This is a genomic window from Lysinibacillus sphaericus OT4b.31 (assembly GCF_000392615.1).
GTDB classification, from domain to species: Bacteria; Bacillota; Bacilli; order Bacillales_A; family Planococcaceae; genus Lysinibacillus; species Lysinibacillus sphaericus_B.
Genome location: NZ_KB933398.1, coordinates 1,190,643 through 1,395,728 on the forward strand (window position 1 = coordinate 1,190,643; position 205,086 = coordinate 1,395,728).

General features: G+C 36.9%; 170 protein-coding genes, 10 pseudogenes, 1 riboswitch and 1 other annotated feature. Of the genes and pseudogenes, 140 read left to right on the forward strand and 40 right to left on the reverse strand.

What is annotated here, in order from left to right:
* From H131_RS25940 to prfB, 13 genes and pseudogenes are all read left to right on the forward strand, one after another.
* A partial coding sequence (locus H131_RS25940) for a hypothetical protein (protein ID WP_329600432.1) occupies positions 1–348 on the forward strand: 348 nt, incomplete at its 5' end.
* A 17-nt stretch (positions 349–365) separates the two neighbouring features.
* A pseudogene (gene tnpB, locus H131_RS26055) lies at positions 366–697 on the forward strand (IS66 family insertion sequence element accessory protein TnpB).
* Positions 698–1,141: 444 nt separating this feature from the next.
* Positions 1,142–2,316: pseudogene (tnpC, locus tag H131_RS05365) on the forward strand (IS66 family transposase).
* A gap of 539 nt (positions 2,317–2,855) precedes the next feature.
* The gene (locus H131_RS26060) at positions 2,856–2,987 is read left to right on the forward strand and encodes a class I SAM-dependent methyltransferase (protein WP_419185159.1); all 132 of its coding nucleotides are present in this window, start codon (positions 2,856–2,858) and stop codon (positions 2,985–2,987) included.
* A 531-nt stretch (positions 2,988–3,518) separates the two neighbouring features.
* Positions 3,519–3,905, forward strand: a complete 387-nt coding sequence (locus H131_RS05370; protein ID WP_010858061.1) for a flagellar protein FlaG — start codon at positions 3,519–3,521, stop codon at positions 3,903–3,905.
* A gap of 21 nt (positions 3,906–3,926) precedes the next feature.
* Entirely contained in the window at positions 3,927–6,242 is a 2,316-nt protein-coding gene (gene fliD, locus H131_RS23015) for a flagellar filament capping protein FliD (RefSeq protein WP_010858062.1), read from the forward strand.
* Between the two features lie 24 nt (positions 6,243–6,266).
* Positions 6,267–6,626, forward strand: coding sequence for a flagellar protein FliT (gene fliT / locus H131_RS05385; protein ID WP_010858063.1), 360 nt, complete (start codon positions 6,267–6,269; stop codon positions 6,624–6,626).
* 76 nt (positions 6,627–6,702) lie between these two features.
* Complete coding sequence (gene fliS / locus H131_RS05390) at positions 6,703–7,113, forward strand: flagellar export chaperone FliS (protein WP_010858064.1); 411 nt, start codon at positions 6,703–6,705, stop codon at positions 7,111–7,113.
* Positions 7,114–7,418: 305 nt separating this feature from the next.
* Complete coding sequence (locus tag H131_RS05395; protein WP_230491824.1) at positions 7,419–7,748, forward strand: PilZ domain-containing protein; 330 nt, start codon at positions 7,419–7,421, stop codon at positions 7,746–7,748.
* Between the two features lie 90 nt (positions 7,749–7,838).
* Positions 7,839–8,390 (forward strand): ribosome hibernation-promoting factor, HPF/YfiA family, encoded by a 552-nt coding sequence (hpf, locus tag H131_RS05400; RefSeq protein WP_010858066.1) that lies wholly within the window; start codon positions 7,839–7,841, stop codon positions 8,388–8,390.
* A gap of 133 nt (positions 8,391–8,523) precedes the next feature.
* Entirely contained in the window at positions 8,524–11,034 is a 2,511-nt protein-coding gene (gene secA, locus H131_RS05405) for a preprotein translocase subunit SecA (RefSeq protein WP_010858067.1), read from the forward strand.
* A gap of 436 nt (positions 11,035–11,470) precedes the next feature.
* Positions 11,471–12,028 (forward strand): competence protein ComK, encoded by a 558-nt coding sequence (locus tag H131_RS05410; RefSeq protein WP_010858068.1) that lies wholly within the window; start codon positions 11,471–11,473, stop codon positions 12,026–12,028.
* Between the two features lie 175 nt (positions 12,029–12,203).
* A protein-coding gene (gene prfB / locus H131_RS05415; protein WP_155242483.1) for a peptide chain release factor 2 occupies positions 12,204–13,305 on the forward strand; the annotation gives its coding sequence in 2 pieces (ribosomal slippage) (positions 12,204–12,275 and positions 12,277–13,305; 1,101 coding nt in all).
* A 104-nt stretch (positions 13,306–13,409) separates the two neighbouring features.
* Here the strand turns inward: prfB and H131_RS05420 are convergent.
* Complete coding sequence (locus H131_RS05420) at positions 13,410–13,919, reverse strand: competence protein ComK (protein WP_010858070.1); 510 nt, start codon at positions 13,917–13,919, stop codon at positions 13,410–13,412.
* A gap of 227 nt (positions 13,920–14,146) precedes the next feature.
* Here H131_RS05420 and H131_RS05425 point away from each other — a divergent pair, with 227 nt between their 5' ends.
* The 4 genes from H131_RS05425 to H131_RS05440 all read left to right on the forward strand — a co-directional run bounded on the left by H131_RS05425 (position 14,147) and on the right by H131_RS05440 (position 21,138).
* The gene (locus H131_RS05425) at positions 14,147–14,389 is read left to right on the forward strand and encodes an IDEAL domain-containing protein (RefSeq protein ID WP_010858071.1); all 243 of its coding nucleotides are present in this window, start codon (positions 14,147–14,149) and stop codon (positions 14,387–14,389) included.
* Between the two features lie 448 nt (positions 14,390–14,837).
* Entirely contained in the window at positions 14,838–16,817 is a 1,980-nt protein-coding gene (gene uvrB, locus H131_RS05430) for an excinuclease ABC subunit UvrB (RefSeq protein WP_010858072.1), read from the forward strand.
* 8 nt (positions 16,818–16,825) lie between these two features.
* A complete protein-coding gene (gene uvrA, locus H131_RS05435) occupies positions 16,826–19,690 on the forward strand; it encodes an excinuclease ABC subunit UvrA (protein WP_036131109.1) in 2,865 nt (954 codons plus the stop codon).
* A 260-nt stretch (positions 19,691–19,950) separates the two neighbouring features.
* Positions 19,951–21,138, forward strand: a complete 1,188-nt coding sequence (locus H131_RS05440; RefSeq protein WP_010858074.1) for a DUF4097 family beta strand repeat-containing protein — start codon at positions 19,951–19,953, stop codon at positions 21,136–21,138.
* A gap of 175 nt (positions 21,139–21,313) precedes the next feature.
* Here H131_RS05440 and H131_RS26065 read toward each other — a convergent pair.
* Positions 21,314–21,479: pseudogene (locus H131_RS26065) on the reverse strand (IS5/IS1182 family transposase); the annotation flags it as partial.
* 485 nt (positions 21,480–21,964) lie between these two features.
* Between H131_RS26065 and ftsE the strand changes: the two are divergent.
* The 8 genes from ftsE to H131_RS05480 all read left to right on the forward strand — a co-directional run bounded on the left by ftsE (position 21,965) and on the right by H131_RS05480 (position 30,170).
* Positions 21,965–22,651, forward strand: a complete 687-nt coding sequence (gene ftsE / locus H131_RS05445; protein ID WP_010858075.1) for a cell division ATP-binding protein FtsE — start codon at positions 21,965–21,967, stop codon at positions 22,649–22,651.
* Positions 22,641–23,525 carry a permease-like cell division protein FtsX gene (gene ftsX / locus H131_RS05450; protein ID WP_010858076.1) on the forward strand — a complete coding sequence of 295 codons (885 nt, stop codon included), beginning with the start codon at positions 22,641–22,643 and terminating at the stop codon, positions 23,523–23,525. Before ftsE ends, ftsX begins: the two co-directional genes overlap by 11 nt.
* Positions 23,526–23,634: 109 nt before the next feature.
* Complete coding sequence (locus tag H131_RS05455; protein WP_010858077.1) at positions 23,635–24,942, forward strand: murein hydrolase activator EnvC family protein; 1,308 nt, start codon at positions 23,635–23,637, stop codon at positions 24,940–24,942.
* Positions 24,943–25,769: 827 nt separating this feature from the next.
* Entirely contained in the window at positions 25,770–26,390 is a 621-nt protein-coding gene (locus H131_RS05460) for a hypothetical protein (protein WP_010858078.1), read from the forward strand.
* Complete coding sequence (locus tag H131_RS05465) at positions 26,387–26,974, forward strand: redoxin domain-containing protein (RefSeq protein ID WP_010858079.1); 588 nt, start codon at positions 26,387–26,389, stop codon at positions 26,972–26,974. The genes H131_RS05460 and H131_RS05465 overlap by 4 nt, the downstream gene beginning before the upstream one ends.
* A gap of 224 nt (positions 26,975–27,198) precedes the next feature.
* Positions 27,199–28,641 (forward strand): S41 family peptidase, encoded by a 1,443-nt coding sequence (locus H131_RS05470; protein WP_010858080.1) that lies wholly within the window; start codon positions 27,199–27,201, stop codon positions 28,639–28,641.
* Positions 28,642–28,764: 123 nt separating this feature from the next.
* A complete protein-coding gene (locus H131_RS05475; RefSeq protein WP_010858081.1) occupies positions 28,765–29,946 on the forward strand; it encodes a PDZ domain-containing protein in 1,182 nt (393 codons plus the stop codon).
* Complete coding sequence (locus H131_RS05480) at positions 29,946–30,170, forward strand: DUF2198 family protein (protein ID WP_036131113.1); 225 nt, start codon at positions 29,946–29,948, stop codon at positions 30,168–30,170. The genes H131_RS05475 and H131_RS05480 overlap by 1 nt, the downstream gene beginning before the upstream one ends.
* Positions 30,171–30,541: 371 nt before the next feature.
* On the opposite strand, the gene H131_RS05485 is transcribed toward H131_RS05480, so the two are convergent.
* Both H131_RS05485 and H131_RS05490 read right to left on the reverse strand, forming a co-directional pair.
* Positions 30,542–30,868, reverse strand: coding sequence for an AzlD domain-containing protein (locus H131_RS05485; protein WP_010858083.1), 327 nt, complete (start codon positions 30,866–30,868; stop codon positions 30,542–30,544).
* Positions 30,865–31,596, reverse strand: coding sequence for an AzlC family ABC transporter permease (locus H131_RS05490; protein WP_010858084.1), 732 nt, complete (start codon positions 31,594–31,596; stop codon positions 30,865–30,867). The genes H131_RS05485 and H131_RS05490 overlap by 4 nt, the downstream gene beginning before the upstream one ends.
* Before the next feature lie 133 nt (positions 31,597–31,729).
* On the opposite strand from H131_RS05490, the gene H131_RS05495 reads away from it, so the two are divergent.
* From H131_RS05495 to H131_RS05530, 8 genes are all read left to right on the forward strand, one after another.
* On the forward strand, positions 31,730–32,281 hold the full coding sequence (locus H131_RS05495) for a helix-turn-helix domain-containing protein (RefSeq protein ID WP_010858085.1): 552 nt from the start codon (positions 31,730–31,732) through the stop codon (positions 32,279–32,281).
* Positions 32,282–32,292: 11 nt separating this feature from the next.
* Positions 32,293–32,928: a TVP38/TMEM64 family protein gene (locus H131_RS05500; RefSeq protein ID WP_010858086.1), complete on the forward strand. Its 636-nt coding sequence runs from the start codon at positions 32,293–32,295 to the stop codon at positions 32,926–32,928.
* Positions 32,929–33,085: 157 nt separating this feature from the next.
* Positions 33,086–36,595: a helicase-exonuclease AddAB subunit AddB gene (addB, locus tag H131_RS05505; protein WP_010858087.1), complete on the forward strand. Its 3,510-nt coding sequence runs from the start codon at positions 33,086–33,088 to the stop codon at positions 36,593–36,595.
* 1 nt (position 36,596) lies between these two features.
* Positions 36,597–40,310, forward strand: a complete 3,714-nt coding sequence (addA, locus tag H131_RS05510; protein WP_010858088.1) for a helicase-exonuclease AddAB subunit AddA — start codon at positions 36,597–36,599, stop codon at positions 40,308–40,310.
* A 106-nt stretch (positions 40,311–40,416) separates the two neighbouring features.
* Positions 40,417–41,586 carry a DUF418 domain-containing protein gene (locus H131_RS05515; RefSeq protein WP_010858089.1) on the forward strand — a complete coding sequence of 390 codons (1,170 nt, stop codon included), beginning with the start codon at positions 40,417–40,419 and terminating at the stop codon, positions 41,584–41,586.
* A 97-nt stretch (positions 41,587–41,683) separates the two neighbouring features.
* The gene (locus H131_RS05520) at positions 41,684–42,586 is read left to right on the forward strand and encodes a fumarylacetoacetate hydrolase family protein (protein ID WP_010858090.1); all 903 of its coding nucleotides are present in this window, start codon (positions 41,684–41,686) and stop codon (positions 42,584–42,586) included.
* Between the two features lie 134 nt (positions 42,587–42,720).
* Positions 42,721–43,089 (forward strand): YisL family protein, encoded by a 369-nt coding sequence (locus tag H131_RS05525; RefSeq protein ID WP_010858091.1) that lies wholly within the window; start codon positions 42,721–42,723, stop codon positions 43,087–43,089.
* 417 nt (positions 43,090–43,506) lie between these two features.
* The gene (locus tag H131_RS05530; RefSeq protein ID WP_010858092.1) at positions 43,507–44,976 is read left to right on the forward strand and encodes an alpha-amylase family glycosyl hydrolase; all 1,470 of its coding nucleotides are present in this window, start codon (positions 43,507–43,509) and stop codon (positions 44,974–44,976) included.
* A 55-nt stretch (positions 44,977–45,031) separates the two neighbouring features.
* On the opposite strand, the gene H131_RS05535 is transcribed toward H131_RS05530, so the two are convergent.
* Positions 45,032–45,889 carry a DegV family protein gene (locus H131_RS05535; RefSeq protein WP_010858093.1) on the reverse strand — a complete coding sequence of 286 codons (858 nt, stop codon included), beginning with the start codon at positions 45,887–45,889 and terminating at the stop codon, positions 45,032–45,034.
* An 80-nt stretch (positions 45,890–45,969) separates the two neighbouring features.
* A complete protein-coding gene (locus H131_RS05540) occupies positions 45,970–46,779 on the reverse strand; it encodes a Cof-type HAD-IIB family hydrolase (RefSeq protein WP_010858094.1) in 810 nt (269 codons plus the stop codon).
* A 124-nt stretch (positions 46,780–46,903) separates the two neighbouring features.
* Here H131_RS05540 and H131_RS05545 point away from each other — a divergent pair, with 124 nt between their 5' ends.
* On the forward strand, positions 46,904–47,668 hold the full coding sequence (locus H131_RS05545; protein WP_010858095.1) for a prolyl oligopeptidase family serine peptidase: 765 nt from the start codon (positions 46,904–46,906) through the stop codon (positions 47,666–47,668).
* A 53-nt stretch (positions 47,669–47,721) separates the two neighbouring features.
* Positions 47,722–48,030: a metal-sulfur cluster assembly factor gene (locus H131_RS05550; protein WP_010858096.1), complete on the forward strand. Its 309-nt coding sequence runs from the start codon at positions 47,722–47,724 to the stop codon at positions 48,028–48,030.
* Positions 48,031–48,135: 105 nt separating this feature from the next.
* Here the strand turns inward: H131_RS05550 and H131_RS05555 are convergent, their stop codons facing one another.
* On the reverse strand, positions 48,136–48,822 hold the full coding sequence (locus H131_RS05555) for a Crp/Fnr family transcriptional regulator (protein ID WP_036131116.1): 687 nt from the start codon (positions 48,820–48,822) through the stop codon (positions 48,136–48,138).
* A 276-nt stretch (positions 48,823–49,098) separates the two neighbouring features.
* On the opposite strand from H131_RS05555, the gene H131_RS05560 reads away from it, so the two are divergent.
* The gene (locus H131_RS05560; protein ID WP_010858098.1) at positions 49,099–51,225 is read left to right on the forward strand and encodes an ATP-dependent Clp protease ATP-binding subunit; all 2,127 of its coding nucleotides are present in this window, start codon (positions 49,099–49,101) and stop codon (positions 51,223–51,225) included.
* Positions 51,226–51,276: 51 nt separating this feature from the next.
* Here the strand turns inward: H131_RS05560 and H131_RS05565 are convergent, their stop codons facing one another.
* On the reverse strand, positions 51,277–51,471 hold the full coding sequence (locus H131_RS05565; protein ID WP_010858099.1) for a YjzD family protein: 195 nt from the start codon (positions 51,469–51,471) through the stop codon (positions 51,277–51,279).
* Positions 51,472–52,410: 939 nt separating this feature from the next.
* On the opposite strand from H131_RS05565, the gene H131_RS05570 reads away from it, so the two are divergent.
* On the forward strand, positions 52,411–53,349 hold the full coding sequence (locus H131_RS05570) for a beta-ketoacyl-ACP synthase III (protein WP_010858100.1): 939 nt from the start codon (positions 52,411–52,413) through the stop codon (positions 53,347–53,349).
* A 30-nt stretch (positions 53,350–53,379) separates the two neighbouring features.
* Positions 53,380–54,621, forward strand: a complete 1,242-nt coding sequence (gene fabF / locus H131_RS05575; protein ID WP_010858101.1) for a beta-ketoacyl-ACP synthase II — start codon at positions 53,380–53,382, stop codon at positions 54,619–54,621.
* 528 nt (positions 54,622–55,149) lie between these two features.
* Here the strand turns inward: fabF and H131_RS23020 are convergent.
* Together H131_RS23020 and trpS are read right to left on the reverse strand one after the other, a co-directional pair.
* The gene (locus tag H131_RS23020) at positions 55,150–55,470 is read right to left on the reverse strand and encodes a hypothetical protein (protein ID WP_010858103.1); all 321 of its coding nucleotides are present in this window, start codon (positions 55,468–55,470) and stop codon (positions 55,150–55,152) included.
* Positions 55,471–55,481: 11 nt separating this feature from the next.
* Positions 55,482–56,471 (reverse strand): tryptophan--tRNA ligase, encoded by a 990-nt coding sequence (gene trpS, locus H131_RS05590; RefSeq protein ID WP_010858104.1) that lies wholly within the window; start codon positions 56,469–56,471, stop codon positions 55,482–55,484.
* Between the two features lie 158 nt (positions 56,472–56,629).
* Positions 56,630–56,862: a binding site (T-box leader), on the reverse strand.
* A gap of 484 nt (positions 56,863–57,346) precedes the next feature.
* Between trpS and spxA the strand changes: the two genes are divergently transcribed.
* From spxA to pepF, 4 genes are all read left to right on the forward strand, one after another.
* Positions 57,347–57,742: a transcriptional regulator SpxA gene (gene spxA, locus H131_RS05595; protein WP_024362527.1), complete on the forward strand. Its 396-nt coding sequence runs from the start codon at positions 57,347–57,349 to the stop codon at positions 57,740–57,742.
* A gap of 434 nt (positions 57,743–58,176) precedes the next feature.
* Positions 58,177–58,845 (forward strand): adaptor protein MecA, encoded by a 669-nt coding sequence (mecA, locus tag H131_RS05600; RefSeq protein ID WP_010858106.1) that lies wholly within the window; start codon positions 58,177–58,179, stop codon positions 58,843–58,845.
* A 186-nt stretch (positions 58,846–59,031) separates the two neighbouring features.
* Positions 59,032–60,153, forward strand: coding sequence for a competence protein CoiA (locus tag H131_RS05605; RefSeq protein WP_010858107.1), 1,122 nt, complete (start codon positions 59,032–59,034; stop codon positions 60,151–60,153).
* Between the two features lie 332 nt (positions 60,154–60,485).
* A complete protein-coding gene (gene pepF, locus H131_RS05610; protein WP_010858108.1) occupies positions 60,486–62,303 on the forward strand; it encodes an oligoendopeptidase F in 1,818 nt (605 codons plus the stop codon).
* A 523-nt stretch (positions 62,304–62,826) separates the two neighbouring features.
* Here pepF and H131_RS05615 read toward each other — a convergent pair.
* The 4 genes from H131_RS05615 to H131_RS05630 form a co-directional block, all read right to left on the reverse strand.
* Positions 62,827–63,636 carry a DsbA family protein gene (locus H131_RS05615; protein ID WP_010858109.1) on the reverse strand — a complete coding sequence of 270 codons (810 nt, stop codon included), beginning with the start codon at positions 63,634–63,636 and terminating at the stop codon, positions 62,827–62,829.
* Positions 63,629–64,036 carry a globin domain-containing protein gene (locus tag H131_RS05620; protein ID WP_010858110.1) on the reverse strand — a complete coding sequence of 136 codons (408 nt, stop codon included), beginning with the start codon at positions 64,034–64,036 and terminating at the stop codon, positions 63,629–63,631. The genes H131_RS05615 and H131_RS05620 overlap by 8 nt, the downstream gene beginning before the upstream one ends.
* A 262-nt stretch (positions 64,037–64,298) precedes the next feature.
* Positions 64,299–65,093: a lytic transglycosylase domain-containing protein gene (locus H131_RS05625; RefSeq protein WP_010858111.1), complete on the reverse strand. Its 795-nt coding sequence runs from the start codon at positions 65,091–65,093 to the stop codon at positions 64,299–64,301.
* Positions 65,094–65,128: 35 nt separating this feature from the next.
* On the reverse strand, positions 65,129–65,722 hold the full coding sequence (locus tag H131_RS05630) for a CYTH domain-containing protein (protein WP_010858112.1): 594 nt from the start codon (positions 65,720–65,722) through the stop codon (positions 65,129–65,131).
* Between the two features lie 204 nt (positions 65,723–65,926).
* On the opposite strand from H131_RS05630, the gene H131_RS05635 reads away from it, so the two are divergent.
* From H131_RS05635 to H131_RS05660, 6 genes are all read left to right on the forward strand, one after another.
* Positions 65,927–66,310 carry a UPF0738 family protein gene (locus H131_RS05635; protein WP_010858113.1) on the forward strand — a complete coding sequence of 128 codons (384 nt, stop codon included), beginning with the start codon at positions 65,927–65,929 and terminating at the stop codon, positions 66,308–66,310.
* A 59-nt stretch (positions 66,311–66,369) separates the two neighbouring features.
* Positions 66,370–67,041, forward strand: coding sequence for a GTP diphosphokinase (gene yjbM / locus H131_RS05640; protein WP_010858114.1), 672 nt, complete (start codon positions 66,370–66,372; stop codon positions 67,039–67,041).
* Positions 67,038–67,832 (forward strand): NAD kinase, encoded by a 795-nt coding sequence (locus tag H131_RS05645; protein ID WP_010858115.1) that lies wholly within the window; start codon positions 67,038–67,040, stop codon positions 67,830–67,832. Before yjbM ends, H131_RS05645 begins: the two co-directional genes overlap by 4 nt.
* A 1-nt stretch (position 67,833) precedes the next feature.
* Positions 67,834–68,736, forward strand: a complete 903-nt coding sequence (locus H131_RS05650) for an RluA family pseudouridine synthase (RefSeq protein WP_036131130.1) — start codon at positions 67,834–67,836, stop codon at positions 68,734–68,736.
* Between the two features lie 279 nt (positions 68,737–69,015).
* A complete protein-coding gene (gene mgtE / locus H131_RS05655; RefSeq protein WP_010858117.1) occupies positions 69,016–70,392 on the forward strand; it encodes a magnesium transporter in 1,377 nt (458 codons plus the stop codon).
* A 50-nt stretch (positions 70,393–70,442) separates the two neighbouring features.
* Complete coding sequence (locus H131_RS05660; protein WP_010858118.1) at positions 70,443–70,856, forward strand: hypothetical protein; 414 nt, start codon at positions 70,443–70,445, stop codon at positions 70,854–70,856.
* Positions 70,857–70,921: 65 nt separating this feature from the next.
* Here the strand turns inward: H131_RS05660 and H131_RS05665 are convergent, their stop codons facing one another.
* Complete coding sequence (locus H131_RS05665) at positions 70,922–71,446, reverse strand: CotY/CotZ family spore coat protein (protein WP_010858119.1); 525 nt, start codon at positions 71,444–71,446, stop codon at positions 70,922–70,924.
* Between the two features lie 135 nt (positions 71,447–71,581).
* Between H131_RS05665 and H131_RS05670 the strand changes: the two genes are divergently transcribed.
* The 6 genes from H131_RS05670 (at position 71,582) to H131_RS05690 (ending at position 74,480) form a co-directional block, all read left to right on the forward strand.
* Positions 71,582–71,986, forward strand: coding sequence for a hypothetical protein (locus H131_RS05670; RefSeq protein WP_010858120.1), 405 nt, complete (start codon positions 71,582–71,584; stop codon positions 71,984–71,986).
* Entirely contained in the window at positions 71,986–72,441 is a 456-nt protein-coding gene (gene spoVAC, locus H131_RS05675) for a stage V sporulation protein AC (protein WP_010858121.1), read from the forward strand. Before H131_RS05670 ends, spoVAC begins: the two co-directional genes overlap by 1 nt.
* On the forward strand, positions 72,435–73,430 hold the full coding sequence (locus H131_RS05680; protein WP_010858122.1) for a stage V sporulation protein AD: 996 nt from the start codon (positions 72,435–72,437) through the stop codon (positions 73,428–73,430). Before spoVAC ends, H131_RS05680 begins: the two co-directional genes overlap by 7 nt.
* Positions 73,431–73,446: 16 nt before the next feature.
* Entirely contained in the window at positions 73,447–73,806 is a 360-nt protein-coding gene (gene spoVAE / locus H131_RS05685) for a stage V sporulation protein AE (protein ID WP_010858123.1), read from the forward strand.
* Positions 73,807–73,870: 64 nt separating this feature from the next.
* Positions 73,871–74,047, forward strand: a complete 177-nt coding sequence (locus H131_RS25945; RefSeq protein ID WP_010858124.1) for a YjcZ family sporulation protein — start codon at positions 73,871–73,873, stop codon at positions 74,045–74,047.
* 184 nt (positions 74,048–74,231) lie between these two features.
* Positions 74,232–74,480, forward strand: a complete 249-nt coding sequence (locus tag H131_RS05690) for a stage VI sporulation protein F (protein ID WP_010858125.1) — start codon at positions 74,232–74,234, stop codon at positions 74,478–74,480.
* A 317-nt stretch (positions 74,481–74,797) separates the two neighbouring features.
* On the opposite strand, the gene H131_RS05695 is transcribed toward H131_RS05690, so the two are convergent.
* The 3 genes from H131_RS05695 to H131_RS05705 all read right to left on the reverse strand — a co-directional run bounded on the left by H131_RS05695 (position 74,798) and on the right by H131_RS05705 (position 76,548).
* Complete coding sequence (locus H131_RS05695) at positions 74,798–75,226, reverse strand: GNAT family N-acetyltransferase (protein WP_010858126.1); 429 nt, start codon at positions 75,224–75,226, stop codon at positions 74,798–74,800.
* Positions 75,227–75,229: 3 nt separating this feature from the next.
* Complete coding sequence (locus H131_RS05700; RefSeq protein ID WP_010858127.1) at positions 75,230–75,745, reverse strand: YjcG family protein; 516 nt, start codon at positions 75,743–75,745, stop codon at positions 75,230–75,232.
* An 83-nt stretch (positions 75,746–75,828) separates the two neighbouring features.
* Positions 75,829–76,548, reverse strand: coding sequence for an alpha/beta hydrolase (locus tag H131_RS05705; protein WP_010858128.1), 720 nt, complete (start codon positions 76,546–76,548; stop codon positions 75,829–75,831).
* Between the two features lie 115 nt (positions 76,549–76,663).
* On the opposite strand from H131_RS05705, the gene H131_RS05710 reads away from it, so the two are divergent.
* Positions 76,664–77,245, forward strand: coding sequence for a phosphatidylglycerophosphatase A family protein (locus tag H131_RS05710; RefSeq protein ID WP_010858129.1), 582 nt, complete (start codon positions 76,664–76,666; stop codon positions 77,243–77,245).
* Between the two features lie 113 nt (positions 77,246–77,358).
* On the opposite strand, the gene H131_RS05715 is transcribed toward H131_RS05710, so the two are convergent.
* From H131_RS05715 to H131_RS05725, 3 genes are read right to left on the reverse strand one after another with little or no spacing between them, the layout of a single operon-like run.
* Positions 77,359–79,158, reverse strand: coding sequence for an ABC transporter substrate-binding protein (locus tag H131_RS05715; protein ID WP_010858130.1), 1,800 nt, complete (start codon positions 79,156–79,158; stop codon positions 77,359–77,361).
* 20 nt (positions 79,159–79,178) lie between these two features.
* On the reverse strand, positions 79,179–80,675 hold the full coding sequence (locus tag H131_RS05720) for an ABC transporter permease (RefSeq protein ID WP_010858131.1): 1,497 nt from the start codon (positions 80,673–80,675) through the stop codon (positions 79,179–79,181).
* Between the two features lie 13 nt (positions 80,676–80,688).
* Positions 80,689–82,119, reverse strand: a complete 1,431-nt coding sequence (locus H131_RS05725) for an ABC transporter permease (RefSeq protein ID WP_010858132.1) — start codon at positions 82,117–82,119, stop codon at positions 80,689–80,691.
* 122 nt (positions 82,120–82,241) lie between these two features.
* Here H131_RS05725 and H131_RS05730 point away from each other — a divergent pair, with 122 nt between their 5' ends.
* The 10 genes from H131_RS05730 to H131_RS05780 all read left to right on the forward strand — a co-directional run bounded on the left by H131_RS05730 (position 82,242) and on the right by H131_RS05780 (position 94,112).
* Positions 82,242–83,981: an ABC transporter ATP-binding protein gene (locus H131_RS05730; protein ID WP_010858133.1), complete on the forward strand. Its 1,740-nt coding sequence runs from the start codon at positions 82,242–82,244 to the stop codon at positions 83,979–83,981.
* A gap of 966 nt (positions 83,982–84,947) precedes the next feature.
* The gene (locus H131_RS05740; protein WP_010858135.1) at positions 84,948–85,760 is read left to right on the forward strand and encodes a thermonuclease family protein; all 813 of its coding nucleotides are present in this window, start codon (positions 84,948–84,950) and stop codon (positions 85,758–85,760) included.
* Positions 85,761–86,397: 637 nt separating this feature from the next.
* The gene (locus H131_RS05745; protein WP_010858136.1) at positions 86,398–86,619 is read left to right on the forward strand and encodes a hypothetical protein; all 222 of its coding nucleotides are present in this window, start codon (positions 86,398–86,400) and stop codon (positions 86,617–86,619) included.
* Positions 86,620–87,269: 650 nt separating this feature from the next.
* Positions 87,270–88,838 carry a glycoside hydrolase family 10-like protein gene (locus H131_RS05750; RefSeq protein ID WP_010858137.1) on the forward strand — a complete coding sequence of 523 codons (1,569 nt, stop codon included), beginning with the start codon at positions 87,270–87,272 and terminating at the stop codon, positions 88,836–88,838.
* Between the two features lie 97 nt (positions 88,839–88,935).
* The gene (locus H131_RS23025) at positions 88,936–89,115 is read left to right on the forward strand and encodes an S-layer homology domain-containing protein (RefSeq protein WP_010858138.1); all 180 of its coding nucleotides are present in this window, start codon (positions 88,936–88,938) and stop codon (positions 89,113–89,115) included.
* A gap of 85 nt (positions 89,116–89,200) precedes the next feature.
* Positions 89,201–89,407 (forward strand): S-layer homology domain-containing protein, encoded by a 207-nt coding sequence (locus H131_RS23030; RefSeq protein ID WP_010858139.1) that lies wholly within the window; start codon positions 89,201–89,203, stop codon positions 89,405–89,407.
* A gap of 193 nt (positions 89,408–89,600) precedes the next feature.
* Positions 89,601–90,446, forward strand: coding sequence for a DUF2785 domain-containing protein (locus tag H131_RS05760; protein ID WP_010858140.1), 846 nt, complete (start codon positions 89,601–89,603; stop codon positions 90,444–90,446).
* A 630-nt stretch (positions 90,447–91,076) separates the two neighbouring features.
* Positions 91,077–91,640: a hypothetical protein gene (locus H131_RS23035; RefSeq protein WP_010858141.1), complete on the forward strand. Its 564-nt coding sequence runs from the start codon at positions 91,077–91,079 to the stop codon at positions 91,638–91,640.
* 745 nt (positions 91,641–92,385) lie between these two features.
* Complete coding sequence (locus tag H131_RS05775) at positions 92,386–92,709, forward strand: signal transduction histidine kinase (RefSeq protein ID WP_010858143.1); 324 nt, start codon at positions 92,386–92,388, stop codon at positions 92,707–92,709.
* Positions 92,710–93,227: 518 nt separating this feature from the next.
* Positions 93,228–94,112: a helix-turn-helix domain-containing protein gene (locus H131_RS05780; RefSeq protein WP_010858144.1), complete on the forward strand. Its 885-nt coding sequence runs from the start codon at positions 93,228–93,230 to the stop codon at positions 94,110–94,112.
* Between the two features lie 502 nt (positions 94,113–94,614).
* Here the strand turns inward: H131_RS05780 and H131_RS05785 are convergent.
* The 4 genes and pseudogenes from H131_RS05785 to H131_RS26070 all read right to left on the reverse strand — a co-directional run.
* Positions 94,615–96,042, reverse strand: a complete 1,428-nt coding sequence (locus H131_RS05785) for a serine hydrolase domain-containing protein (protein WP_010858145.1) — start codon at positions 96,040–96,042, stop codon at positions 94,615–94,617.
* Positions 96,043–96,346: 304 nt separating this feature from the next.
* Positions 96,347–97,366, reverse strand: a complete 1,020-nt coding sequence (locus tag H131_RS05790; RefSeq protein WP_010858146.1) for a DUF4179 domain-containing protein — start codon at positions 97,364–97,366, stop codon at positions 96,347–96,349.
* Positions 97,359–97,892, reverse strand: a complete 534-nt coding sequence (locus H131_RS05795) for a sigma-70 family RNA polymerase sigma factor (RefSeq protein WP_010858147.1) — start codon at positions 97,890–97,892, stop codon at positions 97,359–97,361. Before H131_RS05795 ends, H131_RS05790 begins: the two co-directional genes overlap by 8 nt.
* 80 nt (positions 97,893–97,972) lie before the next feature.
* A pseudogene (locus tag H131_RS26070) lies at positions 97,973–98,332 on the reverse strand (recombinase family protein); the annotation flags it as partial.
* 1,561 nt (positions 98,333–99,893) lie between these two features.
* Here H131_RS26070 and H131_RS05810 point away from each other — a divergent pair.
* The 17 genes from H131_RS05810 (at position 99,894) to H131_RS05890 (ending at position 117,602) form a co-directional block, all read left to right on the forward strand.
* Positions 99,894–101,018: an ABC transporter gene (locus H131_RS05810; RefSeq protein ID WP_196228867.1), complete on the forward strand. Its 1,125-nt coding sequence runs from the start codon at positions 99,894–99,896 to the stop codon at positions 101,016–101,018.
* Between the two features lie 16 nt (positions 101,019–101,034).
* On the forward strand, positions 101,035–102,246 hold the full coding sequence (locus tag H131_RS05815; RefSeq protein WP_010858152.1) for an ABC transporter permease: 1,212 nt from the start codon (positions 101,035–101,037) through the stop codon (positions 102,244–102,246).
* A gap of 11 nt (positions 102,247–102,257) precedes the next feature.
* Positions 102,258–103,184 (forward strand): ABC transporter ATP-binding protein, encoded by a 927-nt coding sequence (locus tag H131_RS05820; protein ID WP_010858153.1) that lies wholly within the window; start codon positions 102,258–102,260, stop codon positions 103,182–103,184.
* A 119-nt stretch (positions 103,185–103,303) separates the two neighbouring features.
* Positions 103,304–103,477, forward strand: a complete 174-nt coding sequence (locus tag H131_RS05825) for a hypothetical protein (protein ID WP_196228868.1) — start codon at positions 103,304–103,306, stop codon at positions 103,475–103,477.
* A 316-nt stretch (positions 103,478–103,793) separates the two neighbouring features.
* The gene (locus H131_RS26245; RefSeq protein WP_473222650.1) at positions 103,794–103,943 is read left to right on the forward strand and encodes an FtsX-like permease family protein; all 150 of its coding nucleotides are present in this window, start codon (positions 103,794–103,796) and stop codon (positions 103,941–103,943) included.
* Between the two features lie 868 nt (positions 103,944–104,811).
* Entirely contained in the window at positions 104,812–106,302 is a 1,491-nt protein-coding gene (locus H131_RS05835; protein WP_010858156.1) for a helix-turn-helix domain-containing protein, read from the forward strand.
* Positions 106,303–106,591: 289 nt separating this feature from the next.
* Positions 106,592–107,236: an HD-GYP domain-containing protein gene (locus tag H131_RS05840; protein WP_010858157.1), complete on the forward strand. Its 645-nt coding sequence runs from the start codon at positions 106,592–106,594 to the stop codon at positions 107,234–107,236.
* Positions 107,237–107,540: 304 nt separating this feature from the next.
* Entirely contained in the window at positions 107,541–108,113 is a 573-nt protein-coding gene (locus H131_RS05845; RefSeq protein WP_010858158.1) for a manganese efflux pump, read from the forward strand.
* 426 nt (positions 108,114–108,539) lie between these two features.
* On the forward strand, positions 108,540–109,139 hold the full coding sequence (gene isdC, locus H131_RS05850) for a heme uptake protein IsdC (protein WP_010858159.1): 600 nt from the start codon (positions 108,540–108,542) through the stop codon (positions 109,137–109,139).
* A complete protein-coding gene (locus H131_RS05855; protein WP_010858160.1) occupies positions 109,139–110,686 on the forward strand; it encodes an NEAT domain-containing protein in 1,548 nt (515 codons plus the stop codon). The genes isdC and H131_RS05855 overlap by 1 nt, the downstream gene beginning before the upstream one ends.
* An 83-nt stretch (positions 110,687–110,769) precedes the next feature.
* Positions 110,770–112,056 (forward strand): NEAT domain-containing protein, encoded by a 1,287-nt coding sequence (locus H131_RS05860; RefSeq protein ID WP_010858161.1) that lies wholly within the window; start codon positions 110,770–110,772, stop codon positions 112,054–112,056.
* 15 nt (positions 112,057–112,071) lie between these two features.
* Positions 112,072–112,977, forward strand: a complete 906-nt coding sequence (isdE, locus tag H131_RS05865) for a heme ABC transporter substrate-binding protein IsdE (protein WP_010858162.1) — start codon at positions 112,072–112,074, stop codon at positions 112,975–112,977.
* Between the two features lie 105 nt (positions 112,978–113,082).
* A complete protein-coding gene (locus tag H131_RS05870) occupies positions 113,083–114,048 on the forward strand; it encodes a FecCD family ABC transporter permease (protein WP_010858163.1) in 966 nt (321 codons plus the stop codon).
* Between the two features lie 6 nt (positions 114,049–114,054).
* Positions 114,055–114,825, forward strand: a complete 771-nt coding sequence (locus H131_RS05875) for an ABC transporter ATP-binding protein (RefSeq protein ID WP_010858164.1) — start codon at positions 114,055–114,057, stop codon at positions 114,823–114,825.
* A 12-nt stretch (positions 114,826–114,837) separates the two neighbouring features.
* The gene (srtB, locus tag H131_RS05880; RefSeq protein WP_010858165.1) at positions 114,838–115,611 is read left to right on the forward strand and encodes a class B sortase; all 774 of its coding nucleotides are present in this window, start codon (positions 114,838–114,840) and stop codon (positions 115,609–115,611) included.
* A 375-nt stretch (positions 115,612–115,986) separates the two neighbouring features.
* Positions 115,987–116,514 (forward strand): YceI family protein, encoded by a 528-nt coding sequence (locus H131_RS05885; protein ID WP_010858166.1) that lies wholly within the window; start codon positions 115,987–115,989, stop codon positions 116,512–116,514.
* Positions 116,515–116,675: 161 nt separating this feature from the next.
* Positions 116,676–117,602 (forward strand): NAD-dependent epimerase/dehydratase family protein, encoded by a 927-nt coding sequence (locus H131_RS05890; RefSeq protein ID WP_010858167.1) that lies wholly within the window; start codon positions 116,676–116,678, stop codon positions 117,600–117,602.
* A 536-nt stretch (positions 117,603–118,138) separates the two neighbouring features.
* Here the strand turns inward: H131_RS05890 and H131_RS05895 are convergent.
* Positions 118,139–118,597, reverse strand: coding sequence for an SRPBCC family protein (locus H131_RS05895; RefSeq protein WP_010858168.1), 459 nt, complete (start codon positions 118,595–118,597; stop codon positions 118,139–118,141).
* A gap of 320 nt (positions 118,598–118,917) precedes the next feature.
* Between H131_RS05895 and H131_RS05900 the strand changes: the two genes are divergently transcribed.
* The 12 genes and pseudogenes from H131_RS05900 to ssuE all read left to right on the forward strand — a co-directional run bounded on the left by H131_RS05900 (position 118,918) and on the right by ssuE (position 134,456).
* The gene (locus tag H131_RS05900; RefSeq protein ID WP_010858169.1) at positions 118,918–120,195 is read left to right on the forward strand and encodes an AAA family ATPase; all 1,278 of its coding nucleotides are present in this window, start codon (positions 118,918–118,920) and stop codon (positions 120,193–120,195) included.
* Positions 120,192–120,767, forward strand: coding sequence for an RloB family protein (locus H131_RS05905; RefSeq protein WP_010858170.1), 576 nt, complete (start codon positions 120,192–120,194; stop codon positions 120,765–120,767). The genes H131_RS05900 and H131_RS05905 overlap by 4 nt, the downstream gene beginning before the upstream one ends.
* Before the next feature lie 610 nt (positions 120,768–121,377).
* On the forward strand, positions 121,378–123,021 hold the full coding sequence (locus H131_RS05910; protein WP_010858171.1) for a glycerol-3-phosphate dehydrogenase/oxidase: 1,644 nt from the start codon (positions 121,378–121,380) through the stop codon (positions 123,019–123,021).
* Between the two features lie 194 nt (positions 123,022–123,215).
* Positions 123,216–123,773 carry a glycerol-3-phosphate responsive antiterminator gene (locus tag H131_RS05915; protein ID WP_010858172.1) on the forward strand — a complete coding sequence of 186 codons (558 nt, stop codon included), beginning with the start codon at positions 123,216–123,218 and terminating at the stop codon, positions 123,771–123,773.
* Positions 123,774–123,933: 160 nt separating this feature from the next.
* A complete protein-coding gene (locus tag H131_RS05920; RefSeq protein ID WP_010858173.1) occupies positions 123,934–124,737 on the forward strand; it encodes an MIP/aquaporin family protein in 804 nt (267 codons plus the stop codon).
* A 26-nt stretch (positions 124,738–124,763) separates the two neighbouring features.
* Entirely contained in the window at positions 124,764–126,260 is a 1,497-nt protein-coding gene (glpK, locus tag H131_RS05925; RefSeq protein WP_010858174.1) for a glycerol kinase GlpK, read from the forward strand.
* A gap of 327 nt (positions 126,261–126,587) precedes the next feature.
* Positions 126,588–128,654 carry a catalase gene (locus H131_RS05930; RefSeq protein WP_010858175.1) on the forward strand — a complete coding sequence of 689 codons (2,067 nt, stop codon included), beginning with the start codon at positions 126,588–126,590 and terminating at the stop codon, positions 128,652–128,654.
* Positions 128,655–128,912: 258 nt separating this feature from the next.
* Positions 128,913–130,109 (forward strand): polysaccharide deacetylase family protein, encoded by a 1,197-nt coding sequence (locus H131_RS05935; protein WP_010858176.1) that lies wholly within the window; start codon positions 128,913–128,915, stop codon positions 130,107–130,109.
* A gap of 209 nt (positions 130,110–130,318) precedes the next feature.
* Positions 130,319–131,656 (forward strand): dihydrolipoyl dehydrogenase, encoded by a 1,338-nt coding sequence (gene lpdA, locus H131_RS05940; RefSeq protein WP_036131146.1) that lies wholly within the window; start codon positions 130,319–130,321, stop codon positions 131,654–131,656.
* Between the two features lie 701 nt (positions 131,657–132,357).
* Positions 132,358–132,833: pseudogene (locus H131_RS23490) on the forward strand (hypothetical protein); the annotation flags it as partial.
* Positions 132,834–132,860: 27 nt separating this feature from the next.
* Entirely contained in the window at positions 132,861–133,820 is a 960-nt protein-coding gene (locus H131_RS05950) for an ATP-grasp domain-containing protein (protein ID WP_036131149.1), read from the forward strand.
* A 102-nt stretch (positions 133,821–133,922) separates the two neighbouring features.
* Positions 133,923–134,456 (forward strand): NADPH-dependent FMN reductase, encoded by a 534-nt coding sequence (gene ssuE / locus H131_RS05955; RefSeq protein WP_010858180.1) that lies wholly within the window; start codon positions 133,923–133,925, stop codon positions 134,454–134,456.
* A 210-nt stretch (positions 134,457–134,666) separates the two neighbouring features.
* On the opposite strand, the gene H131_RS24925 is transcribed toward ssuE, so the two are convergent.
* The gene (locus tag H131_RS24925) at positions 134,667–134,831 is read right to left on the reverse strand and encodes a hypothetical protein (RefSeq protein ID WP_010858181.1); all 165 of its coding nucleotides are present in this window, start codon (positions 134,829–134,831) and stop codon (positions 134,667–134,669) included.
* Positions 134,832–135,053: 222 nt separating this feature from the next.
* On the opposite strand from H131_RS24925, the gene H131_RS05960 reads away from it, so the two are divergent.
* The 7 genes from H131_RS05960 (at position 135,054) to H131_RS05990 (ending at position 147,616) form a co-directional block, all read left to right on the forward strand.
* Positions 135,054–136,442, forward strand: a complete 1,389-nt coding sequence (locus tag H131_RS05960) for an aldehyde dehydrogenase (RefSeq protein ID WP_010858182.1) — start codon at positions 135,054–135,056, stop codon at positions 136,440–136,442.
* Positions 136,443–136,966: 524 nt separating this feature from the next.
* Positions 136,967–138,433, forward strand: coding sequence for a UDP-N-acetylmuramoyl-L-alanyl-D-glutamate--2,6-diaminopimelate ligase (locus H131_RS05965; RefSeq protein WP_010858183.1), 1,467 nt, complete (start codon positions 136,967–136,969; stop codon positions 138,431–138,433).
* 186 nt (positions 138,434–138,619) lie between these two features.
* Positions 138,620–140,197 (forward strand): peptide chain release factor 3, encoded by a 1,578-nt coding sequence (locus H131_RS05970; protein WP_010858184.1) that lies wholly within the window; start codon positions 138,620–138,622, stop codon positions 140,195–140,197.
* Between the two features lie 340 nt (positions 140,198–140,537).
* Positions 140,538–143,591: an efflux RND transporter permease subunit gene (locus H131_RS05975; RefSeq protein WP_010858185.1), complete on the forward strand. Its 3,054-nt coding sequence runs from the start codon at positions 140,538–140,540 to the stop codon at positions 143,589–143,591.
* Between the two features lie 20 nt (positions 143,592–143,611).
* Entirely contained in the window at positions 143,612–144,697 is a 1,086-nt protein-coding gene (locus H131_RS05980) for an SDR family oxidoreductase (RefSeq protein WP_010858186.1), read from the forward strand.
* A 498-nt stretch (positions 144,698–145,195) separates the two neighbouring features.
* Complete coding sequence (locus H131_RS05985; RefSeq protein ID WP_010858187.1) at positions 145,196–145,960, forward strand: TerC family protein; 765 nt, start codon at positions 145,196–145,198, stop codon at positions 145,958–145,960.
* 300 nt (positions 145,961–146,260) lie between these two features.
* Complete coding sequence (locus H131_RS05990; protein WP_010858188.1) at positions 146,261–147,616, forward strand: TrkH family potassium uptake protein; 1,356 nt, start codon at positions 146,261–146,263, stop codon at positions 147,614–147,616.
* 258 nt (positions 147,617–147,874) lie between these two features.
* Here H131_RS05990 and H131_RS05995 read toward each other — a convergent pair whose 3' ends face one another.
* Complete coding sequence (locus tag H131_RS05995; protein ID WP_010858189.1) at positions 147,875–148,180, reverse strand: tyrosine-type recombinase/integrase; 306 nt, start codon at positions 148,178–148,180, stop codon at positions 147,875–147,877.
* Between the two features lie 95 nt (positions 148,181–148,275).
* On the opposite strand from H131_RS05995, the pseudogene H131_RS06000 reads away from it, so the two are divergent.
* The 3 genes and pseudogenes from H131_RS06000 to H131_RS06010 form a co-directional block, all read left to right on the forward strand.
* Positions 148,276–148,590 (forward strand): annotated as a pseudogene (locus H131_RS06000) (RusA family crossover junction endodeoxyribonuclease); the annotation flags it as partial.
* Between the two features lie 989 nt (positions 148,591–149,579).
* A pseudogene (locus H131_RS06005) lies at positions 149,580–150,560 on the forward strand (phosphatidylinositol-specific phospholipase C domain-containing protein); the annotation flags it as partial.
* Between the two features lie 482 nt (positions 150,561–151,042).
* Entirely contained in the window at positions 151,043–151,330 is a 288-nt protein-coding gene (locus H131_RS06010) for a hypothetical protein (protein ID WP_196228869.1), read from the forward strand.
* Positions 151,331–152,105: 775 nt separating this feature from the next.
* Here H131_RS06010 and H131_RS06015 read toward each other — a convergent pair.
* Complete coding sequence (locus H131_RS06015; protein WP_010858193.1) at positions 152,106–153,845, reverse strand: B12-binding domain-containing radical SAM protein; 1,740 nt, start codon at positions 153,843–153,845, stop codon at positions 152,106–152,108.
* 235 nt (positions 153,846–154,080) lie between these two features.
* Here H131_RS06015 and H131_RS06020 point away from each other — a divergent pair, with 235 nt between their 5' ends.
* Positions 154,081–155,523: a PAS domain-containing sensor histidine kinase gene (locus tag H131_RS06020; RefSeq protein ID WP_230491826.1), complete on the forward strand. Its 1,443-nt coding sequence runs from the start codon at positions 154,081–154,083 to the stop codon at positions 155,521–155,523.
* A gap of 116 nt (positions 155,524–155,639) precedes the next feature.
* The gene (locus tag H131_RS06025) at positions 155,640–156,086 is read left to right on the forward strand and encodes a MarR family winged helix-turn-helix transcriptional regulator (protein WP_010858195.1); all 447 of its coding nucleotides are present in this window, start codon (positions 155,640–155,642) and stop codon (positions 156,084–156,086) included.
* 220 nt (positions 156,087–156,306) lie between these two features.
* Here H131_RS06025 and H131_RS06030 read toward each other — a convergent pair whose 3' ends face one another.
* The 3 genes from H131_RS06030 to H131_RS06040 all read right to left on the reverse strand — a co-directional run bounded on the left by H131_RS06030 (position 156,307) and on the right by H131_RS06040 (position 157,933).
* Positions 156,307–156,984, reverse strand: coding sequence for a hypothetical protein (locus H131_RS06030; RefSeq protein ID WP_010858196.1), 678 nt, complete (start codon positions 156,982–156,984; stop codon positions 156,307–156,309).
* 62 nt (positions 156,985–157,046) lie between these two features.
* Positions 157,047–157,664, reverse strand: coding sequence for a CPBP family intramembrane glutamic endopeptidase (locus H131_RS06035; protein WP_010858197.1), 618 nt, complete (start codon positions 157,662–157,664; stop codon positions 157,047–157,049).
* Positions 157,665–157,744: 80 nt separating this feature from the next.
* Positions 157,745–157,933: a YkvS family protein gene (locus H131_RS06040; protein WP_010858198.1), complete on the reverse strand. Its 189-nt coding sequence runs from the start codon at positions 157,931–157,933 to the stop codon at positions 157,745–157,747.
* 125 nt (positions 157,934–158,058) lie between these two features.
* Here H131_RS06040 and H131_RS06045 point away from each other — a divergent pair, with 125 nt between their 5' ends.
* From H131_RS06045 to H131_RS06055, 3 genes are all read left to right on the forward strand, one after another.
* Complete coding sequence (locus H131_RS06045) at positions 158,059–158,247, forward strand: hypothetical protein (protein WP_010858199.1); 189 nt, start codon at positions 158,059–158,061, stop codon at positions 158,245–158,247.
* 93 nt (positions 158,248–158,340) lie between these two features.
* Positions 158,341–158,535, forward strand: coding sequence for an aspartyl-phosphate phosphatase Spo0E family protein (locus tag H131_RS06050; RefSeq protein WP_010858200.1), 195 nt, complete (start codon positions 158,341–158,343; stop codon positions 158,533–158,535).
* A gap of 315 nt (positions 158,536–158,850) precedes the next feature.
* Positions 158,851–159,717 carry an NAD(P)-dependent oxidoreductase gene (locus H131_RS06055; protein WP_010858201.1) on the forward strand — a complete coding sequence of 289 codons (867 nt, stop codon included), beginning with the start codon at positions 158,851–158,853 and terminating at the stop codon, positions 159,715–159,717.
* A gap of 193 nt (positions 159,718–159,910) precedes the next feature.
* Here the strand turns inward: H131_RS06055 and H131_RS06060 are convergent, their stop codons facing one another.
* Positions 159,911–160,303 carry a DoxX family protein gene (locus H131_RS06060; RefSeq protein ID WP_010858202.1) on the reverse strand — a complete coding sequence of 131 codons (393 nt, stop codon included), beginning with the start codon at positions 160,301–160,303 and terminating at the stop codon, positions 159,911–159,913.
* A 156-nt stretch (positions 160,304–160,459) separates the two neighbouring features.
* Between H131_RS06060 and H131_RS06065 the strand changes: the two genes are divergently transcribed.
* The 6 genes from H131_RS06065 (at position 160,460) to H131_RS06090 (ending at position 169,372) form a co-directional block, all read left to right on the forward strand.
* Entirely contained in the window at positions 160,460–160,777 is a 318-nt protein-coding gene (locus tag H131_RS06065) for a winged helix-turn-helix transcriptional regulator (RefSeq protein WP_010858203.1), read from the forward strand.
* Between the two features lie 371 nt (positions 160,778–161,148).
* Entirely contained in the window at positions 161,149–162,471 is a 1,323-nt protein-coding gene (locus H131_RS06070; protein ID WP_010858204.1) for an MFS transporter, read from the forward strand.
* Between the two features lie 68 nt (positions 162,472–162,539).
* The gene (locus H131_RS06075; protein WP_010858205.1) at positions 162,540–163,442 is read left to right on the forward strand and encodes a chemotaxis protein; all 903 of its coding nucleotides are present in this window, start codon (positions 162,540–162,542) and stop codon (positions 163,440–163,442) included.
* A gap of 172 nt (positions 163,443–163,614) precedes the next feature.
* Entirely contained in the window at positions 163,615–165,168 is a 1,554-nt protein-coding gene (locus tag H131_RS06080) for a Ppx/GppA family phosphatase (protein ID WP_010858206.1), read from the forward strand.
* Positions 165,158–167,314: an RNA degradosome polyphosphate kinase gene (locus H131_RS06085; RefSeq protein ID WP_010858207.1), complete on the forward strand. Its 2,157-nt coding sequence runs from the start codon at positions 165,158–165,160 to the stop codon at positions 167,312–167,314. Before H131_RS06080 ends, H131_RS06085 begins: the two co-directional genes overlap by 11 nt.
* A gap of 54 nt (positions 167,315–167,368) precedes the next feature.
* Positions 167,369–169,372 carry a putative bifunctional diguanylate cyclase/phosphodiesterase gene (locus H131_RS06090; RefSeq protein ID WP_010858208.1) on the forward strand — a complete coding sequence of 668 codons (2,004 nt, stop codon included), beginning with the start codon at positions 167,369–167,371 and terminating at the stop codon, positions 169,370–169,372.
* A gap of 65 nt (positions 169,373–169,437) precedes the next feature.
* On the opposite strand, the gene H131_RS06095 is transcribed toward H131_RS06090, so the two are convergent.
* On the reverse strand, positions 169,438–170,073 hold the full coding sequence (locus H131_RS06095) for a TetR/AcrR family transcriptional regulator (protein ID WP_010858209.1): 636 nt from the start codon (positions 170,071–170,073) through the stop codon (positions 169,438–169,440).
* Positions 170,074–170,504: 431 nt separating this feature from the next.
* Here H131_RS06095 and H131_RS06100 point away from each other — a divergent pair, with 431 nt between their 5' ends.
* From H131_RS06100 to H131_RS06105, 3 genes and pseudogenes are all read left to right on the forward strand, one after another.
* On the forward strand, positions 170,505–172,025 hold the full coding sequence (locus tag H131_RS06100; RefSeq protein ID WP_010858210.1) for a CoA-acylating methylmalonate-semialdehyde dehydrogenase: 1,521 nt from the start codon (positions 170,505–170,507) through the stop codon (positions 172,023–172,025).
* A gap of 157 nt (positions 172,026–172,182) precedes the next feature.
* Positions 172,183–172,353 (forward strand): annotated as a pseudogene (locus H131_RS23495) (SDR family oxidoreductase); the annotation flags it as partial.
* A gap of 16 nt (positions 172,354–172,369) precedes the next feature.
* Positions 172,370–173,554 carry an iron-containing alcohol dehydrogenase gene (locus H131_RS06105; RefSeq protein WP_010858211.1) on the forward strand — a complete coding sequence of 395 codons (1,185 nt, stop codon included), beginning with the start codon at positions 172,370–172,372 and terminating at the stop codon, positions 173,552–173,554.
* A 440-nt stretch (positions 173,555–173,994) separates the two neighbouring features.
* Here the strand turns inward: H131_RS06105 and H131_RS24255 are convergent.
* Positions 173,995–174,198: pseudogene (locus H131_RS24255) on the reverse strand (IS5/IS1182 family transposase); the annotation flags it as partial.
* A gap of 189 nt (positions 174,199–174,387) precedes the next feature.
* On the opposite strand from H131_RS24255, the gene fadH reads away from it, so the two are divergent.
* From fadH to H131_RS06165, 12 genes are all read left to right on the forward strand, one after another.
* Positions 174,388–175,155 carry a 2,4-dienoyl-CoA reductase gene (gene fadH / locus H131_RS06110; RefSeq protein ID WP_036129890.1) on the forward strand — a complete coding sequence of 256 codons (768 nt, stop codon included), beginning with the start codon at positions 174,388–174,390 and terminating at the stop codon, positions 175,153–175,155.
* Positions 175,156–175,225: 70 nt separating this feature from the next.
* A complete protein-coding gene (locus H131_RS06115) occupies positions 175,226–175,465 on the forward strand; it encodes a hypothetical protein (protein ID WP_010858213.1) in 240 nt (79 codons plus the stop codon).
* 194 nt (positions 175,466–175,659) lie between these two features.
* Entirely contained in the window at positions 175,660–176,103 is a 444-nt protein-coding gene (cbpB, locus tag H131_RS06120; RefSeq protein WP_010858214.1) for a cyclic-di-AMP-binding protein CbpB, read from the forward strand.
* A 66-nt stretch (positions 176,104–176,169) separates the two neighbouring features.
* The gene (locus H131_RS06125; protein ID WP_010858215.1) at positions 176,170–177,057 is read left to right on the forward strand and encodes a LysR family transcriptional regulator; all 888 of its coding nucleotides are present in this window, start codon (positions 176,170–176,172) and stop codon (positions 177,055–177,057) included.
* Between the two features lie 201 nt (positions 177,058–177,258).
* Positions 177,259–179,652: a hypothetical protein gene (locus H131_RS06130; protein WP_010858216.1), complete on the forward strand. Its 2,394-nt coding sequence runs from the start codon at positions 177,259–177,261 to the stop codon at positions 179,650–179,652.
* Positions 179,649–180,584: an ABC transporter ATP-binding protein gene (locus tag H131_RS06135; RefSeq protein WP_010858217.1), complete on the forward strand. Its 936-nt coding sequence runs from the start codon at positions 179,649–179,651 to the stop codon at positions 180,582–180,584. Before H131_RS06130 ends, H131_RS06135 begins: the two co-directional genes overlap by 4 nt.
* Positions 180,581–181,426 carry an ABC transporter permease gene (locus H131_RS06140; protein ID WP_080647634.1) on the forward strand — a complete coding sequence of 282 codons (846 nt, stop codon included), beginning with the start codon at positions 180,581–180,583 and terminating at the stop codon, positions 181,424–181,426. Before H131_RS06135 ends, H131_RS06140 begins: the two co-directional genes overlap by 4 nt.
* Positions 181,427–181,438: 12 nt before the next feature.
* Positions 181,439–182,884 carry a hypothetical protein gene (locus H131_RS06145; RefSeq protein WP_010858219.1) on the forward strand — a complete coding sequence of 482 codons (1,446 nt, stop codon included), beginning with the start codon at positions 181,439–181,441 and terminating at the stop codon, positions 182,882–182,884.
* A gap of 11 nt (positions 182,885–182,895) precedes the next feature.
* Entirely contained in the window at positions 182,896–183,891 is a 996-nt protein-coding gene (locus tag H131_RS06150; RefSeq protein WP_010858220.1) for an AAA family ATPase, read from the forward strand.
* Complete coding sequence (locus H131_RS06155) at positions 183,888–184,763, forward strand: DUF58 domain-containing protein (protein ID WP_010858221.1); 876 nt, start codon at positions 183,888–183,890, stop codon at positions 184,761–184,763. The genes H131_RS06150 and H131_RS06155 overlap by 4 nt, the downstream gene beginning before the upstream one ends.
* An 11-nt stretch (positions 184,764–184,774) precedes the next feature.
* Positions 184,775–186,520 carry a vWA domain-containing protein gene (locus H131_RS06160; protein ID WP_010858222.1) on the forward strand — a complete coding sequence of 582 codons (1,746 nt, stop codon included), beginning with the start codon at positions 184,775–184,777 and terminating at the stop codon, positions 186,518–186,520.
* Positions 186,504–189,101, forward strand: coding sequence for a VWA domain-containing protein (locus tag H131_RS06165; RefSeq protein WP_010858223.1), 2,598 nt, complete (start codon positions 186,504–186,506; stop codon positions 189,099–189,101). Before H131_RS06160 ends, H131_RS06165 begins: the two co-directional genes overlap by 17 nt.
* A gap of 89 nt (positions 189,102–189,190) precedes the next feature.
* Here the strand turns inward: H131_RS06165 and thiW are convergent, their stop codons facing one another.
* The gene (gene thiW / locus H131_RS06170; RefSeq protein WP_010858224.1) at positions 189,191–189,691 is read right to left on the reverse strand and encodes an energy coupling factor transporter S component ThiW; all 501 of its coding nucleotides are present in this window, start codon (positions 189,689–189,691) and stop codon (positions 189,191–189,193) included.
* Between the two features lie 245 nt (positions 189,692–189,936).
* Positions 189,937–190,042, reverse strand: a riboswitch (TPP riboswitch).
* A gap of 138 nt (positions 190,043–190,180) precedes the next feature.
* Positions 190,181–191,377, reverse strand: coding sequence for an MFS transporter (locus H131_RS06175; protein ID WP_010858225.1), 1,197 nt, complete (start codon positions 191,375–191,377; stop codon positions 190,181–190,183).
* A gap of 368 nt (positions 191,378–191,745) precedes the next feature.
* Here H131_RS06175 and H131_RS06180 point away from each other — a divergent pair, with 368 nt between their 5' ends.
* The 8 genes from H131_RS06180 to H131_RS06215 all read left to right on the forward strand — a co-directional run bounded on the left by H131_RS06180 (position 191,746) and on the right by H131_RS06215 (position 200,187).
* Positions 191,746–192,924, forward strand: coding sequence for a LuxE/PaaK family acyltransferase (locus H131_RS06180; protein WP_010858226.1), 1,179 nt, complete (start codon positions 191,746–191,748; stop codon positions 192,922–192,924).
* Between the two features lie 14 nt (positions 192,925–192,938).
* Complete coding sequence (locus tag H131_RS06185) at positions 192,939–193,292, forward strand: iron-sulfur cluster assembly scaffold protein (protein WP_010858227.1); 354 nt, start codon at positions 192,939–192,941, stop codon at positions 193,290–193,292.
* A gap of 10 nt (positions 193,293–193,302) precedes the next feature.
* Positions 193,303–194,472 (forward strand): cysteine desulfurase family protein, encoded by a 1,170-nt coding sequence (locus H131_RS06190; RefSeq protein ID WP_010858228.1) that lies wholly within the window; start codon positions 193,303–193,305, stop codon positions 194,470–194,472.
* 14 nt (positions 194,473–194,486) lie between these two features.
* The gene (locus H131_RS06195) at positions 194,487–195,443 is read left to right on the forward strand and encodes a peptidase U32 family protein (protein ID WP_010858229.1); all 957 of its coding nucleotides are present in this window, start codon (positions 194,487–194,489) and stop codon (positions 195,441–195,443) included.
* An 11-nt stretch (positions 195,444–195,454) separates the two neighbouring features.
* Positions 195,455–196,330 (forward strand): hypothetical protein, encoded by an 876-nt coding sequence (locus tag H131_RS06200; protein ID WP_010858230.1) that lies wholly within the window; start codon positions 195,455–195,457, stop codon positions 196,328–196,330.
* Positions 196,327–197,487, forward strand: coding sequence for an acyl-CoA dehydrogenase family protein (locus H131_RS06205; RefSeq protein ID WP_010858231.1), 1,161 nt, complete (start codon positions 196,327–196,329; stop codon positions 197,485–197,487). Before H131_RS06200 ends, H131_RS06205 begins: the two co-directional genes overlap by 4 nt.
* A 41-nt stretch (positions 197,488–197,528) precedes the next feature.
* Positions 197,529–199,250 (forward strand): MFS transporter, encoded by a 1,722-nt coding sequence (locus tag H131_RS06210; protein ID WP_010858232.1) that lies wholly within the window; start codon positions 197,529–197,531, stop codon positions 199,248–199,250.
* Between the two features lie 241 nt (positions 199,251–199,491).
* Complete coding sequence (locus H131_RS06215) at positions 199,492–200,187, forward strand: transglutaminase-like domain-containing protein (RefSeq protein ID WP_010858233.1); 696 nt, start codon at positions 199,492–199,494, stop codon at positions 200,185–200,187.
* Between the two features lie 85 nt (positions 200,188–200,272).
* Here H131_RS06215 and H131_RS06220 read toward each other — a convergent pair whose 3' ends face one another.
* From H131_RS06220 to H131_RS06230, 3 genes are read right to left on the reverse strand one after another with little or no spacing between them, the layout of a single operon-like run.
* Positions 200,273–201,214 carry a polyprenyl synthetase family protein gene (locus H131_RS06220; RefSeq protein WP_010858234.1) on the reverse strand — a complete coding sequence of 314 codons (942 nt, stop codon included), beginning with the start codon at positions 201,212–201,214 and terminating at the stop codon, positions 200,273–200,275.
* Between the two features lie 47 nt (positions 201,215–201,261).
* On the reverse strand, positions 201,262–201,894 hold the full coding sequence (locus H131_RS06225) for a response regulator transcription factor (protein ID WP_010858235.1): 633 nt from the start codon (positions 201,892–201,894) through the stop codon (positions 201,262–201,264).
* 5 nt (positions 201,895–201,899) lie between these two features.
* The gene (locus H131_RS06230; protein ID WP_010858236.1) at positions 201,900–204,203 is read right to left on the reverse strand and encodes an ATP-binding protein; all 2,304 of its coding nucleotides are present in this window, start codon (positions 204,201–204,203) and stop codon (positions 201,900–201,902) included.
* Positions 204,204–204,319: 116 nt separating this feature from the next.
* Here H131_RS06230 and H131_RS24260 point away from each other — a divergent pair, with 116 nt between their 5' ends.
* Positions 204,320–204,496, forward strand: a complete 177-nt coding sequence (locus H131_RS24260; RefSeq protein ID WP_155242378.1) for a hypothetical protein — start codon at positions 204,320–204,322, stop codon at positions 204,494–204,496.
* A 274-nt stretch (positions 204,497–204,770) separates the two neighbouring features.
* Positions 204,771–205,086, forward strand: a pseudogene (locus tag H131_RS24930) (hypothetical protein); the annotation flags it as partial.

A 205,086-nucleotide genomic window follows, 5' to 3' on the forward strand; every position in this document is an offset into this window, starting at 1 on the left:
AATTTTAAAATCTCTAATTTTTCTTCTTTTGAAAAACTACACGTTCTCATAAAAAAATCTCCCCATTTGATAAACAGATTTTATTTTTTAATCTGTCTACTTAATGGGGAGCATACCACTATAAAGGTATCAATTAAAGGAGGTGCCTTTCATATGCCACAGCAAAAATTAACGATTATCCCGGTCACATTACATCCCGAACTTAAAAATTCCTCAGTAGTCAACTCAACAGAAGATCCCCGGATTAATACATGTACGATTAAAACAGCAACGGTGGAAATTTCCTTCTGTAATGGCGTAGATGAGCACATCATCCAAAGTGTGATGAGGGAGTTGAAACTTTTTTGAAACACGATTTTACTAACGTGAAAAATATCTACATCGTTTGTGGAAAGACGGATATGCGAAAAGGCATTGATGGCTTAGCTACACTGATTCAAGATTCTTTCGAACTTGATCCCTATAGCGATTCGATTTTCCTGTTTTGCGGCCTGAGTAAAGATCGATACAAATGTTTGTATTTTGATGGGGATGGGTTCGCCTACTCTATAAACGCTTAGATGGTGGAAAACTCCAATGGCCGAAAGATGAAAATGAAGTACGGAACCTTTCGCAACAAGAACTTCGCTGGCTTCTAGAAGGTTTATCGCTACAGCAGCCAAAGGCAATTCAAAAAACACCAAAAGGTTTATTCTAAATTCACTTTCTTAAATGGTATAATATGAGAATCTTATACGAACGGAAAGTGGTGAATGTTTTGGTGAACGCTTCTTTTAACACCGAGAAATTAATTAAACTCCTTGAAGAGCAGCTTGATTATATGAAGCAACAAAACAAAGACTTATCTAAACAGATTGAAGCGCTAACTGAACAAGTACCCTATTTAACAAAACTTTTATACGGATCGAAAACCGAGAAATCAAAATACACTGCACCAGACGGACAAGGATCATTATTTGATGATAATCAGTCTTTTAGTGATTCTGAGCACACAGAAGAACAAAGCACTCACATAATTTCCTATACGGTTGTACGTAAAATACATAAGAAAAAACGCCATGATTCACTTCGTGATGGCCTAGAAATAGAAACGATTCACCATCATCCAGAAAGTACGAAGTGCGACTGTTGCCACAGACAAATGATTGAAATTGGCTCAACTATCGCACGTGAAGAAGCGAAATTCATTCCCGCAATGATGATGAAAGTTCAACACGTTGAACATGCTTACGAATGTAAAAGCTGCAAAAGCGATTCATCCCAAAAAGCGCAGATTAAACGTGGGAAAGCACTACAACCTGCCATTCAACGTAGTATTGCAGGCCCAAGTGTTCTGGCAAAACTTATCTATGATAAATTTGTCCAATACTTACCTCTTTATCGTCAGGTAAAGGAATGGGAACGTCATGGCTTACATACGAATGAAAAAAACCTTTCAAACTGGGTCATTCGCGCAGCGGGGGATTGGTTATTACCTGTTTACGAACAAATGAAATCAATCATGATGGCGAAATCAGTTTTACATGTCGATGAAACATATGCACAAATTATTAAGCGTTCGTATGGAAAGTCCGGTCAATCGAATGCCTACAATTGGGTTTACCGAAGTGTGCCGAGCCAAGGTCCCGTGATTATTCTATTTCAGAGTTCGTTATCACGAGCTCGGTCTGTCCTTGAAGATTTTACGAAAGGTTATACTGGCACAATTGTTTGTGATGGTTATTCTGCTTACGGCAAACTAGAAGGTGTAACCTCGCCAATTGTTGGGCACATGTTCGTCGTTATTGGTTGAAGGCGGATAGTAAAAACGGGCAAATCGGCGTAAAATATTGCGATGATTTATATCGACTTGAACGTAAGTTTAAGCACATGTCTCTAGGGAAACGTCGAAAACAACGTAAAAAGCATTCGAAACCAATCGTTGAAAAGTTTCTGGATTGGGTTGAAAAATCGCCGTTCTACGGAAAAAATGCGCTTGCAAAGGCTGCGGAATATACACTTAATCGAGTGAATGGTCTGAAAGCATTCTTGAATGATGGACGTATTGAAATCGATAATAATCTAGCTGAAAATGCCATTCATCCCAACGTCATAGGGAGAAAAAATTGGCTTTTCTCTGTCAGTGAAGCAGGTGCAAAAGCAAGCGCCATCTGCTTGAGCATCGCAGAAATAGCCAAAGCAAATGGTGTGGACTTCTATCAATACCTGATGAAGTTAATGACGGATCTACCGAATCTGGATATCCAACGAAACCTAGAAATTTTAAATCAGTACATGCCTTGGTCAAAAAACATCCAAGCTGCATGTGGAAAATAAAATAGCCGTATATCTGATAAAAAATCAATGATATACGGCTAATCGTGATGCGTACCGAGAAGGTGCGCCTATTTTTTTTATAATTCGGGCTTACATTATGGTCAAACGTCCTTAGATAAAGAAGGAACACTTCACAATGATAGCAGAATTAAAGTGCCATTTATGATGAAATGGAAATATATACCTGATATTCATTCTGATGAAATAATAGAAACAGTTGATATATTACCAACTAGTTTGAAGTATTCAAATCATGAAATTCTAAAGGATATAGATGGGAAGTTTACCTAAGACATTGGGAGACACAATATCTAGAGATTTTGCTTTTACGCGAATTATTCATCCAGATCAACCATATAGGGGAATAATTACGGAAAATGACTTTACATTTATTCTTGAAACTAAGAAGAATGTAGAGAAAGACTTAACTGTTTCATTTATTGATTAGTGAAAAAAATAATATTGATTACTAGAATGAATTTTACAGAAAGGTATCAATAGATGAAGAATCTACATTTTGTTCTTTTGTAAAAAATATAATTAAGAAAGACAGTGTAATTCTTGATATTGGATGTGGATCTGGAAGAGATACTCGTTCTTTTGCAAAGAATGGAATTCAGGTATATGGAATTGATAGATTGGTAGAGGCGATTAATACAATGAAAATGTAAAAACATTAGTAATATTGAATTTATAAACATAGATATTGCTGATGAACTTAGATTGCAGAAGTTTATTGATGATGTTTCAGTTGATGCAAAAAAATGCAAAGAATCTTATTATATAGTAGATTTTTCTTTCATTCTATAAATAAGGAACAGAAGCAATCTTGCTTAATGTGCTGTCAAAAAGTTTGCAATCTGATGATTTAATCATGTTAGAGTATAGAACAATTGAAGATAAAATAATTGATAAAATTAATTAGAAAACCATGTTTTGGATTGAAGTATATAAGTGAGAGAAAGATTATATAGTAAATAAAGTTGATGAATTAAACGAATAAATAGAGGCCTTGAACTCGGATATATCGACTGAATTCGAGTTTTTTTTGCTATATAAATAATAGAGGTCTGATGAAAAAAGTTTAAAAAAATTAGCATGTAACCAACCAACACATTTTAGTTTAATTAAAAACGTGAAACAATACAAAATACTTCCGATAATAAGTATAAGTAAAAGAAATGATAAGGAGGTTGAGTAGAATGCGTATCGAAGCGCAAGGCCAATCAATGGATGCAATCACCGCTAAAAAAAATAAGAATGTAGTAAGTGGCCAGGATAGTATAAAAATCAAGGCTACATCTGAACCTGTTTCGCAACCAGTAGTAGAAAAGGAAACTATTGTTGGTGAAGAGAAGGAAATTTCAAAAGAAAAGCTACAACAAGCTGTTCAAGCAGTGAATGATTTCCTTGAAATAAATCATAGTTCTTCGAAATTTAAGTATCATGAAGGATTGGAGCGTTATTATGTAACAATCGTGAATCGTGATACAGAAGAAGTTGTAAAAGAAATTCCACCGAAAAAATTGTTAGATGCATTTTATGAAATGCAAAAATTGCTCGGCATGATAGTAGATGAAAAAATTTAAGGATAATTGGAGGAAAAAGAGATGGTAAATAGAATTGGCGGTTTAGCCTCAGGTATGGATATCGATAGTATTGTAGCAAAATTGATGTCTGCGGAGCGCGCACCATTATACAAAATGCAACAAAAGAAGACTATATATGAATGGCAACGTGATGCATATCGTGGCGTGAATACAAAAATTAAAGCATTTGATCAGTACTTATTCGATAACTTTAGGCTTTCAAGTAACTTCGTCAAAAAGTCCTCAACTATAACTGGCTCAAATACCGATAAAGTATCGATTACGGCGGGTACTAATGCATCTGGTTCATTAAATATACAAGGTGTGAACTCTTTGGCCTCAGCTGCTAAATCGGGTGCGAAGACAGCGGAACAAACTACTTACCGTAATGCAACAGACACAGATGTACTAGCGAATATAGGTATGTCACAAGGGAATTTTAACATTACGGTTGATGGAACCAGCCATAATATTGAGATTAATGGATCTACTAAAGTGTCAGATCTTGTAGATCAATTAGTAAATGCAGGTTTCGATAAGGCAAGTTATGATGAGAAAACAGGAAAGTTCTCTCTAGGTTCTATTGGAGAAAAAAAGGTAGAAGTAGATGATGCAAACAGTGCAGCCTTTTTAAGAGATCAGTTAGGTTTTGGGACATCATATACATCTTCAGTATTAAAAGCAACAGACCCTAATGACAACACTCTAGAAGTACCAGCAAGAAATTCAACTAAACTAAGTGATTTAGGTTTTTCTGGAACGGGTACTATTAAATTTACAGTGAATGGGGAAGAGAAAACTGTAGATTATGATGCAAATGATCCAAGTCAGACTATTGGAAAGTTAGTAACGGATTTAAATGCTCAAGGTATAGCGGCTTCGTTTAATGAAAAAACAGGAAAGTTTAGTATGAATTCGAAAGATGGTAAGCCGATACAATTTGATGATGGAAATCGTGGAGATTTGGCTAAGCTTGGTATCCATCAAACAATGGGGGGGGGCTCTAAAGGGTTTAATCAAGTAGAAATTGCTACACACGGTGGTCCTTCTGTAACACCTACAGGTAGCATTTCTCTGCAACACTTAGGTCTTTTAACTGATGGTAAATTCAAATTAAGTGCAGTTCAAGCAGATGGAAAGATGAAAGATACGATTGTTGAGTATAAAGCAACGGATACAATAGATTCCCTTATGAAGAAAATTAATAGTTCCGGTGCTGGTGTGACAGCAATGTTCTCAAATGGCAAAATGTCTATTTCTGCGAATAATACCGGGACAAATAAAGATGGGGCTACTGCTGATATTCAATTAAGTACGGTTAAAACAGTCGATGAGAATAACATCGAAACTCATGATGAATCAGGCCTTGAATTATTCAAACAGCTTGGTTTTAATACAACGGGTACAGTAGGGCCAACAGGTGAAACTAAAGTTGACTTATCAGGGTTAGGATCAAACGCTAAGTATAAAGTGAATGATTTAATAATGGAAAGTCAATCAAATACTGTGAATATTGAAGGTTACACAATAAATTTAACTGGTACCTTCAATGCGGATTTAGATGCTGCAACAGATGGTGTAACTGTTACCTCTACTAACGATACTGATGCGATGATGACGAAAATCAAAGAGTTTGTAACAACTTATAACGCTCTTATAACAGACTTGAATGGTTCTTTAAAAGAGACAAAATATAAGAGCTATTTACCGCTGACAACTGAGCAAAAAGAAGGTATGTCAGAAAGTGAGATTAAGATGTGGGAAGAGAAGGCTAAGAGCGGTCTTTTAAGAAATGACTCACTTGTACGAGAAGGCATATCTACAATGCGTGCGAATTTTGTGGGTTCAGTAGGCGGTTTAAGCGATAGCATGATAGATTCATTAGCTGAAATTGGTATTACAACATCTAAGGACTATACTGACGGTGGTAAGTTAGTTATTGATGAAAGTAAACTTAGTGCTGCTTTAAAAAAGGATTCAGACCAAGTATCGAATATCTTTATACAAAAAGGTAATGCGAACGATACTGTTACAGATCCTAATACAGGACAATCTAAAACGGTTGACACAAGAGGGATTGTAGATCGATTAAGAGATTCGATTAAGAGTTTTGAATTAAAAATTCAGAAAAAAGCCGGACGTGCAACAATGACGAACGACGGCCAATACAATATTGGGAAAAGTATGGTTGATTTAGATACGCGTATAGAGAGATTACAAACTCGTTTAGTACGTGTAGAAGAACGTTATTGGAAGCAATTCACAGCTATGGAACAAGCGATTAATAAAGCAAATTCCCAATCAGGCTATTTATCTCAATTTGGCGGACAAGGCTAGTAATTAGCAAAGTAGGAGAATGTTATGCAACTAATAGATCAATTATTGCAGGTATCAGCTAATTTATTCAAATTTTTAGGTGACATCCCAATAGGTGAAGATCGTGATGAGTATATCGATAATATCAACAATATGTTGGACAAGCGTGGCAAAATTATTGAAAAATTGGTTCAGGAAGGCTTTCATTTCGATGAGCAGAACCGCATTCATCGAACGTTGCTCGAATTAGATAATGGTATTAAACAACGATTGGCTGTTGTCATGGACGCTGTAAAGCAGGATATGGCAAACCTACAAAAAACGAAAAAAAGTGAAGAACAATACTTTAATCCATATGGCAATGTACGTACAATGGACGGAATGTATTATGACAAAAAGAATTAACAAATACCTATTAGCTTTTCTTCGATAAATGGTTTAAAATAGTAAATAAGTAACCTTTAAAAGGAGTTGTCCTTTATTGGCAGCAAATTTAACAGCCCAAAACGCGTACAAGCAAAACAGTGTCACTACTGCGTCACCTGGTGAGCTTACGTTAATGCTTTATAATGGATGTTTAAAGTTTTTGCACAAAGCAAAACATGCAATACAAGAAAAAGATGTCCAAGAAAAAAATACAAATCTACTAAAGGCCCAAGCCATCATTAGCGAGCTTATGGCAACACTCAATATGGATATAGAGGTGTCAAAGAATATGTTTGCCCTCTATGAATATATGAATCGCCGTTTAGTAGAGGCCAATATTCAAAATGATGTAGCTACTATTGAAGAAGTTGAAGGTTTGGTGACGGAATTCCGCGATACTTGGAAAGAAGTTATCCGCATTAATCGACAACAACAATTCGGAAATGGCAATAGCGGACAAATTTAAGAAAAATAGAGACCATCATTAATTGATGGTCTCTTTTGTTATATGAAGAAAGGTCTGAACTTAGAACATATTCATAAAAAAGCGCTATAATTTCTAAAGCCTTTCAATGATAGACAGAGGCATAAGCCCAAATAGTCATAATTTAGTTCATAAAACGGTAAAATATGTTACTTATTCCCTCTGGATGTAAATCGGGCATTCGTGTCATAATCAAGCTAAATAAATGTTTGGAAAAGTATTGGAGTGGGAAAATGGTATTTAAGCGGCAAGAAGGCTTTCGGTTTAAATTCGAGGAGCCTGTTAAAATGACTTTTGCGATATATGAAGACGGCAGAGTCAATAATTCACAAACTGCGATGGCGGACTTGCTCGATGTGAGTCCAAGAGGTTTAAAGATGTACACTGAAGTGGATTTAGGGGTGAACCCGCCACCTCTTGATTTACGTTTTATTCTTGATACAAGAGAAATACGAGCTTATGGTGAGATCATTTGGAGTCGTCCGTTTGCCAGCGGTAAGTACTATGGTGTGTATTTCAATAATCAAGGAACGCTTGAAGACTTTATTGTCGAAGAGTTGAAGTCTCGCCGTAAAAAAGAAGCAGCTGAGGCAAAAATGAAGAAAATCGATTCTTAAAATTTATTGTGAAAAAAGGAATTTTTTTAGAGGAATTTCACACACTTGTGTAGAAATATAAAGTATAGCAGTTATAAAGGAGGAGTTTGCATGTTAAACTTTAACATTCGCGGTGAAAATATTGAGGTAACTCCAGCTATTCGAGAGTATGTTGAGAACAAAGTTGAGAAAGTTGAGCGTTATTTTAACGAAGACGTTAATGCCAACGCCAACGTAAATTTAAAGGTATATAATGACAAGCAAACAAAAGTGGAAGTGACAATTCCAATGAAAAATTTAACGCTACGTGCAGAAGAGCGTCATAATGACATGTACGCAGCGATTGACTTAATTGTTGATAAATTAGAACGTCAAATTCGTAAACATAAAACGAAGGTAAACCGTAAATTCCGTGAGCGTGAAGGAGCAGGTATTTATTTTGCTACATCTCAGGCTACAATAGATACAACAACAGATGAAGACGAATACTCAATTGTTCGTACAAAACAATTCGATTTAAAACCGATGGATCAAGAAGAAGCGGTTTTACAGATGAATATGCTAGGGCATGATTTCTATATCTTTACGGATGCCGAATCAAACGGCACAAATATCGTCTACAAACGTAGAGATGGTAAATATGGCTTGATTGAAACAACATAATATATGTAAGGCTCTCGCAAGTGCGAGAGTCTTTTTTTTTGTGCTTTTGGCACGCAATAGAGAGACTGTTTGCATGAAGATGTTAGACAATGGTAAAATGAAAGTTGAGACTATATAGGAAGTGAAAAAATTCATGGCAAACCTATTAAATAAATTATTTGATTTCAATAAACGTGAGTTAAAAAAATTAGAAAAAATCGCTGACCAAGTAGAGGGGTTCGCTTCTCAAATGGAACAGCTTTCAGATGATCAACTACAAGCGAAAACAGAAGAGTTTAAACAACGTTACACGGATGGCGAAAATTTAGAGTCGATTCGAGCCGAAGCGTTTGCTGTTAGTCGTGAAGCATCGAAACGTGTTCTAGGCATGTATCCATTCCGCGTGCAAATTATGGGTGCGGCTTCACTGGATGAGGGTAATATTTCGGAGATGAAAACCGGTGAAGGTAAAACATTGACAGCTACGATGGCCGTTTACCTCAATGCGCTTACTGGTAAGGGTGTGCATGTTGTAACAGTCAATGAATATTTAGCAAGTCGTGATGCTGCGGAAATGGGCGAACTGTATAACTTCTTAGGGCTTTCAGTTGGTTTAAACTTGAACAGCTTATCGAAAGAAGAGAAGCGTGCGGCTTATGAGGCAGATATTACGTATAGCACGAACAATGAGCTAGGCTTCGACTATTTACGTGATAATATGGTGCTTTACAAAGAAGAACGTGTACAGCGTCCACTGCATTATGCTGTCATCGATGAGGTGGACTCCATTTTAATCGATGAAGCACGAACGCCATTAATTATTTCGGGTCAGGCTGGTAAATCAGCACAATTGTACAAGCAGTCTAATGCATTCGTACGTATGTTAAGTGCAGATACAGATTACACATATGAAGAGTCCACAAAGGGTGTTACGTTAACGGATGCAGGTGTGGAAAAAGCTGAAAAGGCATTCGGCATCGACAATCTGTTCGATTTAACTCATGTGCGTTTAAATCATGCCATTAACCAATCGTTAAAGGCACATGTCAGCATGCATAATGATGTTGACTATGTGGTTCAAGAGGGCGAAATCGTCATCGTTGACGGCTTTACAGGTCGTTTAATGAAAGGTCGACGTTATTCTGACGGTCTGCACCAGGCAATTGAGGCCAAAGAGGGCGTTGAGATTCAAAACGAATCGATGACAATGGCGACAATTACGTTCCAAAACTACTTCCGTATGTATCAAAAGCTTGCAGGTATGACTGGTACAGCAAAAACAGAGGAAGAGGAATTCCGTAATATTTACAATATGAGTGTTATCGCGATTCCAACGAATAAACCAATTGCACGTGATGACCGTGCGGATTTAATTTTCGCTTCAATGGAAGGGAAATATAAAGCCGTAGCTGCGGATATTGCAGAGCGCCATAAAGCTGGACAACCAGTTCTTGTTGGTACTGTTGCGATTGAAACATCAGAAATTATTTCCAACTTATTAAATAAACATAAAATTCCACATAACGTATTAAATGCGAAAAACCATGAGCGCGAGGCAGAAATTATTGCAAATGCCGGTGAACAAGGTGCGGTAACCATTGCGACGAATATGGCTGGTCGTGGTACAGATATTAAACCAGGTGAAGGCGTAATGGAAATCGGTGGATTAGCGGTAATCGGTACAGAGCGTCATGAATCTCGCCGTATCGATAATCAGTTACGTGGACGTTCTGGTCGTCAAGGGAATCCAGGGGTTACCCAATTCTACTTGTCACTTGAAGATGATTTAATGCGTCGTTTTGGCTCTGATAACATGAAGTCAATGATGATGAAGTTAGGTATGGACGATTCTCAGCCACTGCAATCAAAAGTTGTTTCAAAGGCTGTTGAATCTGCACAAAAACGTGTTGAAGGAAATAACTTCGATGCACGTAAACGTTTATTACAATATGATGATGTTTTACGTCAGCAACGTGAGATTATTTATAAAGAGCGTTATGATGTCTTAGAAACAGAAAATATGCGTGTGCTTGTAGAGTCGATGATTCAAGAAACAATCGACAATATCGTGGGACTGTATACGCAAGGTGAGCAAAAGGACTGGAACTTAAAAGCAATTGAGGATTTCGTAGCTGCAAACCTATTAGAAGAAGGTAATTTAAAAGCTGCGGATTTACAAGGTAAATCTACCGAAGAAATTATTGCATTTATCTCGGACGCTGTGCATATTCGCTATGATGAAAAAGAAGCGGAGCTTACACCAGAACGTATGCGCGAGTTTGAAAAGGTTATTTTATTGCGTTCAATTGATACGAAGTGGATTGATCATATTGACGCGATGGATCAGCTACGTCAAGGTATTCATTTACGTGCATACGGCCAAAATGATCCACTACGCGAATATCAACAAGAAGGCTTTGCTATGTTTGAGGATATGGTCGCTTCAATTCGTGAAGATGTAGCAAAATATGCGATGAAAGCAGAAATTCGTAGTAACCTAGAACGTGAAGAGGTTGCAAAAGGTCAGGCTGTTAATCCGAAAGAAGATGGCTCGCCGGCACCGAAAAAGCAACCTGTGCGCAAGGCTGAAGATATCGGTCGTAACGATTTATGTCCATGTGGTAGTGGTAAGAAGTTTAAAAATTGCCATGGTGCAGGTCAATAAGTAATATCTCCAGAAAAGATCATTTCAACATGACGTTGAAATGGTCTTTTTTCGTTTCCTAATTTGATTAAACAAATTACCCGCTTTTAGGTAAAAAAAGGAGAAAAAAGTCAGAATTGATAGACAATTCGGTGTCATCCGTATACAATAACTGTAACAATAGGTATTTAGTTCAATTAATTTGTATTGATTATTACATTCGAACTAACTTTTTATCAGTGGAATTGACTAGTCAAATTGATATATCAAAAGTATTTAACATATATGAAAGTACTTTTTTGTAGAAAAGGGGTGATTCATGTGTAGAAAATTAGAAAACCTCGAGTAATGATGTCCTGCCAGACTTACTCGAGGAGATACATTGGAGTATACCAATATATTCAGTATATTCCTTTTTTATTGAAAATATAAAGTGAAGATTTAAGGAGGTTTAGCATTGCATTATAATAGTGAAGATATCATGAGTCGTGAAACAATGCTGTATATGCCTGAGTATGATTCCTTTGGAAATTTGTGTACGCGTGTAATTGAACGGGATTATCAATATGTATCAAAATTAACGCCAACGCAATTAATGGACTTTAATCTACGATATTATGGATCAAGTTTACGAGGGGCTTTTGATGGATCAAAAATGATTCTAGGTAAGCTCAATAAGAATCCAATTGTTGTGCATGAACGTTTTAATATATTATGGTTTCCAAGTAAGTCGCCCTTACATCCAGATTGTATTTGGTTTGCCGTACATCAAATAGATGATTTTACAGCAGTTGATAAAAAGCAGACAAAAGTGATTTTTATGAATGGTAAGGAAATGATTGTTGATGTAAGTGCAAAGTCATTTGAATATCGAATTCAAAGAGCTTTTTTATTGAAATATAAATTAGAGAAACGAACGAAGCATTTACTTGTCAAACATGACCGTGTTAAAGTATTTCAACGAATGAGGAATCGCCCCTTGCTAGAAGAAGAAGCAAAGAAAGATGAAAATTAGAAGGATTTTTTGACACATACTATCACAGAACTTGTGAAATAGTATGTGTTTCTTCTGTTGTTTAAAATGGTGTTGTGCTGAAAAAAGTATGTTTTCCGAAATAAAAACGCTATAATAGAAAGATACGGATTTGCGTGTAGAAATCCATAAAAAATGTTCGGAGGATTTAACGATGATAGAATTAGCAGATGTACGTAACGCATTAGACAATACAGCCAAAAAATTGGCGGACTTTAGGGGGTCTCTTTGACTTAGAAAACAAAGAGGCACGTATTCAGGAATTAGATGAAATGATGCTAGAGCCAGGCTTTTGGGATGATCAGCAAGGGGCACAAGTGGTCATTAATGAAGGAAACGGCTTAAAAGCGATCGTAAATGAATATAAAGAATTAGTAGACACACATGAAAACTTAGATATGACATTAGAATTATTGCGCGAAGAACCGGATGAGGAATTACAAGAGGAGCTAGGCAAAGAGCTTGTGGAATTCCAACAAAAGATGGCAGATTTCGAGTTGCAACTATTACTGAGCGGTCCATATGATCAAAATAATGCGATTTTAGAGCTTCATCCGGGTGCTGGTGGAACGGAATCACAGGATTGGGGTTCTATGCTGCTGCGTATGTATAATCGTTGGGCTGAAAAACGTGGCTTTAAGGTCGAAACAGTCGATTATTTGCCAGGTGATGAAGCAGGGATTAAATCCGTGACATTATCGATTAAGGGGCACAATGCGTATGGTTACTTACAGTCTGAAAAGGGTGTGCACCGTTTAGTACGTATTTCACCGTTCGATTCTTCAGGTCGTCGTCATACATCATTCGTATCATGTGATGTAATGCCAGAATTTGATGATAATATTGAAGTTGATATTCGTACAGAGGATTTAAAAATTGATACGTACCGTGCAACAGGTGCTGGTGGTCAGCATATTAATACGACGGATTCAGCCGTTCGTATTACGCATATTCCTACTGGTACAGTCGTGCAATGTCAGGCAGAGCGTTCACAGATTAAAAACCGTGAAAAGGCAATGACGATGTTAAAAGGAAAGCTATATCAATTAGAAATTGATAAGCAGCAAGCACAACTGGATGAAATTCGTGGTGAGCAAAAGGAAATTGGCTGGGGCTCGCAAATTCGTTCATATGTATTCCATCCCTATTCTATGGTGAAGGATCATCGTACAAGTGAAGAAACAGGTAATGTAGGCGCGGTGATGGATGGTGATTTAGATCCATTCATTAATGCATACTTACGTTCAAGAATTGGATAATGAAAATACCTCAGAAGCACTGTGCTCCTGAGGTATTTTTTATGGATTGGTTATGGATGACATTAACGTCTGTTACACTTCAAGTGGCTGACGCCCTATCATTGTTAAAATGGTGGATGGTACGGGGCATCATGGCTAAGCTGCTTACGTTCATCCATATAATGTTTATAGAGCATAGAGGCATTGACAAATTGTTTGCTAATGGAAGCATATTTAATGGGAAATTCAATGCTTATGTCATTTTTCAGTATGACGATACAACCGATTTTACTAGGTATAATATTTGAAATAGCATGGAGTCCTATCCATGTATTGTGTATAGAATTTGGCGAATAGGTTGGTAGAAAAATACAAGGAAAGCCATAATCATAGGCGACGACAATCGGTAGTTTATGTTGATTGCCAAAAAAACGTTTGGCAGAATACTTTGCTGCCTCATAGGTTGTACCTAGTGATAGGCAAGATTTTCGCAATACATGCATCGGCTTGCGTGTGACAATAAGTTCGTTATGCTTATCAATCACTCTTGTGAAAATTTTGGACTCATGTTGAATCGGCTGTAACAAATACGTATTGAATGACATTAAATAACCATTAACATAGTTTCTTGACATATATGTAGTGCCCCCTTTTCCTATTTATTAGCTGTAGTTTATAACACAAAATAACATTCAGGAAATATAGATAACGAGCAAAAATCATAGATAAAACAGGCAATTTCTTAGAAGAAATACGTTAATAATCACTAGGGATTTACCAAATTAAACTGATTTTCATTTCTTAAGCATTGCATTTTAGTTTCAATTTTCTTATAATTTAGAAAAGGATCGAGGTGAGATCGTTGGATAAATATTATTCGTATACAGATTTTCTAAAAGCCGTTGGTCACTCAAAAAAAGTTGATGAGGCAGAGAAATTATTGAACGAGATTTATTTAGATTTATTTTTAAATCGTATCCAGCGTATGCATCGTGAGGAGAAGCTCATGGTTCTGATAGATAGAGCACTCGACGAAAAAGATGAAGTAGCATTTCATCTATACGCAACTGAACTAGAAGCACTGCACCAAGTAGTAAGTGAATAATATGATACGAACCCGCTCTCCAATAATTGGAGGGCGGATTTTTTATTATTAACTTGAAGTCATTTTGCTATCGGGAGCTAATTTGCTTAAATTACGGGTAATAAAATAATGTTCGCGGTTTTTGCAGTGCTTATTGCGAGTATGCTAATTGGATATGAAATCAAACCGCGGGTATTTGAGAATCCGGGTATATTCCCTCCATTACGCGGGTAAACAAGCAGCATTCGCGGGTATTCCATCAATCACCGCGGGTATTCCAACCCACACCACGGCTACCATGATGAATTCAGGGAGTAATTTCCATCGAAAACGTCAATGATAGAAAGATAATACGAAAGAGAAGAATTCTAAAATAAAAAAACAAACATTCGTTCGTTAAATGTTCGATATTTTCATACTGCTATGCTAAAATAAATGTACAAATTGGAAGGAAAGGACGGGGACATGTGTGCAAGAATTTGATTTACAAGCGCCATATCAGCCTAGTGGGGATCAGCCACAGGCAATCGTAGAATTAGTGGAGGGCGTACACGCAGGTAAACGTCATCAAACATTGCTTGGTGCAACAGGGACAGGTAAAACGTTTACGATTTCTAATGTGATTCAGCAGGTGAAGAAACCGACGCTTATTATGGCCCATAATAAAACGCTTGCTGGTCAATTATATAGTGAATTTAAAGAGTTTTTCCCAAATAATGCAGTTGAATATTTTGTCAGTTATTATGATTACTTTCAGCCAGAGGCCTATGTACCGCAAACAGATACGTACATCGAGAAAGATTCCAGCATAAATGATGAAATCGATAAATTACGTCACTCTGCGACATCTGCACTTTTTGAGCGTGATGATGTCATTATTATTGCATCCGTGTCCTGCATTTACGGATTAGGTTCTCCTCAAGAATATCGAGAAATGGTCGTGTCAATTCGTACCGGCATGGAAATTGAGCGCAATCAGTTGCTACGAAAACTTGTTGATGTGCAGTATGAGCGTAATGATGTGAGCTTTACACGTGGGACTTTCCGTGTCCGTGGTGATGTTGTAGAAATTTTCCCAGCATCGCGCGATGAACATTGTATACGAGTTGAATTTTTCGGTGATGAGATTGACCGTATTCGTGAGGTCAATGCGTTGACTGGTGAAATTTTAGCGGACCGTGATCATGTAGCTATTTTCCCTGCGTCCCACTTCGTTACACGTGAAGAGAAAATGATTAAAGCCATTGAAAATATTGAAAAAGAACTAGAAGAACGACTTACTCTATTACGAGCAGAGGATAAGCTACTAGAGGCACAACGCTTAGAGCAGCGAACACGCTATGATTTAGAAATGATGAAGGAAATGGGCTTTTGCTCAGGTATCGAAAACTATTCCCGTCATTTAACATTACGTGAAGCTGGGGCAACACCTTACACTTTAATGGACTACTTTCCAGAGGATTTTTTACTTGTAGTAGATGAAAGCCATGTAACACTACCACAAGTACGAGGTATGTATAATGGCGACCAAGCGCGCAAGGGTGTACTTGTAGAGCATGGCTTCCGTTTGCCGTCTGCACTGGATAACAGACCACTTCGTTTTGAAGAATTTGATGCAAAAGTAAAGCAAGCGATTTTTGTTTCAGCAACGCCTGGTCCATATGAAATTGAACATACACCAGTGATGGCTGAGCAAATTATTCGTCCGACGGGTCTGTTAGATCCATTGATTGAGGTACGTCCGATAGAAGGACAAATTGATAATTTAATCGATGAAATTCAAGAGCGCATTACCCGTAATGAGCGTGTACTTGTGACAACATTAACGAAAAAAATGTCGGAAGATTTATCAGCTTATCTGAAGGAAATGGGCTTAAAAGTGGAATACTTACATTCAGAGATTAAGACGCTTGAACGTATAGAAATTATCCGTGAGCTACGGAAGGGCACATATGATGTACTTATCGGCATTAATCTGTTACGTGAAGGTCTGGATATTCCTGAAGTATCACTTGTGGCAATTTTAGATGCAGATAAGGAAGGATTTTTACGTTCAGAACGCTCATTGATTCAAACAATTGGGCGTGCGGCTCGTAATGCCAATGGACATGTTATTATGTACGCCGATAACATGACAGATTCTATGAAAAAGGCCATTGGTGAAACGAAGCGTCGTCGAACACTACAAATGGCGTACAACGAGGAACATGGTATTACACCGAAGACGATTGTCAAGAAAATTCCTGACATAATCCGTGCGACACAGGTAGCAGAAGAAGAAGAATCATATGTGACAAAGGCAACAAAAGGTAAGAAGTTGACGAAGGTAGAGAAAGAGAAATTACTTGCTACACTTGAAATAGAAATGAAGGAAGCAGCCAAAGCACTTGATTTCGAACGTGCAGCTGAACTGCGAGATACTATTTTTGAATTGAAGACAGAAGGGTGATCGGACTTGTGAAAAATACAGAAATCGTCGTGCAGGGCGCACGTGCACATAATTTGAAAAATATTAACGTCACGATTCCACGTGATCAATTAGTTGTGTTAACGGGTTTATCGGGCTCAGGAAAATCTTCGTTAGCCTTTGACACGATTTATGCAGAGGGACAGCGTCGTTATGTCGAATCATTGTCTGCTTATGCTCGCCAGTTCCTTGGGCAGATGGACAAACCAGATGTGGATGCGATTGAAGGACTTTCACCTGCCATATCAATTGATCAAAAAACGACGAGTCGAAATCCTCGTTCAACTGTTGGCACAGTAACGGAAATATATGATTATTTGCGCTTACTTTATGCGCGTGTAGGCAAACCAATTTGTCCGAATCACGGCATTGAAATTACATCCCAAACAATTGAGCAAATGGTCGATCGACTACTAGTGTATCCAGAACGTACGAAAATGCAGTTACTTGCGCCAATGGTTTCAGGGCGCAAGGGAACGCATGTAAAGCTGCTAGAAGATTTGAAGAAGCAAGGCTTTGTACGAGTACGTATTGATGGTGAATTACGTGATTTAGATGATGCAATCGATCTTGATAAAAACAAAAAGCATTCAATTGAAGTTGTCGTGGACCGTGTCGTTGTAAAAGAAGGTATTGCCGCACGACTTAGTGATTCGCTCGAGACGGCACTTCGGTTAGCAGAAGGACGTGTGCTAGTTGATGTGATGGAGCATGAAGAATTACTATTTAGTGAGCATCACGCCTGCCCATTATGTGGTTTCTCGATTGGTGAGCTTGAACCGCGTATGTTTTCATTTAACAGTCCATTTGGGGCATGTACGAGTTGTGATGGTTTAGGTACAACCCAAGAGGTAGACCTTGAACTAATTGTGCCAGATTGGGATCGTTCATTATTAGAACATGCGATTGCACCTTGGGAACCGACAAGCTCACAATACTATCCACAGTTATTAAAGGCAGTATGTGACCATTATGATATTGCGATGGATGTGCCAGTGAAAGATCTGCCGAAAGAGAAGATGGATAAGATTTTATTTGGCTCGGGTAAGGATAAAGTTCATTTCCACTATGAAAATGAGTTTGGCAATGTACGTGACCAAATGATTGAGTTTGAAGGTGTTGTGCATAATGTAGAGCGTCGATTTAAAGAGACAACTTCCGATTATGTACGTGAGCAAATGGAAAAATATATGGCACAACAAAACTGTCCATCTTGTAAAGGCTATCGCTTAAAACCGGAGACTTTAGCTGTGAAAATTGCTGACAAGCATATTGGGGAAGTAACAACGTATTCAATTCAGGATGCAGATACTTTTTTCAAAGAGCTGGATTTATCTGAAAAAGATATGCAAATTGCTCGACTTGTCTTGCGTGAAATAGAAGAACGTCTTGGTTTCTTAGTCAATGTCGGTTTAGATTATTTAACGCTTAGTCGTGCGGCTGGAACACTTTCTGGTGGGGAAGCACAACGAATTCGCTTAGCGACGCAAATTGGTTCTCGGTTAACGGGTGTACTTTATATTTTGGATGAGCCGTCGATCGGTTTACATCAACGAGACAATGACCGTCTTATTAGTACGCTACAAAATATGCGAGATATTGGCAATACATTAATTGTTGTTGAGCATGATGAAGATACAATGTTGGCTGCGGATTATCTGATTGATGTAGGACCTGGTGCTGGTGTCCATGGTGGTGAAATTGTTGCAGCAGGAACACCACAGGAAGTAATGGACAATCCTAAGTCGTTAACGGGACAATATTTAAGTGGGAAAAAGTTTATTCCACTACCAATTGAGCGTCGTAAACCAGATGGTCGTAAGCTTTCTATTAAGGGAGCAAAAGAAAATAATCTACAAAATGTTAAAGTAGATATACCATTAGGTCTATTTGTCGCAGTGACAGGTGTTTCAGGCTCTGGTAAATCAACACTTATTAATGAAATTTTATATAAATCGTTGGCTCAAAAGCTTAACCGTTCAAAGATAAAGCCAGGTGAACATAAAGAAGTAGCGGGTATGGAGGAACTAGAAAAAGTTATCGATATTGACCAGTCCCCAATTGGTCGGACACCACGTTCAAACCCTGCCACTTATACAGGCGTATTCGATGATATTCGAGATGTTTTTGCGACAACGAATGAGGCCAAAGTACGCGGCTATAAAAAAGGTCGTTTTAGCTTTAACGTGAAAGGTGGTCGCTGTGAGGCTTGTCGTGGAGACGGTATTATTAAAATCGAAATGCATTTCTTGCCAGATGTATATGTACCGTGTGAGATCTGTCATGGTAAGCGCTATAACCGAGAAACGCTTGAAGTGAAATATAAAGATAAAAGTATTGCGGATATTTTAGATATGACAATTGAAAATGCGGTCGTGTTCTTTGAAAATATTCCAAAAATCCAGCGCAAATTACAGACGATTGTGGATGTTGGGTTAGGTTATATGAAACTAGGCCAACCTGCGACGACATTATCTGGTGGTGAGGCACAACGTGTGAAGCTAGCTTCAGAGCTACATCGTCGTTCCACTGGTAAATCATTCTATATTTTAGATGAGCCGACAACAGGTTTACATGCCGACGATATTGCACGTTTACTAATTGTCTTGCAACGACTTGTAGAAAATGGTGACTCGGTGCTGGTCATTGAACACAATTTGGATGTTATTAAAACAGCCGATTTCATTATCGATTTAGGGCCAGAAGGTGGCGACAAAGGTGGGACAATCGTCGCTACAGGTACACCAGAAGAAGTAGTAGAAGTAAAGGGCTCCTATACAGGGAAATATTTAAAGCCAATTTTAGTGCGTGATCGTATGCGGATGGACACAGTTTTAGCACAAGCATCCAAATAAAATGTTCGATACGGTGCTAGCTGGCGCTTATATGCGCTGATGAAATAGAATATTTACAAAAAAATTCACGACATTTACACGGCATAGAGAACCATAAGCCTGCACAGATATTTAGTATCTTTGAGGCTTGTGGAACCCCGTGGAAGATAGGTGAATTTTTTTTACATTTTAAAGCCATACTTTTTTCATTATTGAGATGAAACCTTTCATAAAATGAGACGTATAAATAGTATAACGAACTGAGGGAGGCTTTAAGATTTATGCACAATGAACGTCAACGAATTTTAGAACTTGTGGAAAAAGGGATTATTTCAGCGCAAGAGGCGATTACATTATTAGAAGCATTAGAGCAACCTAGCAAGTCCACTCAAAATGTTATGAATGATGTGTTGAACAAAGAACAACAATCTTCTACAGAAAAAGAGTCTATATTTAATGAAGCGCCAAAAGAGGAGCAAAAGAAGGATACAGATTTCACGAAATATTTCCAAGATGAAATGCAAGATTTTCGTAAAGATTTATCCCAAATCGGTTCACTCTTTATGGACATGATGAATACGGCGGTAAAAAAGGTGAAGGAATTTGATGTGTCCTCTCCATTTGGTGATAAGTTTGAATTTACACATACCGAAGAGTTTGAAGCTGCCAATGTACAAAATGTCATCGTCGAATTACCAAATGGCAATTTTTCATTAGAGCCTGGTGAAGGAGATAAATTCCAAGTTATTTGTAAAGTGAAGGCACCTCTTATTAATGAGAGCGAAGAAGAAACACGCGCTCATTTCCTAGAGCAATTTGTCGTGAAAGAAGATGTAGATTCACTACGAATTTTAAGTCAATTAAAACTTGTACAGGTAAATGTGAAAGTACTTATGCCTAAGGAAAAGTTAGAAAAATTGTCTGTGCGTTTGATGAACGGTAGTGTAACTTTGCAAGATACGGAACTAGAGCAATTGAAAGTAAAGACTTTAAATGGTGTCATTAAAGGTTCTAAGCTAAGTTTTACAAAAGCAGAGGTTGATTCCTCAAACGGTTCAATCGAATTAACAGATGTGCGCGGTAAAGATTTAGAAGCTGAAACTTTAAATGGTCGCGTCTATTTAGATGGTGCATTGGATGAAGTAGAAGCAAAGTCCGTAAATGGACATGTTGTAGTGACGACTTGCTCAAGTAATTCATCAAAAATCAAAGCACAAACTGTTGCTGGAGCTGTTGAATTATATGTGCCTCGCACGATGTCATTAAGCGGTAAAATTGTGACGAATTTTGGTAAAGTAGATGTTGGTATTCAAGATGTTTCAAAAATGGAATCCCAGGATCAGTTTTTATCAAAAGTAGTACGCTTCGACAAAGAAGTAGACAATGCAAACCGTTTATTTATCGAAGGCGAATCTAAAACGGGTGCAGTTTTGGTACGTTATACAACTACAGACGAGCAAGAATTATAAAAAGATAAAGCATTCAGGCTACGAAATAACATAGCTTGAGATTGACGACAAAAGGTATTCGGAATAATCACATTCTGAATACCTTTTGAAATTTCATCAGAAATAGTAGTGACAAATAGCCCTATAAACGACAGTAGTACGCTATGAGCAACTGTTTTCCGCCATTTTTGGACTTATGACATAAATGATCGGCTTCTTCCCGATGATGCGCCCAAATAGGACGTCAATGATTTTCCGATGATGTTACTCGTTGTACATGGAGCCAATAACGGACAACTTGCGCATTGAGGTGGATTGGATTTATACTGTCTTCTTCTACCTTCTTTCGTTGACGTTAAATAGGATACACTAGTTGATTGGAGCGCAGGCGGCGACTTCTGCGGGAATAGCATGAGGTGAAGGCCCCGCAGGAGCGTAGCGACGAGGAGACTGAAGCCGTGCCCGAAAAGCGTCAGCCGTAGCGGGAATCAACGGGTTCATATAGATACTTCTATTTGAAAAGAAAAAATACTGTGACAAAATCAATTTTTTGAGTTTGTCTACAGTATGAGACAATGAAATAACATAGCTTGAATGCTTTTTGACGTTGGTATTGCCTACGTTGCATATACATAAAACAGGGATCGACTTACATACTTTTGAAGCGATCCCTGTTTATTTTTGCTGTCATTTTATAATACACTAGTATAATCTTTGACAATATAATATTTAAATAGAAGCAACTTCCAAGGAATGAAATGAAACTGTAATAAAAAAACATAGATTGAGTGCTATAATAGAAAAAGAAATACATCTTACATGTGTAAGAGGTTTAGGTGGTTTAAATATGATAGAAATGAAAAATGTGACAAAGAAGTACCCGAATGGTGTCGTTGCGACAAATGGCCTTTCGGTTAACATAAAGCAAGGTGAATTTGTCTATGTTGTGGGGCCCAGTGGTGCAGGTAAATCGACATTTATCAAATTGATGTATCGTGAGGAAAAAGCAACTTCAGGCGAAATTACTGTAAACGGCATCGACTTAGGAACATTGAAAAATAAAAAAGTACCTTTCCTGCGCCGACAACTTGGTGTTGTTTTCCAGGATTTCAAATTACTTCCTCGTCTAAATGTCTATGAAAATGTGGCATTTGCTTTAGAGGTAATTGAAGAGGAACCAGCAGAGATTCGTCGTCGTGTTATGGAAGTACTTGAGCTGGTAGGACTGAAACATAAGGCGAGAATGTTCCCGAATGAACTTTCAGGTGGGGAACAGCAACGTGTTTCCATTGCGCGTTCCATTGTTAATGTACCGAAAGTGGTAATTGCAGATGAACCAACTGGGAACCTAGATCCAGAGACATCTTGGGAGATTATGAATTTATTTGAAGAAATTAATGCACGGGGTACAACGATCGTGATGGCGACCCATAACCGCGAGATTGTGAATACGATTCGCCGCCGGGTAATTGCGATTGAAGGCGGAATGATTGTCCGTGATGAACACGGAGGTGATTACGGCTATGAAATTTAATACGATAAAACGTCACTTTCGAGAAAGTATAAAATCACTTGGTCGTAATAGTTGGATGACAATTGCTTCAGTCAGTGCAGTAACCGTTACTTTGATACTTGTAGGCGTATTTGCACTGATTATGATGAACTTAAACAAAGTAGCCTCAGATTTAGAAAATGATGTTGAAATCAAAGTTTTAATCGATGAAACAGCAGATGAAGCTGCTGAAAAAGAGCTACAGACAAAAATTGAAAAACTGCCCGATGTCGAGGAGATGACGTATTCGACAAAGGAAAATGAGTTAACGAAATTAGTAAAAGATTTTGGCGATGACTTCAAGTTATTTGAGCAAAGTAACCCATTACGCAATGTAATTTATGTCAAGGCAACAGATCCACAGCAAACAGCAACCGTTGCAAAGGCAATTGACAAATATGACTATACATATGACGTAATGTATGGTGAAGGTAAAGTAGAAAAACTTTTCAACTTCCTAAATATTAGTCGTAATGTAGGACTGGTGTTAATTTTAGGGTTATTATTTACAGCCATTTTCCTAATTTCCAATACCATTCGAATAACAATTATTGCACGTCGTGATGAAATTGAAATTATGAAACTTGTTGGGGCAACGAATTCATTTGTACGAATTCCATTTTTATTAGAAGGTATGTGGCTTGGAATTTTAGGGTCTATTATTCCAATTGCGGTTGTCGCAACCCTTTACCACAATGTATATAAAATTATTGCACCACGTTTAAAAGGGGAGCTCGTTCAATTACTCGATTTCTCACCACTAGTGTACCAGGTAAGCGGTCTACTGTTACTTATTGGTGTGCTGATCGGTATTTGGGGAAGTTTCATGTCAGTTCGTAAGTTTTTAAAAATTTAACTTGACTCAAAATGTAAGTCGTATTTTTTAGTTCATTGAATCGTCAACCACAACTACATTACGCCTTAAGTGAAATATAGATATTAATAGTCGAAGGGGAGTTCGATCGGTGAAAAGTATGGCAAAAAACTCTATAAAAACATTTGCAGCAGTGACTGCACTATTCCTTTTTATCCAAACTCCATCAGCGTATGCAACTAGTTTATCGGATTTAAAAGATGAGAAAAAACAAGTCGAAACAAAGAAAAATGAATTAAATTCTTCAATCAGTAATAAGACAAGTGCTATTAGTGTGAATGAAGAAAAACAACAAAAATTATTAGATCAAATTCAATCGTTAAACGCTGAAATCGACAAAACAAATAGTAATATAAAAAATGTATTAGCGGATATTCAAACGACAAACGCAGAGATTAAAGCATTAGAAGAATCTATCAACGAGCTAATGCGTAAAATTGAAGAGCGCGATGTATTATTACAGGATCGTGCGCGCGCGATTCAAGCGGGTGGTTCGGTCAGCTATATAGATGTTTTACTTGGTTCCAATAGCTTTGTCGATTTCATCGACCGCTTCTCAGCTGTCAATGCATTGCTTGAAGCAGATCGTCAAATCATACGTGACCAAAAAGCAGATAAAGAAACATTAGAAGAACAAAAGCAAGCTTTGGAAAACAAGCGACAAAAGCTTGAAGACAACAAAGCAGAGCTTGAGCGTCTAAAATCATCATTAGATGGACAAAAAGCACAGAAAAATACTTTAGTCGATCAATTAGAAAAAGAACAAGAAAAGCTAAAATCTGAAAAAGTATTACTTGAAAAAGAATATTCTGAGGCGCTTGATATCAGTGCAGAATTACAACAGCAAATCATTGCAGAACAAAATCGTTTAGCAGAAGTGGCACGCCAACAAGAAGCAAAACGTAAAGCGGCAGCAGCCGCAGCAGCAGCAGCAGCAGCAAATTCAGGTGGCTCTTCTGGCTCTTCCACAGTCAATGCACCACAATCTAATGGTACATGGATTAAACCAACAAATGGCCGTTTAACATCCCCATACGGTTGGCGCAATATTGGTGCTGGTCCAGAATTCCACTATGGAGTGGACCTTGCTAACAAAACAGGCACACCGATTTGGGCAGCTGCTGACGGTGTCGTATCATATGCAGCACCGCTTAGCTCGTATGGTAATGTCGTAATTCTTACGCATTCTATCAACGGTCAAATTTATACAACCGTATATGCACATTTAAATTCGTTCAACGTGAGTGTTGGAACAGAAGTGACACAAGGGCAGCAAATTGCAGCGATGGGAAGTACTGGTCGTTCAACCGGTCCTCACTTACACTTTGAGGTGCATATTGGTTCTTGGCAGGGACAAGCAGTTGGTAGTGTAAATCCACTGAAATATATTCCTTTATAACAATAACGAAAGCTACACATTAGAATGTTAGCTTTAGACTGACGACAAAAGGTATTCGGAAATGAACACATTCCGAATACCTTTTGAAATTTTATCAGAAATATTCGTTACAAATAGCCCCTATTAACGAGAGTAGTAGTACGCTACAATACTTAGCTAGCTTCTTCAAATTTATGGCAGGCAATACACGTTCAATCGTTCTTCTCGACGTGCATAGAATTTGTTTCATGTCACTTTGATGACGAAATGATCTGCTTCTTCCACATGATGCGCCCAAATAGGACGTTCAATGATTTTCCAATGTCAGCATGTCTAATTAATTCTCGTTTATTATTTATATTTTCCGTTGTCATATCTATCACCTCCATCATTTATTAACGTACACTAGTTGATTGGAGCGCAGGCGGCGACTTCTGCGGGAATCGCATGAGTTGAAGGCACCGCAGGAGCTTAGCGACGAGGAGACTGAAGTCATGCCCGCGAAAAGCGTCCGCCGTAGTGGAAATCAACGACTTCATTTAGATACTTCAAACTCAATTTCTGAGTTATCGGAATGGTTGCTCGATAAATTATAAAAAGTTCTCGATAAATGGTGAAATTTATTCGATAAAAAGCAATATTTAAGCGATAACATACATAAGGCAATAGACGCTATGATATGATACAGGGGTATATACGTGGTAGGGTATTTATCAAATGCTTTGCTCAAAAAATAAGCTGGATTTGATTGTTTTAGAAGGTTTTTTGAACACACTGTGAAATTATAGTGTTGAAAAAAGATTGTATGCTATGCTAAAACTATCTATTTGTCATGGAGGGTTTGTAGGGTGGTCAATACAGAGTGGTTTTCGATTCGTACACTAACATTACCAGCAACGGCTATCGCTTTATTGGCCGCATTTTTCGTTGTATGGCTTGTTTTACGTATGCAATTCTCAAAGCGATGGTCGGGGGTATATGCAGACGCAATCTTTACTTTTATTCTCGTCTGGAAATTCAGCCTAATTGTGACGGATTTTAAAGCAGTACTTGCACAACCATTAACACTTCTTTATTTTAATGGAGGAACATTTGGCATTTATTTAGGTGTTATTACTGTATTGGTTCAGCTTTTGTGGAAGCGACAAAAGTTACAATTTGATGCAGAAGGAGTAATGGCGAGCATTTGGGCAGTTATCTTAACGCAATCTATTTATCAATGGTTCGTGGTAATATTAAATGATAATTCATTTAATAGTGAAGTTATTACGTTAATAGTGCTAAGTATACTAACGCTTTTCATACTATGGAAAATAACAGCCCTTCAAAGTGCCTTAATCATTTACACAGCTGGGTATCTACTTGTTGCTACGATTCAGCCACAAGGATTATGGCAACCAGCTGTTGGCGTGAGCGTCCTATTACTGATGTTAGGCCTAGGAATTCAACGAATAGGGGGAAAAAAATGAAAAAAAACATTGGGTTGCTTATTGTCGTGTTGTTAGTGGTCGCGATGATTGGTACATACGTCAAACAGCAAATTGATAAAGACCGTGAAATTGATGCGGCTTCACTAGGAAAAGAAACAGAGCAACGAGAAATTGGATTAAAAAAAGGGGACACACCACCTGATTTCACATTAACCAATTTAGATGGGGAAGAGGTCACTTTAAGCGACCTGCGTGGAAAAAAAGTGGTGCTTAATTTCTGGGCTACATGGTGTCCGCCTTGTAAGGCAGAAATGCCACATATGCAAAATTATTATGACCAATATGCCAAAAAGGAAAATGTAGAAATTTTGGCTGTTAATTTAACATCGGCGGAACGAGATGTTACCGAAGATGCTAAAATTGATACAATCACTACGTTCAGGGATAGTTATGAATTAACATTTCCAATCTTACTTGATAAGGACAATGATGCTGGCATTGATTATCAAGTTATAACAATTCCTACAACCTATTTTATTGACTCAAATGGATATATACAGCGTACCATTCAAGGACCAATGGATATGGATATGCTAACGAACTATGTAGAAGCACTAGACTAATAAACTATAGAGGATGTCTCAAAAGGATAATATCTTTTGGGACATCTTTTAGTTTAAAAAGACCGCCGGAACAATAACGTTTGATGTCATTATTATCTAGTCTTTCGAAGCCGTTTTACTATCGCTCAAGAAAATAAAAGTTGCCACAAATGATTTTGAGGCAGCTTTATTTTGTATGTTTGAAAAAAAACATTCATACAGTAAAGAGACGGAGGAGGGAAGGTTTGCGCAAAATTACGGCAGGTGTCGGCGTACTTATCAGTAGTTTATTGGTAGGTAGTGGATTTTACTTTGACTGGTTTAATGGTGCGGAGAAAAAGGAGCAAGTTACAGAGGTCGAATCGATTAATGAAGCAATGCATTTAATTGAGGAACAATCCGTGTATAGTACAAAAAAGGATGCATTAGTAGAGGGGGCTCTGCGTGGCATGGCAGATGCGATAAAAGACCCTTATAGCACCTATTATTCGAAGGATGAGGCCGAGCAACATCGACAAATGCTAGCTGAGGAAAGGGTCGGCATTGGAATTGAACTATCGGAAAACAAAGGGAAATTTATAGTGGTGTCCCCTGTTCGTTCGTCCCCTGCAGAAAAAGCAGGAATGCGTTCTCTCGATGAAATTGTACAAGTTGATGGCGTACGAGTAGATGGTAAGACGATGAGTGAATTAATGCAATTAATTCAAGGTGAAAAAGGTACAAAGCTTACCATAGTGGTCTATCGTCCAAGTGAAGATAAGCATATTAAAATGACCATGGAGCGAGCGGCAATTTCCAATAAAACTGTAGCAAGTGAAGTAGTGATGGTAGAAGATACTGCGATTGGCTATGTAGAAATCTCGCTATTTGGTGAGAAAACGGCCAATGAATGGGTTGCAGAAACGAGTAAATTACTACGCAAAGATATAGAGGGGCTTGTTGTTGATGTACGTGATAATCCGGGGGGTTATTTACATAGCGTGGCAGCGCTACTAAGTACGGTGTTAGAAAATGGTAAGGTGTTTGCGTATATGCAAAATGCTGAAGGTGCTATGGAACCATTAAAGACAGAATCGAAAAGCTTTGACGAAAAATATTTGCAGACGATGAATACAATACCGATTGTTATTTTACAAAATCAGGGAAGTGCATCAGCAAGTGAGGTACTAAGCGGAGCCTTAAAAAGCTGGGATCGTGCTTCAATTGTCGGGGTGAAAAGTTTTGGTAAAGGTACAGTACAGGAATCTTGGGCTCTTTCAAATGGGGGCGAACTTAAATTATCAACGAATAAATGGCTGACACCCAAACGTGAATGGATTCATGGGCAAGGCATTGAAGCTGGTTTAGTCATAGAACAAAATGAATTATTTGCACTGCAATTGCATCCATTAACAGGGCAATTTAAAGTAGGGGATATGAGTGAAGAAATTGCTTATACACAAAAAGCCTTACAAAAGCTAGGTTATCAGATTGTTCGTCTAGACGGTTATTTAGATGAAGCAACAGACGAAGCGGTAAAGCTTTACCGTAAGCAGAAGAAGTTACCGAAATCAGACGACGATGTTTATATGGATACAGCCTTTTTCAATAGCCTGAATGAAACGTTAAAAAACTATAAAGAGGATCGCACAAATGATTTACAATTCCAGATGGCAACAAGCTTTTTATTGCATAACATTGAACAATAGCCACTATACATCTAGTAAATATGACGGGAATACAAAGCTTTCTACTAGTTTGTACTACGCAAGAGAGTGGTCCTTTGATACAATGAATTCATAGTAATCGAGATAGAAATGGCGGGTGTCTGTATGGCGAGTAGTATTTTAATAGAATTTGTAACAGCGATTGGCCGCTTTTTACTGAACCCAGTACTATATATAGCAATTTTATTCGCTATTTTATTAGGATATAGTCGCGTGAAGCAGGAGCGTAAATTTTTTAATAGACGTATTATTTGGGGCTGGACAGAGTTAATAGGGCAATGGAAACGTGGATGGCCTTATGCACTAATCATTTCAATTATAAGTGTTGGGGTGGGTTTGACCGTACCAAAAACATTTTTACTTGTGTTGGTTGCATTCTCTACACTGGCGCTCTTGCTGTTTTTCATTAATTCACTGTCACCAATTTATACAATGGGGTTCGCAACACTAGCAACATGGGCTATGTATCATTATAATTGGTCGTTTTCATGGTGGAAAGTTTCGTTAGTAGGTACAGATTTATTTGAAGGCGCGATTGTAACAATCACTATTATAACTGGATTGTGTGTGATTGCTGAAGGTATGCTGATTCGTCGAACTTCAACAATGGTGACTACACCACGTGTTGAAAAAACGAAGCGCGGTATGCAGGCTATTGTGTATCGCACGAGAAACATTTGGGTACTACCAATATTCTTTATAATGCCTGGAGATATGATTTCGTCAGTCTTTCCATACTGGCCACAATTCACATTGGGAGAAAGGTCTTTTGCATTTATCCTATTTCCTGTAGTAATCGGATTTGCTAAGCTTTCAAGAAAAGAATTGCCCGTTTTACAATTACCGAAAATTGGCCGTTCCGTATTATTATTAGGGCAACTGATATTAATAGGAGGACTTGCATCATTCATCGAGCCACTCATAGGCTTTATAACGCTTGCAGTAGGCGTAATCATTCGTCTTATTATTGCAATATACTATGCGATGCAGGACAAGACGGAAATTTATGCGGTTGCACCGAGTTCTAAAGGGGCAGTTATTGCGGCAGTTTTACCGCATTCACCAGCAGAGAAAATGGGTTTACTTGCAGGGGAATGTATTCGGAAAGTAAATGGCCACCCAATCTACACAGAAAGCGAATTATATGAGGCTTTACAATTAAATGCTGCTCATTGTCGATTAGAGGTACTTGATCGTAACAATGAAATCCGACTAACACAGCATGTAATTTACAGCAATGATCATTATCGTATTGGATTATTGTTAGCGGAGCAGAGGGATGTATGATCGATGTTTTTGGAAAAATGATGTTGGCATTATTTGTACCTGCATTATTAGTGTTATTGTTTACACGAATTACGTATAATCGCTACGTGGCCCTTTTATTAGCAATTGCTCTCATTGCCGCATCGGTTTATGCAGGTTATACTTCGCCACCAATTATTTTCGTAGTAGATGCTTTTTCGTTAACAGTAGGTTTTTGGCTCGCAAGTCGCATGCAAAAAAAATAGGCTCATCACCAAAAGTTGGGGATGACATTTGTTAAAACGTATGTCATTTATACCGCATTAACTAGGTGGTGGATAAACTGACCGTAAAACCCCGACTGATTGAAGTTTCACTTTATATTAGTTGATTGGAGTGGAGGCTGGGCGACTCCTTGGGGATCAGTCACAGATGAGACCCTGGAGCGAGCCACGTAGAGGAACGAAGGCTAAAAGCATCACGTCCTGTGATAACGCCTTCGTGACCAACATCCTATTGCCCTAAGCGGCTCATCGGACGCCCACAGGAAAGCGCCCAGCCGGACGGAATCAACCCCACGGTATGGTGATGAGCCAAAATAAGGTACTTAGCAGACAAAAATCTGCCAAGTACCTTTTTACATGAAGAATCTTACCGCTGCCATAATAACAACCCCTACAACAACCGTAATGGACAAACTTTTTGTGACAAGTGCAATAATAAGTGTTGGCACAAATGTAATAAATACAGGCCAATCGAGTGTAACGAAACTTTTGCTTTCAGTGTCTAGCAAATTTTCGAAGACAAGGGCACTTAAAATACAAACAGGAATGAAGCTAAGCCATTTTAATACAACCTCAGGCAACTTCACACTGCGTACGAACATAAATGGAATAATACGTGGCAGCCAGGTTACTAGCGCACAACCGATAATAAGCCACACCATTGAAGCTGTTGTTGTCATTTATCTGTCACCACCCCAATTGTTGCTACAATGATTGTTGCTAGAAGCACAGCAACGTGAGAAGGTACTATATAGGATAAGCCATACATACAAACAGCCATATATCCAATTAACATCAAGTAGTGCATAATCTTCGTTTTGTTGACACTACTAAGCTGTAGAACAAGTAAAGCGACAAACATGCCAATCAATGCAAAGTCTAGGCCCCATTTTTCAGGATTTGCTACCCATTGCCCTAAAAAGGCACCCGTTACACAGGACAAAATCCAAAATAAATAGGCGGTTATATTTAAGCCATCCATCCATTTTCCATATAACTTGCCGTTTTGCATTTGTTTTGTGACAGCCACACCAAATGTTTCATCAGTTAATAAAGTACCAAATCCAACATTTCGTAACATAGAATAACGTGTAAAATGGGGCGCTAAAGTTAAACTCATTAATAAATGGCGTAAATTTACGACAAATATGGTTACAATGATGGCAGAGGCAGGACTACTTGTTAACAGCAAGGCACAAAAAATAAATTGTGCAGAACCAGCATAAACGAGTATTGTTAATAGTGCGATTTCAAGTACAGACAAGCCTGAAGCGGAACCTACAACACCGAAAGCAAGTCCTATACTAATATAGCCGAGTAAGGTAGGAACACAGTCCTTGACACCTTGGAAAAAGCTGTTGTCTGTTGAGATTGTGGGTTTATCGTGAAGTTCTGTCGTACTTGTCATAAATAGATCATCCTTTCGAAAAAAATTCCATGTATACTAATAATGGAATGGTGAAATAATTTGATAGTTCTGATATGTCTATTAAAGTATACATATGTCTTATAAAATAAACAATAGGAAATGGTGAGTTAAGTTGGAACAAATGAGTCGAAATTTAGCTTTTCAACTAAAAAAAATACGGCAACAAAGAAGTTTGAGCCTAGACGATGTTGCCAAAGCAACGGGGGTTAGTAAGGCGCAACTTGCCCAAATTGAAAAAGGTGAATCCAACCCAACTGTATCAACTATTTGGAAAATAGCTGCGGGCTTACGAATTTCATTTTCTTCACTATTGCAACCTCCGACTGCCCATTTTATGAAATTTAGTAGTAAAGATGCGCCACATGTCGATGAGGATGAAGGACGCTATCGCGTGTACTCCATTATTCCTTACGACCCAGAGCGAGGCTGGGAGTTCTACAAGATTGAAATGGAACCAGGAGCTTGCAGTAGGAGTGAAGCGCACACAGAAGGGGTAGAGGAAACAGTAACAGTTATCCAAGGACAAGCTATTATTTCTGCTGGAGAAATGCATGAACAATTAGTAGAAGGGGATACACTGGTATTCTCGGGGCATCAACTACACGAATATAAAAATACGTCGGAAGAACTGACAATTTTACATTTAATTTTGCAATACAAATAGAGGTGTCTATATTGAATGAATGGTTTACTGTAGAAAATATTGAGCATGTTGCAGCCGAATATCGAACATTTGGTCCGCTGATTGGTTTGTTATTGCCCTTTATAGAGGCATTCTTACCATTTTTACCATTGGTCGTGTTTGTTGTAGCAAATGCAAGTGCGTTTGGCTTATGGTTAGGTTTTTTAATGTCGTGGCTTGGCTCAGTGGCCGGCTCGTATGTAGTTTTTTTGCTCGTCCGTCATTTTGGTAAGCATCCAAAGCTCCGTTTTGTAACGGGCAGTAAAAAGGTAGAAAAACTGATTCAATGGGTAGATATGAATGGGATTAGCCCGTTGTTTGTATTGCTGTGTTTTCCTTTTACACCTTCTGTTATTGTCAATATAGTAGCCGGATTATCTCACATTCATAAAAAGTTTTACTTAGTAGTGCTGTTAGCAGGTAAATTCGTCATGATTTTAGGAATGAGTGTGCTTGGCTATGATTTGAAATCGTTATTGACAAGTCCTGTACGATTAATAATTGCTGGAGTTGCGATTATTGTGCTATGGTGGATTGGAAAGCTGATTGAGAAGCGATTGAATGCTCGTGTGGAAAGAGATTTGAAGCAAATGCGAAAATTGCCGAAAAATGATAACCATGCCAGTTGAATATACACATCTAGGCCCTTGTATCATGTAAAATGGTAGAAGGGACTTTTTTAATTTTAATAATATAGCCTTAAATCGGTGTCATGAACATTGAAGCGACAGCTATATAAAAACCAAGACATCGTTAATTTTTATCATAAAGCAGGGGGAAAAGTGAATGACATTGCGTATTGTTTCAGGGCGTGCTGGTACAGGAAAATCAGCGTTTATTCATAAGGAGATTGTTGAGCAGTTAACTACAGATCCGTTAGGGTATCCGATTTTTATTATTGTACCTGACCAAATGTCTTATACAACGGAGTATGAGCTCACGAATAAGCATGGCTTACAGGGGTTAATTCGGGCGCAAGTTATGACCTTTAAACGTTTGGCATGGCTCGTACTACAGGAAACAGGTGGTATTGCTCGTAAAGAGGTAAACGGCTACGGCTATCGGATGCTCATTCGCAAACTACTAGAGGAGCAAAAAAATGAATTCTCGTTATTTCGACAAGCTGCAGGGAAGCGGGGCTTTACGGAGGAAATTGAAACATTACTACGTGAATTTAGCCGCTATAGTGTGAATAGTACAGTGTTGTCTGAAGTGGCTACGTCTTTAAAGGCCATTGACGCACCGAATACATTACAGGCAAAAACCAATGACCTGCAAATTGTATTACAGGCTTTAGAGGATCGACTTGGCACGACTTATGTCGATAGTGAAGGGTATTATCCAATTTTAACGGAACAACTGAAACATTCAGAGACAATGAATCAAGCAACGATTTATATAGATGGCTTTACAGCATTTACGGTAAGAGAGTTAGAGCTTGTGAAGGAACTGCTCAAGGTGACAAAGCACGTAACAGTTGTGCTACCCTTTGACCATATTGAGGAAGCGAAAGATGAGCAGGCACTATTTAATGAAGCAGCGACAACAAATCAACGCCTACTTGACATTGCACAAGAGGAAGGGATTGAGGTCGAAGCACCATTGCATTTTATTAAAACGCATCGTTTCCACTCCGAAGATTTGCGTCACGTGGAAGCAGGATTTACAGATATGGTACCACATACGAAAAAAACACATGGAGATGTAATGGTCTTAGAGGCTTCAAATCGTCGTACTGAAGTCCATGCCATTGCCCGGGAAATAACAAAATTGACAAGGCAGGAAGGCTACCGTTACAAGGACATTGTTCTGCTTTATCGACAGGCCGATGTATATGATCCATTGATTTCAGCAATTTTCCAGCAATATGATATTCCGATATTTACGAATACCAAAAAGACAATGCTGCATCATCCTTTGATTGAATTTAGTCGTTCAGCTTTAGAGGTTGTCACATCTAATTGGAAATACGAACCTATTTTTCGAAGTGTGAAAACAGATTTATTTTTCCCGTTATATGCTGAGCGAAGTGTGTGGCGTGAACGTGCGGATCGTTTAGAGAATTACTGTTTGGCACAGGGGATTTACGGCGAACGCTGGTTTGAAGAATCTCGCTGGTTTTATAAAAAATATCGAGGTCTTGAATTCCATTCGCGCATACAAACCGACGAAGAGCGTGCGATGCAGGCAGAAATCGAGGCAATTCGTGATGATATACGACAACCATTAAAAATTTTTCAAGACAAGCTAATACTAGCGAAAACAGGAAGAGAGGTTGCAACGGCATTATTTGAGCTGATTGAAGATGTCCAAGTATATGACAAGCTCCAGTCTATGAAGGACAAAGAACTAGACAGAGGAGATGCACTTGCTGCAAGTGAGCATAATCAAGCTTGGAATGAATGGGTTGTAGTGTTGGATCAGTTTGTTTACATGTTCGGCGAGCAGGAAATGTCTGTCGAAGAAGCAGCAAAGATTTTAGATGAAGGCTTTGATACTTTAGAATTTTCGCGTATACCCCCTACACTTGATGAGGTGATGGTGGCAACAGTCGATTTAGCACGATTATCAGACGTTAAGATTGCTTTTGTTGTCGGCATGAATGATGGCATTTACCCAACAAGATTGGATTATGAAGGCTTACTGTCCGATACTGAACGAGAATGGTTCACTCAGATTGGCTATGAACTTGCACCAACTTCAAAAAACCGTTTATTGCAGGAGAATTTCCTATTATATCGCGCGTTGACAACACCTTCGGACAAGCTATATATGACTTATCCAACGGCAGATGAAGAAGGCAAGGCATTATTATCATCGTTGTATATCAAAAAAATTATCGGCAATGACAAAACAGCAGGTCTATTAAGTGATGTAAGGGTCCAACGTGTCGTCATAGATCCAATAGAATTATTAGATGACAATGTGCTGCCTTATTTACGTCATCCTCGAACGGCATTAGCCCATTTAATGGTCCAACTACGTCAAGCTGAACATAGTCGTGAACTTGAACCAGAATGGCTAGCTTTACAGAAATTTTATGAGCAGGATCCGTACTGGTCATTAATATTAGAGCGAGTTATGCAACCAATCTCACATAAGAATGAAGCAGAGCCATTAGAAACGTATATCACCCAAGAGCTATACGGCAAACGATTAACATCGAGTGTGTCGCGAGTGGAGAAATATTTTCGCTGTCCATTTTCACATTTCACAACGTACGGCTTGCGTTTAGAGGAACGTGCTGAGTATCGATTAGAAACATTTGCAATGGGCGATTTATTCCACGAGGCATTAAAATGGATAACAGAGGAGACACATCGTCAACAGCTGTCATGGATTCGTTTAACAAGACAGCAAATTCAGCAGTTAGCTAGACAGGCTGTTGAACAAATTGTACCAGTATTTTCACATCAAATCTTATTGTCCAGTGCGCGTTACCGTTACATTCAGCGCAAGCTTATTCGTATTGTGGAACGCACAATGACCGCACTTACCCAGCATGCCAATGTCTCCCATTTTAAACCGATTGCCATTGAAGCATCATTTGGGCCAGGGCAACATGAACAGTTACCCGCGCTTGAAATTGATTTAGCAGGTGGAAAGAAAATGTTTATGCGGGGACGTATTGATAGGGTAGATAGTGCATCATTTGATGATCGCTCCTATTTACGGATTGTCGATTATAAGTCGTCCAGTCGGGATTTAGATTTAAACGAGGTGTATCATGGGTTGTCATTGCAAGTATTGACATATCTAGATGTAGCGATGGAAAATGCCTCATACTGGCTACCAGGAGATGCTGAACCAGCGGGCGTATTATATGTCCACGTCCACAATCCGATGTTAAAGCTCGATAAGGATTTGAGCCATAGTGAAATTGAGGAAGATCGTTTAAAGCAATACAAAATGAAGGGCCTTTTAACAGAAAATCCACAAGCGATTTTATCAATGGACGAACAGCTTGAAGAAGCTAGTGGACATTCACAAATTATCCCAGTCTATATGAAAAAAGACGGTACCCCGTCAGAATCTCAATCGCGTATTGTGCCTGTGAATGACATGAAAAATATCCAGCATTTTGTGCGTCGTAAGCATCAAGAGGCAGGAAATGGCATTTTAGCTGGTGACACGGCGATTAGTCCGTATAAATTAAAATCAAAAACGGCATGTGATTATTGTCAATTTGCATCTGTCTGTCAATTTGACACGTCTGATGGTAAGCAAAGTTATCGTCAGTTACCTCAGGCAAAGCCGATAGAGGTCGTAGAGAAAATTCGTAAGGAGTTGAATTAAGATGGTGCATCAAATACCAGTGAAGCCAGAGAATGTCACTTGGACAGACGCTCAATGGAATGCGATTTATGCAAGTGGACAGGATACACTTGTGTCAGCGGCAGCTGGTTCTGGCAAAACAGCGGTACTGATTAATCGCATGATTGAAAAAGTGGTAGCGAACGACAATCCTATCAATGTTGATGAACTGCTCGTCGTGACGTTTACAAATGCTTCCGCTGCTGAAATGCGTCATCGTATGGGTGAGGCATTAGAAAAGGCGATAACAGAAAATCCGACGTCACAACATTTGCGACGACAGTTAAGCTTGGTCAATAAGGCACAAATTTCGACGCTCCATTCTTTTTGTTTAGCCATTGTGAAACAATATGCGTACATGTTAGATATTGATCCGGGCTTCCGTATTGCGAATGAGGCAGAGATAGCATTACTTCGAGATGATATCTTGGCAGATGTGTTAGAAGCTGCATACGATGTTGAAGACGAAGCACAAGTCCAAGCAATCTATCGCCTTGTTGATAGTTTTACATCAGATCGTGATGATCAGGCTATTGAAACACTGATGAGCAAGCTTTATGATACATCTCGTGTTCATGCCGAGCCACAAAAATGGCTAAGCAGTCTACCACAGGCATATGAGCTAGCAGGTGATGTCACGATTGACGATTTAGAGTTATCCATTTATGTAAAACTAACTGTGAAACATAGCCTAGAGGAAGCTTTTGTCTTACTTTCTGAAATGCGTGCGATTACGTTGCAGCCAGAAGGACCTGCACCGTATGCTGAAACCGCAGAAATTGATTTTGCGATGATTCAAGAGGGAATTCGCATAAGTCGTGAAGGAACGTGGCAGGAATTATTTGATTACTTTTCGACCGTCAAGTGGTCGACATTAAAGCGAGTGGCGAAGGATGCTTTAGTCGATGTGGATTTACAAGAACTTGCCAAGAAAAAGCGTGATGCAGCCAAAAAAATTATAAATAAACTTAAAGAAACATACTTTGTGCGTACACCTGCACGGTTGCTTGAAGAAATTTGTCTCATGGCACCTACCATTGCCACATTGGTTGAGTTGACAAAAGTGTTTAGTGAGCAATTCCGTATGGCAAAGTTAGAACGGGGAATTATTGATTTTTCTGACTTAGAGCATTTTGCATTACAAATACTAGCAGAAAATGTAGATGGAACACTACAGCCATCTCCTGTTGCATTAGATTTAAAAAAACGTTTTAAAGAAGTGCTAGTCGATGAATATCAAGATACCAATATGTTACAAGAAACAATTTTACAACTAGTGAAAACCGGCGATGAGTTAGACGGCAATCTTTTTATGGTGGGTGACGTTAAGCAAAGTATTTACCGCTTCCGCCTAGCAGAGCCAAAACTCTTTATGAGGAAATATGGTGAGTTTATTGAGCAACCTGATGGGACAGGTATGCGCATTGATTTAAATGCTAATTTTCGTAGTCGCAAGGAAGTGCTGAACGCAACAAACTTTGTTTTTGCACAAATTATGGGAATACGTGTTGGAGAAATACATTATGATGAAAATGCCTCGTTAAAGCCTGCAGCACCATATGATGAAAAGGAAGTCCCGGTTGAGTTGGTTGTGTTACATCCACCGCTAGAAGAGGAAATCGACGACGAAGTAGAGGACCTAGTCAGCGAAGCATCTGAACTAGAAGAACTAAAGAAATCGCAGTATGAGGCGCGCTTTATAATTGAACGCATAAAGCAAATGATGGAAGACGGCACAACTGTATACGACACAAAAACGAAGTCAGAACGTCCGTTAAAATATAGTGATATTGTTATATTAATGCGCTCAATGACCTGGTCGACGGATTTAGTGGAGGAATTTAAACTTGCAGGCATTCCCCTCTATGCAGAATCATCAAAGGGCTACTTCGATGCGCTTGAGGTTATGATTATACTCAATACATTGAAGATAGTAGATAACCCCTATCAAGATATTCCTTTAGCCTCCGTATTACGTGCACCATTCGTTGGCTTAACGGAAAATGAGCTAGCGAAAATTCGTTTGGCAGAGTCCAAAGCGCCTTTTTATGACGCTTTGAGACAGTTCATTCGCAGTGAAGGTCATGGCGTGCAATCAACCACGTTTGAAAAGCTGCAACGTTTTATGCTGGCATTTGAAAATTGGCGTGATTTAGCACGTCGTGGTTCGCTGTCAGATTTAATTTGGAAGATTTACTTGGATACGCATTATTATGAAATGGTTGGGGCCATGCCTAATGGCAAGCAGCGTCAAGCGAATTTACGTGTCTTACATGACCGTGCATTAATGTATGAGAAAACGGCATTTCGAGGACTATTCCGCTTCTTGCGTTTTATTGACCGCATGCGCACACGCGGCGATGATTTAGGGACAGCTAAATCTATTGGTGAAAAGGATGACGTCGTGCGCCTTGTGACAATTCACTCATCCAAAGGACTTGAGTTCCCGGTCGTTTTTGCCGCTGGTATGGGCCGTCCATTTAATAAAATGGATTTCCACAATCCATATTTATTTGACCAAGATTTTGGACTTGCTGTTAAAGCGATTGATCCAGAAGATCGTATTACTTATACCTCGCTACCGTTTTTAGCGATGAAGGAGAAAAAAGAGCTTGAAATGCGCGCTGAGGAAATGCGTGTGCTGTATGTAGCCATGACACGTGCGAAGGAACGACTGATTTTAGTTGGCTCCGTAAAAAATTGGGAGAAAACGCTCGACAAGTGGCAGGACGCACAAACTTTGCCAGTAGATGAACCTTTGCAGGAATATTTACGTGCTCGTGCAAATAGTTATTTTGACTGGTTAGGACCTGCAGTGGCAAGACATGCAGATTTTGGCCCACTTTCTACAACGATGTATAAAGAGCGAGAGGATGCATCACATTGGTGGGTACGAGCTATCGAAACAAGTTGTTATATGTATGAGACATTCGCTCTCGAAGATGGAGCACAACACATGATAACAACATCAGAGGATACAGCATTGCTCACAGAAATTGCCACTCGCTTCCAGGCACAGTACCCTTTCCAAAGTTCTACAAAAAAACACTCGAAAACATCCGTTAGTGACATTAAACGCTTAGAAAATTTACAGCGTCAAGCAGAGCCTGAGTACTTTTTTACAGTACCAAATAAGCAACAATCTGCGCTTGCACCGAGACCAACCTTTTTACAGGAAAAACAGATGACTGGCGCAGAAATTGGCACAGCTGTCCACGCAGTCATGCAACATGTACCACAGTACGGTTTTACGAATTTGCAGGAGGTCGAAAGCTTTGTTGCTGATTTAGTGGCAAGACAGCTCTTAACAGAGGCTGAGGGTAAGGTCGTCCCATCTGTGAAAATTTTGAAGTTCTTTACAACAGACATTGGACAACGTTTTAAAAATGCGAAGCAACTTCGTAGGGAATTGCCGTTCACAATTAGTCGCGTGGATGAGGACGGTGATGCGCAAATCGTCCAAGGGATTATCGATTGCTTGTTCGAGGATGCAAACGGTGAATGGGTTTTGCTTGATTATAAGACCGACCGTATTCAATCCCATTTTGCGGAGGAACCAGCATTATCGAAGGAACTAGTAGGGCGCTATGGTGTACAATTACGCGTTTATAGTGAAGCGATTGAATCTATTTTGCATATAAAAGTGGGCGACAAAGTGTTGTACTTATTCGACATTGAAAAAGCATTACACGTATAAGGCAACCTTCCCAAGATAAAAACAGTCCATTATAAAAAAGTAATGGGCTGTTTTTTCACTATAGCGTAATATTAAGGGAAGTGTGTTTGAAAGAGGAGGCAATTTTGTGGATTTAAAACCAACAATGTTGCAAGAACGTATCGCAACATTAGATATTTTACGTGGGTTTAGCTTACTAGGTATTTTGCTCGTAAATATGTATGCCTTTTATTTGCCAATGCCACACATTGATTTGGGGTCGTGGTTTACGACACCTTCTGATATGGTTTGGCAACAAAATCTAGATATTTACGTTCAGAGTAGCATTTACCCATTGTTTGCTATGCTGTTTGGCTATGGTCTAGCCATGCAATGGCAGAAAGCACAAAGCCGTGAGCAAAACTTTTATGGTACGAGCTTACGACGATTAGTTGTATTATTTATGTTCGGTCTTGTGCATGCTGTACTGATTTGGTGGGGCGATATATTAATGACATATGCATTTTGTGGCGTCTTTTTATTGTTATTACTTCGTCTGCATCCCATGTGGTTATTGTCTATCGGAATAATTATTAACGGTTTCATGCATGTTTTTATGTTGTTTATAGTAGGCTATATAAACTTTAATACGAAAATCGATACGTATTTAAATATTACTGCGGTTGAAAAAGCGATAACTGCTTATGGTGCAGGTAATTGGTTAGATGCTTTTATGCAACGACTATCAGACCTATCCGTACAGGCTGGGGTTGGCATGTGGATTGCCTCATTATTTACCATTTTACCGTATATGCTTATTGGAGCGGCTGCTTCTAAATGGCATTTAGTAGAGCGTGCAAAGGAGCTAAAATGGCTCTGGCTGGCATTAGCGATAGCAGGACTGGCCATTGGTATTTTTGTGAAGAGCATGCCTATTCTCCACACTCGTACGTATTTACTGGACTATATAAAAGTGTATATGGGTGGGCCGATTTTGTCGGTTGGTTATATTGGATTGATTGTATTACTTTGCATGATTCCGCTTGTACCAAAGTTGCTTAGTCCATTTGCCAAAATTGGTCGCATGTCGTTAACTATGTACATATTACAATCCATTATTGGGACATGTTTATTTTATCAATTTGGATTTGGTTGGTATGGCAAGGTCAGTGTCGCAACAGGTGTGTTAATCGCAATCGGCATAATTGTTGTTCAAATGGTTTTAGCTGAAATCTGGCTATCAAAATGGAAGCAGGGTCCGTTAGAAGCAATTTGGCGTAAAATAACGTATAAAGTGAAGCCGGGGGACACCAATTAGTTACGATTTTTATGCAGTGAAAAAATGTTATCGCAAAATTAAGGTAATTTAGATCATATTGTTGTATCATGTAGAAAAAAGAAGGAGCTCTTAAATCATGAAAATTTTATCATTCAAATTAGGTGGACATGTAAGTTTTGGACCGAAAGTAAAAAAAGAAGAAGCAGTATGGGATGTACTCGCTATTCAAAATGAACTTCAAGTTCTCCCTTCTTTTTCAAATTCAATCGTCGATGGTATTGCTTTAGGCTTTGATTTTGTTGAACAGATTCGTAAATTAGTAGAAGCAGCTGAAAAATCAGAGCGCGCGGATAGCTTTAAACGTGAATTTACGGTGATTGAATGGTTATCGCCAATTCCTCGTACACCCAAAAATATTATGTGTATTGGTAAAAACTATAATGAGCATGCAAAAGAAATGGGCGCAGAAGCAGCTCCAACAGAGTTAATGGTATTTACAAAATCACCAACTGCTATCGCTGCTGACGGCCAAACGATAGCGATTCATGCAGACCTTTCATCTAAAATGGACTACGAAGGGGAGCTTGCAGTCGTGATTGGTAAACGAGGTAAAAATATTCCTAAAAACTTAGCATACGATTACGTGTTTGGCTACACAATCGCCAACGACATTACAGCACGTGATCTGCAAGATAAACATAAGCAATATTTCTTAGGCAAAAGCTTGGATGGAACTTGCCCACTTGGACCATATCTTGTCACAAAAGATGAAATTCCAAACCCACAAGACTTAACTGTCGTAACAAAAGTGAATGATGAAGTACGTCAAAACGGTACGACTAAAGATATGATGTTCTCAGTAGAAACATTAGTATCCATCCTATCTCAACACGTAACATTAGAGCCAGGAGATGTTATTTTAACAGGTACGCCAGCGGGTGTTGGTAAAGGCATGAACCCGCCACAATTTTTAAAAACGGGCGATACTGTCAAGGTATCTATCCAAGGAATTGGAACATTAGTGAACCATTTCGAATAATTATTCAAATCCGCGTGAGTCGATGCTCCGCGGATTTTTTAGTATATTTGGTGAACGCAATTGTAATATTTGAAACCATTTCCACCTCATGATAGGATAGAGTTTGATAGAAAAAGAATGAGGTGGGGACACAAATGGATTTTTTAACAAATACAACACATCTACACATTACGACATGGGTAGTGGGTCTCGTAATCTTTTTCATTGCAGCACTTAGCGGCAAGCAATCAAAAGGCTTACATATGGCATTACGATTATTTTACATTCTAATTATTATTTCTGGCGGGGCATTATTCATCCATACAATGGGCTATGGTCAAGGTATGCTATACGGCTTCAAATTTATCGCTGGTATTTTAGTCATCGGTATGATGGAAATGGTATTAGTTCGCCAAAAGAAAAACCAACCAACAGGCATGTTCTGGATCTTATTCGCAGTGTTTTTATTCATCACGCTGTTCTTAGGATTCAAACTACCAATGAACATTAATTTCCTTGCGTAATTGCTCGTAAAGGTCGTGAAGTTTTCGCTTCACGGCTTTTTAATTGTTTAAAAGGCAGGTACGTATCGCCCAATTTAGGTGGCAGATTGCCTGAGGGCGAGTGAAGAAAGCTCAGGTTAACCGAAGAAACGCTCAGGTAAAAAGAGACAATCGCTCGGTTCAACCGCGGTAACGCTCAGCTACAACTAACAACCGCTCCGGCGGGCCAATGTGGAGCTGAAATGAGCATCAAATAGAGCGTAGTTAGTGTTAGTTGTCGCTTATGACTGCTCACGTTAGACCGCGAAGAATACTAAAGTTGACACCTTTTTGCCGTAATTCATTTTGCAATTCGGGAAAATATTTTGAAATGATAGCGACGGTACTGTTTTATTTGGTAAAATGACGATGGATTGGTTTGAAAGAGAGGGAATAAAAGTGAAATTTAAGAAGTGGATAAGTGCGACAGCTGCTTCGCTTTTACTGGCGACTTCATTGTTTGGAGCATTACCAGTAGCACATGCAGATGAAGTACAAACAAGAACGATTGCACAAGAAAGCATCTATGATTTACTCGTTGACCGTTTCTTTAATGGCTCGGGCACTAACGATTTTGATACAAATACGCAAGACCCTTCGAAATTTGCTGGTGGTGACTTTACTGGGCTCCAAGATAAACTAAAATTTATCGGAGAGATGGGGTATACAATCGTCTCCATTGGGACAATTTTCTCTACAGACGTGTATGATGGCTCGATGCCAACAAGCTATACGACAATAGAAGAGCATTTTGGGACAGCAGAAGAATTCCAAAGTGCTATTGAGGCCTATAAAGCGAATAATATGTCGATCATGGTTGATTTTCCTCTAAACAATGTAAGCCCAAACCATGAGTGGGCAAAGGACGCAGTAAAACAGGACTGGATCGCCTCTACAAATAATGGTCAAGTACAATGGGATTTAACAAACAAAGATGTACAAAACGCCCTGATTGAGGCGGCAACAGAATTCGCCTCTACATATAATATTGGTGGTATTCGTTTAACAAATATTGCTGATGCTGATACAGCATTTATCAATGCGCTAATTGATGCGTTAAAAGGCACGAAAGATTCATTATATGTGATTGCAAATGAAGAAAGTGATGCGAATTTTGATGCGAACTTCTCACCTGTAACAGCAGATATTTACCGTAATATTTTTAAAAATGTTGATATGGATTCTTCCAAGCTAATGGAACCTTTTTCAAGCGACAAACCGACGCAAATTATGATTGATTCACTTCAAACACATCGTTTTACATTTGACTCTGCGTCTGAAAATATGTTCCCACCAACTCGACTAAAAATGGCGTTGGGTGCTCTATTTATGTTGCCAGGAATACCAGTTGTACAGTATGGCTCAGAAATTGCAATGAACGGGGAAGCGAAACCCGATACTCATCAATTTTATAATTTTAAAACGGATGAAGAATTAATTGATTACGTAAAAAATGTACAATCCTTAAGAAATAAATCTGCGGCATTACGTAATGGCGATTTTGAGGTCATTACAAATGAAAATGGTCTACTTGTATTTACAAGAACATCTGATGAAGAACAATGGGTCATCATGATAAACAATACTGGTAAAACACAACGCGTTGATTTTACACCGGCTCAGCTTGGTGAGGGTAAAATGCTCAATGGTATATTGCATCAAGAAAAAGTTCGTATTAATGACAAAGACGTGTATCCAGTTATTTTAGACCGAGAAATGGTAGAGATCTATCAAGTTAAAGAAGATAAAGGCTTAAATATTCCCTATATGGTGGCACTTGGATTAGTGTGGCTAATATTTATAGGATTTGTAGTTGTTATTATTAAACGAGGTAAAAAACGTCGCCAGGAACAAGACGTTACAAATTAACCAATGAAAATCCCTCCAGTACGGCCAATTTGGCGAGCGTGGAGGGATTTTTACATTAAGCTTGGTAGCTTTTATTTGAAAAGAAAATAGCAATTGTGCCTGGCCCTACATGGGAGCCAATGGCTGAACCAATCATTGTAATTTGAACTGCTTTTGGTGCGAACTTGTCCTGGATGGCTGCTTTTACTTCGTTGGCAAAGACTAGGTCATCACTATGGCTAATGCCGACAATTTTGTCGGAAAAATTACCACCACGTTGTTGCATCAAATCTAACATACGTGTAATGGCCTTTTTACGTCCACGTGATTTTTCAATTGGTACAAGTTTACCGTCCTCAACATTTAATATTGGCTTAATACTAAGGAGTCCACCAAGAAATGCACTGGCCTTAGATACACGGCCACCCTTTGCAAGGTAGTCTAAATCCTCTACTGTAAAAAGATGCTCCATCTGTGAAGCAAGTGAAGTTAATTTTGTTTCCAGTTCCTCCAATGTGGCACCAGTTTTACGAAGTTGAACCGCTTCTTCAACCACTAATCCGTGACCTAAGGAAGCACATTTAGAATCAATGATTGTTAGCTTTAGCGATGGATATTGTTCAAGTACTTGATTGCGAATCATCAAGGCAGTACTGTATGTACCTGATAATTCCGATGAAAAAGCGATATAAACGCCTTCCTCGTCGCTTTGTGCTAATTTTTCAAAGTGTTTAAGGAAGAGTTCTGGTGACACTTGTGACGTTTTTGGGTGGGCACCTTGTCGAATAGCATCGTAAATTTCCTTACAATCAATGGCAATGACATCATCATATTCGCTGTTGTTTAAATGCACGCGTAATGGCAGTAGCACGACATCATTCTCTTCATAGTAAGACTTCGGTAAATCACATCCACTATCAGTAAAAATTTTCATTATCTTGTCCCCCTAAATAAACTGTCTTCATCCAAATTTAAACCGTAAAAAATGGAAAGTCAATCGAGCTTACTACGTAACTATGATAATTTCAAGCGTTCAATGAGTATTTTAGCGATACCATCTTCGTTATTGGTCGTAGTAATTTCATTGGCAATGTTTTTTAAGGACGGAATGCCGTTGCCCATTGCGACACCAATGCCTGCAAAATCAATCATTTCCAAATCGTTATCTTCATCGCCAAAGGCTATAATTCGCTCACGTGGGATACCTAAATCTTTCGCAACATGTGAGAGTCCTACTGCTTTATTTAAGCCACGTCGGACAATCTCAATAATGTGTAGTGGTGCGCCCCAACGACGATGCTCAATAACCTCTGCATGAACTGCTTGTAAATGATCACGGATAATCATTGAATTGACTTCATTTGCTTGGATAAGTAGACTTGTTGGATTATCCTGCAAATGCGTCGATAAATCACCGAGTGTAATCTTAGGATTGCCCATGTTAAAAATATTTAAAATTCGGTCATCCGGTGTATGGACATAAATGTCATCGATCACCTCAGCAATAATATTTTCATATTCATAACTATTCACTGAATCAACGACATCACGCACAACGCTTAAATCAATCGGTGTATGCATTGCTTGCCAAGCCATATTTTTTGGATGGTGAACGTAAGCACCATTAAAATTAACAATGGGAGTTGTCAGACCGAGCTCATGGTAATAAATATCGCTTGCACGATAAGGACGACCTGTGGCAATCATCACCTGATGTCCTTGTTCTTTTGCCTGCAATAATGTTTTTTTAGTTTTCGCTGAAATTTGTTGTTGGTCCGTTAATAACGTCCCATCTAAATCTAAAACAATCAAATGCGGTTTCATAGCATGTTGCCCCTTTCCTATATGTTTGAATAGTATCGCTTTGTCACCTTCTCGTCAAAATTTTGTCATGTAGAAAAAAGTTTGCTAACATAAAAAGAAGAGACAAAAGTTGGGAGTGACAAAAATGTATACAGAGAGAGAAGTGTGGGGAAATATTCCTTTATTACATATACATACAGACGATATGAATGAAGAAACCCCAGTCGTGATTTTCTTGCACGGCTTTATGAGTGCAAAAGAACATAATTTACATTATGCATATCAGCTAGTCAATAAAGGGGTGCGTGTCCTATTACCAGACGCAAAATTACATGGTGATCGAAGTGAAGGCTTAACAGAGATGCAAATGAATTCACACTTTTGGGATATTGTCTTAAATTCTATTCATGAAGTAGAGCAATTATATAATGAGTTAAAGAATAAACAACTATTAGTGAATGATAAGATTGGTGTGGCTGGTACTTCGATGGGGGGAATTGTCACAGCGGGATGCTTAAAGCTTTATGATTGGATACAAACAGCGGCGATATGCATGGGCGCACCTTGCTATATAGAATTAGGCGCATATCAATTACAACAGTTTGCTGAAAGTGGCTTAAATTGGCCGATGTCAGAAGAAGAAGTACGAAAAACGAATGAGCAATTAGCGAAGTATGATATAAGCTTAACACCAGAAAAATTTGCACAACGCCCGGTATTTTTCTGGCATGGTAAAAAAGATAAAACTGTGCCATTTAAAGATACCTATACTTTCTATTTAAAATTACGTGCGTATTATGAAACGAAACCAGAAGAGTTGAATTTCTTCGTTGACAATCAAGCCGGTCATGCTGTAACTCGTGATGGTATGCTAGCAGCGACTGAATGGCTTGCGCAGCATTTGGCATAATAAGTAGCATCTGCTATGATGAAGTTAACACTGTGATGGAAGGAGAAATACAGATGGATCAAGATATGAAAGACAGTATGTTAAGTGCATTAGAAAATGTAATTGACCCTGAGCTGGGTATTGATATTGTCAACTTAGGATTAGTATATGATGTTGAATTAGATGAAGAGGGCTTAGCAACAGTCACAATGACGCTGACATCAATGGGATGTCCACTTGGCCCTGTTATTGTTGACCAAGTAAATACAGCATTAAACGAACTACCAGAAGTAAAAAGTACTAATGTTAACATTGTGTGGAATCCACCTTGGTCGAAAGACAAGATGTCCCGATACGCAAAATTGGCATTAGGCGTACGTTAATAAGACTTTAGCTCAATGTATTTGTAGCTAGTTTTGGTACTAAATAGAGTACGCAAAAACAAATTCCCACTGCACCCTGCATGTGGGAATTTGTTGTATAACGGATTAATCGATTCGGCAAATTTGTAATGGACAATTTTCACAGGCGATTTCATCTTTGAGAAATTGTAAATCATGAATCGTAATATATCCTTTTTCAAAGGATAAAATATTATGCTTTTTTAAATCATTTAGCATACGATTTATCATTTCTCTACTTGTTGCACACAGATTAGCAATTTCTGAATTTGTTAATGGAAAGTCGATCAAAATCGTACCGTTTTCTAATATGTTTCCATAGGTATTAGATAAACGAATTAACGTTGAAAATAAAGCACCCTTCTTACCGTTTAATACTAAATCACGCAAACGACTTTGATGCTTTAAATTTTCAGTTTGTAGCCATTTTAAATATTCAACCATTAAATTAGGTTGTTCCATTAATAATTGCTCCAACGATTTACGGCTAAGGACGTATAACGTAGATGGCTCTAATACTTTTGCAGTCATGGAGTGATACGTAAGGTTACAAAATAATGACCCCTCCCCAATAATACTATTAGGACCACAAATTCGTATTGTTAATTCTTTTCCACTTTCAGTTTCCTGACTAATCGAAATGGCACCAGTGTTAATATAATATATTTCTTTTGCGCGTTCGCCTTCTAAAAAAATTTTACTTTCTTTATTCACTTTTATAAAAACTCCGTGTTTTTTAAAAAGAGCATGAATTTTCTCTTGATAATCATCCATTAATACCATAACTCACACACATCTCTTTCTTTTTGTAATAAGTGACTGTATTACAAAAGAATGGTAGATTAATCATTCCGATATACTAAAACAACGAAACATATCATTATTATAACGTAATCTTCTCTATGTAAGGGGAAAATTTTTAGTGCTAATTTTTTGCTTGAGCTTGTCGTTTGTTGTAAAATTAAGTTAGTCAAAAAAGGTCAAACATTTTCGGTAAAATAGAATGGTGAATATGATTACGCCAAACATAATTGAAAAGGAGTGCTAATGATGCAATTTCAACAAATGGATAATAAAAAACCATTAGAACAATTTGGACGTAATTTAATTGAAGAAGTAAAAAACGGCAAGATGGATCCAGTTATTGGCCGTGACGAAGAAATTCGTAATGTTATTCGTATTTTAACGCGAAAAACAAAAAATAATCCGGTATTAATTGGTGAACCAGGTGTTGGTAAAACAGCGATTGTAGAAGGGCTTGCTCAACGTATTGTGAAAGGTGATGTACCAGAGGGGTTAAAAGAATGCGTCTTGTATGAGCTTGATATGAGTGCGTTAATAGCAGGAGCTAGTTATCGTGGACAATTTGAAGAACGATTAAAAGGTGTATTGAAAGAAGTCAAAGAATCACAAGGGCGTATCATTTTATTTATCGATGAAATTCATACGATTGTTGGTGCAGGGAAAACAGATGGTGCAATGGATGCAGGAAATATGTTGAAGCCGATGCTGGCTCGTGGTGAGTTACATTGTATCGGTGCTACAACATTAGACGAATACCGTATGTATATTGAAAAAGACCCAGCTTTAGAACGTCGTTTCCAACAGGTGCTAGTGCGTGAACCATCTATAGAAGACACGGTATCCATTTTACGCGGTTTAAAAGAACGCTTTGAGTTACATCATGCTGTACGTATTCATGACCGTGCCATTGTGGCGGCAGCAGAGCTTTCCAATCGCTATATTACAGAGCGCTTTCTACCTGATAAAGCGATTGATTTAATAGATGAGGCCTGTGCAATGATTCGTACGGAAATTGATTCGATGCCACAGGAATTAGATGCAGTGACACGTCGTATTATGCAACTTGAAATTGAAGAGCAAGCACTACGTAAAGAAAAAGATGAGGCAAGTAAAAAACGTCTTGAGCAATTACGAGACGAATTATCCAAACTAAAAGAATCCTCTGAGGGGATGCGTAAGCAGTGGGAAGCTGAAAAAGATGCACTTCATGGTATTCAGAAAAAACGTGAAATACTCGACAAATACCGTCGTGATTTAGATGAAGCTGAAAGTAAATATGATTTGAATAAAGCAGCAGAATTACGTCACGGAAAAATCCCTACACTTGAAAAAGAAATTCAAGATATGGAAAAACAGTTAGAAGATGGATTAGAGGTCCGTATTTTACGCGAGGAAGTAACTGCAGATGAAATAGCTTCGATCGTGTCTCGGTGGACAGGTATTCCCGTTACAAAATTAGTTGAAGGGGAACGAGAAAAATTACTGCGTTTAAAAGATACGCTACATGAACGGGTAGTGGGGCAGGACACAGCTGTTCAGCTTGTAACAGAAGCGGTATGGCGTGCTCGTGCAGGTATTAAAGATCCACATCGTCCGATTGGTAGCTTCTTATTTTTAGGACCAACTGGTGTTGGTAAAACGGAGCTAGCAAAGGCACTAGCTGCACAGTTATTTGATTCTGAAGATCATTTTATCCGTATTGATATGAGTGAATATATGGAGAAGCATAGCGTGTCACGTCTTGTTGGTGCACCTCCAGGCTATATTGGCTATGAAGAAGGGGGACAATTAACAGAAGCTGTTCGCCGTAATCCGTATTCAGTTGTATTACTGGATGAAATTGAGAAGGCTCATCCCGATGTAGCCAATATTTTACTGCAAATTTTAGATGATGGTCGCATTACGGATAGTCAAGGTCGAATGGTCAACTTTACAAATACAGTTGTGATTATGACATCTAATATTGGTTCTAGTTACTTAATGGAAGCAAAAAAAGATGATGTAGCGGTTGAAGATTTAGTGATGTCTGCACTACGTCAGCATTTTAAACCAGAGCTATTGAATCGTATGGATGATATTATCCTTTTCCATGCTTTATCAGATGAGCATTTCACAGCCATTGCTTGGAAATACGTTGAACAGCTTGTCAAACGTGTAGCAGAACAGGACATAACTTTGGAAGTAGAAAAAGACGTTATTGATTGGGTTGTGGAGCAAGGTGCAGATGCACAATTTGGTGCGCGTCCATTAAAACGTTTCGTGCAACGATACATTGAAACAGCTGTTGCGAAGGAATTATTACGTGGTGAAGTTTTACCAGGCGAAGCATTGCGTGTAAAAATGCTTGATGGCCACTGTATCGTGGAAAAATAATAGAAAAAAACCTGTTTCGCTTGAGGCGAGACAGGTTTTTTTAGGATTTGATTAGTGATGGTCTGCAGCTTCTGGCGTTGGCTCGTTTGGAATGATTGCACCAATTACGAAAATTAGTACTGAGAACACAACTGAAATGATAGCACCTGTTTGGAAATCAAATGGTACACCAAGTACAGAACTTACTACATAGTTCAACATTGAAACTAGTAGGAATGACCATACGAATGTAACGATATATTGCATTAAATTTCACCTCAACCGAACTTTTTAAAAGCATAAGTTTTACTACATATACATTATCATATCATACCATAAGACGAAAAAAAAAGAACCTTTTATGATAAAGTGAACTTTAATCGTTGGTGTACTTTCTCCACCGATGATAGGTTGACCCAAGTGGGTTTTTAGCCGTGCTTGATCTCCCATTGAAACGCTTGATTTCTCTATGTTTTGAAGCGGAGGACTTAATATTAGAGAGTTTAAAGAATCATGGCGATTTTGTCACAACAATGTGACACTTATCACCATGTAGTATTACGAGGACACTGAAAAAGTGCATAAAATAAATTTTAGCCATGGCGGAAACGATTAATCGTTTCTGCCATGGCTTTTTCTTCGATGCCGTTGATTTCCGTTACAGCGGACGCTTTCCTGGGGTCAGATCACTAATCCACCAAGGAGTCGCCGCCTGTACTCCAATCAACTAATTTTATCGTTTCACCATATGTCCAGCTAGACAGATAAACATACCGGCATCTTTATTAAAATCAAAAGTTGTTTTACGTTGACCATTTGAAGAGCAAGCAGCTTTTCAAGAAACGGAAAGATTCAAAGACTTAGCGAAAAAGCGCTATAAGATTGAATCGTAGAATAGTGAGTTAAAAAATCCGCATCGCTTTCCGCGGGCAAAGCCGCCGTTTTCCATAGCCTTGTTTATACTCAGCTATCTTTTTACATTAATAGCTGTTATCGGATTTTTGATTTATAATTTCAGCCATAAGCTCCCAAAATATGCTTCTTTTTAGCATTGCCTTGTTAAAGAAAAAAGCATAACGACTAGGCACTTGATAACACTAGTTTTAAGGCATTAATTTTAATTCATCTTGCACCCTTCCTTCATTATGAGTTATAATTATGACCAGTTACTAATAATTGATAGTAAGAAAGCAGAGGGGTAGCTATATGAACGCAGGTATTATAGGGATAGGCAGATACGTTCCAGAAAAAGTCGTTACGAATTTTGACTTAGAAAAAATTATGGACACGTCAGATGAATGGATTCGAACTCGTACAGGAATTGAAGAACGCCATTTTGCTGCTGAGAATCAGGAAACTTCGGATTTGGCAGTAGCTGCTGCTAAAGATGCTATTGCGAAAGCAGGTATTATGCCTGAGGAAATAGGACTAATACTTGTAGCAACTGTAACACAAGATCAAAATTTTCCAAGTGTAGCATGTATGGTTCAGGAGCAAATTGGTGCAGTAAATGCAGCGGCGATGGATCAGGCAGCGGCTTGTGCAGGATTTATATATAGTTTAGTGACAGCCAAGCAATTTGTAGAATCAAATGCTTATAAATATGTCTTAGTAGTAGGTGTTGAAAAGCTGTCAAAAGTACTTGATTGGGAAGATCGTAATACGGCTGTGTTATTTGGAGACGGTGCAAGTGCTGCCATTATTGGCCCAGTTTCAGAAGGTAGAGGTATCTTATCTTTTGAGCTTGGAGCTGACGGCACAGGTGGTAAAAATCTTTATTTAACACAGCAACAGACGATTGCCATGAATGGTCGTGAAGTCTTTAAATTTGCAGTACGCCAAATGGGCGAATCTGCTTTGAATGTGTTAGATAAAGCAGGTTTAACAAAAGAAGATGTGGACTTTTTAGTACCACATCAAGCGAATATTCGAATTATGGAGTCTGCACGTGAACGTCTCGATTTACCAATTGAAAAAATGTCGAAAACGATTCACAAATATGGTAATACATCGGCGGCATCTATTGGCATATCATTGGTAGAAGAGCTTGAAGCAGGTAAAATAAAAGATGGTGACTTACTAGTACTTATTGGTTTTGGCGGTGGCTTAACTTGGGGTGCCGTTGCAATGAGATGGGGAAAATAATAACGATAAATGCTTGAGGGGAGTAAGACAATGAGTAAACGACGAGTAGTAATTACAGGAATTGGCGCAGTTACACCACTAGGGAATAGCATCGAAGAAACATGGGCAAACATTAAAGCTGGGAAATCTGGTGTGGGCGAGTTAACACGTTTAAATAAAGATCTATTCGCTGCTAAAATTGCCGCTGAAGTAAAAGATTTTGATATTGAAAAGTATATTGAACGTAAAGAAGCCCGTAAAATGGATCGCTTTACACATTATGCATTAGCAGCCTCTATCATGGCGATGGAAGACGCACAGCTTACAATTGACGAAGAATTAGCACCGCGCGCAGGCGTGTGGATTGGCTCTGGTATTGGCGGTATGGAAACGTATGAACAACAATTTTTAACGTTCCAAGATCGTGGAGCAAGACGTGTAAGTCCATTCTTTATTCCGATGATGATTCCAGATATGGCATCAGGTCAAGTATCGATTCATTTCGGCGCAAAGGGCATTAATTCTTGTTCTGTAACGGCTTGTGCTTCTGGAACAAATTCAATTGGTGATGCATTTAAAGTAATTGAACGAGGCGATGCAGATGTAATGATTTCGGGTGGTGCAGAGTCTCCAATCGTAACAATGGCAGTTGCAGGCTTCTGTGCAAATACAGCCTTGTCTTTAAATACAGACCCAACAACAGCTTCACGTCCATTTGATAAAAATCGCGATGGCTTTATTATTGGTGAAGGTGCGGGGATTGTTATTTTAGAAGAGTATGAGCATGCAAAAGCTCGAGGTGCAAAAATTTATGCCGAAGTACTTGGATACGGATCAACTGGTGATGCCCACCATATTACAGCCCCAGCCCCAGAAGGCGAGGGTGCAGCACGTGCGATGAAGCAAGCATTAGCTGATGGGGGTGTAGAACCTTCACAAGTGAGCTATATTAATGCGCACGGAACAAGTACACCATACAATGATTTATTTGAAACGCAGGCTGTAAAATCAGCCTTTGGCGATCATGCTTACAAACTAGCGATGAGTTCTACAAAATCAATGACAGGTCACTTATTAGGCGCAGCTGGTGGTGTTGAAGCGATTTTCACAGCACTTGCGTTACAAGAGGGAATCCTACCACCAACAATCAATTTAACAGATCCAGATCCTGAATGTGATTTAGATTATGTGCCAAATGAAGCGCGAGCGGCAAATATAGAGTATGCAATGAGTAACTCTCTTGGATTTGGCGGTCACAATGCTAGCCTATTATTAAAAAAATATGATGAATAAATAAAACGTCAGCTTGTAAACAAACTCGGGTAAAAGAGTTTGGTTGCAGGCTTTTTTACAATATAAAGGAAGCATCATCAAGTCCGCAAAAAGCCACTTGCTTTCCATGGACGAACCATCTTGCCTATTGAGGGAAGAGATTCACCACTTCCTTGTGGAAGACATGTGCTTATGAAAAACAACACGCTCACTCATCCTATTATTAAAAAAAACCTGTAGCAAACTAGAAATTCTTCAGGTTTGTCTACAGGCTCATGTATTTTTTATTATTTTTTTGAATAGATGATAAATAAGAAGAAATAGAAAGGATGCCATCTACTTGTTCCGTCTCTTTTTATTTTTAATGAGCTATGGCTTAATGATACTTTCAATAGGAAATTTGATTTTGTACTTGAATTATCGTACTCTCGGTTATTCTTGGTCTGTTGTTTTTAAATTCATGGTCCATACCACAGAGTTTTACTTGGCGATTGGGGCCTGCATTGTTTTATGCGGTGTTGTACTTGACTTTGGTTTTGAGCGAACATCCTAGTCTGAAAGATAAGGAGAGAATGTCACGCTAATTCCGAGTGCAGATGCTACCTGTTGGGCCAAGATTGTACCTTGGTCATCATGGACTTTGGCTAAATGTTCCTTACCTTCGACGAATGAATCTATTTCAAGATCGATCCATTCACCAAAGTTGCACATCCATGAGGTCAACTCAGCTAGCAAAGCATCATTTAAAGGAAGGTTTTCTAATTCCAAATTTGCCAGACACTGACCACACCATAGAGGATCAGCACCAAAGTCTCCTTCTAAAATAAGCGTGTGTATTGGCTTTTTACAATATTCGCAGAACATAGACATAGACAAACCTCTTAGCGACGCGTGCGGCCTAAGCCCATTGCTTCTTCCATACGTTTTAATGTAGCACTGGCAATGTTATTTGCTTTCTCTGCACCTTCATCTAAAATGATGTCCAATTCAGCTGATTCTACGAGATTGTAGAACTTCTCTTGTATTGGTGTCAGATGGTCGATAACTGCTGTGGCCACACCTTGTTTGAAGCCACCGTAGCCAATACCTTCGTATTTTTTTACTAAATCGTCGATAGATACACCTGAAATTGCTGATTCGATCGTCAGTAAATTTGAAACACCAGGTTTATTTGCAACATCAAATGCCACAATACCATCAGAGTCAGTTACGGCAGATTTAATTTTTTTCTCAATATCTTTTGCAGAATCTAATAGCTTGATGGTTGCTTTTGTATTTGGATCAGATTTACTCATTTTTTTCGTAGGTTCTTGTAATGATTTAATACGAGCACCTGCTTTTGGTAATTGAATTTCAGGAATAGTAAGTACTTCACCGTAACGTTTATTAAAACGTTCTGCAAGATCTCGTGTAAGTTCAATATGTTGCTTTTGATCATCGCCTACAGGGACGATATTAGTATTGTATAATAAAATATCTGCGGCCATTAACGGTGGATATGTTAAAAGAGCTGCTGAAACAGTTTCTTTTCCATGTGATTTATCTTTGAACTGAGTCATACGCTCTAATTCCCCAATAGATGCAACACATTGTAAAATCCAGCCTGCTTGTGCATGAGCAGACACTTCTGATTGGATGAATAAAGTGGATTTCTGTGGGTCGATACCAGTTGCTATATACATAGCAGCTAAGTTACGAATGTTTTTACGCAACTCTTTAGGGTCTTGTGCGACCGTGATGGCATGCTGGTCAACGATACAATAAATTGCATTTCCTTCATCTTGTAATGCAGGGAATTGCTTGAATGCTCCAAGATAGTTCCCTAATGTAACAATTCCTGTTGGCTGTACGCCTGAAAAAATAGTTGTCAAAATAAATTTCCTCCTTCGAGTTAGCAAATAAATTTAGCCCGGGTACAATCAAGATTTTTTGATCATGGACGGATAGCCATCGTACTACCTAGTAGAGTGCCCGAACGAATACTAAAGAACATAAAAAAACATCATGCGTCCTCATTAGTTCTTTCTAATGAAGGGACGAATGATGTTAGTATCCGCGGTACCACCCAGCTTGCCAAAAAGGCCACTCGACTTCGTAACGTGAAGGGACGAGCTTTGCTAGTAGTCAATTGTACACGTACTTGAACGTTCGCAAAACTAACTCGGAAGTCCATTCCAAACGCGTACACGATCTGTTTGCAGCAACCACAGACTCTCTAAACGTGCACAATGCATTTGTACTACTCTTCGTCAGCGTTTTTAATTATTGCAAAAATTATATTATAAAGAGTTAACTAATTGCAAGCATATAAAAATCAGACTTTTAGCGGTGTTTTTTTTTTGAAAAAAACTTTATGCTGGTTATGCTGTGTTTTTTTGTTAAAGAAGCAACCTTTATTACTAAGTATACGTCCCAATTGTACACGTGAAATTGACATTATTCTCGTTTATGTTTTTTAACTGAGAACAACCGAGAACAAGTAGTTGTAATAAATGAATGTTTAAAAACGCTGATAAGTGGGAATATTATTAGTAGTTCACGGTATACATTTCATATAAATAGCCTATTTAAAGCCATATAAATAGACAGAATATTTTGTAATATGGTTGTTCTTTTTTTCATTGGAACTATATTCAAATACAGCAGAGTGCTGTATAATGGAGATGTAGATTTACATTACATTAATTCTAATTTAACAAACTGTTTTATAGATAACGATTACAATCAGAAAGGATGTGTCAGTATGATAGTAACTTTATTTACATCACCTAGTTGTACGTCTTGCCGAAAAGCGAAAGCATGGTTGGAGGAACACGAAATCCCGTATACAGAGCGAAATATTTTTTCTGAGCCGTTAAGCATTAGTGAAATAAAAGAAATTTTACGCATGACAGAGGATGGGACAGATGAAATTATTTCAACTCGTTCTAAAATTTTCCAAAAACTAAATGTTGATGTAGAAAGCTTACCATTACAGCGCTTATATGAGTTAATTCAAGAATATCCTGGATTATTACGACGTCCAATAATCTTAGATGAAAAACGTTTACAAGTGGGATACAACGAAGATGAAATTCGTCGATTCTTACCACGTAAAGTTCGTGCTTATCAATTACAAGAAGCACAGCGTATGGTGAACTAATATCTCCCTATTGTGCATATAATGTATTAGGTGTTGCAAATGCAAAAAGCATGTTGTGACATCTATTTTTTTGTGCTTTACTTATGTAAAAACCTCCTGTACAGGATATAATATTTAATAGGAAAAAGTCATATATTTCCGTAAAAGTATGTTAAACTTGATTTTAGCCAAATAGTTTACTACAATTTCAATAATTCAAATATCTTTTGTGAAACGGTGTATATCCTTTTCATTTTATGAAAGAACAGCATACAATAGAATTAGAGACAACTGTGAACTGTAAATACAAAGATCTCAGTTGCTCGACGCTTTAATTGTGGTGTGGTCAAAGGTTGAAAAACAAGGGAGTATGAAGGTTAAAAACAATGAATCAAAGCATACTAATGAAATAATACTGTTTTTCGACAAATGACAGTGAAGGGAGATGAAGTCTAGTGGACATCGAACGTGTAAATGAAAATACACTCAAGCTCTTTATAACGTACAATGATATAGAGGATCGCGGCTATAGTCGTGAAGAAATCTGGTACAACCGAGCAAAGGGTGAACAACTTTTTTGGGATATGATTGATGAAGTAAATACAGAGGATTATTTTGATGTAGAAGGTCCGATTTGGATTCACATCAATGCGTCTGAAGTTGGCTTGGAAATCATTGTCACACGTGCACACATATTAAAAGACGGTGAAACATTAGATGGTCATTCGCATTTTGATGAACACAAAGAAATGTTTGCCCCATTTGATGAAGTTGGAGACGATCTTCTCAGTCAACTAACTCAATTCGGTGACATTGACGAGTCAGAATTATTTATGGATACAGATATTTATGTTTATAAATTTAAAGATATTGATGAGTTAATCCCTGTTGCAAAACGCATGACAGATGAACTAGTGGATTCCTCATTATTCAAATATGAAGATTGGTATTATCTAGTTGTAGACTTCACGAATGCAGATGACGATTTAAATCGCCATGACAAAAATGCGGTCATTAAAGAATTTCTAAGCCCATCAAATTTCACAATTCATCGCCTCGAAGAATACGGCGATATGATTATGGAGTACGATTGCTTTGAAACTATTCGCAAGTATTTTAGCTAAATGATTCAAGCCTCTGAGAATATCCAGAGGCTTTTTTGTATGGCTTGTTTTCAGGGTGCGTATCTGGCTTGCATGTAGAGCGCATGACGATTAGCAATGCAAAAATCGAATTTGGCAAAAAAGCCGATTTTTTTTTTGTAGCGAGCGAGATGACATTTTATAATGGGATAAAAAGGAGACGATTTTATGCTAATTGCCCACACAGAGCATGGTAAGCCTTTTATCTCATATCAACATACAAGAGAAGCATTACAATTATTTCGCCGAAACTCAAATTTTTTTTGCCCACAATGTCAGCAACCTGTCCAGTTGAAAATTGGTACTGTCAATATCCCACATTTCGCACACATAGCGAATCAGGTTTGTGAACAGCTATTTGCAGAAGGTGAATCTATGCTTCATTTACAAGGTAAGGTTCAATTGTTCGAATGGCTGAAGAAACTTGGTCATACAGTAGAGTTGGAGCCATTTATAAAGAGGCTATCTCAACGACCAGATATACTTGTAACGAAAGAGCATCATCAAATAGCAATTGAGTTCCAATGTAGCGCACTTTCTCTTGAAAAATGGCAGTTGCGCACAGCAGGTTATGAAAGTATCCATATCAAAGCACTGTGGCTTTTTCAAACACCAAAGAAAAACCTTACCTCACAGGACACACTCAAAATTACTATTCCTCCTATCATACAACAAGCTATCACCTATCCTTATAAGGGTTTGCCCTATTTATTGACATATGATGCGCATACAACGAGGTTTAACTATTGGACGAATCTTCTTTATGTTCAAGGGCATACTTTTATAGCGAAACTACAGTACCTACCTATTGAAAAACAGCAATTTCCGTTTTATGTTCCGAAGCCAGTAACAAAAGAAGCATTTTATCGTTACTGGCAGCTCTATAAAAAGATTTGTGCGCAGTATGTATATCAAAGATTACTACGTAGTAAAAAAGGCGTGCAGGATACTTTTCTCCGAAGTTGTTATGAGCTACGCTATTCACTCGAGGCAATGCCTGTTTATGTTGGTATACCTGTTAAAAATGCAGAAGCAATTCCAATTTTTTCACTCGAATGGCAGACGATTTTACATCATTTTTGTAGGCAATGCCAACTGCATCCTCAAGCATTATGCAATGCAGATATTCAACTTTTTCTTCATCAGCTTGATTTGGAGGTGACAAGTGACGCCGTTCAAGCTGTAAAAAATTATTGTAAGGTGTTCGAAAGGTGGATGCAAAACAAAGATAGTTTTCCAAATATCACAGAGCAAGTTTATGTACATTTTTTCAATTTTAATGAGGAGTAAGGTTGTCATTGTACCCCACATAAACGGTCAGTAGTCATCCATCAAGATGCAAGGTGAAAATAGGAGGGCGAACAACTGACCGTAAAAGCCCGATTGGTTCAACTAATAATCAGTGGGGAAGAAGAAAATCCCCACTGATTGAAGTTGTCACAGTATAACGAAATGGGAGCACAATGTTTAGGTTTAGAAGCCAATATTATGTAAGTAATTAGTTGGTTCAATTTAACATAAATTACTCTACCAATAATAGGGTCACTTTATTTGCAATTGCCACAATATACTGAGAAAATATGAGAGTACAGGAAAAACTAACATATAGAGGGGGCTGGCATATGGCTAGTAACAGCAATCAGCTTTTAATGAGAAATGAAATACCAGTAGAGTTAACTTGGCGCTTGGAGGACATTTTTGCAACAGATGCACAGTGGGAAGAGGAATTAAAAGAAGTCGCAGCATTTGCAAAACAGGCACCAAGTTATGCAGGTACTTTAAAAAATGGTGCAGACGCCTTATTAGCAGTCCTAACGTATTACGATCAAATTTACCAGCGCACTATGAAGCTCTACACATATGCTCATATGCGTTACGACCAAGATACAACAAATAGCTTTTATCAAGATATGAATAGCCGTATCCAAACGTTAGCAACAAATATTTCAGCTGCCCTATCGTTTTTAACGCCGGAAATTTTGTCATTAAGTGAAGAAACAATTGAAAGTTACTTAGCGGAAAAAAAGGAATTACAATTATATAAGCAATCTTTAAAAGAGATTACCATGGCACGTCCGCATGTGTTACCTGCTGAGCAGGAAGCACTTCTTGCCCAAATGTCAGAGGTAACAGGTACAGCATCGAATACATTTAGTATGTTGAACAATGCGGATATGGTCTTCCCAAAAGTGAAAAATGAAGATGGGGAAGAGGTTCAGCTTACACATGGTAACTATATTAAGTTCTTAGAAAGTAAAGACCGCACTGTACGGGAAGCGGCATTTAAAGCAATGTACGAGACATATGGTCATTTTAAAAATACATTTGCGTCTACATTAACAGGCAATGTGAAAAAACATAATGTAAGTGCACGTATTCGTAATTATGATTCTGCCCGTCATGCGGCAATGTCAAATAACTTTATTCCCGAAAATGTATACGATCAATTAGTAGAGACAATTCACAAGCATTTACCAGTTATGCAGCGTTACATTGCCTTACGCAAAAAGTTGTTAGGCGTAGAAGAATTGCATATGTGGGACTTATTCACACCACTTGTGAAAGAAGTCGACATGAAAATGCCATATGACGAAGCGAAGGACATTTTAGTGAAGGCTTTAGCACCACTTGGTGAGGAATATCAGGGCATTGTCCAAAGTGGTTTGGATAATCGCTGGGTAGATGTGAAAGAAAACAAAGGGAAACGTAGTGGTGCCTATTCTTCAGGTGCATATGGTACTAACCCTTATATTTTAATGAACTGGCAGGATAATGTAGATAATTTATTTACATTAGCGCATGAGTTTGGCCATAGTGTTCACAGCTATTACTCGCGAAATAATCAGCCGTTTGTCTATGGAGACTATTCTATTTTCGTGGCGGAAGTGGCGTCCACATGTAACGAAGAGCTATTAAATGATTATCTACTGAAAACAATTGAAGATCCTCAACAAAGGATTTATTTATTAAACCATTGGCTTGATGGCTTCCGCAGTACAGTTTTCCGACAAACAATGTTTGCAGAGTTTGAGCATTTAATCCATCAAATGGATCAAAATGGAGAGTCCTTAACATCAGAACGTTTAACGGAAGTTTATTATAATTTAAATAAACAATACTTTGGCGAGGATATGGTGGTAGACAAAGAAATTGGCTTAGAATGGGCACGTATTCCACACTTCTACTACAACTATTATGTATACCAATATGCAACTGGAAAATCAGCTGCAACTGCATTAAGTAAGCAAATTTTAGAAGAAGGTACACCAGCTGTAGAACGTTATATTAATAACTTCCTAAAAGCAGGCTGCTCAGACTTCCCAATCGAAGTATTAAAAGCAGCAGGTGTTGACATGAATGTAGCAAAACCAATTGATGATGCTTGTAAAGTATTTGAAGAGCGTTTAAATGAATTAGAAAAATTATTGTTAAATAATTAATTTGTGTGGCTGTAGTAAGTTTACTACAGCCATTTTCTATGCGGTGTTGAAAATATGGCCATGAATATTTTTAAAGATTAATGTTTTTCTTAGATTTCTAAATGGATAAAAGTATCCATCTTGAAAAAATACTGTACTGTAATCGCTTTCTATTTGACAAATTTGTGAATCTAGAGCACGTTTCATTGCTAATTTTATTATTCCATGATAAAGTGATTCTTGTGAAATAAATCACAAAACAAACATACACCCCTTTGTTTGAACGTGAACATTTCTCCCATCCCCTTTGTGAAAAAGAGGCGTCTCTATCTGTCGAGGATAGTGGCGTCTCTTTTATTTTTTCATGATGATGTTAGGGTGATTATAAAGGATTGTTTTGTGAGAATTCAGTAAGCACTTTTAGAAATTTACAGCGCTTCCTCTAATTTTTTTATGACTAATTTAGCTTAAGTTAAATATAAAAAGGATAGGGACTCATCACTAGTGTTTGAGTCCCTATCCTTTGAAAAATAGTATAATTGCATTATTTAGTACGCCATAAAGTAGCGTGGTCTGTTTGAATACGTTCAATTTTTTGTTGCAGCATGCGTTTTTTTAATTCACGTTCTGCAGATTGTTCTGTTAATGAATAGATGAAGGCTATCTCATTGGTTGATAATGTATGGTACTTCAGAAATAATTCTTCAAATGTTGGTAATGGTTGACGGATAAGTTGTTCATCCATCATTTCTTGTAATATATGCTCGTAAACTTCATAAGAGTAGCTACCACTAACTTTTAGTCCCTCATCTTCAATACACTCATTGAAAAAAACGATACTTGGTACTTCATCTACTTCCATTTCGCGTTTAATATATAAATCGCATTGGAAGGCACGAGCAGCTTCCTTTGAACCGAAATCTACAGTAAATTCATTCATATCTAATTGTACATCCTCTGCAATTTTTAAGAGAGTTGCATAGGAATTTACATCTTCATGTTTCAGTAATACATATTCTTGTAATTTGGACAAATATCGTGCGCCTGCACGTTTACCCTGTAACTCTGCTGCTTTGATGGCAATAGAAGGTAAAACAGGATGGTTGATGTCGAGTTCAATCCCAGATCCACAGCCTTTCGTACGCTTGCTCAGACAATTCAGAGAAGAAAGCTCTGTGCTTAGTACAAAACGCCATGTGAAATAATGATTATACTCAAGCTGTAATTTGCGAATAATCGCTTGCATACTGAAAGCTTCAGGACAAAGTGGATCTACGAAAATATACAATTCAATTGGCTTAATGGCAGTAGAAATCGCGTGAGTAGGCTCTTGTAGCATTTGAATATTATTCACGTAATAATTCCCCCTCATCGTCATTAGGTGTATTAATCATGTGATGAGCTGTTAACACTAAACGCTGATAATAAGTTTCACGGAACTTTCCTTCCAAACCAACTTCATCCATTGCTTCGGCCATACATTCGAGCCAAGCTTGTGCACGATCAGGTGTAATGGCAAAATTCATATGACGTGCACGCATCATTGGATGTCCATGTTCTTCTGTAAAAAGATTTGGTCCACCTAAATACTGTGTTTGAAATTGAATTTGCTTGCGGGCTGTCTCAGTTAAATCTTCTGGAAAGATTGGAATAAGATCAGGATGCTGAGCGACTCTTTTATAGAACGCATGGATGAGTTCTGAAAGTTTTTCAGCTCCCAGCTCCTCATAAGGAACAGTGTATTTTCGACTCATGGGTAAATGCTCCTTTAATTCTTTATATGAAGTATATCGTAAAGTACGAATCAATTTGTTGGCAGGACAAATTGTCTTTTTTATAGATTTTGAATTTGTTCACCAGAAAAATGTGAATTTCTTGTGACTACCTTCATTCTATCAACGTCTTTTCGTTTACACAAACAAAGAGCTCTCGATTAGTTTTTCGCTAGAAAAGCACAAATTTCACCATCAAGGGTGAAATTTGCTGAGAAAGACTGAAAATATAGGGATACTGCGATTAAGCTGTGAAGTAATTCATCACTTTTTTGACATAGTTCTGCGTTTCTTTAAAAGGAGGAATGCCACCATATTTTGTCACACGGGAAGCCCCCGCATTGTATGCTGCTAAAGCTAGAGATGGATCATTATCGAATTTATCGAGCATTTGACGTAAATATTTGGCTCCTGCCATGATATTTTGTTCAGGGTCAAAGGCATTTGTGACACCTAAATACTGAGCTGTTTTTGGCATTAATTGCATTAAGCCCTGTGCTCCTGCATGGCTTACGACACTAGCATTAAAATTAGATTCTTGTTTGATTACAGCAGCGATTAGTTTATCAGGTACATTATACGTAGCTGCGGCCTTTTCAATGATTGAAGCGTATCTACTTGCTCCTGCCAGTGAGTTTGCATAAGCTGTCGAGCCAATAACATCATCAGAAACGTAGCTATCTAACTTTGTGCTAGATTGTGTGTTTGCTAATGCTGTATAAACAGATGCAGGTACATAGACTGAATTTGAGCCTTTATATAGTAACGATTGGATAGCCATATTTGACGTATTGCCAGGTGCGTTAGCTAAATTACCAAGCTGACTCATAATATCTGATGTGTTTGAAGATGAACTCATACCGAGTAAACTAGACATTTTTGCACTACTAGCTGTTGTGGCATCGCCGAGCAATTCGCCAATCATATCAGAAAAGATAGAATTATTGTCTGTTAGAGCGTTCGATGATGAACTTTCAGTAGAACCTAGTGATTGTAGTGCTTGAATTTCGAGTAAAGTCTTTAGTGATTGGATATCCAAGTAGTTGGTCACTCCTTCTTTCGGCAGTTAAGCAATCATGATTGTTTTTTATGTGCTTGCAATGCTTTCATAAAGCGTGCAATTTTTTTATCTGTAACTTGTTTTTTTATACCATATTGTTGTAGAAATACGTCGAAGATTGCATTTCCTTTTATTACATCATTTGATTCATATTCTACCTCATAATCGTCACACTGCAAATAGAAAGAATGATCAAATACAAGAAGCCCGTCTTTGTAAGGAATTTCGACACGGTCCGTAGTGAGGGAACCAAATACTTCTAATGCATCTAAATGGACATTATATACGGCTAGTCTTTTTGCTACTTCTGGAGCAAAAAAGCCTTTACCATCAAGCATTTTCTTTGCCTGCTCTGCAGTCAATACATCAGTTGTTTCAAGGTGTTCATGTTCTGCTGATTTTTCTTTTAGGGTACATTCATAATAATTGTCGATTTGTCGAATACGGAGCCCGCTCTTTAAATTTCTAATCGCATGAAGCGGTGTGTCGAAATAATGATTTGTTTGACGATGAATTGCATTGTCTCTAATCTGGAAATCTTTCAATAATTGCTCATATTGTTGTTTTGTTAAGAGATTTTTAAATTCAATTTCAAGTTGTTGTGACATTGTTTTCACCTTACCTGTTTATTTTTTAGGATTAAGAAGGAACTGTTTCGCGCATCCTTTTGTTCAATATAATCGAATACTACCACGTGGAAATACGCTTTTTTTATAGAGAAGTTTGTTAATGGTTTTCACAATTACACACTGCAACTATTTACCCCATATGCTAAAATAAGAGGAAGAGTAAGACGAAAAGGGGACCATCAAGTGCGTAAAATTTATACGATAGAATTATTTTATTTTGAAAATCAACAACTTCATTTTAGTTTAAACGACAATGAATTAAATTTACAGTTAAAGCCTGCAGCACAATTAATCGCAGATTCGGATGATTTTGCTTTTATCTATTTACTTGATGCAGGAGAGGACTATCATTACTTGCGTTTCCCTACAAGTAGTTGGGAGAATCTTGTACATATTTTACAAGCAAGGCAAAATCCAATGTTACAAGTAGGAGAAGAAGTGATGGAACTTGTAAACTTCTACGAGGAATTGGAAATGCTCGTGTATAATATTGAGGGAAATTACAATTATGGAGCAGAATTTGTTCAAGCAGTGGAACAACACTTCAAGGCAGTTCTCGCTGACTAAAAAGACAAAACGAACAGACGGTGTTCGTGTTCAATGCCGTGTGTCGGGAGGTTTTAGCGATGGGACAATGGGAGATCTTTTTAAGTCCTTATAAACAAGCAGTAGACGAGTTAAAAATAAAATTAAAAGGTATGCGTTCTCAATTTGGTATTGTAAATGCAAACTCACCAATTGAATTTGTAACAGGACGTGTAAAACCGCTAGCAAGTATATATGATAAAACGTTAGAAAAAGGACTAGCCTTTGAACCTTCAAAGCAACTAGGCGATGAACTTGGTGATATTGCAGGTGTTCGTATTATGTGTCAATTTGTAGACGATATCTCGACAGTGACTGAGCTGATACGACAGCGTAAAGATATGCGTGTAGTGGAAGAACGCGACTATATTACGCATAGCAAACCAAGTGGTTATCGCTCACACCATATGATTGTAGAATATCCAGTTGAGACCATACAGGGAAAAAAGGTTGTACTAGCAGAAATTCAAATACGTACACTAGCCATGAATTTCTGGGCATCAATTGAGCATTCTTTAAACTATAAATATAAAGGCATGTTCCCAGAAGAAATCAAAAATCGCCTACAGAGTGCAGCGGAGGCAGCTTTCCGATTAGATGAAGAAATGTCATCAATTCGTAGTGAAATCCAAGAAGCACAGGCTTACTTTAGTGAATACAAAGAAGCATCGAATCCTAATTTACTATCGGAGAAGGAGCGTGACGCGCAATGAAATTTTCCATTCAATCACGTAGAGATGCGCAGTCGAACGAATTAATGGAGTTAGCAAAAACATATTTGCAGGATTTTGGATTAACGTATGATGAAGAAATGCCTGAAATTGTTGTATCTATTGGAGGAGATGGTACGCTATTGCACGCTTTCCATCGATATTCCCACTTATTAGATCAAGTTGCCTTTGTGGGTATCCATACAGGGCATTTAGGCTTTTATGCTGACTGGAAGCCATCTGAATTGGAAAAGTTGGTATTATCCATCGCCAAAAAAGACTTTAATGTCGTTGAGTATCCATTATTGGAAGTAAAAGTAGAACATCATAATACAGAATCAAATACGTATTTGGCGTTAAATGAGGCAACGGTGAAATCACCAGATGTGACGCTTGTTATGGATGTGGAGTTAAATGGCAATCAGTTTGAACGTTTCCGTGGTGACGGTCTTTGTGTCTCAACGCCTTCTGGTAGTACAGCCTATAACAAAGCCCTCGGAGGAGCTATTATTCACCCGACATTAGCAGCACTGCAAATTACTGAAATTGCATCCATTAATAACCGGGTGTTCCGTACAGTTGGTTCACCACTTATTTTACCAGCACATCATCACTGTATATTACGTCCAGTTAATGAACAAAACTTTAATATGACAGTAGACCATCTGCAAGTCACTCAAGGTGATGTGAAGTCAATTGCATTTAATGTAGCAAATGAAAGAGTGCGTTTTGCACGTTTCCGACCATTCCCATTTTGGGAGCGAGTACATGAATCATTTGTGGCTAACGAATAACATGGATACACGGTATACATTAAGTTTTACAGCACAGAAAGATGGCCAGCTTTTACGAGAGGCATTAAGTGGATGGCACATTTCCAAACGCGCATTAACAGCCATTAAGTTTGAAGGTGGCTTACTAACAGTAAATGGCGTCGAACGTAATGTGCGCCACCCTCTGCAAATGGGCGATTGTGTTGAAGTAAAATTTCCACCAGAAGAAAAAAGTGAGGGACTTGTCGTTGAATATGGTGAGCTTATAATTGTCTACGAAGATGAAACAATCTTAGTGCTCGATAAGCCAGCACATCAAAGTACCATTCCGTCACGTGAGCATCCGACAAAAAGTATCGCAAATAATGTATGTGGCTATTTTGAGCACCTAGGTCTAGCCTCGACAGTTCATATTGTCACAAGGCTTGATCGTGATACGTCAGGCTTACTATGCATTGCCAAACATGCACATATCCATCACTTAACAGGACTTGCACAGCGAGTTGGGCAAGTGTCGCGCGAATACGAAGCTATTGTACATGGACATGTAATGGAGGATTGGCAGTCCATTATTGCGCCGATTGGACGTAAAGATACGAGTATTATTGAGCGTGAGGTGCGAAAAGATGGCCAGTTTGCCCACACAGACGTGTCAGTAAAACGGCGTTTCCACATTGAAGAGGAGCCGATGACACACATTCGATTAAAGCTTCATACAGGGCGGACACATCAAATTCGTGTGCATATGGCTTATCTTGGTCATCCACTTGTGGGAGACGAATTATACGGCGGAACACGACAATGGATAGATCGTCAGGCATTACATTGTGTTTCATTGTGTATGCAGCATCCTTTAACCAGAGAGATTTTGCACTTTACGAGTTCTTTAAATGGAGATATGCAACAGTTAATTGATAACAGTTAGACTAATTTATAGATGAAGAGATGGCTACTGGATAAAGTGAAATAATTAGGGAGATGTTCGCAAAAACGGGCATCTCCTTATCATTTTTTTGTACGATGTCCCGTTCTTAACAGCATATTTACAGAAAATAGAGCAATTGTAGGGTATAGTAGAGTAGAAAGTTTAGGTCAAAGAAAAAAAGAGTTTGCAGAAATAGTACAATACCTACTATTATATAAAAGGTAGATTTACGTCATTGTACGTACAAATGAATTTAATGCTCGGAAGGAGGGGACAAGCATGATAGAGGAAAGAAATGAAAAGGATGATGTGCAATTTGACGAAGCACATTTACGAAAAATGCTCGAGGGGCATGATATTGAAGCATTCCGTGATGAGTTTTTAGAGCTTCATCCATATGATCAGGCAACGTTTTATGAAAAGGTGGAACCTGATATAAGGAAAATCATCTATTCGTTCTTGTCTCCGACGGAAATGGCTGATATTTTTGAGGCAATTGAAATAGATGATGATGAATATAAAGCATATCTAGCAGAAATGGATCCGGCCTATGGGGCAGAAATGCTCTCGCATATGTATGCAGATGATGCGGCGGACGTTTTAAATGAGCTAGATACTAAACAACGTGAAAGCTATTTAGGCATGATGGATGAAGAAACGGCTGAAGAGATTAATGAGCTATTAAGCTATGATGAATATACGGCCGGTTCTATCATGACGACTGAATATGTAGCTATACCGGAAAATTCAACAGTACGTTCAGCAATGGCTATTTTACGTAAAGAGGCACCGAATGCTGAAACAATTTATTATATCTTTGTTGTAGATGAAGCGCATCGCCTCACAGGCGTCATTTCACTGCGTGATTTAATTATTGCTAATGAGGACACACTAATTCGTTCCATTATGAATGAACGTGTTGTCATGGTGCATGTTGGCGATGACCAAGAAGCGGTTGCGCAAATCATGAAGGATTATAATTTCCTAGCTACACCAGTTATTGATAATAAGGGCGAGCTACAGGGGATTATTACGGTTGATGATATTATCGACGTCATCGATGAGGAAGCGTCAGAGGACTATTCTAAATTAGCTGGTATCTCTGATATGGATAAATTTGATACGAGCTCTTGGCAAGCAGCAAAAAAACGGTTACCATGGCTTGTCATTTTGTTGTTTTTAGGAATGCTGACTGCAAATTTAATGGGGCAATTTGAAGATACATTAGATAAGGTAGCGTTACTTGCTGTATTTATCCCTCTTATTTCAGGTACTTCAGGGAATAGTGGTACACAGGCATTAGCCGTAGCTATTAGAGGGATTGCGACAGGGGACGTCGAAGAACATAGCAAGTTGAAGTTGCTAATTCGTGAGGCTGGCACTGGCCTCATGACAGGCATTGTTTGTGGATTGATAGTTATCGGTGTTGTTTATTTTTGGAAGCATGAGCTTATTCTTGGCATGCTTGTAGGTGCAGCAATTTGCGGTTCGATTTTAGTGGCAACCCTTGCAGGATCATTTATTCCATTACTGATGCATCGCATGAAAATTGATCCAGCTGTTGCATCTGGTCCATTTATTACAACATTGAATGATATTACGAGTATTTTAATTTACTTAGGATTAGCAACAATGTTTTTAAGTCAGATAGGCTAAGAACCTATTCCTTTCTTTTTGCATATTGTATGGAAAAAAGGGAAGTGAAAATGGTGGATCGAGAGCCACGTTTGTTTATTAAATCACCAACTTATTTTTTAAATATTTCCAAAATGCTGCATGAACTTGATTTAGAGGATGAGTTGGATGAAAGTACGTCAGTGTATATTAGGGACCAATATGGCGATGAGCCCGACATGCTAGAAAAAGAGATTCAGAAAGACGTACAAATCGATGAATACGTACTTAAACAACTCCAATTTTTAGAAAAACCATTTCGACAAAAGGTATATCAACCGTTATTAATAACTTTAAAAGATGGTAGAAAACTTAGTGGAACTGCATCTGATTTACAGATTGATTCATTGATGCTTAGTTCTGTAGAGTTAAAAACACAAGAGATTATACTTTTTGAGGATATTCAAGAAATATTATGGCGCGGAAAAAACTTGCCAACTTTATAAAAAAGTGTACAGCAGAGGATGCTGTACACTTTTTTTTATGTGTAGTGTGTCAAAGGAGGAAAGAATTAATTACAAATCCCTAAGTCAACATCAGCAATACATTGTACTGCGCAGAAACAAGATAAATCTACCGTAATACAGCTGTCAGTAGAATTCCAATCGTCTACTTTACAAATTTTCTTCATATTAACGCAACAGCCGTCACGACTTAATAAGTCTACAGTGCTTTCGCTAGAATCGAATGTGCATAAAGGTTCTAAAACGCGTAAAGTAGCGCAGCACTCATCAAACATATCTTCTACACGGAAAAATACAGATGTACATATACATGGATCTGCTGAAGGTGAGCTAAAGAAAGCTTTGAATGGAGTACCGTCTTTTGTAATTAACATAAATACACGAGTATCTGCTGCTGAACGTGCAGGACTAACGATGCCACCAAGTGGCTCTAAGAAACAGTTTGATGTACATGGTGAACACTCATCTTGTACCGCTTGATTTTGAATATCTAAAATTGCGCGTACTACGTCACAAACGCAACCTGCTGAATGGATAGGGCTAATAGGATTTGTTGGTTTACCACAACCCATATTGTCACCTCCTTTCCTTGTTACTACTCCTACAATATGTACTTTTGTAATATGGACTCGGGCTTTTGTATATATCTTCGAATGAATAGTTTTTTTTATGTGTGGTGAAACTGTAATGAAAAGGAGGGTAAATACTTGAGGTTATTAGGGATGATGCTACCGATAGTGGTCTGTATGGCACTACTTAGTGGTTGCACAGATAAAGAAAAATTTATTGTTTATGGTTCGCCTAAAAATGAAGAAGAAGTTGAGGCGGTTTTAAAAGAGGAAAAATTTATTGAAAGAACAACGGTTATACAATATGACGGTAAAATGCTTGTTGCCGTGCAATTTAAACCGTGGGATAAGTGGAAAAAAGCCAAATTAGAAAAGAAGTTACAAAAGAAATTTGATAAAAAATATCCAAACGATGAAGTATTTGTCTCGGCTGATTACAAAATTTTTTATGAAGCCAATAAAATAAATAAAGACCAACTTGAAGATAATAAGCTAAGCGATAAAATCACAGAACTGAAAAAGCTAGCACAGGAGGAGACATAATGGAAAAAGAGCAATATCAACAGTTAGAACAAAGTGTAACACCAAAGCCAACTTACTTCAAAAATATTGCAAAGGCATTTTTTGTAGGAGGCATTATTTGTACAATCGGACAAGCTGTTTCTCTTTTTTATATTATTTTCTTTGATTTTACAGAAGCAACAGCAGGTAACCCAACGGTTTCAACAATGGTATTTTTTGCAATGATTTTAACGGGCTTTGGCATATACAAAAAAATTGGTCAATTTGGAGGAGCAGGATCGGCAGTACCTGTTACCGGATTTGGTAACGCTGTTATCTCAGCGGCAATTGAACATAAATCTGAGGGACTGGTACTGGGTGTAGGTGGAAATCTCTTCAAATTAGCGGGATCTGTAGTATTATTCGGTGTTGTTTCAGCATTTTTCGTTGCGCTCATTAAATACATTCTTGTGACGTTAGGGGTGGTGTCATGGTAATTGTCTTTCAATCGAAACCGTCTTTATTAGCAGGTGGTGTGGTAGCAGGGCCTTTGGAAAATCGTAGTATTTTCAGTCAGTATTTTGATACCATTTACGATGATGAGCGCTGGCAAATGGACACAAATGAACAAGGCCATCGAAAGATGATTCAAGAAGCTTGCGAAATTTTGATGAAAAAGTCAGGCGTGAAAAACTTAGAAATTGATTTCTTTTTGGGGGGCGATTTAGTCAATCAAATGACGCCTACCAATTTTGCTGCAAGAGAACTAGCCATCTCATTTATTGGATTATTCTCCGCATGTGCCACTTCTGTTTCATCCGTAATCGTTGCAAGTCTTTTAACTGAGTTAGGTGCATCTAACTTATCGATTGCTGGAGCATCCAGTCAACATAATGCCATTGAGCGACAGTTTCGATATCCCGTCAATTACGGGGCACAGAAGCCTCAGACTGCGCAATGGACTGTAACAGCTGCTGGTTTCGCACTGGTTGGTAAACATCGAGAAGAATGCCCATGTATTGAAGCAGCAACGATTGGTAAGGTCATTGATTATGGAATGGATGATCCGTTCCATATGGGTGCAGCGATGGCACCGGCTGCCTTTCAAACAATTCAATCCCATTTAGAGCAACGTAATCAAAAATTTCATCACTATGACTTAATTTTAACGGGTGATTTAGGTCAGCTCGGATTAAAGCTTCTGAAAGGGATGCTAGTAGAAAATGGCGTGAAAAAAGAAGAATTAACACTTCTACGCGATGCTGGAGCAGAATTTTATGGACAAGATGAGGCATTCCAATCAGGAGCAAGTGGAGCAGGCTGTTCAGCAGCTGTTTTTTTTAGTTATATAATTCAACAGTTGCGAGCGGGAAGCTATAAACGAGTGCTTCTTGTGGCAACAGGTGCATTATTGTCTCCACTTTCTTATCAACAGGGAGAGACAATTCCATGTACAGCACATGCAATTGAAATTACAATGAAATGAGGCAAAATCTATGGTTATGACATTTGTATTTGCTTTTATCGTTGGCGGCATTATTTGTGTCATCGGACAATTATTAATGGATGTTGGCAATTTAACGCCAGCACATACGTTAAGTACGTTAGTCGTCGCAGGTGCAATTTTGGATGGGATGGGTTTGTATGAGCCTCTCATTCATTTTGCAGGTGCAGGTGCAACCGTGCCAATCACATCATTTGGTAACTCCTTAACGCACGGTGCATTGGCTGAAGCCGAAAAGCATGGTCTTGTTGGTGTATTAACAGGGATGTTTGAAGTGACAAGTTCAGGTATAAGTGCAGCAATTGTCTTTGGATTCATTGGCGCATTAATTTTTAAACCAAAAGGAAATGTTGACTAGACGAATACCCCTCTCTTATTTACAACTATACATATTATAGGTTGTAGAAGGGAGGGGTGCTTTTATGGGATACCAAGGCTGGTGCGCACAACCGTATGGAAATAATGTTGCAGGTGCAAATAGCTGGAACAATAATTATTGCGGAGGCAGTAACAATTATGGCTATGGCTCAACGTTTGTGCTGATTGTTGTCCTTTTCATTCTTCTAATTATTGTCGGCGCTACTTTCGTTAGTTATTAACTTAGTTTACATGATCATTTTCTAAGTGTTGATATGATTTTTAGGCTTTAGCTTTTTCAGCGAGTCACTAAAACAAGCTGAAATTGGTTAAAGCCTCCAACAGTTGTCAAAAATGTGTCGTGCGCGATAGCAAAGAATGCATTTTTGATAATTACGTTGAGGTGGAATTGATAGGAGGGGGAACATGCATCGCTCGTTTTTTAATTCTATTGAACAAAAAACAGGTGTATCGATGGATGAAATCTTCGCATTAGCAAATGCAATTCAACATGCAGATTTTACAAATGAAAAACAAGTTAGAAAAGTCGTACGCCGTGTAGCAAAAGTGTCCAATAGACAAATCACACAAGAACTCGAAGATAAATTAGTGCAATCTATTATTCAAGATGGCTCTTCACTAGATTTGGATAAGATTACTAGAATGATGAAATAACATGGCATGTCCATCACAGGGAAACATCCCGTTAAGTATGGAGCTGGCTTGCTTAAGTGCTTATTCAAACAATAATCGAAAATTAAAGCATTTAAGCAGTCACATAAAAAGGTGTTACGACCATGCATTAGCATTTTCGTAACACCTATTCATCTTCATTCTGAGAACCATCTATAGATGGTTCTTTCTAAGAAGGCCATTTGTGAGTACAACATCATGATGAACTAAAGCCTATGACAGATGTCGTGGATTTTAACAGGGATGAATTGTGTTACATAATTCAAAATCCGAACGCAAATATGTCTAGGCATATTCGATTAAATACTTTTTTCCATAGCACGATGAGGAATACCAGCATCCATAAATTCTGGAGACGTTACTGTGTAACCAAGCTTTTCATAAAAAGGAATAGCATAGCTTTGTGCATGAAGTTTCAATTTCTTCTTATTTATAGAGATGGCGTGCTTCTCCATTTCTTGCATGATTAGCGCACCTAGTTTTTTGCCACGCTGTGTTTGTAGAATACATACACGTTCAATTTTTGCTGTGTCATTTTCTACACCACGAAGACGTGCAGCGCCGACAGGCTCATGATTTTCATACATAATGAAATGCGTCGCAGTTGCATCCTCAGCATCACATTCTAGATGAAGAGGCACACCTTGTTCCTCTACAAATACTTTTTTGCGGACAGTGAATGCATCATCATGTTCTTTCTGTGTATCAACAATCTTAACAGTATACAAAGGTCATTCAGCTCCAGTCAGTCGGAATGTTTCGTAAGTTGTCCAGGAGCCGTCCTCCAATTGGTATAATAAATGAAAGCGATCAATCGTGTCTTTCTCGTCGACACCTATCATACGTAATTGGCCAAAGATGTCATCGTGCTCAGAGTCAGTCATTTTTTGTGCAATCGTAATATGCGGTACGAAGACATGTTTAGTATCGCCAAAAGATATTTTTTCTTCTAGAACATTATGGAATGTTACTAATTGTTCTGTTGGTTCAATGCGGAAATAAATTGCATTGGTTGTTGGGAAAAACGAACTTATGCGTGATGCATAAATGTTTAAAGGTGCATATTTCGCAGCGATTTCATCTAATTGCTTAACGATGGATTGAATATCCTCTTCCGTTGCATCAAAGCTGTCCTTTAATGTCATATGCGGTGTAATTTTTGCATAATGCGGATCGTAACGCTTGCGATACATATTCGCTAAGTCTTGTAATTTTTTTGATGGAAATGCCACAATTCCGTACTTCATAGTCCATTACCTCCCTAAAATAAACAATTTTTCTATCTAAGTATAACAGAAATTTCGTATTTCGTAATTTGAATCGCCTAATATTAATTGAAATTTTCAATTAATGCTCGACGAAGGTCGGGTTTCCAATATTTCCATGTATGATTGCCATCAAACTCGTCATAAAATGTAGAAAAGCCTTTACTTATCATTAGATTATGCAATTGGCGATTCGGAGTTAAAAAATCCTTGACTGTTTTATCTGTTGTGATGACTTTATCTTCTTTTTTACCAATGATATGATAAATGGAAATCGCTCCTGGATCTTTGAAATTTTCAACAGCTTTCAGTACATCTTCATCGACAAGTGGTGATTGTAAAATGACTTTTCCAAAAATGCTTGGGTATTTTAGAGCTGCCATTAAAGAAGCGGTTGCAGCCATCGAGTCACCGATTACAGCGCGGCTCATCCCCATTTGGTAGGTTGCATATTCTTCATCTAAATAGGGCACAAGCTCATGAGCTAAAAAACGCAGATAAGCTTCATGCTGTTCACCGCTTGGCAAATATTTGTGACGTCGATCTTTTATATCTTTGTATGGAACGAATACAATAATTAAATTTTCGATTTCATAGTCATCAATAAGTTCATCAGCTAGTTTTGTAATCCCTCCAAGTTGAAAGTAATCTTTGCCGTCTGATGCAATTAATATATTATATTTATATAGCGGAGAATAATTTGCAGGGACATAAATATAAAGCTGTAATTCCTCACGTAATGCTTCACTATAAAACTTTAAATCCTGAACTGTTCCCTTATCCAACGATGACACTCCTTCATGTAGTTTGTAACAAAATTGTATCATATTACGTAAGTAAAGGTATAATAGATTGGGCTAGCCTTGTACTAGCAATAAAAATGGAAATGAGGGTAAGAATATGCATGATAAAAGTATTCGCGTGCATTCCGAAGAAGTAGCGAAAGCAGCTTTAGGTGCGCTAGTTCGTCGGGGTGTGACGCTTGAGGACATTGCTAAAATTGTTTATGAAATGCAAAAATCTTATAATGATGGCTTGACATTAGAGCATTGTGTTCATTCTGTTGAGCGTGTGCTGCGTAAACGTGAAGTCCAACATGCGGTCTTAGTAGGAATAGAATTAGATGAACTTGCAGAGAAAAAGTTATTGTCATCGCCACTACAACAAATTATTGAATCTGATGAAGGTTTATTCGGAGTTGATGAAACAATTGCCCTTGGATCTGTTTTTACATATGGTAGCATAGCTGTAACAACTTTCGGTCACTTAGACAAACAAAAAATTGGCATTATTAAAAAGCTCGACACGGAACCTGGGCAGCATGTGAATACATTTTTAGATGATTTAGTTGCAAGTATTGCGGCTTCAGCAGCTTCACGCATTGCACACCGCATGCGTGACTTGGAAGAAGAAGGCGAAACATTTGCGGATATTGAGCCTGAAGAGCTCGGACCAAAACCAAAACCCCATAATGAAATTTAGTCTTTTCAAAAGAACTCTCAAAAACAGATGAACGTTGCACAAAGATGTAAATAACAAGAGTTTCTTCTATATTAAAAAAGAGCCTCCCAATTAACTTGGGATGGCTCTTTTTTTTATTTTGTATCGTTATATGCGTTTAAAAATTCTTTTACTTTTTCACTGTCGGCTTCAAGTTTTAATCCTGTGTTTACGAGTGGAGAAACGGTTGAAACAGCAGGCTTTTTATTGCCTTGGTAGTAACTGATGAACTCATCTTGATTAATCGAATAAAGAATGGCTTTACGTAAATCAGCTGATTTAGATAATGCACGACCAGATGTGTTCATTTGTAAGTATGTGACAGCGTTACTATCTGCCGTGTTTAATGTTAGTTTGGCATCAGATTTTACGATATCAAGCTTCGTTTCTGGTACTGCTTGTAATACGTGGATCTCACCGTTACGTAAGGCTGATACAGCACTATCATTATCTGCAATAAATCGAACGTTGACTTTAGCAATCTTTGGTTCATACTCACTACCTACGCGATAGGCAGGGTTTTTTAGGAATTGTGCTTCATAATCATTCTTTTGAACAAGAATGTATGGGCCACTAGCAAATAGTTGGTTATTGTATGTTGCAGAACCTTCAGTAATTGTTGCTTGATCACCGTATGCAATATCTTTATTTGGATTATAGTTTGCTACATCATATGTGTTAATACTTGTTACTTGTTTTTCAGACACGATACCACCAGATTGATGTGCTAAGTAGTTTAATACTTGCGGGAATGGTGTTGGTGTTGTAATTTTCACCACTTGGTAAGCACCAGTTGCATTATTCACGGCACCTTTATCCTTAGCTAATTGAGCTACAGTAGCAGGTAAATTTTGAGATAATGCATCTAAAATCGATTTGTCTGAGCCTGCCACTTTTTTATTTTGTAGTTCTGTTAAGTCTGTTACAGCCTCAACAGTCTCAATGTTTTCATGAATGCTATAAGTACGATGGTCTGGTACTGATTTTGAATCTTTTGCGCGATTTAATGAGAATACTACATCCTCAGCCGAAACTAATTCACCAGTATCCACAGCAGCCCCGTCCTTGATGGCTGCAAAATGAATATCATCACGTAACATAAAGTAGTATTCTTGATTTCCTTCAGCAATGGCATGGTTATAGGATAAAGAGCCATCTGAAACAACTTCATCCGTATCCGTTAAGTTGACAAGTCGAACATACATGTTTGTATTAAGTGTATTAATAGAACCATCATTGCCTTTGATTGGATCAAGAGATGTTAATGAATCAAGTGTTTGATGTAAAATTAAAGTTTCTGTTGAATTTAATGAGGCATCATTAAATTCAATGTTCTCCCATACTTGGGCACGTGATTTCGGTAAAAGTACAGATTTTGGATTGACTAAGTCAGAATATATCCCTTGATATTTATTGGAAATGTATAGCGGTGCAATATGCGCTTGATCGAATACCAATCGTTCTTCAAGTTCTTTATATTTGGTTACTGCTTCATCGCCCGTTAAAGTACTTGCTTCATCAATTAAAGCATCTAAAGTTGAATCAGCTACGACACTATAGTCACCGCCAGTTTTGAATAAACCCCGTACAGCATAATCAGGATTTCCAGTCACTGTCGTCCAGCTAGAAAGTGCAATATCATAGTTGCCAGCTTCTTTTTGTGCTGAAAACGATCCATAATCCGGTTGAATATTTAGCTTAACATCAAAGCCGTTTTTTACTAGTTGATCACGTACGATATTCATATCTTCTTCTGCTGCAGCCATACCTAATAATTCAATTGTCGAGTTTCCGTCATCTTTAGAGTTTTTACCACCCTCTACTTCTGTCTTTGTTTGTACACAGCCTGCTAATGCTAAAACTGCAATGACTAAAAATAACAGTAATTTCTTCATATTAAGAACCTCCGATTTTTTTAATTTGTTTTTGGATCTAAAGCATCTCGTAAACCATCACCTAAGAAGTTAAAGGACAGGACGAGCAGCATAATACAAAGACCTGGGAAAATAGCAACATAGGAATGTGTTTCCAGGTACGTACTACCAACTTTCAAAATGTTACCCCATTCAGGAATGTGCGGCTCAATACCGAGCCCTAAAAAACTTAAGCTACTTGTAGAAATCACTGCACCACCAATTGTTAATGTGGCTTTGACAATCATCGGTGCTAAAGAGTTCGGAACAATATGTTTAAAGATAACCGCTGCATCAGAAGCCCCAAGAGCCCTAGCGGATTCAACGAATTCATAATTCGAAAGCTGCATCACATTTGCCCGCATAGTACGTGCATATGTAGGGATAGCCCCAACGCTGAGTGCAATGATTAAATTAATGGTATTTGCACCAAAAGCGGCAATAATGGCAATGGCTAGTAGTATGCCAGGGATCGCATATAAAATATCCAGACTGCGCATGATGATGTTATCTGTTGATCTCCCATAATATCCGGAAACTGCACCGAGAGCGCCACCAACTAATGCTGGAATGATTGTTGAGAAAAATCCGACAATTAACGAAATTTGAGCACCAAAAACGATGCGAGAAAATAAGTCACGCCCGTAATTATCAGTCCCAAGGGGATACTGTAATGATGGTTTTTGTAACAATGCACCATAGTTATTTTTAGTTGCAAAGTCGTAATCGAACGTCCAAGAACTTGTCACAGATAGTGAAAAAATAAGGATGATGAAAAATAATCCGAATATCGCCATTGTATTACGTATAATTTTTTGCCACATTTTTTGCCATTTTACAATGGCTGATGGATTTGCTTTTCTAGTCTTTTGAATGAGGCTAAATCCTAACAAAGTTGCAAATAAATTACCTGTAACAGTGGCAATGAGAAGCAAGATACCAGGCACCATCATCCATTTAGGGGTTTCCGTTGCTGTAACGAATTTTGTACAAAGGAATAACATCAAGATATAAAAAATAGCAAGTAGTAAAAATAACCCCATTGCGACGACAAATGTATCGGTAACATAGGATTTAAATAAATTCAAAGCTGAAATACCAATAATAAACAGCTGGGTAATAAATGCATAGGCTGCAAAAGTATATTCAGCTGTCTTTGTTTTTGACACGAGCATAAAAGCGAAGGAGACTGAGAAAATATTGCCTGAAGCAATAGTCAGTAGCAATGGATAACCAAGTAAGCGCGTTCTTTGTTGTATGTCACCATGCTTTGCTAAATCACTCTTTATTCGTAATGTGAGGAAGCCAACATAAACTGTCGTTAGTAAATAAACAAAGAACAAAAGTAATATGATTGGTCGCCAACTTTGACTAGAAAAATTGTAGCTGTAAGCTAGAAATAATAAAGAAAATAGTAAGGAAAAGACAAAGGTAAAATGTGCATTGACATATTCCTGTGTAATTTTCAAAAGTAGTTTGACATGTATGATAGTTTTCACAGGTGATCCCCCTTTAAGACTTCTTCATTTTCGAGCGAATACGTGGATCGAAAAAGGCATACAGAATATCGATCAACAAATTGACAATCGAAATGGTAATGGCAATATAGACAACGCCACCGAGGATAGCTGGAATATCAGGTATGAATTGTTTATCAACAATATAGCTACCAATTCCACTAATATTGAAAACCTTCTCCGTAACAGAAGCGCCTCCTAACATTCCTCCAAAGAGAAGTCCAATCACCGTGATAATAGGAATCATGGCATTACGTATTGCGTGCTTTGTAATAACTTTATATTCATTTAAACCCTTTGCTTTAGCAGTAATAATATAATCTTCATGAATAACTTCGAGCATACTTGATCTTGTCATCCGGGCAATAGATGCCGTTATTGAAGTACCCAAGACAACGACAGGCATCAATAGTGATAACCAATTTTGTGGATTATACGTGGCTGGTAACCATTGTAGTTTTAACGCGAAAGTTAAGATGAATAGTAAGCCTTGCCAAAAACTTGGGATCGATAAGCCAATTAGGGCAATAAACATGAATGTGTAATCTAAGTATGAATTTGGGCGGACTGCTGAAATAATGCCAACAGGAATCGCAATGGCAATGGCCATTAGCAGTGAGAATAGAGCAATTTCAAGTGTGACAGGGAATTTATTGGCAATGCTATGTGTAATATCTTCTTTGCCAGCAAATGATGTGCCCAAATCAAATGTGAATAGACCAGAAAGCGCATGCCATAATTGTGATAAATAGGGTTGATCTAAGCCATAAATACGATTAAAGTTAGCAACTTGATCGGGAGTTGCCTCGACGCCGAGTAAGTTTCTTGCTGGATCAAACGGCGACAAATATAAAATCGTAAAAACGAGTGTTGCAACACCAACGATAACGATGAAGCTTTGTAATATCCGTTCAATAATAAATTGTAGAAATGGATTCGCAAACAATAGTAGTAATACATAAAATAACACTGCTGGTATAAACGTGATTGCTACAAATTTTTGTTTTTTCAGCTGCTGCCCCAAAAACTGTAAATAGGATGAATCATAGAGGCCTTCATTGGCTAAATCTTTCTCTACAATTCGGTTAAGCTTTGCATCTGCTAAAGAAGTAGCTACTGTTTGTACCTGTTGTTCAGATATAGGATCATTGAAAAAGCGAGCCTTGGCCTGTTCTTGTTCTGCAAATGCAGACTGCCACTGTCCATAAGATCCATTTACTTTATAAAACTGACATTGTTGCTCAAATCGTTGCTTGTATATGTGTGAATTTTTGCTTTTTCGATAAAAGAAATATGTAAATGGATGGATCAAGACACTAAAAAGAAAAAGTAGCAACGTGTAGTGTCGATGATGCAATAATTTTTGATAAACCGTAAAAAAGAATACATGTTCCTTTGTTGATGAATGACTTTTTGACATAACCATGCATTTCCTCCAAACGTAAATGACATAACAAGTATTATATTGTATAATTCCTATCAGTATTGTAAAGTATGGATTATACTTGGTATTAAGTCAATCATAAAATTTAAAAAAGGATGGATTGAATGAGTGAAAAGCTTTTAGAAATCAACAATCTTCGTGTGTCCTTTATTACTGGGGAGACAGAATTTGAAGCAGTAAAAGGTGTTAGCTTTCATGTAAATAAAGGTGAAACCCTCGGAATAGTAGGAGAGTCAGGAAGCGGAAAAAGTGTAACGGCTCGTTCAATTATGCGCTTACTTCCTTCACCACCTTCATTTCTAAAATCAGGAGAGATTGTGTTTCAACAACAAGAGCTTACTGCCTTAAACGAAAAGCAGATGGAAGCAATACGTGGGCAAGATATAAGTATGATTTTTCAAGACCCGATGACATCTACAAATCCTACTATCCGAGTAGGCGAACAAGTAGCAGAAAGTTTAAGAAAGCACCAATCACTTTCAAAAACAGATGCTTACAAGCAAACGATTGAATTATTAAAGCTTGTAGGGATTCGAGATGCAGAACAACGTTATAAACAATACCCTCATGAATTTTCAGGTGGTATGCGTCAACGGGTTATGATTGCAATGGCCTTAGCATGTAATCCATCTTTGCTGATTGCAGATGAACCCACAACCGCACTTGATGTGACAATCCAAGCGCAAATATTAAAATTAATGCGTGACATGCAAAATAAAATGGGTACATCAATTATTTTAATTACGCATGATTTAGGTGTTGTTGCAGGTATGTGTGATCGAATCATTGTTATGAAAGAAGGCGAGATTGTTGAGCAAGGTACTACCGAAGAAATTTTTACGAATGCTCAGCATCCCTATACAAAAAAACTACTGAATGCTTTACCAAAATTACATGAGAAGAAACAGCCTAAGCCATTATCAAATTTATTGGCAGGCATAGATGCAACGAAACCATTAATTGCAGTAGAGCATCTTTCAAAGGAATTTGAATTGGGACGTGGTCAAACAGTAAAGGCGGTTAATGATTTATCATTTCATATTTACCCAGGTGAAACGTTAGGGCTTGTAGGAGAATCAGGTTCAGGTAAATCGACTACGGGACGTACGATTTTGCAGCTACATCAGCCTACAAATGGTGAGGTTTTGTATCAGGGAGTACCAATTACGAGGCTAACAGCAAAGCAATTGAAAGCAATGCGTCGCCATATGCAGATTATTTTCCAAGACCCGTATTCTTCTTTAAATCCTCGAAAAAAAATAGTAGATATTGTTGGAGAGGCATTAGATATTCATAAACTTGTGAAAACAAATGAAGAACGCCAACAGCGCGTTGAACATTTACTTGAACTTGTGGGCTTAAACAAAGAACATGCAATGCGTTATCCACATGAGTTTTCTGGTGGTCAACGCCAACGTATTGGTATTGCAAGAGCATTGGCTGTTGAACCGAATTTTATCGTTTGTGATGAACCACTATCTGCGCTAGATGTTTCGATTCAAAAGCAAATTGTCGATTTATTAAAGGATTTACAGCAGCGTCTGGGTCTGACTTACTTATTCATTGCGCATGATTTATCTATGGTTAAGCATATAAGCGATCGTGTGGCTGTCATGTACGGTGGGAAAATTGTTGAGCTTGCTGAAAGTGAAGAGCTATACACGAATCCGCAACATCCATATACTCGCGCATTGTTGCAAGCGATTCCAGTTCCAGACCCAGCAATAGAAAAACGAAAATATGCTGTTTCAGAAAATGAGGAACTACAAGTCCAATATGATGTAGAAAATAGTGAACTCGTTGAAGTTTTACCTAATCATTGGGTTGCAGTAACATCTACATAACTTGAATGTAATAGCTTGATATTTTACAATAGAAACAACGTGAAACTTTTTTCAATCAGCGGGGGCTTTTACTATCCACGCAGTTGTTCAGTTGAACGTATCAGACTTTTACAGTGCTCAGCTGTGAACTTCAGTTTAAGCATGCAATATAGAGGCCACTTGTTAAAGTGTGATAATGGCGAATAGTTGTGAGGGAACTACTCAAGACATAAAAACGTTAATAACGAGTGGTACAATCATTGTGGCTGTTGCTTTGTATATGATTTTTGGCAGAACACCAGCGAAGATAAGGATACTGCTACTTCTGAGCAACAAGGCATTATTACAATTGAAGCGGTTGAAGAAAAGACCGGAGATGATCGCTTTAATGTAGAGTGTAGAGTATATAAAAGCTTATGACGGGTTATCACTATAAAACTGTACAGTAAAATTTTGTACACATTAAGATCGCAAAGTGTTGATATTACTGTAATTTCATGTAGGTCTTCAAAATATAGGTGTACACAATAAAATTTAGTTAATTATAGATTAATGTCATATCTTGATTAACTATGTTTGTATAAAAGTGTACATATTTAGCTGATATAAAATAATGATATATCAAGCTGTGATGTATAAATATTGCTTAATGATAAAGGTATTATGATCTTCGGTTTTTGGACTGAAGATTTTTTTATGTGTAAGGTAATAATTAAATTATTATTGAAAATTCTTAGTAGAAAATAAATCAAATTCATTGTGATATTAATATATTGATAATAGACTTAAATAAGATATTAATGAATGCTAGAAGAGAGGTACGGAAAATGAGTGACAAAGATATTAAGACGCTAATTACAAGTGGAACAATTATTTTAGCTTTTGTATTATATTTGATATTCAAATAAATTTAAGATCTTCAGTTTTAATTTAACTGAGGATTTTTAGTTTTATAAAGGGATATAAATTAGAAAGTAGGGTTTACTTTTGAAGAAAATTATTTTTGCTTTATTCATTTCTACATTGGTTCTGAGTGCATGCACAGAAGAAACTAGTACGAATATTATTGAGAATGAAGATATAGAAGGTCTTATATCATCAACGATAGAAAATGCTGAGAAACACGATGTAAGTAAGTTTGAAGAATATGAGCTAGAAAGTGTAATTGACGGTGATACAATAAGAATAAAATATAACGGCAGCTCTGAAAAAGTTCGTTTTTTACTTGTTGATAGCCCTGAAACTAATCATGAGACATTAGGAGAGCAACCGTACGGACCAGAAGCTAAAGAATTTACTAAGCAACTATTAGCTGGTCAAGATACAGTATATTTAGAATTTGACGTTTCGTATCGTGATAAATATAAAAGACTACTTGCCTATATTTATACCAAAGGGGGTATAAGTGTTCAAGAGCAGTTATTGAAAAATGGATTAGCACGTGTTGCTTATATATATGCTCCAAATACGAAGCACGTAGATTGGTTTAAATCGATTCAAAAAACTGCACAACAGTCAGCTATTGGTATTTGGTCAGTTGAAGACTATGTAACGAATCGTGGCTACGACAAGGATGCTTATTATGTTACTACAGAAAAAAATAAAGATGATAAGAAAACAGAAAATGATAAATCTATTACTAATAATAACAGTTGTGTAATTAAAGGTAATATCAATTCAAAAGGAAATAAAATTTATCATATGCCTGGTCAACGTGATTATGACAATACAATAGCTGAAGAAATGTTCTGCACTGAAGAAGAGGCAGAGGATGGTGGATTTCTCCCAGCAAAACAATAAAATAATTCCAATTTCCTATCTCCTATCTCCTATCTCTATAAAGAAGGGATTTCGGTTTTTCTTGTGGATTAAGAACCTATTAAGTGATAATAAAGTTATTCCATTAAAGGGCATTTCAAGGCCAAATGACGGATTGTAGCTTTGTAAAAAAGATTGATCGTTTATAATAAAGATTGATAATTTGTAATAAAGTTTGATAAAAATCATCTCTTTAGTTATTCTTTGAGATGATTTTTTTATTGGACATTTATGTTAAAACTGATGTTTATCTTGTGAAGAATTGTACTTAAACTAACGGCGCAGCATTCCTGTTTGAAGGATGTTCGAGGTCTTGAAAGAAAAGGAGCCCTCTAGTATGATGCATGAGTGTCAACGACCATTGACCCATCATCAAACAAGGAGGACTCCTTTATGCATTCTAAATTCAAAACACTGTTTATAAATGAAGTGGAAAATTATTTTTTCTTCACCACGGAGTGGTGGAAACCGTTGATACATCAATGTTTATAGAGGGAGGTTAGTTTAAGAAGGTTTATACTGGATTGTATTGTAAATATTAGAATATGGTAAAATAAACCATTGAAAACATATTAAAAGATACGGAAAAATATTGGCGAATTGATAGGAGGTTGAACATATGAATGATAAGAAGAAGGGAAAATTACAAGTCACGGTAATAGTTTTAATGATATTAATATTGGTTGCTGCTTTTGTTTTAATTTTCTTAGGTCATTACAGTATGGCGTTTGTTTTATTTGGAATTTTTATTGTGAGTATTAATTTTATTAGTAATTGGATAGGAATTAAAAATGCAGATTACGTTTATAGAAAAATTCATAAGAATAATGATAAGTGGTAATTACGCTTAAGTACTCCTAAGCTTTTTTTAGAATTAAGTTTGTGAATAAATGTACTTAAACAAACAGGGAGCTTTAGTTTAATAAGGCTCATTTAATTGATCAAACTTTTTTATAAAAATCTCATACTTAGTTAGAAAAATTAACTCCAATTTGATCAATCTTTTTTCAAAATGGAGTTTTTGCATTTGCTAATAAATAAACGTTGAAGAAAATATTTTAATCAATCATTATTCTAAAGCTACACTAGAAAAAAATATTCAAACGAACTTAACAAATGATCAAATGATTGCTATTCAACGCTCTCATAAAATTGGCGTCAAGAATATTAAACAAAGGAAATTAACGGTGAAGGGAGAATAATTGGGGATTTGTGGTATTATATAGTGAGCGAAGAAACAAGAATAAAATTTTCCAACGAGCTTCGCAAACCATTGAAATTACCAATAGAGGGTCCTGCCGACAAAACGCTACAGACCTAATTACTGTAAGACACTTTTTGGAAGGATAAATCAGTTCCTACTTTTATAGAATCGGCTGATATGGTATTTACTTAGGTTATAGTAACAGCTAGGTTTTAATAGCTGAGAATTAGTTGTTGAAAAATTATTATAAAAAATAATTATTTAAAAAAGGAGAGATTTCATTATTTATGTTTAAAAATTTTTTTGGAAAGTGCTTAGTAACTTTTTTGGTTTTACTTTTACTTATCCCTGTTTTTACAAATCAAAAGGCTACAGCTAATTCACTACCTCAAAATGAAATGCGTGCAGCCTGGATTGCAACAGTATCTAATATTGATATGAAGGCAGGTATGAGTAAAACCCAATATACTCAATGGGTTCAAAGTACCTTAGACAAATTAAAAGCTGATAACTTTAATACAGTTATTTTTCAAGTTAAGCCATTAAATGATGCACTGTACCCGTCTAAGCTTGCTCCATGGTCATCGTATATAACAGGCAATACACAAGGGACCAATCCGGGTTTTGATCCATTGCAAATAATGCTGGACGAAGCACATAAGCGAGGATTAGAACTTCATGCTTGGGTAAACCCATATAGGGTCACTATGCCTTCGCAATCTTTGTCTAATCTTGCTGCCGATAATGTAGCCCGTAAAAATTCTAATTGGGTAGTGAAATACGGTAAACAATACTATTTAGATCCTGGTTTGCCGGAAGTTCAAAATTACTTATTATCAACCATAGAAGAATTAGTAAGCAACTATGATATCGACGCTGTACATATGGATGATTACTTCTATCCTTATAAAATAAAAGGAGAGACTTTTCAAGATCAACAAACTTTTAAAAAGTATGGTGGCTCTTTCAATAATATTGAAGACTGGCGCAGAAATAATGTTAATCAATTAGTAAAAAAGGTTTATGCAAGCATTAATGCAATTAAACCTCATGTTCAATATGGAATATCTCCGTTTGGAATTTGGCGAAACAAAGGGCAAGATTCTACTGGTAGTAACACGAATGGAATGAGTAACTACGATGATATTTATGCTGATACAAGACAGTGGATTAAAGATGGAAGTATCGATTATATTGCTCCTCAAATCTATTGGTCCAGAAATCATAAAGCAGCAAGTTACTCTGTTTTATTAGATTGGTGGGGAAGAGAAGTTCAAACGTACGCAAAAGTCCATCCTGTTAATCTATATATTGGCATGGCCGATTATAAAGTTGGAAATGATTCTGATACTGCATGGAATAATAAGACGGAACTTATCAGCCAAGTAATCGCCAACAGAGCAAATAAAAATGCTCAAGGACAAATGCATTTTTCTCTAAGAAGTATTAACAATAACGCTCTTGGATATGCTTCTTATTTAAATCAGCAACTATACAATTATAAAGCTTTAACACCTACAATTTATTGGAAAGGCTCTGCAATACCTTTATGTCCAACTGATGTTAAATTGAGTAAAGAGTCTTTCGGCATGAAGCTTACTATTACAGATAAAAATAGTACTCAACCAAGGAAATATGTAATATACCGATTTGATGGAACAAAAGAAGGATCATATGAAGACGTTAAAAATATAGTAGACGTGGTTTATAACACACAAGGTAATACTGTTTATGTAGATACTATTGCAAATAATAGTAAAGTATACACATATGGTATAAAGTCTATATCTGCTACAGGTGTGGAAAGTAAAACTGCTTTTGTTCTAAAAGATGGAAATCCTTACCAGTACCAATAGAGCCAACACCTGAAGGGCCAGAGCAACCAGAAAAACCTGTAGATCCAAAGCCTAATATTACATTCAACGATATCTCCACGAAAACTGGGCTAAGGACATGATTGAAGACATCGCAGCTCGTGGTATTATCACAGGCTATCCAGACTGCACGTTTCGACCGAATGAACCAATTAAACGTAAGCATAATGCAGTCATGATCGCACGGACTTTTGAGCTAACACTTAAACGAAAGGACGTATCATTTAGTGATGTATCAACGAGTCATCCATACTTATGAGGCAATTACAAGTTTACAATAGGCAGCTATTGTAAACGGTTCAAACGGGGCATTCAGTCCAGATGAATCGCTAACACGTGGACAAATGGCGGAAATACTTGTACTCGCATTTGGTATCCCACCAGCTGGGACAAGCACATTCCAGGACGTTCCAACAACACATTGGAGCTATGACTATATTGCCGCACTAGCATATAACGGCATTGCATTGGGTTACAATGGTAATTTCAGACCAAATCAGGCAGTGACACGTGTACAATTCGTGGCATTTATGTACCGTGTCATGAAATAATCACAACGAAGCACTCTACAAAATTCAAGTTTCAGAATTTTATAGAGTGTTTTATTGTATGCTTTGAAAACCTTCTGCTCAGCAGGGGACTATCAGTGGACGAAGGAATATACGTGACTAAAGAATTATTAAACACAATTTACGAAGAGAATCAAGGCGAGGCGAGTGAACGAATGATGAGAGGGATGGGAAAATGAGCGATACAAGGACCAAATTGATGCTGGATTTGCAAAGAATTGAGAAGGATGAGTATCAGTTACGCGAAGGTGAGCAGCATCAAGATTTATTACCTTTGTTACTTCAATATATTGGTGATCCTCAGCCAGAATTACGGGATAACCTGATATATCCGATGTTTTATATGTGGATTAAGGAAGAGAATAGGTTCAGTGAAGAGGAGTTGCGTAGCCTCTTAACTGTTCTGACTGATGAGAACCATTTGTTCTATAATATTGGCAACGAGGATGATCAGTCAGTTTTTACAAGGACGTTCTCTGCCTTGCCTATCGCTTTGATTGTGCAACGCCACAGACAGAATCCATTTTTCAATCAAGCTGAAATTGAGCAATTGATGCATGCAATGCTCCGTTATTATAAAGAGGAGAAGGATCTGCGAGGTTACCTTTCAGTAGGAGGCTGGGCTCACAGCGCGTCTCACGGTGCAGATGTTTTTGTCGAGCTGGTGCAGTGCGAGGAGAGCAGCGTCGCAATGCTGCGTGAGGTTCTTGTCGCTATTTCTGGCATGCTTCATAATGGTAGACACGTTTTTAGCGATGAGGATGATGAGCGGTTGGTCAACATCGTGGATACGATGATTGAAAAAGAGTTACTTCTACATCAAGAAATCGCTGATTGGATTAGCGGCTTAGCGCAATGCTGCCATTTGCCGAGAAGTCGCAGTCAGGTGATTGCTCGCGTGAACAGCAAGAATTTTTTACGCAGTCTCTATTTCAGAAGGGGACAAGATAGCCGAGGGAATGCGCTTAACATTGTCATGCTTGCTACTGAGGCAAAATTGAACAGGTTTTCTATCAGTTAAAGGATTAGAGGGGCTGTCCCAAAAGTCATGGAAAATTGGCTGAGGGATTGCCCCTTTTTATGTCAAGAAAAACAAAAAGAAACCATCCTTTGGTAAAATGGAAGTGCCACCCACAACGTACAAAAGAAGAGGCAAGTATTCCAGATTTACAAAAATTCCGGTGAGGGTTTGAACATCATTGATTACCAGACAATAGAGATTGAACCAATTAAAAACAGCAAATTAATTTACGGTAAAACTGACTTTGCTAAGCTTGAATCGTATTTAATTAAATGGGGAAGGCCAACGAGTCTTACATAAGCCTTAGTTCTTTGTTTGACACCCTCTGGCATGTTCCTCCATTAAAGGGCGCAATTGTTGAACAACATAGCTGGAAAAAGATCAAACTTTTTTATAAAAAATGTATACTAATTCATAAGAGAAGAATTCATTTTGATCAATCTTTTTTCAAAACGGGTTCTTTTTATTTTACTTAAAATGCGGGTTTGCAAGGTAATTCTGATCAAATTTTATTTTTAAGCTTATCAAAGCTACACATTATTTGTAAAAATTTTAAAAATATTTCTAAAAAACAACTCTATAATATGGTATTATAAAAATGTACCAATAATTTACATAGGAGGTGATATTATGTTAAAAAAGTTAATTTTGCTATTTTTGCTATTATTATCTGTAGTTACTGCTGCTTTTACAATTGATTCGAAAACAGCAGTAGCAGCAGAAGAAGTAGTTGATTCAGAAGAAGTAATTGATTCAGAAGAGGTAGTTAATTCAGAAGAAATAGTTGATTCAGAAGAGGTTACACCTTATTTTATTAATGATTTCCGATATCGAAAGGTAAATGTTAAAACATACAATGAATGGTCGGGTTATAAAAGAGCTTCTGATAATATAACGACAGGCAAAGGAGGCGGTTCTATTACAGCAACCAAAAGTGTCACTTTTGGAACAGATGTATCTGGAGCAATAGATGGACTAGGTATATCAACATCAAAATCTATCACTAGCTCAATAGGATATACATTGAATGCTGACCCTAATACAACCGTTTATATGGGATATAGAGTATATTATAAAGTAGAAACGGGTACTAGAGAGTATTATGATTTAGTAACTGGAAAAGTATTAAAAAGTAATAGCTATACTGTTAAGGTTCCCCAACATGGAGAGTATAAATTAATAAGTGCTAAGTAACAATTAATTGAAACAAGACTAGCTAATATAGTTAGTCTTGTTTCAATTTTGTAGAGAAGAAGTATCCTAATTTTGAAAGTGAATATAGTAAAAAAATAACCATTAAATTTCTGGATATTACATATCCATCAATTGCCAGATCATAACCTTTTGGTATTAAAATATTGCTATTTAACAGAATATATATTGCAGATAATATAGGAATTATAATACATAAAAGTCCTAATAATTTATATTTATTGTCCATAATTTTCTTCACCTCCCAATTTTATTATTCATATTATTCTAACACCTTTCTTTGTCTTTTAAAATTGTAATTTTAGTTATTATTTAACAGTTGTAATGACCAGCCGCCTTTTAGGGGCTTTTTTCTTAAGGAATTGTTATAGCCTTGGAATAGAGTTTGATTAGAATAACTTTCAAATACTCTTTTTGAACCTAATGCAGATTATGCATATGATTATCACTGGACACCTGGACTTGGATATATCTACGCTTCCACAGGTACAATGTTAAGAGTTCAAACGTAGCTCCTAATAGTACTATACGTGATATAAACTATAACGTTAACTCTGCAATTATATCGATGGTGAGTTTTTCAATTAATAATTAATTGTATTATTATAAATTTTCTTTATTGTTAAATTGGTAGGTAAAGACACTAAAATCGAATTTTTATAGTTTGAAAAATTGTAATTATTAATAAATATAGTCTTGATACTTGATATGGCGGAAGGAGAGGAAAATGAAAAAAAAAATAATTATCTTTAATCTATTATTTTGTATAGTAGTTATTTTTGTTAATTACAATTATTTTAATTCTAAATCTCGAAACGCTATCGTATACAACTATGTGGAAAACTATATTGAAACTAACTATGGCATTGGTAGAGAAGATTTAAAATCTGAAGAAAGCAATTACCTAAGAGGAATGGGGTTGTTTGCAATAGAAGTTAAAGATATAGTAACTAAAAATCATTACTTTTTTGAAGTGGATATTAGAGATGACTATTCATTAATTTATATAAAAGATCTTACTGAGGTTCATCGTAAAAATCAAGCTGATTAAAGAAAGTTTATTTCAACAGGTATCAGCAATATTTTGAGGAAGATATAAAGTTTTACAATACAACAATATATCCTGACTTATAAAGCATTCTTGAGAGAGTGCTTTTTTATTATGTTTAAAATTAACTGAATCAATTTCATAAATCATCTTTTTCAAAATTTTAGAAGGCTACTAAATCGATACCTGCATTTTAAGAGAGGAAAAGGGATAGGAATTTGTTGAAGATTAGATCACAGAAAATGACCAAACTTTTTTATAAAAATTAAACAATACTTCACAGAGGAAGAATCCGTTTTGATCAATCTTTTTTCAAAACGGGTTCTATTAATTTAACGTAAGATGTGGGTTTAAGAGGTGTTTTTGATCAAACTTTATTTTAAACCTACAGCAGATATAAAAAGAGGTTGATATTACATCAACCTCTTTTTAATGATTTTTAGGATGCAGCGATTACTTCGCAAGATATATCAAAAAACGAATGAAGAACCTTGATATCATATTTAAAGGATGTGCCTTCGTTGTATAACCATGAAATTATAATTAAGAAAATTATTTTGTATGTGGAAGAAAACCTACATGAACCACTTACTTTGGAAAATATTGCAGCACAATCAAATTTTTCAAAGTATCACTTTCATCGAATATTCCAATCCACGGTTGGCATGACGGTAACTGAATATATTCGGTTAAGAAGATTGGCTAATGCTTCTTCCGCCTTGCTTTACACAAGTGAACGCATTCTTGATATCGCTTTATATTATCAGTTTGAATCACAAGAATCATTTACAAGAGCATTTAAAGAGATTTATAAGCTACCACCTGGCAAATATCGCAGAATGATGTCAGACGTGAATAAAATTAAGGAGGAAACAAATATGGATACAAAGGTGAAAGGTTGGTTTTTAAGTGGATCAAATCCATTTAATTACGAAATGGGAATTGACCATGAAGTTGTTCATCAGGGGAAAGCATCAGGTTATTTAAAATCCAAAACAGTGTTAGATTCAACTGAATTCGCTACCATGATGCAAACATTTAAGGCTAATCAGTTTGTTGGAAAGCGCATTAGACTCTCTTGTTTCATCCGTACGGAAGAGGTAGATACGTACGCTGGAATGTGGATGCGAGTAGACGACACAATGGAAGATGTTCTTCAATTTGATAATATGAGTAATCGCCCCATTAAAGGAACAACAAACTGGAACCATTATTCTATTATTTTAGATGTTCCAACCCAAAGTACTGTTATTTCGTTTGGTATCATTCTGTCTGGACAAGGAACTGTATGGGCAGATCAATTCACTTTTGAAGAAGTGAATGAAAGTATTCCAACAACTAATTTAGAGGTGCATGGTGAACTGCTGGACGAGCCAGTAAATTTATCGTTTTACGAAGAAATATGATTTAAGGAAGGGTGATAACATGGCTAATTCCGGTAAAAAGGCTACTGGGGTTGTATTAAGTATTATAGTTATAATTGCAATTATGGCTGTAAAGTTTGTAGGAATTAACACGCTTGTTCATTACTTAAAGTTTTGGTGAAAATATTGCTTAACTATACCGCAATCGGGCGCAATTCTTGAAGATGAATTGTGCCTTTTTCAGCAATAGGGCCATATTGTTGAGTAACAGTCTTTTAAGAAATGTTACCTAACGACGCTTGTGCAAAAATAATATTGTTGTTTAATTTACAATAGAGTCATTTAAAAAATAATAAAGTTGTTTAAAAATCCTTATTCCACGAACGGAGCAGGTTAGTGGAAGCAATAGTAATTAGGTTTGATTGGGAAAATTGTCGATGATATTAAAAAAGACACCGAAGTGCCTTATGTTTTTCAAATTAAGCATACTGATAAATTGAAATTTAATTACTTAAAATTATGTTTATCTTGGGAGCGAGGTATTTTATCGGTGAGTGTATACAAACCATGTAATGCTTGCTGTTAATAATGCTGACGAAATCAAAGCTGTAAGAACACTATATGTTTGCCAAATAAGTATCGTTGACCAATCGAAAGCACAGCACAGTATACCCAGGGCAATTGTAGCGATCAGGAAAATAACTGTTACGATTATTCTCTTTTTTGTCATTGGCTGCCGCTCATTCGTTTTCCTTCTGCGTAATCCTAAGAGAAATAGCAGAACGGCCAATAGGCAAAGAATAATTGTGATAGACGACAAAATGATATCCAAAAGCTGTGTGCCGCTTATTTCATATGACTGAGTTAGATTGCCGTCTAATATATCTTTAACTTTTAGTACCAGATTTATATTGGTATTTGCACCGTTGCTCAGCAAGCAGACGGCTGTTCGTTCATTTAGCAGTATGGCTACTTCGGTTCTGAAATTTGGATTGCCCCCAGTGTGTTCTATAATCGTTTGTTCGGCGTTTACCGACCAACCTGCCGCATAATACATATCGTTGACAGCGGAAACAGACATATCACCCCTATGTGATTTTTCGATAACCGTGTGGAATATTTCGGGTATGTCCTGCACAATACCCATCTGTATGCCCATCCAACGCGCCATATCTTTTGTATTAGAAATGATGTAGCCTGCGGGTTTATTCCCAGCATAATCCGGAGCTTTAAATGGAGTTGTCATAAAAAAGGAAGAACGGTAGCCCTGTGCCAACTGTCCAGTGGCTTGAGCATCTTCTTTATAAACATACGTCTGGTGAAGACCTAACGGCTGAAATACCTGTTCCCTCATAAAGTCTTCATAGCTTTGTCGCGACACAATCTCAATAACCAAACCCAATACGTCATAATTAACAGTTCCATAGTTATACTGTTCACCGGGAGGGAACGCCAATTCAGCATCTACGAGCATTTCCACAGTCTTTTGCAACATATTCGGTGTATTGCCTTGTGGAATATTTTGAGTATGCCTAATATTTGTTAGACCACTGGTATGATGAAGAAAGTTATTTAGTGTAAGGCTTTGCATATCAACAGGTTTCCCTTGATACTTTAACGTAAACCAAGGTAAATATTTTTGGACAGGGTCAGTCATTGAGAGCAGCCCTTGCTCTTCCAACAGCATAATACCCATACCGGTAAAAGCTTTACTGACCGAGGCTAACTCATAGAGTGTATTTTCACTTGCAGACAACCCCTTTTCACGATCTGCATACCCTGAAGAAAAGTAGAACACTTCATCATCTGCAAGTATTGAGATTGACATTCCCGGCACACCTGATATACGAGAGGCATCATCTAGCAACGCTTGTATTGCCGCAGATTTCGAATCTGACAACGCATAACTTTGTGTTACGAATCCTGAGAATAATATTAATATCGTTAATACAAAAACAATAATCTTTTTCATAAACTCTCCTTTTCGAAAAATTATAAGAGAATAATATAAATAACCTACTTTTACAACTACTAAACTAAATTTTAATTTAACTTTCTATTCACCTATATAATATCAAGTAATTGTGAAGAGTTACAATCGGGCCCGATTCTGTATTAAGAATCAGCGCTCGTTTTCGTTAAAGGGCCAGATTGTGGAATAATCTAAGATCATATTTAAAGGCTTTTTTAGGGGTCCCGTCAGGGGATTTACAACGTTAAGAAAATTTAATGTGAAATAGCCGAATTCCAATGGCTTTGGAATCCGGCTTAGGTCCTTATTTACTTTTATTTAAAGGAACGACCAATTCTAGTTCCTTTATTTCTTCACTAAAACCTTCACTATTTGTATGACTTGGCTTGAGTGTTAATGATTTTGGTATCGTATCCATTGGAGGCAAAGTCAGTACCATATGATGACCATAGTTCCCAGCCATGCCTGCTTGTAGTTTCAGTTTATCATATACATGACCATTATCATCGACTACAGAGAAATCAAACCATGGCCAACTATCGTTTTCATCCATTTCAGTAGGGTAATCAATCGTTAGGTCTATTCTAGTTGATAGAGGTGAAAATGTTACTTTGTCGGCCGTTAATGTATAAACTTCATCAACCGTTTCAGTTGTAACTTCTGGATAAAACTCAAATACATCACCTTTTATTTTTTCAAGTGGGAAAGCCACCTTCAACTTGCCCTCATAGCCAAATAAATCTTCTCCATGGACCGCAATCTCAATTTTATCTCCATATTCATTATAATTAGAAAAAGTAAATTGATGATGTTCAATTATTGTTTTCGAGTTTATGTCATCTTGCCCTGTTGAACCAATCGCTGGTTTAACTGGTTGTCCATTAATTGTTATATAATTAAAGCCGACAATTTCTTCTTTCATCGAAAGTTCTTTTTCTCCTGTGTAAACTAATGTTACGATTAACCGGCTGCCATCATAAGCTGCTTCTTTTACAGTCATTGTTAAGCCATTTTTACTATCTTGTTTATCAATTACTGTCGTAAGTTGATCGTGTTCAATTTTATCTGAGGCAATGTCTCTAAAGTCCTTATAAATTGGACCGATTAGGGGGATATTTGATAATGCTTCTGCCATGCCTGTTGAAACAAATCCAGAACCGAGCAAAGTAATACATAACCCACACGCAACCAAGAGTGACCGTTTTGAGGTTCTTACTTTTCTTTTTTTCTTGGCTTGAAAGATAGCCGTCTTCTCCCTTGCCATTAGCTTTTCAATAGGTACATTTATGTTGTTGATAGATTGATTGAATTTGTCTTTATTCATAAAGATAGCCCTCCTTTAAAATGGGTCTTAGCTCTTTTTTCGCTCTATTTAAGTGTGATTTCACGGTTCCTTCCGGATAATTCATTATGGTGGCAATTTCCTTAATAGACAGATCATGATAATACCTCAACAAAATAATGGTCTTAACAGTAGGATTTAAGAATTTAAAGGCTTCTGATAAATCCATCGAATGCATAATAAAATCAACATTTTCAGAAGCGATTAATTCAGTAAAGATTTCCTCATTATCTGTAGTAAAATGGTGGGATTCTTTCCGAATAAAATCAATCGATTTAAAAACTAGAATTTTTGTAATCCAACTCGAAAAACTTTCAGGCTTTTTTAATGTCTTTATTGAAATATAGGCAGTATAAATAGTTTCTTGATAGACATCAAGAGCATCTTGTTCATTTCTAACGTACGCATAGGCTGTTCGGTACAGCTTTTGTCGAACAGAACCTATCAGTTGTTCAAATGATTCATCATCACCCTTTTTTGCTTTTTTTACTAATTTTGCTATATCCATTTTGGTTCTCCTCTCCGTTACACAATAAAGTCGAATGAGGAAGTAAATCGGTTGCAAAATAATTAAACACATTAAAATTGTTATACATTATCTTTTTCCATTTCCTTTAGCCTACGATAAAATGCCGCCTGACTGATTCCTGTAATTGTACATATCTCCTTTACAGTTTTATCGGAGTATTACGTAATTCAATAGCATGATTCTTATGCTTAAAATCTGTATTTTTTTAACTCTTCCTCGATATTACCATTTTGCTTGCCCAATTTAATTCCTGAATGTTGCTTCTCTTTAATCATTTCACTATCTAGTTCACTAAAGTCTGCTGCCATTACCGTTAAGAAAAATTTACTAGTTGGTGTTCTGGTATCAATTCCTAAGTTTAAAATAACAAAGTGTATGTCTCTTTCTCGGAGTTGTTCAACTAATTGCTGTAGCTGAACAAATCGGTACCTTATTCAACAATCGGGCGCTTTAATGGAGGAAATATCATAGAAATGATCAAACTTTTTTATAAAAGAATGATTCAATAAAATATATTAAGAGCGTGATTTGATTAATCTTTTTTCAAAACACGCTCTTTCTTTTTGCATGTTTATCAAGGCTATTAGTATTAATTTGATCAATCTTTATTCTAAAGCTATAATTGGGCTCTTTTTATATTTACTTATAGTGCAAAATAACTCATAAAGTGACAGACGGGATTGTAATAAGAAAGGTATTGCATTCCCAAAACCTATTGTTTTGGCAGGCCTCAGTGTTGGTATACTACATAGTTACTATACAATGATATTTAGGAAAAAAAGCGATATATAACAAACTATATCTTCATAACAGGTCATTCTATGTGCTATTTTTAAATGCTCCGGAAACATACAAAAAGACAACTCATCCTATTTTAGAATGAGTCGTCTGAAATTTTCACGTTCCTAAAAAATGAGGGGGGTTTTAGGCGCGTAATCATGAATTAGCAAACTTCTGGAGAAAAGTAGCTAAAGTTCATCCTCTCTACACTGTTTTGTAGAGGAGGAATAATCTTTATATGATAATGATAATCATTATCAACTTGGTTGTCAACAATAATCAAATAATTTTTTTATCTTCATTCAGTCAAAGTCTCCCACCTCCCAAATTCTTTCTGAATCAGAGCGCGAATATACGCCCTACCAACGGGTTGCAGCTATTGGATATTCTCTTGGGGATATTTTGTCACTGGGCATCCAACCAATTGGCGTCTATACAGAAATTATAATCACTGTCTCTTACAATAATTTATACCTTCAGATGGGAACCCTACTTCGAAGGGTACTTCTTGTGAAAGACATTTTGATACTGTTCTTTTTAAAGAAATGCCTGAAGCATCTGTAAATATTAGAAAAAAGTTATTGTTTAATGAGATAGAAGGATTAAATTATATAACTTCTGATGGAAATATTCTTCGTCCTTACCCTGATATAGATATTAACTACCATCAGACTGTTAGTCCTGATAGACAGTTTATTTCTTTTACTCCTTTAAAGGCACTGAAAAAGAATTTAGAGGTAGATATGCAATTTATGATGTTGAAACAAAAGAAACGGTAGCAGGCTGAAATACTTATATGCCAATGTCTCCAACTTACAAGGAACACTTACGATAAAGAAGGATAAATTTAGAGCCAGAAAAATAGCAAAAAGGTTGTGGGTGCTTTAGTACCTAGGGAATCTGTTAGGGTATCCGAATGGTGGATAGCCAAACGATGGATTCCTAAATGGAGGATAACCATACGAAGGATAGCCAGAAGGCATCCTGAAAACCATCATAGAAAAATTACATGTGCTATGTATCAACAGCGACAGCGATTATTGCTTTCAAAAAGAAGTTAATTGAAACCACTCCAAATGAATATCTTTTCCTTCGAAATATACAAACTTTATATTGAAATCTTTGAAATGTAAGAATTGTAAAAATATTCATAATATCTTATTATAGTACTGTAAATGCTTTGATTGAAAAGTGAGGAGGATGAAGGTGCTAAGAGCTTTAAAAGTAGGTCTAGTTATTGAGCGAGCGAATCGGAAAAACTTAGTCGCACTAGTCGCTGTTGTTATTATCGTTTTTGGCTTTATGTTTTATATAAATGCACAAGCCGTTGGTAATCAAATTGTCGAGAAAAAGGGTGATTATTATTCAGCACAAGCTATACTTTCAAAGTTTCAAGTTAAAGATGCTTTAGAAACAGGAGACGGAAGCGACTTATATAAAAATTTAGTTAAACAAAAAAGCAATATTGCTTTACAAATAGCTGCATTAACGATGGACAAACAATCTATGTATTATGAGACTTCACTTCAACTCGCACAATTAAGACAAGAGGCATTCGAATTAGAAGGATATGAAAATGTTGCAGGATTATTACCTTCTAAATTGCAAAATTCTATGGACTATCTTTATTTTAAGAGGATGATTGATGAGGGAAAGGATACAATATCCGATTTATTTCAGTACATGCCGTTTTTATTATTTTTCTTTGTACACGTTGGAGCAGGCTGGTACATATTTATTAGCTTCCATACAAGTTCTATTTTACTTGATGACTTTGAGCATTCTAGTATAATTCAGGGCTTTCCTGTCCGATTTGATCACTATATTTTATCTAAATGCATTATTGCTTTTTTATCCATAGTTACAAGCATTTTGCTCATTTTTATTTGTGCAATTCCATTGTGGATCATAAATGGACTTGGAAACCCATTAGAGCCTGTAGGGATATATGTAGGAAATGCCACATTAATATCTACGATTCAATATATTGCTATGAGCGTTGGTTATATGATGGTAATTTCAATTTTTGTAATGCTGTTGTCGATTATTTTAAATGTGTTATTAAAAAATATGTATTTAACATTATTTGTACACTTTATTCTATTCTTTTTACCGATGATTTTTCCATCTCTTATTAGTTTAATCCCCTATAACCCTTTTAATTTCATGAACTTCAATGATATTTTACGAGGCTTACCGGTAGATTTAGCGAAGCCTGTTGATATTACTATGAGTTTAGGCTTAATCATCATATGTATAAGTATTATTTTAATGTTATTCGTTATTAAAACATTTTTCACAACAGGAAAAATCAGTAGGGCATAGGGGAGGTATTATAAGCATGTGGAATTATTTTAAATTTGAATTCAAGCAGTTTTTTACGAATAAAAAAAACTTAGCAATATATATTTTGCTTGCTTTTGCAACCTTTTTTTATGTATTTAAAATAGCGCCAACTTACAATCCGATTGAAAGTGTTGATTATGAAGAAATTGAGGCGCGCTATTTAACACGTCAGGAATTTTTAGATCATATGGAGGGACAAGATTTAAATGATGTTCATCCTTCCGTTATTTATGCTATTGAAATATTTAAGGAAATAAACCCTATAGATAAAAAAAGATTAGATGCATTAGATGAGGGAAGTTTTAAAAAATATGCAGATTTAACTCGCGACTGGTACTACTTTACGAATTCGATTACATATAGAAATGAGGCATTTTCATATAACTCAAAGTATTTTATAAAAAATAACAAGTATGCAGAAGATGATGCCTTCTACGCCTATTTAGAGCAGGCTGTCCGTTATGATACTTATTCGAAAGCAGATTATGAGTTATCATTGGAAATTTTTGAACAACGTACAGCTCTTCAAACGTTCGAACGCTTATTAAAGGGAGTACTTCCAATTATTTTAATTGTCTGTGTACTTCTTTTATCAATTGATATTGTTAAAAAAGATCAACGTCATCAATCTATTTTAAAGGGATTTCCAATTAGTGATTGGAAAAAGCTACTTGTGAAAATGTTAGTTGCACTACTAGGTAGCGTGGTATTATTTGTTCCGCTTATAGTTGGCATCTGTATTATAGGCTTACAATCCGGTTTTGGGAATTTCAATTTACCATCTCCTGTGTATGCAGCTCATCTCGATTGGCGTGTGAAAGGTAAATTTGAAATGATGATATTAGGTACGTTTTTAGAACAATCCATAATTTTGCTTTTTACCTGGTTTATCGTCATTATCAACGTTGTGCTATTATGCAGTATTATATTCCGCAGTGAGATGGTAAATTTCGTTGTTGGCTTGCTCCTTATTTTTGGCGAGAATTTTTATTCCACCCGTTACGTCGGCTATTTTTGGGACGTTCAATACTATCCGACATCTTACATTCAAGTAGGTCAAATTATTTCAAAAAGGCGAAATTTTTATTATATGAACGATCATTTAGATTTTATTTTAGGATTCCAGCTGTTACTTGGACTAGCAGGGGTTGTCATTTTTTTAATGATACTTATTTCATTGAATAGGCGATATAAGCTAATTAAATAGGAGGGGTAAAGGTGATTGAGCTTCAAAATATTACCGTGCAATTTGGGGGAAATAAAGTGTTAAATGATATTTCAATGACATTTGAGCAAGGTCAAATGATCGGGCTTGTTGCACCAAATGGAACGGGAAAATCCACATTTATGAATGTGTTAATGAATTATGTGAAACCTATGAAAGGAAAGGTAGTATTTAAGGATGGTCTAAGTTACTCGAATAAATCAAATGAAGTAAAAATTCATAAATTCGTGTCGATGATGCCAGACCAAAATGACTTGTATAATCACTTAAGTGGGCGCGAGCATTTAAAAATGTTTGCAACAATGTGGCAATCCGATTTAAAACTGATTGATGAAACAATCGAAGCATTAAATATGGGGCATTATGTGAATAAAAAAACCGGCACGTATTCACTTGGTATGCGCCAACGTCTATGCTTTGCAATGCAAATTGTCACAAATACGGAAATTATGATGATGGACGAAGTAATGAACGGACTTGATCCAAATAATGTAGAAATTATTTCGAAAATATTATTAAAGAAAAAGGCGGAAGGTAAGATTATTATTATTGCTTCCCATTTACTTGATAATTTAGAGAAATATGCAGACCGAATTTTCTTATTTAATAAAGGAAAGCTAGTTGATACCAATCAAGTAATAGAAGGTTTTAGTCAAGCGCATATTAAAACTATTCGAGTAAAAAACATGGAGGATAATACTAAAAAACAACTCCGCGAGCTATTTCCAAATATAAAACTTCAAACACTTACAAACGGAATGTCACTAATTCATTTACCAAGTTCTGAGGCAAGTTTATTAAGTACGCTTACATCTTTTTTAGTTGAGAGAAATGTGGTGGATTTTGCATTTGGTAAAGTTACATTAAATGATTTGTATTCAATATATTATCATGAAGATAAAAATGAGACAGTTAGTTAAAAAAGGACAACCACTTAAAATATTATGACCACGAAGGAGGGGTACAATGAACATGACCAAATCGGAACCGGAGTTCACTATCATCCGCACCCTGAATGCCAGCCGCGAGCTCGTGTGGGGTGATGGAAACATCCGATGGCATTAAAGAAGTTTACGAAACAAATTATAAGGATGCCAAAAAAATAATTAACCATACAGATGCACATAACAACACCACTACTTTTGTACAAGATTTGTCTGGAAATATTACAGCATCTATAAATGGAGAACGCAATGAAACAAAGTATTCCTAAAATTTAAAGAATGAACTTGAAACTGTTGTCGATCCAAAACAGCAACAAACTTCTTACGAATATGATGGCAACGGTAATTTGAAAAAGATAACAAATGCAAGAGGGTTCGTAACAGACTTTAAGTACAATGGGAAAAATCAAATTACGGAAGAGAAAATCCCCCCCTACTTGTAGAAATATGTTTGAGGCTGGTTGGGACTTAGATCTCGTATAACAAGCGAAGCTATAATACTAATTGGAGGTATAGGGGTTACTGGTGAATGCGCTGTAAGAGGAGAAAAAATGAACCCAGTAGTGGGTATTGATGTAGCTAAAGATGATCATTGGGGTAATTATAGTTGTTGTGAGTCTAGTTACCTTTTTTATTACAAATCTATTTGTCAGACTCTTAATTTCGAAGGAAGTTCAAGGGATTGCCATTATGAAAAGCCTTGGTTTTGCAAATGGGATGATTCGATTTCCGTGAAATCCAACAAGACGCACAAGAGGCAAAATTAAATATCTGGTCACATGATAATTACTTCCAAAAAGATGAATTTCACCCGGAAGTATTAAATTAAATTGATTAAACTATTTGCGAAAGATTACTCTATACTTTTCATTGATTTAAACGGTCTCCTTTTAAAGGACACTTTAAATTAGGCAAGCCCAAGAAGTTGCTGTCTGTATTTTGCAGACAGTATCTTTTTTTATTGCTCTATTTAGGACAATGATTATATAAAATAGACAATCCTTCACTTCTCGCTTAACCACCACATTCCATAACTTTTCATATTCGTTGTACAGTTTTCGAAATGAGACCTCAATTGCCCAAATTCTTTCCACCTTTTGTATTTATTGAAATGAACTTAGGGAGTGCACTTAAAACATATAAAAACTATAAGTATTTATTATGTTTTAAGTGGAATTTTCAGATAAATTAGTTTCGTAGGGAAAAAGTAACAAACGATTGAAAATTAGCTTGTAATAAGAGATATCAAGGAAAGTTAATTTTCAAATTATGTTTTAATAAAAACAAATAGTGATTTTGATTATTAGGAAATAGTCGTTACAATTTGAATACTCAGAAATAATGACTATATACCTGTTTTATAGGTGTATATGTTCGTAGAAAAGTTCTAAAGTTTATACATTAATAGAATTAACCTAATAGATCTATGTTCCTGATATTAACTTTGATGATGTTATTAGTTTCAACGCTTTGTGGGATTAGAACTGTGAAATTACGGCATAATTCTATATATAAGTTGTATAAACTCGCTTATTGGAAACTATATGTAAATAGTTAGCATTACGCTGACAGAAATGTTAGTTGAAGACTTTGGGGTGAAACTATGTATAATTTTTTAGATCGTTCTACTTTACAAAAAGTACAAGTCCTACACCATATTTTTAATGAAAAACGATATTTTTCAAGTTTTGAATTAGCTCAAGATATGCAGTTGTCGGAAAGAACCATTTTGAAAATACTATCGGAGATTTCTTTAGACTTACAAATAATAACAGATTCTGCTTGCATAAAGGCAAAAACATCAAAGTATTATTTATTGGATTACAAAGATCATTTTTCTATTAAAACAGTAGAGCGACATTATTTGCAAAATTCATTAACATATAAAGCTTGTGATGAGATTTTTCATAATACATTTGATGATATTACTTCTTTCTCATTAAAGCACTTTACAAGTATGGCCTCTATGTATCGACGTATAAATAAAATTAAACCTCTACTTATACAATTTCAGTTAAAGTATACATCCCAACAGATGGTGACGCTTGAGGGGAATGAAAAACAATTTCGCTATTTTTACTATTTGTTTTATTGGAATTCGTGTTGGGGAGAAGTATGGCCATTTACACGAATTACCCGAGAGGACATTTTAAAAGTACTGAAGGTAGTGAATTTAGAACTTCCAGAATCGGTAATATATTGGCTCGCCATTTGTTTAACACGAGCTAAATTAGGTTTCTTAATTGACAATGATCCAATGTACACTACTTTTACAAAACATCATTATCATTATGACAATTATTCAAAAGCAGTCAGGCTAATATTTAAAGAACTAACAAATTTATCTGCTGAAGAGATTGAATTAGAATTGATGTTTTCATTTAATTTTATCAGTTGTTTAAAACATTATGATAAAAAAGATAAAGCAGTAAGTCTTATGATGAACTTTGCTCAGCACCATAATCAGGAATTGTTTGTGCAAGCAACTTTGTATTGGATAGAAACATTTATGGATCATTTTTCTATTGTCTTAAATGTAGAAGAATATTGCGTGTTATTTGTGAATTTACTTCATCTCCATTATTATATGATGATTTTTTCTGGACCGCTCTACTTGTTTAAAGAAGACCTTTATAAGAAGAGGTTTGAAATGCATGAAACTGATCAAATAGAAATTATGAATCAGTTTTATGAACGTCTTTTGGAAAATGAAGAATTCTCCATTATTTTTAAACGGCAGGATACTTTGATAGGAAGGTATCACAAATTATTAAAACAATCCATTGATGTTATGAATAGAGATGCCATTAAAATTGAAGTTGTTTCCATGTTAAATGACATTCCATATTTATTCGATCAAATTAAGCGAGTTTTTGTACATGTTGAGTTGTGCCCAAAAGATGAAGAGGCAGAGTTAATTATTACAGATCGTTTATATATGAATATTAATAAAGATACACAAGGAATATTTGTATGGAATTCTGTTCCCAAGAAAAGTGATTATGAAAGGTTAGGAAAAAGACTACAGGAAATTTATTTCAAAAAAAACCAGGTATCAAATAAACTTTTAATAACTTTAATAAGTGAAATATAATAGCATGCATTTGAATTCCCTCATATTGATTAATAATAACTGATTAATAGATTTTCTATTGAAAACGCTTCAATTTATATATATGAGAGAAGAGAGAAGTAACCAATTAGGGATAGTTAAAAAAAGTATTAGGTTGGTACGAAGATATGTGGCCTTTGATGATACTTAATGAACCTTTAAAGCGAGTGCAGCAAAATGAATGTTATTCAAATTTAACAACATCTTAAATGAAAAAAACACGAAAACGCAATAACAATGCTTACGAATTAAACGAAGGATGAGGGCGCATATGATTAAAAGAAAAATTCCAGATGAGCTAACCTATTCAAAGGAGGAACAAAAAGATTTATTTAAAGTGTTAGCAATATCAAGTGAAATACGTGACATAGGTATTGTAGAACATCTTTTAAGAGTACAAAAATTAACAGAGAAACTGGTGTTAGCCCTTAATGAAGAGCGAAAGAACAGCTTGCCAGTTGAGTATATTGATAAAATTATTTATTATAGTATATTGCATGATATTGGAAAATCAGGTATTCCCGAATCAGTACTTTATAAACCTGGGCCACTTACATTCTATGAGCGCAAAATAATAGAAATGCATCCACTTATCGGGATTGAAGTGCTACATAAAATATCTGATGTAATGAATTATAATCTTTTTGAGAATATGGAAATAGCGAGTAACATTATTAAATATCATCATGAGAAATGGGATGGTACTGGATATCCTGAAGGACTTAAGGGAGAAGCTATTCCATTAGAAGCGAGAATAATAGCCATAGTAGATGTATATGATGCTTTAGTTAGTAAAAGATCTTATAAGGAATCTTGGTCTAAAGAAGAAGCTTTGACATATTTGAACGAACAAAAGGGCATTCACTTTGAACCATCCTTAGTAGATGCTTTCATAAAAGTAATTGATAAATCTTAATAATTTGGAAAAATCATAGGAAAGCACATGTATCTGTCATTCGTATTCCAAAGCCTATTACCTTGTCTGCAAAAAGGTAATAGGCTTTTTTGCGGACAATAAATTAGATGGATAAACCACGTTTTCCGTGAGCGGGGCTGAACCACTTTCCTCGTCACTTCCAGTCAAGGTCTCGACTGTTCCGCTGGCGTCGCGTCCTCCACTCCACCCAATGTTGAGTCAGATGAAGAGCCATCATTGAACAAAATATTTTTTTACTCATATTATACTGAAACATGGTTAATCAGTTTTGAGGAGGTTGCAAATGCATTGGATCACCATCATTTTTATAGGTATTGCTGCTAATCTAGATAATTTAGGAATTGGTCTTGCTTATGGTGTAAAAAAGATGAAAATTCCAGTCCTATCAAACGCAGTTATTGCCGTTATGTCAATGATTGTCACATACGTTGCAGTAACAGCAGGAAGCACAGTAATTGAGTATATCTCAGCACATACGGCAAATCTTTTGGGAAGTCTTTTGTTATGTGTAATTGGGATATGGACGTTATTGTCCAATCGCTTTTCTAAAAAGGGGATAATGAGTAGTTCTGAATTGTTTGATGATGATAAAAATTATGTTATTACATTTAGGGAAGCCATTACACTCGGATTCGTCTTATCAGCCAATTGTTTAGCGGGGGGAATTGCAATTGGAGCGAATGGCATTTCAGCTATATGGACAGTTATATCTATTGGTACTTTCTCATTTTTATCAGTCGCAATTGGTAGTCATTGTGGATCTTTACTAACAAAAACATTCATAGGAAAGTATTCGACAGCAATTTCTGGATGGCTATTAATTATGATTGGTATTTTTGAGATATTTGCTAAATAGCTTTGTTTTCGTCTTGTTAATAGATTTATTAAAATAAAGAAGATGTTACTTTGAGATAACTTTAACTGTAATACCGTACATGTACATTGTGGATTCAACTCCACAAAATCAGGTTAAGAAGTGATTTTGTACATAGCTTCTTCGTTAAAGGTATTTACATAAAAAGAGCGCATGCAGAGACTTTTTGTAGTGCGCCTTTTTTGATTAGAGGAAATTTTGACATATTAAGGTCGATTTTGGTTTAGTAGTTGACAGACACTGGTATCAACGATTATTCTTGGAAATAACAATTGTAATTGAGAATGATTTTCGTTTAAGTGAAATTGCTTTCATGAATAACGTTGTGAATATAATTTATTTCAATTATAATGATTGATGGAAAATAGATAAAAATTTTCCATTATTAATAGAGGAGGCATGCAACTCATGAAGAAGATAATGATGTTGGTCATGCTAGTCAGTATGTTTGTATTTAATTTAGCTTTACCTCAAGCATCTGCTCAACTAGCTGATGGCACACATTCTGTAAAATATCAGGTGAATAAACCAGAAAGTAGCTCTGCGTCCATTGCGAATGATTATTTCGTAAAGCCTGCAAAGGTAACTGTGAAAAATGGGACAGCCACTGTACAAATTACCTTGAAAAATAGTGCATGGATTACTAAATTCCAACCACCTGGTGGTGCTTCTGTTGTAAGCGAAGATAAATCAGCTGACACTCGTGTTGTACAATTTACAGTAAAAGATTTAACAAAACCGGTAGTTACATCTATGAAAATTGATATCGATGATATTAATTATCACCATGAATATAGCGTTTCATTAGTATTCGATGCAGCGTCAACAGGAAGTTCGACTGTAACGCAAGCACACGATACTAAATCACCAACGCCGACTACAACCGAAAGTCAAGTGTCTAATCCTCAGACAAGCGATGCTACACCTTATTTATTCATCGTCGCTTTACTAGGATCAGCATTTTTACTTTATAGAAATAAACTACAAACAAAATCGGAGGATTTATAATGGCTAAAAAACGTCAATCACGCGCAACAAAAATCGTACTAGCTTCACTACTAGCTGCATCACTTTCAGTACCATCTTTTGCATCTGCACAAGCAGCTGATGTAACAACAGTGAACACTGAAGTGAAGGCAGAAACAACTAAATCAGAGAAAGCTGATACTACAGTAAATTTCCAAATTTTTAAACCTGGTACAACAGAAGCACAACCTGCTATTAGCTCTCATCTTGTAACGCAAGGTACAATGGTTGAGAAAAATGGGAAATTCGAGGCGAAATTAACAGTAACAGCGAAATCTGCACCGATGATTGCAGGCATACAAACAAAACAAGGCGATAAGTATGCAGATGCTACAGAAGTGAAAAATGCAGATGGCACAATTACATACAGTTTTCCAGTTGTAGCTGGTGAAGTACTATCAGCAAAAATTCATGTAGTTGCAGATACACCTAAAGGTAAAATGGATACATGGTATGACTTTGATTTGAAAGCAGTTGAAAATAAAGAAACAACAACTACTGAAGTGGTAGAAGAAAAGAAAGAAGAAACAACTGAAGTGGTAACAGATAAAGAAGCAACTGAAACTACTGATAAAACAGAAGTGACAGATGCAGACGTAGAAGTATATGAAGGAAAAGTAACTGTTTATAAAGACGGCACTAAAGAAGAGTCAAAAATGAAAGATTACATTGACTCTACAGTAGCAGTAGCTAAAGCAGACGGCACATATGTTGTAGGTATGTTTTTCCCTAAAGGTCAATATGTTCAATCATTTAAAGTTGATGGTCAGGACGCTGAATTAGACGAGGAAGAAACAGGTACAGATGAGCGCCTTTACTTGTTTGAAGTAAAAGACATTAAAGCACTTACAACGGCAGAAATTCATATTATTGTAAATGAAGCTGGTGTGAAATATGATTCAGTTCACAAAGTTCAATTTAAATTTGACGTAAATTTTGACCAACCTGTAACAGAAGAAACGACTGTTGATAATCCATTCAAAGATATCGACAACAATGAAAACAAAGATGCAATCTTAAATTTACTTGCTTATGACATTATCGTAGCGCAAGATAAATTTAATCCGAACAATAGTTTAACTCGTGCGCAATTTGCATTAATGATTGCACGTACTTTAGAACTAGAAGCTACTGAAGTTGCTGGCTTCCAAGATATTAAAGGTATTGAAGCAGAAAATGCAATTAATGCCCTTGCTGAATATGGCATTGTTGAAACACGTGATAAATTCAATCCAAATGGAACATTAACACGTCAACAAGGCGCTTTAATGATCTACCGCGCAATTCAAGCTATTGAAGGCGAATTAAAAGTTGACATTTCATTGCCTTATGCTGACGCATCAACAATTGCTAATGATGAAGCGAAAGAAGCATTCTCATTACTAAACAAAGAAGGCATTATGACTGGTTCTGTTGCAAAAGATGGTAAAACTTACATCAATGCAAACAAACCATTAACGCGTGGACAAATGGCGAAAATACTAAATAATTCTTTACATTTCTTCTATGAATTTGAGGAATCAGAATAAGCATTAAAATAGCAACTTCCTTTCTCACACAGTGAGGAAGGAAGTTACTATTGCTTCTAAAGAAAAATGGGGGAATTTCCTTGATGAAAATAAATAGAAAAAACTTTCTTTTGTTTGCGTTCAGTGCTGTTTTTTTAGCTTTTCTCCCTCAATTTGTTTGGATGCATGTACAAGCCGAAGAAAAGGCCATAGAAAATGGATCTTATCAAGTTGAACTAAGTTTTCCATCCATTGATGGAGTGGAACAAAGTCGTTTTTTCAGTAAAGAAGCAACACTTATTGTCGAGAATGGACACTATACTTTAGCTTTGTCGATAGAAAATAACAATAGCCTGACGAATTTACATATTGAACAAAGCGAAAGAACGCTTCCTTTCAAATTAGAGAGTACTGAAAATTTAGTTCAGTTTGATGGCATAGATTTAACGCAACCGATTTTTGTAAAGGGTTTAATGGCCCTTCCATTTGGAGAAGATAACCGTCCTTTTACCCAAGAGCTTCTAGTAAAAGTAGCGTCTATTAAACCAATAGAGATACAAAGTGAAGAGTCCATATTAGTTAATGAGGTAGAACAAAACTTACCAAATGACATAGCTGAAAAAGAATGGACAATGAACTATGTCCTTCTTGTGGATGGCAAAAAAGAGAGCTCAATTATGAATACATATGTAAAGCCAGTGGCAAAGATGATAGAAAAAGAAGGGAAAATCTTTGCGCAGATGTCGATAGAAAAATCGGCTTGGATAACAGGTTTAACGGTAGAGCGACAAGGGGAGCAAGTGGCACCGAAGCTTATCTCTCTTATAGACAATATGCGAATTATTGAATTTGAAATTGAGGATTTAGAGCAGCCACTAAGAATGTGGGTAAAGGTTGATATTGCGGAGCTTGACTATCATCATCAATATTTCGTAAATCTAAAATTTGACCAACTACAGGTCGATAAATTTTTAAACAAACCACAAGCGGAATCTTCAGAACAGATAGACATAGTGAAGCCCCCAGTCATTGTTAAAGAGAAAGTTAAGAGTACACCGGGTAAATTGACAGATGAGTCTGTGACAAAACCACCCCTACTAGCGCCATCATCAGTTCAACCTACCCCTACTGTACCAAAGGAAGAACTGTTAGCTTTTGACCGGACACTTGATGCAAATACTGCAGGAGATGCTGAAGATGAACCAAATGAAGCTGAAGTCAAAAAGGAATCAGCTACTAAAACGGTAGTGATGGACAGAAATACAACCCAGCAACTTGTTCAATTAGATAAGGTGAAAATGGCCTTGCTCATCATTATTTGTATTTTATCAGGGTGGTTACTTGTTCGCCGCATCAAAAATTCTAAAAAAGAAGCAACTGAACAGAAATAAGTAGGAGATGACAATATGCAAAAAAAGTGGAAAGCGCTCATGCTCTTCATGGCACTCATGACATTATTCTTAATTACTGGTTGTAGTGGTGGAGATGACCAAGACAAAACAAAGGAAACTGCTGAAAAAATAAAAACAACTACACAAAGCGAAAATCGTATTATTGCAGGTACAGTTGTCGTTGCGGACATTTTAGATAAGCTAGAGTTGGACGCGATTGCTGTGCCAGAAACTGAAAAAGTATTAGCTTCACGCTTTGATGGTTTACCGACTATCGGCAATGCAATGGAACCTGATATGGAAATTGTAAAATCTTTGAATCCAACAGATGTATTATCAGTTTCAACGTTAGAATACGATTTACAAGATAAATTCAAACAATTAAAGATTCCCGTAAACTTTTTAAATTTTCAAAGTGTAGATGCGATGCTTAGTGAGATTAAATCATTAGGCGAACGCTATGACCGTTCAGCTCAAGCTGAAGAATTAGTCACAGACTTACAAAAAAATATTGAAGCTGTGCAAAGTGTTGCGGCCAACAATGAGGGCCCTCGTGTATTAATTTTACTTGGTATTCCTGGAAGTTATTTAGTAGCAACTGAAAATTCTTATGCTGGAGACCTTGTGAAACGTGCGGGGGGGATTAATGTTATGGAAGGACAGGATGCAGAGTATTTATCTTCAAATACAGAATACCTGCATAATAGTAATCCAGATATTATTTTACGCCTTTCTCATGGTATGCCCGACGAGGTTGTAAAAATGTTTGACGAAGAATTTAAAACAAATGATATATGGAAGCATTTTGACGCAGTGAAAAATGACAAAGTATATGATTTGGAGGAAGAATTATTCGGAACAACAGCTTCATTACAGGTGCCACAAGCTTTAGGACAGCTGGTGGAGATCTTCTATCGTTAACAGCAACTAGAAATTGCCGCTCGTATCACAAGCTAAGCCTTGTATAGAGCGCTTTTCTTATATTTAAAGTTAAGCGTGAGTTTGACAAGAAAAAGGGAAATCGATATGACAAAAAAAATAGTAAGTTTTTCTATTGTAATAGTGTTGTTGCTTGTCACAGTGGTATATGCGGCGACAACTGGTAGCATTAAAATGGGCTTTTTTGCTTTTATAGGAGCATTATTTGAAACAGATAATAGCCAAATGGAGGCAATTCGTGATTTGCGCTTCCCTCGCATTATTGTTGCGCTATTTGCCGGGGCGGCTCTTTCGGTTGCAGGTGTGCTTTTGCAATCGGTAATGCGTAATCCATTAGCAGATGCTGGCGTTATTGGCATATCTTCTGGTGCAGCATTCGTCCAGTTATTCATTATTTCATTTTTCCCGGCATTATTTTTTTTGACGCCTGTTTTAGCGTTTATGGGTGGGGCCATGGCCTGTGCACTTGTTTTTGCCTTGTCATGGAAGTCAGGCTTGAGTCCACTGAAATTGATTTTAGTGGGGATTGCTATTAATGCAATGTTTACTGGTTTAACGGAGGCGTTTATAAGCTTAGGTGGCTCACTAAATACATCAGCTTCTAGTGTCATCGGTTCGAATTTAACCATGCGCACTTGGAAAGATGTCTCGACAATTGTCACTTACGGTACAGTGGGATTGGTTGGTGCCTTGGCGTTATATAGTTGGTGTAATCTTCTTGTCCTACAGGATAAAACAGCAAAAAGTTTAGGCTTCAACGTTGCACGCGCTCGATTACTTATAGCAGCCGTTGCCGTACTATTATCAGCTGTTTCAGTTGTCGTGGCAGGCGTTATTTCGTTTGTCGGCTTGTTAGTGCCACATATTGCCCGGCGTTTAGTAGGTTACGATCATAAGGTGCTTATCCCATTTACCGCATTAGCAGGAGCATTATTAATTTTAGTGGCAGATACGATTGGTCGTACTATTGTTGCACCACTTGAAATTCCTGCCTCCACCATTATGGCAATTATCGGTGGACCATTCTTAATATTCCTACTACGAAAAGAGTGACGAAACATGAAAATACAAGATATTATCGTATCTCATGATAATCGCCGAAATCATTTAGACGGTGTGACGACGGCCATTCAAAAGGGCAAAATAACAACAATTATCGGCCCAAATGGTTGTGGGAAGTCTACTTTGTTAAGTGTAATGTCCCGCAATAACTTGCCAAAATCAGGCCATGTATCATTAGAAAATAAAGATGTAGTGCATTATAAGTCAAAAGAGTTTGCAAAAAAGTTGGCGATTGTCTACCAGCAAAATGATGTACCCAAGGATTTAACCATTGAAAAGTTAGTGAGCTTTGGACGTCTACCACACAACTCGATGTTAAAGCGCAATCAGGAGGAAGATGCGAAGGTAATTGACTGGGCACTTGCTTGTACAAATTTACTGGAGAAGCGTGACAATGATTTAGATGCGCTCTCGGGAGGAGAACGTCAACGTGTATGGATTGCGATGGCGTTAGCACAGCAATCTGAAATTTTGTGTTTAGATGAACCAACGACGTACTTAGATATTTATTATCAAATTGAGCTATTGGAGCTTGTCAAAACATTAAACGAAAAGTATGGCATAACGATTGTTATGGTACTTCATGATATTAACCAAGCGATTCGCTATAGTGACCATATTATTCTGATGAACGCTGGTCATATTGTGGCTGAAGGAGTGCCGCGTGACGTTATTACTAAAGAAGTCATAAAAGAGGTATATGGAGTCGAAGCCATCTTCAATGAGGATGAACAACTGGGGCTTTATATGGTACCTCTGGGGATTTAAGTTGGTGGAATGATGAAAAAAAAGATATCTAAGCTATTAACATTTTTATATTTAGCCATATTTTTATATTCGGGCTTTGCACTTGCGAAGTATGTTTATACGTATTACGAGACGTCGAAATCACTTAAGGAAGTACAAAGTATTTATGAAGAAACTTTGGAGACCATTGAAAAACAAGCTGTTGTTTCGTTAACTTCGACAGAAGATTTAATGAAATACACGGTACGCCCACAATTTAATGAATTATTAGCTGTAAATGATGGCATTGTTGGTTGGATTTCTGTGGATAATACGAAACTTAATAATCCAATTTTGCAAGCAGACAATAATGATTTTTATTTGAATCATAATTTTAAAAATCGTGAAAGTCGTGCGGGAAGTGTCTTTATGGATTATCGTAATGATGCACTCGATATGAGCCGTAATACTATTTTGTATGGGCATGCTATGAAGAATGGTACAATGTTTGGCAGTCTGAAAAATTATTTAAACCAAGATTATGCCGACGCACATCGTACGATTTATTTGGATACGCTTTATGAAGGATATGATATTGAAGTTTTTGCAGCATATGAAACAACAATTGATTTTTATTACATTGAAACAGAATTTAAGAGCAATGAGAGCTTTTTCCAATTTATAGAGCAGGTCCAAGCGCGTTCTACAATTGATATGAATATAGAAATTGGACCAGATGATAAAATCCTTACACTATCTACGTGTAAAGATTCCGTAATGAGCGACGATCATCGCTTTGTTGTTCAAGGAAAGCTAGTAAAGAGATAATGCTCGTAAGTCTGAAAAATATTCTTTTTTGCTTTAAGTGATAAGGAGTTGTCTCAAATAAATTTTTTTGAGATAACTCCTTTTATAATTATCATGAACAATCAGGACAAACTAACGAAAGAATAAGGGGAAAGGAAATCAAATTCTTTGTGTAAAAATAATTACTTGACGTAATGTATTTATTAATATATAGTAAGTTACATAAAGTAATCAATTACTTTTGGTAACTATAATAAGTCATCATAGAAATACATCTAAAGTAACTGCAAATGTTTAACCTTTTTAGTAAAGGGTAACATAAAAAAAGTAGTTACTTCATATTTTAACATATATCTCGAAATCGAGATAAAAACAATTCATTGGAGGAATTCACAAATGGCAAAATGGAACATTGATTTAGGACACTCAGCAATTAACTTTCAAGTAAAACACATGATGGTCTCAAAAGTAAAAGGTGTATTTGATACTTACTCAGCACATATCGAAGCAGCGGATCTTGCAGATTTAACTACTGCAAATATTAGCTTTAGTATTGATGCGACAAGCATCAACACGCGTAGCGAAGACCGTGACAATCACTTAAAAGCAGAAGATTTCTTTGATGCAGAAAAATATCCAAACATTACGTTTAAATCGACTAGCATTACTAAAAAATCCGATGATACGTATAACCTTACAGGTGATTTAACGATTAAAGATGTAACAAAATCGGTAACATTCGATACAGAGTTTAATGGTAAAGGTACAAATCCATGGGGCCAAGAGGTTTATGGTTTCGAGGCAGAAACGACAATCAATCGTGAAGAGTTTGGTTTAACTTGGAACGCAGCCTTAGAAACAGGTGGGGTACTCGTTGGGAAAGACATTAAAATCACAGTAGAACTTGAAGTAAATCCTGCTTAACTTTGCAGACGTAGCTGTGCTCGGGAACTATATTCTCGTGCACAGTTTTTTTGTAAATGATAAAGTTTATATTTTGTAAGAATAATCCAAAAAATAAGTTGTTTGCATATTTTTAGTGAGTTATGCATATAAAACATCATATTGTTTTTGGGGGCGATGGGATGAATGTATTAGTGACAGGTGGTTATGGCTTTATTGGCAGTGCTGTGGCAAGGCGTTTCTTTGAGGAAGGTGCGAATATTTATATTATTGATAATTTAAGTACCGGGCATTTAAGAAATATAAACTTTGAGCACAAATCTTATCTATTAAATGTGGAAGATGAGGTTTGTGAGCATTTCTTTAAGGAAGTGGCATTTGATGTCGTGATTCACTGTGCAGCACAAACGAGTGTCCAAAGATCAATGCAAGAGCCTGTGAAGGATATTTTAACGAACATAGTAGGGCTTAGCCAGATGCTCTTTTTGTCGTCAAAATATAAGGTAAAGCATTTTGTTTTTGCCTCGTCTGCTGCTGTGTATGGTGATAGTCACTATCCTCCACTTGATGAAAGCGATATAAGCGAACCTGTCTCTATGTATGGTTTAAACAAAAGCATCGGTGAAACGTATTGTGAAAAGTGGCAGCGTGATTATCATTTACCTACACTAATTTATCGTTTTGCCAATGTATTTGGTCCTAGCCAATCCATGCAGGGAGAAGCGGCTGTCATCCCAAGTATGTTAAAAAGCAGTATAGAAGGCAAGCCTTTTACCATCTATGGTAATGGTGAACAGTCTCGAGATTTCATTTACGTTGATGATATTGCAGATGCCATTTATGCGGGTGTAAAGGTTGGGCTCAATGGCACATATAACGTATCAACAAATGAAGCATGGTCGATTCATCAGGTTATTTTATTATTACAGCATTTGAATCATCCTTTAGAAATTCAATATGCGCCTGCAAGAGATGGTGATATAGAGCACTCTTTTTTAAATAATGAAAAACTGGCGAAAGCAATTGGATGGAGACCGAAGATTTCCTTTGCTGAAGGCATTGAACGAACATTACAGGCATTACAGAATGAAAAAATAGTTGAAATTTAACAGTATTGAATAGAATTTTCACAGTTCTGCTGAGCTACTAGTGGAAGCTATTTATTCGATACAGAAAGTATCTACCAGTTAAGGGGAGATGCTTCAGCTTGACGACAAAAGGTATTCGGAATGATCACATGCCGAATACCTTTTGATATTTTATCAGAATTAGTAATACCAAATAGCCACTATTCATGACAGTAGTACGCTACGAGTAACTAATGGATAGATAAAATTAAAACCAATAGCAGTTTTTCGTCATCCTATCCATCACCTTCACCTCAATCATTTATAGACGTACACTAGTTGATTGGAGCGCAGGCGGCGACTTCTGCGGGAATAGCATGGGCTGAAGACCCCACAGGAGCGTAGCGACGAGGAGACTGAAGCCATGCCCGCGAAAAGCGTCGGCCGTAGCGGAAATCAACGGATTTATATAGAGACTTCTATTTTAAAAAAAAGACTGAAGACAAACTCAATGTTTTGAGTTCGTCTTCAGTCTGAAGTATCTACTCCTTAGGAGTGGAAGCTTTTTGGGTTGCTATTTATTCGCTACTAATTTCGGTTTCTGCAACTTTTTTTACACGTTCTATAAATTCTACTACTACCTTGTCCGTAGCAAATAATAAAAATAATTTTACAAACCATTTTAACGGGCGATTAGTTACAGTATATGTAAAAGAAGTTTCTTTTTCATTTATTTTATCTAATTCATAAAAAGCCGTGATTTCAAACATATTTGCAAGTGTAAAACCTATTTTCATCTTTTTGTTATCAGGTGTATTTGTATATTCTAAAGTTTCTACATCATATTCTTCTATGCGCTTACCTTCTTTATATTTTTGGCGATATACACTACCAACCACTTCTTCTGTTATTTTAACAGGCTTGTTTTCAACTACTTGAGGCATAATCTTTTGCATTTCAGCTAAAGAACCGTCAAGAAATTTCCAGACATGTTCGATTGGGGCATTTATTTCAATACTTTTTGTCCAGGCTTTCATCGAAAAACACCTCGAGTTTCTATAATTAAAAAATTATTCATTTTAATAATACCCTATAAATCTTGTCTTCAAACAAAATAATGTAAGCTATTTTTTATCAGACTTATCATGTAAACGTACAAAACATTTGTAAAGTAATAAATCTATTTGAGCGTTAATAACTTTAACTAAAGGGCCATACTTTGGTAGTTAAAGTTATTTATCTAGTGATGCTATGCATACGCATTGTATGAATAATTACGTTACGTAAAATATCTTTGGTATATTGTATAATTAATGTTAATGGAATGTTGGGGAATTGATTGAACGGAGGCTATTTCATGCTAGTAGATTTTAGAGTGAAAAATTGTTTAAGCTATAAAGATGAGACATTATTCTCAATGATAGCAGGTAGTCGAATTCGAAAATTGAAGGATACACATACGATGAAAATCGAGTCATTACGTCTGGTGAAAAGTGCTTTTATATTTGGACCAAACGGTAGTGGAAAATCGAATCTATTCGCAGCTATTAAAGTTTTACGTTCGTTGTTGTTTAACTTTGAAAATTTAAATAATGTTAAACAGCTTCGTTTGCCATATCAGCCTTTTAAGCTAGGTGGATATCAAGGGACACCCACAGAATTTATGATTTCGTTATTACTAGACGATTCTCTTTATGATTATGAAGTACAATATAACGCAGAGCAGGTATTGTTTGAGCGTCTTATAAAAACATCGAAAATGAAAAAAGAGGAGCTATTTGTAAGAACGTGGGATGGCACGGAATACTCGTATGAAACTGCACAAAGTACGTCACTTGAGCTGACAAAATATACACGCAATAATACTGCCTTTTTATCGGTGCTAAATGTATTTAATGATACCGATGCAACGAAAATTTTTGATTGGTTTTTACATAAAATCTTATTTTTAGATGAAGCACATCGTTTATCGAGTCATCCGCTCATTCGTAAGCTGGAGGAGGAGCCATTTAAGGGAGAGGTCATAAAGCTACTAAAAATTGCAGACTTTTCTATTCAAGATGTGACAGCGAGACGTGTTGAGCGCAGAGAAAAGAATACAATTGGTTATGAATTTGATACGCCAGAAATTATTCAAGAAGTGGATATTGATTTACATTATTTATCGTTTGATGAAGCAGGTACACCATTGGGCACAGAAATAATTAACTGGACCATGGATTCAAAAGGGACTGTACGTATGCTTCATTTGGCATGTGTCATAGTCGATGCATACAATAAAGGGAAGACAATTTTTATAGATGAATTTGATACGGCTTTTCATGTGTCGATTTGCGAATTTTTAATGGCTATTATGAACAGCAAGCGCAATAAATGCAATCAATTTGTTGTGACGAGTCATGAAATCGATTTATTGGACCAACCACTACGCTCCGATCAAATTTGGTTTATCAATAAAAGTTTTAAAAATGAATCTGAATTGTATTCCTTATTCGATTTTGCTGATTTGCAGAAAAAACGAGGGGATATCTCGTACGCAAAGCGTTATTTAAAGGGAGAATTTGGCGCAACACCCGTTATAAATGAATACTTATCAAATCAATATTTAAGTGAATTGGAGGTATCTGAGCAGTGAGAGTACGTCAACAAGGAAATCGAACACTGCGTAAAACAATCTTAATTTATTGTGAGGGTGAAACGGAGCGTATTTATTTTGAACAAATGCGTATTCTAAAGCGCTCAAAAATGGTGAGTGTCAAAATTAAAAATGTTAAGCGCTCCGCCATCAAGCTTGCACAGCATGCTTTTCGAGATTCAAGCTACCAATATTTTGACGAAGTATGGATTGTTTTTGATAAGGATGATTTAACAGAAAAACAGTTAGAGGAAGTCAATGTTTTCTGTGCGGAAAAAAATATTCATATCGCCTATACAAACGAAGCTTTTGAACTGTGGCTCCTGCTACACTTTGAAGAAGTCGATGTGAAAGCAAAATATCCGCGTGCTGTATTAAATGATAAAATGGAACTACATCTTGGTGTGGCTCGCTATTTCCGTCATAAAGCTGACGAGACAATCATTGCTCCGATAGCGCTACGTCATGAGGTTGCTATAAAGAATTGTACAGATATGATGGCGCTTCGAAAAACAGAAAGTCGTGACAATCCTTATTGCAACATACATGAAATGATCCAATACATATTCTAAAAAAGTACAGCAAGTTTTCTGTCCATAGACGGCAAGCTTGCTTTTTTTTATTAAAATTAAGTTGTAATTTTAAACTGAATATAATAAAGTCGCAAAAATAAAGAAAAATACGTACTATTATCAACTTCAAACAAGGAAGTTTTAACAAATGTCTTCCTAACTTTCGGTGATGAATCTGCTGAAGGGAGAACCTGGGTTTTTGCTGAAAATTGGATGTGGGTCTTTTCCAGGTCAGTATTTCGTATTGCTCATCCTGTCGATTAACAACTTATCTTCCACCTCTAAATAATCCTCAGAATCCATTAACAAATGTGGATAAATAATTTATTTTAAATAAATTTTTAGTATTTGGGAATAAATAATATCAGAAAGCCATGACAATTGAATTGTACATATGACACGTCTTGAACCTATAACTGATAGAAAAGTGTATTTTGTATTCGTTATTCTTTGCGATTAGCTAGCTTGCCTTTTCTTTCTAAACACATTACAATGAAGTTAAGTTAATAAAAGGTTTGAGCGATTGAGAGACCATTAAAAACATATGTACATTTGTACATGTGATTTTAATGGTCTCTTTTTTTCGGTCCAAATAAGGAGGAAATTCATTATGAGCACAGCTTCAGCAATACAACGTCAACAAACAATTGAAGAATTACAAAGTAAAGAATACGATTTATTGGTTATCGGTGGTGGTATTACAGGTTGTGGTATTGCGTTTGATGCAATTGCCCGCGGATTATCTGTAGCGTTAGTTGAAATGCAAGACTTCGCCGCTGGTACTTCTAGTCGCTCGACAAAATTAGTACATGGTGGGCTTCGTTATTTAAAACAATTTGAAATAAAAGAGGTTGCAGAGTTAGGAAAAGAGCGTGCAATCGTTTATGAAAATGGACCTCATGTAACAACTCCTGTTTGGATGCTACTTCCATTCCATAAAGGAGGCACATTCGGCAAATTTTCAACGAATATTGGCTTACGAGTATATGATTTTTTAGCAGGTGTTAAACGTTCTGAGCGTCGCTATATGTTAAATGCCGCAAAAACAATTGAAAAAGAACCTTTAGTCAAAGCTGAGGATTTACGTGGCGGTGGTGTATATGTAGAATATCGTACAGATGATGCACGTCTGACAGTCGAAGTTGCCAAAGCTGCCATCGAAAAAGGCGCTACACTCATTAACTATACAAAGGCAGAAGGCTTTTTATACAATGACCAAAAGAAAATTAATGGAATCGTAGCACAAGATTTGATTGTCCAAAACACATTTAATATTCGTGCTAAAAAAGTTGTTAATGCCGCTGGTCCATGGGTAGACGATGTTCGTGATATCGAAGGGAAAGAAAATGGTAAACATTTAATTTTATCAAAAGGTGTGCACATCGTTTTTGATGAATCCAAATTCCCATTACACCAAGCTGTCTATTTTGATACGCCTGATGGTCGCATGGTGTTTGCGATTCCTCGAGATGGGAAAACATATGTTGGAACGACAGATACATTTTATCAAGGCGATGCACGTGAAATGAATATCCATCAAGAAGATCGTGATTATATTATGAAGGCAATTCATTTCATGTTTCCAAAAGTTAATGTCACTGATGAAGATATCGAATCCAGCTGGGCAGGTGTTCGTCCATTAATTCATGAGGAAGGTAAAAATCCATCTGAAATTTCTCGTAAGGATGAAGTATGGGAATCTCCATCAGGTCTTGTGACAATTGCTGGTGGTAAATTAACAGGTTATCGTAAAATGGCTGAAACAGTCTTAAATAAGATTGCGCAAGATTTAGAGCAACAATTTGGCATTACATCTAAACCATGTCATACAAAACATATTCATATTTCTGGTGGAGATATTGGTGGCTCGAAAAACTTACATGACTTCGTATCTAAACGAACAAAAATGGGCGTTGATATCGGATTATCAGAAGATGAGGCAAAATATTTAGCCCATCATTACGGTTCTAATGTGGACACTGTTTTTGAATACGCTAAACAACAGCATCCTGTTTTACCACAAGGGCTATATGCTCAGTTGCAGTATGGTATTCATCATGAAATGGTTGTTCTTCCAAATGACTTTATGATTCGTCGTACAGCATATATGTTCTTTAATATCGCCCTTGTGAAACAGTATAAAGAAGCAGTATTAGATGAAATGTCAAAACAATTACATTGGTCTACTGAGCAACGCACGCAATATGAAAAAGATATAAATATAGAAATAACAAGAGCTACAACTGCATTATAATAAAAATGAGGAGCTGTCCTAAAAGTAAGTATATATAAAGGTGAAAACCCGCGTAGAAGACTCCAGTGAAATGTATTTACGGCTCCTACCTTGCCCGCGGAAAGCAAAGCGGATTTTTACCATATACAAATATGCCTGATTTCATATGAAGGGCTTTTAAGACAGCCCAACTTTTTAACTAAAGGGGTAACCAAATGAATTTTAATAATCAACATATTATTCCCGCTGCACGTACAGTAAAGCAATTTGATGAAGTATTAAATAGTCGATTCGAATACATTGTTCTATTAGAAGTGCATATTAGTTTGCTTATTTCGATAAAGCGAGAGGCAGATCGTAACGGAAAAAAATTAATTATTCATGCAGATTTAATTCATGGTTTAAAAACGGATAATTTTGCAGCTGATTTTTTATGTAATGATATTCGTCCAGCCGGTATTATTTCCACTCGATCCAATATGTTAATAAAAGCAAAATCTCGTGGGATTATCGCTATTCAGCGTGTCTTTTTAATTGATACGATCGCGCTTGAAAAAAGTTTTACAATGATTGAATCAGCGAAGCCAGATTTTATTGAATTGTTACCGGGTATTATTCCTTCAATGATTTCAGAAGTACACCAGCGTACAAAAATCCCTGTTATTACAGGAGGACTAGTCCGCACTGTTGAAAGCATGGATGAAGCGTTACAAGCTGGAGCAGTAGCTATTACGACATCAAATAAAAATTTGTGGGAAAATTTCAAAAAATAGGTTGACTATGTATGTTATTTTCTCTACAATGTACGTAAGTTCATAAGCGCGTGGTTAGGAAAAGGAACCCACATTTATTCATCTGCATTTCAGCGTGCAGTTTGTTTAAGTGTGGGTTTATTTTTTTACTAGGTGCACTATAACAAAGGGGGCTTGTTGTATGTCTACATTTACAGCTGAACTTGTCGGCACGATGATTCTTATTTTATTCGGTGGCGGCGTTGTTGCTGGTGTATCACTGCACAAATCGAAAGGTTTTGGCGGTGGATGGGTAGTGATTACATTCGCTTGGGGTCTAGCTGTGGCCATGGCTGCATATGCTGTTGGTGGTATTAGTGGTGCTCATTTAAACCCTGCTTTAACAATCGCACTTGCTACAATTGGTAATTTCCAATGGGCAGACGTGCCTGCTTACATTGCTGCACAATTGATTGGTGCATTTTTAGGTGCGGTGCTCGTTTATTTTATGTATTTACCACATTGGAAAGGTACGAAAGATCCGGAAGCAAAATTGGCTGTATTTTCTACAATGCCTGCCATTAAACATCCATTATCAAATTTAATTTCAGAAATGATTGGTACATTTATACTTGTTTTAGGTATTCTAGCATTAGGCACAAATACAATTACTGATGGCTTAAATCCATTTCTAGTTGGTATGCTAATTGTAGTCATCGGTATGGCATTAGGAGGACCTACTGGTTATGCAATTAACCCTGCACGTGACTTAGGTCCACGTATTGCTCATTTTTTCTTACCAATCCCAGGTAAACGTGACTCAGGATGGTCCTATGCATGGGTTCCTGTTGTTGGTCCAATTATAGGTGGTACATTTGGTGCTCTATTTTTTCAACAAATTTTTGAGGGGAAAAATAGTATCGCATTTTGGCTATTAGCTATTATCGTTTCTATTATTTTTATCAGTGCCCAAATGACAGTGAAAAATATTCGAAGTGAAGAGTAATAAAAAATTATTTGGAGGTTTGTCCGATGTCAGAAAAAAAATATATTTTAGCCTTAGACCAAGGTACAACAAGCTCACGCGCTATTTTGTTTAATGAAAAAGGAAGCATTCTCCATATTGCACAACAAGAATTCCAACAATATTTCCCACAATCTGGATGGGTTGAACATCATGCAGAAGAAATTTGGTCTTCCATTCTTTCTTGTATCGCTACAGTACTTTCTGAAAAAAATATTGATTCAAATCAAATTGCTGGGATCGGTATTACAAACCAACGTGAGACAACAGTTGTTTGGGATAAAAATACAGGTAAACCAATTTATAATGCGATTGTATGGCAATCACGCCAAACGAACGCAATTTGTGAAGAATTGAAAGAAAGCGGTTACAATGACTTATTCCGTGATAAGACAGGTTTATTAATCGACGCATACTTCTCAGGTACAAAAGTAAAATGGATTTTAGACAATGTTGAAGGTGCTCGTGAAAAAGCAGAAGCAGGAGATTTATTATTCGGTACAATTGATACGTGGTTAATATGGAAGTTGACAGGTGGTAAAGTACATGTAACGGATTATTCAAATGCTTCTCGTACATTAATGTATAACATTTATGATTTAAAATGGGATGAAGAATTATTAAACATTTTAGGCGTCCCTGCATCTATGCTTCCAGAGGTTCGCCCTTCTTCAGAATTATATGGTTATACGGAGGAAGCGCTGTTCTTCGGCTCTGCTGTTCCGATTGCAGGAGCTGCGGGTGATCAACAAGCTGCTCTATTCGGTCAGGCTTGCTTTGAAGAAGGCATGGTTAAAAACACGTATGGTACGGGCTGTTTTATGTTGATGAACACAGGTGAAAAGGCAGTAAAATCAGAAAATGGCTTATTAACTACGCTTGCTTGGGGCTTAAATGGCAAGGTGACTTATGCTTTAGAAGGAAGCATTTTCGTAGCTGGTTCTGCTATTCAATGGTTACGCGATGGCTTACGAATGTTCCGCTCCGCTTCTGAATCCGAGCAATATGCTGCACGAGTGGATTCGACTGATGGCGTTTATGTAGTTCCTGCATTCGTTGGTCTAGGGACACCTTATTGGGATTCTGATGTACGAGGCGCTGTCTTCGGTTTAACTCGCGGTACATCTAAAGAACATTTTGTACGTGCAACGCTAGAATCGTTAGCTTATCAAACAAAAGACGTACTCGGTGCAATGGAAGCAGATGCAAATATTCCACTTGCGAAATTACGTGTAGATGGTGGTGCTGTTGCAAACGATTTCTTAATGCAATTCCAATCAGATTTATTAAATGTTCCTGTTGATCGTCCGGTCATTAACGAAACAACAGCTTTAGGTGCTGCTTATTTAGCAGGTTTAGCAGTTGGCTTCTGGAAATCAACGGATGAAATTAGTGAGTATTGGAATTTGGATCGTCAATTCACACCTAATATGGATGACTCACATCGTGAAGAAATTTATGCAGGCTGGAAAAAAGCTGTAGCAGCTGCTCAAACATTTAAATAATATTAGTTGGATTTAAAAGATAGCTGAATAGTGATGAAAATAACCTTGATAGGCTAATTTGAAGCGAACCCCGATTGTTAGACAAAATCTAACTTTTTGAGATCACTTCTTTTGCCAATCAAGGTTTTATTTCCTGTTTACACGACTTTTTGGCGGACTTCTATGTCGATACCACCATTTTTTGACGGTCTTCTCCTAGCGCCAAGTTTGTATGAAAAATTGAAATGATTGTGTCATTCTTTCAGCAATGCTTTTGAAGCATGTTTATTCTAGAGAATCATATAGTGTGTATAGAGCGTAATTAGTACTGGTACGAAAGGGGATTGCGTGGATAGATCTTGGTCAAATCAGGGCAAAGATGTAGATGGTAATGCAAAGGATAAGCAGCTAGAGCAGTTTCGTATCAATAATGATGGAAAAAAGATGAACACCAATCAAGGAATTAAAGTTTCAAATGATGAAGATTCATTAAAGGCCGGTGTACGTGGCCCAACGATCATGGAGGATTTTCACTTTCGGGAGAAAATGACACATTTCGATCATGAGCGCATACCAGAACGAGTTGTGCATGCAAGGGGCTTTGCGGCACATGGAGAATTTGAACTGTATGAGTCCATGAAAGAGTATACCAGAGCAAACTTTTTGCAAGACCCAAGTAAGAAAACACCCGTATTTGTAAGATTCTCTACTGTGGTTGGCAGCTTAGGTTCTATGGATACCGCTAGAGATGTTCGAGGGTTTGCAACGAAATTTTACACAGAAGAGGGAAATTATGATTTAGTCGGCAATAATATACCTGTGTTTTTTATCCAGGACGCCATTAAGTTTCCTGATTTGATTCATGCAGTAAAACCCGAGCCACACAATGAAATGCCGCAAGCAGCCTCCGCTCATGATACATTTTGGGATTTTGTTGCGAACAATCAAGAAATAGCCCATATGATTATGTGGCATATGTCCGATCGAACGATTCCTAGAAGTTTTCGTATGATGGAGGGCTTTGGCGTTCATACTTTCCGTTTCGTGAATGACAGAGGGAAGTCAAGATTTGTGAAATTCCATTGGAAACCAGTGTTAGGTGTGCATTCACTCGTTTGGGATGAAGCACAAATCATTGGGGGCAAAGATGCTGATTTTCAACGACGTGATTTATGGGAATCCATTGAAATTGGTGATTATCCAGAATATGAACTTGGTGTACAGATGATTGAGAAAGAAGAAGAATTTAAGTTTGATTTTGATATTTTAGATGCAACAAAGCTTTGGCCAGAAGAGTTGGTGCCTGTTAAAAAAATTGGCAAAATGACATTGAATCGCAATGTGGACAATGTTTTTGCAGAAACAGAACAAGTAGCCTTCCACCCAGGGAATGTTGTGCCAGGCATTGACTTTACGAACGATCCCCTTTTACAGGGACGGTTATTTTCTTATATAGATACACAGCTCATTCGTCTAGGCGGTCCAAACTTTGCAGAAATCCCGATAAACAGACCGATTTGCCCAATTCATAACAATCAGCGCAATGGCTTTAGCCGACAAACCATTAATCTAGGGAAAGTGAGTTATCATAAAAATTCACTGGCAGATAATACGCCTTCAACATCTACCGAGAAAGAGGGTGGCTTTGTCCATTATGAAGAGAAGGTTGAGGGACGTATTACACGAGCCCGCAGTAAGTCCTTTGATGACCACTTCTCACAAGCAAGGCTATTTTGGAATAGTATGTCACCCCCTGAAAAGCAGCATATTATTGATGCCTTTAGCTTCGAGGTAGGCAAAGTGAAAAGTAAATCAGTTCGGCAACAGGTTGTGGATATGTTCGTCCACGTCGATAAAGCGATGGCGACGACTGTAGCTGATAATATTGGTGTCAATCGACCAACTGGCGAACAATCGAAAGTCTCAGCTTCATCACCTGCACTTAGTCAGGCAAATACAATAAAATTACCGCAAACACTGAAAGTTGGTGTACTAATTGGTGATGGATTTGATGCTAATGAAGTGGGAGAGGTGCTGAAATATTTAACTAGGCAGGGTGTTCGATATAGCATAATCTCTGACAGGCTGGGTGTAGTTACAGGTAGTAACGGCGTTCAGTTAATGGCAAGCGAAACATTTATCACAACGGATGCGGTGTTATTTGACTCGTTATATGTTGTAGGCGTAAGAGCGGACAATCAGGCAAAATTTAATACACATATTGTGAATTATATCAATGAAGCATATCGTCATTATAAACCGATTGGTATTGCCGCATCGGGTATGACATTTTTTAATATGTCTAATGCTAATGTAGGACCGGGCATTGTCATGGCAACTGGCAACACTGAATTCGCTAAAAAATTTGTAGCAGCTATTGCACAGCAACGTTTTTGGCAGAGAAATATCTATTAACTCATTATGGCGTTATCATTTCTTAACTTACAAAGAGTGATGACTAAAAAGAATGATTCTATCGCGATCCTATCATAAATTTAGATAATGTTATTAAGCTATCAGAAATAGGATAAAAGGGACTATTCGACACTGAACAGTCCCTTTTATCATTTTAACGATCTAAGCAAAACAGTATAATAGTAAATCTTCCCTATGAGTCTCTACCCATTTCGTATATACTTAGATGGACTATATTTTGAGAAAGGGACCAATATAATGCAATATGTTAGGAAATTATTTTTTTATATGGCGACGCTCATCTTTTTTGTAGCCATTTCAGACCAGGCTTTGGCTGCCAAGTCGACGAATTTTTATGAGTCTAGTAATGCTAAAGGTGTTACGGTCATTAACTATCATTCGTTTGGAGATTACAAAGAAGTTGCCAACATTAATATTACAGCGAAGCTATTTCGTGAGCAATTAAAGATGCTAAAGGATAGTGGCTATACAACTATTACTGAAGAGCAGTTAATTGCTTATTTACAGGGGCACGGTCGTATTCCTGAGAAATCGGTATTTCTAACGATTGACGATGGATATGAAAGTGTTTATAAGATTGCTTACCCTATTTTAAAGGAAATGGGCATGCAAGCAACATTATTCGTTATTGTCAACGATGTGGAAGCGGGCTTAAGAAAAGGTGTACCCATGTTGAACTGGCAACAAATAAAGGAAATGTCAGACTCGCAAATTATTCAAATAGGTAATCATACATATGATTTACATTGGCGTGGCAACAAAGATGCGCCAAAGCACGAGGCAATGATACTAAATGTAACGAAAGATGGAAAGGCGCTTACAAATGAGGAACGTCAACGTTACATTCTTGAGGATGTGACAAAAGCACATCAATTAATAGAAAAACATACAGGGAAGGCACCTACTTCCTTTGCCTATCCATATGGTGTGTATGATCGAATTGCAGAGAAAGCTGTAAAGGAAGCTGGCTATCTGATCGACTATTCAACACAGGGCGGTTTTAATAAGTTCGGTGATGGCACGGTGCATATTAAAAGAATTGATTCGAGTAATCGTGTAAGCGCACACGACTTAAAAAAGATTTTAGAAAAATATCAGAAACAAGCAGAGCAGCATTATAATAATCGAGATATACAGGTTGAAGCACAAGTAACATCGAACAAAGTAGCACTTAAAGCGTGGCTGAAAAGTGATATGAAAAATGGGACACTTCAGGCAAAAGAAACTCGATTTGAGCTCTATAAAATGATTAAGGGTGAACGTCAACTTCAGCGTAATTTTGGCAGTTATCTTGTCACGGCGAGTAACAAGTCACGGGTCATGTCCACAGAAGAGAACGTAACAGATTACGAAGCAGGTGGCTATTCCGTTAAGACAATTATTACAAAGCAGGACGGAAGTAAAGAGGTTTTTTGGATTAATTTTAATCGATAACCTAGAAAGTGAAAGGTCTCTTATTTTTCTTTTTAAGGAGGATGAGAGACCTTTCTTGCGCCTATTGCTAATGTTCTGAATCGAAATTTGCATTACAAGTGATGATATAACGCCCTTTTGGAAAATAATCATCGGTGTTTGCTTGGATAAATGGTGTCCCATTGCATTCAAATTTTGGAAATGTTAAGGTGGGTGAAGAGGTGAATGTAGTGGAAAAGTTTGATATAGCAATTATTGGCGCAGGTCCAGGGGGATATGTGTCAGCCATCCATGCAGCTAAAAGTGGCATGAAGGTCGCTTTAGTAGAACGTGGTAAAGTAGGAGGTGCTTGCTATAATGTTGGCTGTATTCCGTCCAAAATTTTATTAGAGCATAGCAAGCTTGTACAAGAAATTAAACGTGGCAATGCGTGGGGCATTGAGACGAATACAGTGAATGTGAACTTTCCGCGCTTGATGCAACGGAAAGATATTGTCATTGATGAGCTATTAGTGAATATTGAGCATTTTATTGAAAGCAATCATATAACATTTTATCGAGGCGAGGCAACTGTTGCGAAGGATTTAACGTTAACTGTTGGAGTAGATACGTTTGTAGCGAAAGATATTATTGTAGCAACAGGCAGTAAGCCATTTGTACCACCGTTTAAAGGCTTAGAAACGTCTACATACTATACAACAGATACTTTTTTTGATATGAAAGAGTTACCAGAGCAGTTAACCATTATCGGCGGTGGTGTAATTGCGGTTGAGATGGCATTTAGCCTCGCACCACTTGGAACGAAAGTAACAATGCTCAATCATAGCGAAGATATTTTACAAACGGAAGAATCAGATGCACGACCTATTATTCGCGAAAAGATGAAAAAGCTAGGTATTGAGCTAGTGACAGATTTCCGATTTGAGCACTTCTATGGCAATGAAGTTCATACATCTAAAGGAATTTATACATACGAAAATTTATTATTTGCAACGGGGCGTCGTCCAAATACAGAAATTGCACAGCAATTAGGACTTGATTTTGATGGGCATTTAATTGCTGTGAACGAGCACCTTGAGACAAGTCAGCCACATATTTACGCCATTGGTGACTTAGTTGGTGGTTACCAGCTAGCACACGCTGCAAGTGCGGAAGGCATTCATGTCATTGAGCATATTTTAGGAAAAACACCTGCATTGATTGACCAAGCACTAATCCCTCGCTGTGTCTATACACATCCTGAGATTGCTACATTTGGTTTGTTAGAGGAGCAAGTTGACGGTGCATATACTGTAACAAAATTGCCAATTCGCACAAATGCAAAAGCGTTGATGGAAGGTAATACTGAAGGTTTTGTAAAGCTAGTGGCAACAAAAGAGGGTGGAGACATTCTAGGCGCATGTGTAGTTGCAGATGGTGCAACAGAAATGCTCAATGCAATTTTAGCTACAAAAAATGCAGGAGGGACAGCACAAAACTTAGCTGAGATGATTTTCCCACACCCAACAGTATCTGAGCATATCGGTGATGCAGCGAAGGCTATATTTAAAAAAGCAATTCATCAATAAATAACAGGAGGTTGTCTTAAAAGTCAGTAGTGAATGACTTTTGGGACAGCCTTTTTTGATTTTATGCTTCAAGTGGAAAGATGAGCACGAGTGAAGGAAGTGGACGAACAACTGACCGTAAAAGCCAGATTGGTTCAATTACAAGGAGTGGGGATGAAGAAAACCCACTCCTTGAAGTTTCACTTTATCCCGCGTTAACGGTCAGTAAGCCGCCCACCTAAAGTTGAAAGAAAGAACGAGCCTAGGCGGACGAGCAACTGACCGTAAAAGCCCGATTGGTTCAACTAACAAGGAGTGGGGATGAAGAAAACCCACTCCTTGAAGTTTCACTTTATCCCGCGTTACCGGTCAGTAAGCCTCCCACCTAAAGTTGAAAGAAAGAACGAGCCTAGGCGGACGAGCAACTGTCCGTAAAAGCCCGATTGGTTCAACTAACAAGGAATGGGGATGAAGAAAACCCCACTCCTTGAAGTTTCACTTCACACTTTATTATGTGATGTTATATTTCGCCAGTATCATTTGAAAATTTCTGAAAACCTATTGACTTTATAGGGTATTGTGTTAAATTAAATTTATAAGAATACTTGGTTTTTGAATAAAAAACAAGCTGTCTAGACAACTAGAGGCTTCTATTTTACACAGAGGATAGTCAACTGTGAAAATAGGAGCCTCTTTTTTTGGTATAGGAGGAAAGAACAACAATGAAATTAGGATTTTGGCTGCCAATTTTCGGTGGATGGTTACGGAATGTAGAAGATGAAAATATGCCAGCAACATTTGATTATGCCAAACAGGTTATTCAAACAGGTGAAAAGCTCGGTTTTGATGTCACTTTAATTGCGGAGCTATATTTAAATGATATTAAAGGTTTTCATCGTTCGTGATACAGAAGAAGAAGCACAGGCTGAGCTAACTCGTATTACAAATGTACAGGATGCAGCAGGCTATGTAGGCTTTAAGTAAATCAAAGCTTGAACAAGAAATTACATTGAAGGATTATTCAGTATCCAACCGAGGCTTACGTCCAAATTTAGTTGGGACACCACAGCAAGTTGCTGAGCGGATTTTAGCTTACGAGGCTGTAGGCGTAAACTTATTATTACTACAATTTTCACCACAGTTAGCGGAAATGGAACGTTTTGCAAGGGATGTAATGCCTTTAGTTAAAACCAAAAGAGCCCATTTTACAGTGAGGAGCGACAACATGACGGCAAAAATCTATATACTTCATGAATATGATGATTGGACAATACATTTGATTAAGCGTTTAAAGGAGCAAAACCTCCCTTTTGAAACTTGGCATCTAGCGGAAGGCGTACTGGAGTTATCGGCAGAGCCGCCAGAAGGAATATTCTACAGTCGGATGAGTGCCTCTGCTCATACTCGGGGGCATGCGTTCTCACCTGAATTCACAGCAGCTGTGCTTACTTGGCTAGAATTCCATGGTCGCACCGTTATTAATGGTAGTCTGGCGTTACAATTAGAAATTAGTAAGGTTAATCAGTATACAGCGCTTGAAGCTGCAGGAATTCAAACACCAAAATCGATTGCAACAGTCGGTAAAAATCAGCTAGTAGAAGCGGCTGAAAAAATTGGGACAGCATCGTTCATTACAAAGCATAATCGAGCAGGCAAGGGGCTTGGCGTACAATTATTTCACTCAGTAGAAGCACTCAAAGCTTATGCACATAGCTCTTCGTTTGAAGCGCCTGTAGATGGCATTACTCTAGTACAGCAATATATCAAGGCACCTGAGTCCTACATTACACGCTGTGAATTTGTCGGTGGTAAATTTTTATATGCTGTACGTGTTGATACATCAGAGGGCTTTGAGCTTTGCCCAGCTGAAACTTGTCAAATAGGTGATACCTATTGCCCGATAGGAGATTCTGTTAAGCAAAAACCAAAGTTCCATATTGTGAATGATTTCCCGAATGAGCTAATTGAGCGCTATGAAGCGTTTTTGACTCGAAATAAAGTACGTGTGGCAGGCATTGAATCAATTATTGATGAGGATGGCCATGTTTTTACGTATGACGTGAATACAAATACAAATTATAATGCCGATGCCGAAAAGGCAGCCAATCAATACGGTATGTTAGCTGTTGCAAATTATTTAGGCGCAACATTACATCAATATGAAAAATCATTACAAATGTTTTAAGGACGACGTTCAAAATATCTCTAATTCAAGTCGTTTTAGGAGTTAGGCAAGTAATTAGAAAAAATAACGAGTACAAATACAGTCATATAGGGAGTGGCGAAGATGACAAAAGTAGTGATTATTAATGGCAGTAATACAAGAGATTCACGTGTTACGGCAGTGCATGAAAAAGTAGAGCTCTTTTTCAAAAAACAAGGAACTGCGGTTCATGCCAATTATGTGCACGAATTACCGACAGCAGATTTAATCAAGGCCAATTTTGCCAGTGAGGCTATTATTGCGGAAAATAACCAAGTTGAGGAAGCGGATATTGTCGTGATCTTAACACCGATTTATAAAGCCTCTTACACGGGCATTTTAAAAACCTATTTGGATTTATTACCTCAAAAAGCGTTGGAAGGTAAATCGGTATTACCAATAGCGGTGGGTGGCTCAATCGGACATTTGCTTGCGTTAGAATATGCCCTTAAGCCGGTGTTAGCCGTATTAGGTGCTACAGATATTGCCCATTCGGTATTTATTGTTGACAAGCAAATTATTCGATTAGAAGATGGTGGGTTTGCGATGGAGGAAGAAGCTATTAAACGGCTAGATGTCGAATTAAACAAATTACAGCCGATTGTATCTGTAAATTAAAAAGGCTCTATCCAACTATAGCATAAACAGGCGTCTTGATGATTAACGACAAAAGAACAGCTAGACGGGGCATTCGCGAGGAATCACATAATAAAGTGAAACTTCAATTAGAGGGGGTTTTCTCCATTCCCCACTGATTTGCGGGATAAAGCTTATTAAATAAAAATAATAGCGCATCATAGGAGGCAATATCCCATGATGCGCTACATATTAATTTGCTTCAGTTTCGTCCAGTAAAGTGTCCTTGTCCACGGTAGTTGAAGAAAGGTATAGGAAAGCTTCATCTTGCAATAACAATATTTTCTCTTCGCAAATACCATGCGCTAATGGTCCTGAAAAAATGGATTCCCACCAAGTTCCTGTTGTTGTTGTCATATCTACGCCCCCGTTTCAATTCTTTCATATGTAATTGTATATTTCCCGACATCCAAAAAGTAAAACATACCCTACACAACTTCAATTTTAAATCTTTACTCCACCACCACCAACTTCAGAAAGAGGATTTTTGGACCTCGATGTTGTATCGTATAGACAATGATAGTTTGTTTCAAAAAAACAAAACTATGTATGCCATTATAAAAAAAAGGGGTGTTTTTTATGAATTTTACGACGCAAGATGTTGAAAATATGATTGCAGAGCAACGCATATTTTACTTCTCTCGCGCGACGAAAGAAGTGAAGTTTCGAAAAAATCAATTAATGAAATTAAAAAAGACCATTTTAAAATATGAAAAAGATGTATTAAACGCATTATATTTAGATTTACGAAAAAGTGAATTTGAGGCATATGCAACAGAGGTTGGCATTGTTCTCGATAGCATTTCTTATCTGGTGAAGCATGTGGAAGAATGGATGAAGCCAGAAGCTGTCAAAACCCCAATCCAATATCAAATGGGGAAAAGCTTTATTGTTCGAGAGCCATATGGTGCGACATTAATTATTGGACCTTATAATTATCCATTTCAACTCGTGATGGAGCCACTAATTGGCGCAATTATTGGTGGAAATACAGCCATAGTAAAGCCATCTGAAACATCAGTGCATACCGCAGCAATAATTAAAAAAATAATAGAAGAAACATTTGAGTCCTCATATATTCGTGTTGTGGAAGGCGAAAAGGAAGAAGTGACTGCACTTATTCATGCCTCATTTGATTATATTTTTTTTACAGGAAGCGTAGCAGTTGGGAAAGTAGTTGCAAGAGCAGCTGCTGAGCGTTTAACGCCTATAGCACTTGAACTTGGTGGAAAAAGTCCAGCGATAGTGGATCAAACAGCGAATTTAGAAGTAGCTGCGAAAAGATTAGCATGGGGAAAATTTACAAATACGGGTCAAACATGTGTAGCACCGGATTATGTGCTCGTTCATAAAGATGTCTATGAACGATTTATGAAATTGTTAAAAGCTACGATTCGATCTTACTATGGGAAAAATGCTCTTAAAAGCCCTGATTATGGGCGTATTGTCAGTATTAGACAATTCGATCGCTTGCATCAGATTTTAGCGGAAGAGCGTGATGTGATTACGTATGGTGGTAGGTCAGATCGCGATGATTTATATATTGAACCAACGATTATTGAACAGGTAAAGTGGTCAAGCCCTTCGATGCAGGATGAACTATTTGGACCGATTTTACCCGTGATGATGTATGATGATTTAGGTCTTGCTATTCATCAAATTCGTCAATTACCGAAGCCATTAGCGGCTTATTTTTTCTCTGAGCATGAGAAAGCCATCCAATATTTTCTTGAGGAGCTGCCATTTGGTGGCGGCTGTATAAACGATACGATTACACATGTTGGAAATCTCCATTTGCCTTTTGGTGGCGTTGGTCCTTCAGGAGTAAAAGCCTATCACGGTAAGGCGAGTTTTGAAAATTTTACACACCCAAAATCAATCTTAAAAAAATCATCGAAGCTCGAAACGAATGTTCTTTTTCCCCCCTATAAACAAAAGGTTAAGCTTGTCCGTACCATTATGAAATAATGTGAATTGGGGGTGTCAGGTTAATGTCCTGAGACACCTCCATTTGTTAAATTTTCAATGTTGCCCAGTATTTTATCTTACTTTCAATGGTAAACTCACCATGATGCTACCCTCAGTAAAAGGTTCATAAATATGTCTTATTAACGGTTAAAGCATCCTAATACGATTGTTTTTGATTGAATCCACAATTAAGATTTCTTCATTTTTTCTACAGGAAATAAAAATTTCTCCTCATTTCATTGTCATTTTTGATGATATTTATCAATTCATGTTGAGAATAGCCACTATTATAGATGATTTGGCGTTGTCGATAAATGGCGATTTTTGATAAGAAAGGCAAAATTCATTATATTATTAAAATGGTAGCGTTTTCATCAAAAAAACGTATCGTGAAGCATTTCATTTCTAGGTGAATAAGTAGTAAAATAAATTCATTAGAATGTGGGGGTATTCAGTTTGTCATTTTTTGTCGAAAAAACATCAGGTGATGAATTGAGTGTTGAGATTGATTGGAGGACTATGAAATGTATGCAGAGGAATTGTTAAGTGCATTACCTTTGAAAAAAATTATCGGAGAGCTACCAGACCAAGTCAGTGATATTGTGATTGATTCTCGTAGTGTGCAACCCAATAGTATGTTTGTTTGCATTAAAGGCTACACAGTAGACGGTCATGACTATGCAGAGAAGGCTGTAGAGGGTGGCGCTACGATTGTGTTAACAGAACGTGAATTACCATTAGCGAATTCCATTGCACAAGTTATTGTTAAAGATACGGAACGCGCAGTTGGCTTACTAGCGGCTAAGTTTTTTGATTATCCATCCAAGGATATAACAATGATTGGTGTAACAGGAACAAACGGTAAAACATCAGTAACGGGTATAATTCAAAATATCATGCATGGTATAGGCGAGAAGTCTGCCTTATCTGGAACCATTGGCTTTAATTTGAATGGCATTTTATATGAATCTGCAAATACTACGAGCGATGCATTATCGACGCAACAAATGATTTTCCGTGCAAAAATGGAGGGCTGTCGTTTAATGACAATGGAAGTCTCTTCGCATGGTTTAGCACTTGGGCGTTTAGCTGGTGTCGATTATGACGTAGCTATTTTTACGAATCTTACACATGATCATCTTGATTTCCACGGTACGATGGAGGAATATGGCCACGCAAAAGGCTTATTATTTTCTCAACTTGGACAAGATTTAGAAAAGAATAAATATGTGGTGTTGAATGCTGATGATGCTTGGTCTGAGCGCTATGCAGCGATGACACCTTTTCCCGTATGGACATATGGTTTGAAAAATGAAACAGCCGATTTTCATGCCATTAACTGTCAGTATCATGACTATATGACTTCTTTTGACGTGGTTATGCCTGAAGGTACATTCCCTGTCAAAATGCAATTACTTGGAGAGTTCAATATTTACAATGTACTTGCAGCAATGATCGCTTTTTATGGTCGCGGCTACTCAATGGATACAATTATTGAGCAAATTGAACAACTACCGCCCGTTAAAGGACGAATGGAAAAAGTTTGTTCAGATTTACCAGTACAAATTTTTGTCGATTACGCCCATACACCTGATGCGATCGAAAAAGCGATTGCAGCGGCTGAGCCTTATAAAAAAGGGAAGTTGATTTTCTTGGTTGGTACAGGAGGTAATCGAGATAAGTCAAAACGTCCAGCAATGGCAGAGAAAGCATCTGCAGCAGATTATGTTATTTTAACGACTGATGACCCTCGCTTTGAGGATTACGATAGCATTACTGGGGATCTTGCAAAAGGAATGCTACATAAGAATTACGCATGTATCGGTGATCGTGCTGAAGCAGTCCGTCATGCAATTGCAGTAGCTGAACCAGGGGATATGATTATCTTTGCTGGTAAAGGTCATGAAGATTATCAAATTATTGAAAACACAAAATTTCCACATAGCGATGCTGAAATCGCTGTAGAGGCAGGACGTTTGAAATTTGTCTAATTTTATTTAGTTCAGATTGAGTGGGTAGAGGACTTCTATTATTTTGTTAACGCCTTTGAATTTTTTGAGAAACCTTTTAGTTAGTGACTAAGAGGTTTTCTTTTTTGGGGAATTCATGTAAAAAGGTTGTACGAAAGGCAAGTCTTCTTTTATTATTAGTAAGTATGAAAAAAGGAGAATGACGAGATGACTTCAAATTTAGAAAAAGATATATTAGCAAGACGAACGTTCGCCATCATTAGTCACCCGGATGCTGGGAAAACGACGATTACAGAAAAACTTTTATTATTTGGCGGTGCGATTCGAGACGCTGGGACGGTAAAAGGTAAAAAATCAGGAAAATTTGCAACATCTGACTGGATGGAAATCGAAAAGCAACGTGGGATTTCGGTAACATCTTCAGTCATGCAATTCGACTATAGCGGTTCACGAGTGAATATTTTGGACACACCAGGGCACCAAGATTTCTCAGAGGATACGTATCGTACTTTAATGGCAGTGGACAGTGCTGTCATGGTTGTCGATGCAGCAAAAGGGATAGAGGCCCAAACATTAAAACTATTTAAAGTTTGTAAAATGCGTGGTATTCCGATTTTTACCTTTATCAATAAATTGGACCGTCAAGGTAAAGAGCCACTTGAGTTGATTGAAGAGCTTGAAGAAGTACTTGGCATTCATGCTTACCCTATGAACTGGCCGATTGGTATGGGGAAAGAGTTCCTCGGTATATATGATCGTTATAATAAGCGCATCGAGCAGTTCCGTACAGAAGAGGGAGAACGATTCCTACCAATCGATGACAAAGGCGCTCTAGCTGTAGATCACCCGATGAAAGTCACTTCCTATTACTCTCAAGCAATGGACGATATCATGCTACTTAATGAAGCGGGGAATGAATACTCGGAAGAAAAAATTCGACGTGGAGAATTAACACCTGTATTCTTCGGTTCAGCCTTAACGAACTTCGGTGTACAAACATTCCTTGAAACGTATTTACAGTTTGCTCCAACACCACAACCTCGTATCACTGAGGATGAACAATTTATTGATCCGGTGGAGTATGAGGATTTTTCGGGCTTCATTTTCAAAATTCAAGCCAATATGAATCCTGCACACCGTGATCGCATCGCCTTCGTTCGTATCGTATCTGGTAAGTTTGAACGTGGTATGAATATGACTTTGTCGCGTACAGGTAAATCGTTCAAAGTGACACAGTCTACACAATTCTTAGCGGATGACCGTGAAACAGTTGACGAAGCAGTAGCAGGAGATATCATTGGTTTGTATGATACAGGTACTTATCAAATTGGTGACACTGTTGTAGGCGGTAAGAAAACATTCCAATTTGAAAAATTACCACAGTTCACACCAGAGTTATTTGTCCGTGTGACGGCGAAAAATGTCATGAAATCTAAGCAATTCCATAAAGGTATTCTACAATTAGTGCAAGAAGGTGCTATTCAATACTATAAAACGTTGCATACAGAAGAAGTTATTCTTGGTGCAGTCGGTCAATTACAATTTGAGGTATTTGAGCACCGCATGAAAAATGAATATAATGTTGAAGTAAAAATGGAGCCGATTGGTTCAAAAATTGCACGCTGGATTGAAAACGAGGAAGAAGTCAAAGAATCAATGTCATCAGGTCGTTCTATGCTTGTAAAAGATCGCTTTGACAATTATGTATTCTTATTTGAAAATGAATTTGCTATGCGCTGGTTCGCTGATAAAAACGAGCACATTAAATTGTATAGTCTATTGTAAAATAACAACACGAATCGACATTTAAGCGATTCGTGTTTTTTTACAAGGAAAAAAGGAGATATGTGTAGAATATATACAGTATTAGGAAAAAAACGACTGTCATTCAAAAAGAATGAAGGGAAAAGTAAAAATTTAATTACCTGGAAGTGTTTCCTAAATGATACATATTAAATGCTGGCTTCACACCTTGTGGCATGTGAGACACTACTTAATTTTGTTAGCTATTTAATTGAGAGGGAGAGAATAAAGAATACCTCCGTTAATTTAAATTACCCTTTATAAAAGATTCTCCTTTTCGGCAATCATAAGAAGGAAGAGAAGAAAAAGGAGTTTATACAGCATGAATATAAGTAATTTTTCAATTAAAAGGCCCGTTTTCACTATCGTTACGATGTTGCTCGTTATTATTTTAGGTGGCGTATCATTACTAAAAATACCGATAACCTTAATTCCTGAGTTGAATCCACCTATTGGTGTCGTCGTCACAACTTATCCTGGCGCAAGTCCAACAGAGGTGAACGAGAAAATAACCAAGCCATTAGAAACAACGTTGGCTACCTTACCAGGTATAAAAAAAATTCAGTCCACTTCACAGGAAGGATCGAATTTAATTGTTCTAGAGTTTAATTGGTCAACAAATATAGAGGATGTTCAGCTAGATATTTTGCAACGTATTGATATGACTCCACTACCAAATGATGCAGAGAAACCAAGCTTCTTAAAATTTGACCCATCGCAATTTCCAATAATCCAGCTATCTTTGCGTGCTGAAAATGACAAAGTAGACGTGCGGCTTTTAGCGGATGCTTTGGAAAAAGAGCTGCGCCGTACAGAAGGTGTTGCCAGTGTAAACGTCTCTGGAAAGCTAGTAGAGGAAGTCCAAGTTACATTGGATGAAACGAAGCTGAAAGACAAGGGTTTAACACAGTCCGATATTATCCAAATCATTCAAATGAATAATATTTCACTTCCAGGAGAACCGGTGTCAACAGTTGATGGAAAGATGCTGACGACACGAATTATTAGTACATTAACATCACCGGAAATGATTGCTGATTTAATCGTTTCGGTGAATCCAATAGACGGTCAATCATTAACAGTAGGAGATGTCGCTACCGTTGAACGGACGGAGCAAAAATCCATAACAGAAACACGCGCTAATAACCATCCAGCTGTATTGATGTCGGTTCTACAAGAATCGGGAGCTAATACTGCTGAAGTATCTAAAGCCTTTCAGCAGGCATTAGCTGATCTACTTGCCACAGAGCAATATAGTGATGTAGTGGCTGATGTATTAGTAGACCAAGGTAATTATGTGGATGCAGCAATTGGCAATATTAGTACTTCTCTCCTCGTGGGTGGCTTATTTGCAATGCTTGTTTTGTTTGTCTTTTTACGTGGTGTGAAAAGTCCGATTATTATTGGTATTGCTATTCCATATTCGGTTATTGTGACATTTGTTTTAATGTTTTTTGCCGATTTCTCACTTAATATTATGACGTTAGGAGCATTAGCTCTCGGTATTGGGATGTTGGTTGATAATGCCATCGTCGTAATCGAAAATATTGAACGCCATTTAGGTCTTGGCAAAGAGTCAGTAGAAGCAGCTAAACAAGGCACGAAGGAAGTTGCTTTAGCGATAACTGCATCAACACTGACGACAATAGCTGTCTTCATTCCAGTAATGTTTATAGAAGGCTTAATTGGGCAAATTTTTACGGAATTTGCTCTTACGATTTCCTTTAGCTTAATTGCCTCATTGACGGTTGCACTAACGGTCGTGCCGATGTTGGCAAGTCGTCTTTTAAAAATGAAAATCAAAAATATCAATGAGCTTCGTAAAGAATCATCATTTTATCAGCGTTACAAGGCATCGGTTGTATGGGTATTGCATCACCGAATACTTGTGCTAATGACGACAATTCTTCTTTTTGCCATTGCGCTGTTCGGCTTAATGAAAATTGGTACCGAGTTTTTACCAGCAACGGATGAAGGATTTGCATCGGTCAATGTGAATCTTGAAAAAGGTGCTGCTGTATCAGAAACAGAAAAGGTTGTTGCTAAAATCGAGCATCGATTGAAAGAAGAGCAAGATGTTGATGTATACGTTAGCTTAATTGGGGGGACGCAACAATCACAATCTCGAGGACAGACAAGTGCCAACCAAGCAGAAATGTATGTGAAACTGGTGCCACTAGCAAATCGAAAACGATCAATTTTTGAATTTGTTGAAGAGGTTGAACATGATCTTAAAAATGAACTTGGAGAACAGGTGGACATCACCTTTAATGTTTCAACGACTTCAGGTTCATCACCGAATACATTAACGTTCAGGTTAACGGATTCGAATGAGCAACGTCTTCATGAGGCAGTTGAAAAAGTACAGAAGGAGCTCTTGAAAATTGAGCCGGTCACAAATGTTATGACTGATTTAGATAATACGGTACAAGAAATTCAAATCGAAGTGGACCGTGAAAAGGCAAAGGATTACGGCTTTTTACCAGCACAAATTGCCCAAACAGTTAATCAAATGACAAAAGGTCAATTTACGTCGCAAATGATTGCAGAAGATGGAGCCGTATTATCAATCTTTACAGGCTTTGGACAGGCTTTTAATGGCAGTATCGAATCTTTAAAGGCAATGCAACTGCGTTCACCTGCTGGGCTATTTGTCAAACTAGAGGATATTGCATCTGTTGCGGTACAGGAAGGGCCAATATCAATCCGCCGTTCCGATCAAGCGGCTGCCGTTGCATTTTTTGTTGACTATGAAACGAAGGAATCACTAGGAAGCATTTCAGACAAAGTTGATGTAGCTCTTGACAAAGCGAGCTTACCTTCTGAAACTCAAATTGTCTTTAGTGGTGATCGAGAGCTTTATGATAGTGCCATCGATGATATGCTCTTAGCTGTTGCACTTGCTGTGGTGCTTGTCTATATCGTTATGGCTGCGCAATTTGAATCGTTTAAATATCCGTTCGTCATCATGTTCACTGTACCTTTGATGATTATTGGTGTTGCGATTGCGATGTTTGCTACAAACACGCTAATCGGTGTGACTTCTGTTATAGGTATCTTAGTCCTTGTTGGTATTGTAGTGAATAACGGAATTGTGCTTGTAGACTATATCAATCAGCAAAAGGAACAAGGGATGGCCCCTTATGAGGCAATTTTACTTGCTACACAAGATCGCCTTCGCCCAATTTTAATGACTGCACTTACAACTATTCTAGGATTACTTCCACTTGCATTTGGCATTGGTGAAGGAGCAGAGCTGAATCAGCCAATGGGAATCGCCGTTATTGGTGGCCTCGTGACATCCACCTTGCTGACATTATACATTGTGCCGATTGTTTATAGCTTACTCGATAAAGAAACAAGAAAAATGCAGTAGAGATATGGGGGAAATGGGAGATGGGTGTTCATTTTTTTACAGGTTTTCCAGGGTTTATCTCAAGTCAGTTAATTCGTGAATTATTTCGGAAAAATAAAACACAGGAAGTCATTACGATTGTCCTAGTAGGTGAATTACTAAAAGCAGAAATAGAAAAAAATAACATACTAGCGGAGTTTCCGAATTGCTCAATTCGGATTGTAGAAGGGGATATAACGCTCCCCAATATAGGTCTAGAAAATCAACAAGTACAGGAAATTTTACCTCAAATTGAAGTGATGTGGCATTTAGCGGCAATTTATGATTTAGCAGTGCCCCGCGATATAGCTTGGAAGGTGAATGTGCATGGAACTGCAATGGTCAATGATTTTGTGCGCATGCTACCGAATTTAAAGCGTTATATGTACTTTAGTACAGCGTATGTGGCTGGCTTGCGTGAAGGTGTTTTACGTGAGAATGAGCTTATTCGTCCACGTGCATTTAAAAATTATTATGAGGAAACAAAGTATGAGGCTGAACATCGTGTGGAAGATTTAAAGTCGGAGGTTCCTCTAACAATTATTCGTCCTGGTATTGTACGAGGGCATTCTGAAACAGGAAAAACAATCAAATTTGATGGGCCGTATTTCTTTTTAAATATGGTTGATAAATTAAAATGTTTGCCATTCATTCCGTATATCGGAGATTCAAATTCAACGATAAATGTCGTACCGATAGATTATATTTTAAAGGCCTCTATATTTATAATGGATGAAAAAAGTGCCGAAGGGAAAACACTGCATTTGACAGACCCTACTCCTCATCCTGTACAGGAAGTATATCGAACAATGGTAAAACTATTGACCAATCACTACCCAAAGGGGCGCTTACCGCTGATTTTTGCAAAAAAATCGTTGCAAGTCCCATTCATTCGAAAAAAATTAGGGGTTGAGCAAGAAACCTTAGATTATTTAACATGGAATGCGATGTTTGATACAACAGAAGCGGTTGCTATTTTACAAAAAGGTGGTATAACATGTCCTGACTTTATACAGACTATGCCAATGATGGTTAATTTTTATGTAGCGCATAAAGAAGATGAAAGCTATCAAATACAGATTAAATAAGGCATAGATATTTTTGTCAGTAATAAATGATAGTGCTATAATAACATTACAGAAGAAAATTCCTTTGACATTTGTCAAAGGGGAGTAGCTAGCAGATGCGAGCGATGTATCTGGTTTCACATCCGTCAAAAACGGTGAAAACCATCGGGTGTGAGAGCATATGACTTAAGTGAAGATATAAAACCCACAATAGTGGAGATTTATGCACTAAAAGCGAAGTAACAGTTATAATTTGCTTAGCAAGGGAGGTGTCTCAAAGTCATTTGAGACACCTCCTTCTGTGCGGTGGGCATAGTGAATAGTACAATGGATGAACGAGGTGGTCGACAACTGACCGTAAAAGTCCGATTGGTTCAACTACCAATCCGTGGGGGAAGACCTCCCACGAATTGGAGTTTCACTTATCCCATTTGGCATATCAGGTAGCCTCCTTTTCTTTTGCGCGTGTAGTGATTGTAAATTATTTGGGGTAGATAAAGCTTTAAGGAGGCGCATTGAATGGAAGCAATATTATTACAATATGGCTGGGTACTCATTGTACTAGTAGTATTAGAAGGATTATTAGCAGCAGACAATGCAGTTGTGATGGCTGTAATGGTTAAACACTTACCACATGAACAACAAAAAAAAGCATTATTTTACGGACTATTTGGGGCATTAATTTTCCGATTCGCTGCTCTGTTTGTTATTACAGTATTAGTGAATTATTGGCAAATCCAAGCAATTGGGGCAGCCTATTTACTATTCATGTCCGCAAAAAATATTTATGACTTGAAAAAGCACAAAGATGAGCCTGAGCAAGAATATGAGGGAAAACCTAAAAAAAAGGGCTCTGGCTTTTGGATGACTGTTGTTAAAGTAGAATTAGCAGATATAGCTTTTGCAATTGATTCAATGCTAGCTGCAGTTGCTATTGCAGTGACATTGCCGCATCTAGGTGATTTTGATATAGGAGGCATCAATGGCGGGCAATTTAGTGTCATGTTACTTGGAGGCTTTATTGGGGTCATTATGATGCGTTTTGCAGCACAATGGTTTGTTAAAGTCTTAAATGACTATCCTTCACTTGAAACGGCAGCATTTTTAATCGTCGGCTGGGTAGGAGTGAAGCTTGTTGTATTAACATTAGCACATAAAAATGTGGGCATTTTACCTGCAGAATTCCCACACTCAACTGCATGGGAATTAACCTTCTGGATTGTTTTAATAGCAATAGCATTAGGCGGATACTTAATTGGAGTGCGAAATAAAAAAACGAACTAAATAATTTTTCGAGGTTGTCCCAAAATTAAAAACAATAAGCTTAGAGGTATCCTATTATGTTATTTTTTGATACAAGGTAAAATCCGCGTAGACTCCTGTGAATCGTTTAACGACGAAAGCGGAGGGTCAACGGAGCGACAGCAGCAAATGTTCTATGTGGCGAAAGTGAAGCGGATTTTAACTATATAGGAAGACGGGCATTATTGTTTAAAGTACTTTGGGACAGCCCCTTTCTTTTTATTCCTATTTTTTCTATACTAATATCAAGTTTGGCATCAAGAGGTGGAAGGGGTTGGTGAAGTGCCGTGGAAAAAATCATCGAATAAACTCGTGACACCGTTTCAGGTACTTGTTTCTTATTATTTTATAGCAATAGCGATTTCCTTCCTGTTATTAAGACTCCCCGGTGTGCATAAAGAGGGTGTGGAGGTCTCACTATTAGATAGTTTATTTACAGCTGTGAGTGCTGTTAGCGTGACAGGACTGACGACTGTTAATATATCAGCGACCTACACAACATTCGGTCTAGTCATGGTGCTTGTCATTTTGCAGCTAGGTGCGATTGGCATAATGTCACTCGGTACATTTGTTTGGTTGCTCGTTGGAAAAAAAATTGGTATGCGTGAGCGTCAACTGATTATGATTGACCATAATCAGTACAATCTATCAGGTGTTGTCCAGCTTATTCGGGAAATATTGAAAATCTTAATTGGTATTGAATTAGTAGGAGCTATTATCTTAACGGCACACTTTACGAATTATTTCGATACATTTGAGGAGGCACTTATTCACGGTGTCTTTGCCTCTATTTCTGCTACTACGAACGGTGGCTTTGATATTACGGGGATGAGTTTGCAGCCATTTCATAATGACTACTTTGTGCAGCTGGTAACGATGGTGCTGATTGTTTGTGGAGCAATCGGATTCCCGGTGTTGATTGAAGTGAAAACGTTTTTACTCAATAGACATGCAAACTTCCGATTCAGTTTATTTACCAAAATTACGACCTCGACATATGCGATTTTATTTGTTGTAGGTGCACTTGTTATTTTACTGCTTGAGTCATTCCACTCCTTTAAGGGAATGCCTTGGCATGAGGCTATTTTTTCAGCAATGTATCATTCTGTTTCGACTCGTTCGGCAGGGCTTACCACGTATGATGTAACAACCTTTAGTGAAGCCACTGATATATTTATGAGCTTTTTAATGTTTATTGGTTCTTCTCCAAGCTCAGTTGGAGGTGGGATACGGACAACGACTTTTGCTATCGCTATTTTATTCTTAATCACGTTTGCAAGAGGGAGAGAAGATATTCAAGTATTTGGACGTGAAATCCATCTAATTGATGTTTTTCGCTCGTTTGTTGTTATTTTATTGGCCTGCTTCATGGTATTAACTGCTACAATTATTTTACTGATTACGGAGCCGCACGCGACACTCATTCAAATTATCTTTGAAATTACATCGGCGTTCGGAACATGTGGGATGTCCTTAGGAATTACTTCAGATTTATCGGTAATCGGTAAATTTATTATTATTATTTTAATGTTTATTGGTCGAGTCGGTTTAATATCTTTCCTTTATACACTCGGTGGTGGTGGAAGAGCAAAAAAATCAAGCTACCACTATCCAAAGGAAAGAGTCATTATTGGGTAAGAAGCCTAAATCATCGGTATAAAAGGTTTTTGCGGGGGGTGTATTCTTGAATTGCCCCCTTTTTGCCCCTTAAAGGTTAGTTTTTAAGGTAAACTTCGAATTTTTTAAGAATTTCTTTCGTGTTCAGGTGTAAGGTGCAAGTAAGTGTTAACCGTAATGTCTATATTTTTATGGCCCAATCTTGTACTTACAGTTTTAATATCTACTCCAGCTTCTAAGTTTTTAATTATTTCATTTTCTTATTTCCAATTTAATCCATTAATTAAGTCCCTCTATAGTCATCGTCCGATAACTAGATTTTGATTTTGGCGGACCTAAACCTTTTGAAGTACGTTGCCGATTAACTGTAAGGGTTTTGTTTTCAAAATCAATATCTGACCAAAATAAACCTAATAACTCGCCACTACGTAATCCTTGATGAGGCAAAGTTATTACCATTCCACGTTTGAAAATATCTTCATCTTCATTTTTAATTGCAGTTAATAACTGTTTAACCCCATGTTTGTTTAAAAATACTTCCTCTTCTTTTGAAATTTGTATACCTCTTAATAAATTTTTCTCCAATTTATCAGGTTCTACAGCGCTGTTAATTATTGCTATATTTCACCGTAAATCCCGTCTACAGTGTGTTTTTTGCATAACCGTTTTCAAATAACAATTCGTTAATAAATAATCCGAAAGAATCAAAAGACTATAAATCATTCGTGAGATTAGTAGCCTCACAAGTAGGACCAGATGAACTTTTTACGGCAGAAATAAGATTGAGCAATAATGTTTATCGCAAGATACCTAAATCATTCAGCAAAAAGAACATCAGCAAGCTGGAAATGGCGCGTTACGACCTACAACTAAGCCAAGAAGGCATAGACAATCTAGTAAAAGGCATTAAAGACGGTCTGAGTAAGGTAATTCGGCATGACGATAGCCAAGTAACAGCGTTGATTGCTCGTAAGTTTTATTCAGATAATCCGTGAGCAGAGGTAACAATAGAATGGGGTGCTTAGAGGATGTATGCAAGGAAGTTAAACAACAGCGAGCAAAAAAGATTAATTAGCATAACCGCACATCTTCTCCTTTGTTTGCAAGGGCTGCCAGAAACGAAAAGCTTATGATCCAACTAAAAAATGCAGAGGCTGCAAGACATATAGGCAGTTAAGAAGCATTGGAAAAGAGCTTGAACAGATTAGTAAATTGCGTAGGTGGGGGAAATAACAAAAAATACCTCGAGTACAAAAAATACTCGAGGTATCACAGAAGATTGACGAACAATTTTTTGAACTTTTTTTTTGTGAATTATAGATAAAAATATAACATAATTCAATCGTTAATCTGCTGCTTTCCACATATTTTGTTCAAATTATAATATTTTAAAATCTAAAATAATAGTTAAAATATATAATTTGTGAATAGAATTACTTATTTAAAGTATAATTTGCTAAATAATGTGTCTTTATCTAAAATTTATCTTATGGGAAAACACAAAAATATCCTACCAGGATATTTCCTAAAACTATAAGTTTATGGAGGTGTTAAAAATGTAATATATGTGAAGGTGAGTAATTATAGTATTTTTGAAAACAGCTACTATGTTTCTCATAAATTATTTAAAACAATTAAAATCTAATAATAATGGCATCTGTATCTCCTATTCAAGTTGTACATAATAATATTCTTCACTTATTTTATATATTTTAAATGACTGTGCAGATTATGGGGATTCCGATTTTTTACTAAGTCACTAGACTAAGAGTTAGTTTAAGCATTATAAAAGAACAAGTTTCTTCTTAATTATGTAGCTCCTTCATGGGCAACTATTAAAAAGATTGTATCAATTATGTCGGTTGTTATGAGTATCAAACAAGGCCACAATATAAATGCTTTTGTTGTGATTTGACATATTCACTTCATCTAAAAGTAGATGAATGGTAGTTTTTGTGAATAAAACGTGAAGGAGATAGTAATTATGGTGATATTAAAAAGTAAGAACGTAATAGCAAGTATGTGTGTTTTGTTTACAGTGCTTTTTTCTTCGGTCGGTGCCCATCAAACTTCTCTTGCAGCTTCTGAACGAGATAATATAAATTTATCAGAATGGATGAGAGAAATACCTAATTCTAACACATTAGCGGAAATTTCTATCCCAGGAACTCATGATAGTGGCACTTTCAGACTGGAAGACCCTATAAAATCAGTATGGGCAAAAACTCAAGAAAATGACTTTCGCTATCAAATGGATCACGGTGTTAGATTCTTTGACATCAGAGGACGTGTAACTGATGATAATACAATTGTTCTACATCATGGACCTATTTATCTTTATGTAACCCTCCAACAATTTATTAATGAAGCTAAAGAGTTTTTAAAAAGTCATCCGAGTGAAACAATTATAATGTCTCTAAAAGAAGAGTATGAATCCATGCCAGGAGCGAAAGAGTCATTTGCTAAAACCTTTGAAAATATGTATTTTGGGGATTCCATTTTCTTGAAGACAGAAGGGAATATAACTTTAGGGGATTCTCGTGGGAAAATTGTACTCTTAAGAAGATATTCCGGTAGTACGATGACTGGTGGATTTAAAAATTTTGGGTGGAAAGATAATGCAACATTTACTTCTACGACAAATGGTAATGTGAAAATAACGGTACAAGATAAATATAATGTGAACTATGAGGAGAAGAAAGCAGCAATTGATAGTATGCTAAAAGAGACAGTATTGAATAAGGATAACCCAAATCACATTCATATAAATTTTACGAGTTTGTCTTCTGGTGGTACGGCTTGGAGTAGTCCATATTATTATGCGTCCTACTTGAACAGCATTTCTGCGGCTAAGGTGAGATTAGATCATTTAAAGAATCTTGATACAAAAGCTGGGTGGATCATTATGGACTATATAGGTGATAGATGGGATCCGAAACTGTATGAAGAGATTATACGTGCTAATTTTCGATATCCACCAACGGATGAGCCACATTTATTTGAGCATATAGATGGAGAGGGAATCGATTTTACTAATCTTCCACATTCTAAATGGAATGATCAAGTATCATCCATTTTATTAAAATCTTATACAGAAATAACTATATATGAGCATAGTAATTTTACAGGAAAAAGTGTGACGTTAACAAATACAACTAATTCAGCACAATTATTTAATTTAACAACTTATAATTTTAATGACAAAATGTCATCTTATACGTGGAAACTAATTCGTTAATCGAAAAAAACGCTTATCATCTTTATTAACCTTCAAATAACTTACTTGTTACGGTTTCCATACATGGTAATGACATCTCTCAGTTGACAAAAGAACGAACGAAACATGGAGGAAATCATAGGCAAACGAAGCGATTCAATTTATCGATTAAATCACCGATCACATAATTGGTTAAATATAAATACTTTAAAATTACTGATGTTGTTATTTTGGATTATAAAGAAAAACCTTTTACAATGTTGGTGGGCAAACAATTAAGTAACGATCAATATAAGCCACTTGCTAATGTGGAGTTTGGGTTTAAACCTGAAGAAAAGGAAGCTTCTAGACAAATAGCTAAACAAATTATTACAAAGCTAGACCGCAATATGATTTGGTTGGAGCCAAGTTTAACTTGTAAAGTTCAGTATCTCGAAAAGGCTAAAACAGGAATGCTAAGAATAACATCGTTTAAAGTGTTTAGTTTTGATAATCTTCCAGAAGAAAGTATCGCATGAGTTATTAACTAAATAGACCACCGAAAGTTGGTTTAAGAGAACAAGTTATACAGAGCATAAAAAGTCGCTCATTCGATAAATGGTGAGTGACTTTCTTCTATTATAATAGTTTAGAAAAACAATTAAGTTGTCGAATGTTGTCATTACCGAATTGTTGAAGCCCCCTTATTTACACCCTATAGTAAACTTAACGAAAGCTATTAAATCTTTTACAAAAAAATAACAAATTAATTTCATTACTGAAATACGCAAAAAATACAAAAGAATCCCTCGCTAAAACAATAGTCATTATTAAGTAAATGATTGCAATGATTTTTCTGTTTCTTTTAGGAAGTAGATTAAATTCAGTGGGGGAATAACTCACTGTATTTAATCGGTCAAAATGCATTTTATGGTTCATTTTTTACCTGAAAGTGGCAGGGGTATATTAAAAAATCAGCAGTAGAAATAATGGCGTAACCACCCCGATGATTAATTTTGACAAATAATTGTCTAAAAATTTAAAATAATTTGTGGCACAATTCCCGATTGTGGTTTCTTTTAATGGGTATTATTTACAGGATATACACCTTATCGCGTTAAGGATTTTGCACTAAGCTTTTTTAGTAGAGTTGAGAAACCTCTACTAAGGTATTTTTAATACGATAGGGTTTAATTTTAGAACCAATATTTAGCTATGTTCGCTTTAAAGAATTGTAAAGTTTATGAATAATATATGAATAACATATAAAAAAAACGCTATTCCTTTTATTTATTATGGGAATAGCGTTTCTTATTAAAGTGAATGGATTGTTGCAAAGTATGGAGCTTGACCATGACGGAAGTAGGTTAATAAGTATCCATGTTTTTGTATTATTTTGCCTTTTGTAAAATCATGGTAATCTAAGTAATGCGGGATAACAAGTGTATGTTTGAACAATTCTTTTTCGGAAAGTTTGAAGTTGGCAAACTCATCACCTGCAATTTCAGGATTTTCCCGTAACGCATTATAAATGGCTTTTTGTTGTTCCTCTGATGGTCGCTCCTTCCACCATAATTTTCGTGGTTGGAATTGTTGTGCCTTTAAATAATCAAGCTGCATTAAGCTTTGAATAATTTGTAAATCAGCATTTTCAACTGTGTCTAAAAACTCAAGTAAACGTTGGAATAGATCCTCAAGTTGATGTCCAATGCGTGACCATCCCTTTGTTTCCCAATACGTCCCAAAGTTTTGGAAGAAATCAAAAGGCGTTTCAAAGACTGTTGTCACTAAGTATTCAATCGTATGATCCATGCGGTGAGCGTTCCAATATTTCTCTAGCACATCCTCTGCATGCTTAATACGAACAATATCATCGAAGGTTAATACATTATTTGAGAAAATTTCATAGGGTGATAAATCCACATATGTGTAGCCAAACTTTTCAGCCTCTAAACGAAGTCCAGTACCGCGTAATAATTTCAAGAAACCAAGCTGTAACTCCTCAGGTCGCATAGCAAAAACATCATTAAAGGTTTGGCGGAAGCTTGCATAATCTTCTTCAGGTAGACCAGCGATTAAATCTAAATGCTGATCTATTTTACCTCCTTCTTTGACCATCGTTACGGTGCGTTTTAGCTTTTCAAAGTTTTGACGACGTTGCACGAGCGTATTCGTTAAATCGTTTGTTGACTGTACACCAATCTCGAAGCGGAACAAACCTACAGGTGCGTTGTCATTTAAAAATTGGATGACTTCAGGACGCATAATATCTGCAGTAATTTCAAATTGGAATACAACGCCTGGCTGATGCTCATCTATTAAAAATTGGAACATTTCCATCGCATAGCTACGGCTAATATTGAAGGTGCGGTCTACAAATTTAATGGTACGAGCACCGTTGTTCATTAGGAATCGAATATCTTCTTTTATTTTTTCACGGTTAAAGTAGCGTACACCTACTTCAATAGAAGATAAACAAAATTGACAGCTAAAAGGACAACCACGACTTGTCTCAATGTATTGAATTCGTTTGCTAAGATGCGGAAGATCCTCGTCGAAACGGAATGGACTTGGTATTTCACGTAAATCTATTTTCGGTGCCTGTGCGTGAATTCGTACCTTGCCATCTTCTAAATAACATATACCTGGCACATCTTCTAAAGCAATTTCTCCATTTAAGTGACGTAGTAATTGTTTAAATGAAGTTTCTCCTTCACCCATCACAATGAAATCGACTTCTTCAATACGACGTAACCAGTGATGGGAATCATAAGAAACTTCGGGGCCACCTAGCAAAATTTTAACATCAGGACAGACTGTTTTTAACATTTTGATTACGTGGATTGTTTCTTCAATATTCCAAATATAGCAACTAAATCCTACAATATCAGGTTTTTTTTGAAACAAATCTGATACAATATTAAAAGCAGGGTCTTTAATTGTATATTCTGCAATTATTGGATTAAATTCTGGTAAAGCAGCACCTTTTAAATAACGCAAGGCTAAATTTGTGTGGATATATTTTGCGTTCAATGTAGTTAAAATAGTATTCATGCACTTATCTCCTTTTCAACTTCTAATTGTAACAGTCAAATAGCTGACAAACAATATAATCCTTTTTACCTATTTATTTTGTGAACAGTTCGTGAAATAATTTTAAATACTTAAATTTACTAAATTTTGTAATAATAGAATTGCGCAGTCATAAAGTATAGTAAAGGCTCAAATTTGGAATTAGAGGTTTTTTACTCTTGTGAAAGGTTCGGTGAGAAAGTTGAAGCAAAATGATATGAATCAATGTTTTGGAAATCTTATGAAAAGTACTTCGTCACCAACACTTATTCTTAATAAAGCAGGAAAAATTTTAAATGTGAATGAGGCTGCTATTAAACTTTTTAACCTTAATCTAACGTATATTGGCTATTTATCAATGGACGAGCCATCTAATTTAAAATGGGCAAAATTCGTCAACCAATTACAAAGTGACTTAAGATCAGAAGAAATATTTAATATTCGAACGGCTGGAAATGATTTTGAAATGATGTCTTTTAAATGTTTTTATGATCCAAATACTGAAGAAATCGTCGCACAAATTGCTACATTAAATTATGATATGGCCCATGAATTGTATGTTAGTCAAGAGCAGGAGAAGTCACAATCTTTCAATGCTTATGATCATTTACCGTATGCTGTTATTGTAAGTGATGCTAGCGGTATTATTCTTGGGCTAAATAAGTATGCTGAAATGTATTTAAAAATAGAAAAGACTCAGCTTCTGCATAAGGCTCATCAACATATATTTGATTCATTTTCAATGAAAAAAGGACAAATTACAACTTATCTTTCTCAGCTCATGGGTGATAAGCATGCCAATATCCATGTTGTTGACGAAACACAAGTGAGTAGTACATGCTACTATGAAATTTCAAGCATTTTTGATGAATACAACAATATTATTGTCACAGTTATTAATGATGAAACTGAAAAGAAACAATTACAGCATAAAATTGAACATCAACAAGCTTTAAATGTTGTTGGTCAAATGGCTGCAAGTATAGCCCATGAAATTCGTAATCCATTAACTTCTTTAAAAGGCTTTACAGAACTACTAAAGCTGAATGCAGATGAAGAATCAAGCATGTACTTATCGGTAATTGATAGTGAGCTACAGCGGATGGAACAAATTCTATCTGAGCTTTTAGTATTGTCCAAGCCGACTAGTATGAAAGTGGAGTTAATCGAGTTAAATCATATTGTAAAACAAGTTATCGAGTTCATGTTACCTGATGCGCTTATGAAGAAAATAATGATTCAATATATTTCTTCATCGACTCAAGTGTATATTGGTGGCAATGAAAATCGATTAAAGCAAGTATTTATGAATCTTATTAAAAATGCCATGGAATCTATGCATAACGGTGGTACGATCACAGTAGAAATGAATGTTATAGACTGTGCACTAGTTGAATTGATGGTTAAAGACGAAGGCAGTGGAATGGATAATAATACGATTCAAAATCTATTTCAACCTTTTTACACGACAAAATCAACAGGGACAGGACTGGGCCTTGCTTTCGTGAAAAAAGTGATTGAAGAGCATGAAGGTGTAATTGGTGTGAATAGTGAAATTCAGAAGGGGACATGCTTCCATATGCAATTTCCACTTTACACATTCAATCAGATTGACTCGTTAGATGTTTCAACGAAAGATTCTGCTTATTTAGTAACATAGGAAAGTAATAATGTTCGTATAGGCAATAACAAGATACAAATTCATGAATGCTTTTGACAATGCTTTTCTAAAGTCGCTATAATGGCATATAAAGAGCGAATTGAGAGGAATAGGCTATGAAGTCAGAAGATATAAAGCAATCTTTAAAATTATATATTGTCTTATCACGTGCGCATAAAGCAATTAATGAAACAACCAATCACTTTTTTCAAGCGAATGGATTAAATCCAACAGAATTTGCGGTTTTAGAGCTTCTGTATCATAAAGGTCGACAACCCCTACAGCAAATAGGAAATAAAATACTACTTGCCAGTGGTTCTATTACGTATGTAATTGATAAGCTAGAAAAAAGAGGTTTTTTATTGCGTGTTTCTTGTCCATCAGATCGCAGAGTTACCTATGCAGAAATTACGCCTGAGGGAGAAGCGTTTATGGGCGAATTGTTCCCAGAGCATGAACAGCATCTGCATAAATTGATGAGTGCACTTACAGTGGAAGAGAAAGATGAGGCCATTATATTATTAAAAAAATTAGGCTTGTCGATTAAAGATTTGTCTTATTAAAAAGAGTTGTCTCAAATAGACTTTTGAGGCAGCTCTTTTTAGTATGCGCAAAGCACCCTATGGCATGGATAATGAATTTGTCGTTAGGCATATTTAGTCGGATCCACTCTTAACCCGATAGAAGGGCTCAAAATGCGCGAAACAGCTCAATTCGATAATTTATACTAGGTAAAAAAAAGAGGCCTTAGAAAGACTTCTAAGACCCTACAAAGACTGCATATTATTTTTTAGAGATAGTAGCTGCCATTGCAAGCATTGCAGCTGTTAAATCTTGTTGATCATTATCATGAATTGTAATTTTTGAAATAAGACCATCTTTCTCAAAAACAATACCGATTACTTTTTCTGTATCAAAGTCTACAACATAACCGTCAATGTTATTAACATCTTTGAAAGCGGCTAGTTCTTCAGTAGTTAATGCTACTGTTTCGCCGACTGCATTCATGTGATCTTGCATAGATGTTTTCACAGCGTCATAGCTTGTTTCAGAAGCAGTAGTTGTTTCAATACGCATAAATACTTCATCATCTTCGTTTGATACTAACATATCTCTACCTGGTTCTTCTTGTGAAAGTGTGAATCCTGGTAGCTGTTGTAATTTATAGCCTTGATCAACGCTATTTGACTCAGTTGCAGTTGCTGATTTATCTTCACCATTTTGTACGTACTTAATTTCTTGTTCTGGTTTAGCCTCTGCATTTGTCTTTGATTCATCTGTTGTAGGCGTTTCTTGCTCTTTGTCTGCAGTTCCACTGTCAGTAGGTTTTTGTTCTGACGCTGTGTTCGCTGGTTCATTTTGTTCAGCATCTGATTCCTCAGTTTTATCTGTCGTATTACACCCCACAAATAAAACGGCTGTTAGTAATAATGCAATCATTGAAAAAAAATTTTTTTGCATGAAAAGCCCTCCTTTTCTATATTAAACGTTGGTAAAAGATAAAATGTTTCCTAAATTTTTTGTTATGATGTTAAAGGTAACACCAAAAACAATAATAGTACAAAAACGACATGAGCGACAATCACTAGCGGCATACTTTTACGCCATTCATATAAGAAGCCCCAAATTAGACTTGTGACAAGTGAAGCAACCATCCCAAGCATAAAGCCACTTAATGCGATGGAAATGGCGCATAAAAATGCTGTTACAAGTACAGCAAAGCTAGGGCGCATAAAGCGTTTCATCTGTTGTTGTACATAACCACGCCAAAATAATTCTTCACCAATGGCTACAATGAATACAAGTAAAATGTAATGCCAAATATTTTGTGGACCATAAACCGTTAAAAACTTTTGTACGGATTTGACTAACTGGTCATTAATATATGGTGCGAGCCAATAACCAAAACGTATTATGCCGTATGTGATTGTGCCGTATCCAATACCAAAAAGTAAAAATTGCCAAGTAGGTATCTGATCTTCAATTTTACCGGCAAGAATAGCGATGGCAATGCATACGAGCAAGGTGAATGCATATAAGTACCAAAACACAGCCGGGTTAGCAAATGTAAAGGCAAGCATGCCATAAACGAATAATAAAGAAAGGAGAAGTATTATTGTTTGTTTCGAATTTGTAAGCATAATCCGACCTCCATACTTTAATATTATCAAAAAAAAAGTCCCTTATCATCTATTAAGACAAAAAGGGACTATTCAGACTATTAGGCTTCACTTGCATTTAAAATTTTGTAGCGTTTATGGTTGATGACCGTTTTCTCTTCAATTTCCAGGGAATCAAAATTCTCCATATATGTTAAATCAACGATCACCGAATTTTCATTTACTTTTTCAACAATACCTTGTAAACCATTTTTAAACTCGATAATATTTCCAACTTCAGCTATTTTCACAGACAGTCAGCTCCTTCATCGACTAATAATATACAGTTTGCATGAAAAAAAGGGAAACGTAAAGCTTTTTTTGAATAATTCATAATATATTACACAAAATAAGAAATAAGAAGGGAATAGTAAAAATGGATAAATATGAACTTATGCTTAAGCAATTACAAAATGGGGAAATAAACAGTATCGAAATTGATAAGGACGAGTTTTATGAATTTCGAGAAGTACTAGTAAATCATCCTTTCTTTAAACATTATAGAGGATATGCACAACAAAATGGGCGCGTAATCTATACTTATTTGGAAATACCTAGAAGTTAATTTGTCGAACATTGTCGGAAGTTAATGCTGTAAGAAATGAAATATAAATGTATAATAATGGTATGATTATTTGTATGTTGGAGGGTTGTATGAATGGTCAATCTACTCTTGAAACAAATGGAACAAACTCGTGAGATGATGATTCGCTCCGGTGTAGAAAACGGGTTACAAAATGCAAAAACCATTCAACTGAGTCGCAGATTAGATCAGTTAATGAATACTTACTATAGACAGACAGCATTTGAAGAAAATGAAGATCATGATGATTTGTTTCAGTATTCAGAGTAAAAACTTTTAAAAAAGATGTTTAAAAAGCAGTTATTGGGGAATAATTATAATTGAACACAGCAACATTCTCATTTCCCCCTTTAGAGCAGTGATAACCCATCACCTGCTCTCTTTTTTTTTGCTTATTCGGTATATATGCAATACGCGGAAATTTTAGTACAAGACATATGAAGAGTTTGAATTATTGCACTAATTCAACTACACTGGAAACACATATAAAAGGCTAATCATTGTTTCTCAGAGCGACAAGTAATATGAATTGTATCGGATCCGGGAATTTGTCGAATAGCTTTTATAACAAAGGAGTAGTTACATATGGGAAAAGAACGTATTGCATTTATTGGTGCTGGTGTTATGGGGGCTAGCATCATCAAGCATCTATTACAAAATGGTCATGAAGTTTCAGTTTATACACGGACGAAAGAAAAAGCACAGCCACTTTTGGTATTAGGCGCAAGTTGGGCAAGTTCACCTGCCGAGGCATTTAAAGATAAGGATATTGCACTTACAATGGTTGGTTACCCGGCAGATGTTGAAGAAGTTTACTTTGGTGACAATGGTCTATTCCAAACAGCCGAGGCTGGTAATATCGTCATTGATATGACAACCTCAGAGCCGACTCTTGCAAAAAAAATATATGCACATGCACAGACGATGAAAGTCGAGGCATTAGATGCACCCGTTTCTGGTGGAGATGTAGGTGCTCAGAATGGTACATTGTCGATTATGGTTGGAGGAAATCAGGCTACATTCAATAATGTCTTATCCGTTATGAGTCATTTTGGAGCAAATATTGTTTATCAAGGTGAAGCAGGTGCCGGACAGCATGCAAAAATGTGCAATCAAATCGTTATTTCTTCTGGTATGATTGGTGTGTGTGAGGCATTAGCTTACGGTTTAAAGGCTGGACTTGATTTGCCAACAGTATTAGAGTCGATTTCTTCAGGAGCTGCCGGTTCATGGTCTTTAAGCAATCTGGCGCCACGTATGATTAAGGAAGATTATGCTCCAGGCTTTTACATTAAGCATTTTTTGAAGGATATGAAAATTGCTTTAGATGAAGCAAAGAACATGGGTATTGTGTTACCAGGTTTAGCTCTTGCGTATGACATGTACGAAAAGTTAATTGAAGCAGGTTATGGTGACAACGGTACACAGACGCTAATTAAGGCTTATCGATAAATATTTGTATGAAAGTAATTTGTGTAATGTCACCATAGAGAAATAATGTATTATTGAGTACGCTTTAAAAATTGAAATCTAAAATTAGAAAACCCGAAGTAATCATCTTTTTAAGAAAGATGGATACTTCGGGTTTTCATCTATAATAAGCTGCTACTCACTACCACACAGAAAATAGCGAGTTGCGAATGCATTACTCTTTTTCAAAAAGTTTTGCGTCTAAAGAATAACTTGATGCCCCAGCAAGCGCAAAGTATAAGGCCATTGCACCTAAAGCTAAATCTAATTCATAACCAGCTAAGCCGTCTGCACCGATAAAGCCCACGCTAAGTTTTGCAGTAAAAATGGCAACAATCATTGTCACTGTCAGTAAAGCGCCAAAAATTCTTGTACCTAAACCTAAAATAATTGCTGCTCCTCCGACTAGTTCTATAATGGCAACAATATAAGCCATGAAACCAGGTATACCAATCACATCAAAATAATCAGCTGTGAATCCGATACCTCCTTGAAACTTTTGAAAACCATGAACTGCAAAAATGATACCCAGTACGACACGTAAAATAGTTGATCCGATATTTTGCATAGTGTAACAACTCCTCTTATTCTTTTACTTACATTTCGTAACTTAGTTTATTTTTAAAAACAACTTTTGTCAAGTAACTAAATTTTATTTTTGTAACTGACCATGGCAAAAATGATATACTCTTAAATAGGTAAAAATATATTGGAGGCAGCTAAATTGGAGCAAAAAAAAATTTGTCCACGATTTGAAAAGGCACTGAAAATATTAAATCATCGTTGGAACACGTTGCTTATTTATCAATTATTAGAAGGTCCTCAACGATTCTCAAGCATTAAAAATAACTTGAATATTAGCAGTCGTGTGTTAACGGAGCGATTAAAAGAATTAGAGATCGAGCATATCGTAATACGTACAGTTATTCCATCAACCCCCGTAGTGATTGAGTATGGGCTTACAGAAAAAGGATATGCACTCGCGCCAGTTCTTAAAGCTATTGAACAATGGTCTGCTATGTGGGTGGATTCAGAAGATTAGTGCAATGGATATCCGAGCGAGGGGGCTTGGATATCTTTTTTAATGAGTACATTCATTATCATGAAATATTTAAATGTATTTTTGGGGAGGCTGTTCCAAAGTTAAAAACAATAGGCTTAAAGTTTTTAGTTTGCTATTGTTTGAAGCGCTTTTTAGGTAGCTCCTATATTGTATAAATGTTAAAAGGCGTTCTTAAATGTGAAATCCGCACCAGTCCTTTGCATAACCATGCTGGTCAGATGTGATGTTATATCTGTCTTTCAGTTCACAATATATATTGTAAATAATATTAATTTTATTTAAACAAAAGGTATTTTTTAATACAGCATGGAATTAATTTAATATTATAAGAAAAGAAAAGGAGGGGTTTAATGAAGCAGAGGCCAGCAGGAGAAGCACAGCATCGCAGTCAGCTAGCACTTTATTTATCACTGCCAATACTGTCTTGGGCATTTTATGATTTTGCTAATACAATATTTTCTTCTAATATAAATACAATTTTTTTCCCATTCTACATGGATGAAGTGTTAGGGACGAATGAAGTGATGCAGCAAGTGGCCAGTACATTCATTTCTTATGCAAATGCCTTAGCAAGTTTTTTCCTTGTGGTGTTTTCACCATTATTTGGGGTATGGATTGATAATACCGGTTATAAAAAAAGATTTATCGTATGGTTTGCATCTATTTCTATTTTCTTTACCTTTATGATGGGTATTTTTGCGAATTCAGATTGGACAACAAATTTTTCAGGCGTACCACTTAGTTTATTTTTAGTAGTTGCCAGTTTCGTAATTGCGAAATTCTTTTTTAATTCAAGTCTCGTATTCTATGATTCCATGATGGGTGACTTAGGTTCAAAAGCTGAAATGCCACTTATTTCTGGCTATGGAGTGGCGATAGGTTATTTAGGTACAATTTTTGGGTTACTCATTTATTTATATGTTGGCAGCAGTGATTTCCATCGTGCTTTTATTCCAACGGCGATTTTGTATTTATTATTTTCATTGCCATTATTTTTTATTAATAAAGATACGCCAATTCCAAAAGCGCGACGTAAAACAATTAAGTTTATCGATGGCTATAAGGAAATTATCCAAACTTTTAAGGATATGAAACAATATAAAGCAATTTTTACTTTTATGATTGCTTATTTCTTTATAAATGATGCTATTGCTACAACTATTGCAATGATGGCTGTTTATGCTACAACAATCGTTGGCTTTACTTCCGGTCAATTTATTATTCTCTATTTAGTGTCTACGGTCTCTACAATTATTGGCTCACTCGTATTTGGCTACATTACAAAAGCGATAGGAGCCAAACGAGCAATTACTATGGTAGCCCTCATCATGATTATTGCTTTATTCTTTGCCGTATTTGCTACGGAACAATGGATGTTTTGGATTGCTGGCAGCTTGTTTGGTATATCGTTAGGCTCCATGTGGGTAACTTCTAGAACGTATATTATAGAGCTATCACCTAATGACAAGCGTGGCCAATTTTTCGGATTATTTGCTTTTTCGGGTAAAGTATCTTCAATAATAGGACCAGCTATCTATGGAACGATCACATTATGGATGAGGGACTATGGTACCTTAGCAAGCCGCGTTGCATTATCCACATTAATTGTGATGACGGTAATTGGTCTACTGGTTCATTTAAAAGTTAATGATAATAATGGAAATAGCAAGTAGGAGAAATGTATCGCCTATGATACAATTGAATTATTAATAGAAGTTGAACAGAAAGGAGCGGGGTTGCTTTGGAACATAAAGGCATCTTATTAGAAAGTGGCACAAATGAGCTAGAGATCGTTGAATTTGAAGTAGCTAACAATAAATTCGGTATTAATGTTATTAAAGTGAAAGAAATTATTCAACCAATTCAAGTAACATTTATTCCACACGCGCACCCGCATGTAGAAGGAATTATTCAATTACGAGGTGAGGTATTACCGGTTGTTGATATGCTGCGAGTGTTGGGCATTCAAAATGCAGTACGTAATCCGCAACAAAAATATATTGTTGCGGAGTTTAATAAACAACGCGTTGTATTCCATGTAGATAACGTAACGCAAATTCATCGTATTTCATGGGATCAAATTGAAAAACCATCAGATATGTATCAGGGTGGGACTTCACAGGTAATCGGTGTCATTAAGCAAAATGAACAAATGATTCTATTACTTGATTTTGAAAAAATTATGGTGGATATCAATCCTGATTCTGGTATTAGTGTCGAATCTGTGAAAAAACTTGGTAAACGCGATCGCTCAGAAAAGCGTATTTTAATCGCTGAGGATTCACCTTTATTACGTAAATTATTATTCGATACGATGAATGAAGCAGGCTATGTGAATGTCGAGTTTTTCGAAAATGGCCGTGATGCTTATGATTACTTAGAATCACTTACGAAAAGTGGAAATGATGTTACGGAGCATATTCAATTAGTTGTAACAGATATTGAAATGCCACAAATGGATGGCCATCATTTAACACGTAAAATTAAAGAGCACCCAGACTTGCAAAAGCTGCCTGTTATCATCTTCTCAAGTTTAATTACAGATGACCTCCGTCATAAAGGTGACCAGGTTGGGGCAGAGGACCAAATTAGTAAACCAGAAATTGCAGAGCTTATTTTACGCGTAGATCAACTCATCGTATAGAGTTGAAGAAAAGATACTTCACAATTTTAATAATGGGTATCCTGAAAGTATATTAATAAACAAAAGAAAGTCGGATACCTTTTAGGTTCCGACTTTTTTGTATAAATCATGGTATTGCTAACACATGCTAATAAGAATAGGATGATTTTACGGCGTAAAGGAAGTGTATTATTTGGATGGTTTGAAAATGGCTATTATTGATATTGGCTCGAATACCATTCGATTAGTCCTTTATCAATATGATAAAGAAGAGGGACTTCGAGAGCTTGGCAATATTAAAACGGTTGCTCGTTTGCGTACATATTTGCAGCCGTCAGGTGAAATGTCTGACGAGGGCATTCAGGTCCTTACAGAAACTTTGTTAACCTTTAAAGCGATGCTCGATGATTTTGAAGTTGTCGATGTAAAGGCTGCTGCCACTGCGGCAATTCGCCAGGCTACGAATAGAGAGAAAATTATTACTTTAATGCAGGAGCGGACAGGCATTCAAATTGAGTTGTTGTCCGAGGAAGAAGAGGCTTACTACGGCTATGTTGCTGTAGTACATTCCATAGGAACGCAATCTGCAGTGACCATTGATATTGGTGGTGGTAGTACGGAAATAACACTTTTCGAAAATAAGCAGCTAAAAAAAACCTACAGTTTTCCATTCGGTACAGTATCTCTAAAGCAGCGTTTCGTTAAAGGTGACATATTAAACAGCAGTGAAAAAAAAGAGCTCATTGCGTTTGTGAAGGAGCAGTTCACATCGCTTCCTTGGATTCAACAGGTTGGATTACCGGTAATTGCAATTGGTGGTAGTGCGCGAAACATCGCCCAAATTCATCAACAACAGTGTGAATATCCTATCGCTAGTGTGCACGGCTATGAAATACCAAAGCAGGATTTAGATAAGCTAAGTTTGTTTTTAGGGAATTTAAGCTTTACTGAATTGAAACAGTTAGATGGACTATCCACTGATCGTGCGGATATTATTGTGCCGGCATTAGAAGTATTCCGTGTACTAATGGAAGTTGTAGGCAGTGATGTGTTCCAGTTAACGAAAAAAGGTCTACGTGAAGGACTTATTATTCACCGTATTTTACAAACTGATGAAAGTGCTTTTGATAAATACAATGTATTTGAGGGAAACGCAAGAAGGCTAGCAAGACAGTATGGACGCACCGGGGCAGAAGTTGATTATTTAATGCATTTAGCAGATCAATTGTACCGTGAATGTTGTCATTTAAGTTATTTGCAATTTGACGCTATGGACTTGCAATTATTCAGAAAAGCCGCCAAGGTCTTTAATATTGGCGAATATATAGAATTAAGCTCTGCTAGCCAACATACTTTTTATTTAATTGCCAATCAGTCTATCGATGGTTTGAATCACAAAGAACGTGTAAAATTAGCACTTTTAGCTTCGTATAAAAATAAAGATTATTATCAGCGATTCGCTACGCCATTTACAGAATGGATGAGTCGTGAAGAATATCGAAAAATACGTGATCTTGGTGCACTTTTAAAGTTTGTCTATTCATTAAATGTGTCAAAACGCAATATTGTCCATGCAATTGAGATGCATAAAGGTGACGGTTTTGCACAACTCGACGTTTATGTGAAAAATAATGCAGCCGCTGAAAAATATCAAGCGAATCGACATAAAAAGCATCTAGAGCGCACATTAAAGATACCTATCAAAGTTAACTTTATTGAAGAAGGGTGGAAAAATAATGACAACTGAAGTAACGAACGATCGCTTACACGAAGAAGAACATTCAGAAACACATAACCGATTACTGGAGGAAATTGCAAAGCCTCAATATTATAATAACCGAGAATTGAGTTGGCTTGCTTTCAATGAGCGTGTTTTAGAAGAAGCGGAGGATGTAAACAATCCTCTGCTAGAACGCTTGAAATTTTTGGCGATATTTAGTTCAAATTTAGATGAATTTTTCATGGTGCGTGTAGCAGGTCTTCAAGATCAGGTCCGTGCTGGTTTTCATAAGCCTGAAAATAAATCAGGTTTAATGCCAAAGGAACAATTAGCAAAGATAGCCGAGCGCACGCAAGCGTTAGTAAGAAGACAAACGGAAGTATATCGACACCTAATTTATGATTTATTACCACAACATAATGTACATATAGCAGACATGAAGGACTTAACAAGTACGCAAAAGGCGTTCATCAATGAAATGTTTGCTGAAACAATCTTCCCTGTTCTAACGCCAGTAGCGGTTGATGCGTATCGTCCTTTTCCTACACTATTAGGTAAGACATTAAATTTACTCGTATTATTAGAGCAAGATGAATCGGATTCTGAAAATCGTGAAAGAGTAGCGATTGTGCAAGTACCATCTGTCTTGGATCGTTATATTAAAGTACCTTCATTGGAGGGAGAAACGGTTGTTGTGTTACTTGAGGATGTCATTGTAGCGCATATTGACAAACTATTCTACGGCTATAGTGTGAAGTCTGCACAGGCTTTCCGTTTAACGCGTAATGCAGATTTAACGATTCACGAAGAAGGTGCACGTGACCTATTGGTGGAAATAGAAAAAGAGTTGAAGAAACGCAAATGGGGTGTGGGCAGTCGCCTAGAGGTGCGCGTAGGTGAAATGAATGAAGAAGTACTTGCTTACTTACTAGAGGAGTTTGAAATTGAAGGAACGGATGTTTTCCATATTGATGGGCCTTTAGATTTAACTTTTATGTTCTCGTTTGTAAAAGGGATTGCTGTAGGGCGTGAGCATTTAGAGTACGAAAGTTTTATCCCACAACCACCATTGGATTTACAATCAGATGAAAATATTTTTGAAAAAGCATTGCAGCAGGATATTTTCTTCCATCATCCATACGAGTCATTTGCACCGATTGTCGATTTTATCGCGGAGGCAGCCGTCAATCCAAACGTATTAGCGATAAAACAAACTTTGTACCGTGTTAGTGGAAATTCCCCAATTATTCAGGCATTAAAGCTAGCAGCGGAAAATGGTAAGCAGGTGACTGTTTTAGTAGAACTAAAGGCACGTTTCGATGAAGAAAATAATGTACATTGGGCGAAGCAACTTGAACAAGCTGGGTGCTTAGTCATTTATGGTATGAACAATTTAAAGACGCACTCCAAAATAACACTTGTTGTCAGCCGTCGTAACGGTAAAATAGAACGCTTTGTGCATCTCGGTACAGGAAATTATAATGATGCAACTGCAAAAATTTATACAGATATGGGCATCATTACTTCAGATAAGGAATTTGGTATTGATGCGACCAATTTCTTTAACTATTTAAGTGGATATACTGAAAAGCCGATTTTCAACCATTTAGTTGTGGCACCATTTGATATTCGAGATGAATTTATTCGATTAATGGATGAGGAGATTGCTTGCCATAAGAAATACGGAAATGGTTTTATCCGTGCAAAAATGAATTCATTAACGGATAAGGATCTAATGATGAAGTTATATGAGGCATCGATTGCGGGGGTGAAGGTAGAGCTCATTATTCGAGGCATTTGCTGTATTCGACCTGGCATTCCAGGAATTAGTGATAATATAACCGTAACAAGTATTGTTGGGCGCTTCCTTGAGCACTCACGTATTTATTGGTTCCACCACAATGGGGACAACAAAGTTTATCTATCTTCAGCGGATATGATGACACGTAATATGATTAAGCGTGTTGAAATTTTATTCCCTGTATATGCAAGTGAAGCAAAAGCCCGTATTATTGACATTATGAACAAACAATTAGAGGATACAGCCAAAGCACGTATCCAAGACTCGAATGGAAAATATCATTATAAAGAGTTTGATCGTAGTGAGGACCCCATTAATAGTCAGGAGATTTTTTTAAAGGATGCACTCAAGCCGACGCTAGACGAAGAATAATTTACATTTTTTGGATATTGAATAGAGCAAACACGCTACTTAGTGAGGGATATAATGAAAAAAAATAAAGTGAATGTAGCGCAATTTGCCAGCTATCATCAAGTGACACAGCTCAATCCATTTGATGCAGTAGTATGCTTAAGTAAAGTGAATACAGAAGCATATGATATCGTCGATTATAATGATAAACTACCGTCTTTTATTGAGCTACAGGATGCAAAAGCCATCAAAGCGAACTGTTTTTTTACAGAGCAAGGCTGGCAGCAAATATTGACTATTTTACAACAGGAGCTTAATGTTGTTCGAACGGTGGAACTCTATACGGGGCGCCAATTAAAAACATTTGCAGTTAGTGTGCAACGAATAGACGACGAAATTGTCGCTATAATACTACGTGAAGAACAGAACGACACGAAGCGGTATCTGCAATTTGTTGAACAGCATGTAAGTCCTGTGTTAACGACAGATTTACAAGGGCGTATTATTCATCAAAATATTGCTGCTACCTCCCTCTTGCCAAAAGAAAACTGCCTGGTCGGATTAGATATTTTTTCATTATTAGAAAGCAAGTATTTAAACGAATTTAAATTGTTATTTTCAAAAACTATCAAGGGTTCTGCATATAGCATGCCAAAATGCTTATTCCATGGTCAATTGTTGAGTAACGAACCATTTTATTTACGTACGCATCCAACATATTATCAAGGTGAAATAGTAGGCGTGCATCTATTTGTAAAAGATGCAGATTCGTTTATGAATGAACAAGAGGCTTTTTATTACCTTGCACTAATGGATGAATTAACTGGTATTTGGAATCGTAAGGCGTTTAAGGAACACTGGCTACATCATTTGAACGACAAGAAGAATGGCAATAGGCAGGTCGCCCTTATTTTAGTGGACATAGATCGTTTTAAAAAATTCAATGAATCCCTTGGTGAAGGGAAAGGCGATGAGCTTATGCGCAAGTTTAGCCAAAGACTGAGTGAGCTTTGCCACTCAAAGTGCTCACTTTATCGCTATAATAGTGATGAATTTATTTTCATCTTAAAAGATGCATCAATTAACAAAATTGAGCATATTGCGAATTCAATTTTAGAGGTGTTAAAACAACCATTCATGATTGATGGTCAGGAATACTTTATTAGCGTATCCATTGGTATTTCACTTAGCCCAGCGGATGGAAAAGATCTAGAAACACTTGTCAGAAAAGCAGATCAAGCACTATTTTCAGTTAAAGAGCATGGACGTTCACATTTCCGTTATTATCGAGAAGATATGACAACAGTTTTCCCTAATGAGGCATTGATGGAGGCGCATTTACGCCGAGCTATTGAATTTAATGAGTTGAGCATTCATTTACAGCCTCAAATGGATTTAAATAATAATAGTATAAATAGCTTCGAAGCGTTATTACGGTGGAATAATCGTAAATTTGGCTTTGTTTCACCTGCACAGTTTATTCCTATTGCAGAAGCATCTGGCTTAATAATAGAGATAGGTGATTGGATTATTGATGAGGTATGTCGCTATCAAAAAGAGTGGCATATGAAAGGCTATCGACCTGTGCGTATTGCTATTAATATTTCACCTAAGCAATTTAGAAAAGAAAACTTTGCACGGAAAATTAAAGCAGCTTTGAAGAAGTATAATGTCTCACCGGAATTAATAGAAGTAGAAATTACGGAAAGCTCAATGACAAATGTCCATGAAACGTTTTCCATTTTAACGGAATTGAAGCAGTTAGGCGTTTTTGTTTCAGTGGATGATTTTGGCACAGGTTATTCATCACTTAGTTATTTAAAACGTTATCCAATTGATATTATTAAAATAGATCAATCGTTTATTGCCGACATTGAAAAAGATGATAAAAACGAAGCGATAATTAAGGCTATTATTTCAATGTCTCATAATTTAGGACTTGAGGTGATTGCAGAGGGCATTGAAGAACCTTCACAAGTTGCCTTTTTAAAACGTCATCATTGTCAAAAAGGACAGGGCTATTTATATAACAAGCCATTGCCCGTTGAATCTATAGTAAAAAAATATTTTGTCAGTTAAAAACAGTAAATAAAAACAGTCGCACTTCACCACACATTTTAGGTGAATGCTACTGTTTTTTTATGTTAATTCACTTCGTATGACGATGAAGAAGCCTCCATTGTCATTCCATTTAATACAACTGCTGTAAAGTGTGCCATTTCAGTAACTAAATCAAAATCTTCATTATGAATTAACCAATCATAGACATTCGCTCGCATGCAACGTTGTATAATCTTTTGCATGTGTGTCGCTTGTAAATCTTGACGAAACTCACCAAGTTCAATTCCCTCCTCAATATAAGTATTAAGGATCTGGAAAATTTTACGGTGAGGGCTAATTAAATAATGTTCTTTTTCTACTTGGTTGGTCATTGCAGCAGTATAAACAGTCCGCAATAAATCCTTTCCAACAATGTTTGTTAAATACAGCATTTGCTCTTTGTAAAGCAAAAGTATTTTCTCGGTTGCAGGCAAGCTACGATCAATACTTTTCTCTACGGTGCTGTAAAAACTATCGAGCTCTTTAAATTTTTCTAAAATAACATCGTATTTAGAAGGGAAGTGTGTATAGAACGTCCCTTTTGATACATGACAAGCTTTGGTAATTTGTTCAACAGATACATGTTCGTAGCCATATTTATTAAATAAATTTAAGGATGTTTTTAGTAACTTGTCTCGGGTTTCTAACGCCCTTTTCTGGCGAGTAGTTAATGAATACATACTCCTTTTCCTCCCCCAAAATATACTATAATAATTTATATAACAATTTTTCAGAAAATAACAAATTTTAATTGACGTGATAGATTGACATTGATTATGATTTAATTGACCGCAGTCAATGACCATGGTCGTTCAAATTGTTTCGTTCTTAATGTTACGACAAAAAAATAAAGTTGGCTAGTGTATCATCCAGCTTAATTTGTGGTTTTTTAAGACACGAGGGAGTCAAACGAAGGAGAGTATAGGAATTGTCGGCTTAGGTTATATGAGATTATCGATGGCTATAAATTCAACACAAATCCATCATGCCAATTAGTGAATCTATCCAGCTATATATCAGCACAAGGCTATGAAAAAAATGATATGTCAGATGCTTATTTAAGTTTAAAAGAAAGATGCAAAATCAAACAAATTTAAAGGAGGACAATACGATGACAACAGCACAAGAAGTTAAAACATTAACGCATTTCATTGGTGGCGAAATGATCGAGGGAAAAAGTGGGCGATATGGTTCGGTATACAATCCAACAACAGGCGAGGTTATCGGAAAAGTTCCGCTAGCAACGGAAGAAGAGACTCGTGAGGCCATTGCGAAGGCACAAACAGCATTTCCAAAATGGCGAGATACATCAGTATCTAAACGTGCAGAAATCGTATTGAAATTCCGTAATTTGGTCACTGAGAATATAGATGAATTATTACAAATTATTTGTAGAGAAAGTGGTAAAACAGTAGAGGATGCGACAGGTGAGATTACAAGAGGACTTGAATCTGTAGATTTAGCAATTGGCGCACCTCATTTAGTAAAAGGCGAGTATTCTGTCAACGTTGGTGGTCAAATAAACGCCTATTCAGCTAAATATCCACTAGGGGTTGTAGCAGCAATTTCACCATTTAACTTCCCGATAATGGTGCCATTAGCCCAAACAAGTATGGCCATTGCTGTCGGGAATGCGGTTGTATTAAAAGCATCTGAACGTGTACCAATGACTTCATTGTATGTCAGTGAATTATGGAAAAAGGCCGGCTTACCAGATGGCATTTGGACAGTTGTCAATGGTGATAAGGATGCTGTAAATGAAATTCTAGCAAACCCTACAGTACAAGCAATTTCATTTGTAGGATCGACACCGGTTGCACAGTATATCTATGAAACAGGGGCAAAATACGGTAAACGTGTTACTGCGCTTGGTGGCGGTAAAAACAATATGGTCGTAATGCCGGATGCAGATCTTGAGCAAGTAGGGAATGCATTTATTGGTGCGGCTTACGGTGCAGCATCCCAACGTTGTATGGCAATTTCTACAATTATGCCTGTAGGGCAAGACACTGCAAATCGTCTTGTTGCTATTTTAAAGGAGAAAATTTCTGCATTAAAAGTGGGTTCATATACGGAGGCTGATAGTGATTTTGGTCCAGTGATTTCACAGCAATCTAAAGATGCCATTTTAGCAGCAATCGATCGCGGAGAGTCAGAAGGTGCGACTGTCGTATGTGATGGTCGTGACTTAGAAATTGTCAAAGAATCAAAAGGTTTCTTTGTAGGTCCAACATTACTAGATAACGTGAAACCAGGTATGGAGATTTATGAACAAGAAGTGTTTGGTCCAGTTCGTAATGTTGTACGTGTTGATTCATTAGATGAAGCGATTGAACTAATCAATCAGCATGAACTTGGAAATGGTGTCACAATTTTTACGAACGATGGTTTTGCTGCTCGTAAATTCACAACTGAAATTGATGTCGGAATGGTTGGTGTGAATGTTCCTATTCCGATTCCAGTCGGTTATCACAACTTTGCAGGATTCAAAGGGTCTCGTTTTGGCGAAGGTCATATGTTTGGGCCAGATCAAGCACGTTTCTTTACAAAAACGAAAACCGTTTCAGAACGCTGGATGACAAGTAATGCGTCCCCTGCATCAACATTTGCATTCCCAAGTAATAACGATTAACTAAGAAAGGAGCTGTAACTCTTGATAAATGAGTACAGCTTTTTTTACAAAGGCTTGTTATGCTTCGGTTTTTATAAATTGGTGGTACTTTAGTTATGGCTGATTTAGTATCGGGTGGTCAAACGAGTGCAATGCCTTTACTGGCACCCCACGGGATGGTATCGAGGTTGAGGAAGTACTTGAGCAAGTTCTTTACCCACTTGTTCCACAAAAACGCTTGCTAGATGTTTCAGAAATTACGGGACTTGCGCTCTATTTAGCGAGTGATGTGGCAAAAGGTTTAACGGGTCAGGCGATTGTATTGGATGGCGGATATACAGCACAATAGGTAAGGGGGAGACGTTATGATTCAAACGAAAACAATTTTCACAGTAAATTCTCCGGGGACGATGATTTATGGTCGAGATTCTTTTGAAGAAGTAGGGGTTTATGCAAAAAAATTAGGGACGAGAGCATTGATTATCAGTGATCCGATTATGAATAGTTTAGGTTTTGTCAATCAATGCAACACACTCTTAACAACCCAAGGATTGCATGTAGTTTCGTATTTAGGGGTAACAACTGAGCCAATTGATTCGTTTGTAACAGAAGGGCTTAATATTTTGCAAGCAGAGAACTGTGATGTCATCATTTCACTAGGCGGAGGCAGCTGCATTGACACAGCGAAAGCCATTGCGGTGGTCGCGACAAATGGTGGCTATATAGGGAATTATATGAAAATGAAAAAGGTTGCTGACCATACACCGATTCCACACATCGCGATACCGACAACTGCTGGTACAGGATCGGAAGCAACAGATGCAACTGTCATTACAAACACGAAAAATGACATCAAAATGATGATTAAGCAACCTGCGTTTATGCCAACTATTGCAATTGTTGATCCCATGTTAACAATTACTTCGCCGCCAGCAATAACTGCGGCAACCGGCATTGATGCATTGAGTCATGCAATCGAGAGCTATTTATCACGCTTATCACATCCATACTCTGATGTACTTGCATTATCTGCGATGGAGTTAATTGTCAATAACATACTGAAAGTTTATGAACATGGAGACGATATTGATGCCCGTGAGGCCATGTCACTTGGTTCAATGCAAGCAGGTCTCTCATTCTCCAATGCCTCTGTAGCCTTAGTTCACGGTATGTCTCGTCCTGTCGGGGCACTATTTCATGTACCGCATGGAATTTCTAATGCGATGTTACTGCCAGTAGTATTAGAATATTCAAAAGATGCATGTGTTGATCGATTAGCAGACCTTGGTAATTTTTTTAATAAAGATGGGACTTGGTTAACGCAAGATGAACTTGCCGATTTAGCGATTGTTTCAATAAAGGAAATGTGTAAGATCATGAACATTGGTAATTTACAGCAATGGGGCATTGACAAAGATGCCTATTATGCGGCAATTCCAAAAATGGCTGCTGATGCAATTGCCAGCGGTAGCCCAGGTAATAATCCGAAAGAGCCAACACATGATGAGTTAATAGAGCTGTATAAAATGGCTTATCATTTTGAATTTTAGAAAGATAATGAAAAAGATAATATCTTTCAGACAGTAGACAAACTCAAAAAATTGATTTTGGTTACTGTCTTTTTTCTTTTCAATATAGAAGTATCTATATGAACCCGTTGCTTTCCGCGGGCAATGGCTTCAGTTTCCTCGTCGCTATGCTCCTGTGGGGCCTTTTCGCTCATGCTATTCCCGCAGAAGTCGCCGCCTGCGCTCCAATCAACTCTTGTACGTTTATAGATGATTGAGGTGATGGATAGAATGACGAAAAATATAAATAATTGAAGCAAGAAGCAAAATCAATTAGAGATGCTTACATCTGAAAATCATTGAACGTACTATATGAAAAGATATTATCTTTTCATATAGTGACAAAAGGTATTCGTAATGCCCCGAATACCTTTTGAAAATTTATCAGAAATATTCGTTACAAATAGCCCCTATTAACGAGGTTAGTACGCTACGAGCAACTTCTTTTTCCATTTTTGGACGTAGCCATGTCTAATTAGCTGCTTCTTCAAATTCATGGCAGCAAAAATAAACATCGCCTGCAAGGACAATTTTTTAATCCGTCGTAAGTTTGTCCAACACATATCTTACGCAGCTGCAAATACACGATCAATCGTTTCTTTTCGACGTGCATAGAATTGTGTTATTCGTTGAATAGCTCGCTTTTTTTGATTGCGTTGTTTGTAGAGAAGGAAGTTTTACTTTATCCTGCAATAGCGGTCAGTATGATGCCAACTGATTGAAGCTTCTTTTTGTAGAATTTATATGACATTTTCGAGAAAATATAGTAGAATTTATGAATGAATGGCTATTCATTTTATAAAGGGGGAATTAGTATGTTGCAAGGCAAAACAATACTTATTACTGGTGGCTCAAGTGGGATGGGGCTTTATATGGCGAAGCAATTCGTTACAGAAGGGGCAAATGTGATTATTACAGGTCGTAATGAAGAGCGTTTGAAAGAGGCCAAAGAATTTATCTTAGAATCAGGCGCAACAATTGAAACATTTCAAATGGATGTCCGAGTGCCCGAACATGCGGAAGCAATGATCGCATTTGCCGTTGAAAAATTTGGGCAAATTGATGGACTTGTGAATAATGCAGCTGGCAATTTTATTGTCCGCGCAGAGGATTTAACGCCTAACGGTTGGAAAGCTGTAGTAGATATCGTGTTAAATGGTACATTTTACTGTTCATCAGCCGTAGGAAAGTATTGGATCAAAAACAATATAAAAGGTTCGATGCTTAATATGGTTGCAACTTATGCTTGGAATGCAGGCGCTGGTGTGATTCATTCAGCAGCAGCGAAAGCAGGTGTATTATCAGTAACAAGAACGTTAGCGGTCGAATGGGGCAAACAATATGGAATTCGTGTAAATGCAATCGCTCCGGGTCCAATTGAACGCACAGGCGGAGCGGATAAATTATGGGAATCAGAAGCGGCAGCTGCTCGTACAATTGATTCAGTACCATTAGGAAGAATTGGGACACCTGAGGAAGTGGCCGATTTAGCTACATTTATGATGTCCGATAAGTCACGCTATATGAATGGTGAATGTGTCACACTTGATGGTGGACAATGGCTAAATCAATACCCATTTTAATCAATAATTTTTTTGCATAATGAAGAGCTGGATTGACGCATACTAAGGGTAAAGAAAGGAGTCTTGCCTTATGGGTATGTGGTTAATACCAGCTCTTATTGCGATTACCATCATTGCTGTCATTTCTTTCGTTTCCACTTTACGAATTGCCAAAATGACATCGGAACGAAATTCAGAAAAAGATACGCCAATTTCTGAAACTGTGGAAGAATATGCAACAATGCTGAATCCAATTGTTTGGGTGTATGCTATCTTCTTACTTTTTTTAGGCATTGTTATCTTTTACTACTGGAGTCAGGCAGGGTATTAAAAGTATAGTTAAAACTAAGTATCAAATTTGCGTGAGCAGATTTGATACTTAGTTTTGATCAAAATGCTAAAATCATTCATTGTTCTTGAAAAACTCTTCTCGACCTTGTCGTGGTCATATACGGAAAAATTATGATATGATAAAAGGGAAGCATCCTGTTCTGCAAAGCAAGGACAGAAAAGGAGAAGAAGTTCATGATTTCAACTAACAGCAAAGACTTATTAGCAATGCCAATTAGTGAATTTGTTATTTCATCCGAAAAGGTTGCACATGTACAGATTGGGAATAGTGCCGAACATGCACTCCTGGTACTGACACGTACAGGATATTCGTCAATACCTGTATTAGATTTGAAATATCGACTTCAAGGGTTACTCAGTATGAAAATGATTACAGAGGCGATTTTAGGGCTCGATCATATTGAATATGAAAAATTACCTGATATAAAAGTTGATTCGATAATGGATAAAAATATAGCTGTTATCAAACTGACGGATACATTTCAACGTGCATTAGATTTAGTCATTAATCATGCCTTTTTATGTGCAGTGGACGAAGAAGGTACGTTCGCAGGGATTTTAACGAGACGTGTTATATTAAAGCAGTTAAAAAAATATATTTATCAAACAGAAAAGTAGTTTAAGAGGGGACTCAGATGTAAATCATGAGGCCCCCTTTGCCTGTAATGGAGGTCTAGGTAATTGATGGCAACGGAAGCAGAAATATTGAAAATATTAGCTGAGGAACGTAATATGCGGAAAGCAGCTGAGCGGTTGTTTTTATCGCAGCCAGCGCTCTCACAACGGTTGCAATCGATTGAAAAAGAATGGGGTGCACAGCTTTTTATTCGTTCACAGAAGGGACTAACAGCGACACCGGCTGGTGAGCTAGTTATCGCTTATGCGATCGAGATGCTTGCTAAAAAAGAAGAAATTTTTGAAACGATTCAATCTTTAACAACAAAAGTCAACGGTACACTTAAAATTGCTTGCGCTTCAATTGTCGGACAAAATTGGCTTCCGAAAATATTAAAGGATTTTGTATCGAAATATCCTGAAGCAAAAATCTCGCTTATGACTGGTTGGAGCTCAGAAATTGTCAAGGCCTTGTATGAGGGAGAGGCGCATATTGGTATTGTACGTGGACAGGTCGACTGGAAGGGGGAAAAGATTCACCTTTTCCGTGATACTCTTTACTTAGTAGATCAAGAATTGAAAACCATTGAAGATGTGCTAACGACAGATCGCCCATTCATCCAATTTAAAAGTGATTCGAATTATTATCAGGAAATTCAACAATGGTGGCAACGACATTTTGCATCGAATCCGAGACGACAAATCTTGGTTGATCAGATTGAGACTTGTAAGCAAATGGCATTGAATGGAATCGGTTATGCCATTCTCCCTTCCATCACATTAAATGAGCATGATGGTATCAATAAAATTGCGCTGACTAACAATGAAAAAGAATTTGGTTTAACGCGAGATACATGGTTAATAGGCTATGAATCTTCTTTTGAGTTACGTCAAGTACAGGCTTTTGTAGAAGTCGTACAAGATCATGCGCGTTGCCTGTTTGATTATACAAAATAGGACATAGTTGAACAAAAAAAAGAGGGGTAGTCCCAAGGTGATTTATGCATCACATTTGGGATTGCCCTTTTTTGTCTACCTATCTAAATCTTAAGAGTTTATGAATATTCATGAAGATATCATAAGAAATGGAACAAAATACAATTTAAATCGTATAATTATGTAATCATCTATATGTTAAGTAAAAAAGGGGTTGAGCTTTTGAAAAAAACGAAGATCACGGCACTTATTCTACTATTAATGTTTGTTATGAGCTTTATGCTTCCTGTTTCACAGGCGAGCGCCGCACCGACTTTAGAAGTGCAGGCGAAAGCTGGAATGGTAGGAAAAGCAAAATATCAATCTGTAGTGCCATTACAAGTAACAATAAAAAATAATGGTGCAGATTTTTCGGGGGACATGGCAATTAATGCCTCAAGTTCCTATGAGGCTGCATCGGCACTTGTACTGCCTCTAGATATAGCAGCAGGTGAAGAAAAAACTGTTGAGTTATATTTGGATGGACTAGCAGACTATAGTTATTCAGATGCGGATTTGTTTGCCTTTTATGAGGGGAGCATTGAAAAAGGGAAAAAAGTTGCCTATAAAGGAACAAAACGTTTACAAGCAAACTTTTTAGATCCATCAGCAATATTTGTCTATACGTTAACGGAGAAAAGCGATCGCTTATCTGCTTATTTGCGCTTATCGCAATTTATTCCATCAAGTAATGTGGAAGTTTTTAATTTGAATCAAATAAAAGATTTTACTTTGCCAGAGGATGCACAGGGCTACGCGATGGCAAATATTATTGCCGTCGATGAAATTTCCATTGTGGATTTATCTCAAAATCAACAAGAAGCTCTACTGAAATGGGTACAGGATGGAGGTACTTTACTTCTTGGTGCTTCTGATCAAGTAAATACAACAGCGGGCATTTTTAAAGATTATTTACCGCTTACTTTATCACAACAAATGCAGACGATTTCAGCAAATAGTTTAACAAAATTATCTGGTGGAGGTATTTTTACTAAGGATATTTCCGTCTATACAGCAACGGATAATGAAGGAAGCGTTCCTGTTTTAAAAGATAATGATACAACGCTAGCTGCAAAGAAAAAGCTAGGTAGTGGGGAAATTGTGCAAACAACGTTTTCGTTAGGGGATGAGCCTTTAGCTTCAATGGATGGATACTTAGCATTAACTGCAAACATGTTAAATATTCAAAGTTTGTCTCAACAAGGTATGATGCAAGGTCAATCAACAATGGATCAGATTTCTTATGAGCTACGTACCATAAATGAACTATTCCCATCATTCGAAGTGTCCGTCAGCTACATGTTAATCGTCATCGTTCTCTATATTTTAATTATCGGACCTATTTTGTATTTTGTCTTGAAAAAGATGGATAAGCGTGAACATGCATGGTGGTTAATACCGGCCATTTCAGTTGCATTATCTATTGCGCTCTTTATTTTCGGCGCTAAAGATCGTATTGTTCAGCCACAAGCACAGCAATCAGCTTTTTATAAAGTAAATGAGGATAGTAGTGTAAACGGCTACTATGTAGAATCGATTTTAACAAATCGTAGCGGTGATTTTGTTGTAGAGGCAGATAAAGATACAACTGCACTGGCATTACGTAGAAATAATAATTTTACTGGAACAATGGGCGATTTACATGAAACATCGTATATTAAGGAACATGCTAATGGTTCAACATTAACATTACGCAATTTAAGTTATTGGTCTGTTCAATCATTTGCAGGAAAAACAGCTGCAAAAAACATCGGTAAGATGGATATCGATATTACGTTAAAAAATGAAAAACTTTCCGGGTCCATTAAGAATAATTTCCCGTTCAAGTTGAAAGATGTAACGTTAATCTCGGGTATTAAGGAAGTAAAGCTTGGTGATATAGAGCCGAACGGAACACTAAAGGTAGACAAAGAACTGAAGTCAACGGTCCTGCAAAAGCCGTCTTCGTTTAATAGTTACAATTATAATTACCCAACGAAGAAAGAAGATGTAGACCCACTACGTATCGAGCGCATGAAAACGTTCGCACTACCGCTTGCAGAAAGTGACAAGCAACCTGTAATTACGGCTTGGGCAGAGCAAGCAATTGTTGGCGTAGAGCTTGAAACAAGTGCTAACATGTCACCTATCTCTTATTTCATCCAGCCATTTGAAGGAAAAGTAAATCTGTCAGGTCCATTTACCATGAAACGTACCAACTTTACTTATACAGTGAGTCCGCAATCAGCGAATGCCTATTATGAAAAAATAGACGAGCAACTAAATAACTGGTATCTATCAGATGGTTTATTTGAAGTCACGATGGCTTTGCCAGATAATTTTATGGCATCCGTTCAATCATTAAATGAACTTGTTATTTCAAATAAGGACGTGAAGCGCATGCAGCTTTCCATTTGGAATAATGAAACGAGCATCTTTGAGCCACTAGTAGATACAAAGCAAGCATTTACAGAAAATATTACCCAATACTTAAATGAAAATGATGAACTACTTGTACAAATTAAATTTGGACCAGATCAAACTGGCGAACAGACAAAATTACCAGATATAGAGCTGAAAGGAGTGGCGAAGGAATGATTGAAATTCGTGATTTAACCAAAAGATATGGCTCCTTTACAGCGTTAGACCATTTAAACCTATCACTTGAGGAGGGGGTTGTGTTCGGCTTTGTTGGAGCCAATGGTGCTGGTAAATCGACAACATTTTCGATTTTAGCAACATTACTATCTCCGACTTCTGGCGATGCCCTTATCAACGGCAAAAGCGTCATCAAGGAACCAAAGGAAGTACGCAAGCAAATCGGCTATATGCCAGATTTCTTTGGTGTTTATGATCAGCTAAAAGTAGATGAATATTTAGATTTTTATGGTGCTAGTTATGGCATTGGTGCGACGGAACGGAAAGTGTTAATTCCACAGCTGTTAGAGCTTGTAAATTTAACAAATAAGCGTTTTGATTATGTAGATTTACTATCACGAGGCATGAAGCAACGGTTATGTCTTGCTCGCGCCTTAATCCACGATCCGAAAGTATTGATTTTGGATGAGCCAGCTTCTGGACTTGACCCGCGTGCGCGCGTAGAGATGCGTGATATTTTAAGAAATTTAAAATCCATGGGGAAAACCATTCTAATCTCCTCACATATATTGCCTGAACTGGCGGAAATGTGTGATGAAATTGGTGTTATAGATAATGGAAAACTAATTGCCCATGGCAATGTTGCAACGATTCAAGCGCAATTGCAAGGGGAAAAGCGCATTGTTATAAAAGTAGTAGAGCGTTTAAACGAGGTACGTGCATTTTTAGAAGAAGATCCACTTATTTCATCCATTGATGTTATGGACAATCGCTTAGAGATAGCCTTTAATTACCGAGGAACAGATGCGGAACAAGTAACACTTCTCAAAAAAGCAATACTGAAAGACTTACCAATTTATGCACTAAGTGAAGAAGAAAAGGATTTAGAAGATGTCTTTATGGCGATTACGAAGGGAGCGGACAATCATTGATGGAGCGATTTTATAATCCGGTACTCGTAAAAGAATTGAAGTTACGCTTTCGTTCTTTTAAAAGCTTTTCAGGCTTAATGTTTTATTTAGCGGTTATTTGTATTTTTATCGCAGGTTTTTTACTACTGACGACTGAATTTACAGGAAAGGGCTTCTTTAGACCCGATACGAGTTTTATGATGTTTGCTGTGTTAACGATTTTACAAATGGCGTTGGTTCTATTTATCACTCCAAGTTTAACAGCGGGTGCTATTAGTAGTGAACGCGAAAAGCAAACTTTAAATATTTTACTAACAACAACACAAAGTTCCACACAAATTGTGATTGGGAAATTATTTTCTTCGGTGGCATTTTTAGTATTAATGCTAATCGCAGGGCTACCTTTGTATAGTTTAGTATTTTTATTTGGTGGGGTATCACCTTCCCAATTAGTTTCTATATTTTTATTTTATTTAGTAACGGTTATTGCGATTGGTAGTATCGGGGTAATGTTCTCAACAATTACGAAGAAAACAATAGTTGCCATGATTGCTACGTACGGCTCGATTATCTTTTTAGGTGGAATCACAGCGTTTTTCTTCTTTTTAACAATGGCTTTCCATCAAATGGGGAATGCCATAGGGACGGGTACTTCCTATATGACTTACTTCTGGGCATCTATAAACCCAGGAGCATTAATGCTGACACTTATTTCACCAGAAATGGGGGATGCTTTAGCAGAACTTTCAGGTGTTGATTTACCAGTGTGGATTATTTATTTACTAGTTTATATAGTCATTATTGTACTTAGTTTAACAATTGCCATTAAAAAATTACGTGCCAACATGAAAAGCAATCGATGAGGAGGAAACCTTATGGAGCGTCGTAAGCAATTACAAAAATATCTTCAGCGTGCAAAAATGAGTTTAACATTCGAAAGAAGTATTCCTATCGCACAGTACGGCTTGTTTTTGGCATTGCTCTCGAGTGCTTCACTCATCCTTGTTTCAAGGTTATTTGTCTGGACATATTACCGTCAAAGCGCATTAGCTGTTTTTATAGTTGGGATAGTTGCAACAATCGTCTTTGTGTGGTGGAAGCGCGTGAGAGAGAAAGAGGCATTACACACACTCGATCAATATTTTTCACATAATGAACTTGTTACAGCTTTGTCATTTAAAGAAGACGAAGATCCATTGGTTCAATCACTACTTGCAAAAGCAGTCCAAAAGGCAGAAAAAGCGTTCTCGGAATTTAAAGCAAGAAAGAAAGCGCTGTTTCGACCAAAGGCATTCATTGGACTATTTGCAACAAGTATCATGTTAGCGGTGCTCTATATGTTCCCGGCTACTACGCAAATTGAAGCCATTGAGGTAGAAAAAGAAAAGGCAGTCATTGAGGACATAAAAAAAGAAGTTGCTAAGTTAGAAAAAAAGGCAGAAACAAAAGAAGTGAAAGAGCAGTTAAAAGAATTACAAAACACATTAAAAGAGGCAGATACAGCTGAAGAGGCATTACGTGAAGTCGTGAAAAAGCAGAAAGAACTTGCGTTAAAGGAACAGCAATTGAAGGATAAGCAAACAGCAAGTAAAGAAGGTGCTGCTGAAGGTCAAGGCTTATCGAAGGAAGAAGTCGAACAGTTAAAAGAGCTTGCTCAAATGCAGCAGAACCTAACGCAAAATGCGAATGCTACTCAAACAGCAATGAGCAAGCTGGGTAAGCCTGCAAGTAATTCATTACAAAATGCTATTGCAAGTGCTAATAGCGCAAACAACAATCAACAAAACAGTAGTAATGCCAATCAAAATCAATCGGGCAATTCACAACCAAGCAGTCAACAAGGTCAAGCAGGACAAAATAATGCCAAAAATGGCTCGCAACAGGCAAGCGGGAATGGTCAGGCGCAAGGCTCTCAACAAAGCAATCAACAAGGACAAGGTAATGGTCAAGGCAATGGACAGGGTCAAGGTCAGGGTCAGGGTCAAGGAAATGGTTCTGGATCAGGTTCTGGCTCTGGCCAGGGTTCTGGGTCAGGTGGGAAAGGTGCAGGATCAGGCCAAGGCAGTCGTGATTTATTAACGACACCAAATAGAATTGGAGGCTCTAGTGAAACATCTGTAGATGGTGGAGCATTAGGAGACGGCTCGCATGTTTCAGAACAACAAGGAAATGGCCCTATTACAAAGGGATCGATTCGACCATATGATGAAGCTATAGGCGCTTATAAAGACAGTTTTTTAGAAAGCTCAGAGCGTTTGCAATTACCAAAAGATTTACAAAATGTCGTGCAATCTTATTTCACGTCAATTGAGTCGCAGTAGGAGGAAGAGAAATGGCATTTACAGAACAACAGTATGTTGAGATGAGTAAAAATTTACAACAAGTAAAAGAAGAAATCCATCGTTTTATAGTTGGTCAAGAGGAAACGATTGATTATACATTATACGCAGTTCTTGCAGACGGTCATGCACTGCTAGAGGGATTACCAGGATTAGGGAAAACAATGCTGATTCGCACAATTTCAGAGGTGCTTGATTTATCCTTCTCACGTATTCAATTTACGCCAGATTTAATGCCTGCGGATATTACAGGGACGAGTATGATTGAGCGAACAGCAGATGGCAAGCAGCAGTTTACTTTCCAAGCGGGGCCAATTTTTAGTCAAATGGTATTAGCAGATGAAATTAACCGAGCAACTCCGAAAACACAAAGTGCCCTGCTTGAGGCAATGGGTGAAAAGACCGTAACAATTTTAGGGGATACGAAAAAAATGGCTAAACCATTCTTCGTCCTAGCTACTCAAAACCCAATTGAAATGGAGGGAACATATCCATTACCAGAGGCACAAATGGACCGTTTCCTTTGCAAAATCCTCGTTCCATATCCAGAGAAAAGTGAACTTATGGAGATTATGAAGCGAACAACTGTGGCGCAGGAAATCAGCCTGCAAAAAATAATGGACACAGAAGGACTCCTGCTGGCACAACAAATGGTGAAGGAAGTACTTGTAGCAGATGAAATGCTTGAATTTGCAGCGGACCTTGTTGTGGCAACACATCCTGAACGAGAGGGTGCGATAGATGAGGTGAAGCAATATGCCATGTATGGTAGTGGTCCTCGTGGCTTACAAAGTTTAATAAGGCTTGCAAAAGCAAGAGCACTGATGAATGGACGCTTCCATGTATCAGTCGCGGATATTAAATCCGTAGCGAAGCCTGTACTGCGTCATCGTATGCTGCTGAACTATGAAGGGGAGGCTTCAGGTAAAACAGCAGATGATGTGATTGACATTATTTTAGAAAAAGTACAGCAAGGCATTAGTCGATGACTCAGAAAATATTATTGCCCGAAGATTGGTTAGCGAAAATTAGTCGCTTCCAAGTGGCGACGGCCTCCAAATTGCGTGGACAACATAAGGGCTCGCACCGTTCGCAACGTTTCGGGGCATCGCTCGATTTCTCAGATTTTCGTGAATATCACTTAGGTGATGACGTAAGACAGGTGGATTGGAACGTCTTTGCAAGAACCAATAAATATTTCATTAAACGTTTCTTAGATGAACAAGAGATGCGTGTGCACATTTTATTAGACGCCACAAAATCAATGAATGAGCAAGCAAAATGGACTTTTGCTCGACAAATTGTAGCGTCACTTGGCTTAATGGTGCTTGGCCGTGATGATCGATTATCATTTTCGTTTGTACAACATGATATCAAGCCACCGTTTCGTCGTAAAGGTGCCATGTATCGCCGTGCCTTTTTACAAGTAGTGACCGATCTTGAAGAAGCGACCTATACAAGTAGCTTTGCACAGGGAGCGTTAAAAGCAATGCCTAAAGATAGTACGGTGCTATTTATCGTGACAGACGGTCTAGAACCAATCGAAGAATGGGAACAGCTGTTGAAAAGATTGCCACGTTTTGCAGGGGATGTACGCATTCTACAAATCATCACGCAGGAAGAACTATCCCCCAATTATAGTGGTGATGTTCGTTTACTTGACCGTGAAACGGGCAGTGATGTCAATGTGACGATGTCATCAAAGGTACTTGATACGTATGAGGCAAGAAGACGTTTACACGAAGAAGAGCTTGAGGCCATTTGTCGACGCTTCGGCGTACGAAAATTACAACTCAAGGTGGAAGATGGACTTCAACATGCCGTTTTTCAACAATTATTAAAAGCACATTGGATTAGGTGAGGTGAGCTGTATTGGGCTTTAGTCAAATACTTTTTAGCTGGACGGCCATCATCCCGGTCATTGTCCTACTATATTATTTCTTTCGAAAAAAATATACCGATCAAACCGTGTCCTCAACACTCTTTTGGTCGGAAATTATGCAGGAGACACGTGTATCCCCATACTTAAAGCATTTACAGAAAAATGCATTGCTCTATTTGCAATTGTTAGCACTGCTGTTACTTGTACTCGCGTTGATGAATCCATATTTTAAAAAGTCAACGATTGCTGGTGCACAAACAATATTCATCGTTGATACGTCCGCGACGATGTTAGCTGGAAAAGAGCAATCAACATTTGATGCACATAAAAAGGAAATGTTGTCGTTAGTGAATCAACTTGATGGAAGACCAGTAACACTTATTACGACTGGCAATACGCCACAGGCTGTTTTACAGCAAGAAACAAATCCCAAAGATATTGAGAAAGCCGTCCAGGATTTGCAAGTGACATATGAAACCGCACAAATGAATAAAGCACTTGATGTGGCGCAAGCTTTTGTCGGTGACACACCGACATCAATTTATGTCTTTACAGATACACTCGACAAGAAGCAATTACCAATGGAAAAAGATTCGGTGAAATGGATTGTACAGGGGTCTGCGAAGGATTTAACGAATATAGCCATCACAAAATTTGCTGCTACAACAGACGGGAAGGCAACAATGGCACTTGTACAGTTGCAAAATGATACGGACAAGGAACACAATCTGACACTTACGCTACAAAATGCTGAGGATGAGGACGTTATAACGGAGAAGATAACATTGCCAGCAAACGAAGCTGTAACTAAAACATTTAAAGATTTACCATTAGCGGATTCGATGACGGCTATCATTGATGGACAGGATGATTATGCGATTGATAATACGCAGTCAGTATTGTTACAAACAGCCACTTCTAAAGTAGTAGTCGATCAAAGTATGCATCAGCTTATTCAAAAGGGATTCCAAACAATAAATAGCAGCGTGAAAATTGTTCCGTCCTTACAGCTGGTAGAGAATCAAGATGCGACCGTGGTGACAAATCAAACAGCACTCCTGGAAGATATGAACAAGCCGATTGTATTATTTGGGCGAGATGATATTGAAAAAATTGACATGAGTGGTGTGGTGAAAGCAACGAATGACGCTTTATTTGCATTCAGTGACTTAAATGATATTTATGTAAGTGCCATTTATCCTGCGTTTGATGGCTATAAAACAATTGCCACTGTTGGAGATAAACCATTTATTCAACGCTCACCACAAGGAGATATTATTGTACTGGCCGATATTGCTGATACAGATTGGCCATTACACCCATCATTCCCGCTATTCTTATGGAGTGCCCAACAACAATTATCTGAAGCAATTGGTTCACTTGGGATTTTCACACCAAATGAGCAGCGTTCAGTTGCTTTAGCGCAAGGAGAGTGGAGTGTTTATTCACAGGATGATGAGTTTTTATCAACAATCACCAATGGGTTATTAACAGCACCCATGAAACCAGGTGTTTACACAGCACGCGCAAATAGTGAGGAAAAACGCCTCATCGTGCAACTCCAAGCACAAGAACGTGTCATAGAAAAAGGCACAAGTTATACGCTTGGAGAATTACAAGAAAATGGCAAGGAAGAAGTATCAAAGACTTCATTTGTACCTTGGCTCATACTCATTATCTTAGTATTACTTGTGACAGAGTGGGAGGTGCAACGACGTCGTGGATTTACGAATTGATACGCCATTAGCCTTATTGTTATTACTGCCATTGTTTGCGTATTTTGTATGGACATATTGGCGCGCACGTCAACGTCTGAAAAACAGCCATCTCATTGTACTTGGTATTCGTATGGTAGCAATATGTTGTTTAGTCTTTGCTCTCGCAGCACCATATATTTTATTACCAATTAAAGAAGAACAGGTACTGTATTTAGTCGATCGCTCTGCGTCCATGAAGGGTACAGAATTAGAAATGGTTAGTTTTATAGAGGAAAGTTTACAGTCGAAGAAGGATGAACAACTTGCAGGGATTTATTCTTATTCTTCGACATTACAAACAGAAACGATTTTATCTAATTCATTGAAGGAAGTACCTAAATTTACAGCTATGAAAGACACGGATCAAACAAATATTGAGCAAAGTCTTCAACTAGCTACTGGTATTGTCAATCCGAAAAAAGCTACAAGGCTGGTCTTATTAACAGACGCCAATGAAACACAAGGTGATGCATTGGCGTTCGCTACCAAATTAAAAGGCTCCAATATTAGTGTAGATGTTGTGCCATTTAGTCAGGCTGTTGCTAATGATGTATCGCTAAAAAGCTTTGTGACACCCCAGGTTGCTTATGTAGGAGAACAACAGCAACTTGTCACTGAAGTGAATGCAACAGCAGCAGGTCAAGGCGAATTATTGCTGTACGAAAATGATGCCCTCATTCATCGAGAGGCAGTGGCACTTGCAGAAGGATCGAATGTATTTACGTATAAGCATACGGCAACAGCAGAAGGATTAGTCAAATACGAGGCACTTGTTCAAGTAGACCAAGATGCCATATTTGAAAATAATAAATTAACGAGTGTCACGATGGTACAAAGTGAGCCTCACTTACTGATAGTGAACGGTTATGACACAGCATCACCTATTGCTGGGGCATTGGGGACGAAGTCAATTTCCTATGATGTGGTAGATGCAAGCAGTTTGCCAAATGAGCTATCAAGTTATTTACAATATAATGCGATAATTTTTGATAATGTTCCAGGTCATTTAGTTGGTGAGGCAAAGATGGGCGTTATTGAGCAAGCAGTGAAAAATTTCGGTGTCGGCTTTACGATGGTCGGCGGTGAAAATAGCTTCGGCTTGGGTGGCTATTTTAAAACACCAATCGAAACATTGTTACCTGTGGAAATGGAGATTAAAGGCAAGGAACAATTGCCGTCTTTAGGTCTTGTTATCGTGCTCGACCGTTCGGGAAGTATGCAGGGTACAAAGTTAGAACTTGCTAAGGAAGCGGCAGCACGTTCAGTTGAGATGCTTCGTGACGAGGATACGCTTGGCTTTATTGCCTTTGATGATCGTCCTTGGGAAATTATCGAAACCGGACCGCTTGGCAATAAAGAAGAAGCAGTCGATACGATTTTATCAGTGACTCCTGGTGGGGGTACGGAAATATATAACTCGCTTGCAAAGGCATATGAAAATTTGGCCGATCAGAAACTGCAACGTAAGCATATTATTTTATTAACTGACGGACAGTCACAACCAGGGAATTATGAGGATTTAATTGCAACTGGGAAAGACAATGGGGTTACACTATCTACAGTTGCGATTGGACAAGATGCAGATGGCAATTTACTTCAATCTTTAAGCGAAATGGGTAGCGGACGTTTCTATGACGTTATTGATGAACAGATGATACCTTCAATATTATCACGTGAGACAGCAATGATTTCACGTACGTATATTGAAGACAATCCTTTCTACCCAACAATTTATAATGCATCGGGCTGGAATGCATTATTTGCAAATGGTGTGCCACAAATGAATGCATATATTGGCACAACAGCGAAGCAGGGTGCTTCTGTTATTGCAGAAAGCGAGAAAGAAGACCCAGTTATTGCACAGTGGCAATATGGTCTTGGAAAAACGTTCGCTTTCACATCAGACTCTACAGGAAAATGGACAGGAGACTGGGCAAGATGGCAGGATTGGGGTACATTTTGGCAAACGATGATTTCGCAAATGTTACCAAGCTATAATGATGTTGCATATGATGTACGTCTGGATACAGATGGCTCCTTTGTTATTACAGATCCAACAAATGAAGCTGCGTTTTTAGATATTGTCGCTGTCAATGAAGCAGGTGAAGAGCTAGAGATGCAACTCGAAACGTTATCTGCTTCGCAAGTTCGTGCGATTGTACAGGCAGAACCAGGACTTATTTTCTTCCGAATAGCCGATGAAGAGCAGGCGATTTATCAGGCTGGATTAAGTGTACCGTATAGTGCCGAGTATGAATTACGTCCAGTAAATGAAAAACTAGTGGAAGAACTTACAAAGCAAACTGGTGGCAATGTGTTAGAGGAACCGCAGGAAGTGTTCCGCGATTTCACACAACAAGGGGCAGAGCGCCAAAATATTGCAACCTGGCTGCTACTAGCAGGGATGTTCCTATTCTTCATAGATATTACAATCCGACGTTTTGGCTGGAACTTCTTATCAAAAACGAAACGGAAAGTGCCAAGTGTGGAGGATGCACAAGCGCAGGTAGAAGATACAAACGTAGCGCAGCTGTTAAAAGGTATGAAGAAACGCCAATAAAATTTAATGTTCTATATTGAAATGCAGTGCAAAAGGTATGATTATTTTGCACTGTATTTTTTTGTTTAAAGAAATCGATAAAATTCTTCCTAATAAAGTGTCATGTTAAAGCTTTTGACAAGTACCGTTTTGCGTAGATTGCTGGCAACGACAATTCCTAGGACTGCCCCAATAACACTTGATGTTAAAAAAGCAGGCATGAAAAACAATGCTGTAACAGATGAACCCATTAAAAGATGTGCGTAAGGTACTGCTACGAGAGAAGCAAGAAGACCTGTGCCAAACATTTCACCAACACCTGCGAGCCACACCTTATTACTATATTTATAGGCAAGAGCTGCACACAATGCCCCGATGATACTACCTGGAATAGCTAATAGAGAACCTGTTCCTGTAAAAATCCGAATAAGGGCTGTGACAAAGGCAATGATAACGGTAGGTAGGGGGCCTAGTAAAATGGCTCCTATAACATTAATGGCATGTTGTACAGGATAGGCACGTGCAATTCCTGTTGGAATCGACACAAAAGCAGAGCCTGCTACAGCAATGGCAACTAATAATGCCATGATGGTTAATTTTCGAATTGGCATATTTTACACTCCTTTTTGGTAAATAGCTCTAACCACAAATAGAACCTGATATAACGTAGATAGATTACGAGAAATCGCTGATAGCATGTAAAGAATCGCTGATAGAACACCAAGAAACGCTGAAAGAACGCAAAAAATCGCTGATAACCCACAGGACATCACTTCAAGCGGCATCTGTTGAAAATGCCACAAAAAAGCCGCTTCCTCATAACGAAAGGAAGCGGCCTTGCATTTACATAGTTAAAAAGCAAGTGTCGCCACTTCCCTACGCTAGTGCGAACTAGATCAGGTTCAAAGGGTCCGTGTATATATACACGTCTCAGTCATAGAAAGACACCCCTAGTGGTTTTGAAACGATTAAATTTTTTGAAATATATGTTTTCCCATCTAGGACTAGCCATACACGTCGCACGCTTAAAGTCACTTTGCACAAGCGCTGGCCACCTAATAATGTAACATACTACTAAAAGTAGTCAATAAACTTCCACACTATTTAGAATCAGGTTGCATAAGATGTGGAGCTTTTTTCAATGTCCAGATGAGGGCAAGGAAGAAGCAGGCCATTAAAATAATAGCCCCAAAAATATAAGGACTGTTCATATTCCAATCGAATAATATACCTGCTAAAGCAGGACCAATCATATTACCCAAACTCATATATGCATTATTAAGACCAGCGGCAAAACCTTGTTCGTTTTCAGCAAGTTTAGAAATGAGCGTGTTGACAGCTGGTCGAATCAATGTCGTCGCTGTTGAGAAAATCGTTGCTACAACTAATATAAGTGCAAAGCCAGATACAAATAAAATTAAGTAAATAGAAACGGCTGCAATAAATAAATTGACTAACACAACTTTCATTTCACCATAACGATTAAAAAGAGGTGTAATAATAAACATTTGTACAACAACACCAAAAGCACCACCAACAACCAATAAAATGGCAATATCAGTAGGTGTGTAGTTAAATTTGTTTGTGACAAATAATGATAATGTCGTTTGGAAATTAGCGATTCCGAACGAGAATACAAGCATAATGATGAGCATTACAAAGTAAGGCATTTGGACAGAGCGTACCATTTGCTTCGCAAGATTGTCTTGCTTTTGTGCCTTTTGTGATGTGCTTGGTTTTGTAGAAGGTAAAAGAAAGAATGATAGAATAGCTGCTAATATAGCTGCAGATCCAGCTGTATAGAATGGGAAGTGCAGACTAACCTTCGATAAAAAGCCACCTATACCAGGACCAATCATAAAGCCAAGAGACATAGCTGCCCCTAACATACCCATTCCCTTGCCTCGTTCCTCATATGTTGTAACATCCGCTACAAAAGCCATAATTGGAGGTGCAATGAAGGCAGAACCTAAACCTCCAAAGAAACGCGCGAGGAAGAGCATCCAAACATCCGTTGAAAGCCCAAATGAAATCTGTGCAAGACCAGTTACTATGAGGCCAAAAATAATTAAATTTTTTCGTCCATACTGATCGGATAGGTTCCCAGCAATTGGAGAAAATACAAATTGTGCCAAGGCGAACGTTGCGATAAGCATGCCAAGAACTTGTCCTGCAGCCCCAAATATTTTTAAATACTCAGGCATAACAGGAATAATAATTCCAATACTCCCCATTGCGATAAACATATTAAACATTAAAATATACAAAGCCGCCTTATTCGACTTCTGCTGGGTCATCCATAGCCCCCCTTTTTTTCTAATCAAATATACTACAGTCTATCATAAAGAAATGAGGCTTGGCTATTAGATTAAAGTATGAGAAGCTCGCCAAATGAAATTTGAAGTATATTGAGAAAATAATACATTATGCTACTTTTTCTACTGTAGTTCTATGAGTAAATCCCGCAAAAGAATGCGGGATTTACTTTTTTATTGGTATTGGATTAGGGGTTACAACGTTGATAGATATGTTAATCTTTTTATGTCGATGATTATTACAATTTTTGTAATAATAGTAAATTATCGTAGTTGGCTTTTGCTAAGAGTCAACCTTAAGAAGGCTTTATGGCTTCTATTAAAGATAATAAAAGAGGAGGACATGTATTATGGTATCGATTCAAACAGCTATGGAAAATTTAAAGGAATTAGGATTTAATCCTGTAACAACAGCAATTGGGGCAACGCAACAATTATTTCATTGGGATGAAGCAAAGGTCAATGAACTAAAAGGATATTTAATTGCTCAAAATTTTCAACATCATTACGAAAACAATAAGTTTTATCGAATGCTTTGTGAAGATAGTGGAGTTACGCCTGCCGATGTTCAGACTTTAGATGATATACAAAAAATACCATTAATTCCGGTGACAAGCTTTAAAAGGCCTGACTCACATTTACTTTTGTCAACCTCTTTAGAAAATATTGAATTTGAAATGCGTAGTACTGGAACAAGTGGCATACCAAGTATATCTAGAAGAGATGCTGAAACATTAAACAATTGTGTCTTTAGTATATATGCGATGTATAGAGAAATGTTTGCCTTTTCTAGAGGAGCTGGTCTCTTCTTATTCCCATCCCCAGAAGAAATGCCAGAAATGGGCATGGTCAAGGTGTTAAATATGCTGTCAGGTTTATTTGATGCAACGAGATGTCTTGTTAAAAGAGCGTCGTTTAAACCTAAGGAGGCAATTGAAACATTAGAAAAATGGCAAAATATTCATACGCGTCACATTATTGGACCGCCATTTTTAATTTATAAATTAGTAAATTACCTAAAAACAAATAATATTCATTTAAAACTAGATAATAAGACGATGATTATTAATTTAGGAGGTTGGAAAAGATTCTCCGGTATGGAAATTCCTCGTGAACAATACAATAAAGAATGTGCTGAATACTTAGGTATCCCAGAAGAAAATGTTAGAGATATGTATGGATTAGTTGAATCAAATATTTTAGCCATTGAGTGCGAGAAACAATCGAAGCATGTGCCGCCTTGGGTTCACTTTTCTTTAAGAAATCCAAAAAATTTAGCTGAAGAAGTACCGCAAGGAAAAAGAGGGGTCTTAGCCATATTTGATCCTACTTCACTTTCATATCCAGGATTTATTCAAACAGAGGATCTAGTGTATTTAAAGAAAGAAAATACATGCGAATGTGGAAGAAACGGCCAAAAAGTTGTTTATCTATCAAGAGTAGCAGGAGCAGAAATTGGCTGTTGTGCTATTAATTTAGAGAAGCATATGGATGCGGCTGAAGAAAAAAATCAAATGACAGAAGTATAAGAGAGGAATCTAATATGTACAATTCTATCATTGTTGATTATTTCAGCAAACCTAGACATTCAGGAGATATGATTGATGCAAATAGAGAATTGAAAATTGGTAATTCTGTTTGTGGAGATACGATTTTTATGAAAATTAAAGTAATGGATGGAAAGGTAGTAGATGCAAAATATAAGGCATACGGATGTGCTACGTCGTTGGCAACGGCTGATATTTTTGCAGATTATATTATCGGTAAATCCATAGCTGAAATAGGTCAACTGTTAACGCATGAAATTGATCGTATGCTTGGAGATCTAGAACCTCCACAAATGCATTGTTTAAATATTCTACATGATTTATTTGAGCAAATACTTAGTGAAGCATAGGAGGTTTTTTATGTTAGGGAAGTATTTTGACTATAATGCCACTACCCCTCTTCGTGAGGAAGTGGCTTCAATTTTGATAGATAATTTATTGATATTTGGTAATCCCTCAAGCACACATTCTTTTGGTCAATTAGCGAAAGAAAAAATAGAGGAGGGGCGTTCACAAGTAGCTGCATTAATTAACGCAGATTGCTCAGAAATTTTATTTACTTCTGGCGGTACAGAGTCAATCAATACTGCTTTAAAAGGATTTTTCTTTGCCTGTGATAAGCGACCATTTCATATCATCACCTCTAAAATCGAACATTCGGCGACCTTAGAGCTGTGTCATTATTTAGCTTCACTTGGTGCAGAAATTACCTATTTACCTGTAGATGCTAATGGATTTATCGCTTTAGAAGATTTAGAGAATGCTATCAATGAACATACTGCATTAATTTCGATCATGTACGCGAATAATGAAATTGGTACCATTCAACCAATTAAAGAGATGGCGAAATGTGTTAAGCAAATAAATAAGGATATTTTCTTTCATGTAGATGCTGTACAAGCGCTTGGGAAAATCCCTATAAATGTTCAAGATTTAGAAGTGGATGCGCTATCGCTAGCGGCTCATAAAATATATGGTCCTAAGGGTGCGGGCGCATTGTACTTAAAAAATGGGACCAACCAGTTGGTTCAGCTACTTCATGGTGGTGGGCAAGAAAACGGCCAACGAGGAGGTACTGAAAATCTATTGGGTATCATTGGATTTGGTAAAGCTTGTGCTTTAGCGAGGGAAGACTTATTGCAACATAAACACAATACATTTGCTTTAAGAAACTATTTCTTAGATAAAATAAAAAATGCCATTGAACAAATTGAGATGAATAGTCCGGAAATTGAAGGTGATATCTTACAAAATACCTTTAATATATCCTTTACGAATATTAGAGCAGAAGCCCTGTCGGTTCTTTTAAGTCAATTATATGGAATTGCGGTGTCTATTGGTTCTGCCTGTAGTGCAGAAAAGGCTGAACTCTCCCATGTATTGCTTGCGCTCGGACTATCTGAAGAAAGAATTAAATCTTCTATTCGTATTAGTTTTGGCCTTTATACAGACTATAAAGATATTGATTATCTTGTTGACAGTCTGACAGAAGCTGTCACCCGTCTAAGGAGCATTCTCCCTGTAGGATAGAAAGGAAGAATAAAATGGATAATTTAAAAATGGTGGCACCTGTGCGCTCAAAATTTATGATGGAAGAAATGATAGAGGCGGGTGCAAATGAAATCTATTTTGGCGTCTCTAATCCACTTTTTCAGCAGATGTCTTTTGATAATAAGTTTCAGACAGTAGCTGACTACCCTGCCCACTTTTCGGATTGGGATGATTTAGACGACATTATGGCTATGGCTAAAGCTCATCAAATTAAAGTCATATTTATGGCAAATACCCCTTTCATTCCAAACAGCTTAGAGACAAGTTTTCAAAGCCATGTTTATAGAGCCCTTGAGAAAGGTGTAGATGCTATTACAATTTCTTCTATGCAATCTCTAAATCTTCTAAAGAATGTAGAGAAGAATATTCAAATGATTTCGGGTTCGCAATTAGCGCCAGTCAATAAATATGGGGCAGAAATTTTAACAGAATTAGGTGTAAGACGTATAACGATTTCACAGTCCATGACATTAGAAGAAATTCAGTCACTGCGAAATTTAGATGTAGAACTAATGATTACAGGCAATTTTGGAACAGGTAGCATAGCTAATTATTGTCGCTTATGGGAAAGTCCAAATAATAATGAAATGGGAGAAGGCGTTAGAACACTATATCGAATACTGTCCCCATTGAACAATCAAATAAATCAGCATCATATTTTAGATAGCGCAACGGATTGTAGCTTGTGTAATTTAGAAGATTTAGTCTCGTCTGGTGTGACTGCTATCAAATTTATCGGAAGGGAGGCGCCTAATCCTGTTACATTAGCTATGGTGGTCAATATGTTTAATGAATGGAAAGAAATGGGCGTTTCTGGATTCTCTATAGAACAAAAAATGAAAGTAATGGAGCAGGAGCAGTTAATGTGGATTATGAAATGGGTGCCACGCTTTTGTGAAAAATGCCGATGTAGTTACAAATCAACTGCTATTACAAAAACATACATTTAGGTGGTGCTTATTTGAAAACGCCATTAAAAGAACTACGGATTCACCACGAATATTTATATGAAGTAACCGAAGAAATTTTAGGGAACTATCAAGTTGTTTCTTTAGGACATTCAGGGTGCCACTATAAAATGAATGGCATTGAAGAGCAACATATCCTTTATTTATTGGAACGAGATAAACGAGTCAAAATCGAAATGCCTATTTTATTCGAAACAGCTATGAATGAATTTTTTACGAGGATGCAGCGTTTTTTTCATTATGAAATAAATTTAATCATCAATGATTGGGGAACAATGCGTTTTTTAGCACAACAGCAACTGCCGTCAACAGTGTCCTTATCGGTAGGCAGACAATTAGCTTTTAGTTATGGGAACTGCCCATGGTATGAAGATATTTTACAGTACGAAGATCAGACAATTAAAGAGAATTACTTACAATTGAATATTGCAAATCCTGCAATGATAAAGCTACTAAAAGAACATGGTGTGGCAGAAATAGATGCAGATCTAAATGCTTACATGAAAAATTCAGTGAACCTGCTAAGAGATGAAGGGATAAAAGTTAATGGTTTTTTGCATTACCCAATGGTATCCACTTCGAGGTCCTGCCATACACTCAGACTCTATAACGAGCCATTAGGAAATTGCCAGCATTTATGTAATAACGGCATTACGATTGAGCCGAGAGAACGGTGGAATAGATTTGAGGATGTAACAGTAAAGATTTCCAAAGAAAATAGAGAAAAAATGGGTAATTTAATTATTTATGGAAATATCGTTGTCCAGGATATTAAGCGGCACAACGAAAGCATACCGTTTGAAGTGGATTCATTGTGCGACGATGCAAGATTTTCACCAATACTTCTTAAAGAGGAGGCAATAAAATGAGTAACATTCAGGAAAAGAGTTTAACGCAAGATATTTTAACAAAATTGGATGATATTATAGTTGATTTCGTTGCACCAAACGCGGCTCATATTGATAAAGAGAGAGCTTTCCCGAGAGAAAATATTAACGAGATTGGACGAAATGGCTTATTAGGCTTAATAATTCCACAGCAATTGGGCGGATTAGAAGCTCCTCTATCTTTATATAAAGAAACAGTTATCAGGTTAGCTCAAGCTTGTGCTTCCACGGCACTTATCTATGTGCAACATATGTCGGCAGTTTCTATTTTATTATATGGAAAAGATAGTGATTATATAAAAAATATTTTAAGTAAAATTGCACAAGGTCATTGTCTTACAACGATTGCACTGAGTGAAGCGGGTTCAGGCTGCTATTTCTTTTTACCTGTAAGCCAGGTACGTAGCACTGACAACGGCCTTCGCTTAAAAACTAATAAAATTATGGTGACAAGCGCAGGAGAGGCAGATTTGTATGTCATAAACTCCAAAGCAACATTTGCTAAAAATTCTATGCAAAGTAACTTTTTCGCAGTTTCGAGTAATTATGATGGAATTGAAGTAGGTGGCACATGGGAAGGCATGGGACTGAGAGGTAATCAAAGTGCACCGTTAAATATAGATGCGTATTTAAATCCAGAGATGCTTATTGGAGAAGAAGGAGAAGGCTTTAAAATTACGCGTGAAGCATTGCTTCCAATGGGACAGATTGGTATTTCAGCAGTAAATATTGGGATTGCTAAGGCGATTTATAACGAATCAGTAACCTATGTGAAGAAACGCTTTTATACACATATTAATACGAATCTCTCTGACTTCCAAAGTATTCAACAAATGGTAGGGGAAATGAAAGTACTATGTGATCAAGCGGAAACAGCTTTAAATGCCTTTGTGCAACGGATGGAAAACAAGGAAGTAGATATGGTTAGTACATTAGAGGTTAAAGTAATGGCTTGTCAAACAGCACTAAGAGTGGCAGAAATAGGTTTAAAAGTTTGTGGAGGCCATGCTTATTCAGCCAATACACCAATAGAGAGATACATTCGCGATAGTATGGCGGGAACAGTCATGGGACCGACGCCAGATGTGTTAAAAGAATTAATCGGAAAAATTGTATTGGATGTGCCTACGCAGCTGTAGTTGATTCAATATTCCATGTAATGGATGAAAGAGGGTTGAAAATGCCAAATCAAACTGAGCCTAAATATGGAGGTATGAAGCAAGTACTAGCGGTTAGTTTAGGTTTGTTTTTAGTATTTTTAGATAGTACGGTGGTCAATATTTCTCTCCCTAATATAATGAATGATTATCACATTAATTTGAATTTAGCTTCCTGGATAATCAATTCCTTTGTACTGACACTAGCGATATTGTTAATTACTTTAGGGAAAATAGCAGACTTTTTTGGAAGGATTAGAATTTTTTTAGTTGGAGTTATTGTATTTGCGATTAGCTCCCTTTTGTGCGGCATGGCACCTACGGTAGAAGTTTTAATAGCTGCTCGTGTCTTACAGGGAATTGGAGGAGCTATGATTATACCTACTAGTATGATGCTCGTAAGAACTGCTGTGCCACCTGAAAAATTAGGGCTGGCAATGGGCATTTGGGGAGCAGTTGGTGCGCTTGCAGTAGCTATTGGCCCAAGTCTTGGGGGAGTTGTAACTGAATTTATAAATTGGCGTTGGATTTTTTATATAAATGTGCCAGTTATCATGATAGCTTTCCCTTTCATCTTAGTAGCTTTTAAAGGAAGTAGAGACGTTAAATCACCATTTAAATTAGATGTACTAGGCGTGATCGTCGTTAGTATTGCGCTTTATTTTTTAACATTTGCCATATTACAGGGTGAAAAACTAGGCTGGACTTCTACAACCATCTATATATATTTCACTATTAGTTTAATTGCCACTCTATTATTTATCTTTATAGAGAAACGGACAAATTTACCTTTAGTTGATTTTACAATATTTAAAAATAAACACTATTTAGGTGGAATTCTTTCGAACTTTTTAGGTGGCATTTTGTTAATGGGAACGTTAATTTTATTGCCAATTTATCTTACTCAGGTGAAGGAGTTTACTACATTACACGCTTCGTTTTTAATTACACCATTATCAGCAGTAATGTTAGTAGTTGCACCAATTGTTGGAAGATTAATTGATAAAATTGGTTATCAGATTCCAATGCTTTTTGGCTATGTATTTACAGTTATAGGTTTTGTGTTCTTATTGAAATTAACACCTGATACAGAATTTTCTATGCTCATTACCATGATGTCTTTACTAGGTACGGGGTTAGGGATCATCATGGTTACAAGTGTAACTGTTTGTACGGTTTCTGTTTCAGAAAAGCATGTGTCTTTAGGGTCAGGTATTTTTGCCACTGCACGAAATCTTGGAGGAGCTCTTGGTGTATCTTTATTTGTATCCATTACACTAAGTTTTCTAAATCAATATGCGAATGATGTTGTTGCAGACGGGGTGGCACGCTTTGAAAATAGCAATATGCCTGATGCTGTAAAAACCATTGCGATTGAGAATCTGCAAGGAAAAAAAGATACGTTATTTGAAGGGGAAAGAAAAGTAGAGAATTTTGTAATTCCTCAGGAAATGCAAAATCAATTTGTTGCAAAGAAATTGGAGGAAACGTTAAAACAAATGCCTCAAGCAGTAGAAGTTAATGCTACTCCAGACATAGAAAAGAAAGTAACTGCGACGGTAAATGTAGAAATAGCAAATATAGAGAAGGAAGTTAATCATATTCAAAATACTATACAGAGTGACGCACAAGGTTATATTGCGGAGGCGATGACGAAAGCATTTTGGTGTGGATTACTTTTAACTTGTATCTTTAGTTTATCATTAATTTTTTTAAGGAAGAAACAAGTAGAAGAAATTCTTTAAGTTTTCGGTAGGGAGAAGTAAATCCCTACCGATTAAAATTGATTTTCGATATGTAGATAGTCATTATTTTATTCGCAATATTTCGATTAACTTTCATACATAATTCAAAGTGAGCAAAAAATAAGGAAAATTTTGAGTAGTAAGATACCATACTTTTGATAGAAAACAATTGTTATAATAGTAAATATATAGAAAAAGTTAAAAGATTGTTGTGGAGGATAACTGAAAAGGGTGAGAAAAGATGGAAAAATATTTGGAACCGACAGCAATGTTAAATTTTAATGATGAAATGTTTCAGCAACTAGTAAAACAACAGGGCTGGGGCAACTTAGATTATGAAGATAGAATCAGGCAGATTTATGATTTTGTCAGAAATGAAATTAAGTTCGGGTATAACCGAGGAGATGATATACCTGCTTCGGAAGTGTTGCAAGATGGCTATGGGCAATGTAATACAAAAAGTACACTGTTAATGGCTTTACTAAGAGCTGTTGGCGTTCCTTGTAGAATTCATGGTTTCTTTATTGATAAAAAGATGCAAAAGGGTGCATTAACTGGTATCACGTACCTATTAGCGCCCAATAAAATTGTCCACGCATGGACAGAGGTGCATGTAAATGATCAATGGATTGCCCTTGAAGGTGTAATTATAGATGATTCTTATTTGGAACAAGTAAAAAATAGACTTTGTAGTTTTAATGATGGTTTTATAGGGTATGGAATTGCTGTTAAAGATAAGGATAATATAAATCTATGTTGGACTGGTGAAAGTGTATTTGTTCAAAGCTTTTCTATAACAGATGATTTAGGAATTTTTAATAACCCGGATGAACTATTTTTGAAGTATAACAATACAGGAAATAAGCTAAAGCGCTTAATGTTTAATAGAAAAAGAAAAAAAATTAATCGAAGATTGGATATATTGAGAGATCAGTGAGTCGTCTTTATTTAAGGAAAAAAATGAGTCTACTTGCTAAGTTGAATGCATGTAGACTCCTATTTCTACACTATATGACATGATGCTAAAATTTTAGATTTATTAGCTTTTCGCGTGCTATGTTCGAGATAGGTAAACCTTCAATGCTATTTATAAATTTACGGTGGTAAATTTTTTCGATTACATTACAATATTGAATAGCTCCACCATGACGTATGATTTTCATAAAATGGACTTTTTCTGAATCTGCTAAATGAGTAAAGTTTTGCTTACTATTATAGTAATTTTTTATAGGGCGAAAATCGTCGTCATCTATGCAAAGATAGTAAAGGACTGGTAAAGTTATTTTTTTTATATGTAAATCACTTATATGGTAATCTGTTAACAAATCGTGCACATCATTGCGGATTTGAGCAATGATACCTAGATAGTTAGAATATGTTTTAATTATATCCAATGTTTTTTCTGAGACATTACCCGCTCCTAATACACAGGCCAATTGCATAAGTGAACCTGATTTCAAGCTAGCCATTTCTAAATATTCTGTTTCAGTAGTGATTCGATTGTAAATATCCTTTTGCTGTCCATTAATGGATTGCAACAATAGGCTATGAATTTGCTGGCTCATGAAATTTCTAACCTCGAAACAACAATCTAATAAAGTAATTTGATTGAACGCAGATAGTAAGAAACCAATAATTATATTTAAATTTTCATCAAAATTGACCTCAGACCAAGGATAAATAGCTGCATCTTTGTCTTGAATATCATCTAAAATGTCTGCTGCTAAAATAATGAGCTCCATAACTACTTGAAGCTCTCTTTTTTCCTTAAAAGTTTGCTGCTCTCTAAAGATGGAATAATGAAGTTCGGTTAGTAGGGCAAAATTAATACTTTGATGAAATTTAAAACTTACATAACTTTGGGCAAGATTTTGCAAGTAGTGATCTGTAAAAGATGTCTCAATTAGCTGATTTGCTATTAGTATTAATTCTTCACGTAATTGAATGTTGTAGCGTGTCTCCATTAAAAAATTCCTCCTTGTACAAAAACGCGTGACTACAGTAATAAAAATTATATTTGACTTTTGTTTAATACTTTTGCAACTGCTTCGGAACGAGAGGTGACACACAACTTTTTATATATTTTTGTTAGATTATATTCAACTGCACGAATACTCATAAAAAGTTCATCTGCAATATCTTTATTGCTGGAACCTTTTGCTAAACTCTCTAATATATCTAGCTCTTTTTGCGAAAACACTTGACGATGATCAGCAGTTAATAAACCTTGTGAAAAGTTTGAAGGTGACGACCGTATCAGCATTTCTCTCGGTACTAATACATAGCCGTTTAACACAGCCTGTATATTCAAAACTAAAACCTGATATGAGGCAGATTTACTTATGATTCCATAAATACCTAGTTCGATTAACGTATTAAATTGAAAGGAGTAGTCAAATCCTGTATAGAAAATGATTTTAGCATCAGCATGCGTTTTTAAGATTTTTTTTGATAATTCAATTCCCGAACAGTTAGGCATATTAATGTCTAGTAAGTAAATATCAAAAGATTTTTTTTTAATGGCTTGTATAACCTGTTGACTATCTAACAAATAAGTAATATCAAAATTTGTTACTTCTTCTAGTATATTTTTTGTACCGAGACCAACCATTGGGTGGTCATCTACAATTAATATTTGAGTCATTGTTATCACCTCGGAATTGTTATTAGAATTTGTAATCCCTTATTGACTTGAGAAATAAATTCAATTTCACCATTTAAGATATGAATTCTTTCTTTTATGCCAATAAGGCCAACGTGGTTTTCAGTATATTTTTCTATAGAATTGTTCATGCCCACACCATTGTCCTTATAGTCTAAAAATATATAATCTTTATCCTCCCACATCTCCACTGAAACAACAGCGGCTTTAGAATGTTTTTCCGCATTGTTTAGTAGTTCTTGAAGCACCCGATAAATAGAAATAGTTAAATTATGATTATTGGAGTAATTGGAAATATCATAGAATTCGTACTTCAAAATATAACTCACTTTCATTTGCTTTTTTTTACAGAATTCTTCTAACGAAGCTGTAAAGTCTGTATTCATCATAAAATTGGGGCGAAGCTCACTGCAAGTTTCCCTAAGCTGTTTGATAACATCCAATAAACCGTTTTTTACTTTAATTAATGTGGCTAATTCTTCTTCTTGCAAGGTACTTGAATTTTGTATTACCTTATCTAGTTTTTGATACCAAATTGTTTGATCTTGCAAAGCTGAATCGTGTAAATCAGACGCCAGTCTTATTCGTTCTTGTTCACCTAACTGTAATAAAAATCTAGAAAGAGTATGAGATGATTGATGATTAGTAGTATCTCTTTGTTCTATTGTTTTTATAATATTTTTTACTATATTTAAATTTTCATGGACCAATCTTACATACTTGACAATATTAATTAGCCACATTTTTTCGTGCATATTAAAAGTGGTATTATTTCTTTTTTGACTTATCCATAAATAGGTGACAAAGTGTTCAGTTTGATATAGTTCAATTCCTAGATAATTCGGGTTGCCAATTAAAGTATCAGTAGTATTGTTTTTTAGCTTTTTCTTGATGAAATCAGTAAGCTTATTCTCTGAATTATTGTTATTATAATCAATGCTTTGAAATTCTAGTGTTTCATTATTTAACCTTATTAATAGAAGAATTTGTGGCTCTAATATTTCTGTAATTTGATTAAGTAGTAAATTTTCTAAATCGTTTTCGTTCATAACAGAAGGTAATTTTTGAGCAAATTCATTTAAATTTTTTGACAAATAGGAATGATTATATATGAAACTATCTTTTAAATGAAAATCTATTTTTTCTTTTGAAAATAATGTAACAATATTAATAATAAGGATGGCCAAAAATAAAATCATAAAATACAGAACGATATTTTCTGTGTAAAATCTCTCGCTTATTACTAAAATAGTTAAAAGTAAAGTGGGGATAAATGTTAAGAATGTATAATATGGAATCTGTTTTAATATGAAATTTATGTCTATTAAACGGTTAGTTAAGACTATATAAGAATAACCTATAGGAATAATAAATAACGTAAAAGCTGCTACATCATCTTGCAGATAGGGAAGATTAAAAATATATGGTACAGCGTGTAAAAAAATAAATGGGATAAAGGCACATACATGAATTAATATTAACCATTTTAAAAAGACTTCATGATGAGAGCCTTTAGTGGCTAGATAAAAATAAAGTAAGAGCATTATTGAAAAACAAATATTGAGGCAAAAATAGCTTAAAATTAGTATAGTACTGATAACATCGAGAAAATTGTTGAAAGTAAGAGTCATTAATTTTAGAAAAATAACGAACAGACAAATGACACTATTGGTTTTATAAAAAGTTAGCCATTTATTTTTAGTTATGCCTTTTTCCAATAACAACATATGAATGAAAAGTGTAAGGAAAAGGGAACCAAGTGGGAAAAAAACACATATTAAAATACTTGAAACAATATCCCCTCGTCCAGATTCTGTAGAGGCAAAAAAACTAAGAGATACTGATAGAAGAAATCCTGTTAAATAAAAAGCAACTTTACTATTTTGTTGAAAAATAAATAAAGTAAGTATAAATACAGTTAAGGAAAATATGCTAGGAATAATAATTTCCTGAAAAGTATCATTAAGTGAGTTAGGTGGTGCTTGGATGTTTTTAATTTCATTATTTCTTATAACTTTTATTGAGGAACCATGAACAAAACAATTATTGTATTTATAATTTTTTATAGAGGTAATTTCTTTATCATCTACTGCTAAGATGATGTCTCCGGCTGTAAGATTTGTATAACGCGCCCAACCATCATTAGCATATACATTGGAAATGACAACATTATCATTGTTGTTAGATTGTATTTCTATGCCTATATAGGGTGTAAGCATGGTTAAGATTAAAAAAAGATGAGCTATTAAAAATATAAACTGTAAAACTAGTATTTTTCTTTTGTCATTCATAATTTTTAATCCTTCCCAGAATAAAAAATTTGCGGTTATCTCTAATATAATTGCGGTTATTACCTGCTTCTTTTATAGTATTATAATTGTAAAGAAATTGAAAGGAAGGGAATACTATGATGATGAAAATAGTTCATGCAATGCTTTCAGGAGCTAATAAAGAAATAGACTTCGAAAAAGTGGAAATGGTTGGGGATCTTTCGGCTTCAGAGTTAAACCTTATTCAAGAGGCTATCAATACTTCTGACAAGTCAGATGTTTTACAAAAATCTTCATCCTGGTTACCTAGATAAGATTTTTTAAGAATCCTTAAATAACAGTAATTTCTTTAGGTTTGCATGCTACAATTTTTAAGCAAAAAAGGTGATGGAAACATTTTTTTCATCACTTTACAGTCTTTTTTCTTTTAATATAGAAGTATCTATACGAGCCCGTTGATTTCCACTCCGGCGGACGCTTTTCGCGGGCATGGCGTAAGTCCATAGCTGTCAACTTAACAAAAATGTGTACTCTTTCGAAAAAGATGGTATGGATAAATACAAATCTTTTTTGGAAGGAGTCATTTTTATGAAGACACCGAAAAATATACAGTTACTCCAAAAGTTATTTGAATGCATTCGCCCTGAGCGCGTCGATGAAATCGCAAAGGAAACGGGTTTTATCAAAAGAAAGCGTCTCGTAACAGCGAGTGATTTTCTTTCATTACTTTTTCATGTTCACGGGAATTTAGTCAATTGTACGATCCAAGACCTCTGTACAAAATTACTAATGGAACAAGATATTTTGATTAGTCGTGCCGCTGTGGATAAAAAATTCACGCCTGAAGCGACTGCTTTTTTACAACGACTTATTCAAGAATTTTTACTCGAACAACAACTACAGC

Excerpts from the sequence above, each read along its gene's own strand:
- H131_RS05370 (WP_010858061.1), top strand. The coding sequence starts at position 3,519 with ATGCGTATCGAAGCGCAAGGCCAATCAATGGATGCAATCACCGCTAAA.
- fliD (WP_010858062.1), top strand. The coding sequence starts at position 3,927 with ATGGTAAATAGAATTGGCGGTTTAGCCTCAGGTATGGATATCGATAGT.
- fliT (WP_010858063.1), top strand. The coding sequence starts at position 6,267 with ATGCAACTAATAGATCAATTATTGCAGGTATCAGCTAATTTATTCAAA.
- H131_RS05395 (WP_230491824.1), top strand. The coding sequence starts at position 7,419 with ATGACTTTTGCGATATATGAAGACGGCAGAGTCAATAATTCACAAACT.
- hpf (WP_010858066.1), top strand. The coding sequence starts at position 7,839 with ATGTTAAACTTTAACATTCGCGGTGAAAATATTGAGGTAACTCCAGCT.
- secA (WP_010858067.1), top strand. The coding sequence starts at position 8,524 with ATGGCAAACCTATTAAATAAATTATTTGATTTCAATAAACGTGAGTTA.
- H131_RS05420 (WP_010858070.1), bottom strand. The coding sequence starts at position 13,919 with ATGTCAAGAAACTATGTTAATGGTTATTTAATGTCATTCAATACGTAT.
- H131_RS05440 (WP_010858074.1), top strand. The coding sequence starts at position 19,951 with ATGCACAATGAACGTCAACGAATTTTAGAACTTGTGGAAAAAGGGATT.
- ftsE (WP_010858075.1), top strand. The coding sequence starts at position 21,965 with ATGATAGAAATGAAAAATGTGACAAAGAAGTACCCGAATGGTGTCGTT.
- ftsX (WP_010858076.1), top strand. The coding sequence starts at position 22,641 with ATGAAATTTAATACGATAAAACGTCACTTTCGAGAAAGTATAAAATCA.
- H131_RS05465 (WP_010858079.1), top strand. The coding sequence starts at position 26,387 with ATGAAAAAAAACATTGGGTTGCTTATTGTCGTGTTGTTAGTGGTCGCG.
- H131_RS05475 (WP_010858081.1), top strand. The coding sequence starts at position 28,765 with ATGGCGAGTAGTATTTTAATAGAATTTGTAACAGCGATTGGCCGCTTT.
- H131_RS05485 (WP_010858083.1), bottom strand. The coding sequence starts at position 30,868 with ATGACAACAACAGCTTCAATGGTGTGGCTTATTATCGGTTGTGCGCTA.
- H131_RS05490 (WP_010858084.1), bottom strand. The coding sequence starts at position 31,596 with ATGACAAGTACGACAGAACTTCACGATAAACCCACAATCTCAACAGAC.
- addB (WP_010858087.1), top strand. The coding sequence starts at position 33,086 with ATGACATTGCGTATTGTTTCAGGGCGTGCTGGTACAGGAAAATCAGCG.
- addA (WP_010858088.1), top strand. The coding sequence starts at position 36,597 with ATGGTGCATCAAATACCAGTGAAGCCAGAGAATGTCACTTGGACAGAC.
- H131_RS05520 (WP_010858090.1), top strand. The coding sequence starts at position 41,684 with ATGAAAATTTTATCATTCAAATTAGGTGGACATGTAAGTTTTGGACCG.
- H131_RS05525 (WP_010858091.1), top strand. The coding sequence starts at position 42,721 with ATGGATTTTTTAACAAATACAACACATCTACACATTACGACATGGGTA.
- H131_RS05535 (WP_010858093.1), bottom strand. The coding sequence starts at position 45,889 with ATGAAAATTTTTACTGATAGTGGATGTGATTTACCGAAGTCTTACTAT.
- H131_RS05540 (WP_010858094.1), bottom strand. The coding sequence starts at position 46,779 with ATGAAACCGCATTTGATTGTTTTAGATTTAGATGGGACGTTATTAACG.
- H131_RS05545 (WP_010858095.1), top strand. The coding sequence starts at position 46,904 with ATGTATACAGAGAGAGAAGTGTGGGGAAATATTCCTTTATTACATATA.
- H131_RS05550 (WP_010858096.1), top strand. The coding sequence starts at position 47,722 with ATGGATCAAGATATGAAAGACAGTATGTTAAGTGCATTAGAAAATGTA.
- H131_RS05555 (WP_036131116.1), bottom strand. The coding sequence starts at position 48,822 with ATGGATGATTATCAAGAGAAAATTCATGCTCTTTTTAAAAAACACGGA.
- H131_RS05560 (WP_010858098.1), top strand. The coding sequence starts at position 49,099 with ATGCAATTTCAACAAATGGATAATAAAAAACCATTAGAACAATTTGGA.
- H131_RS05565 (WP_010858099.1), bottom strand. The coding sequence starts at position 51,471 with ATGCAATATATCGTTACATTCGTATGGTCATTCCTACTAGTTTCAATG.
- H131_RS05570 (WP_010858100.1), top strand. The coding sequence starts at position 52,411 with ATGAACGCAGGTATTATAGGGATAGGCAGATACGTTCCAGAAAAAGTC.
- fabF (WP_010858101.1), top strand. The coding sequence starts at position 53,380 with ATGAGTAAACGACGAGTAGTAATTACAGGAATTGGCGCAGTTACACCA.
- H131_RS23020 (WP_010858103.1), bottom strand. The coding sequence starts at position 55,470 with ATGTCTATGTTCTGCGAATATTGTAAAAAGCCAATACACACGCTTATT.
- H131_RS05605 (WP_010858107.1), top strand. The coding sequence starts at position 59,032 with ATGCTAATTGCCCACACAGAGCATGGTAAGCCTTTTATCTCATATCAA.
- pepF (WP_010858108.1), top strand. The coding sequence starts at position 60,486 with ATGGCTAGTAACAGCAATCAGCTTTTAATGAGAAATGAAATACCAGTA.
- H131_RS05620 (WP_010858110.1), bottom strand. The coding sequence starts at position 64,036 with ATGAGTCGAAAATACACTGTTCCTTATGAGGAGCTGGGAGCTGAAAAA.
- H131_RS05630 (WP_010858112.1), bottom strand. The coding sequence starts at position 65,722 with ATGTCACAACAACTTGAAATTGAATTTAAAAATCTCTTAACAAAACAA.
- yjbM (WP_010858114.1), top strand. The coding sequence starts at position 66,370 with ATGGGACAATGGGAGATCTTTTTAAGTCCTTATAAACAAGCAGTAGAC.
- H131_RS05645 (WP_010858115.1), top strand. The coding sequence starts at position 67,038 with ATGAAATTTTCCATTCAATCACGTAGAGATGCGCAGTCGAACGAATTA.
- H131_RS05650 (WP_036131130.1), top strand. The coding sequence starts at position 67,834 with ATGGATACACGGTATACATTAAGTTTTACAGCACAGAAAGATGGCCAG.
- mgtE (WP_010858117.1), top strand. The coding sequence starts at position 69,016 with ATGATAGAGGAAAGAAATGAAAAGGATGATGTGCAATTTGACGAAGCA.
- H131_RS05660 (WP_010858118.1), top strand. The coding sequence starts at position 70,443 with ATGGTGGATCGAGAGCCACGTTTGTTTATTAAATCACCAACTTATTTT.
- H131_RS05665 (WP_010858119.1), bottom strand. The coding sequence starts at position 71,446 with ATGGGTTGTGGTAAACCAACAAATCCTATTAGCCCTATCCATTCAGCA.
- spoVAC (WP_010858121.1), top strand. The coding sequence starts at position 71,986 with ATGGAAAAAGAGCAATATCAACAGTTAGAACAAAGTGTAACACCAAAG.
- H131_RS05680 (WP_010858122.1), top strand. The coding sequence starts at position 72,435 with ATGGTAATTGTCTTTCAATCGAAACCGTCTTTATTAGCAGGTGGTGTG.
- spoVAE (WP_010858123.1), top strand. The coding sequence starts at position 73,447 with ATGACATTTGTATTTGCTTTTATCGTTGGCGGCATTATTTGTGTCATC.
- H131_RS25945 (WP_010858124.1), top strand. The coding sequence starts at position 73,871 with ATGGGATACCAAGGCTGGTGCGCACAACCGTATGGAAATAATGTTGCA.
- H131_RS05690 (WP_010858125.1), top strand. The coding sequence starts at position 74,232 with ATGCATCGCTCGTTTTTTAATTCTATTGAACAAAAAACAGGTGTATCG.
- H131_RS05700 (WP_010858127.1), bottom strand. The coding sequence starts at position 75,745 with ATGAAGTACGGAATTGTGGCATTTCCATCAAAAAAATTACAAGACTTA.
- H131_RS05710 (WP_010858129.1), top strand. The coding sequence starts at position 76,664 with ATGCATGATAAAAGTATTCGCGTGCATTCCGAAGAAGTAGCGAAAGCA.
- H131_RS05715 (WP_010858130.1), bottom strand. The coding sequence starts at position 79,158 with ATGAAGAAATTACTGTTATTTTTAGTCATTGCAGTTTTAGCATTAGCA.
- H131_RS05725 (WP_010858132.1), bottom strand. The coding sequence starts at position 82,119 with ATGGTTATGTCAAAAAGTCATTCATCAACAAAGGAACATGTATTCTTT.
- H131_RS05730 (WP_010858133.1), top strand. The coding sequence starts at position 82,242 with ATGAGTGAAAAGCTTTTAGAAATCAACAATCTTCGTGTGTCCTTTATT.
- H131_RS05745 (WP_010858136.1), top strand. The coding sequence starts at position 86,398 with ATGAATGATAAGAAGAAGGGAAAATTACAAGTCACGGTAATAGTTTTA.
- H131_RS05750 (WP_010858137.1), top strand. The coding sequence starts at position 87,270 with ATGTTTAAAAATTTTTTTGGAAAGTGCTTAGTAACTTTTTTGGTTTTA.
- H131_RS23025 (WP_010858138.1), top strand. The coding sequence starts at position 88,936 with ATGATTGAAGACATCGCAGCTCGTGGTATTATCACAGGCTATCCAGAC.
- H131_RS23030 (WP_010858139.1), top strand. The coding sequence starts at position 89,201 with ATGGCGGAAATACTTGTACTCGCATTTGGTATCCCACCAGCTGGGACA.
- H131_RS05760 (WP_010858140.1), top strand. The coding sequence starts at position 89,601 with ATGAGCGATACAAGGACCAAATTGATGCTGGATTTGCAAAGAATTGAG.
- H131_RS23035 (WP_010858141.1), top strand. The coding sequence starts at position 91,077 with ATGTTAAAAAAGTTAATTTTGCTATTTTTGCTATTATTATCTGTAGTT.
- H131_RS05775 (WP_010858143.1), top strand. The coding sequence starts at position 92,386 with ATGAAAAAAAAAATAATTATCTTTAATCTATTATTTTGTATAGTAGTT.
- H131_RS05785 (WP_010858145.1), bottom strand. The coding sequence starts at position 96,042 with ATGAAAAAGATTATTGTTTTTGTATTAACGATATTAATATTATTCTCA.
- H131_RS05790 (WP_010858146.1), bottom strand. The coding sequence starts at position 97,366 with ATGAATAAAGACAAATTCAATCAATCTATCAACAACATAAATGTACCT.
- H131_RS05795 (WP_010858147.1), bottom strand. The coding sequence starts at position 97,892 with ATGGATATAGCAAAATTAGTAAAAAAAGCAAAAAAGGGTGATGATGAA.
- H131_RS05810 (WP_196228867.1), top strand. The coding sequence starts at position 99,894 with ATGAAGGTGCTAAGAGCTTTAAAAGTAGGTCTAGTTATTGAGCGAGCG.
- H131_RS05815 (WP_010858152.1), top strand. The coding sequence starts at position 101,035 with ATGTGGAATTATTTTAAATTTGAATTCAAGCAGTTTTTTACGAATAAA.
- H131_RS26245 (WP_473222650.1), top strand. The coding sequence starts at position 103,794 with ATGATCATTGGGGTAATTATAGTTGTTGTGAGTCTAGTTACCTTTTTT.
- H131_RS05835 (WP_010858156.1), top strand. The coding sequence starts at position 104,812 with ATGTATAATTTTTTAGATCGTTCTACTTTACAAAAAGTACAAGTCCTA.
- H131_RS05840 (WP_010858157.1), top strand. The coding sequence starts at position 106,592 with ATGATTAAAAGAAAAATTCCAGATGAGCTAACCTATTCAAAGGAGGAA.
- H131_RS05845 (WP_010858158.1), top strand. The coding sequence starts at position 107,541 with ATGCATTGGATCACCATCATTTTTATAGGTATTGCTGCTAATCTAGAT.
- isdC (WP_010858159.1), top strand. The coding sequence starts at position 108,540 with ATGAAGAAGATAATGATGTTGGTCATGCTAGTCAGTATGTTTGTATTT.
- H131_RS05855 (WP_010858160.1), top strand. The coding sequence starts at position 109,139 with ATGGCTAAAAAACGTCAATCACGCGCAACAAAAATCGTACTAGCTTCA.
- H131_RS05860 (WP_010858161.1), top strand. The coding sequence starts at position 110,770 with ATGAAAATAAATAGAAAAAACTTTCTTTTGTTTGCGTTCAGTGCTGTT.
- isdE (WP_010858162.1), top strand. The coding sequence starts at position 112,072 with ATGCAAAAAAAGTGGAAAGCGCTCATGCTCTTCATGGCACTCATGACA.
- H131_RS05870 (WP_010858163.1), top strand. The coding sequence starts at position 113,083 with ATGACAAAAAAAATAGTAAGTTTTTCTATTGTAATAGTGTTGTTGCTT.
- H131_RS05875 (WP_010858164.1), top strand. The coding sequence starts at position 114,055 with ATGAAAATACAAGATATTATCGTATCTCATGATAATCGCCGAAATCAT.
- srtB (WP_010858165.1), top strand. The coding sequence starts at position 114,838 with ATGAAAAAAAAGATATCTAAGCTATTAACATTTTTATATTTAGCCATA.
- H131_RS05885 (WP_010858166.1), top strand. The coding sequence starts at position 115,987 with ATGGCAAAATGGAACATTGATTTAGGACACTCAGCAATTAACTTTCAA.
- H131_RS05890 (WP_010858167.1), top strand. The coding sequence starts at position 116,676 with ATGAATGTATTAGTGACAGGTGGTTATGGCTTTATTGGCAGTGCTGTG.
- H131_RS05895 (WP_010858168.1), bottom strand. The coding sequence starts at position 118,597 with ATGAAAGCCTGGACAAAAAGTATTGAAATAAATGCCCCAATCGAACAT.
- H131_RS05900 (WP_010858169.1), top strand. The coding sequence starts at position 118,918 with ATGCTAGTAGATTTTAGAGTGAAAAATTGTTTAAGCTATAAAGATGAG.
- H131_RS05910 (WP_010858171.1), top strand. The coding sequence starts at position 121,378 with ATGAGCACAGCTTCAGCAATACAACGTCAACAAACAATTGAAGAATTA.
- H131_RS05915 (WP_010858172.1), top strand. The coding sequence starts at position 123,216 with ATGAATTTTAATAATCAACATATTATTCCCGCTGCACGTACAGTAAAG.
- H131_RS05920 (WP_010858173.1), top strand. The coding sequence starts at position 123,934 with ATGTCTACATTTACAGCTGAACTTGTCGGCACGATGATTCTTATTTTA.
- glpK (WP_010858174.1), top strand. The coding sequence starts at position 124,764 with ATGTCAGAAAAAAAATATATTTTAGCCTTAGACCAAGGTACAACAAGC.
- H131_RS05935 (WP_010858176.1), top strand. The coding sequence starts at position 128,913 with ATGCAATATGTTAGGAAATTATTTTTTTATATGGCGACGCTCATCTTT.
- H131_RS05950 (WP_036131149.1), top strand. The coding sequence starts at position 132,861 with ATGACGGCAAAAATCTATATACTTCATGAATATGATGATTGGACAATA.
- ssuE (WP_010858180.1), top strand. The coding sequence starts at position 133,923 with ATGACAAAAGTAGTGATTATTAATGGCAGTAATACAAGAGATTCACGT.
- H131_RS24925 (WP_010858181.1), bottom strand. The coding sequence starts at position 134,831 with ATGACAACAACAACAGGAACTTGGTGGGAATCCATTTTTTCAGGACCA.
- H131_RS05960 (WP_010858182.1), top strand. The coding sequence starts at position 135,054 with ATGAATTTTACGACGCAAGATGTTGAAAATATGATTGCAGAGCAACGC.
- H131_RS05965 (WP_010858183.1), top strand. The coding sequence starts at position 136,967 with ATGTATGCAGAGGAATTGTTAAGTGCATTACCTTTGAAAAAAATTATC.
- H131_RS05970 (WP_010858184.1), top strand. The coding sequence starts at position 138,620 with ATGACTTCAAATTTAGAAAAAGATATATTAGCAAGACGAACGTTCGCC.
- H131_RS05975 (WP_010858185.1), top strand. The coding sequence starts at position 140,538 with ATGAATATAAGTAATTTTTCAATTAAAAGGCCCGTTTTCACTATCGTT.
- H131_RS05980 (WP_010858186.1), top strand. The coding sequence starts at position 143,612 with ATGGGTGTTCATTTTTTTACAGGTTTTCCAGGGTTTATCTCAAGTCAG.
- H131_RS05985 (WP_010858187.1), top strand. The coding sequence starts at position 145,196 with ATGGAAGCAATATTATTACAATATGGCTGGGTACTCATTGTACTAGTA.
- H131_RS06015 (WP_010858193.1), bottom strand. The coding sequence starts at position 153,845 with ATGAATACTATTTTAACTACATTGAACGCAAAATATATCCACACAAAT.
- H131_RS06020 (WP_230491826.1), top strand. The coding sequence starts at position 154,081 with ATGAATCAATGTTTTGGAAATCTTATGAAAAGTACTTCGTCACCAACA.
- H131_RS06025 (WP_010858195.1), top strand. The coding sequence starts at position 155,640 with ATGAAGTCAGAAGATATAAAGCAATCTTTAAAATTATATATTGTCTTA.
- H131_RS06030 (WP_010858196.1), bottom strand. The coding sequence starts at position 156,984 with ATGCAAAAAAATTTTTTTTCAATGATTGCATTATTACTAACAGCCGTT.
- H131_RS06035 (WP_010858197.1), bottom strand. The coding sequence starts at position 157,664 with ATGCTTACAAATTCGAAACAAACAATAATACTTCTCCTTTCTTTATTA.
- H131_RS06045 (WP_010858199.1), top strand. The coding sequence starts at position 158,059 with ATGGATAAATATGAACTTATGCTTAAGCAATTACAAAATGGGGAAATA.
- H131_RS06050 (WP_010858200.1), top strand. The coding sequence starts at position 158,341 with ATGGTCAATCTACTCTTGAAACAAATGGAACAAACTCGTGAGATGATG.
- H131_RS06055 (WP_010858201.1), top strand. The coding sequence starts at position 158,851 with ATGGGAAAAGAACGTATTGCATTTATTGGTGCTGGTGTTATGGGGGCT.
- H131_RS06060 (WP_010858202.1), bottom strand. The coding sequence starts at position 160,303 with ATGCAAAATATCGGATCAACTATTTTACGTGTCGTACTGGGTATCATT.
- H131_RS06070 (WP_010858204.1), top strand. The coding sequence starts at position 161,149 with ATGAAGCAGAGGCCAGCAGGAGAAGCACAGCATCGCAGTCAGCTAGCA.
- H131_RS06085 (WP_010858207.1), top strand. The coding sequence starts at position 165,158 with ATGACAACTGAAGTAACGAACGATCGCTTACACGAAGAAGAACATTCA.
- H131_RS06090 (WP_010858208.1), top strand. The coding sequence starts at position 167,369 with ATGAAAAAAAATAAAGTGAATGTAGCGCAATTTGCCAGCTATCATCAA.
- H131_RS06095 (WP_010858209.1), bottom strand. The coding sequence starts at position 170,073 with ATGTATTCATTAACTACTCGCCAGAAAAGGGCGTTAGAAACCCGAGAC.
- H131_RS06100 (WP_010858210.1), top strand. The coding sequence starts at position 170,505 with ATGACAACAGCACAAGAAGTTAAAACATTAACGCATTTCATTGGTGGC.
- H131_RS06105 (WP_010858211.1), top strand. The coding sequence starts at position 172,370 with ATGATTCAAACGAAAACAATTTTCACAGTAAATTCTCCGGGGACGATG.
- fadH (WP_036129890.1), top strand. The coding sequence starts at position 174,388 with ATGTTGCAAGGCAAAACAATACTTATTACTGGTGGCTCAAGTGGGATG.
- H131_RS06115 (WP_010858213.1), top strand. The coding sequence starts at position 175,226 with ATGGGTATGTGGTTAATACCAGCTCTTATTGCGATTACCATCATTGCT.
- cbpB (WP_010858214.1), top strand. The coding sequence starts at position 175,660 with ATGATTTCAACTAACAGCAAAGACTTATTAGCAATGCCAATTAGTGAA.
- H131_RS06125 (WP_010858215.1), top strand. The coding sequence starts at position 176,170 with ATGGCAACGGAAGCAGAAATATTGAAAATATTAGCTGAGGAACGTAAT.
- H131_RS06135 (WP_010858217.1), top strand. The coding sequence starts at position 179,649 with ATGATTGAAATTCGTGATTTAACCAAAAGATATGGCTCCTTTACAGCG.
- H131_RS06145 (WP_010858219.1), top strand. The coding sequence starts at position 181,439 with ATGGAGCGTCGTAAGCAATTACAAAAATATCTTCAGCGTGCAAAAATG.
- H131_RS06150 (WP_010858220.1), top strand. The coding sequence starts at position 182,896 with ATGGCATTTACAGAACAACAGTATGTTGAGATGAGTAAAAATTTACAA.
- H131_RS06155 (WP_010858221.1), top strand. The coding sequence starts at position 183,888 with ATGACTCAGAAAATATTATTGCCCGAAGATTGGTTAGCGAAAATTAGT.
- thiW (WP_010858224.1), bottom strand. The coding sequence starts at position 189,691 with ATGCCAATTCGAAAATTAACCATCATGGCATTATTAGTTGCCATTGCT.
- H131_RS06175 (WP_010858225.1), bottom strand. The coding sequence starts at position 191,377 with ATGACCCAGCAGAAGTCGAATAAGGCGGCTTTGTATATTTTAATGTTT.
- H131_RS06180 (WP_010858226.1), top strand. The coding sequence starts at position 191,746 with ATGGTATCGATTCAAACAGCTATGGAAAATTTAAAGGAATTAGGATTT.
- H131_RS06185 (WP_010858227.1), top strand. The coding sequence starts at position 192,939 with ATGTACAATTCTATCATTGTTGATTATTTCAGCAAACCTAGACATTCA.
- H131_RS06190 (WP_010858228.1), top strand. The coding sequence starts at position 193,303 with ATGTTAGGGAAGTATTTTGACTATAATGCCACTACCCCTCTTCGTGAG.
- H131_RS06195 (WP_010858229.1), top strand. The coding sequence starts at position 194,487 with ATGGATAATTTAAAAATGGTGGCACCTGTGCGCTCAAAATTTATGATG.
- H131_RS06205 (WP_010858231.1), top strand. The coding sequence starts at position 196,327 with ATGAGTAACATTCAGGAAAAGAGTTTAACGCAAGATATTTTAACAAAA.
- H131_RS06210 (WP_010858232.1), top strand. The coding sequence starts at position 197,529 with ATGCCAAATCAAACTGAGCCTAAATATGGAGGTATGAAGCAAGTACTA.
- H131_RS06215 (WP_010858233.1), top strand. The coding sequence starts at position 199,492 with ATGGAAAAATATTTGGAACCGACAGCAATGTTAAATTTTAATGATGAA.
- H131_RS06220 (WP_010858234.1), bottom strand. The coding sequence starts at position 201,214 with ATGGAGACACGCTACAACATTCAATTACGTGAAGAATTAATACTAATA.
- H131_RS06225 (WP_010858235.1), bottom strand. The coding sequence starts at position 201,894 with ATGACTCAAATATTAATTGTAGATGACCACCCAATGGTTGGTCTCGGT.
- H131_RS06230 (WP_010858236.1), bottom strand. The coding sequence starts at position 204,203 with ATGAATGACAAAAGAAAAATACTAGTTTTACAGTTTATATTTTTAATA.
- H131_RS24260 (WP_155242378.1), top strand. The coding sequence starts at position 204,320 with ATGATGATGAAAATAGTTCATGCAATGCTTTCAGGAGCTAATAAAGAA.